General features: G+C 71.2%; 157 protein-coding genes, 3 tRNA genes, 3 pseudogenes and 1 riboswitch. Of the genes and pseudogenes, 85 read left to right on the plus strand and 78 right to left on the minus strand.

The annotated features are described in order from the left end of the window. The first annotated feature begins 209 nt into the window (after window positions 1-209). Complete coding sequence (gene mltG, locus ACIQE0_RS09190) at window positions 210-1,103, plus strand: endolytic transglycosylase MltG (protein WP_402330146.1); 894 nt, start codon at window positions 210-212, stop codon at window positions 1,101-1,103. Window positions 1,104-1,291: 188 nt separating this feature from the next. Here mltG and ACIQE0_RS09195 read toward each other — a convergent pair whose 3' ends face one another. The 4 genes from ACIQE0_RS09195 to ACIQE0_RS09210 are packed head-to-tail and all read right to left on the minus strand — an operon-like array spanning window position 1,292 to window position 5,013. Continuing rightward, window positions 1,292-2,068, minus strand: a complete 777-nt coding sequence (locus tag ACIQE0_RS09195) for an ABC transporter permease (protein ID WP_402330148.1) — start codon at window positions 2,066-2,068, stop codon at window positions 1,292-1,294. Window positions 2,069-2,093: 25 nt separating this feature from the next. Next, a complete protein-coding gene (locus ACIQE0_RS09200; RefSeq protein ID WP_366334983.1) occupies window positions 2,094-3,005 on the minus strand; it encodes an ABC transporter ATP-binding protein in 912 nt (303 codons plus the stop codon). Next, window positions 3,002-3,895, minus strand: a complete 894-nt coding sequence (locus tag ACIQE0_RS09205) for an ABC transporter permease (protein WP_402330151.1) — start codon at window positions 3,893-3,895, stop codon at window positions 3,002-3,004. Before ACIQE0_RS09205 ends, ACIQE0_RS09200 begins: the two co-directional genes overlap by 4 nt. Continuing rightward, window positions 3,892-5,013, minus strand: coding sequence for an ABC transporter ATP-binding protein (locus tag ACIQE0_RS09210; RefSeq protein ID WP_402330332.1), 1,122 nt, complete (start codon window positions 5,011-5,013; stop codon window positions 3,892-3,894). Before ACIQE0_RS09210 ends, ACIQE0_RS09205 begins: the two co-directional genes overlap by 4 nt. Before the next feature lie 267 nt (window positions 5,014-5,280). On the opposite strand from ACIQE0_RS09210, the gene ACIQE0_RS09215 reads away from it, so the two are divergent. From ACIQE0_RS09215 to ACIQE0_RS09225, 3 genes are all read left to right on the plus strand, one after another. Further along, entirely contained in the window at window positions 5,281-6,147 is an 867-nt protein-coding gene (locus tag ACIQE0_RS09215; RefSeq protein WP_402330153.1) for a M24 family metallopeptidase, read from the plus strand. A gap of 98 nt (window positions 6,148-6,245) precedes the next feature. Beyond that, complete coding sequence (locus ACIQE0_RS09220; protein WP_402330335.1) at window positions 6,246-7,976, plus strand: SDR family oxidoreductase; 1,731 nt, start codon at window positions 6,246-6,248, stop codon at window positions 7,974-7,976. Window positions 7,977-8,524: 548 nt separating this feature from the next. Further along, the gene (locus ACIQE0_RS09225; protein ID WP_402330155.1) at window positions 8,525-9,769 is read left to right on the plus strand and encodes a MerR family transcriptional regulator; all 1,245 of its coding nucleotides are present in this window, start codon (window positions 8,525-8,527) and stop codon (window positions 9,767-9,769) included. A 139-nt stretch (window positions 9,770-9,908) separates the two neighbouring features. Here ACIQE0_RS09225 and ACIQE0_RS09230 read toward each other — a convergent pair whose 3' ends face one another. Together ACIQE0_RS09230 and ACIQE0_RS09235 are read right to left on the minus strand one after the other, a co-directional pair. Beyond that, on the minus strand, window positions 9,909-11,255 hold the full coding sequence (locus ACIQE0_RS09230; RefSeq protein ID WP_402330156.1) for a carotenoid oxygenase family protein: 1,347 nt from the start codon (window positions 11,253-11,255) through the stop codon (window positions 9,909-9,911). Next, window positions 11,252-11,842, minus strand: coding sequence for a hypothetical protein (locus ACIQE0_RS09235; RefSeq protein WP_366334971.1), 591 nt, complete (start codon window positions 11,840-11,842; stop codon window positions 11,252-11,254). The genes ACIQE0_RS09230 and ACIQE0_RS09235 overlap by 4 nt, the downstream gene beginning before the upstream one ends. A 186-nt stretch (window positions 11,843-12,028) precedes the next feature. Between ACIQE0_RS09235 and ACIQE0_RS09240 the strand changes: the two genes are divergently transcribed. After that, window positions 12,029-12,643, plus strand: coding sequence for a helix-turn-helix transcriptional regulator (locus ACIQE0_RS09240; protein WP_366334969.1), 615 nt, complete (start codon window positions 12,029-12,031; stop codon window positions 12,641-12,643). 98 nt (window positions 12,644-12,741) lie between these two features. After that, window positions 12,742-13,284, plus strand: a complete 543-nt coding sequence (locus tag ACIQE0_RS09245; RefSeq protein WP_402330158.1) for an RNA 2'-phosphotransferase — start codon at window positions 12,742-12,744, stop codon at window positions 13,282-13,284. A 24-nt stretch (window positions 13,285-13,308) separates the two neighbouring features. On the opposite strand, the gene ACIQE0_RS09250 is transcribed toward ACIQE0_RS09245, so the two are convergent. The 3 genes from ACIQE0_RS09250 to ACIQE0_RS09260 form a co-directional block, all read right to left on the minus strand. Next, the gene (locus ACIQE0_RS09250) at window positions 13,309-13,872 is read right to left on the minus strand and encodes a hypothetical protein (protein ID WP_366334967.1); all 564 of its coding nucleotides are present in this window, start codon (window positions 13,870-13,872) and stop codon (window positions 13,309-13,311) included. A 99-nt stretch (window positions 13,873-13,971) separates the two neighbouring features. Then, complete coding sequence (htpX, locus tag ACIQE0_RS09255) at window positions 13,972-14,871, minus strand: zinc metalloprotease HtpX (RefSeq protein WP_366334965.1); 900 nt, start codon at window positions 14,869-14,871, stop codon at window positions 13,972-13,974. A 187-nt stretch (window positions 14,872-15,058) separates the two neighbouring features. Beyond that, entirely contained in the window at window positions 15,059-15,955 is an 897-nt protein-coding gene (locus ACIQE0_RS09260; RefSeq protein WP_402330161.1) for an LLM class flavin-dependent oxidoreductase, read from the minus strand. Between the two features lie 111 nt (window positions 15,956-16,066). Between ACIQE0_RS09260 and ACIQE0_RS09265 the strand changes: the two genes are divergently transcribed. After that, window positions 16,067-17,020 carry an HAD-IIB family hydrolase gene (locus ACIQE0_RS09265; RefSeq protein WP_402330162.1) on the plus strand — a complete coding sequence of 318 codons (954 nt, stop codon included), beginning with the start codon at window positions 16,067-16,069 and terminating at the stop codon, window positions 17,018-17,020. Between the two features lie 206 nt (window positions 17,021-17,226). On the opposite strand, the gene ACIQE0_RS09270 is transcribed toward ACIQE0_RS09265, so the two are convergent. The 5 genes from ACIQE0_RS09270 to hisC form a co-directional block, all read right to left on the minus strand. Then, entirely contained in the window at window positions 17,227-18,903 is a 1,677-nt protein-coding gene (locus ACIQE0_RS09270) for a GAF domain-containing protein (RefSeq protein WP_366335054.1), read from the minus strand. 186 nt (window positions 18,904-19,089) lie between these two features. Next, on the minus strand, window positions 19,090-22,743 hold the full coding sequence (gene cydD / locus ACIQE0_RS09275; protein WP_402330164.1) for a thiol reductant ABC exporter subunit CydD: 3,654 nt from the start codon (window positions 22,741-22,743) through the stop codon (window positions 19,090-19,092). A gap of 51 nt (window positions 22,744-22,794) precedes the next feature. Then, the gene (cydB, locus tag ACIQE0_RS09280) at window positions 22,795-23,796 is read right to left on the minus strand and encodes a cytochrome d ubiquinol oxidase subunit II (RefSeq protein WP_402330166.1); all 1,002 of its coding nucleotides are present in this window, start codon (window positions 23,794-23,796) and stop codon (window positions 22,795-22,797) included. 10 nt (window positions 23,797-23,806) lie between these two features. Further along, window positions 23,807-25,312: a cytochrome ubiquinol oxidase subunit I gene (locus ACIQE0_RS09285; protein ID WP_366334956.1), complete on the minus strand. Its 1,506-nt coding sequence runs from the start codon at window positions 25,310-25,312 to the stop codon at window positions 23,807-23,809. A gap of 502 nt (window positions 25,313-25,814) precedes the next feature. Next, complete coding sequence (gene hisC / locus ACIQE0_RS09290) at window positions 25,815-26,894, minus strand: histidinol-phosphate transaminase (protein ID WP_366334955.1); 1,080 nt, start codon at window positions 26,892-26,894, stop codon at window positions 25,815-25,817. A 396-nt stretch (window positions 26,895-27,290) separates the two neighbouring features. On the opposite strand from hisC, the gene ACIQE0_RS09295 reads away from it, so the two are divergent. From ACIQE0_RS09295 to ACIQE0_RS09315, 5 genes are all read left to right on the plus strand, one after another. Next, window positions 27,291-28,391, plus strand: coding sequence for a LacI family DNA-binding transcriptional regulator (locus ACIQE0_RS09295; protein WP_366334953.1), 1,101 nt, complete (start codon window positions 27,291-27,293; stop codon window positions 28,389-28,391). A gap of 269 nt (window positions 28,392-28,660) precedes the next feature. Next, window positions 28,661-29,707 (plus strand): metallophosphoesterase, encoded by a 1,047-nt coding sequence (locus tag ACIQE0_RS09300; RefSeq protein ID WP_402330167.1) that lies wholly within the window; start codon window positions 28,661-28,663, stop codon window positions 29,705-29,707. 210 nt (window positions 29,708-29,917) lie between these two features. Beyond that, window positions 29,918-30,700 carry a hypothetical protein gene (locus tag ACIQE0_RS09305; RefSeq protein ID WP_402330169.1) on the plus strand — a complete coding sequence of 261 codons (783 nt, stop codon included), beginning with the start codon at window positions 29,918-29,920 and terminating at the stop codon, window positions 30,698-30,700. Between the two features lie 79 nt (window positions 30,701-30,779). Continuing rightward, window positions 30,780-31,139 (plus strand): hypothetical protein, encoded by a 360-nt coding sequence (locus tag ACIQE0_RS09310; protein WP_402330171.1) that lies wholly within the window; start codon window positions 30,780-30,782, stop codon window positions 31,137-31,139. Window positions 31,140-31,152: 13 nt separating this feature from the next. After that, the gene (locus tag ACIQE0_RS09315) at window positions 31,153-35,892 is read left to right on the plus strand and encodes a caspase family protein (RefSeq protein ID WP_402330172.1); all 4,740 of its coding nucleotides are present in this window, start codon (window positions 31,153-31,155) and stop codon (window positions 35,890-35,892) included. Window positions 35,893-35,976: 84 nt separating this feature from the next. Here ACIQE0_RS09315 and thiC read toward each other — a convergent pair whose 3' ends face one another. Continuing rightward, complete coding sequence (gene thiC, locus ACIQE0_RS09320; RefSeq protein WP_366334943.1) at window positions 35,977-37,764, minus strand: phosphomethylpyrimidine synthase ThiC; 1,788 nt, start codon at window positions 37,762-37,764, stop codon at window positions 35,977-35,979. Beyond that, window positions 37,759-37,915, minus strand: a riboswitch (TPP riboswitch). It overlaps the preceding gene by 6 nt. 70 nt (window positions 37,916-37,985) lie before the next feature. Between thiC and ACIQE0_RS09325 the strand changes: the two genes are divergently transcribed. Further along, complete coding sequence (locus ACIQE0_RS09325; RefSeq protein ID WP_402330173.1) at window positions 37,986-39,302, plus strand: YibE/F family protein; 1,317 nt, start codon at window positions 37,986-37,988, stop codon at window positions 39,300-39,302. 152 nt (window positions 39,303-39,454) lie between these two features. Here ACIQE0_RS09325 and ACIQE0_RS09330 read toward each other — a convergent pair whose 3' ends face one another. The 4 genes from ACIQE0_RS09330 to ACIQE0_RS09345 all read right to left on the minus strand — a co-directional run bounded on the left by ACIQE0_RS09330 (window position 39,455) and on the right by ACIQE0_RS09345 (window position 41,946). Beyond that, window positions 39,455-39,877: an SsgA family sporulation/cell division regulator gene (locus ACIQE0_RS09330; protein WP_384093234.1), complete on the minus strand. Its 423-nt coding sequence runs from the start codon at window positions 39,875-39,877 to the stop codon at window positions 39,455-39,457. A gap of 104 nt (window positions 39,878-39,981) precedes the next feature. Then, a complete protein-coding gene (locus ACIQE0_RS09335) occupies window positions 39,982-40,758 on the minus strand; it encodes an IclR family transcriptional regulator C-terminal domain-containing protein (protein ID WP_366334938.1) in 777 nt (258 codons plus the stop codon). 449 nt (window positions 40,759-41,207) lie between these two features. Continuing rightward, window positions 41,208-41,429, minus strand: coding sequence for a DUF5326 family protein (locus tag ACIQE0_RS09340; protein ID WP_366334936.1), 222 nt, complete (start codon window positions 41,427-41,429; stop codon window positions 41,208-41,210). 199 nt (window positions 41,430-41,628) lie between these two features. After that, entirely contained in the window at window positions 41,629-41,946 is a 318-nt protein-coding gene (locus ACIQE0_RS09345; RefSeq protein WP_366334934.1) for a cupin domain-containing protein, read from the minus strand. A gap of 48 nt (window positions 41,947-41,994) precedes the next feature. Between ACIQE0_RS09345 and ACIQE0_RS09350 the strand changes: the two genes are divergently transcribed. The 5 genes from ACIQE0_RS09350 to ACIQE0_RS09370 all read left to right on the plus strand — a co-directional run bounded on the left by ACIQE0_RS09350 (window position 41,995) and on the right by ACIQE0_RS09370 (window position 45,781). Next, entirely contained in the window at window positions 41,995-42,372 is a 378-nt protein-coding gene (locus ACIQE0_RS09350; protein WP_366334932.1) for a phage holin family protein, read from the plus strand. Between the two features lie 3 nt (window positions 42,373-42,375). Continuing rightward, window positions 42,376-42,942: a low molecular weight protein-tyrosine-phosphatase gene (locus ACIQE0_RS09355; RefSeq protein WP_402330177.1), complete on the plus strand. Its 567-nt coding sequence runs from the start codon at window positions 42,376-42,378 to the stop codon at window positions 42,940-42,942. Next, window positions 42,939-44,063 carry a cystathionine gamma-lyase gene (locus tag ACIQE0_RS09360; RefSeq protein ID WP_402330178.1) on the plus strand — a complete coding sequence of 375 codons (1,125 nt, stop codon included), beginning with the start codon at window positions 42,939-42,941 and terminating at the stop codon, window positions 44,061-44,063. The genes ACIQE0_RS09355 and ACIQE0_RS09360 overlap by 4 nt, the downstream gene beginning before the upstream one ends. 287 nt (window positions 44,064-44,350) lie before the next feature. Beyond that, window positions 44,351-45,247 (plus strand): LysR family transcriptional regulator, encoded by an 897-nt coding sequence (locus ACIQE0_RS09365; protein ID WP_402330180.1) that lies wholly within the window; start codon window positions 44,351-44,353, stop codon window positions 45,245-45,247. Between the two features lie 54 nt (window positions 45,248-45,301). Beyond that, entirely contained in the window at window positions 45,302-45,781 is a 480-nt protein-coding gene (locus ACIQE0_RS09370; protein ID WP_384093219.1) for an NUDIX domain-containing protein, read from the plus strand. 57 nt (window positions 45,782-45,838) lie between these two features. Here the strand turns inward: ACIQE0_RS09370 and ACIQE0_RS09375 are convergent, their stop codons facing one another. From ACIQE0_RS09375 to ACIQE0_RS09385, 3 genes are all read right to left on the minus strand, one after another. After that, window positions 45,839-46,678: a pyridoxamine 5'-phosphate oxidase family protein gene (locus ACIQE0_RS09375; RefSeq protein ID WP_402330338.1), complete on the minus strand. Its 840-nt coding sequence runs from the start codon at window positions 46,676-46,678 to the stop codon at window positions 45,839-45,841. 94 nt (window positions 46,679-46,772) lie between these two features. Beyond that, entirely contained in the window at window positions 46,773-48,593 is a 1,821-nt protein-coding gene (locus ACIQE0_RS09380; protein ID WP_402330183.1) for a globin domain-containing protein, read from the minus strand. A gap of 457 nt (window positions 48,594-49,050) precedes the next feature. Further along, window positions 49,051-49,686, minus strand: a complete 636-nt coding sequence (locus ACIQE0_RS09385; protein WP_402330184.1) for an HAD family hydrolase — start codon at window positions 49,684-49,686, stop codon at window positions 49,051-49,053. Window positions 49,687-49,890: 204 nt separating this feature from the next. On the opposite strand from ACIQE0_RS09385, the gene ACIQE0_RS09390 reads away from it, so the two are divergent. Next, window positions 49,891-50,343 (plus strand): GNAT family N-acetyltransferase, encoded by a 453-nt coding sequence (locus ACIQE0_RS09390; protein ID WP_366334919.1) that lies wholly within the window; start codon window positions 49,891-49,893, stop codon window positions 50,341-50,343. Between the two features lie 13 nt (window positions 50,344-50,356). Here the strand turns inward: ACIQE0_RS09390 and ACIQE0_RS09395 are convergent, their stop codons facing one another. The 6 genes from ACIQE0_RS09395 to dnaB all read right to left on the minus strand — a co-directional run bounded on the left by ACIQE0_RS09395 (window position 50,357) and on the right by dnaB (window position 58,143). After that, window positions 50,357-51,181, minus strand: coding sequence for a TetR/AcrR family transcriptional regulator (locus ACIQE0_RS09395; protein ID WP_402330186.1), 825 nt, complete (start codon window positions 51,179-51,181; stop codon window positions 50,357-50,359). A 488-nt stretch (window positions 51,182-51,669) separates the two neighbouring features. After that, window positions 51,670-52,809: a pyridoxal-phosphate-dependent aminotransferase family protein gene (locus tag ACIQE0_RS09400; RefSeq protein ID WP_402330188.1), complete on the minus strand. Its 1,140-nt coding sequence runs from the start codon at window positions 52,807-52,809 to the stop codon at window positions 51,670-51,672. 195 nt (window positions 52,810-53,004) lie between these two features. Then, window positions 53,005-54,420 carry a serine hydrolase domain-containing protein gene (locus ACIQE0_RS09405; protein WP_402330190.1) on the minus strand — a complete coding sequence of 472 codons (1,416 nt, stop codon included), beginning with the start codon at window positions 54,418-54,420 and terminating at the stop codon, window positions 53,005-53,007. 228 nt (window positions 54,421-54,648) lie between these two features. Next, window positions 54,649-55,365 carry a hypothetical protein gene (locus tag ACIQE0_RS09410; protein ID WP_402330192.1) on the minus strand — a complete coding sequence of 239 codons (717 nt, stop codon included), beginning with the start codon at window positions 55,363-55,365 and terminating at the stop codon, window positions 54,649-54,651. Next, a complete protein-coding gene (locus ACIQE0_RS09415; protein ID WP_402330194.1) occupies window positions 55,358-56,542 on the minus strand; it encodes a MerR family transcriptional regulator in 1,185 nt (394 codons plus the stop codon). Before ACIQE0_RS09415 ends, ACIQE0_RS09410 begins: the two co-directional genes overlap by 8 nt. A 125-nt stretch (window positions 56,543-56,667) precedes the next feature. Beyond that, entirely contained in the window at window positions 56,668-58,143 is a 1,476-nt protein-coding gene (gene dnaB, locus ACIQE0_RS09420) for a replicative DNA helicase (RefSeq protein ID WP_366334907.1), read from the minus strand. A gap of 460 nt (window positions 58,144-58,603) precedes the next feature. On the opposite strand from dnaB, the gene ACIQE0_RS09425 reads away from it, so the two are divergent. Together ACIQE0_RS09425 and ACIQE0_RS09430 are read left to right on the plus strand one after the other, a co-directional pair. Continuing rightward, complete coding sequence (locus ACIQE0_RS09425) at window positions 58,604-59,941, plus strand: MATE family efflux transporter (RefSeq protein ID WP_366334905.1); 1,338 nt, start codon at window positions 58,604-58,606, stop codon at window positions 59,939-59,941. 40 nt (window positions 59,942-59,981) lie between these two features. Continuing rightward, window positions 59,982-60,848 carry a trypsin-like serine protease gene (locus tag ACIQE0_RS09430; protein ID WP_366334903.1) on the plus strand — a complete coding sequence of 289 codons (867 nt, stop codon included), beginning with the start codon at window positions 59,982-59,984 and terminating at the stop codon, window positions 60,846-60,848. Window positions 60,849-60,933: 85 nt separating this feature from the next. Here the strand turns inward: ACIQE0_RS09430 and rplI are convergent, their stop codons facing one another. The 4 genes from rplI to rpsF form a co-directional block, all read right to left on the minus strand. Next, window positions 60,934-61,380 (minus strand): 50S ribosomal protein L9, encoded by a 447-nt coding sequence (gene rplI / locus ACIQE0_RS09435; RefSeq protein ID WP_366334902.1) that lies wholly within the window; start codon window positions 61,378-61,380, stop codon window positions 60,934-60,936. An 18-nt stretch (window positions 61,381-61,398) separates the two neighbouring features. Then, window positions 61,399-61,635 (minus strand): 30S ribosomal protein S18, encoded by a 237-nt coding sequence (rpsR, locus tag ACIQE0_RS09440; protein WP_003978893.1) that lies wholly within the window; start codon window positions 61,633-61,635, stop codon window positions 61,399-61,401. A 126-nt stretch (window positions 61,636-61,761) separates the two neighbouring features. After that, complete coding sequence (locus ACIQE0_RS09445; protein ID WP_366334899.1) at window positions 61,762-62,346, minus strand: single-stranded DNA-binding protein; 585 nt, start codon at window positions 62,344-62,346, stop codon at window positions 61,762-61,764. Between the two features lie 79 nt (window positions 62,347-62,425). Beyond that, window positions 62,426-62,716: a 30S ribosomal protein S6 gene (rpsF, locus tag ACIQE0_RS09450; protein WP_018542659.1), complete on the minus strand. Its 291-nt coding sequence runs from the start codon at window positions 62,714-62,716 to the stop codon at window positions 62,426-62,428. Between the two features lie 229 nt (window positions 62,717-62,945). Here rpsF and ACIQE0_RS09455 point away from each other — a divergent pair, with 229 nt between their 5' ends. The 3 genes from ACIQE0_RS09455 (at window position 62,946) to ACIQE0_RS09465 (ending at window position 65,608) form a co-directional block, all read left to right on the plus strand. Then, a complete protein-coding gene (locus tag ACIQE0_RS09455; protein ID WP_366334897.1) occupies window positions 62,946-63,263 on the plus strand; it encodes a hypothetical protein in 318 nt (105 codons plus the stop codon). A gap of 134 nt (window positions 63,264-63,397) precedes the next feature. Further along, window positions 63,398-64,516 (plus strand): peptidoglycan bridge formation glycyltransferase FemA/FemB family protein, encoded by a 1,119-nt coding sequence (locus ACIQE0_RS09460; protein ID WP_366334895.1) that lies wholly within the window; start codon window positions 63,398-63,400, stop codon window positions 64,514-64,516. A gap of 60 nt (window positions 64,517-64,576) precedes the next feature. Beyond that, window positions 64,577-65,608: an alanine racemase gene (locus ACIQE0_RS09465; protein ID WP_366334893.1), complete on the plus strand. Its 1,032-nt coding sequence runs from the start codon at window positions 64,577-64,579 to the stop codon at window positions 65,606-65,608. 88 nt (window positions 65,609-65,696) lie between these two features. On the opposite strand, the gene ACIQE0_RS09470 is transcribed toward ACIQE0_RS09465, so the two are convergent. Together ACIQE0_RS09470 and ACIQE0_RS09475 are read right to left on the minus strand one after the other, a co-directional pair. Next, a complete protein-coding gene (locus ACIQE0_RS09470) occupies window positions 65,697-67,181 on the minus strand; it encodes a glycosyltransferase family 87 protein (protein ID WP_402330198.1) in 1,485 nt (494 codons plus the stop codon). A 131-nt stretch (window positions 67,182-67,312) separates the two neighbouring features. Continuing rightward, complete coding sequence (locus ACIQE0_RS09475) at window positions 67,313-70,000, minus strand: transglycosylase domain-containing protein (RefSeq protein ID WP_402330200.1); 2,688 nt, start codon at window positions 69,998-70,000, stop codon at window positions 67,313-67,315. A 361-nt stretch (window positions 70,001-70,361) separates the two neighbouring features. Here ACIQE0_RS09475 and ACIQE0_RS09480 point away from each other — a divergent pair, with 361 nt between their 5' ends. From ACIQE0_RS09480 to ACIQE0_RS09495, 4 genes are all read left to right on the plus strand, one after another. Next, window positions 70,362-71,033 (plus strand): PadR family transcriptional regulator, encoded by a 672-nt coding sequence (locus ACIQE0_RS09480; RefSeq protein ID WP_366339086.1) that lies wholly within the window; start codon window positions 70,362-70,364, stop codon window positions 71,031-71,033. 59 nt (window positions 71,034-71,092) lie between these two features. Beyond that, window positions 71,093-72,175: an inositol-3-phosphate synthase gene (locus ACIQE0_RS09485; RefSeq protein WP_402330202.1), complete on the plus strand. Its 1,083-nt coding sequence runs from the start codon at window positions 71,093-71,095 to the stop codon at window positions 72,173-72,175. A gap of 74 nt (window positions 72,176-72,249) precedes the next feature. Next, window positions 72,250-73,509: an MFS transporter gene (locus ACIQE0_RS09490; protein WP_366339090.1), complete on the plus strand. Its 1,260-nt coding sequence runs from the start codon at window positions 72,250-72,252 to the stop codon at window positions 73,507-73,509. 461 nt (window positions 73,510-73,970) lie between these two features. After that, window positions 73,971-74,291, plus strand: a complete 321-nt coding sequence (locus tag ACIQE0_RS09495; protein ID WP_384102970.1) for a hypothetical protein — start codon at window positions 73,971-73,973, stop codon at window positions 74,289-74,291. Between the two features lie 153 nt (window positions 74,292-74,444). On the opposite strand, the gene ACIQE0_RS09500 is transcribed toward ACIQE0_RS09495, so the two are convergent. Continuing rightward, a complete protein-coding gene (locus ACIQE0_RS09500) occupies window positions 74,445-75,920 on the minus strand; it encodes a CCA tRNA nucleotidyltransferase (protein ID WP_384102968.1) in 1,476 nt (491 codons plus the stop codon). A 248-nt stretch (window positions 75,921-76,168) separates the two neighbouring features. Here ACIQE0_RS09500 and ACIQE0_RS09505 point away from each other — a divergent pair, with 248 nt between their 5' ends. The 7 genes from ACIQE0_RS09505 (at window position 76,169) to trxA (ending at window position 85,769) form a co-directional block, all read left to right on the plus strand. Next, complete coding sequence (locus ACIQE0_RS09505; protein WP_402330205.1) at window positions 76,169-78,424, plus strand: DUF6049 family protein; 2,256 nt, start codon at window positions 76,169-76,171, stop codon at window positions 78,422-78,424. Window positions 78,425-78,470: 46 nt separating this feature from the next. Next, a complete protein-coding gene (murJ, locus tag ACIQE0_RS09510; protein WP_366339098.1) occupies window positions 78,471-80,645 on the plus strand; it encodes a murein biosynthesis integral membrane protein MurJ in 2,175 nt (724 codons plus the stop codon). A 107-nt stretch (window positions 80,646-80,752) separates the two neighbouring features. Then, window positions 80,753-82,471, plus strand: a complete 1,719-nt coding sequence (locus tag ACIQE0_RS09515) for a serine/threonine protein kinase (protein ID WP_366339100.1) — start codon at window positions 80,753-80,755, stop codon at window positions 82,469-82,471. Window positions 82,472-82,657: 186 nt separating this feature from the next. Then, window positions 82,658-83,353, plus strand: coding sequence for an RNA polymerase sigma factor SigM (gene sigM / locus ACIQE0_RS09520; RefSeq protein WP_366339102.1), 696 nt, complete (start codon window positions 82,658-82,660; stop codon window positions 83,351-83,353). Then, window positions 83,350-84,306, plus strand: a complete 957-nt coding sequence (locus ACIQE0_RS09525) for an anti-sigma factor family protein (protein ID WP_402330208.1) — start codon at window positions 83,350-83,352, stop codon at window positions 84,304-84,306. Before sigM ends, ACIQE0_RS09525 begins: the two co-directional genes overlap by 4 nt. A gap of 113 nt (window positions 84,307-84,419) precedes the next feature. Then, window positions 84,420-85,394: a thioredoxin-disulfide reductase gene (gene trxB, locus ACIQE0_RS09530; RefSeq protein ID WP_402330210.1), complete on the plus strand. Its 975-nt coding sequence runs from the start codon at window positions 84,420-84,422 to the stop codon at window positions 85,392-85,394. A gap of 48 nt (window positions 85,395-85,442) precedes the next feature. Continuing rightward, window positions 85,443-85,769 carry a thioredoxin gene (trxA, locus tag ACIQE0_RS09535; protein WP_366339107.1) on the plus strand — a complete coding sequence of 109 codons (327 nt, stop codon included), beginning with the start codon at window positions 85,443-85,445 and terminating at the stop codon, window positions 85,767-85,769. 106 nt (window positions 85,770-85,875) lie between these two features. Here the strand turns inward: trxA and ACIQE0_RS09540 are convergent, their stop codons facing one another. The 9 genes and pseudogenes from ACIQE0_RS09540 to rpmH form a co-directional block, all read right to left on the minus strand. Then, window positions 85,876-86,493, minus strand: a complete 618-nt coding sequence (locus ACIQE0_RS09540) for a GNAT family N-acetyltransferase (RefSeq protein WP_366339109.1) — start codon at window positions 86,491-86,493, stop codon at window positions 85,876-85,878. Between the two features lie 309 nt (window positions 86,494-86,802). Continuing rightward, a complete protein-coding gene (locus tag ACIQE0_RS09545; protein ID WP_366339110.1) occupies window positions 86,803-87,903 on the minus strand; it encodes a ParB/RepB/Spo0J family partition protein in 1,101 nt (366 codons plus the stop codon). Then, on the minus strand, window positions 87,900-88,970 hold the full coding sequence (locus ACIQE0_RS09550) for a ParA family protein (RefSeq protein WP_366339129.1): 1,071 nt from the start codon (window positions 88,968-88,970) through the stop codon (window positions 87,900-87,902). Before ACIQE0_RS09550 ends, ACIQE0_RS09545 begins: the two co-directional genes overlap by 4 nt. Window positions 88,971-89,276: 306 nt before the next feature. Then, a complete protein-coding gene (rsmG, locus tag ACIQE0_RS09555) occupies window positions 89,277-90,002 on the minus strand; it encodes a 16S rRNA (guanine(527)-N(7))-methyltransferase RsmG (RefSeq protein WP_402330212.1) in 726 nt (241 codons plus the stop codon). A gap of 132 nt (window positions 90,003-90,134) precedes the next feature. Continuing rightward, window positions 90,135-90,641, minus strand: a complete 507-nt coding sequence (locus ACIQE0_RS09560; protein WP_366339114.1) for a R3H domain-containing nucleic acid-binding protein — start codon at window positions 90,639-90,641, stop codon at window positions 90,135-90,137. A 14-nt stretch (window positions 90,642-90,655) separates the two neighbouring features. After that, window positions 90,656-91,795, minus strand: coding sequence for a membrane protein insertase YidC (gene yidC, locus ACIQE0_RS09565; RefSeq protein WP_366339116.1), 1,140 nt, complete (start codon window positions 91,793-91,795; stop codon window positions 90,656-90,658). 3 nt (window positions 91,796-91,798) lie between these two features. Continuing rightward, on the minus strand, window positions 91,799-92,116 hold the full coding sequence (yidD, locus tag ACIQE0_RS09570; protein WP_006604423.1) for a membrane protein insertion efficiency factor YidD: 318 nt from the start codon (window positions 92,114-92,116) through the stop codon (window positions 91,799-91,801). A gap of 83 nt (window positions 92,117-92,199) precedes the next feature. After that, window positions 92,200-92,568, minus strand: a pseudogene (rnpA, locus tag ACIQE0_RS09575) (ribonuclease P protein component); the annotation flags it as partial. Between the two features lie 23 nt (window positions 92,569-92,591). Continuing rightward, complete coding sequence (gene rpmH / locus ACIQE0_RS09580; protein ID WP_009716483.1) at window positions 92,592-92,729, minus strand: 50S ribosomal protein L34; 138 nt, start codon at window positions 92,727-92,729, stop codon at window positions 92,592-92,594. Between the two features lie 374 nt (window positions 92,730-93,103). Here rpmH and dnaA point away from each other — a divergent pair, with 374 nt between their 5' ends. From dnaA to ACIQE0_RS09640, 12 genes are all read left to right on the plus strand, one after another. Next, a complete protein-coding gene (dnaA, locus tag ACIQE0_RS09585; RefSeq protein WP_402330215.1) occupies window positions 93,104-94,969 on the plus strand; it encodes a chromosomal replication initiator protein DnaA in 1,866 nt (621 codons plus the stop codon). 976 nt (window positions 94,970-95,945) lie between these two features. Next, window positions 95,946-97,076: a DNA polymerase III subunit beta gene (dnaN, locus tag ACIQE0_RS09590; RefSeq protein ID WP_366339121.1), complete on the plus strand. Its 1,131-nt coding sequence runs from the start codon at window positions 95,946-95,948 to the stop codon at window positions 97,074-97,076. 173 nt (window positions 97,077-97,249) lie between these two features. Continuing rightward, window positions 97,250-98,128 carry a phosphogluconate dehydrogenase (NAD(+)-dependent, decarboxylating) gene (gene gnd / locus ACIQE0_RS09595; protein ID WP_366339123.1) on the plus strand — a complete coding sequence of 293 codons (879 nt, stop codon included), beginning with the start codon at window positions 97,250-97,252 and terminating at the stop codon, window positions 98,126-98,128. Window positions 98,129-98,168: 40 nt separating this feature from the next. Beyond that, window positions 98,169-99,305: a DNA replication/repair protein RecF gene (gene recF, locus ACIQE0_RS09600; RefSeq protein WP_366339125.1), complete on the plus strand. Its 1,137-nt coding sequence runs from the start codon at window positions 98,169-98,171 to the stop codon at window positions 99,303-99,305. Beyond that, on the plus strand, window positions 99,302-99,835 hold the full coding sequence (locus ACIQE0_RS09605; protein WP_402330218.1) for a DUF721 domain-containing protein: 534 nt from the start codon (window positions 99,302-99,304) through the stop codon (window positions 99,833-99,835). Before recF ends, ACIQE0_RS09605 begins: the two co-directional genes overlap by 4 nt. A 412-nt stretch (window positions 99,836-100,247) precedes the next feature. Continuing rightward, entirely contained in the window at window positions 100,248-102,302 is a 2,055-nt protein-coding gene (gene gyrB / locus ACIQE0_RS09610; RefSeq protein WP_366333466.1) for a DNA topoisomerase (ATP-hydrolyzing) subunit B, read from the plus strand. 50 nt (window positions 102,303-102,352) lie between these two features. Further along, window positions 102,353-104,977 carry a DNA gyrase subunit A gene (gene gyrA / locus ACIQE0_RS09615; RefSeq protein WP_402330220.1) on the plus strand — a complete coding sequence of 875 codons (2,625 nt, stop codon included), beginning with the start codon at window positions 102,353-102,355 and terminating at the stop codon, window positions 104,975-104,977. Window positions 104,978-104,992: 15 nt separating this feature from the next. Then, window positions 104,993-105,694 (plus strand): DUF3566 domain-containing protein, encoded by a 702-nt coding sequence (locus ACIQE0_RS09620; RefSeq protein WP_402330222.1) that lies wholly within the window; start codon window positions 104,993-104,995, stop codon window positions 105,692-105,694. Window positions 105,695-105,811: 117 nt separating this feature from the next. Next, window positions 105,812-105,885 (plus strand) — tRNA-Ile (locus tag ACIQE0_RS09625). A gap of 237 nt (window positions 105,886-106,122) precedes the next feature. Then, on the plus strand, window positions 106,123-106,257 hold the full coding sequence (locus ACIQE0_RS09630; protein ID WP_003958712.1) for a DLW-39 family protein: 135 nt from the start codon (window positions 106,123-106,125) through the stop codon (window positions 106,255-106,257). A gap of 187 nt (window positions 106,258-106,444) precedes the next feature. Then, a complete protein-coding gene (locus ACIQE0_RS09635) occupies window positions 106,445-108,355 on the plus strand; it encodes a VWA domain-containing protein (RefSeq protein ID WP_402330223.1) in 1,911 nt (636 codons plus the stop codon). Continuing rightward, the gene (locus ACIQE0_RS09640; protein ID WP_402330225.1) at window positions 108,352-109,683 is read left to right on the plus strand and encodes a hypothetical protein; all 1,332 of its coding nucleotides are present in this window, start codon (window positions 108,352-108,354) and stop codon (window positions 109,681-109,683) included. Before ACIQE0_RS09635 ends, ACIQE0_RS09640 begins: the two co-directional genes overlap by 4 nt. 11 nt (window positions 109,684-109,694) lie before the next feature. Here ACIQE0_RS09640 and ACIQE0_RS09645 read toward each other — a convergent pair whose 3' ends face one another. Together ACIQE0_RS09645 and ACIQE0_RS09650 are read right to left on the minus strand one after the other, a co-directional pair. Further along, window positions 109,695-111,146, minus strand: a complete 1,452-nt coding sequence (locus tag ACIQE0_RS09645) for a serine/threonine-protein kinase (protein ID WP_402330226.1) — start codon at window positions 111,144-111,146, stop codon at window positions 109,695-109,697. A gap of 65 nt (window positions 111,147-111,211) precedes the next feature. Further along, entirely contained in the window at window positions 111,212-111,760 is a 549-nt protein-coding gene (locus ACIQE0_RS09650; protein WP_366333454.1) for a DNA-binding protein, read from the minus strand. A gap of 129 nt (window positions 111,761-111,889) precedes the next feature. Between ACIQE0_RS09650 and ACIQE0_RS09655 the strand changes: the two genes are divergently transcribed. Continuing rightward, window positions 111,890-111,962, plus strand: a tRNA-Ala gene (locus ACIQE0_RS09655). 347 nt (window positions 111,963-112,309) lie between these two features. Here the strand turns inward: ACIQE0_RS09655 and ACIQE0_RS09660 are convergent. After that, window positions 112,310-112,996 (minus strand): DUF5324 family protein, encoded by a 687-nt coding sequence (locus ACIQE0_RS09660; protein ID WP_366333452.1) that lies wholly within the window; start codon window positions 112,994-112,996, stop codon window positions 112,310-112,312. A gap of 290 nt (window positions 112,997-113,286) precedes the next feature. Here ACIQE0_RS09660 and ACIQE0_RS09665 point away from each other — a divergent pair, with 290 nt between their 5' ends. Further along, the gene (locus tag ACIQE0_RS09665; RefSeq protein WP_366333450.1) at window positions 113,287-113,814 is read left to right on the plus strand and encodes a peptidylprolyl isomerase; all 528 of its coding nucleotides are present in this window, start codon (window positions 113,287-113,289) and stop codon (window positions 113,812-113,814) included. 175 nt (window positions 113,815-113,989) lie between these two features. After that, on the plus strand, window positions 113,990-114,907 hold the full coding sequence (locus ACIQE0_RS09670; RefSeq protein WP_366333448.1) for a rhomboid family intramembrane serine protease: 918 nt from the start codon (window positions 113,990-113,992) through the stop codon (window positions 114,905-114,907). Between the two features lie 273 nt (window positions 114,908-115,180). On the opposite strand, the gene crgA is transcribed toward ACIQE0_RS09670, so the two are convergent. Then, window positions 115,181-115,435, minus strand: a complete 255-nt coding sequence (gene crgA / locus ACIQE0_RS09675; RefSeq protein WP_366333446.1) for a cell division protein CrgA — start codon at window positions 115,433-115,435, stop codon at window positions 115,181-115,183. A gap of 174 nt (window positions 115,436-115,609) precedes the next feature. Here crgA and ACIQE0_RS09680 point away from each other — a divergent pair, with 174 nt between their 5' ends. The 6 genes from ACIQE0_RS09680 (at window position 115,610) to ACIQE0_RS09705 (ending at window position 120,306) form a co-directional block, all read left to right on the plus strand. Continuing rightward, the gene (locus ACIQE0_RS09680) at window positions 115,610-116,380 is read left to right on the plus strand and encodes a DUF881 domain-containing protein (protein ID WP_402330229.1); all 771 of its coding nucleotides are present in this window, start codon (window positions 115,610-115,612) and stop codon (window positions 116,378-116,380) included. A 36-nt stretch (window positions 116,381-116,416) separates the two neighbouring features. Beyond that, window positions 116,417-117,103, plus strand: a complete 687-nt coding sequence (locus ACIQE0_RS09685) for a class E sortase (RefSeq protein ID WP_402330231.1) — start codon at window positions 116,417-116,419, stop codon at window positions 117,101-117,103. Window positions 117,104-117,183: 80 nt separating this feature from the next. Then, window positions 117,184-117,360, plus strand: coding sequence for a hypothetical protein (locus tag ACIQE0_RS09690; RefSeq protein WP_199836276.1), 177 nt, complete (start codon window positions 117,184-117,186; stop codon window positions 117,358-117,360). After that, on the plus strand, window positions 117,357-118,013 hold the full coding sequence (locus ACIQE0_RS09695) for an aminodeoxychorismate/anthranilate synthase component II (RefSeq protein WP_366333440.1): 657 nt from the start codon (window positions 117,357-117,359) through the stop codon (window positions 118,011-118,013). The genes ACIQE0_RS09690 and ACIQE0_RS09695 overlap by 4 nt, the downstream gene beginning before the upstream one ends. Further along, the gene (locus ACIQE0_RS09700) at window positions 118,010-119,536 is read left to right on the plus strand and encodes a class E sortase (protein WP_402330234.1); all 1,527 of its coding nucleotides are present in this window, start codon (window positions 118,010-118,012) and stop codon (window positions 119,534-119,536) included. The genes ACIQE0_RS09695 and ACIQE0_RS09700 overlap by 4 nt, the downstream gene beginning before the upstream one ends. A gap of 26 nt (window positions 119,537-119,562) precedes the next feature. Beyond that, window positions 119,563-120,306 (plus strand): class E sortase, encoded by a 744-nt coding sequence (locus ACIQE0_RS09705; RefSeq protein WP_402330236.1) that lies wholly within the window; start codon window positions 119,563-119,565, stop codon window positions 120,304-120,306. Window positions 120,307-120,387: 81 nt separating this feature from the next. On the opposite strand, the gene pknB is transcribed toward ACIQE0_RS09705, so the two are convergent. The 6 genes from pknB to ACIQE0_RS09735 form a co-directional block, all read right to left on the minus strand. Next, window positions 120,388-122,412, minus strand: a complete 2,025-nt coding sequence (gene pknB / locus ACIQE0_RS09710; RefSeq protein ID WP_366333434.1) for a Stk1 family PASTA domain-containing Ser/Thr kinase — start codon at window positions 122,410-122,412, stop codon at window positions 120,388-120,390. A 146-nt stretch (window positions 122,413-122,558) separates the two neighbouring features. Continuing rightward, window positions 122,559-124,028 carry a penicillin-binding transpeptidase domain-containing protein gene (locus tag ACIQE0_RS09715; protein WP_366333432.1) on the minus strand — a complete coding sequence of 490 codons (1,470 nt, stop codon included), beginning with the start codon at window positions 124,026-124,028 and terminating at the stop codon, window positions 122,559-122,561. Beyond that, on the minus strand, window positions 124,025-125,407 hold the full coding sequence (locus tag ACIQE0_RS09720) for an FtsW/RodA/SpoVE family cell cycle protein (RefSeq protein ID WP_366333430.1): 1,383 nt from the start codon (window positions 125,405-125,407) through the stop codon (window positions 124,025-124,027). Before ACIQE0_RS09720 ends, ACIQE0_RS09715 begins: the two co-directional genes overlap by 4 nt. 23 nt (window positions 125,408-125,430) lie before the next feature. After that, window positions 125,431-127,029, minus strand: coding sequence for a PP2C family protein-serine/threonine phosphatase (locus tag ACIQE0_RS09725; RefSeq protein ID WP_402330239.1), 1,599 nt, complete (start codon window positions 127,027-127,029; stop codon window positions 125,431-125,433). A gap of 135 nt (window positions 127,030-127,164) precedes the next feature. Continuing rightward, window positions 127,165-127,686: an FHA domain-containing protein gene (locus ACIQE0_RS09730; RefSeq protein WP_366333426.1), complete on the minus strand. Its 522-nt coding sequence runs from the start codon at window positions 127,684-127,686 to the stop codon at window positions 127,165-127,167. A gap of 10 nt (window positions 127,687-127,696) precedes the next feature. Continuing rightward, window positions 127,697-128,512: a DUF3662 and FHA domain-containing protein gene (locus ACIQE0_RS09735; protein WP_366333424.1), complete on the minus strand. Its 816-nt coding sequence runs from the start codon at window positions 128,510-128,512 to the stop codon at window positions 127,697-127,699. Window positions 128,513-128,967: 455 nt separating this feature from the next. On the opposite strand from ACIQE0_RS09735, the gene ACIQE0_RS09740 reads away from it, so the two are divergent. Then, window positions 128,968-129,051 (plus strand) — tRNA-Leu (locus ACIQE0_RS09740). A 177-nt stretch (window positions 129,052-129,228) separates the two neighbouring features. On the opposite strand, the gene ACIQE0_RS09745 is transcribed toward ACIQE0_RS09740, so the two are convergent. Further along, window positions 129,229-130,182: a LysR family transcriptional regulator gene (locus ACIQE0_RS09745; protein WP_402330241.1), complete on the minus strand. Its 954-nt coding sequence runs from the start codon at window positions 130,180-130,182 to the stop codon at window positions 129,229-129,231. 98 nt (window positions 130,183-130,280) lie between these two features. Here ACIQE0_RS09745 and ACIQE0_RS09750 point away from each other — a divergent pair, with 98 nt between their 5' ends. Beyond that, entirely contained in the window at window positions 130,281-131,540 is a 1,260-nt protein-coding gene (locus ACIQE0_RS09750) for an MFS transporter (RefSeq protein ID WP_402330243.1), read from the plus strand. Between the two features lie 87 nt (window positions 131,541-131,627). Here ACIQE0_RS09750 and ACIQE0_RS09755 read toward each other — a convergent pair whose 3' ends face one another. Next, entirely contained in the window at window positions 131,628-132,278 is a 651-nt protein-coding gene (locus ACIQE0_RS09755; protein WP_366333418.1) for an NAD(P)H-dependent oxidoreductase, read from the minus strand. A 124-nt stretch (window positions 132,279-132,402) separates the two neighbouring features. On the opposite strand from ACIQE0_RS09755, the gene ACIQE0_RS09760 reads away from it, so the two are divergent. Continuing rightward, a complete protein-coding gene (locus ACIQE0_RS09760; RefSeq protein WP_366333416.1) occupies window positions 132,403-132,765 on the plus strand; it encodes a helix-turn-helix domain-containing protein in 363 nt (120 codons plus the stop codon). Window positions 132,766-132,793: 28 nt separating this feature from the next. Here ACIQE0_RS09760 and ACIQE0_RS09765 read toward each other — a convergent pair whose 3' ends face one another. Continuing rightward, window positions 132,794-133,228 carry a MarR family transcriptional regulator gene (locus ACIQE0_RS09765; RefSeq protein WP_366333414.1) on the minus strand — a complete coding sequence of 145 codons (435 nt, stop codon included), beginning with the start codon at window positions 133,226-133,228 and terminating at the stop codon, window positions 132,794-132,796. Window positions 133,229-133,400: 172 nt separating this feature from the next. Between ACIQE0_RS09765 and ACIQE0_RS09770 the strand changes: the two genes are divergently transcribed. From ACIQE0_RS09770 to ACIQE0_RS09785, 4 genes are all read left to right on the plus strand, one after another. Beyond that, a complete protein-coding gene (locus ACIQE0_RS09770; protein ID WP_402330246.1) occupies window positions 133,401-133,637 on the plus strand; it encodes a hypothetical protein in 237 nt (78 codons plus the stop codon). A gap of 393 nt (window positions 133,638-134,030) precedes the next feature. Then, complete coding sequence (locus tag ACIQE0_RS09775) at window positions 134,031-135,602, plus strand: DUF2252 domain-containing protein (protein WP_402330248.1); 1,572 nt, start codon at window positions 134,031-134,033, stop codon at window positions 135,600-135,602. Window positions 135,603-135,942: 340 nt separating this feature from the next. Next, complete coding sequence (locus tag ACIQE0_RS09780) at window positions 135,943-136,911, plus strand: hypothetical protein (RefSeq protein WP_402330250.1); 969 nt, start codon at window positions 135,943-135,945, stop codon at window positions 136,909-136,911. Window positions 136,912-136,921: 10 nt separating this feature from the next. Further along, a complete protein-coding gene (locus ACIQE0_RS09785; protein ID WP_402330252.1) occupies window positions 136,922-137,266 on the plus strand; it encodes a rhodanese-like domain-containing protein in 345 nt (114 codons plus the stop codon). A gap of 62 nt (window positions 137,267-137,328) precedes the next feature. Here ACIQE0_RS09785 and ACIQE0_RS09790 read toward each other — a convergent pair whose 3' ends face one another. From ACIQE0_RS09790 to paaA, 6 genes are all read right to left on the minus strand, one after another. Next, window positions 137,329-138,462 (minus strand): acyl-CoA dehydrogenase family protein, encoded by a 1,134-nt coding sequence (locus ACIQE0_RS09790; RefSeq protein WP_402330254.1) that lies wholly within the window; start codon window positions 138,460-138,462, stop codon window positions 137,329-137,331. Between the two features lie 106 nt (window positions 138,463-138,568). Continuing rightward, entirely contained in the window at window positions 138,569-139,615 is a 1,047-nt protein-coding gene (locus ACIQE0_RS09795; RefSeq protein ID WP_402330256.1) for a 2Fe-2S iron-sulfur cluster-binding protein, read from the minus strand. Then, the gene (gene paaD / locus ACIQE0_RS09800) at window positions 139,615-140,112 is read right to left on the minus strand and encodes a 1,2-phenylacetyl-CoA epoxidase subunit PaaD (protein WP_366333400.1); all 498 of its coding nucleotides are present in this window, start codon (window positions 140,110-140,112) and stop codon (window positions 139,615-139,617) included. Before paaD ends, ACIQE0_RS09795 begins: the two co-directional genes overlap by 1 nt. After that, window positions 140,106-140,825 carry a 1,2-phenylacetyl-CoA epoxidase subunit PaaC gene (paaC, locus tag ACIQE0_RS09805; protein WP_402330259.1) on the minus strand — a complete coding sequence of 240 codons (720 nt, stop codon included), beginning with the start codon at window positions 140,823-140,825 and terminating at the stop codon, window positions 140,106-140,108. The genes paaD and paaC overlap by 7 nt, the downstream gene beginning before the upstream one ends. After that, window positions 140,822-141,160, minus strand: coding sequence for a 1,2-phenylacetyl-CoA epoxidase subunit PaaB (paaB, locus tag ACIQE0_RS09810; RefSeq protein WP_402330261.1), 339 nt, complete (start codon window positions 141,158-141,160; stop codon window positions 140,822-140,824). The genes paaC and paaB overlap by 4 nt, the downstream gene beginning before the upstream one ends. After that, entirely contained in the window at window positions 141,157-142,140 is a 984-nt protein-coding gene (gene paaA, locus ACIQE0_RS09815; RefSeq protein ID WP_366333394.1) for a 1,2-phenylacetyl-CoA epoxidase subunit PaaA, read from the minus strand. Before paaA ends, paaB begins: the two co-directional genes overlap by 4 nt. 165 nt (window positions 142,141-142,305) lie before the next feature. Between paaA and ACIQE0_RS09820 the strand changes: the two genes are divergently transcribed. From ACIQE0_RS09820 to ACIQE0_RS09830, 3 genes are read left to right on the plus strand one after another with little or no spacing between them, the layout of a single operon-like run. After that, on the plus strand, window positions 142,306-142,977 hold the full coding sequence (locus tag ACIQE0_RS09820) for a DUF5819 family protein (protein ID WP_402330263.1): 672 nt from the start codon (window positions 142,306-142,308) through the stop codon (window positions 142,975-142,977). Further along, a complete protein-coding gene (locus tag ACIQE0_RS09825) occupies window positions 142,974-144,311 on the plus strand; it encodes an HTTM domain-containing protein (RefSeq protein WP_402330265.1) in 1,338 nt (445 codons plus the stop codon). Before ACIQE0_RS09820 ends, ACIQE0_RS09825 begins: the two co-directional genes overlap by 4 nt. Next, window positions 144,308-144,973: a TrmH family RNA methyltransferase gene (locus ACIQE0_RS09830; RefSeq protein WP_384102873.1), complete on the plus strand. Its 666-nt coding sequence runs from the start codon at window positions 144,308-144,310 to the stop codon at window positions 144,971-144,973. The genes ACIQE0_RS09825 and ACIQE0_RS09830 overlap by 4 nt, the downstream gene beginning before the upstream one ends. A gap of 70 nt (window positions 144,974-145,043) precedes the next feature. Here the strand turns inward: ACIQE0_RS09830 and paaN are convergent, their stop codons facing one another. Next, complete coding sequence (paaN, locus tag ACIQE0_RS09835; RefSeq protein ID WP_402330268.1) at window positions 145,044-146,726, minus strand: phenylacetic acid degradation protein PaaN; 1,683 nt, start codon at window positions 146,724-146,726, stop codon at window positions 145,044-145,046. Between the two features lie 145 nt (window positions 146,727-146,871). Here paaN and ACIQE0_RS09840 point away from each other — a divergent pair, with 145 nt between their 5' ends. Both ACIQE0_RS09840 and ACIQE0_RS09845 read left to right on the plus strand, forming a co-directional pair. Beyond that, a complete protein-coding gene (locus tag ACIQE0_RS09840; protein WP_402330270.1) occupies window positions 146,872-148,392 on the plus strand; it encodes a 3-hydroxyacyl-CoA dehydrogenase in 1,521 nt (506 codons plus the stop codon). A gap of 2 nt (window positions 148,393-148,394) precedes the next feature. Continuing rightward, window positions 148,395-148,985 (plus strand): TetR/AcrR family transcriptional regulator, encoded by a 591-nt coding sequence (locus ACIQE0_RS09845; RefSeq protein ID WP_366333382.1) that lies wholly within the window; start codon window positions 148,395-148,397, stop codon window positions 148,983-148,985. Between the two features lie 93 nt (window positions 148,986-149,078). On the opposite strand, the gene ACIQE0_RS09850 is transcribed toward ACIQE0_RS09845, so the two are convergent. Continuing rightward, a complete protein-coding gene (locus ACIQE0_RS09850; RefSeq protein WP_384102867.1) occupies window positions 149,079-149,606 on the minus strand; it encodes an Lrp/AsnC family transcriptional regulator in 528 nt (175 codons plus the stop codon). 246 nt (window positions 149,607-149,852) lie between these two features. Between ACIQE0_RS09850 and pdhA (ACIQE0_RS09855) the strand changes: the two genes are divergently transcribed. From pdhA (ACIQE0_RS09855) to ACIQE0_RS09875, 5 genes are read left to right on the plus strand one after another with little or no spacing between them, the layout of a single operon-like run. Next, a complete protein-coding gene (gene pdhA / locus ACIQE0_RS09855) occupies window positions 149,853-151,040 on the plus strand; it encodes a pyruvate dehydrogenase (acetyl-transferring) E1 component subunit alpha (RefSeq protein WP_402330272.1) in 1,188 nt (395 codons plus the stop codon). Continuing rightward, window positions 151,037-152,071, plus strand: a complete 1,035-nt coding sequence (locus ACIQE0_RS09860; protein ID WP_366333376.1) for an alpha-ketoacid dehydrogenase subunit beta — start codon at window positions 151,037-151,039, stop codon at window positions 152,069-152,071. The genes pdhA (ACIQE0_RS09855) and ACIQE0_RS09860 overlap by 4 nt, the downstream gene beginning before the upstream one ends. Beyond that, a complete protein-coding gene (locus ACIQE0_RS09865) occupies window positions 152,071-153,495 on the plus strand; it encodes a dihydrolipoamide acetyltransferase family protein (RefSeq protein WP_402330342.1) in 1,425 nt (474 codons plus the stop codon). The genes ACIQE0_RS09860 and ACIQE0_RS09865 overlap by 1 nt, the downstream gene beginning before the upstream one ends. A gap of 54 nt (window positions 153,496-153,549) precedes the next feature. Next, entirely contained in the window at window positions 153,550-154,458 is a 909-nt protein-coding gene (locus ACIQE0_RS09870; RefSeq protein ID WP_402330274.1) for an NTP transferase domain-containing protein, read from the plus strand. Further along, window positions 154,455-156,020, plus strand: a complete 1,566-nt coding sequence (locus ACIQE0_RS09875; protein ID WP_402330276.1) for a molybdopterin molybdotransferase MoeA — start codon at window positions 154,455-154,457, stop codon at window positions 156,018-156,020. The genes ACIQE0_RS09870 and ACIQE0_RS09875 overlap by 4 nt, the downstream gene beginning before the upstream one ends. A 13-nt stretch (window positions 156,021-156,033) precedes the next feature. Here ACIQE0_RS09875 and ACIQE0_RS09880 read toward each other — a convergent pair whose 3' ends face one another. After that, a complete protein-coding gene (locus tag ACIQE0_RS09880; RefSeq protein WP_366333370.1) occupies window positions 156,034-157,152 on the minus strand; it encodes a potassium channel family protein in 1,119 nt (372 codons plus the stop codon). Between the two features lie 318 nt (window positions 157,153-157,470). Here ACIQE0_RS09880 and ACIQE0_RS09885 point away from each other — a divergent pair. From ACIQE0_RS09885 to ACIQE0_RS09900, 4 genes and pseudogenes are all read left to right on the plus strand, one after another. Beyond that, window positions 157,471-158,208: pseudogene (locus ACIQE0_RS09885) on the plus strand (potassium channel family protein); the annotation flags it as partial. Window positions 158,209-158,316: 108 nt separating this feature from the next. Then, on the plus strand, window positions 158,317-159,294 hold the full coding sequence (locus ACIQE0_RS09890) for an NAD(P)H-quinone oxidoreductase (protein ID WP_366333368.1): 978 nt from the start codon (window positions 158,317-158,319) through the stop codon (window positions 159,292-159,294). Between the two features lie 176 nt (window positions 159,295-159,470). Beyond that, the gene (locus ACIQE0_RS09895) at window positions 159,471-160,286 is read left to right on the plus strand and encodes a hypothetical protein (protein ID WP_366333366.1); all 816 of its coding nucleotides are present in this window, start codon (window positions 159,471-159,473) and stop codon (window positions 160,284-160,286) included. A 336-nt stretch (window positions 160,287-160,622) separates the two neighbouring features. Beyond that, a complete protein-coding gene (locus ACIQE0_RS09900; protein ID WP_402330277.1) occupies window positions 160,623-161,183 on the plus strand; it encodes a bacterial proteasome activator family protein in 561 nt (186 codons plus the stop codon). An 85-nt stretch (window positions 161,184-161,268) separates the two neighbouring features. On the opposite strand, the gene ACIQE0_RS09905 is transcribed toward ACIQE0_RS09900, so the two are convergent. Further along, a complete protein-coding gene (locus ACIQE0_RS09905; RefSeq protein ID WP_402330279.1) occupies window positions 161,269-162,957 on the minus strand; it encodes a protein kinase in 1,689 nt (562 codons plus the stop codon). A gap of 314 nt (window positions 162,958-163,271) precedes the next feature. Here ACIQE0_RS09905 and ACIQE0_RS09910 point away from each other — a divergent pair, with 314 nt between their 5' ends. Then, entirely contained in the window at window positions 163,272-164,939 is a 1,668-nt protein-coding gene (locus ACIQE0_RS09910) for a protein kinase (RefSeq protein WP_402330281.1), read from the plus strand. Window positions 164,940-164,965: 26 nt separating this feature from the next. Here the strand turns inward: ACIQE0_RS09910 and ACIQE0_RS09915 are convergent, their stop codons facing one another. From ACIQE0_RS09915 to ACIQE0_RS09925, 3 genes are all read right to left on the minus strand, one after another. Continuing rightward, window positions 164,966-166,009, minus strand: coding sequence for a phosphotransferase (locus tag ACIQE0_RS09915; protein ID WP_402330282.1), 1,044 nt, complete (start codon window positions 166,007-166,009; stop codon window positions 164,966-164,968). Between the two features lie 52 nt (window positions 166,010-166,061). Continuing rightward, window positions 166,062-166,478 carry a pyridoxamine 5'-phosphate oxidase family protein gene (locus ACIQE0_RS09920; RefSeq protein WP_366333356.1) on the minus strand — a complete coding sequence of 139 codons (417 nt, stop codon included), beginning with the start codon at window positions 166,476-166,478 and terminating at the stop codon, window positions 166,062-166,064. A 130-nt stretch (window positions 166,479-166,608) separates the two neighbouring features. Next, complete coding sequence (locus tag ACIQE0_RS09925) at window positions 166,609-167,268, minus strand: response regulator transcription factor (RefSeq protein ID WP_366333354.1); 660 nt, start codon at window positions 167,266-167,268, stop codon at window positions 166,609-166,611. A 325-nt stretch (window positions 167,269-167,593) separates the two neighbouring features. Here ACIQE0_RS09925 and pdhA (ACIQE0_RS09930) point away from each other — a divergent pair, with 325 nt between their 5' ends. The 3 genes from pdhA (ACIQE0_RS09930) to ACIQE0_RS09940 are packed head-to-tail and all read left to right on the plus strand — an operon-like array spanning window position 167,594 to window position 171,325. Next, window positions 167,594-168,811: a pyruvate dehydrogenase (acetyl-transferring) E1 component subunit alpha gene (gene pdhA, locus ACIQE0_RS09930; RefSeq protein WP_366333352.1), complete on the plus strand. Its 1,218-nt coding sequence runs from the start codon at window positions 167,594-167,596 to the stop codon at window positions 168,809-168,811. Window positions 168,812-168,813: 2 nt separating this feature from the next. Further along, complete coding sequence (locus tag ACIQE0_RS09935) at window positions 168,814-169,797, plus strand: alpha-ketoacid dehydrogenase subunit beta (protein WP_366333350.1); 984 nt, start codon at window positions 168,814-168,816, stop codon at window positions 169,795-169,797. A gap of 22 nt (window positions 169,798-169,819) precedes the next feature. Next, window positions 169,820-171,325 (plus strand): dihydrolipoamide acetyltransferase family protein, encoded by a 1,506-nt coding sequence (locus ACIQE0_RS09940; RefSeq protein ID WP_402330286.1) that lies wholly within the window; start codon window positions 169,820-169,822, stop codon window positions 171,323-171,325. A gap of 104 nt (window positions 171,326-171,429) precedes the next feature. Here ACIQE0_RS09940 and ACIQE0_RS09945 read toward each other — a convergent pair whose 3' ends face one another. Continuing rightward, window positions 171,430-171,606: a hypothetical protein gene (locus ACIQE0_RS09945; protein WP_366333346.1), complete on the minus strand. Its 177-nt coding sequence runs from the start codon at window positions 171,604-171,606 to the stop codon at window positions 171,430-171,432. A gap of 205 nt (window positions 171,607-171,811) precedes the next feature. On the opposite strand from ACIQE0_RS09945, the gene ACIQE0_RS09950 reads away from it, so the two are divergent. From ACIQE0_RS09950 to ACIQE0_RS09960, 3 genes are all read left to right on the plus strand, one after another. Beyond that, a complete protein-coding gene (locus ACIQE0_RS09950; RefSeq protein WP_402330289.1) occupies window positions 171,812-172,666 on the plus strand; it encodes a GNAT family N-acetyltransferase in 855 nt (284 codons plus the stop codon). A 135-nt stretch (window positions 172,667-172,801) separates the two neighbouring features. Next, window positions 172,802-173,491 (plus strand): GntR family transcriptional regulator, encoded by a 690-nt coding sequence (locus tag ACIQE0_RS09955; RefSeq protein ID WP_402330291.1) that lies wholly within the window; start codon window positions 172,802-172,804, stop codon window positions 173,489-173,491. Between the two features lie 107 nt (window positions 173,492-173,598). Then, on the plus strand, window positions 173,599-174,852 hold the full coding sequence (locus tag ACIQE0_RS09960) for an MFS transporter (RefSeq protein WP_366333474.1): 1,254 nt from the start codon (window positions 173,599-173,601) through the stop codon (window positions 174,850-174,852). Between the two features lie 203 nt (window positions 174,853-175,055). On the opposite strand, the gene ACIQE0_RS09965 is transcribed toward ACIQE0_RS09960, so the two are convergent. Beyond that, window positions 175,056-175,880: a maleylpyruvate isomerase family mycothiol-dependent enzyme gene (locus ACIQE0_RS09965; RefSeq protein WP_384101314.1), complete on the minus strand. Its 825-nt coding sequence runs from the start codon at window positions 175,878-175,880 to the stop codon at window positions 175,056-175,058. A gap of 237 nt (window positions 175,881-176,117) precedes the next feature. Continuing rightward, window positions 176,118-176,648: an LURP-one-related/scramblase family protein gene (locus tag ACIQE0_RS09970; protein WP_402330293.1), complete on the minus strand. Its 531-nt coding sequence runs from the start codon at window positions 176,646-176,648 to the stop codon at window positions 176,118-176,120. 65 nt (window positions 176,649-176,713) lie between these two features. On the opposite strand from ACIQE0_RS09970, the gene ACIQE0_RS09975 reads away from it, so the two are divergent. Continuing rightward, the gene (locus ACIQE0_RS09975; RefSeq protein WP_366333336.1) at window positions 176,714-178,537 is read left to right on the plus strand and encodes an NHL domain-containing thioredoxin family protein; all 1,824 of its coding nucleotides are present in this window, start codon (window positions 176,714-176,716) and stop codon (window positions 178,535-178,537) included. A 45-nt stretch (window positions 178,538-178,582) separates the two neighbouring features. Here the strand turns inward: ACIQE0_RS09975 and ACIQE0_RS09980 are convergent, their stop codons facing one another. The 5 genes and pseudogenes from ACIQE0_RS09980 to ACIQE0_RS10000 all read right to left on the minus strand — a co-directional run. Then, window positions 178,583-179,224, minus strand: coding sequence for a DUF4232 domain-containing protein (locus tag ACIQE0_RS09980; RefSeq protein WP_366333334.1), 642 nt, complete (start codon window positions 179,222-179,224; stop codon window positions 178,583-178,585). A gap of 163 nt (window positions 179,225-179,387) precedes the next feature. Further along, complete coding sequence (locus ACIQE0_RS09985; protein ID WP_402330295.1) at window positions 179,388-180,341, minus strand: helix-turn-helix transcriptional regulator; 954 nt, start codon at window positions 180,339-180,341, stop codon at window positions 179,388-179,390. 176 nt (window positions 180,342-180,517) lie between these two features. Continuing rightward, window positions 180,518-181,417: a hypothetical protein gene (locus ACIQE0_RS09990; protein ID WP_402330298.1), complete on the minus strand. Its 900-nt coding sequence runs from the start codon at window positions 181,415-181,417 to the stop codon at window positions 180,518-180,520. A gap of 404 nt (window positions 181,418-181,821) precedes the next feature. Next, entirely contained in the window at window positions 181,822-182,625 is an 804-nt protein-coding gene (locus ACIQE0_RS09995; protein ID WP_366333329.1) for a DUF4232 domain-containing protein, read from the minus strand. A gap of 357 nt (window positions 182,626-182,982) precedes the next feature. Further along, window positions 182,983-183,089 (minus strand): annotated as a pseudogene (locus ACIQE0_RS10000) (IS481 family transposase); the annotation flags it as partial.

The raw sequence follows: 183,089 nt of genomic DNA on the forward strand, positions 1-183,089 counted from the left end.
GGGGGGGGGGGGGCGGGCCCCCGGGGGGGGGGGGGGCCCGCCCCCCCCCCGGGGGGGGGGGGGGGGGGGGGGGGGGGGGGGGGGGGGGGGGCCCCGCCCCCCCCCCCCCCCCGCCGCGCCGTTGACGACCTTCCGGCCCGACCCCGCCGGCCGCGCCCCCGCACGACCTGCGCGCCCCGCTTCACAGCCGGCTGCCCTACCGTGCCCCCATGAGCGATGTTCCGCACGCCGGTCGCCGGTCCGGACCGCGGCTTTCCCGCGCCGGCTGGCTCCTTCTCGTCGCCGTTCTGTGTGTGGTGGTCCTCCTCGCGGTGCTGATCGTGCCGCGGCTGCTGCGGGAGCGGCAGTACGGTCAGCTCGCGGTCCCGGAGGGACAGCGCGCCTCCCAGATCTACGCGGCCGCCGACCAGGCCCTGCACGTGCCGCGGGGCACCACCGCGCGGGCCGCCAAGACCGCGCGCCTCGACCTGCCCGCCGAGGCGAACGGCAACCCGGAGGGCTACCTCTTCCCCGCGACCTATCCGATCCGCAGAAGCACCACCCCGGCGTCGCTGCTCACCTACATGGTCAAAACCGCCGGCCAGCGGCTCGCCGCCGACCACATCACCGACTACCGCACGGTGGTGATCGCCAGCATCGTGCAGGCCGAGGCGGACCGGCCGGCCGACATGGGCCGGGTCGCCCGGGTCATCGACAACCGGCTCGCCAGGAACATGCCGCTGCAGATGGACTCGACGATCAACTACGCGCTCGGCCGCAGCACCCTCCACACCAGCCACGCCGACCTCCGCACCGACAGCCCGTACAACACCTACAAGTTCGCGGGCCTGCCGCCGACCCCGATCGACAACCCCGGGGCCGACGCGCTGAAGGCCGCCGCCGCGCCGCCCGCCGGCGACTGGCTCTACTTCGTCACCGTCAAACCGGGCGACACCCGCTTCACCGCCGACTACCAGGAACACCAGCGGAACGTACGGGAGTTCAACAACGCGCAGAGGAACGGCGCCGCCGGCGGCAGTGGCTCCGGCGTCAGCGGCTCCGGCGGCAGTGGCTCCGGTGCTGCCGGCGGCTCCGGCACTGTCGGTGGTGGCTCCGGCGGATAGCCGCCTGCCGCTCTCCCCCTTCCTTCTGTGCCTCCTGCCCTGCGCTCCTCCTGCTCCGGTGCGGGGTCGGCCGGGCGGACACCCACTCGGCCGGACGCCCGGACGGACGCGGAAGTGATCGGGATGCAGGACGACGGGCGGGGCCACCGCACCGTCCGTCGCCCCGCCCGCCTCGCCCCGCCGGGTTCCTACTCCTCCCCGGCCAGCGTCAGCGCCTTCAGCCGGCGCGCCGCGTACCAGGTCGCGGCGGCGGTGACGGCCACCAGCAGGCAGACCGCGAGCGGCAGCTGGACCGCGGAGCTCAACGCCCCGTCGGCGCCGACCTTCTGGCCCACCGCGAGCGCCCACTGCTGGACGCTGAGGGTCCGCGCCCCGGGGACCACGCTCCCCACGAACGCCTCCCAGACCAGGGCGTAGACCAGGCCGAAGACCACGGCGTGCCGGGTGAGGGTGCCGAACAGCAGGAACAGGGCGCTGTAGGCGACCGAGGCGACGGCCGCGGCCACCGCGTACGCCACGGCTATCTGCTGGCTGTTGCCGTTGAGGACGAAGCCGGCCACCAGGACCGGTATCGCCGAGAACACGGCGGTCACCCCGATCGCCACCAGCAGCTTGGTCACGATGATCGTCGAGCGGCGGACCGGCTTGGCCAGGAGGTAGATCACCGAGCCGTCGTCGATCTCCGGCCCGATCGCGCCCGTCCCCGCGATCACGCCGATCAGCGGGACCATCGTGCCCAGCGCGAAGCCCCCCAGGATGCCGCCGGCCGTGGCGTCGTCGGCGCCGGTCAGCGCCCGGACGATCACGGCGATCGCCACCAGGAGGGCGGGCAGCGCGAAGAGGATCAGGGCGCGGCGCCGTCCGAGCAGTGCCCGGTAGGTGAGCCGGGCGACGGTCGGGTGGAGGAGCGCGGCCTTGGGCGCGGCGGCGGGCGCCGGCGGGGCCACGGGTGAGGTCGTGGACATACTGCCTCAGGGCTCCTTTCTGGCCTCAGGCCGCTACGAGGTACGAGAAGACGGATTCCAGCGACTCGTCGGAGGGCGAGACGGTCAGCAACCGGATGCCGTGGTCGCGGGCGACCCGCGGCAGCAGTTCGGTGAACCGGCCGAAGTCGACGGCCTGGATGCGCAGGGCGCCCTCGACGACGTCCACCTCGATACCGGCCGTCGAGGGGTCGGCTATCAGCGCTCCGGCCAGCGCCCGGTCGTTGTCGGACCGGACGAGGTAGCGGTGCGGGCGGTCGGTCATCAGTCGGCGGATCTTGCGGAAGTCGCCGGAGGCGGCGTGCCGGCCGGCCACCACCACCTCGATGTGCGAGGCCAGTTGCTCGACCTCTTCGAGGATGTGCGAGGAGAACAGGACCGTACGGCCTTCGTCGCCCATCCGCCGCAGCAGCTCCATCAGCTGCATCCGCTGCCGCGGGTCCATGCCGTTGAACGGCTCGTCGAGCAGCAGCACCGACGGGTCGTGGACCAGCGCGGAGGCCATCTTCACCCGCTGCCGCATGCCCTTGCTGTACGTCGAGATCTTGCGGTCCTGGGCGTACTCCATCTCGACCGTGGCCAGCGCCCGGGCCGCCGCGGCCCTGCCGAGTCCGTGCAACTCGGCGTTGGCGAGGACGAATTCACGCCCGGTGAGGAAGTCGTACATCGCCTCGCGCTCCGGGACGAGGCCGATGTGGCGGTAGCTCGCCGCGTTGCGCCAGATCGTCGTCCCGTCGAGGGTGACGGTGCCGTTGGAGGGGGCGAGGAAGCCGCCCATCATGTTGATGAGGGTGGACTTGCCGGCGCCGTTGGGGCCGAGCAGCCCGGTGACACCGGGGGTGATGCTCATGGTGATGTCGTTGACGGCGACGACGTTGCCGAACCAGCGCGAGACGTGGTCGATGTGGATCGTGTTCACAGTCCGGCCTTCCGGTAGCGGCGCATCAGCAGGCCGAAGCAACCGGCGATGACGAGCAGCGAGACGAGCAGGTAGACGAACCCGGCGCCGGTGGACGGCGCCAGCCCGTTCGGGAAGGAGCTGGTGCCGCCCAGGAACGTGGACTGCACCCCGTCGATGAGGGTGATGGGCGAGAACAGCCCCAGCCAGCCGACGGCGCCGTCGCTGCCCCGGAGTGTGGCTATGCCCTGGATCGCGCTGACCGCGCCGTACGGAATGGTGAGCGCGGCGATCACGGCGGCGACCCCGAACCCGCGGCGCGGGGTGACCGCCGAGACGACCAGCCCTATGCCGGCGAACAGCACCGACAGCAGCGCCACGCTGACCAGCCCCTGCCCGAATCCCTTGGTCTGGTCGAGGAAGTCCAGCTTCCCCAGCAGCGCCCCGACGTAGAGGATCACCAGCGGGGCGGCGGTGAGGAGGAACAGCGCGCTCGCCATCGCCGCGAACTTCGCGATGACGTAGTCGACCCGCTCGATCGGCCGGGAGAAGTAGAGCGGGGTGGTCTTGAAGCGCAGGTCGCGGGAGACGGACTGCGGGGCCTGGGCCGCCAGGTAGAGGCCGATGACGGCCTGGAGGTAGATGGCGTATTCGGGGTAGCCGATCGGGAGGCTGCCGGCCTTGGTGAACATCGCCACCGCGACCATGATCCCCGCGGGCAGGCACATCACCCCGAAGAGCAGCATCGGCAGCACCTTGCTCTTCGCCGACCGCCCGATGCCGTAGGCGCCGCGCAGGCTCTGCGAGAACAGCGACCGGCGGGCGTAGGCGCGGCCCAGCCGGGGGCCGTCGTAGTGGCGGTAGCCGATGTTGTGGATGTAGGCGCTGCCCGGCGTGGTTTCCGTACTCATCCTGCGTTCCCTCCGCCCACGGTGGTGGGGCGATCGGTGTTCCGCCCCGCCGTCGCGTGGCTCTCCGTCGGCGCGGCGCCGGCCCCCGCCCGCGCCTCTGCCGCCGCCTGTGCCTCTGCCGCCGCCTGTGCCTCTGCCGCCGCCTGTGCCTCTGCCGCCGCCTGTGCCTCCGCGTCCGCGTCCGCGTCGCGGAACACCTCGGCGATCTGGTGCCGGCGCTGCTCCATCCGCACCAGGCCCAGTCCCAACCCGGCGACGGTGTCGCGCACCAGGTCGTACGTCGCCTCCCCGGACGCCTCGACGAGGAGGACGTGCCCGGGAGAGGCGAGCCCCATCGCCCCCGGGGCGCCGGTGGTCACCGCGGCTCCGGCCGCGGTCAGTGCCGCGCGCAGCGCGCCGGTGCCGTCCGGGTGGGCGTCGGTGTCCGTGACCTCCACCGCCAGCGAGGTGGTGACCTTGGTGAACTCCGTGGTGGAGGACGAGCGCAGCAGCTTGCCGCCGTCGATGACGACGACGTGGTCGCAGGTCCGCTCCAGCTCGCCCAGGAGGTGGGAGGTGACCAGGACCGAGATCCCGAAGTCGGTGTGGACCCGCCGGATCAGACCGAGCATCTCGTCCCGGCCCACCGGGTCCAGGCCGTTGGTGGGCTCGTCGAGGAAGACCAACTGCGGGTCGTGCACGAGCGCTTGGGCCAGCTTCACGCGCTGCTTCATGCCCGTGGAGTAGCCGCCGATGGGGCGGTACCGCTCCTCGTAGAGGCCGACGTGGCGCAGGGTGTCGGCGGTACGCTCGCGGGCGGCGGTCGGCGGCAGACCGGACATCCGGGCCATGTGCACCACGAACTCGGTGGCCGAGACGTCCGGCGGCAGGCAGTCGTGCTCGGGCATGTAGCCGACCCGCTCGCGGATGGCGCCGCCGTCCTTGGTCACGTCCAACCCGAGGACGTGGGCGGTCCCTTCGGTGGCCGGGGCCAGACCGAGCAGGATCTTGATCAGGGTCGACTTGCCGGCGCCGTTGGCACCCACCAGGCCCGTTACGCCCGGGGCGATGTCCACGGAGAGCCGGTCCAGCGCGGTCACCCTCGGGTACCGCTTGGTCAGGCTTTCGGTCACGATCACAGTCACGTGTTCGAAGGTAGTGGCGGCCGCCACACCCGTCGTCAACCCCAGCGGTGGTCTTCGCCTCCCACTCCGGTACGACAGACCCGTAGGGGTTCTCATGCTTCAGCGGCAGTCCGCCTCAGGGTCGTACGCTCCGGGGCGCACCCTGTCGGCGGCCTCGCCCGCCGCACACCCCTTGACGTAGCCGCCAGTCATTGTCACATTCATCAGTGGCAAGTTACGGGCACGTACCGCAATGGACCGCTTACGGACGGACGGTTGGCGATGGCCTCAGTCACCTCAGCGACCGCAGCAGCAACGGGAGAGCTCACCGCCGAGCTCAGGGGATTCCGGGAGGTCCAACGGCTCGCCTACGCCTGCGCGGAAGCGGTGGCCGCCCAGCTCAGGCCCGGGATCACCGAGCGTGCAGCGGCCCGGATGCAGCGCGAGTGGCTGCGCGAGCGCGGTGTGCAGGACTGGTTCCACCTGCCGTTCGCCTGGTTCGGCGACCGCACCGCGTTCGCCGGCTTCCGCGTACCGCTGCAGTTCTTCCCGACCAACCGCGAGCTGGAGCCGGGGATGCCGTTCATCCTCGACATGGCGCCGGTCCACCGCGGCTTCACCGCCGACATCGGCTACTCCGGCTGCCTGGGCCTCAACCCCGTGCACGACCGGCTCCTCGCCGACCTCGAAGCCCACCGCGAACTGATCCTGCGCGAGGTGCGCGAACGGCGCCCGCTGCGCGAGATCTACCAGGACGTCGACCGGCTGATGGCCCGGCAGGGATACGCCAACCGCCACCGCGCCCACCCCTTCGGCGTCATCGCGCACAAGGTCGACCGGGTCCGGCAGGGCCGCTGGTCCCCCACCCTCTTCGGGTTCGGCGCCCAGGCCCTCAAGGGCCTCGCCTCGGACGCGCTGCACGGCCACCGGGAGGGCTGGTCCCCGCTGTGGAGCCCGTACCGCTTCTCCGACCACCCGCCGCAGCCCGGTCTGTGGGCGGTCGAACCCCACCTCGGCTTCCGGGGGACGGGGGCGAAGTTCGAGGAGATCCTGGTCGTCACGGACTCCAAGAACCCGCAGGAGAGCGCCTTTTGGCTGGACGACGATCTGCCGCATGTGCGGCGCTGGCAGGAGGAGAAGGCCGCGTGACAACGGAACGTGGACGGGACGCACAGCAGGGCCGCGGACCGGCGGCTGGGCGGCCGGCGAGGGCCGCCGCCGGGCTCTCGGAGGCGCGGGAGCGCTGGGTGCGCACCGGCGGGATCGAACTGTGCGTCGCCGAACTCGGTGATCCGGACCGGCCCACGGTGGTGCTGGTGCACGGCTATCCGGACAGCAAGGAGGTGTGGTCCGAGGTCGCCCGCGGCCTGGCCGAACGCTTCCATGTGGTGCTCTACGACGTCCGGGGCTGCGGCCGCTCCACCGCGCCGCGACCGCTGCGCGGCGGCTTCACCCTGGAGAAGCTGACCGACGACTTCCTGGCCGTCGTGGACGCGGTCAGCCCCGACCGCCCGATCCACCTCGTGGGCCACGACTGGGGCTCCGTCCAGTCCTGGGAGTTCGCCACCGTGCGGCGCACCGAGGGCCGGATCGCCTCCTTCACCTCGCTCTCCGGTCCCTCCCTCGACCACTTCGGCCACTGGATCAAGAAGCGCATGGCGCGCCCCACCCCCGGGCGGGCGGCCCAACTGCTGGGCCAGGGCGCCAAGTCCTGGTACGTCTACATGCTGCACACCCCCGCACTGCCCGAACTGGCCTGGAAGGGCCCGCTCGGCAAGCGCTGGCCGAGCATCCTCCAGCGGATGGAGAAGGTGCCCACCGGCGACTACCCCACCGCCTCGCTGCCCACCGACGCGGCCCACGGCGCCTGGCTGTACCGCGACAACGTCCGCGCCCGGCTGCGCCGCCCCCGCCCCGACGCCTACGCCCACTGCCCGGTCCAGCTCATCACCCCGACCGGCGACGCGTTCCTCTCCCCGCGGCTCTACGACGACCTCGGCCAGTGGGCGCCCCAGCTGGTGCGCCGTTCGCTTCCGGCCAAGCACTGGGCGCCCCGCACCCGTCCCGACCAACTCGCCGGCTGGATCGGCGAGTTCGTCACCGCTCAGGAGGAGGGCGATCCGGCCAAGGACGTCGTGGCCTCCGGTCCGTACGCCGATCGCTTCGGCGGGCAGCTGGTGCTGGTGACCGGCGCGGCCAGTGGCATCGGCCGGGCCACCGCGTTCGCCTTCGCCGAGGCCGGGGCGCGGGTCGTCGCCGTCGACCGGGACGCGGAGGGCGCGGCCCGCACCGCCGAGCTGGCGCGGCTGATCGGTGCGCCGGAGGCGTGGGGCGAGGCCGTCGACGTCTCCGACGAGGCGGCGATGGAGAAGCTCGCCGACAAGGTCGACACCGAGTACGGCACGGTGGACGTGCTGGTCAACAACGCCGGTATCGGCCTGTCCGGCGCCTTCCTGGACACCACCACCGAGGACTGGAAGAAGGTCCTGGACGTCAACCTGTGGGGCGTCATCCACGGCTGCCGGGTCTTCGGCAGGCGGATGGCCGACCGCGGCCAGGGCGGCCACATCGTCAACACCGCCTCGGCCGCCGCCTACCAGCCGTCCCGGGCCCTGCCCGCCTACAGCACCTCCAAGGCGGCCGTCCTCATGCTCAGCGAGTGCCTGCGCGCCGAGCTCGCCGGACAGGGCATCGGCGTCTCCGCCATCTGCCCCGGGCTCGTCAACACCGGCATCACCGGCACGGCCCGCTTCACCGGCGTCTCCGCGGAGGAGGAGAAGCGCCGCCAGGCCAAGGCCGCGCGGATGTACGGGATGCGCAACTACCCGCCGGAGAAGGTCGCCGACGCCATCCTGCGCGCGGTCGTCCGCAACCAGGCGGTCGTCCCGGTGACGCCCGAGGCGCGCGGCGCCCGTCTGCTGTCCCGCTTCACCCCGCGGGCACTGCGCGCCCTCGCCCGTATCAAGCCGCCGGTGTAACCGGCCCGCGCTCCACCGCCCGCACCCGGTGCCTGTCCGGGCCGCCCCTGGCCCGGACAGGCACCCGCGGTCGAGATCAGGAGGACCTGCACGTCCGCGGCCCCCCATGTCTGGACGAGCCGCTGACAGCGAATCCCTCGCTGCCTGTGGCACCCCTACCGCCCTTCGCCTACCGCCCTTCGCAGGAAGGCCCCTGCTCCTTGCGGCTTCCCCACTCCTGCTCCCCCGCCGGAGCGCCCCACCCGCCGCCGATTGCGGTAGGGGCCTGCCACCGTCCTCGCCCGCGTGCCGGCTCCCGGGCCGACCGCCCGTAAGACGGCCGCCCCACCTGGGCATCTCCTGAGGCGGCCGTATCGTGGCACCGCCGCACCCGGCCCATGCCGGGCCGACCCCGGCGCGGCCACCGCCCGTGGCGCGCCCACCCCTCGGCACGGCCGGCCCGTACGCAACCGCCGTGCGGCCAACCGCCCGGGGCAGCCAGCGTCCGGGGGCGGCCGACCGGCCAACGGCTTCCTCGCCGAGGTGGCCGCCCCGTAAGGAGCATCGCAGTGACGACCGAACCGCCGCCGACGGCCGAGTACCGCATCGAGGACCTGGCCCATCTCAGTGGCGCCACGGTCCGCACCATCCGCGCCTACCAGGACCGGGGGCTGCTGCCCCGCCCCGAGCGACGCGGCCGCGCCAATGTGTACGGCGACACCCACCTGGCGCGGCTGCGCCAGATCGCCGATCTGCTCGACCGCGGTTACACCCTCGCCAGCATCAAGGAGCTGCTCGAGGCATGGGACGCCGGACGCGGCCTCGACGGGGTCCTGGGCCTGGTCACCGAGATCGACGGGCCGTGGACGGACGAGAAGCCGGCCCGCATCACCCGCGCCGACCTGGACGCCGCCTTCGGCGGCTCCCCGAACGAGCAGGCGGTGGCCGAGGCCGTCGAACTGGGCGTCCTGGTGAGCGTGCCCGACCGGAACGGCGAGTTCCTGGTCCCCAGTCCGCAGGAACTCGCCGTCGCCATCGAGCTGCACGCGGCGGGCGTCCCGCTCCTGGCGATCTCCGGACATCTGCGAGAGGTGCGCGGCCAGGTCGAGCACATCGCCGCCCGTTTCCTGGACTTCACCACCGAGCACGTCTTCCAGGCGTTCCTGGACCATCCGCCCACCGAGGCCGGGACGGCCGAGGCCACGGCACTGGTGCGGCGCCTGCGGCCGCTGGCCCAGCAGACCATCGACGCCGAACTCGCCCGCGCCATGCGGACCTTGGCCGGTCAGTACATCCGCCACCACCTGACGGAGGCCCTGCCCGCCGGCCGACGGGAGCCGGACGCCTCTGCCGCGGACGCGCCGAGAAACGGCGGCCCCGCATCGGACGCCGGATACCTCCATGCGCCGGCACCTGACGCGCGGGGCGGCGGCGAACGGCCCGGCGGGCGCGCCGGGGCCGGCCGGGCCTTCCGGGCCGCGGGCAGCGCCGGCCCGGCCTCCGGCCCCGCGGCAGCGGCGGCCCCGGCGCCGGAGGCCGTCCCCGAGGCAACGCGCGTTCCTCGACCGGCCGTCCGTCCAGGGGCGGCGGCGGCCTCCGGACCCGTCGCGGACCCCCGTCCCGCGACCGGCGCAGAGCCCGTGCTGCTGCCCGCCGAGGCCGTTCAGGCGGTACGCGACCTGGTGGGCCAGGAGAACATCGCCGCCTTCATCGCGGCCGCCGCACAGCGCGAGGTGCACGCCCGCACCCTGGACACCCTGGCCGCGGACAACCGCGGCGCCGGCACCCCGGCGGAGGGCACCCCGGGACACTGAGCACCGACCGGCCCCGGCGCGCCGACGGCCGCCGCCCCGCGCGCCGCTCTCGCCGGCCGCGGCCCGTGTGCTGCCTTCTCCAGTTGTCAAAGAGCAAGCCGGACGACACGCGCCCGCCCGGCCGCCCCTACGGGCTCCGTCAAACGGCCGGATCCGGAAGCCAGTTGCCGTGGAATCCATACGGCACCCGGCGGGGAAGGGGCACCGTCGCGACCGGACCGGCGGTGATGTCCTCCGCGTCGAGGATCACCAGATCGCTGGTGTCGGTGGTGGCGTCATAGACGTAGGTGATCAGCCAGCCCGGTCCGCCCGGCCGGTGGTCGGCGGGGGCGAACGCCGCCTCGCCCGGGGTGCGTCCCGGGCCGAAGTCATAGCGGGCCGCCGCGCCGGTCCTCAGGTCGTAGCGGATCAGGGCGCCGGGTATCGCGCCGGTGCCCGGTAGCTCGGCGGCTGTGACGTGGCCGAAGCGGGCGGGCTGTCCGGCGAGGCGGTCGTCCATCCGGGGGAACTCGCCCATCTGGTCGTCGATTTGCTCCTCGGCCACGGAGCCGGCGGCGAGATCGATCGTCCAGCGCCACAGGCAGGGCGGCGAAGGGGCGCCCAGCGTGGCGTACCGGGATACGTAGAGGACGATGCGCTGGTCGCCGTCGTCATGGGCGTTCAGCGAGTGGAAGACGTAGCAGGGGTCGATGGCCAGCCAGCGGACCTCGCCGTACGGGTCGTCGCGACGCAGCACCCCCAGGCGGGCCCCGTACTCCGGATCCCACTGGTACGGCATGCCGGCGTGGTCGCGGTTGTGGACCATCGGCAGGTCCATGAAGACGACATGGCGGCCCGTCAGGTGGAAGTCGTGCATCATCGTGCCGGCGGGGACGTCGATGGGACGACTGACCGTCAACTCCCCTTGTGCATCCGCCCGGTGGTAGGTCAGATACGGCGGTGTGCTGTCGTAGCCGAAGAAGTGCAGCTCGCCGGTGGTGGGGCAGATCTTGGGGTGGGCGGTCATGGCGGTGGCGAGGCGGCCGCCGAAGTCATGCGGGCCGAGGGTCTCCAGCTCGTGCCCGGGCCGGCAGTCGATTTCGCAGGGGAAGGACGACTCGGCCAGCGCCAGCGTGCGCCCGGCGTGCCGGACGATATGGGTATTGGCCGCGCCGGTCGCCAGATTCCGGCGGCCCTGCTCGTCCGTGACGCGGATGCCGTCGGTGAACTTCAGGGTGCGGACCCAGCGGTTGCGGTAGGAGACGGCCCGGCCGCCTTCCAGGCGCACGCCGTGGACCATGCCGTCCCCGAAGAACCAGTGGGGGCTGGCGGCGTCCTGCGGGTTGGGGCCGTTGCGCAGGAACCACCCCGTGAGCTCCGGCGGGATGGCGCCGGTGACCGGGAGATCGTAAGCGGACAGTTCGTCGCCGACCGGGGCGAAGTTGCCGGCCAAGTGCGGTGGCGTGGCGGGGGATTGAGATGTTGCGGCGGACGGTGTGCTGGTCATGAGGCGCTGCCTTCCTGGACGTCGAGGGCCATGCCGGACTGCTGGAGGAAGCGTGCTCGGGCCCGGCCCGAGTATGCGGTGGTGAATCGGACAGGAAGAACAAATCCGGCGATCTGCACGAGGACCGAGACAACGGCGCCGAGGCCGTAGGCGGCTATGGCGGCCTGGGCGAGCGCGGTCAGGGTGAAGGACAGGGACCAGGCCGCGGTGATCACCACGTTGATATGCCGGAACTGCGGCGTGTGCCAGACCTGGGGCGGGGCCATGCGGCGGGCGATCGCCATGGTGAAAGGGCGCCGGACGGCGATCGACGCCCAGGCGATGAGCGCCAGCCAACCCATCGAGAGCGCACTGCCGTACGTCTCGAGAGCGCTGTCGGGACGGGCGAAGGCCACGGCGGACAGGCCGACGAAGTAGACGATCGAGCCGTACTCCAGCAGCCGGGATTCCAGTGAGAGCCCGGCGGCGCGGTCCGCGATCAGCAGCGCCACGGACGACAGCAGTCCGGCCAGCGCCCCCCACTGCCAACCGACCGCGGACACCCCCGCGAAGACCAACCATGGCAGGAAGCCCCGCAGATAGTTCATGATCCCCCTCTTTCGCGCCCGCCCCCTGCGGACGACTCCTCGTCGATGCGCCGGGCCGGCGAACGCGATCAACGCCGCGCGCCCGGACTCGGACCTTCCCAGCCCCCAGCGACATTCCAACTGTGACATGTCGATGTTGGAAAGTCCAGCTTTGACGTGTCACTTGTGGAAGGTAGTGTGCAGACCATGAGCCTGAGACACGCGGTGCTGGGCCTGCTCTCCGAATCCCCGGCGAGCGGCTATGACCTGATGAAGCTGTTCAACGCCTCACTCAGCAACGTCTGGCCGGCGACCCAGAGCCAGGTCTACGGCGAGCTCAACAAGCTCACGACGGCGGGCCTGGTGGAGGTCAGCGCCCACGGCCCGCGCGGCCGCAAGGAATACGCGATCACCGACGACGGCCTCACCGAACTGCGCCACTGGCTCACGGAGGTCGCCCCCGTCGGCCAGCAGCGCCACGACGGCCTGCTGCGCGTCTTCTTCCTCGGCGTCCTCACGCCGCTGGAGGCGCAGACCTACCTCCTCACGCAGGCCGAGGCCGCCGCCCGGATGCGCGCCGCGTACGAGCAGGTCGACCGGACCGCCGAGTGGGACGAGGAGATGATCTCCGTCTACGGGCGGATCGCGCTGGAATACGGCCTGCGGATGTCCGCGACGATGGAGGAGTGGGCCCGCTGGGCCGCCGACGAGGTGACCGGCGCCAAGGCTATGAAGGCCGGCGAGCTGGCCCGCGCGCAGCACGGCGAGGAGCAGCGGGAACGGGACGGGCAGCAGGGCCCGGAGCGGCCCGCGGGCGCATGAGCCGCCGGCCGGACGCGCGCCGCTGACGCCGGCCGCGTCCAGGCGCCCGCCCCCGAAACACGGGTGCCGTGGCGGCCGCCCCACGGCATCCTGAAGGCATGAACCACCAGCGCTCCGTGCGCATTTCGAAGTATCTGGCCAAGCATCTGCGCCACGCACCGGAACGGATCGGCATCGCTCTCGACGCACGGGGCTGGGTGCCGGTGGCAGAGCTCCTCGAAGCGGCAGCGCGGCACGGATTCCCCTTCTCCCGGGCGGAGTTGGACGCCGTGGTCGCCGACAACGACAAGCAGCGCTACACCGTGGAGGACGGCCGTATCCGCGCCCACCAGGGCCACTCCGTGTGCGTCGATCTCGCCCTGCCGCCGACCGTGCCTCCCGGCTTCCTCTTCCACGGCACGGTCGCCCGGAGCGTGGCCGCCATCCGGGAGGAGGGGCTGCGGCCGATGTCCCGGCACGCCGTGCACCTCTCACCGGACCGCGAGACCGCGACCCGGGTGGGCGGGCGGCGCGGCAAGCCGGTCGTGCTGACGGTCGACGCGGGTGCGATGCACCGGGCCGGCCACGTCTTCCACCTCAGCGCCAACGGGGTGTGGCTGACCGAGCGGGTACCGCCGGAGTTCCTCGGCTTCCCCGGCTGACGCTTGCCGCGCGGAGTCCGCAGGTCAGAGCCCAGGCGCTCCCCACACGGGGAACCACCGGGAGAGGTCCTTCTCGACGGTCAGGTCGTCCCCGAGCATCGCCCGCACCTGGAGTTCGAGCGGATTGTCGCGCTTCTCGCCACCGTCGGACCGCGGTGCGAAGGGGTAGAACGTGCCGCGTTTGTAGAGGTAGACCAGCGCGAGCGACCGCTGCCGCGCGTCGCGGAACCCGATCAGCGAGCACAGCAGCTGCGGTCCGAACCCCGCCTCCTCCAGGGACGTGTTGACCGCGTGGAGGTCGTTGACCAGGCCCGCCACATCCTCCGGGGAGTGCCGCACCAGAAGCCATGTATAGCCGTAGGCGTCCTGCGTGAACTCCACCGCACCGTCCAGGAGCGCACGCGCCTCCTCCTGGATCCGCGAGAAGGCGCCGCCTTCCACGCTCGCGAAACACACCGAACCCAGCCCCGTGGGCGTGAATCCGGCCGCGGCCTGCAGGGTGACCGCGGCCGACGGCAGCGCGAAGAGCTGGTCCAGATCGGGGCGTACCGGCTTGCTGCGGCCGAGGATGGCGTCCAGAAATCCCATGCGCGGCTTACTCCTTGATCTTTTGCTCCGGTGACGCGGCGGCGTGTTTCACGGGAAACCTCGCCACGCGTCGTTCGCTGCCGTCCCGCCGGCCGCCGTTCACGGCCGCCCCAGCTCCGCCGCTATCCGTCCGAGCTGGTCGAGCCGCTGCTCCAGCGTGGGGTGCGAGGACAGCAGCTGGTTGAAGGTCTCCTTGTTGAACGCCGGGGCGAAGTAGAACGCGTTGAACGGCTGGGCCTTGCGGAGGTCTTCGGTCGGGATCCGCGCGATCTGGCCGGTGACCTTCGTCAGGGCGGAGGCCAGCGCCGAGGGGCGGCCGGTCAGCAGGGCGGCGGACCGGTCGGCGGACAGCTCGCGGTAGCGCGAGAGCAGCCTGGTGAGCAGGAAGCTGATGGCGTAGACGACGACGCTGACGGCGGTGACGACCAGGACGGCGATGGCGGCGTTCTGGTCCCGGTTGTTGCGCCCGATGCCGCTCCACAGGGCGGCGCGGGTGATGATGCCGGCCAGGACGCCGAGGAACGAGGCGATGGTCATCACCGCGACATCGCGATGGGCGACATGGGAGAGCTCATGGGCGAGCACTCCCTCCAGCTCCTCCGGCTCCAGCCGCCGGAGCAGCCCGGTCGTGGCGCAGACCATGGAGTTCTTCTGGTTGCGGCCGGTGGCGAAGGCGTTCGGCACATCCGACTCGGCGATCGCGACCCGCGGCTTGGGCATGTCGGCCAGTGCGCAGAGCCGGTCCACCGCACCGTGCAGTTCGGGCGCCTGCTCCGGCGTGACCTCGCGCGCCCCCATGCTGAAGGCCGCGATCCGGTCGCTGTACCAGAACTGCGCGACGAACATGACCCCCGAGATCAGCAGCACCACCACCCAGGCGCCCTTGAGCAGCACCACCAGCGCACTGACGACCACCACGTACAGCAGCCCGATGAAGAACATCGTCATGACCATGCGCGAGGTCAGCCCGCGGTCCGGGGCGAATCGGGTCTGTGCCATGGCTCCTCCACAACGCACCGCACTTCGCGCAGTGCCCGGCCCGGTCGCACACCGTCCTCACGCACGCCGGGACCCGCACACTGCGCCGCTGCCCTAATTCTCCCTCTTGCCAGCTATATACCGGGTAAAGCCCTGGCCGGAGACCGGGGTAAATCAGCAGGAGCGGACCGACGTCGTGGAGGCGCCGTTACGCCCCGAGCTGCGCAAGCCCCTCGGTGGCGATCCGCTCGAAGACCGCAGGGTCGGCGGCGAAGACCGAATCCGCGATCGGCCAGTGGATGACCAGCTCGTCGATGCCCAGCTCCGCGTGGCGGCCGGCGAAGTCCACGAAGGCGTCCAGGGAATCCAGCGGCTGGTCCGGGGTGAAGCCGGTCAGCATGATCTTCTGGAGTTCTTCGGGGTCCCGGCCCTGGTCGGCACAGGCCTTCGCCAGCTTCTCGGTCTGCCGGCGGACGGCCTCGCGGGACTCGGCCGGTGTGCCGCCCGCGTTCGAGACCTTGGGATCACCGGTGGTGACCCACGCCTGGCCGTGCCGGGCCGCCAGCTTCAGCCCGCGGGGGCCGGTGGCCGCCACCGCGAACGGCAGGCGCGGCCGCTGCACACAGCCGGGGATGTTGCGCGCCTCGTCGGCGGAGTAGTGCGTGCCCTCGCAGGTGACCGCGTCCTCCGTCAGCAGCCGGTCCAGCAGGGCCGTGAACTCCGCGAAGCGGTCGGCCCGTTCCCGCGGGGACCAGGGCTCCTGGCCGAGCGCCGTGGCGTCGAAACCGTTGCCGCCGGCGCCGATACCCAGCGTGACGCGGCCCTGACTGATGTCGTCGAGCGAGATCAACTCCTTGGCGAGGGTGACCGGGTGCCGGAAGTTCGGGGAGGTCACGAGGGTGCCCAGGCGCATCCGGGAGGTCGCGGCGGCGGCCGCGGTCAGCGTCGGAAGCGCCCCGAACCACGTGAGGTCACGGAAGCTCCGCCAGGACAGGTGGTCGTAGGTGTACGCAGCGTGGAACCCCAGCTCCTCGGCGCGCTGCCAGGTCTCCTTCCCGCCCTCGGACCAACGGCGGACGGGCAGGATCACAGTGCTCAGTCGCATGCCCCCGAGCGTACGGGGCTCCCGCAAAACCCCCGTCCGGCCGCTTCTCCGGGAGGCTCATGCCCGCCACCCACCGCACGCCTGTACGTACCGGTACGCGAAGATGGCCCCGTGACTGATGCCTCCGCCACGCCGCCCCGCCCCATCCGGCTGATCGCCACCGACCTCGACGGCACACTGCTGCACGACGACAAGCGGGTCTCCGACCGGACGATCGCCGCGCTGGCCGCCGCCGAGAAGGCGGGCATCGAGGTGTTCTTCGTCACCGGACGCCCGGCCCGCTGGATGGACGTGGTCAGCGACCATGTGCACGGCCACGGCCTGGCGATCTGCGCGAACGGCGCGGCCGTCGTCGATCTGCACCGGGGCAACCGGATCGTCGAGGTCAGCGCCCTCGACCAGGCGGTGGCGCTCGATGTCGTCCACGCCCTGCGCGGCGCCGCCCCCGGCACCACCTTCGCCGTCGAGCGCACCGGCGGCATCCACTACGAGCCGCAGTACCCGCCCTTCCTGCTGGACCCTGCCGCGGTGATAGCGCCGGCCGAGAAGCTCCTGGCCGAGGGCTTCACCCCGCCGTCACGCCCCGGCCCGGAGGACGGCGTCGGCACCGACGGCCCCTTTTCGGCCAATGACGAGGCGGCCGGGCCGGACGCGATGACCTCGGCGGGCGACGGCACCACCGCGCCCTACCAGCCCGTGCTCAAGCTGCTCGCGCACCATCCCGCCATGGACCCCGACGCCTTCCTCGCGCTGGCCCGGGCCACCGCGGGCCACCTGGCCTCCTTCACCCGGTCCAGCCCCACCGCCCTCCTGGAGATCAGCGGCCTGGGCGTCAGCAAGGCCGGCACCCTCGCCCGCTGCTGCGCGGAACGCGGAATCTCGCCGGACGAGGTCGTCGCCTTCGGCGATATGCCGAACGACATCGAGATGCTCACCTGGGCCGGCACCTCCTACGCCATGGCCAACGCGCACCCCGACGTCCTGGCGGCCACCACCGGCCGTACGGAGTCCAACAACGACGACGGTGTGGCCCTCGTGATCGAGCGGATTCTTCAGGAGCGTTGAGGAGCCCCCGGAAGCGACCGGAGGCTTCGGGGAGGGCGGCGACCGTGGTTTCACGTGAAACCACGGGCACGCATTGCGGATTGGGTTGTTTCACGTGAAACGGTGAGACGTACTCTGACGCCCATGTTTCACGTGAAACCATCAACTCCCGTGCGGCGGCGGTGGTTTCACGTGAAACGATGCGTCGGCCCAGCCGCCTGGACTCCTTACAGCGGCGCCTCCCACCTCACCGTCGTCCCCCCGCCGTCGTCGCCCAAGCCGGGCCCGTAGGTGCTCGAACCCCCCAAGGACTCCGCCCTCTTGGCGAGGTTCTTGAGGCCGCTGCGGCGGCCGCCCTCGGTGATTCCCACCCCGTCGTCCGCGACGGTCAGCCGGACGCCGGGAGTGCCGTCCGGCAGACTGACCGTCGCGTCGACCACGACCTCGATCCGGGACGCCGCGGCGTGCCGGAAGGCGTTCGACAGCGCCTCGCGCAGTGCGGCGATCAGGTTCTTCCCGGCCAGTTCGCCGACCTTGACGTCGACCGGACCGAGGAACTGCGCCGAGGGCTGGAAGCCCAGCGGTACGGCAGCGGCACCGATCTCCCGCAGGACCCGGGTCCGCAGCCCCGACGGCGCCTCGGCGGGGCTCTGCTGAAGGGCGAAGATCGCGGTCCTGATCTCCTGGATGGTGACGTCGAGTTCGTCGATGGCCTTGCCGACCCGCTGAGCCACCGCCGGGACCTCGGTCCTGCGCTGGGCGCTCTCCAGCATCATCCCCGTCGCGAACAGCCGCTGGATCACGAGGTCGTGCAGATCGCGGGCGATCCGGTCGCGGTCCTCGTAGACCGCCAGCCGCTCCCGGTCGCGCTGGGCGTCGGCCAGCACCAGCGCCAGTGCGGCCTGCGCGGCGAACTGCGTGGCCAGCGTCCGCTCGGCGGCGGAGAACGGGCGGCCGCCACGGGCCCGCGGCGTGGCGAGGGTGCCCAGCACCCGGCCGCCGCTCTTGAGCGGCAGCAGCATGCTCGGCCCGAAGCGCGGCGCGAGGTCGGTGACCGTCCGCGGATCGCCGGCCGAATCGGACACGAACACCGGCTCCCCGGCGAGGAGTTGCTCGGTCACCGGGCTGTCGTGCGGGATCTGGGTCCCCAGGATCCCGGTGGGATCGTCGGCCGACACCGCGACGACCTCCAGCCCACCGTCCTCGTCCGGCAGCAGCACGATGCCGGCCGCCGAATCCGCCAGCTTCCGGGCCTGTTCGGCGACCACCGCGAGCGCGTCGTCGACATCGCTGCCGGCGAGGAGCTCGGTGGTCACCGCCACCGAACCGTCGATCCACCGCTCCCGCTGCCGAGTCGCCGCGTACAACCGGGCGTTGCCGATCGCGATGCCCGCCTCGGTCGCCAGCACCCGCACCATGTGCAGGTCCTCCTCGCTGAACTCCCCGCCGCGCTTCTCGGTCAGATAGAGATTGCCGAAGATCTCGCCCTGGACCCGGATCGGAACGCCCAGGAAGGAGCGCATCGGCGGGTGCTCCGGCGGGAACCCGGCCGAGCGGGGGTCCCTGGTGAGGTCGGCCAGCCGCACCGGCTTCGGATCGTGGATCAGCGCGCCGAGCAGGCCCTTGTGGCCGTCGGGCAGCGCGCCGATCCGCTCGTGCTGCGCGCCGGTCACGCCGTAGGTCACGAAGTCGGACAGCCCCTCCCGGGCGTCGTCGATGATCCCGATCGCCGCATAGCGCGCATCGGCGAGTTCGGCGGCGGTCTCCACGATCCGGTCCAGCGTGATGTGCAGGTCCAGCCCCGCGCCGATGGTGCGCATCGCCTCCAGCAGCTGCGGCACCCGCGCGGTCAGCTCGGACGACAGCCCCCGGAGGCTGCGGGTGGCCTCGGTGGCGGCGTCCATGGGGTCCGGGCGTCCGCCGGAGCGGGCGGTGTCCGCGGGGTCTGAGGGCGATCCTGCCGTGGCTGCCATGCTCCGAGCCTAATAACGGCCCATTTCCGGAGAAAGTTCAGTTGTGCGGCGCGGCGGGGCCGGGCGGTGCCGACCGGGCGTCGGCCCCGCCGCGCCGGAGCCCCGCCGGCCCATGCCTCATGCGGACGTGTGCACCCCGGCGGGCTCCCGGCCGGCGTCCTCCGACGCGCTCCGGTCCGCTGCGGCCACCATCTGCGGATACGCCGCGTCCACCGCCCGCTCACGCTCCAGCATCCGCCGGAACGGACCGTCGGCCGCGGCCAACTCGGCGTAACTGCCGCGCTGTGCCACCCGCCCCCGGTCCAGTACGAGCACCTCGTCGACCGCCTCCAGGCCGGCGAGCCGATGCGTGATCAGCACCGTCGTCCGGCCCTCGGTGGCGGCCAGCAGATCGGCGGTCAGCGCGTCGGCGGTGGCCAGGTCGAGGTGTTCCGCGGGTTCGTCCAGCACCAGCACCGGGAAGTCCGCGAGCAGCGCGCGGGCCAGGGCCAGCCGCTGCCGCTGGCCGCCGGACAGCCGGGCTCCGTGCTCCCCGACCATGGTGTCCAGGCCGTCGGGCAGCCCCCGCACCCAGTCGGCCAGCCGCGCCCGGTCGAGCGCCTCCCACAGGTCCCGGTCGTCGGCGCTGCCGTCGCCCTCGCTCCGGTTCCGCCGGGCGAGCCGGAGGTTCTCCCGCAGCGAGCTGTCGAAGAGGTGCGCGTCCTGCGCACACAGCCCGACCAGCCGCCGCACCGCGTCGCCGGCCATCCCCTCGGCGTCCGTGCCGGCCAGCGTGTACGCCCCCGACTCCCGGTCCAGGAAACGCAGCAGCACCTGCGCGAGCGTGGTCTTGCCGGAGCCGGACGGACCGACGACGGCGAGCCGGCGGCCCGGGGCCAGCGTGAGGCCGACCCCGTCCAGCGCCGGGCGGTCCTGACCCGGGTGACGCGCGGTCAACTCGCCTACGACCAGCGGGAACGGCGCTTCGGGCGCGGGCACGGGGGTGGCCGGCTCGCGGACCGGCGCCGGGGCGTCCAGCACCTCGAAGACCCGCTCGGCGGCGTGCCGGGTGCGGCGGCGGTACTGCGCGGCCAGCGGCAGACCGGCCACCGCCTCGAACGCGGCGAGCGGGGTGAGCACGACGACGGCCAGTGCCACGCCCGTCAGCCGGCCGGTGTGCACCGCCGATACGCCCACCACCGCGGCGGCGGCCACGGTCAGCCCGCACAGCAGCGCCGACAGCCCGGCGCCGGCCCCGGCCGCGGCGGCCGAGCGGGACGCGATCCGGGTCAGGTCCCGGTCGGCACGGCGCACCGCCTCCGTACGGGCCCCAAGAGCACCGGCGACCGTCAACTCGGCGGTCCCGGTGAGGAGATCGACGACACGGGTGGAGAGCACCCCGCGGGCCGGCGCCAGCCGGCGCTCCGCACGCCGCGCCAGCGCACCCGACAGCGCCGGCACCCCGGCACCGGCGAGCAGCAGCCCGGCGGCGAGGATCGCCCCGGCCTCCGGCAGCAACCAGCCGGTGAAGGCGACGGTGCCCGCGCCGACCAGTACGGCCGCCCCCACGGGCAGCAGCCAGCGCAGGAAGTAGTCCTGCACCGCGTCGACGTCGGCCACCAGCCGCGACAGCAGATCGCCGCGCCGGCGCTCCGTCAGGCCGGCCGGCGCCAGCCGCTCCAGCCGCCGGAAGACGGCCACCCGGACGTCGGCCAGCATCCGGAACACCGCGTCATGCGCCACCAGTCGCTCGGCGTACCGGAACACCGCCCGCCCGATGCCGAACGCCCTGGTCGCGGTCACCGCCACCATCAGGTACAGCACCGGCGGCTGCTGCGAGGCCCGTGAGATCAGCCACCCGGAGGTCGCCATCAGGCCCACCGCGCTGCCCAGCGCGAGACTGCCGAGCAGCAGCGCGAGCCCGAAGCGCGCCCGCCGGGCCCGGGCCAGCCCGCGCAGCCGCCGCAGCGCGGAGCGCGGGGCGGAAGCGGGCGCGGCATCGCCGGCCGGCACCGCCCCGGCGTCCGCCGCCGGGCCCGACCGGGCCGGGGCGTCCGGGGCGGCGGCCGCCCGCGCGGTCGCCGTCGTCGCCACCGGTTCCGCCGTCGCGGCGGCCCCCTCCCGCGGCCCCGCCAGCCGCACCGTCCGGTCGGCCACCGCCAGCAGCGCCGGCCGGTGGACCACCATCAGGACCGTGCGCCCGGCCGCGAGCCGGCCGACGGCCTCGACCAGCGCCTGCTCGGTCTCGCCGTCCAGATTGGCGGTCGGTTCGTCCAGCAGCACGATCGGGCGATCGGCGAGGAAGGCGCGGGCGAGCGCGATGCGCTGCCGCTGGCCGGCGGAGAGCCCGGCGCCGGATTCCCCGAGCCGGGTGGCCGTGCCATCGGGCAGCGCGTCGACGAAGTCCAGTGCCCCGGCCTCGCCCAGGGCGGCGCGGACCGCCGCGTCATCGGCGTCCGGCCGCACCAGCCGGACGTTCTCGGCGATGGAGCCGGCGAAGAGATGCGGATGCTGCGGCACCCAGGCGATCCGGCCGCGCCAGCCGTCGGGGGAGAGGTCGGCGATGTCCCGCCCGTCGACGAGGACCCGCCCCTTCGACGGCTCGGTGAAGCCGAGCACCACGCTCAGCAGCGTGGACTTGCCGGCGCCCGAGGGCCCGACCAGTGCGACGGTCTCGCCGGGCCGAACCTCGAACGAGGTCGCGGGAAGCGAAGCGGCGGCGCGTCCGGGATGGCGGACCACCAGCCCCTCGACGGTCAGCCCGGTGCCCGCGGGCGCGGGCGCGGTGCCGGGCGTGCGCGGCCGGGTCTCCAGCACGGCGAAGACCTCCTCCGCGGCGGAGAGCCCCTCTGCCGCTGCGTGGTACTGCGCCCCCACCTGCCGCAGCGGCAGATACGCCTCGGGCGCCAGCACCAGCACCATCAGCCCCGTATAGAGGTCGAGTTCGCCGCTCACCAGGCGGAAGCCGATGCCGACCGCGACCAGCGCCACGGAGATGGTGGCGAGGAGTTCGAGGGCGAAGGACGACAGGAAGGCGATCCGCAGGGTGCGCAGGGTGGCCCGGCGGTACTGGCTGGTGATCTCGCGGATGGCGGCGGCCTGGGCCTTGGCCCGGCCGAAGACCTTCAGCGTCGGCAGCCCCTCCACGACGTCGAGGAAGTGCCCGGACAACCGGGAGAGCAGCCGCCACTGGCGGTCCATCTTCGACTGGGTGGCCCAGCCGATCAGGATCATGAACACCGGGATCAGCGGCAGGGTGAGGACGATCGTCAGCGCGGAGATCCAGTCCCCGCTGACGATCCGGACCAGCACCGCGACCGGCACCACGACCGCCAGCCCCAACTGCGGCAGATAGCGGGCGAAGTAGTCGTCCAGGGCGTCGATGCCGCGGGTGGCCAGGGTCGTCAGCTCCCCGGTCCGCAGTTCCAGGGTGCCGGTGTCCGCGGTGCCCTCGGCGCGGCGGACCGCCACGTCGGGCCCCAGTTCCGCCGCCCGCTCGATCAACCGCATCCGCAGTTCGGACTTGACCGAGGCGCCGGCGCGGTGCGCGGCCAACTCCGTGAGCCAGGAGACCAGCCCCCGGCCCACGGACACCGCGGCGAGCAACGTCACCGGTGTGACCAGTGCGCCGAGCGGACGGCCGTGCTGGAAGGCTCCCACCACGATCTCCGCGATCAGCATGGCCTGACCGATGACCAGGCCCGCTCCGGCAAGCCCCAGCACCACCACCGCGACGAGGAATCCGCGGGTGGCACGGGCGTATCGGAGCAGGCGCGGGTCGATCGGTTTCACGTGAAACCTTCCGTTCTCCCGCATCCCGCCCTGGCGGGGCGGGGGATGCGGCTAGTGGGTTTCGGCGAGGTGCTGGGTGCCGATCCGCTTGCGGAACACCCAGTAGGTCCACCCCTGGTAGAGCATCACGAGCGGCGCGGCGATGCCGGCACACCACGTCATGATCTTCAGGGTGTAGGGGCTGGACGAGGCGTTGGTGACCGTGAGGCTCCAACTCTCGTTCAGCGTCGACGGCATGACGTTCGGGAAGAGCGTCAGGAACAGCATGGCGACCGCGGCCACGATCGTGATCCCGGAGAAGGCGAACGCCCAGCCCTCGCGCCCGAACTTGTTGGCCACGAGCGCGGCGACCAGCGCCACCACCGCGAGGACCATGGCACCCAGACTGGCGCCGTTCCCCTTGTCGACCTGGGTCCAGGCCAGGAACGCGACGGCGAGCACGGCGGTGACCACCCCGAGGACGCCTGCCATGCGGCGCGCCCGCCCCCGGATGTCACCCACGGTCTTCAGCGCCGCGAACACCGCACCGTGGAAGGTGAACAGCGCCAGCGTGACCAGTCCACCGAGGAGCGCGTACGGGTTGAGCAGGTCGAGCACGGTGCCGACGTACTCCTTGCCGGCGTCGATCTTCACGCCGCGGACGATGTTGCCGAAGGCCACGCCCCACAGCACCGCGGGCAGCAGCGAGGTCCAGAAGAGCGCGTGCTCCCAGTTGCGCTGCCAGCGCTCCTCGGGCCGCTTGACGCGGTACTCGAACGCGACACCGCGCACGATCAGGCAGACCAGGATCAGCAGCAGCGGGAGGTAGAACCCGGAGAAGAGGGTGGCGTACCACTCCGGGAAGGCGGCGAAGGTCGCCCCGCCCGCGCTGAGCAGCCAGACCTCGTTGCCGTCCCAGACCGGCCCGACGGTGTTGATCAGCACCCGCCGCTCGCTCCGGTCCCGGGCCAGCAGCTTGGTGAGCACGCCGATCCCGAAGTCGAAGCCTTCGAGGAAGAAGTAGCCCGTCCAGAGGAAGGCGATGATGACGAACCAGACATCGTGGAGTTGCATGGTCGCCTCCTTAGTACGAGAAGGCCATCGGCCGGTCGGCGTCGGCGTCGCCGCCGATCTTGGTGGGCGGGTTGAGGTCGGAGTCGGTGAGTTCCTGGGGTCCGGCCTTGATGTACTTCACCAGCAGCCTGACCTCGATCACGGCGAGGATCGCGTAGAGCGTGGTGAAGACGACCAGCGAGGTGATCACCTCGCCCTGCGAGACACCGGGCGAGACCGCGTCGCGGGTGCGCAGCACGCCGTAGACGACCCAGGGCTGGCGGCCCATCTCGGTGAAGATCCAGCCCCACGAGTTCGCGATCAGCGGGAAGCCGATGGTGAAGAGGGCCAGTCGCCAGTACCACTTGGCCAGGCCCTCGCCCAGCGCCTTGTTCTTGGTGAGCGCGAGGTGCGGTGGCTCCTCGTCGCCGGTCCGCAGCGCGGGCGCGAGCCAGAACTTCTTGCGGGTGAGCCACAGTCCGGCCAGGCCGATGGCGAACGACGCCATCCCGAAGCCGATCATCCAGCGGAATCCCCAGTAGGTGACCGGGATGTTGGGCCGGTAGTCACCGGGCCCGAACTTCTCCTGCTCGGACTTGTTGACGTCGTTGATGCCCGGCACCGGCGAGGAGAAGTCGTTGTGCGCGAGGAAGGACAGCACACCCGGTATCTCGATGGCGACCTTGTTGTGGCCCTTGGCGACGTCGCCGTAGGAGAACACCGAGAACGGCGCGGGCGCGGCCTTGTCCCACAGCGCCTCGGCCGAGGCCATCTTCATCGGCTGCTGCTGGAACATGACCTTGCCGAGGGAGTCGCCGCTGACCGCGGTGAGCACCCCGCCGAGGACCAGGGTGACCAGTCCGAGCCGCAGCGACGTCCGCATCACCTTGATGTGCCGCTTGCGCATCAGGTGGTACGCGGAGATGCCGACCATGAAAGCGCCACCGGTGAGGAAGGCCGCGGTCAGGGTGTGGAAGACGACGACAAGAGTGGTGTCCTGCGTCAGCACCCGCAAGAAATCGGTGAGTTCGGCGCGCCCGGTCACGGGGTTGTACTTGTAGCCGACCGGGTGCTGCATCCAGGAGTTGGCCGCGAGGATGAAGTACGCCGAAAGGATCGTGCCGATCGAGACCATCCACATGCAGAAGCAGTGGAGCTTCTTGGGCAGCTTGTCCCAACCGAAGATCCACAGACCGATGAAGGTCGACTCGAAGAAGAACGCGATCAGGGCTTCGAAGGCGAGCGGCGCACCGAAGATGTCCCCGACGAACCGCGAGTAGTCCGACCAGTTCATGCCGAACTGGAATTCCTGGACGATGCCGGTGACGACACCCATCGCGATATTGATCAGGAACAGCTTGCCCCAGAACTTGGTGGCCTTGAGGTACTTCTGCTTACCGGTCCGCACCCATGCGGTCTCCAACCCGGCCACCAGAGCGGCCAGGGAGATCGTCAGGGGGACGAACAGGAAGTGGTAGACGGTCGTGATGCCGAATTGCCATCGCGCCATAGTTTCTGGCGCCAGCGCCAGTTCCACGTCGCGGCCTCCTTACGTCCTTACGTCGCCGTCGCACAACGGCTTTGTCCTTTTTTGCGATGCCCAGAGCAACGCAAACGGGACGCGAGCTTGTGAACGCGTTCACATTCACAAGCATTATCTCCCATGCCGTTCACACCTCGAGGAAGGGGGGTGCGTGACCGCCGTCACGCCGGAATGCGCACTCCGGGAATCTTTATGCCGCGGTTATGTCCGCGGGTGCTCCCGCACAACTTCTACATATTGTTGAATTTCTCGTCCCGAAGATTCAGCGCAGCCGACTTCCGGAACGCGGGCCACAAACCCGCGCCCCGCAACGCCCCTCGATATACCTCGACAACGCCCCGGGCCGCATCGGCGGCGACCCGCCCACCGACCACCGCCCGCCCCCAACCGGCCTGCGGCCAGACGCACTTGAGGCCGCGGATCCAGCGGATCCGCGGCCTCACAGGACACCGCCGCGACGAGGGCGACCACACGGCCCCCGACCGGCCAAGGACGGCTACAGCGCCTTGCGGAACTCCTCCGCCGCCGCCAGGAACAGGTCCATCGCCGGCTTCTCCCCGATCGTCACCCGCACGCCCTCGCCGGGGAACGGCCGCACGACCACCCCGGCCCGCTCGCACGCCCCGGCGAACTCGGTCGTCCGGTCCCCCAGCCGCAGCCAGACGAAGTTCGCCTCCGACACCGGGACGGTCCACCCCTGGGCCACCAGCCCGTCGTACACCCGGGTCCGCTCGGCGACCAGCGCATCGACCCGCTCCAGCAGCGCCGCCTCGCTGCGCAGCGACGCCACCGCCGCCTCCTGCGCGAGCTGGCTCACCCCGAACGGCACCGCCGTCTTGCGCAGCGCGGCGGCCACCTCCGGGTGCGCCACCGCGAAGCCGACCCGCAGCCCCGCCAGCCCGTACGCCTTGGAAAACGTGCGCAGCACACACACGTTGGGGCGGTCCCGGTAGAGCTCGATCCCGTCCGGCACGTCCTCGTCGCGGATGAACTCGCGGTACGCCTCGTCCAGCACCACCAGGATGCCGTCCGGCACGCGGTCCAGGAAGGACTCCAGTTCCGCACGGCGCACGACGGTGCCGGTGGGGTTGTTGGGATTGCAGACGAAGATCAGCCGGGTCCGGTCGGTGATCGCCGCCAGCATCGCCTCCAGGTCGTGCACCTCACCGGAGGTCAGCGGCACCTGCACGGGCGTCGCACCGGAGACCTGGGTGACGATCGGGTACGCCTCGAACGACCGCCAGGCGTAGATCACTTCGTCGCCGGGGCCGGCCGTCGACTGGACCAGCTGCTGGGCCACCCCGACCGAACCGGTGCCCGTCGCCAGGTGCGCCAGCGGCACGGAGAACCGGTCGGCCAGCTCCGCCATCAGCCCCGTACATGCCATGTCGGGGTAGCGGTTGAACGATCCGGCGGCCGCCACCGCGCTCTCCAGGACGCCCGGCAGCGGCGGATAGGGGTTCTCGTTGGAGGACAGCTTGTAGGCCACCGGACCGCCGGCCGCCGCCGGCCGCCCGGGCTTGTAGGTGGGGATGCCGTCCAGCGCAGCACGCAGCCTCGGGGTCTTCTCGCTCACCGCAGGTCCTCCTCAACCGTCCCTCTCGACTCCAATACTGCACACCTTATGAGGATTCCCCCCGCCGGCGGCAGGCCCCCGAGAAGACCGGGCTTCCACCGGCACCACCCGAGCGGACACCGGGTGCACATCTCTGGGGAGCGCTAGCCGGCGTGGCGCGCGCTGGTGGCTCGCTCCGTAGCGCGCGTCCCTCGTCAAGGTGACTTGAGACCGCATCGAGACGCGGGTGATTCACCAGGTGGGGTGACGTCTCTTCCCCTTGATTGATCGTCGAAATCCACAACTTCCTTGTGTTGCAAGGGAGTTGACGGTTGATCACCATGCATAAACGTGCCTTCTCACCGTCGTCATCGGCCACCCGCGAATGGCCGTAGCGAGCCCTACTATCGGCTCGCCATGACAGCAGCAGGGAAGCACCAGGTGGGCCGGTCGACCGGTCGCCGGCTGGGACGCGCGGGCATTCGGGACGTGGCCGCCGCAGCCGGCGTATCGATCACGACTGTCTCCGACGCGCTCAACGGCAAGGGCCGGCTTCCGGATGCCACCCGTAGCCATGTCCGCGAGGTGGCCGACCGGCTGGGCTACCGCCCATCCGCCGCCGCCCGCACGCTCCGTACCGGCAAGTCCGGCCTCATCGGCCTGACCGTGACCACATACGGGGATGAACCTTTCACCTTCACCGAGTTCGCGTACTTCGCGGAGATGGCCAGAGCCGCCACCTCCGCCGCGCTGGCCCGCGGCTACGCCCTGGTCATCCTGCCCGCGACCTCCCGGCACGACGTCTGGTCCAACGTCGCCCTCGACGGCACCGTCGTGATCGATCCGGCCGACGGCGACCCCGTCGTCACCGAGCTGGTCCGGCACGGCATCCCCGTCGTCTCCGACGGCCGTCCCGGCGGCACCCTGCCGGTCACCGGCTGGGTCGACAACGACCACGAGGCGGCCGTCCTCGGCCTGCTCGACCATCTCGCCGAGGCCGGCGCCCGCCGCATCGGGCTGCTCACGGGCACCACCACCGACACCTACACCCGGCTGTCGACCACCGCCTATCTGCACTGGTGCGAGCGGGTCGGCCAGGACCCCGTCTACGAGTCCTACCCCGCGTTCGACCCGCGGGCGGGCGCCGTGGCCGCGGACCGGCTGCTGGCCCGCCCGGACCGCCCGGACGCGGTGTACGGACTCTTCGACCCCAACGGCACCGACCTGCTGGCCGCGGCCCGCCGCTACGGCCTGCGCGTACCGGACGACCTGCTGCTGGTCTGCTGCAGCGAGTCCACGGTCTACGCCACCACCGACCCGCCGATCACCACGCTCTCCCTGAAACCGCGGCGCATCGGCACCGCCGTGGTCCAGATCCTGATCGACGCCATCGAGGGGCTCGGCGGCAGCTGCCCGGTCGAGCAGGTGATACCGACCGACCTGATCGTGCGTACCTCTTCCCAGCGCCGCTCCCCGCGCACGACCGTCAGCCCACCGCGGGGCCCGACCCACGACTGAGCGTGCGCCCGGCTCGGCGGGCCGGGCGCACCGAACCGGCTCAAGGCACCCGGCCCGCCGAGGAAATACCGGATGATCCCGGGAGAAATCCATCGCGAACGCCGGTCTCCGCAGGATTGATCACCCCCGGGTGCGTCACAACCCGCGAGCGGCGTTCCTATGATGGGCGCACGACACCGCGGACCGCCGTCGACCAGGCAAAGGTCCGAGAGGTGCACGGCGGCGCAACGGTGGAGGGGCCGATGACTCAGGGGGCCGGTCAAGGACCCATGGTGTGGACCACAGGGGCACAGCCTCCGGCGCCCGTTCCGCCGCCCGGACCACCGCTCACCGCGCCCGTCGCGCCCCCGGTCGCGCCCCCCGCCGCGCCGCCGGCCGAGCCGCCCGAGGACTACACCCCGACCGCCCGCGACCTGCCGGTCATCACCCGCACGGACACCCTCATCGACCAGCCGTCCGTGCTGTCCCTGCCCGATGCGGCGCCCGCCCCCGACGGCCTGGGCCCGCTGTACGTCGTCGGCGACGTGCACGGCTACTACGACGAGCTGCGCGTCGCGTTGGAGGCCGAGGGGCTGATCGACGCCGACGGCAGATGGGCGGCCGGCAACGCCCGCCTCTGGTTCCTCGGCGACTTCACCGACCGCGGTCCGGACGGGATCGGCGTCATCGACCTGGTCATGCAGCTCTCCGCCGAGGCCGCGGCGGCCGGCGGCTACTGCAAGGCCCTGATGGGCAACCACGAACTGCTGCTGCTCGGTGCCAAGCGGTTCGGCGACACCCCCGTCCAGTCCGGCGCGGGCACCGCCTCCTTCCAGGCGGCGTGGCTCCTCAACGGCGGCCAGAAGAACGACATGGACCGGCTGGAGGACCACCACCTCCAGTGGATGGCCCGGCTGGACGCCGTGATGGAGGAGGACGGGCACCTGCTCGTGCACTCCGACACCACCGCCTACCTCGAATACGGCGCCTCCATCGAGGAGGTCAACGACACCGTCCACGACGTGCTGACGCGCAGCGACGCCGACGAAGTCTGGGACCTCTTCCGCAAGTTCACCAAGCGGTTCGCCTTCCGCGACGAGACCGCCGGCGCGCAGGCCGTCCGGGAACTGCTCGACGCCTACGGCGGCAACCGCCTGGTGCACGGGCACAGCCCCATCCCGTACCTGCTCGGCCAGGTAGGCGGGGAGGACGGCGAGGACGACGGGGTCGCGGTGGACGGTCCGCACGTCTACGCGGACGGTCTGGCCATCGCCATGGACGGCGGGATCACGATGGCCGGAAAGCTGCTGGTCTGCCAACTGCCGCTGGCCGGCTGACGGTTCATCGGGCGGCCGGGCACCGCTCCGTCGGGTGGACCGGTCGGCCGGAGTCCGGTCATGGCCGCGCGCAAATTCCGCAAACTCCCTGACACCCCCCACCACGGGCGCTCTACCATCGGGCTGCCCGTAGCAGGCTCTCCTCCGTTTCCCGCCCGGAGCCCGGTCCCGGCCGGCCCGTACGGCGCTACGGAGCATCGGGGGACCCATATGAACAGCGCTCCGCACCTGCTGAACGAGGACCGCGCGGAATTCGAGCGGCTCCTTGATGAGACGCTGCGCACCGCCGCCTACCGCCCGGACGACCCCCCGGCCGCCGCCGAACACCGCCTCGACGCGGCCCAGTTGCGCGCGATGGCGCTCAGCGCGACCGGCGCCATCGCCGGCTGCGCGGCGGCCGAATACCAGCGCTACATACGGCTGCGCGCCGAGTCGCGCGCCCCGGCGCCCGGCGCGTCCGCCCCCGGCGCGGGCGGTCCGGCAGCGGACAGCGAGGGCGGCGAACCGGCCACCGCGGACGACGATCCGGCCGCCGATGCGACCGGTTTCGGCCTTGCCGCGATGGTCACCGTCCTCGTTCCGGTGCTCGCCGGGATCGCGGCCGTCCTCTTCCTCGTCCTGGGCTATGTGCTGCGCGCCGTCGACCCGGATCCGGCCGTCTCCCGGCCGCTGGTCAGCGTCGGCTGGATCTTCGCACTGCTGGCCGCCGCCGGTGCGCTGGTCGCCATGGGCTGCATGGTCGTCACCGCGCTGCGCAACGGCGCGTCCCGGGACGGCGCGGCAACGGAGCGGGCCGCCGCGCTGGACAGCGCCCACGACGCCTGGCGGCAGGCCCTCCTGGAGCGCGGGCTGCTGCCCTTCCTCCGCGAGGCCCTGGCCGCTCCCCCGGCCGACACCGCGGGCGGCCTCACGTCCCATGGCAGCGCCCCTGAAAGCGATGCGGGATCACCACGGCCGCCTTCCCTCAACGATCCACAGGCGCCGGGGAGATGATGCACAACCGCAGTCAGCGACAACGCAGAGCGCTATGCTGATCTACTGCTCATAGATCTCATACCTGGGGGGCGTTTCGGTGCGGTTTACCCTGACCTGCGACGAGGGCATCGACGAAGATCTGACCTCCCTCCTGGAGACGCTCCAACGGCATGCGCACGGAGCCGCTCTGAAGCCCCAGCTGCTGGCGAAGCCCGGCGCCCCCGGGGACATGGGCGCACTGCACGACGCGGTCGTCTTCGCCGGCGAGAACCGCGAGTTGATCGAAACGGCGTTCTCCGTGTTCGCCGCCTGGCTGGAGGCGCGCTTCCGGCCGAGCGTGTGGACCGTGACCAACGGCACCCGCACGGTGACGGTGAAGACCGCGAAGCTGACCGAGGAGGACCTGCGGGCTCTGTCGTCACTCCTGGACGAGGGCACGGAGTCCGACGACCACTGAAGCGAGTACCGAGTTGGCCACGACGGGTGAGCCCGCGCCCTTTGACCCGGCGCGATCACGAGCTGTCCTCATCGGGTGTTCCACCTATCATCACCGCCTCAAAGAGGACGGGCTCGATGACCTGCCCTCGGTGCAGCACAGCCTCAACGCCATGCTCGACCTCCTGGACGAGTGGGGACTGCCCAGCCGTAACTGCGACACCATCAGCGACCGGAACGGCCCGCTGACCACGGACACCATCCGGGGAGCCGTGCGCAATGCCGCCCTGCGGCCGCCCGAGCGCTCGGATCTCCTGCTCGTCTACTTCTCGGGGCACGGCTACACGATCCCTCCTTCCGAGGAGCTGTACCTCGCGCTCAGCAAGACCGAGTCCGTCATGGACCCCCACGGCAGCATGGCCTTCAGCCACGTCGCCGACATCCTCCAGAGCCCGCAGGTCCAGGCCGATCACATCGTCGTGATCCTGGACTGCTGCCATGCGGGCGCGGCCGTCTCCCATGTGCGTCCGACCCTGCACACGCCCGGCGAGACGGGCGGGCGCATCGCGCTGCTGGTGGCGGCCGACAAGGGGTTGAAGGCGAAGTCGCCCACCGAGGACGGGCCGAGCTTCTTCACCGGTGCGTTCGTCGAGGCCGCCCGGCGGCCCGCTCCGCGCGGCGGTCGCCACCTGAGCCTCAGCGATCTCGCCCAGTCCGTGAAGCAGCAGGTGGAGGAGTACAACGAGGGTTTGGGGCCGCTGGACCTGAAGCGGGTACCGACACCGCTCACGCTGCACGGCTCCGCGGCGGACCACCCCTGGCTCCCCAACACGGCGCACATACCCGGCAGTTCGGCGGACGCCTCCCCCGCGTCCCCGGCACCGGAGCAGCCCGCGGCACCGGGCGGCACGGCCTCCGGGGCCGCGGCCCGTCCCGAGGAGGCCACGGCCCCGGCCGACGCCGCCCCGCCGGCCGAGGAGCCGGCTCCGTCCGGGCTGAACTGGCCGTGGGACTATCCCGCGCCGCTGCGCCCCGTGCTCCCGCGGCCGAAGGAGTTCGGCCGGCTCCAGGTCCGGTCCCGGCCGGGGAGCGTGGTGCCGATCACCGGTGAGCCGGGCGTCGGCAAGAAATGCCTCACCGAAGCCTTCCTGCGGGCGCCGGACGGCTCACGCGCGGCCATGCCCAAGAACCCCTATGTGCTGCGGCTCGACCTCGACCCCATCCGCTACCAGAGCCCCGTCCCGGCGCTGCGCGCCCTCCAGTTCGCCCTGGGGCTGAACCGCTACCGCAGCGGCGGCACCCCGGTGGACACCGACTTCGCGGCGTCCCGGGAGCAGGCGGTGGCGGAGCTGGCCCGACGGGTCGGCGGGCGGCCCCTGGTCGTGTACATCACCTTCCGCACGACGCGCTCCGAGCGTCGCCAGATCCACGACGACCTGGAACGGCTGCTGGCCTACCCGATCTTCCGCGACGCCATGGTCCTGGTCGTCTCCGCCCGGGATCTGGAGGGGCTCACCGGGGCCGGCCAGCTTCTGCCGGCGGCGGCGGTGAACGTACCTCCGCTCAGCCCGGAGCAGGCCGCCGAGCTGGTGGAACTCCTGCTGAAGGAACGGGACATCACCGGCGTCGACCCCGCCGCGGCGCTGCGGCTGTCCGGTGAGGAGTCCATCGCGTTCCGCCCGACGGTGCTGACGCACGCCGTGGCCGGCCTCGACCTCCGGCTGAGTGCCGGCGGCGCGGAACCGCACGACGGCATGCTCGCCGAGGAGATCCGCCGCGCCGCCCACTACGTGGTCGGGCCGGCACTCGTCGAATCGGGCTGCCGGCTCGAGGAGGGCTCCGCCCCGGGCGCGCTCGCCTTCCTGCTCGCCTGGACGCAGCTGGGCTCACCGCCGCTCTCCGTGACCGCGCTGCCCACGGCGCTGGCTCCCCTGCAACGGGCCGTCCCCTGGCTGCGCAAGTCGGGTGTGCTCGTCGACAGCGTGCCGGGGGACACCTCGAAGGTGGCCGTCAGCCCGGCCGCCGCGGAGGCGTTCAAGGAGATCCACCGGCGGCTCCAGCTGCCGCCCGAGGACCGGTTCTGGGAGCACCACCTTCCGGCCTTCCTGCTGGGGGAGCCGGAGCCCACCGAGGCACGGGCGGACCAGATCGTCGGCGACGCCACGGCCCGCCTGCTCGACCACGTCCATGACTTCGCCGGTGCGGACAGCAGGGAGGAGGGCGGTTTCCACGTCGTGCGCGCGCTGGAGCGGGCGCTCGACGAGCTCGACGACCTGCCGGAGAGCCCGCCCGCGGTGGAGTGGCCCCGCACCCGCTCGGTCGTGGTGACCAACCTCCTCGCCCTCTCCGACGAGGCGCCGATCCTCGCGGTCGACCTCAAGGACGCCGAGGCCGAACTCGTCGCGATCCGCCGGCGCCTGGACGACCCGTCCGTCCGCGGGACGCTCTCCGGAGTGCGGCTGGGCATCGCGCAGATCAACGTCCTGTCCCGGTTCTCGCCCGAGACACCGGGCATCCACGACAGCCTCTCCCAGGTGCTCACCCAGCTCTGGGGAGAGATCGTCCGGCAGCCGCTCCTCAGCCATGAGGACATCAACACGCTCGACCGCCTGACCGTCATGTGCGCGCGCCGTTTCGACATGGCCGGCGACGTGGTCAACTTCCGCGGCCTGGTGCTGGACTACGTGTCCGACACGGTCATCCAGGACTACTCCCTCGGCCGGGCGAGCCGCACCCTCGCCCTCGCGGGCTGGGGGCTGGGCACCGCCGAACTCACCGACGACGAGGAGGAGCACCGCCGGATAGCGCGGCGCGGCCGGTCCCTGCTGGACAGCCTGGAGGAGGGGATCAGGGCCGCGCCCAGCGGCGGGCTGCGGAACCTGATGCACCGGCTCAGCCTGCTCCAGGCCAGGACGAGCACCGATCCGCAGGAGACGGCGGGGCATCTGATCGATGCCTGCCGGCACGGGCAGCGGTTCGACCAGCCCCGGGTCTGGCGCGCGCACGAGGACGTCCTCGACCGCATCCTCCACCGCGAAGACGCCGAAGAGGTGCTCGGTACGCTGCTCGCCCTCCTCCTGACGGTCGAGGACGACGCCTACGAGGAGACCATCGAGCCGAACACCCGCTGGCGGGCCGCCTCCCAGGCGACCAACATCTACAAGAAGCTCCGCACCGCGCTCCCCGCCCAGGAGCGGCTCGCGGCGCTGAAGCGGGTCGCCCGGTTCGCGGCCTCCACCTGGTCCAGCGCCGAGGCCCAAGCGGTGTTCGGCTCCTTCTTCATCCCCGTCACGGCCTCGGCCCGGGAGGCGCAAGGCGAGCACCGCGAGGTGCTGCGCGATCTCAGGGAGCTGAAGGCGAGCCTGGACCGGGCGCTCGTGGACAACCCGAGCTGGATGGTGGTGCGGAGCTGGCTGACCATCGTCTCCATGCTGCGCGAGCGGTCCTGGTCCGCGGCGCTCGCCGAATCCGCCGGGCCGGAGCTCCGGCGGTGGAGCGGCATCGTGCGGGCCAACGCCGACACCGGGAATCCGGAGGCCTGGGAGATCTTCTGCGGCTTCGACCTCCTGCACGAGGCGGAGTCCCCGCTCGCCCTGCCGGGTCCGCGCCTCCTTCGCCCCACCCCCGCCGGCGACCAGGCCCCGCCGCTGCGCCGTGCGTACGAGGAACGCCGCGCCACGATCGACCTCTTCGAGCGGACGCACGGGCAGAGCGTCACCTGGTTCAGGATGCACAACGCCGTGGAGCAACAGGTCCTTCACGAGGAGGCGGCCACCACCGGGCGGAGCATCGACGCGGACGCCGTCGAGCGCGTCTACAGCCTGCTGGGTGGCAAGGAACTGCGCCCCACGGCCGAGTTCCGGATCATCAAGGCGCAGGACCAGCTGGCGGCCTGGCTGTTCGCCAAGGCCGCGAAGTCCGCCGATCTCAAGCTCCGGGCCGTGCCCGAGCACAAGCTCGGCGAGCTGGTCTGCACCCGTGCGGACGCCCTTCTCCGGCAGGCCGTGTGGGAGCTGCATCCCGGAGAGCTCCAGAGCCGCCTGCTGGAGACCGCGCGCCGGGAGCTCGCCGAGCTGCCGCATGCCGCCCCCGGGCACTGGAGCTCGGTGCTGCGCCTGCGCACGGCGCGGGCCTACGCCCCGTCACTCGCTCCTCAGCTCGGCGCCCTGGCCGAGCTGGACGCCCTGTTCACCGACGAGGACAGCGCCGGCTTCCTGGAGTTGGCGGCGGCCCTCACCGACCTGGGGGAGCGGACCTCCAGCGCCGAACGGCAGCCCTTCACGGCGCGGCTGGAGGCGTTCGGAGCCAATGTCGACTCGGTCCATCAACTCGCGCTGTTCCACCTCGAACAGGCCGAATGGCTCTGTGGGTTCGTACCGCTGAAGTGGCACCCGGACCACAGCGACCCGTCCTTCCGCCTGCCCTCCGGAGTGCGGGAGGAGGAACGCCTCGCACGGAGTCTGCTGAGCGCGTGGTCGTGCTTCAACGCGGTGGTCTGGCTGGACCCGGACGACTGGTCCCGCCGGGTCCAGACGGCCGTGGGGCAGGGACGCCTGCTGGCCCTGGCGTCGCTGGTCTGGGGCACCGGGGCGGGCGAGGTGCTGGGCCTGGGGCAGGGGTACCCGGGCTCCGCCGAGGACCTCGGGCACGCGTTCCTCGACTTCGCCGCCCGGCACTCCACCAGCCGCTGCCGGTTCGCGGCGCTGCGGTTCCTGGACGTGCTGAGCGGCCGGCTCTCGGCGTCGGCCCGGTCCGACGTCCGCGAGGCCGACTGATCCGCGCCGGGGGCCGGCCGGTCCCGAGGCCGGTGACGTGAGGGCGGAGGCTCAGGGAGAGCCCCCGCCCTCACGTCCGCCGATTCAGTCGGCCAACGGCAGATAGACGCGGTTGCCGGCCGCCGCGAACTCCCTGGACTTCTCCAGCATTCCGGCCCGGATCTCCTCGGGGCTCGCGCCCTGACCACCGCCGAACTGCTCGGTGATGCTTCGGCTGATCTTCATCGAGCAGAACTTCGGCCCGCACATCGAGCAGAAGTGGGCCGTCTTGGCCGGCTCGGCGGGCAGCGTCGCGTCATGGAAGGCGCGTGCGGTGTCCGGGTCGAGGGCCAGGTTGAACTGGTCCTCCCAGCGGAACTCGAAGCGGGCGTCGGAAAGCGCGTCGTCCCATTCCTGGGCGCCCGGGTGGCCCTTGGCCAGGTCCGCCGCGTGGGCCGCGATCTTGTACGTGATGACGCCGGTCTTGACGTCGTCGCGGTCCGGGAGGCCCAGGTGCTCCTTGGGCGTGACGTAGCAGAGCATCGCGGTGCCCCACCAGGCGATCATCGCGGCGCCGATACCGGAGGTGATGTGGTCGTAGGCGGGCGCGATGTCGGTGGTGAGCGGGCCGAGCGTGTAGAACGGGGCCTCCTCGCAGATCTCCTGCTGGAGGTCGATGTTCTCCTTGATCTTGTGCATCGGGACGTGGCCCGGGCCCTCGATCATGGTCTGCACGCCGTGCCGCTTGGCGACGGTGTTCAGCTCGCCGAGCGTCCTCAACTCGGCGAACTGCGCCTCGTCGTTGGCGTCCGCGATGGAGCCGGGGCGCAGGCCGTCACCGAGCGAGAAGGTGACGTCGTAGGCGGCGAGGATGTCGCAGAGTTCCTCGAAGTGGGTGTAGAGGAACGACTCCTGATGGTGCGCCAGGCACCAGGCCGCCATGATCGAGCCGCCGCGGGAGACGATGCCGGTCTTGCGGTTGGCGGTGAGCGGGACGTAGCGGAGCAGCACACCGGCGTGCACCGTCATGTAGTCGACGCCCTGCTCGGCCTGCTCGATGATGGTGTCCTTGTAGATCTCCCAGGTCAGCTCCTCGGCCTTGCCGTCGACCTTCTCCAGGGCCTGGTAGAGGGGGACGGTGCCGATGGGCACGGGGGAGTTGCGGAGCACCCACTCGCGGGTGGTGTGGATGTTGCGGCCGGTGGAGAGGTCCATGACCGTGTCGGCGCCCCAGCGGGTCGCCCAGGTCATCTTCTCCACCTCCTCCTCGATCGACGAAGTGACCGCGGAATTGCCGATGTTGGCGTTCACCTTCACCAGGAAGTTCTTGCCGATGATCATCGGCTCGATCTCCGGGTGGTTGATGTTGGCCGGCAGCACCGCGCGCCCGGCCGCGATCTCGTCGCGCACGAACTCCGGGCTCACGTTCTCGCGGACGGCGACGTACTCCATCTCCGCGGTGATCTCGCCGCGTTGGGCGTATGCGAGCTGGGTGACCGGGGCACCGTCCCGGCCGCGGCGCGGCTGACGCGGCCGGCCCGGGAAGACCGCGTCGAGGTTCCGCAGGCCCCCGCGCGGTGAGGTGTGCTTGATCCCGTCGTCCTCGGGCCGCATCGGGCGGCCCGCGTACTCCTCGGTGTCGCCGCGGGCGATGATCCAGTTCTCCCGCAGCGGCGCCAGACCGCGGCGGACATCGGTTTCGATATGGGGGTCGGTGTACGGCCCTGACGTGTCGTAGAGCGTCACGTCCTTGCCGTTGGTGAGGTGCACCCGCCGGACCGGGACCCGGAGGTCCGGACGCGATCCGGAGACATAGCCCTTGTGCCAGCCGATCCCCGGCTTCTCGCCGTCGGTCGAGGCGCTTTCGGGCGTGCGTGCATCCTGCAGAGTCATAAAGACCCAACTCCCTACGCCGGCATTACCCGGTAACAGGTTCGGCGGTCGACGCAGCGGCTTCCGTCGAGCGGTGTTTCACGTGAAACACCGCGGGGACGGAGGTCAGCGCCCTCTCAGCCCGGTGCTCCGAGCTCCCGCGATTGCAAAGGTGGCACCACGGTAGCGGCCGATGCGGCGGCGTGAACAGGGGCCCCACGGGTTCTTGCAATGATCGGGCGATGAGCCCTCCCGAAGCCCTGCACGCCCCCGCCGCCCCTGCGCACACCCACAGCCATGGGCCGGCCACCCCGGTCTCCCGGCATCTGCGCAAGGTCATCGCCGCGGTTCTGATCCCGTTCGCGGCCGCCGTCGTGATCGGTCTGCTCGTCCTCTGGCCCGGTGGCGCGCCCTCGCACAAACCGTCCGGTGTGGGCTTCGACCAGCCCACGGAAAGCGCCCGGATCACCAAGGTCGAGGAGGTGGACTGCGCGGCGGTGCACGCCGAGCAGCCCGCCGCCCCCGGAGGCCGGCCGGGGGCCGGGGGCGCGGCCCGGGACAAACCCTGCGAACAGGCGACGGTCAGGGTGACCACGGGGGAGAACACCGGCCGGACCTTCCAGACAGTGGTGACGCCGGACGCCCTGCGCCACTACACAACCGGTCAGGACGTGGTCGTCTCCTACTCCCCCAAGGCGCCGAAGGAACTCCAGTACGCGGTGACCGACGTCGACCGCACCGTTCCGATGTGGGTGCTGGCCGGGATCTTTGCCTTCGCAGTGGTGATCATCGGGCGACTGCGCGGGGTGCTGGCGCTGGTGGCGCTGGCGGCCAGCTTCGGCCTGCTGACGGTCTTCATCCTGCCGGCGATCCTCCAGGGCTCCGATCCGCTGGTGGTGGCGATGGTCGGCGGCAGCGCGATCATGCTGATCGCGCTCTACCTGAGCCACGGGCTGACGGCCCGTACGTCCGTGGCGGTGCTCGGCACCCTCGTCTCGCTGCTCCTCATCGGGCTGCTGGGCTCGGTGTTCATCAACTGGGCGCTGCTGACCGGCAACACGGACGACACCACGGGCCTGGTGCACGGGCTGTACCCGGACATCGAGATCCGCGGCCTGCTGCTGGCGAGCGTCATCATCGGTTCGCTGGGGGTGCTCGACGATGTGACGGTGACCCAGACGGCCGCGGTGTGGGAGCTCAAGGACGCGGATCCGTCGGCGGGTTGGCGCAAGCTGTACGGGGCGGCGATGCGGATCGGGCGCGACCATATCGCCTCCGTGGTGAACACCCTGGTCATGGCCTACGCGGGCGCCGCACTGCCGCTGCTCCTGCTGTTCTCGATCGCGCAGAGCAGCGTCGGCACGGTCGCCAGTAGCGAGGTGGTCGCGGAGGAGATCGTCCGCACCCTCGTGGGCAGCATCGGGCTGGTCGCGTCGGTGCCGGTGACGACCCTGCTGGCGGCCCTGGTGGTCTCGGCGGACCGCCCGGGGCCGGGCGGTGCGGACGCCGGAGGACGAGGCGGGCGCCGGGCCGCGCGGGGACGGCGCCGCAAGCGCTGAGCGCGCCGCACCGGGGGCGGGGCGATCCGGTGCGGCGGAGGCCGGCGAAGTGCCGGGAGCACGGCGGGTGTTGGGGTGTCGGGGCAGCGGCGGGCGGTGCCCGGCCGAGCGGCCGTGACGACGGGATGGAGCGGCACCGGCGGCCGGTGGGATCACCCGGCCCGGGCCTCCGTCAGGATCCGGTCCAGCGCGGCGTCCAGGGTGTCGCAGACCTCTTCCTTGCCGAGCGGAACGATCCGGTCCGTGCGGTCCAGGAAGGCGACCAGCGGCGGCGCACTGGCCCGGAACAGGGCGCGCTCGGCGCCGACTTGGAGGCTGATGTAGACGTCGCCGAGGTGCTCGGGGGAGGACGGCTCGACTCTCACGTCCCCCTCGCCGGCCGGGCGGCTCAGCCCGTCCAGCAGTAGCTCGCGGCCGAACACCCAGGTCACGGGCGCATCGCCGGGAAGGTCGAAGGTGAGGCGGACGGCGTAGGGGTCGCCGCTGTCGAAATCCAATTCCACCGGGATCCGGAAGGCGAGTTCCTCCGAGACAAGGAAGCTCATGATCACTTCTGCCTGAACCGTGTCGTTCATCAACCACTGCCCCGCACTTGATCGGAGATGGCCGGGAATCATCCCCTGAAGCCCTATTGACGCCATCGTCGGTCACGTGCAGGCAGATCACAAGGAGTGAGTTTTCAGATACTGATAGAGAAGGCGAGTGTCGTTAGTACCCTCTCCGCCTTTTTTCGTAGTCGGTTCGTAACTGTCTGCAATCGGTGCACTTCCGTCGCAGGAAGAGAAACCGCCAGCGCGGCGGCGGCCGAGCCGACCCGAATGGGGATAGCCGAACACACCGTGCCCAAGGCATATTCCTGGCGCTCGTAGGCGACTTGACCGCGACGCACCGTAGCCAGCCGATTCATCAGATCGCCCTCGGAACGCACCGAGAACGGCGTCATCGACTGCACGGGATAGCGCGCCAGATGTTCTTTCCGGGCCTCTTCGTCGAGCTGCGCCAGCAGGCACTGCCCGATCGCATGGGCATGGGCGGTGGAGCGGAAGTCGACCCATTGCTCGACCGGCGGCCGCGCCGGATCATCGGTTATCGCCACCACTTCCACCTCGCCCTCCCGATAGACGGCGAAGTAGACGGCGGCGCCCAGTTCGCGGCCCGCCGCGGCCAGCACGTCGGCCAGCTCGCTGCGCCGCCGCCGTGCGACCCCGGCCCGGCCGATGGCCTCGGCGGCCTCCCCGAGGACGAAGACACCGTTCTCCCGGCGCAGATAGCCCTCGTGGGTCATCGTCCGCAGCAGGTGGTAGGCGGTGGGGAGCGGGATCCCCGCCTCTCGCGCCAGTTGTTTGGCGGGCGCGCCGCCGTCGTGCGCGGCCACCGCCTCCAGGAGCCGCAGCGCCCGCTGCACCGACCCGATCAGGGTGGGATGCGTGCCGGACTCGTCGTTGTCGATCGCCAACGCCAACCCCCACGTCCGAGCGCCTTGGTCCCGCGGCCCCGGCCACGGGAACCGCTCCCGCGACCGCGCGTCTCCCAGGACGTCCGACCCGACGCCCGGCCCGCTCGCTCGGAGCATTCCGGAACATCGGCATCCGGAAGACGCCTGCGCTCCGCACTCTAGCCCGGCCGGTCCGCAACATCAGCCGAAAGCCCGGGAGTTACCCCCGGCCGGGCATCCCGCCGGCGCCGATGACCGAACGGAACGCCGCACCGCCTCACGGTGAGCAGGCGCAACGTCCTGGGTGCCGGTCCCCCGGGGACGGCCGGCGGTCCGTCCTCCGAACCGCGTTCGACTCCGTCGCGGGATGTCGGCCCGGGCCGAGAACGCCGGACGCCCTGCTCCCGGGTGGGGGGCAGGGCGTCATCGGGCGGTGCGGGTCGGACAGTACCGGTCGGTCGGGACGCGGCCTACCAGTCGCTCTTCGACGAGGACGAGGAACCGGTGAACCTGCGCACGAGGTAGATGACACCGGCGATCAGGGCCGCCGCGACCAGCACCTTGAAGAGCAGGCCGATCAGGAAGCCGAGTGCGGTGGTGATCAGTCCGCCGAAGACGACGATCAGGATGACGGGCACCACGACCCAGGTGACCCACCACGGAAGCCCTGCGAGTATCCCCTTACCAGCCACTGCTCTGCCCTGCTTTCTGTCTGTCGCGATCTAGTCGGTCTCTGCCGCTCCGGTGGCACCGTCTGCGATCCGCGTCTGCCGCACCGCGTTTCCGGTTCCCCTGTACACCAACGATGCTAGGCGGCCCGAAGCCTCCGCGGGGGCCCGACAGCCCCGGCTCGCCCCTGAGCCGACCCCTACGGGTTCCGGGGTCCGCCCCTCAGCTTTCGGGCGGAGAGAACACCACCACGACCCGGAGGTCCTCGCTGATGTGGTGGAACTTGTGGGGCACCCCGGCGGGCACGTAGACGACGCTGCCGCGCGCCACCGACTCCGTCTCCGCCCCCACGGTGATCGCCCCGCGGCCGCTCACCACCAGGTACACCTCGTCCTGACCGTGCGGCTGCTGCGGGTCGACGGACCCGGCGTCCAACGCGTACAGCCCCACCGACATATTGCGTTCCCGAAGGAACTGGAGATACGCGCCGTCGTTCGCGACCCGTTCCGCTTCCAGTTCGTCCAGTCGGAAAGCCTTCATGCCGTTCGCACCTCTCACCGGTCTGCTGTCGTCTGCGACGATCTCACCATGAAGCATTTCCTGGTCAAGACGCTCGCCAATGCCGCGGCCCTGGCCGTGGCCATCTGGCTCCTCAAAGGCATCACGCTCACCGGCGAGAACACCGGCCGCAAGGTGCTCACGCTGATTCTGGTGGCGCTGATCTTCGGGCTGGTCAACTTCCTCGTGAAGCCCGTGGTGAAGGTGCTCTCCTTCCCCCTCTTCGTTCTCACCCTCGGCCTGATCACACTGGTCGTGAACGCACTGATGCTCCTGCTGACCTCCTGGCTCGCCGGCAAGGTCGACCTCGCCTTCCATGTGGACGGCTTCTGGGCGGCGCTGCTCGGCGGCGTGATCGTCTCCGTCGTCTCCTGGGCGATGCACGTGATCCTCCCCGACAAGGACTGACGCTTGACCACCCCCTACCGCGTCTGCTTCGTCTGCACCGGCAACATATGCCGTTCGCCGATGGCCGAGTCCGTCTTCCGTGCCCGCATCGCGGAGGACGGTCTCGACGCGCTGGTCGAGACCGACAGCGCCGGCACCGGCGGCTGGCACGAAGGCGACGGAGCCGACCCCCGCACCATCGCCGTCCTGCGCGACGGCGGCTATCCGACCGCGCACACCGCCCGGCAGTTCCGCGCTTCCTGGTTCGCCCGCCGCGACCTGGTCATCGCGCTCGACTCGGGCCATCTGCACGAGCTGCGCCGGCTGGCCCCCACCCCCGAGGACGCCGCCAAGGTCCACCTGCTGCGCGCCTACAGCTGCGGCACGGGCCCGGCCGCCGGCCCTTCCGACCTCGACGTGCCGGACCCGTACTTCGGCGGCTTCGCCGGCTTCGAGGAATGCCTGGAGATGATCGAGGGGGCCTGCGACGGCCTCCTGGAGGCGGTCCGCGCCGAGGTCACCTCCGGCGCGCCCGGTCCCGCCGAGCCGCGTCCGGGCCTGCACCACCCCCACCACAAGGAGAGCGCATGACCGGCGACGGCACCCGTGCGGTGCGGGCCGGGCTCCCGGAGCCCGAGGCCCATGAACCGACCCTCCCCGGCCCGGTGTTCGCCGCCCACTTCCACCTCCCCGGCGAGGCCACCGGCCCGTACACCTACGGCCGCGACACCAACCCCACCTGGACCCGGCTGGAAGCCGCCATCGGCGAGCTGGAATCGCCGGACGAGCCCGCACACACCGTCGCCTTCGCCTCCGGGATGGCGGCGATCACCGCCGTGCTCTTCTCCCACCTGCGCACCGGCGACGCGGTGGTGCTCCCCGACGACGGCTATCAGCTCCTGCCCGCGGTCCGCACCCGCCTGGAGAGCTACGGCATCGAGGTCCGCACCGCGCCCACCGCCGCCGACGCCCAGCTCGACGTCCTCGACGGCGCCCGGCTGCTGTGGATCGAGTCGCCCTCCAACCCGGGCCTGGACGTCTGCGACATCCGGCGGCTGGCGGACGCGGCACACGCCCGCGGTGCGCTGGTCGCCGTGGACAACACCCTGGCCACCCCGCTCGGCCAGCGCCCGCTGGACCTCGGCGCGGACTTCTCGGTCGCCAGCGGCACCAAGGCCCTGACCGGCCACGGCGATGTCCTGCTGGGGTACGTCACCACCCGGGACGCCGCGCTGGCCGACGGCGTCCGGCTGTGGCGCAAGACGGTCGGCGCCATCCCCGGCCCCATGGAGAGCTGGCTCGCGCACCGCTCGCTCGCCACCCTGGCGCTGCGCGTCCGCCAGCAGTCCGAGGGCGCCCTGGCGGTGGCCACCGCGCTGAGCGCCCGCCCCGAGGTCACCGGGCTGCGCCACCCCGGCCTGCCGACGGACCCGTCGCACGCCCTGGCCATCCGGCAGATGCGCCCCGGCAGCTTCGGCTGCGTGGTCTCCTTCGTTCTCCCCGACACGGCGCACGCGGAGCGGTTCCTGGCCGCGCTGACGCTGGTGGACAACGCGACCAGCTTCGGCGGCGTACGCTCCACCGCCGAACGCCGGGCCCGCTGGGGCGGCGACAACGTGCCGGAGGGCTTCATCCGCCTCTCCGTCGGCGTGGAGGAACCACCGGACCTGGTCGCCGATGTCCTGCGAGCACTGGACGCGGCGAAGGCGTAGCGCCGCGGTGAGTGGAGGGGCGGAGCCGAACGGTGCGCGCGTACATGCCGCCAACTCCCCGATGCAGAAAGGCCGGCAGGGTATCCCCCCTCGTCACCCTGCCGGCCCGGCGGCTCCCGTGAGCCCGGCCCGGTTGGTCGACGGGCCGGCTGTTTCACGTGAAACGAACCGCTTCGACAAGGCTAGTTGACTGAGCGTCAGTGTCCAATCACGCTAGCGGCACAGTCCTATCGACAAATTTATAGTTGGCCCGCGACCAGGCTTTCGAGGGGCGCAGGAGGTACGCGATGGACCTGACGCTGCTGCGCACCTTCGTCACGGTCCACCGGGCCGGCTCGTTCACCCGGGCCGCCGCGCTCCTCGGGCTCTCCCAGCCGGCGGTGACCAGCCATATCCGCACACTGGAGCGCCAGTTGGGGCGCCCGTTGTTCGTCCGTTGCGCCCGTGGCGTCACCGCCACCACCGTCGGCGACGAACTCGCCCACAAGGTCGCGCCCCACCTCGACGCCCTCACCGAGATCACCGAGGCGGGCCTGGACCAGGACTCCGCCACCCGCACGCTCCACCTCGGCGGCCCCCCGGAGTTCACCGCCGAGCGCGCCTTACCCGCGCTGAGCCCGCTCATCGCCCAGGGCCTGTCCCTGCGCACCGCCTTCGGCGATGCCGACGAGCTGCTGGACGGCCTGGCCGCCGGCCACCACGACCTGACCGTCACCACCACCCGGCCGCGCGGCGGACTGCTCACCGCCACCCCGCTCTGCGACGAGGAACACGTCCTGGTCGCCGCGCCCCGCTGGGCGGCCCGGCTGGGCGGCCCCGACGTCGTCCGGGCCGGCGGCGTCCGCGTCCTCGACCCGGTCCCGCTGGTCGAGGTCCACGAGAGCCTGCCGCTGATCGCCCGCTACTGGGCCGCCGTCTTCGACGCCGAACCCGCCGTCTCCGCCGCGGTCGTCGCCGGCGATCTGCGGGCGGTGCTGTCCTGCGTCGCGGCGGGCGCGGGGCTGGCCGTCCTGCCTCGCTACCTGTGCGCCGAAGCGCTGGACAGCGGCGCGGTGGTGGCCCTCCTGGACCCGCCGGTGCCCCCGCTGCGCACCTACTTCCTGGCCGTGCGCACCGGCACGCTGGGGCTGCCGCACATCGCGCGGGCGCACGAGTGGCTGCTGCGGACCGCGGCCCACTGGTGACGTGAGCGGTGAGACAGGGGTTTCACGCCGCCGCGACTGCGGCATCTGTCCCCTATGACCGTACGGCCAGTCGTCAAACGCACCGCCCGCGCGATCCTGCTCGACGGAGCGGATCTGGTACTGATCAAGCGCACCAAGCCGGGCCGGGCTCCGTACTGGATCACTCCCGGCGGTGGCGTGGAGCCGGAGGACGCCACCGTCGTCGAGGCCCTCCACCGCGAGCTGGACGAGGAACTGGGCGCCAAGGTCACCGATGTGGTGCCGGTCTTCGTCGACACCGTCGAGCACCTCACCGACGGCGGGGTGGACGGCGTCAAGGTGCAGCACTTCTTCGTCTGCCGGCTGGAGTCGATGGACCCGTCCCGCCGGCACGGCCCCGAGGTCGAGGAGCCGTGCGGCGAGTACGAGATCGTGCGGGTGCCCTTCACCCGGGTCGGGATCGCCTCGGTCGACGTCGTCCCGCTGTCCCTGCGGCACTACCTGGACGGCAACATCGAGGGCGTGCGCGCGATGCACGCCCCCGATCTGGGCTAGGGCGCTGGGCCGTGGGCCCACGGGCCCCTCGGGCAGACCCGGGGAGCCGGCTCCCGGTCAGCCGTCCCGGCGGTCGAACCAACCGCGGAACTCCGGTTCGTTCTCGGCCGACCGGCGCGGCCGGGCCCGTGCCAGCACCTTCTCGACCCGGTCGAGGAACTCCCCGTTCAGCTCCGCGGCCAGGTCGTCCCGCGCGGGCCGCCGCGAACCGGGCAGCGGCGCCGGGCCCGCTCCGGAGCCGGCGCCGGACGCGGGGATGTCCTCGTGCAGCCCGCCGCGCAGATGCTCCGTCCCCGGCTGCGGGCGCCGGAACGGCGGGCGCCGGTCCGCCTCGGCCGCGGCCCCGAAGAAGTCGCCGCCCTTGCGCCTGACGTCGTCGGTGCCCCAGGCCCGGGCCCGGCGCTCGGCCGCCGGGATCTTCTGCAGGTACGGGATGTGCTTGGCGCAGTGGATGTACGCCTCCTCGACCTCGACCGTCACCCACAGCTGCGCCCGCCGGCCCGGGACCGGGTCGACCGGCAGCTCCGGGTGATGGGCCCGCATCTCCTCGTCCAGGACCACCCGGGCCCGGCCGTTGACGTGCAGCCCTATCCGGTAGCGGGTGAAGTCGACCATGAGGAGGCCCAGCCGCGGGTTCTCGGAGAGGTTGCCGAGGGAGGCCATGACGCCGTTGCCGCGGTACTCCGGGTACGCCAGCTTCCGATCGCCCAGCACCTGCACGAAGCCGGGCGGCCCGGCCCGGAAGGTGGCGTCGCACTCGCCGTGCCGGTCCGCGGTGGACAGGAAGAACATCTCCTGACCGGCCACGAACTCCCGCATCCGCGCGTTGAGGTGGTCCAGGACCTGCTCCGCGTAGAAGCGGTCGGCACGCGCGGTCGTCCCGAGTCTCTGCTGCACCAGGTGCTCGCCGTCGCTCCCGGGCCGCTCCGCCGGCAGGCGCGGGCCCCGTTCCTCCGTCGCGCGGTCGTCTTCACCGTCTGCTGCCAAAACTTCAGTCTCCCGTCGGTACCAGCTCGTCGATGGAGTCGTGCCGTATCCGCTCGGTCGGGATGCCGACCCCCACCAGGGCCTCCACCCCGCTGCGGATCAGTCCCGGCGGACCGGAAAGGTATGCGTCGTACTCGCGGTACGGGCCGTACTGCCGCACGGCGTCGGGGAGTTGGCCCGTCAAGGTGCCCGGTCCGCCCCGGGTCGCCGGTCCGTCGGCGACGACCGGGCGGACGGAGAGCCAGGGATGGGCCTGCTCCAGCCGCAGCATGGTGTCGATGTCGTAGAGGTCGTGGTCGCTGCGGGCGCCGTAGAAGACCTCCACCGGACGCCGGGCGCCATGGCCGGCGATGTCCTCGATCAGCGCCTTGATGGGCGCGATGCCGGTGCCGCCGCCGACGCACAGCAGGCCGTTGCCCGTGGTGTGGTCGACGGTCATCGAGCCGGTGGGGCCGCCGATCCGCAGGACGTCACCGGGCCGGGCGCGGTGCACCAGCGCGTTGGAGACCCAGCCGGCCGGCACCGCCTTCACATGGAACGAGAGCAGGCCGTCGGAGCGCGGCGCCGAGGCGAAGGAGTAGTGCCGCCAGACCCGTGGCCACCACGGGGTCTCCAGGCTGGTGTACTGCCCGGCGCGGAACGGGTACGGCTGGTCCGGGCGGACCGTCACCACCGCGGTGTCGGAGGTGCGCAGCTCGTGCGCGACGACCTCGGCCTGCCACCAGGCCGGGGCGACCGCCTCGTCCTCGGCCGCCGCGTCGATCATGAACTGGGAGAGCGCGGTGTACGAGCGCACCCACGCGCCCTCCGCCTCCGGGCCCCAACTGGCCGGGGCGTAACGGGAGAGCGCGCTCAGCAGGCACTCGCCAACCGCCGGATAGTGGTCGGACAGGGTGCCGTACTTGCGGTGTCCGCGGCCGAGGTGGGCGAGGTACTGGCCGAGCACCTCGGAGTTGTCGATGTGCTTGGCGGTGGTGAGCAGCGCCTTGAAGAGCCGGTCGCGCTGGGTGTCCATCGAGGCGGGGAACAGCGCCCGCAGATCGGGGTGCCGGACGAACAGCAGCGCGTAGAAGTACGCGGTGACCTTGTCGGCGATGGGCTCGATCTCGGCCAGGGTGCGCCGGATGAGCACCGCGTCGGGCGAGGCCGCCGCGTCGGACGAGCCGAGAGTTTCCAGAGCGGCGAGGGAGGGTCCGGCTGCGGGCGGGGCCGGAGCCGGGGCCGGGGCCGGGGCCGGGGCCAGGGTCGGAGCCGGAGCCGGAGCCGGGGTCGGAGCCGGAGTCGGTGCGGAAGGGGCCGACGGGGCGGCGGGGGCGGTCGGGCGCGGGGAGTCCACAGGGGCCGAGGGGAGGGAGGCGGGCTCCGACGCGTGGGGGCCGAAGGGGCCGACGCCGTCGAACGGCGTCCACCCTGCGGGCTCGTGGACCGGCTCCGGCTCCCGCTCCGGCTCGGGGCGCGGGACGGCGGGCGCGGGCCGCTCGGGGCGGGCTGCGGTGCCGGGCTGCCGGGCCGCCTCCCACGGGGCGGGCGGGCCCTGCCGAGGCACCCACCGCGGCACCCGCTGCGGCTCCGGCTCGCGCTCCCGACCGGCGGCGGTACCCACCGGGCGCACCGGGTTCACGGGCCGGCCGGGCAGCCGCTCGGATTCGGGGCGTTCACCCGGCTCATTACCCTCGCCCGGCGTCGATTGCCGCCCGTCCTGGTTGTTTTGCCGCTCCTGCTGATCTCCGGAAGGCTTTTTCGCCGGCGGAGTGAACCAGCCCCAATCGCCACGGTTGCCGTCAGGAGAGCCACTATCGGCCGACGTGGTGGTCGGAGCATCCATGGTCTGCCTCGCCTCAAACGTCTTTTGGTTGCCTCTTTGCCGTTCCGTCGACCGGAACCGCCCGGAATTCCCCCACCCTGCCGGAATTCTTCGTCGCCTCAGGCGATTCCGGCAACAGACCCTAAAGCAGACATCGTTCACTTCCTCACAGCAAACGGTGCGCATGCCGTCTCGTCAGCATGCCACCCCACCTCACCACGCCGGACAAACAGTCGGAAGTCGGGGTCATCCGGGCCGCTTCCCGGCTGGGCTGACGAGCTTTGCCCACCGGCCACGCCCCCACGAAGACCCTCACCCCCGCCGAGCCGGACTCGACCATACCGACAGTAGTTGAAACCACAACCCCCGATCCGAGTACCCCCGGAGCGCCCTGCCGATATCCGTGATCCTCCCCACGCAGGACAATTACCGTCCGCGCGGCGGCCGAATCCACCGGGGAAAGACTTACCCCACCGAATTACCCTCCGGTGCGCACCAGTTCGTATGCCTCCCGCAGATCACGCCCCCCGTACGCATACGTCGCCAGGCCGCTGACATGGTGATCCGCATTCACCGCCACCGACTCCGGCACCACCGCGAAGAGTCCGGCGTCGGACAAGGAGTCGCCGTACGCCACACAGTCCCCCCGGCTCAGCCCGTACCGCGCACACAGGTCGTCCGCGATCCGCACCTTCGCTGACGACGAGAGGATGCCGGACGGTTCCAACGGCTCACGGATCGGCACCGCCGGCCAACGGGAGCCGTGCGCGGTGTCGACCCCCCAGGCCAGCAGCCGCTCGACGAAGAAACCGGGCGAGAGGGAGATCACGGCGCATCGCTCGCCCCGGGCCCGGATGTCGGCCCAGACCTCCCGGATACCGGCCAGCCACGGCGCGCCCTCGAAGGCCGCCGCCACCTGGACCTCGGTCAGGTCGGCGGCCCACAGCGCGCACGCCCGCCGCGCAAAGCCCGCCGGGGTCAGCGCACCCTCCGCGAACGCCCGCTCCAGCTCGGCGATCTCCCGCTCCAGCCCCAGCTGACGGGAGATCTCGACGGCGGCAGCGGACCCGTGGAGCAGGGTTCCGTCCATGTCGAACAGATGCAGCTTGGTCATGGGCGGAGCCTAGGACGCGTCCACGGCCGCCGTCGTCCCCCGCGGACCGGTCCGTACGCACCACCGCGTATGCGCGGACGCTCCCGCCGCCAGCCGCACCGCCCGGGGCATCCGCGTCACCACGCCGGCCCCGCTCCCTCCGCGCTTCCGGCGATCGGTCGGAACCCCTGGGCACTCCCGCCCGCACGGCATAGGGTCCCGCCCATGAGCGATCTTGAGATACGGCGCGCCACCGAGGACGACCTCTCGGCCATCGTCGCGATGCTGGCCGACGACCCCCTGGGCGCCACCCGCGAGTCCCCCGACGACCTCACGCCCTACCGCGCCGCGTTCGCCGTCCTGGACGCCGATCCGCACCAGCACCTGGTCGTCGCCGAGCGCGCCGGCCGGGTGGTCGGCACCCTCCAACTCACGGTGATCCCCGGTCTCTCCCGGCGCGGCGCCACGCGCTCGATCATCGAGGCGGTGCGGGTCCACGCCGACGAACGCGGGGCCGGCCTGGGCACCGACCTCATCGAATGGGCGATCACCCAGTCCCGGGACCTCGGCTGCCGGCTCGTCCAGCTCACCTCCGACGCCACCCGGGTCGACGCGCACCGCTTCTACGAGCGGCTCGGTTTTGAGGCGTCCCACCTCGGCTTCAAACTCGCGCTCTGACGCCGGGCCGCGGTCAGCGAGGGGCCGGGGGAGCGGCGCGGCGGGCACGGTGGGCCCTCTGCCGGCAGGCGCCGCCGCAGTACCGCGCGGGCCGCCCGGTGCGCGCCGCCGCAAGCGCCGCACCGCACACCACACACTGGGTTTCGTTACGCTCCGGGCCCGCGTCCGGCAGTTTCGTCACGTCCCGGCCGGCGCGGAGCCCATCGAGTATCAGCGCCGTCATCCGGCCCGCCGGCACCTCCCCGGCCTCCGCGCCCGCTCCCGCCGGCCCCCGCCCCGCCGACCGTTGGCGCTCCATCGCCAGACACCCGGTCAGCAGCACACGGACGTCGTCCAGATCGACGTCCGCCCTTACCGCGCCCGCCTGTTGAGCCCGTGCGAGAAGGACACCGAGGGCCACCAGGAACTCCAGCTCCGGGGCCGCCGACTCCTCCTCCGCCGCGCCCGGGCCCTGTTCCCCGGTCGCCTCCAGCACCTCGCACAGTGCCCGGTTGGGGGCGGCCAGCCGCACCACCGACGCCAGAAAACGGAAGAACACCTCGCCGGGGTCGTCCGCATCGGTCAAGTCCCCCGCGGCATCGGCGAACAGCCGCATCCGGTCCCTGACCGCCGCCCGGAAGAGGGCTTCCTTGGAGGGGAAATGGCGGTACACGGTCCCTGCACCGACCCCGGCACGCCGGGCGACCTCATCGAGCGAGACTCCCAACCCCCCTTCCCCGAAGGCAGATTGGGCCGCCTGGAGCACCAGCGCGCGATTCCGCCGGGCATCCGCACGCGGGGCCGCCGACCGGCTCTCCGCCCTCCACACACCTGCTGGTACCACCGAGCTCCTTCGCACTCCGCACCCCGGAGATCAACCGGGCCGACCGTCCTTCACACCCCGGAGGTCAACCGGGCTGATCGTTCCGATTCTATGAGGGCGTTAAAACACGCGTACGGGTCGCCACGCTGGGCGGCGACCAGAGCGGAAGAGCTGGTGGGGTGGGTGGGGCCGACGGAGCGCGGGGCGGCCGGGGGGGCGGGACGCCCGGGACCAGGCGGCTCGGGGACGGCAGCCGGCGACGACGAGAACGCGGGACACCTACGGAGACGAGGACGCGGGGCGACGGCGGCGAGACGGCGACGAGGCGGTGGCGGGGGACGATGGCACGGGCTCCGGGCGCGCAGCAGCACACGGCGGGTGGCGGACGACTGGCCGCCAGCGGCACCGCACGCAGCAAAAAGGGTGTGGTCCGTTTCACGTGAAACAGACCACACCTGGGCCCCTCTGTCGAGGGCGCGTCCGACGGCCGAGGGCCGTCCGACGGGTCAGTGGAACGGCACGGCTCAGGCCGCGGCGATGGCCTCATCCCATGCCGCACCGGCCGCACCGGCCGCCGCCTCCTCGTCGACCGTGACGCCCAGCGTCCGCAGACCGGCCGCCAGCGCCGCCAGCGCGGCGAGCACCACCGCGCGGTCCGCGGCCCGCCCGTAGTGGTTCACCCTGATCATCTCCGCGGCCAGCGCGCCGGCGGCGGCCTGTACCGGGACCGAACCATCGGCGGCGAGCGCCGCGGACACCACCTCACGGGCATCCATCCCGGCCGGTGCGCGCAGCGTGGTGGCGGCCGGCGCCGCGTGCTCGTCCCGGATCACATACGACGCCGACCCGCCGAGCACCGCGACGCCCGCCCGGACCGCCGCGGCGGCCGCCCGGTGGCGGGCGATGACCGTGTCCAGCCCTTCCTTCTCGATCCGGTCCACGGCCTGCTCCAGCGCCAGCATCTCCAGCTGCGCCGGGGCGTGCGGAAGGGCGGTGCGACCGGCGTCGATCCAGCGCTCCTTCCAGTCCAGCAGCGAGAGGTAGGAGCGCCGCGGCGCCTGCTCGTTGGCCGCGATGCGCTCCCAGGCGCGGGCGCTCACCGACACCGCGGAGACCCCGGCCGGGCCGGCCAACGCCTTCTGGCCGCCGATGACGCACAGGTCCACTCCCCACTCGTCGGTGAGCAGCGGCTCGGCACCCACGGAAGCGACCGCGTCGAGCATCAGCAGCGCACCGTGCTCCCGCACCACGGCACCGATCTCGGCGACCGGGTTGGTGTTGCCGGTCGCCGCCTCGGCGTGCACCAGGCTCACAAAGTCGATCTCGGGGTGCTCCCGCAGCGCGTCCGCCACCTGCTCGGGGCTGACCGCGCCGGTGAAGGGCGCGCTGATGGTGATCACCTCGGCGCCGCAGGACCGCAGCCAGCCGCCGAACGTCTCACCGTAGGGACCGGTGATGATGTTGAGCGCGGTGCTCCCGGGCCGCACGGCCGAGCGGATGCACGCCTCCAGGGGCAGCAGCGCCTCGCCCTGCGTCGTCACGACATCGCAGCGGGTGCGCATCAGGGCCGCGACCTTGTCCTCGATCCGCGCGAAACGGGCGGCGTCGAGCGGAGGCAGGTCGAGCAGAACCGGGGCGTCGGCGTTCGCAGTCACGGCAGTCACAGTGGCCTTCCAGCGGTAGCGAGCCGCGCACTGCGGCGGCTCCTGACATCTCGCTCGACTGTACGTCCGCCTGTCCGCCCCCGTCGGACGGGCCCGAGTCCTCGCCCTGGCCCGACTCGCCCACGAGAAGCGGGCCGCCCGGTCGACGGCCCGCCTCCCATTCCTCGCCGCCGCGTCAGGCGCGCCGCAACTCGCTCACACGCCCCGCCAGCCGTCGGGGTCCACTCCGCCCGGCACCGGTCCCGCCGGCTCGTACGGCCCGCGGGTGAAGACGAAGGTCCCGAGGTCGAGGTGGGTGACCGTGCCGTCCGGCGCACGCTTCGCCCGGAGCGTCTCGCCCGCGTAGTAGCCGTCCAGCCCCGTCCAGGTGCCATCGGCCTCTGCCCGGAAGCGCGAGGTGCGCCCACCGCCGGTGAGCGTGATCAACTCCAGCCCCTGCCCGTCCAGCAACCGCAGCGCGAACGGGCTCGCGCCCCAGTACCAGGGTCCGGTTAGGGCCAGCAGTTCCTCGTCCACCGGGCCCGGCAGCGGACGCCACGGCTCCGGGATCCTCGGCTCGTGGCGCGCGACGGTCTCCAGGAAGTCGGCCGCCACCGCGCTGATCGGCACCCCCCAGGTGCAGTTCGCCAGCGCGAGCGCCGCCGTGTCCTGCTCCCGGTCGACCCACAGCACCGCGAGGAACCCCGGCATCGACCCGGTGTGGCCGGCGAGCCGGCGGCCGCTCGCTCGCATGAGCTGCGTCCCCAGGCCGTACCCCGCGTCCCAGCCGTCGCTCTCCGGCGGCACCGCGGGGGTCTGCATCTCGGCCAGACTCGCCGCGTTCAGCACCCGCTCGTCGCCCCGCAGCAGGAACGCCGCCCACCGGCACAGATCCTCCACCGTGGACCACAACTGCCCCGCCGGGCCCATCAAACCGGTGTCGTGCGCGGGTTCCGGCAGCATCACGTTGGCCCACGGGTGGACCGCCCAGCCGCCCGCATGCGGCGCCTCCGGCTGGAGCGTCGTCCGGGCCATGCCCAAGGGCTCCAGCACCTCGCGCCGCAGGACCTCGCCCCACGGCGTCCCGTCCCGCAACCGCTCGACGAGCGCGCCGAGCACCGCATAGCCGGGATTGGAGTAGTGGTGCCGCCGCCCCGCCGGATGCAGCCGCGGCCGTTCACCGAACAGGTCGGTCGGCTCGGGGCGCAACTCACCGGAGGTCCGCTCCCACCACGGCCCGCGCGACTCCGCCGCCAACCCGGCACTGTGCGACAGGAGTTGGGCTATCGTCGCCTCCGGTGCCGGGACGTCCTTCAGATAGCTCCCGATGGGATCGTCCAGCCGCAGCAGCCCCTCATCCCGCAGCCGCAGCACCAGCACGGCCACAAAGTTCTTGGTCAACGAGCCGATCCGGTACTGCACATCGCCGTGCGGCGCCGCCCCGTCCACCGCGCCCCGGGCCCCTGCCCAGACCACCCGGCCGCCGCGGACCACCGCCCCCATCATCGACGGCGCCCGCCCTTCGGCCTGCGCAACCGCCAGCCGCCGCAGCAGCGCCCGCCGGGTGTGCGGCATCAACTCCGCGTAATCCTCGGCTACTTCGACGACGGTTCCGCCTCGCGGAACCACCATGCGCACCCCGCCTTCACTCGGCTCGGGCTCCTGCGACTCCGCCGACTCCACGACCGTCATGACGCTCCCCAATGAGACTTCCCGCCCGAACCAGCTCGGCCGGCCCATGTCAGCGGCGAACGACGTCCGCCGCGTCGCCATCCTGCCTGCCCACAGCCGGCAACGCCGCAACGTTTCACGTGAAACGACCGCACGCGCCGCAGTCCGGTGTTTCACGTGAAACACCGCTCACCGCGCCGCCAGCGCCCCCATCGCGTCCTCCAACACGGTCTGCTCGTCGTCGGGAAGCCAACGCGCCGCATGCACCATGTGCAGCGCACTCCGCAGACGCACCCGGTCCTCGTCCGTCCCCAGGAAGCCCAGATACGCCGGCAGCGTCAGCCCCAGCGCCTTGAGATCACCCCGCCCGCACCAGCGCGCGAACAGTTCCCGCAGGGGCCCTTCGGCCTCCTCGCGCACGCCCCCTCGGGCCGCGGCAGCCTCATCCCCCTCGACCGCCGTCGCAGCCGCGGTCTCCCGCAGCCCCTCCGCGACGGCGAACCGGTTCCAGTCGCCGTACTGGCCCTCGGGCGCATCGGCCGCCCGCTCCGCCGCGAGCACGAAGTACCGGTGTGCGGCGGCACGTTGGCCGAGTTCCCGGTGTGCGTTCCCCATGTTGATGTACAGCGACGGATAGAAGCCCTGCACCCGTGCGTCCCCGACCCGGTCGGCGCGGTCCAGGCACTCCTGGTTCCAGCGCAGCGTCTGCTCCGCCGAGTCCTGGTGCCGCGCCAAGTAGTGCGCGGCGATGCACGCTTCGTAGTCGTCGCGGGCACCATCCCACGCCTGCTGGAAGAGCTCCCGCGCCGCGTCGGCGCGGCCCTCCGCCTCAGCCTGCATGCCCGCCACGCACAGCCGCACCACCGGCAGTTCCGGATCCATCCGCCCGCTCTCCCCCTCAGCCATGGCTCGCTCCCGCCGTCCGACCCGCCGTGCCGTCTCCGCTTCCGCCGACCCGCACGGGCATCACCACCGTCGTGAAACTGCCCTGGTCCGCGGAGCGCACGACGACCGGCTGGTCCGCCGCCGCGATCTCCAGCAAGGCATCGGGCCCCACGCCCGCCTCCAGCACCGGCACCAGAACCGCCGGGTCGAAGGCGATCCGCAGCCCGCGCCCGGTCCGCACCGCGCGCAGCCGCACGGGCTCGGCCTCCCCGCCCGACACCTCCAGCGTCCCGTCCGCGGTGCCCTCCGCACCGAGCCCGAACGCCAGCGACACCGCTCCGCCGCTCCGCTCCGCCACCGCGTCCCGCAGACCTGCCCGGTCCACGATCAGCCGGTGACGGGCGGCGGCCAGCCCCGCCAGCATCAGCCGGTAGTCCGGGAACTCCCCCGGCTCGCCCGCTCCGGCGGCCGGCGCGTCGAGGTCCCAGCACTCCTCACCGCTCCGCAGCCGCACCCGCGCGACGCCCGAAGCATCCGCAGCGTCCGGGAAGCACTCGACGTCGACCGCCGGCTGCCGCATCGCCCACGCGGCCATCCGCCGTGCGTGGTCCGCCGCGATCAGCACCCTCCGTCGGCCGCCCGCACCGTGCTCCGGCCGCAGCACCCGCACCGCAAGCCGATAGCGATCGGTGGCCACCAACCGCACCTCCCCGTCGGCGAGTTCGAGCAGCACGCACCCGAGCACCGGAAACTCCGCGGCCGTCCCACCGGTCGCCGCCGCGGGCCCCACCTGCCGCACCGCACTGGCGAGTTCCGGCCCGTCCACCCGTGCCCGCGCCGTGCCGCCGGAATGTCCGGGGTCCCCGGCCGCCTCGCTCAGGAAGCCCTCCACCACCGCCCGCGCCTCGTCCGCCGCCCGCCGCGTCCGCTCCAGGTGGGCCCGCAGCACGTCCCGCGCCGCGTCCTTCGGCCCGTCCAGCACGGACTCGACGTCCAGCAACGGCAGCCCCGCGGCCCGCAGTTGCCGAAGCCGCACCGCCCGTGCCACCTGCCCGGCCCCATAGCGCCGATACCCCGTGGTGGCGTCCACCCGGTCCGGCCGCAGCACCCCGCAGTCGTCGTAGAAGCGCAACGCGCTCGGCGCCAACCCCACGCGGCGGGCGAACGCGCCGATGCCCAACAGTTCCCCGTCGTCCATGGCCGCGATTGTCGGGCTTCGACCAACCTGAAGGTCAAACCCCCGCCGGCCGCGGGTGCGCAGTCGGCCGCGGGCGAGCGTGCCGTGCGGGGCGGCCGCACCCTCCGCGGGGGCCGCCCCTCACCTCACGTCTGTGCCATGTCCACGAAGCGCGAGTAGTGGCCCTGGAAGGCCACGGTGATCGTCGCCGTGGGGCCGTTACGGTGCTTCGCCACGATCAGATCGGCCTCACCGGCCCGCGGCGACTCCTTCTCGTAGGCGTCCTCGCGGTGCAGCAGGATGACCATGTCGGCGTCCTGCTCGATGGAACCGGACTCACGCAGGTCGGAGACCATCGGCTTCTTGTCCGTGCGCTGCTCGGGACCACGGTTCAGCTGCGAGAGCGCGATCACCGGGAGCTCCAGCTCCTTGGCGAGCAGCTTGAGGTTACGAGACATGTCCGAGACCTCCTGCTGACGGCTCTCGGCGCGCTTGGAGCCGCCGGACTGCATCAGCTGGAGGTAGTCGATGACGACCAGCTTCAGTTCGTTCCGCTGCTTCAGCCGCCGGCATTTGGCGCGGATCTCCATCATCGACAGGTTCGGCGAGTCGTCGATGTAGAGCGGGGCCGCCGAGACGTCCGGCATGCGGCGCGCCAGCCGCGTCCAGTCGTCGTCCGTCATGCTGCCGGACCGCATGTGGTGCAGCGCCACCCGCGCCTCGGCGGACAGCAGACGCATCGCGATCTCGTTGCGCCCCATTTCGAGCGAGAAGATCACGCTCGGCAGGTTGTTCTTGATCGAGCAGGCCCGCGCGAAGTCCAGCGCCAGCGTCGACTTACCCATGGCCGGACGGGCCGCGATCACGATCATCTGGCCCGGGTGCAGGCCGTTGGTCAGCGCGTCGAGGTCGGTGAAGCCGGTCGGCACGCCGGTCATCTGGCCCTGGCGCGAGCCGATCGCCTCGATCTCGTCGAGCGCGCCCTCCATGATCTCGCCGAGCGGCAGATAGTCCTCGCTGGTCCGCTGCTCGGTGACGGCGTAGATCTCCGCCTGGGCCTTGTTGACGATCTCGTCGACGTCGCCGTCGGCGGCGTATCCCATCTGCGTGATCCGGGTGCCGGCCTCGACGAGGCGGCGGAGCACGGCCCGCTCGTGGACGATCTCCGCGTAGTACTCGGCGTTGGCGGCCGTCGGTACGGACTGCACCAGGGTGTGCAGATACGAGGCGCCGCCGACCCGGCCGATCTCGCCGCGCTTGGTGAGCTCGGCGGCGATGGTGATCGGGTCGGCCGGCTCGCCCTTGGCGTACAGGTCGAGGATCGCCTGGTAGATCAGCTCGTGGGCGGGGCGGTAGAAGTCCTCGCCCTTGAGGACCTCCACGACATCGGCGATGGCGTCCTTGGAGAGCAGCATGCCGCCGAGCACGGACTGCTCGGCATCCAGGTCCTGCGGGGGGACGCGCTCGAAGCTGCCGTTCCAGGAGCCGCCGTCGTCGTCGCGGTCCGGGCGGTCGCCCCGGCCCCGGCCCTTGCCGTCGCCCCGACGGGAGCGGGCGGCCGGCAGCAGGTCGCTCGGACCGGAGTCCGCCCAAGGGTCGTCCATGGGCTCGGGAATGCTCACCCCGGCACCTCCTCCCGTCCGCGACGCGGACCTTGCTGTGCGGTTCTTTCTTACGGCACAGCCCTGACAATCGAGACGCCCGACTCCGGTTGCGGCGCGTCGAGTTCGGACGGGGTCTCCTGGCCGGAACAGGCGGCGGGTGCCGGACCACGGTAGGCCCGCGCGCACCGTCCGCCAATCTGGTTATCCACAGGCCGTGTGGATGACTGCCCCATAGCTGTGGAGAACTCCCCGGATCCTGTGCACGGCCTGGGGGAAACTTCTGTGGACAAGCACACAATCACGCCACCCGCATGCCCCTGACCTGGGCTTTCCTCATCCATAGGCTGTGGGGAAGAAAAACTTCGGCAACCTGTTCATGATCGTCGCAAACAGCACACGGAAGACACCTCCGCAGAGCGGAAAGTAAGGATCACAACACAGTTGCATCTCTTACCTGTGGACGATTAGATTGCCACTCATGACACAGGCCACCGCGACGCCATGGCGCGCCCTCCGCCGCCATGACCGCGAGATCCTCGCTTTGGCCCTGCCCGCCTTCGGCTCCCTGGTCGCCGAACCGCTCTTCGTCATGGTCGACAGCGCCGTCATCGGCCACCTCGGCACCCGCCAGCTCGCCGGCCTCGGCGTCGCCGCCGCCCTCCTCACAACCGCCGTCTCCGTCTTCGTCTTCCTCGCCTACGCCACCACCGCCGCGGTCGCCCGCCGGGCCGGCGCCGGCGACCTGCCCGCGGCGATACGCCAGGGCATGGACGGCATCTGGCTCGCCCTGCTCCTCGGCGCGGCCGTCATCGCCGTCGTCCTGCCCACCGCCCCCTGGCTCGTCGAAGCCTTCGGCGCCTCCCCCGGCGCCGCCCCGTACGCCACGACGTATCTGCGGATCAGCGCGCTCGGCATCCCCGCGATGCTGGTCGTGCTCGCCGCCACCGGAGTCCTGCGCGGCCTCCAGGACACCAGGACTCCGCTGTACGTCGCCATCGGCGGCTTCACCGCCAACGCCGGCCTCAACGCCGCACTGGTCTACCTCGCCGGACTCGGCATCGCCGGCTCCGCCTGGGGAACGGTCATCGCCCAGTGCGGCATGGCCGCCGCCTACCTCGTCGTGGTGGTCCGCGGCGCCCGCCGCCACGGCGCCTCGCTGCGCCCGGACGCCGCCGGGATCCGCGCCTGCGCCCAGGCCGGCGTCCCGCTGCTGATCCGCACACTCTCGCTGCGCGCGGTGCTGATGATCGCCACCGCCGTCGCCGCCCGGCTCGGCGACGCCGAGGTCGCCGCCCACCAGATCGTGCTGTCCCTCTGGTCCCTCCTGGCCTTCGCGCTGGACGCCATCGCGATCGCCGGACAGGCCATCATCGGGCGCTACCTCGGCTCCGGGGACCGGGACGGCGCCCGGGCCGCCTGCCGACGGATGGTCCAGTGGGGCATCGCCTCCGGCCTCGTCCTCGGCCTGCTGGTGGTCCTCGCCCGGCCGGTCTTCATCCCCCTGTTCACCACCGACCCCGCCGTCCAGGGCCCGCTGCTCACCACGCTCCTGGTCATCGCGGTCACCCAGCCGATCTCCGGCGTCGTCTTCATCCTCGACGGAGTCCTCATGGGCGCGGGGGACGGGCCCTACCTCGCCGGGGCGATGGTGGTGACGCTTGCCGCGTTCGTCCCGGCCGCCCTGGCCGTCCCGGCCCTCGGCGGCGGCCTGGTCGCCCTGTGGTGGGCGATGGCCCTCATGATGACGGTCCGGATGCTGACGCTGTGGCTGCGCGCCCGCTCCGGGCGGTGGATTGTGACCGGGGCCTCCCGTTGAAGCACCTGCCGAATCCCGGCCACGTGCAGATAATGACCTTGTGCGCTCGCTTGCCAGGAAATCAGTCCTGCCCCTGACGCTCGTCATCGTCGGGGCAGCCGCAGTGGTGGGCTACGCCGCGGAGGAGACCCACCACGGCAGAAGCGGCAGCGGCCACAGCGGGTACGGCAAGTCCGGCGAGCCCGGCCACGCCCCCGAGGACCAGGACCCCTCGGCCACCGCCCCGCCCCAGGACGGCAACGCCTACACCCCGCGCAGGACCGAGGAGAACGCCCGGATCGGCGCGGTCTTCGAGAAGGACGACCACGGCGCCCACTTCTGCACCGCGAGCGTGGTGCAGAGCCCGGGCCGGAACATGCTGATCACCGCGGCCCACTGCGCCTTCGACGCCGACACCGGCAAGCCGGTGGACGACCTGGTCTTCGCCCCCGACTACCGCAACGGCGACGAGCCCACCGGCCTGTGGAAGGTCAACAAGGTGGTGGTCGACGACCGTTGGGCCAAGTCGCAGGACGAGGATCTGGACGTCGCCTTCCTCACCCTCGACTCCAAGGGCGGCAAGGAGATCCAGGACGTCCTCGGCGGCAACACCCTCGGCATCGACCGCGGCTTCGACAACGAGGTCAAGATCACCGGCTATCCCAGCAGCCGGGACACCCCGATCTCCTGCCAGAACCGCACCACCAAGTTCAGCGACACCCAGATGCGCATCCAGTGCACCGACTTCGAGGGCGGCACCAGCGGCAGCCCCTGGCTGGCCGACTACGACCCCAAGAGCCACACCGGCACGGTCATCGGCGTCCTCGGCGGCCACCAGGGCGGCGGCGACGAGGACGACGTCTCCTACGCCGCGTACTTCGACGACGACGTCGCCGACCTCTACAAGCGCGCGCAGGACGGCGACTGACCTCCGCGCCGCACCGCCCGCGCAACGCAAAGGGCCGTACCCCGAGGTGGGGTACGGCCCTTCAGCGTTGAGCTGCGAACTGCACTCAGGCGGCGATGACCTCGACGCCGAGCTTCGCAACGACCTCGGCGTGCAGACGCACGGAGATCTGGTGCGCGCCCAGGGTCTTGATCGGCGAACCGACCTCGACGCGGCGCTTGTCGACGTCCGGACCACCGGCGGCCTTGATCGCCGAGGCGATGTCGGCCTGGGTGACCGAGCCGAACAGGCGGCCGGCCTCGCCGGCGCGGACGGCCAGCTTCACGCTGAGGCCCTCGAGCTGGCCCTTGATCTCGGTGGCCTGCTCGATCGTGGCGATCTCGCGGATCTTGCGGCCGCGACGGATCTGCGCGACGTCCTTCTCGCCACCCTTGGTCCAGCGGATCGCGAAACCACGCGGGACCAGGTAGTTGCGGGCGTACCCGTCCTTGACGTCAACGACGTCGCCGGCGGTGCCGAGGCCGGAGACCTCGTGGGTGAGGATGATCTTCATTTGTCAGTCACCCTTCCCTTATCGCGCGGTGGACGTGTAGGGCAGCAGCGCCATCTCACGGCTGTTCTTCACGGCCGTGGCGACGTCACGCTGGTGCTGGGTGCAGTTGCCGGTGACCCGGCGGGCACGGATCTTGCCGCGGTCGGAGATGAACTTCCGCAGCAGGTTCGTGTCCTTGTAGTCGACGTAGGAGATCTTCTCCTTGCAGAACACGCAAACCTTCTTCTTAGGCTTGCGAGCAGGCGGCTTCGCCATTGTCTCTCTCCAGTGAGTTCAAGAAGTGTGTGCTGACGCCCTCAGGCGCCGGCCGCGCGCCGGTCTCGTTTCACGTGAAACTGGTCGTTTCACGTGAAACACCGACCGATGAGCGCGTCGCCGGACCTAGAAGGGCGGCTCGTCCGAGTAGCCGCCGCCGGAGCCGCCGCCCCAGCCACCGCCGCCACCCTGCTGGCCACCGCCAGAAGGACCGCCAGTGGCCCACGGGTCGTCGGCCGGAGCGCCGCCACCCTGCTGACCGCCGCCGGGGCCGCCGCCCCAGCCGCCGCCACCCTGCTGGCCACCGCCCTGGCCGCCGCCGAAGCCGCCGCCCTGGCCACCCCGACCGCTGGTCTTGGTGACCTTCGCCGTGGCGTTACGCAGGCTCGCGCCCACTTCCTCGACGTCGAGCTCGTAGACCGTGCGCTTCACGCCCTCGCGATCCTCGTAGGACCGCTGCTTGAGACGGCCCTGGACGATCACGCGGGTACCCCGCGTAAGGGATTCGGCGACGTTCTCCGCCGCCTGACGCCACACCGAGCAGGTCAGGAACAGGCTCTCGCCGTCCTTCCACTCGTTGGTCTGGCGATCGAAGGTGCGGGGAGTGGACGCGACGCGGAACTTCGCGACCGCCGCACCGGACGGGGTGAAGCGCAGCTCGGGGTCGTCGACAAGATTGCCGACGACCGTGATGACGGTCTCGCCTGCCATTAGGGGAACCTCTCGGCGGGTGTGCTGCTGGCTGCTGGTGTTGCTACTCGAACCCGGTTACCGCTGGACGCTTACGCGTTCAGTGGGTCTCGGGACGGAGGACCTTGGTCCGAAGAACCGACTCGTTCAGGTTCATCTGACGGTCGAGCTCCTTGACGACCGCAGGCTCGGCCTGCAGGTCGATGACCGAGTAGATGCCCTCGGGCTTCTTGTTGATCTCGTACGAGAGACGACGACGGCCCCAGGTGTCGACCTTCTCGACCTTTCCGTTGCCCTCGCGGACGACGGAGAGGAAGTTCTCGATCAGGGGGGCGACAGCGCGCTCCTCCAGATCGGGGTCGAGGATGACCATCACCTCGTAGTGACGCATGTTGAACCCACCTCCTTTGGACTCAGCGGCCACGGTCGTTCCGTGGCAGGAGGGTCGTGATGCGTTCCGCGCCCGGTCGGCCCGTGCATCCGGGCAGACATGTGCGCAGACGGTACAGACTACCCGCCTCCGTGCTTCCGGTTGAAATCCGCCCGCCGGACCCCGCAATCTGGAACACAACGGGTGTGAGCGGCGTTACAGTGCGCCGCCCTGTCAGTGGAGGTGCCGGATGGCACAGGCAGCACGGACCCAGCGGAATCTGCTCGCGATCCTCAACAGCGACGGCCAACCCCATCCCGTGGAGAACACCCTCGCGGTCGTGACCCTCGTCCTCGGAGCGATTGCCGCTCTCACCGCGCTCTCTCCCAGCCTGCACCTGATCAGTTCCTGGGTGGGCCTGGCCGGCATCGGAACGGGCCTGTGGGGCCAGTACATCTCGTCCACGACGGCAGAACGCTTCCTGTTGATCATCGGGCTCGGCGCAGCGGGCGTCGGCTTCTACATCGGCCTGGCGCACGGCGGCCTCTTCGGCGGGCTCTTCGGCTAGTCCGCGCCGTCACGCTGCCGTATACGGGGCCCGGCCCCCTACGGCCCAGACGGGGCGCTCCCCGGTCACAGTAGGCTTCGGCGCGAGAGCCGGAGCCCCGACCACGGGGACACACCAGCCGAGGAGCGCCCCGCATGAGCCTGACCCTGAGGACCATCAGCCGAGAGCAGCATCTGGCATACATCCAGAGTCTGCCCGCGGCGAGCCACATGCAGGTTCCGGCCTGGGCGGACGTCAAGGCCGAGTGGCGGTCCGAGAGCCTGGGCTGGTTCGACGCGTCCGGCGAGCTGGTCGGCGCCGGTCTGGTCCTCTACCGCCAGCTGCCCAAGATCAAGCGGTACCTGGCCTACCTGCCCGAAGGCCCGGTCATCAACTGGTACGCGCCCAACCTGGAGGACTGGCTGCAGCCCATGCTCGGCCACCTCAAGCAGCAGGGCGCCTTCTCCGTGAAGATGGGCCCGCCGGTCATCATCCGCCGCTGGGACTCCACCGCGATCAAGACGGGCATCCAGAACCCCGACGTCAAGCGGCTGCGGGACGTCGAGGCCAGCCACATCGAACCGCGCGCCTTCGAGGTCGCCGACCGGCTGCGCCGCATGGGCTGGCAGCAGAGCGAGGACGGCGGCGCCGGCTTCGGTGACGTGCAGCCCCGCTACGTCTTCCAGGTGCCGCTGGCCGGCCGCCCGCTCGAAGAGGTCCACAAGGGCTTCAACCAGCTGTGGCGCCGCAACATCAAGAAGGCCGACAAGGCCGGCGTCGAGGTCGTCCAGGGCGGCTACCAGGACCTGGCCGAATGGCAGCGGCTCTACGAGATCACCGCGAAGCGCGACCAGTTCCGGCCGCGCCCGCTCAGCTACTTCCAGCGCATGTGGTCCGCCCTCAACGCCGAGGACCCCAACCGCATGCGGCTCTACTTCGCCCGCCATGACGGGGTGAACCTCTCCGCGGCGACCATGCTGGTCGTCGGCGGGCACGTCTGGTACTCGTACGGCGCCTCGGACAACATCGGGCGCGAGGTCCGGCCCTCCAACGCGATGCAGTGGCGGATGCTGCAGGACGCCCACGCGCTCGGTGCCTCCGTCTACGACCTCCGCGGCATCAGCGACTCGCTGGACGAGAACGACCACCTCTTCGGCCTGATCCAGTTCAAGGTCGGCACCGGCGGGCAGGCGGCGGAGTACCTCGGTGAGTGGGACTTCCCGCTCAACAAGCTCCTGCACAAGGCGCTCGACATCTACATGTCGCGCCGCTGATCATTCCTCCGCACCGTCCGTACTCCTGACACACCCCACGAGAAAGGTTCCGGGCCGGCCATGGCGCTCACCCTCTACGTCGACACCGCGCGCTGGCGGGCGCATCAGCAGAGCGTTCTCCAGCAGTTCCCCGGGCTGGTCCCGGTCTGCAAGGGCAACGGCTACGGCTTCGGCCACGAGCGCCTTGCCGAGGAGGCCGCCCTGCTCGGTTCCGACATCCTCGCGGTCGGCACGACCTACGAAGCGGCCCAGATCAAGGACTACTTCAGCGGCGATCTGCTGGTGCTGACCCCCTTCCGGCACGGCGAGGAGCCGGTGCCGCTGCCCGACCGCGCGATCCGCTCGGTCTCCTCGGTCGAGGGCGTGGGCGGGCTGGTCGGCGCCCGTGTCGTCATCGAGGTCATGAGCAGCATGAAGCGGCACGGCGTCAAGCCGGAGGACCTGTCGCAGCTGGCCGCGGCCATCGAGGACGTCCGGCTGGAAGGGTTCGCGATCCACCTGCCGCTGGACCGCGCCGACGGCTCCGACTCCGTCGACGAGGTCATCGGGTGGATGGACCGGCTGCGCGCCGCCCGTCTCCCGCTGCACACCATGTTCGTCAGCCACCTCAAGCCGGACGAGTTCACCCGCCTCCAGCAGCAGTTCCCGCAGACCCGCTTCCGGGCGCGGATCGGCACCCGGCTCTGGCTCGGCGACCACGACGCCACCGAGTACCGCGGCTCGGTCCTCGACGTCACCCGCGTCGCCAAGGGCGACCGGTTCGGCTACCGCCAGCAGAAGGCGGCCTCCGACGGCTACCTCGTCGTGGTGGCCGGCGGCACCTCGCACGGCGTCGGCCTGGAGTCGCCCAAGGCGCTGCACGGGGTGATGCCGCGTGCCAAGGGCGTGGCCCGCGCCGGTCTGGCGACCGTCAACCGCAACCTCGCGCCGTACGTCTGGGCCGGTAAGCAGCGCTGGTTCGCCGAGCCGCCGCACATGCAGGTGTCGATCCTGTTCGTCCCGAGCGACGCACCCGAGCCCAAGGTGGGCGAGGAGCTGGTGGCCCACCTGCGGCACACCACCACGCAGTACGACCGCCTCGTGGAGCGCTGAGCCGGCCGGTCCGGCAGCCCATCACTACGCCGGGGGCCCGGTGCCGCGGAACGTTCCGCGGCACCGGGCCCCCGGCGCGTTCCGCCGCTCAGTCCCGTACGACGCCCCAGTGCAGCCGAGGCGTCGTGCGCTCGAAGTGCACCGCGGTCCGCGGCTCGTGCTGCTCCCTGCCGAGGACGAAGACATCGGGGCTGCGGTCCAGGACACCGCCCGAGGGATCGTCGTCCCCGTCCCTGCGGACCACATCGCGCTCCGGCATCAGGATGTCCCGGACGACCACGGCACACACGTAGAGGGTGCCGAGCAGGTGCAGCGCGATGGCCAGTTGGTAGCCCTCGGGCGGCAGTCCCTGGTGCTTGTCGCCGTTGCCGGTGTAGGCCAGGTACATCCAGATCCCCAGGAAGTACATCACCTCGCACGCCTGCCAGATCAGGAAGTCCCGCCAGCGCGGCCGGGCCAGTGCGACCAGCGGGATCAGCCACAGGACGTACTGCGGCGAGTAGACCTTGTTGGTGAGGATGAACAACGCCACGACGAGGAAGGCGAGTTGGGCGAAGCGCGGCCGGCGCGGTGCGTAGAGCGTCAGCAGCGCGAGGGCGCCGCAGCCGAGGATCATCAGCAGCGTCGCGTAGAGGTTGGCGTCCTCCAGGGGGTTGCCGGTGCGCTGTGAGATCAGCAGCCAGAGCGAGCCGAAGTCGACGGGCCGCTCCTGGCTGAAGGTGTAGAACTTCGCCCAGCCCTCCCGGATGTGGAAGCCGGACGCATCGTGGGCGATCATCACCGGCAGGTTCACCACCAGCCAGGAGATCACCGCGCCGAGGACGACCCGCCCGTACGCGCGCCAGGTCCCGGCCCGCCAGCACAGCACCAGCAGCGGGCCGAGCAGCAGCACCGGGTAGAGCTTCGCCGCGGTCGCCAGCCCGATCAGGACACCGGCCGCCAGCGGACGGCTGCGCGACCACATCAGCATGCCGGCGGCGGTCAGGGCCACCGCCAGCAGGTCCCAGTTGATGGTCGCGGTCAGCGCGAAGGCCGGTGCCAGGGCCACGAGCAGGCCGTCCCACGGCCGCCGCCGGTGGGTACGGGCCACACAGACCGCGATCACGACGGCGCAGACCATCAGCATGCCGGCATTGGCCAGCCAGTAGATCTGCTCCCGGCCCTGGATCGCCCCGTCGTGCGGTGTCACCCAGGACGCGAGTTCCATGAAGAGCCCGGTCAGCACCGGGTACTCCAGGTACCGCATGTCGCCCGGCAGCTTGTCGAAGTACGGGATCAGACCGTCGGCGAAGCCCCGGCCCGAGTAGAGGTGGGGGATGTCCGAGTAGCAGGCGTGGACGTACTGGCTGGTCGCGCCGAAGAACCAGCCGCCGTTGTAGCAGGGCAGCTTCTGCACCATGCCGAGCGCGAACATACCGAGCGCGACGAGCGCGACGACCCGCACCGGCGTCAGCCGGTGCGCCCCGATCAACGCGCGCCGGCCGATCGGCCCGCCGATCAGCTCGCTGCCGGCCGCGGCCACCTCATCCTGTCTCGTCGGCCGAACGGGCTCGTCCTGTCGCAGGCTCGTCATGGCCCCATCCTGCCGTACGTACCGGGGACGAACGCGACGAAGCCCCCGCCCGGTCGTTCCGGGTCGGGGGCTTCGTGGAGCCGTGTTTCACGTGAAACGGCGGCCGTTTCACGTGAAACGTTCAGCGGTGCTCACCCGCCGGTGGGGCCGCCGAAGATGCCTCCTCCGGTGCTGTTGCCACCGCCGGCCGGATCGGACGTGGCGGGCGGCGAGCCACCCGTGTCACCGCCCGGTCCGCCGGGGCCGCCACCGGTGCCGCCACCGGGGCCACCGCCGGTGCCGCCACCGTTGTTCCCACCGTGGTCCTTGCAGTGGAAGTCCCAGGGGGAACAGCTCTTGGTCGGCGTCGGGCTCCCGCTGTCCGTCGGGGTGGCCGTCTCGGTGGGCGTGGCCGGCGGGCTCGCCGACTGCGTGGCGGTCGCCGTGGCCGTCGGCGTGGGAGTCGGCATGCCGGGCTCGTTGATGATCTGCCCGATCGGCTGCGCCTGCGGGAACGGCTGGGCGCTCATGCCGCTCATCGCCTCGATCATGTACTGCGTCCACACCTCGGTCGGCAGCGCGCCACCGTGGATCGAGTCGAACCCACCGACACCGTTCATCGACAGCTGGCGCGGGTTCTGCGCGTCCTCACGGAACATGGAGATGGCCGTCGACAGCTGCTTGGTGTAACCGACGAACCAGGCCGACTTGTTCTCGTCGGTGGTGCCCGTCTTGCCCGCGGCCGGCATGTTCAGCTTCAGCGCGTTCTTGCCCGTGCCGTTCTTGATCACGTTCTCCAGCACGTCGGTGACGTTGTTCGCGATGTTCGCGTCCATCCCCGTCTTCGCCGTCGGCTTGTCGAAGCCCGGCAGCTCCTTGCCCTCGGACACCACCTCGGTCACCGAGTAGGGCTCCGCCTGCATGCCGGAGGCGGCGAAGGTGGCGTAGGCGTCGGCCATGCGGATCGCGCTCGGCGTGGACGTGCCCAGCGCGAAGGACGGGTTGAGGTGCTTGTCGAAGCTGGAATCCGAGATGCCGGCGGCCTTCGCCATGGACTTCACCTTGTCCATGCCGACGTCCATGCCGAGCTGGACGAACGGGGTGTTGACCGACTGCTCCATCGCCTTCCGCAAGGAGATGTAGCCCCAGGGGTAGTTGCTCTCGTTCACCTGGTAAAAGGGCGTGTTGTCCTTCTTCATGACGTACGTGCCGTCGGTGTTCCGCACCTTGAGGTGGTCGTCGCCGTTGTACTTGCTCTCCGGGGAGAGCGGCTGGTTGCTGCCGATCTTCCCGTACTGCATCGCCGCGGCGAGGACGAACGGCTTCCAGGTCGAACCGACCGGCACACCGAAGGTGTCGGCGTTGTTGCTGAAGTGGCCCTTGTCGTAGCCCTCGCCGCCGTACAGGGCCACGATCCTGCCGTCTCCCGGCACCACCGAAGCGCCGCCGAACTGGACGTACTTGTCCTTGTCCGGCCGCAACTTGGGGTTGATGTAACGGTCGTTGACCCTCTTCACCGCGGTGGCGAGCGCCTTGGTCTTCTTCTCGTCGAAGGTCGTCCGGATCGTGTAGCCGCCCTTGTCGAAGCGCGCCTCACTGATGTCCGGCCGGTGCTTGAGGACGTACTTCTTGGCGACGTCGATCAGGTAGCCGATCTGTCCGCCCTTGCTGGCCACCGGCCGGGGCTTCTGCGGCATGGGGAAGCCCTTGGCCTTCCACTTGGCCGCCTCCGCCTGCGGCAGGGCGTGGTTCTCGACCATCCGGTCGAGGATCCAGGACCAACGGTCCTTGGCCCGCGCGGTGTTCAGGGCCGCCGTGGCGTTCGCACCGATGCCGCCCGCGGGGTCGTACAGGTTGGCGCCCTTGAGCGTGGACGCCAGGACGGCGCTCTCGCTCGGGTCCAGCTTGGAGGCGTCCTTGCCGTAGTAGGCCTGGGCGGCGGCCTGGATGCCGTAGGCACCGCGACCGAAGTAGCTGGTGTTCAGGTAGCCCTGGAGGATCTGGTCCTTGTCCTGCTTCCAGCCGACCTTGATCGAGATGAAGAGTTCCTTGAACTTCCGGTCCAGGGTCTGCTCTTGACTCAGCATCGCGTTCTTGACGTACTGCTGAGTGATGGTCGAGCCGCCCTGGGTGTCGCCGCCCTGGGCCATCTTGACCAGGGCCCGGAGGATACCCATGGGGTCGACGCCGTGGTCGGTCCGGAACGAGGCATTCTCCGCAGAGATCACCGCTTCCTGCATGGAGAGCGGAATCTCGCTGATGCCGACCACCTGGCGGTTGGTCTCACCGTCGCGGGCCATGATCTTGCCGTTGGCCCAAAGGTAGACGTTGTTCTGCGACTTGGCGGCCTTGTTGACGTTGGGCACCTGCACCATCGCCAGGCCGACGCCGGCCACACCGACGACCAGGCCCGCGACCGCGACACAGATCGTGGCGACCTGTTTCCAGGACGGCATCCACCGCCGCCAACCCGTGTGGTTGGCACGCGGGTAGTCGATGAAGCGCTTCCTGGGCGGCTGACCACCGCCGCGTCCGCGGCCACGGCCCCCTTCACCGCCACCGCCGCCACCGCCACGGCGGCCGCCGCCCTGGCCGGCGCCACCGCCGGACGCCATGGCTGCGGAGTCGGACGTCCTTCTACGGCCGGTCCGTTGGGCTGCGCGGCGCGCCTCGGCACGCCCGCCCACGCGCGGCGGGTGCTGCGGCAGAGGAGGCGGCGGAGGGGTGGCATCACCACCACGCGGCGGGGCGGCACGTCGTCCGGAGGACTGTGCGGCGCGTCTGGCAGCAGCACGCCCGCCACCTTGCGGCTGGGGTGGTTTGCGACGGTGCTCGCTCATGGAACGAATACTCCTCGGACAGGCGCGCTCTCTCGTCGCCTGAAGGCGGTAGTTGTCTTCAGGTCCCCCCAGTGCACGACCCGCTCCTGAAGCGCGGGCCGCACTACACCGAGGTCAGGGACGCCACGTATAGGCCCACGGTTCCCGGCAGTCTGCATGCCGCACAGACTACGCACGGCCAAAACCTGCCCAGTGTTGAAATTCACTCCAAAACAGTCAGGTTGCCTCGCACGAATAAGTGATGTGACGCCGTTCACCGTCGGACCTCTTGTTCCGCCCTGGGCACCGTTCTATCGTCTGGATGTATCGACTCGATACATCGGATCGAGATAAAGACCGCACAGGGCCCAGGAGGCGGAGGATGAGCAGGCGTTCCGGCATCCTCGAATTCGCCGTCCTCGGCCTGCTCCGGGAATCCCCGATGCACGGTTACGAACTGCGAAAGCGGCTCAACACCTCGCTCGGGGTCTTCCGTGCGTTCAGCTACGGCACCCTCTACCCCTGCCTCAAGTCGCTTGTCACAAGCGGCTGGATCGTCGAGGAAACGAGTGGTGACCCGGAGGTTGTTCCCGCCACGGCGCTGACCGGACGCCGCGCCAAGATCGTCTACCGGCTGACCCCGGCAGGCAAGGAGCACTTCGAAGAACTGCTCAGCCACTCCGGGCCGGACGCCTGGGAGGACGAACACTTCGGTGTCCGCTTCGCGTTCTTCGGCCAGACGTCGCGGGATGTGCGGATGCGCGTGCTGGAAGGCCGCCGCAGCCGCCTGGAGGAGCGCCTGGAGAAGATGCGCACCTCCCTGGCCAGGACCCGGGAGCGGTTGGACGACTACACCCTCGAACTGCAGCGGCACGGCATGGAGTCCGTGGAGCGCGAGGTCCGTTGGCTCAACGAGCTCATCGAGAGCGAGCGCGCCGGGCGCGATCAGCGCGCACCGGAGGACTCCGCAGCGCAGGACAGGAACAACCAGTCAGGAGATGCGGGCGGCCCGCCCCGGCACCGGGGAGGTTCCCGGCCGGATCCGTCCGAATGACACCGTCACATGAGGCCCTTTCGTACAGGCCCTCATCGAAATCACAGGGAGCAACCGGAATGGGTTCGGTTCGCGTAGCCATTGTCGGCGTGGGCAACTGCGCCGCCTCGCTGGTACAGGGCGTCGAGTTCTACAAGGACGCCGACCCGGACAGCCGTGTGCCCGGTCTCATGCACGTGCAGTTCGGCGACTACCACGTCCGCGACGTCGAGTTCGTGGCCGCCTTCGACGTCGACGCGAAGAAGGTCGGTCTCGACCTCGCGGACGCCATCGGCGCCAGCGAGAACAACACCATCAAGCTCTGCGACGTGCCGAACACCGGCGTCCAGGTCCAGCGCGGCCACACCCTCGACGGTCTGGGCACGTACTACCGGGCGACGATCGAGGAGTCCCCCGAGGCCCCGGTCGACATCGTCCAGGTCCTCAAGGACAAGCAGGTCGACGTGCTGGTCTGCTACCTCCCCGTCGGCTCCGAGGACGCGGCGAAGTACTACGCGCAGTGCGCCATCGACGCCAAGGTCGCGTTCGTCAACGCCCTCCCGGTCTTCATCGCCGGCACCAAGGAGTGGGCGGAGAAGTTCACCGAGGCCGGTGTGCCGATCGTCGGTGACGACATCAAGTCCCAGGTCGGCGCCACCATCACGCACCGCGTGCTGGCCAAGCTCTTCGAGGACCGGGGCGTCATCCTGGACCGCACGATGCAGCTGAACGTCGGCGGCAACATGGACTTCAAGAACATGCTCGAGCGCGAGCGCCTGGAGTCCAAGAAGATCTCCAAGACGCAGGCCGTCACCTCCCAGATCCCCGACCGCGACCTGGGCGAGAAGAACGTCCACATCGGCCCGTCCGACTACGTGGCCTGGCTGGACGACCGCAAGTGGGCCTACGTCCGCCTCGAGGGCCGCGCCTTCGGCAACGTCCCGCTGAACCTCGAGTACAAGCTCGAGGTCTGGGACTCCCCGAACTCCGCGGGCGTCATCATCGACGCGCTGCGCGCCGCCAAGATCGCCAAGGACCGGGGCATCGGCGGCCCGATCCTCTCCGCCTCCTCGTACTTCATGAAGTCGCCGCCGGTGCAGTACTTCGACGACGAGGCCCGGGAGAACGTCGAGAAGTTCATCCGCGGCGAGGTCGAGCGCTAAGCACTCCCCGCCCCTCCCCGTCGGCCTCCGGGTATTCCCCCCGGAGGCCGACGGGCTGTGTGAGGCTGTGCCTCATGCATGTTGTGCGCGATCTCCGCGTATTGCTCCGGCTCCGCGACTTCCGTTCGCTCCTGGCCGTACGGCTCCTCTCCCAGGCCGCCGACGGGGTGTTCCAGGCAGCGCTCGCCACCTTCGTCATCTTCTCGCCCGAGAAACAGGCGTCGCCCGAGGCGATCGCCTCCGCCATGGCGATCCTGCTGCTGCCGTACTCCCTCCTCGGCCCGTTCACCGGGGTGCTGCTGGACCGCTGGCGCCGGCGACAGGTGCTGCTGTACGGCAATCTGCTGCGCACTCTGCTCTCCGTGATCACCGCGGTGCTGATCGCGACGCACGTGCCCGACTGGCTCTTCTATGTCTCCGCGCTGTGCGTGACCGGGGTGAACCGCTTTGTCCTGGCGGGGCTTTCGGCCTCCCTGCCCCGCGTGGTCGACGGCGCACAGCAGCTCGTGATGGCCAACTCCCTTTCCCCCACGGCGGGAACGCTCGCCATGGTGGCCGGCGGCGGACTGGCCTTCGCGCTCCGGCTGGCCGGCACGGACGTGGACGGGTTCGTGGTGCTGCTGGCCGCGCTCCTGTACCTCTGCTCCGCCCTCACCGCCCTGCGAATGACACCGCAGCTCCTGGGACCGGACCCGTCAGCGGTCCAACCACGCCTGAAAGACGCTGTGTTGAGCACCTTCCGGGGACTTGTGGAGGGTCTGCGCCATCTCGCCTCGCGCCCCACTCCGGCCCGCGCGCTCACCGTCATGACGGTGGTGCGCTTCTGCTACGGCGCGCTGACGGTGATGGTGCTGATGCTGTGCCGGTACGCCTGGTCCAGCACCACGTCCGGGGGACTGGCGCTGCTCGGGATAGCCGTTGCCGTGTCGGGAGCCGGATTCTTCACGGCGGCGGTGGTCACCCCCTGGATGGTCGGGTGGCTCACCGCCTTCGGCTGGATGGCCTGCTGTGCCGCGGTGGGAGCGGTCCTGACCCCCGCGCTGGGGCTGTTCTTCCACCCGGCGCCGATGCTGGTCGCCGCCTTCGTCCTCGGCCTGGTCACCCAGGGAACGAAGATCTCCACGGACACGGTGGTCCAGTCGTCGATCGACGATGCCTTCCGCGGGCGCATCTTCGCCCTCTACGACGTGCTGTTCAACGTCGCGTTCGTCGGCGCCGCCGCGGTCGCCGCCCTGATGCTGCCGCCCGACGGCCGGTCCGCGACCCTGATCATCGTGGTCTCCGCGCTCTACGCGGTGGTCGCCGCGGCCCTCGCGCGCTTCGTACGCCGCTGAGCACCGGCCCCCGGCGAACGGCACGCTCGCCGGGGCGACACCACCACCGGAGCAGATACCTTACGGGGCGTCATTCACGCACCCGGACGCCTCGCATCCGGGCACATCGCATCACGGGGGAACCACCCATGACCACGCCTCCGCAGGGGCAGAACCCGTACGGCCAGGCACCGTACGGCCAGGCACCATACGGACAGCAGCCGTACGGGCAGCAACCGTACGGACAGCAGCCGTACGGACAGGCTCCCTACCCGCAGGCACCCCAGCCACCGCAGACCCCCTACGGACCGCCTCCGGTCGGGCAGCCGCAGGGCGGGCCCCCGCCCCAGGGCGGATACGCCTACCCCCAGCAGCCGCACCCTCCGTACGGGCAGCAGCCGCAGCAGGGCTTTCCGCAGGCGCCGCAGCCGCCCTCCATGCAGGGCGGGGCTCCCGTCCCCCCGCCGCCCGCCCGCCCGGGCATGTCACCCAAGACGATCATGAAGGGCATCGCCGTGGCCGTCGGCGTGATCGTTATCGGGGTGGGCTGGGTGAGCTCCTGGAACGACGCCGATACCGCCAAGGTCAACGACTGCGTGAAGAACGAGGGCAATGAGATCAAGCCCGACCTCAAGGTGGTGGACTGCGGTACCGCGGAGGCTCAGTACAAGGTGACGGCCGTCCACACCAACACCACCGACAAGTCGGTCTGCCCCAGCGGCACCCTGGCCTATTCGGAGGTCCAGCACCGCCGCCGGGCCTCCGACACCCGGTTCGTGCTCTGCCTCCAGAACCAGAAGTAGCGGCGAGGCCGGCGCCCCAACGCCATGGGGCGGTGTTTCACGTGAAACGACAGCGCGTCTGCTGCCCTGTTTCGCGTGAGACACCGCCCCGGTGCACACCGCCCGGTTTCACGTGAAACATCGCCGGTTTCACGGTCGCGGGCCTTAAGCACCTCAGCTCTGAGCGGCCCACCATTCCTTGAGCGCGGCGACTGCCGCCTCGTGGTCCATCGGGCCGTGCTCAAGCCGCAGCTCCAGCATGTGCTTGTAGGCCTTGCCGATCTGCGGGCCGGGGCCGACGTCCAGGATCTGCATGATCTCGTTCCCGTTCAGGTCCGGACGGATCGCGTCCAGCTCCTCCTGGTCCTGAAGTCGCTCGATGCGCCCCTCCAGCCCGTCATAGGCCCGCGAGAGCGCGGTCGCCTTGCGCTTGTTGCGGGTGGTGCAGTCCGAGCGGGTCAGCTTGTGCAGGCGGTCCAGCTGCGGACCGGCGTCCCGGACATAGCGGCGGACCGCGGAGTCCGTCCACTCGCCCGTGCCGTATCCGTGGAAGCGCAGATGCAGCTCCACCAGACGCGCAACGTCCTTGATCATGTCGTTGGAGTACTTCAGGGCGGTCATGCGCTTCTTGGTCATCTTCGCCCCGACCACCTCGTGGTGGTGGAAGGAGACCCGGCCGTCGTTCTCGAAGCGCCGCGTCTTGGGCTTGCCGATGTCGTGCAGCAGCGCCGCCAGCCGCAGCACCAGATCGGGACCGTCGTCCTCAAGGGCGATGGCCTGCTCCAGCACCGTCAGCGTGTGCTCGTAGACGTCCTTGTGCCGGTGGTGCTCGTCGCTCTCCAGGCGCAGCGCGGGCAGCTCCGGCAGCACCCGGTCGGCGAGACCGGAATCGACCAGCAGCCGCAGGCCCTTGCGCGGGTTCGGGGCCAGGATGAGCTTGTTGAGCTCGTCACGCACCCGCTCCGCGGAGACGATCTCGATGCGCTCCGCCATCGCCGTCATCGCCTCGACGACCTCGGGCGCCACCTCGAAGTCCAGCTGGGCGGCGAAGCGGGCCGCCCGCATCATCCGCAGCGGATCGTCGGAGAACGACTCCTGCGGCGTCCCCGGGGTCCGCAGCACGCGGGCCGCCAGGTCCTCCAGGCCGCTGTGCGGGTCGACGAACTCCTTCTGCGGCAGCAGCACCGCCATGGCGTTGACCGTGAAGTCCCGGCGGATCAGATCGTCCTCGATCGAGTCGCCGTACGACACCTCGGGCTTGCGCGAGGTGCGGTCGTACGCCTCGGAGCGGTAGGTCGTGACCTCGATGTCGAACGAGTCCTTCTTGCAGCCGACCGTGCCGAAGGCGATGCCGACCTCCCAGACCGCGTCCGCCCACGGCCGGACGATCTTCAGCACGTCCTCCGGCCGGGCGTCGGTGGTGAAGTCCAGGTCGTTCCCGAGCCGACCGAGCAGTGCGTCCCGGACCGACCCGCCGACCAGGGCAAGCGTGAACCCGGCCTCCTGGAAGCGGCGGGCCAGGTCGTCCGCGACAGGAGACACCCGCAGCAGTTCGCTCACGGCACGGCGCTGCACATGGCTCAGCGCGTCCGTCGGCTGCGGGGTCGGCTCGGGCTGCGTGGTGGGGAAGTCATTGTTGGCGTTCGGCACAACAGAAAAGGGTACGTGGCCGCGCGGCACCTGGCGTCACGTAAATAAAGGGGGACAGTCGGGTACGGATCCCGGCGTAGTGATCATGTGGAGCAGTCCCTGGCACTGCGGCACGCCGGGCCTCGTTACCATTCGTGGACGCACATTCCGACGACCACTGACGACGACGAGGGACGGGCGAGCGCGTGGCCGATGCGGCAGGGTTCCAGGCGACTGAACGGCCGCGTGGCCGGTGGCTGCGACGGACCGTGACGCTACTCACCGGGGTACCCCTGCTCATAGGAACGTTGCAGGTCCCGCATGCCGCCGCGGCCGGAGCGGCCGCTCCGGGCCCGCATGCGGTCAGCGTCACGATCAATGCGATGTCCCCGGTCGCCCCCGGCAAGGGCGACACGGTCACGGTCTCCGGCACGCTGACCAACGACACCAGGAACGCGATCACCGACGCGCACGTCGGACTGCACCGCGGCGCCGCGCTCAGCGACCGCAGCTCCATCGAGGCTGTGACAAAGCGCACCGGCTACCTGCTGGGTGCCGACGGCAAGGAGATCGGCAACCACACGGAGAAGGTCGACAGGCTCGACCCCGGCACCAGCCGGACCTTCACCCTCAACGTCCCGGTCAAGGACCTCGACCTCAGCGGCGACGGTGTCTACCCGCTCGGAGTGACCCTCTCCGGCCGCACCCCGAGCTCGTCGTACGACCAGGTCCTCGGCATCGACCGGACCCTGCTGCCCTGGCAGGGCAGCGCGCCGGCCAAGAAGACCCAGCTCACCTACCTGTGGCCGCTGATCTCCAGCACCCACCTCGCGGCCGAGACCGGCGCCGACACCCAGCAGACGCCGGTCTTCCGCGACGACAAGCTCGCGGCGGAGATCGCGCCCGGCGGCCGGCTCCAGAAGATGGTCGAGCTCGGCAAGAACCTCCCGGTGACCTTCGTCATCGATCCCGACCTGCTCGCGACCGTCGAGGCGATGACCAAGCCGTACCGCGTGCACGGCCCCGACGGCCCGGCGGGCCGGAACCAGGCCGTCGCCAAGCAGTGGCTCAACGACCTGGAGAACGCCGTGACGGGCCACGAGGTCGTCGCCCTGCCCTTCGGCGACCCGGACCTGGCCTCGCTCGCCCACCACGGCAAGAGCGTGCCCAGCGCGCTCAGCCACCTCGGCCCGGCCACCGAGCTCGCCTCGAAGACGGTGGACACCATCCTGGGCGTGAAGCCGCGCACCGACTTCACCTGGCCGGTGAACGGCGCCGTCGACTCCTCGATCGTCGACGTCGCCACCTCGGCCGGCGCCCACAACGTCATCACCCGCGGCGACAGCCTGCGTGACAACAACCTCCCGTACACCCCGACCGCCGCCCGGCCCATCGGCGGCGGCAACACCGCCATCGTCAGCGACACCCGGCTCTCCCAGGCCTTCGAAGGCGACATGTCGAAGTCCGGGAACGCCAGCCTCGCGATCCAGGAGTTCCTCGCCGAGGCCCAGATGATCGGTCTGGAGAACCCGGAGCAGCAGCGCAGCGTCGTCGTCGCGCCGCAGCGGATGCCCTCGGCGGCCCAGGCCCAGGCGATGGCCGGCGCGCTGCGGAACTTGGAGCAGGCCGGCTGGACCCAGCCGACGAAGCTCGGTGACGCGGCCAAGGCCAAGCCCGACCCGGACGCCAACCGCCAGATCCCCAGCCGCTCCTCCTACCCGTCGTCGCTGCGCCGCCAGGAGCTCCCGGTCGACGCCTTCCGGCAGATCGAGGACACCCAGACCGCACTGGACGACTTCCAGGTGGTCCTGGCCCAGCCGGAACGCGTGGTCACCCCGTTCGGCAACGCCATAATGCGCGCGACGTCGACGTCGTGGCGGGGCGACCCCAAGGGCGCCGCCGCGTTCCGCACCTCGGTACGCGACTACCTCGACGGTCTGACCAAGAAGGTCCACCTGATCCGGAAGTCCGAGGCCACGCTCTCCGGGCGCAGCGCCACGATTCCGGTGACGGTCCAGAACAACCTCCTGCAGGGCGTCCAGGGCCTGACCCTGCGGCTGACCTCCTCGCAGCCCAACCGCCTGGACGTCGGCAAGTCCCAGCAGATCAAGGTGGACGGCGGGCACAGCCAGTCCTTCAAGTTCGAGACCACGGCGAACGCCAACGGTCTGGCCTGGGTGACCGCCCGGCTCTACACCGCGGACGGCAAGCCCTATGGTGCGCCCATGACGTTCCGGGTGAACGTCACCGAGATCACCGCCACTGTGATGCTCGTCATCGCCGGCGGCGTTCTGCTGCTCGTGCTCGCCGGTGTGCGGATCTACCTCCAGCGCAAGCGGGCGGCCGCCGAGGGCACCGGTGACGAGGAGAACGGCGAGGACAGCGGCGGTTCCACCGCCGAAGGCAAGGACGATGACAACGGCGGCCCGGGCGAGGACAGCCCTGAGCAGCCGAGTGACCCCACGTCGGACACCGGATCGGATAAGTCCGGGCCGTCCGGCTCAGGTGAGAAAGTGGACCGTTGATAGACGACGGGGCCGGATGGCCGGCGACGGATGAGGTGGGGCAGCGATGAATGCGCCGTATGACGGTGGCCGCGGCCGGGGCTCGCATGGCGATCCCTCGGGGGCGGTCCCTCCGACGCCGCCGTTGCCCGCGGACCAGGACCCCTACGTCCGGGACGCCTACCGCAACGACCCGTACCAGGCACCGGCCCCGACGGCCCAGGACCCGGCCGGCGAGTCGCCCTTTGACCACGCCGCGGCCCCGGGACAGCCCGCGTACCCGCTCTACCAGCAGCCTCCCGGCCCTCAGCAGTGGCCCGCGCCGGCACCGGCGGAGCCCCAGGGGCCGACGCACGACCTGTCGCACGGCGAGGCCGACGCGACGGTGCAGTTCGCCGGCGGCGACGCGCTGATGGCCCAGGGCGCCGGCGAGCGGGACGCCTTCGCGCACCTCTTCCACGACCAGCAGCAGCCGTACCAGCCGTCGCCCTCCGGGCCGTCCCCGGTGGCCCAGCAGACGCCGGCGGCGGCAGCTCCGGAGCCGGTGGCCCAGCAGACCGTCGAGGAAACCGAGCCGGAGCCGGCCCCAGCGGCCGGCAAGCCGTCCGGCGGCCGCGCGTCCGGGCTGCTGAAGTCCAGCGCCGTGATGGCCGCCGGCACGATGGTGTCCCGGCTCACCGGCTTCGTCCGCTCGGCACTGATCGTCGCGGCGCTCGGCGGCGCGGTGCTCGGTGACTCCTGGCAGGTCGCCTACCAGCTGCCGACGATGATCTTCATCCTGACCATCGGCGGCGGTCTGAACTCCGTCTTCGTCCCGCAGCTCGTCCGCGCGATGAAGGAGGACGAGGACGGCGGCGAGGCCTACGCCAACCGGCTGCTCACCCTGGTCGTCGTCGTCCTGGGCGTGCTGACGGCACTGGCGGTCTTCGCCGCACCGCTGCTGGTCAAGATGGTCTCGTTCGACATCTCCCGCGACCCGGCGGCCAACGAGGTCGCGGTCGCCTTCACCCGCTACTGCGTGCCCACGATCTTCTTCATGGGCCTGCACGTGGTCATGGGCCAGATCCTCAACGCCCGCGGCCGCTTCGGCGCGATGATGTGGACCCCGGTCCTCAACAACATCGTCATGATCGCCACGTTCGGCCTGTTCATCTGGGTCTACGGCTCGGCGAAGACCTCCCACATCGGCGTCACCACGATCCCCACCGAGGGCATCCGACTGCTCGGCATCGGCACGCTCCTCGGCCTGGTGGTCCAGGCGCTGGCGATGATCCCGTACCTGCGCGACGCCGACTTCAAGCTGCGCCTCCGCTTCGACTGGCGCGGCCACGGCCTGGGCAAGGCCGCCAAGCTCGCCAAGTGGACGGTGCTGTTCGTCCTCGCCAACCAGGCAGGCGTCCTGGTCGTCACCCAGCTCTCCACCTGGGCCGGCAACACCGCCGACCATCAGGGCCACCCGGGCACCGGCTTCATCTCCTACGCCAGCGCCCAGCTGATCTGGAACATGCCGCAGGCGATCATCACCGTCTCCGTCATGGCCGCGCTGCTGCCCCGGTTGGCCCGGTCCGCTCACGACGGCGACATCGGAGCGGTCCGGGACGACATGTCGCAGGGCCTGCGCACCTCGGCCGTGGCCATCGTCCCGATCTCGTTCGGGTTCCTCGCCCTCGGCATCCCGCTGTGCACGCTGGTCTACGGCTCGTCCGGCGCCGGCATCCCCATGGGCTACATGCTCATGGCCTTCGGCGTGGGCCTGATCCCGTTCTCCGTGCAGTACGTCGTCCTGCGCGCCTTCTACGCGTACGAGGACACCCGGACCCCCTTCTACAACACGGTGATCGTCGCCGGCGTCAACGCCGCGGCCTCCGCCCTCTGCTTCCTGGTCCTGCCCGCCCACTGGGCCGTGGTGGGCATGGCCGCCTCCTACGGCCTCGCCTACGTCATCGGCGTCGGCGTCGCCTGGCGCCGCCTGAGCAAGCGGATGGGCGGCGACCTGGACACCGCGCACGTGGTGCGGACCTACGCACGGCTGGCCGGCGCCAGCATCCCGGCCACGATCGTCTCCGGCGTCCTGGTGTACGTGCTGATGCAGGCGCTCGGCACCGGGTTCGTCGGCTCGCTCGCCGCGCTCGTCGGCGGCGGAGCCGCACTTCTGGCCGTCTTCTACCTCGCCGCCCGAAAAATGCGGATCGAGGAGCTGAACGCCCTGGTAGGCATGGTCAGGTCCAAGCTGGGACGCTGATCGGGCACAACCATCGGCTGCCACCGTGTGTCGTGCATAGTGGCGGACTGTGGGCACAATTGTCTTGGCTCATTGAGCCTGCAACGGATGGGGAGGCAGGAACGACGGTGGCGGAACGGAGCACGGCTGCCGTCGACGTGGCCGACACAAGCGGCGAGGAACCGCTGACCGCCAAGGCGGGTCGGGCCACGGACGACGGTGCGGAGGCCGAGAAGGTATCCGGCAAGGAACAGGACGCCGCGCGCACCGAGGAGAAGGGTGCGCCGGAGACCGCTTCCAAGCCACCGGAACTCCACAGCGGTCATAAGCTCGCCAGACGTTACCGACTCGAAGAGTGCGTGACCCGTCTGGACGGATTCAGCAGTTGGCGCGCTGTCGACGAAAAACTTCGCCGAGCCGTCGGTGTGCATGTGCTGCCCGCCGACCACCCCCGTGCCCGTCCGGTGCTCTCCGCAGCCCGGGCCTCCGCGCTCCTCGGCGATCCCCGATTCGTCGCTGTCCTTGATGCCGTCGAGGACAGCGACCTCGTCTACGTGGTCCATGAGTGGCTGCCGGACGCCACCGAGTTGGCCACCGTCCTCGCCAACGGTCCGCTCGAACCGCACGACGCCTACCAGCTCGTCAGCCAGGTCTCCCAGGCCATGGCCGCCGCCCATCGCGAGGGCCTGGCGCATCTGCGGCTGACCCCGGGCTCGGTGCTGCGCACGGAATCCGGTCAGTACCGCATCCGCGGTCTCGCCGTCATGGCGGCGCTGCGCGGCATCACCTGCGAGCACCCGCAGCGCACGGACACCGAGGCGATCGGTGCGCTCCTGTACGCCGCCCTCACCCAGCGCTGGCCGTACGAGAACGACGCCTACGGCCTTCCCGGCCTCCCCAAGGGCGTCGGGCTGATCGCGCCCGACCAGGTGCGCGCGGGCGTCCACCGGGGCCTGTCCGAGCTCGCCATGCGTGCACTGGTCAACGACGGGGCCACCGCGTCCCGTCAGGAGCCGCCGTGCACCACGCCGGAGGAACTGGCCAAGGCCGTCGCCGCGATGCCGCGCATCCGTCCTCCGGAGACGGCGTTCTCCACGCCTCCGCCGTATCAGCGCACGGGTTTCCAGCAGGGCACCTATGGGCAGTCGCCCGCCCGCAACGGTCAGTCCGTCCGGGCGACGCAGCCCGTCGCCGCGCCCCCGCCCCCGCTCCAGAGCCGCACCGGCAAGGCGCTGAAGTGGTCGGTCTCCGCGCTGCTGATCGCCGCCCTGGGCCTGGGCAGCTGGCAGCTGGCGGACACCCTGCTGAAGCGGGAAGGCGACCAGGACACCCCGGGGAACTCGCAATCCGCCGGCGGTGCCAAGAAGCCGACCGGCAAGCCGATCAAGATCGTGGACGGCGCCGAGTACTACCCGGACGGCCAACCGCAGCACCCCGACCAGGCGAGGGACACCTACGACGGAAACCCCTCAACGTACTGGCGCAGCAAGAGCTACCTCGATGGCCCGGACATGAATCCGGCCTTCAAGAAGGGCGTCGGGCTGGTCTACGACCTCGGCTCGGAGCAGCAGGTGAGCAGCGCTTCGATCGGCCTGCACTACACCGGCAACCACACGACGGTGACGCTCTACGCCGCCAACTCCCTCTCGCCGTCCGAACCACTGAGCTCCATGCGGGAGCTCGGTACGGCCAAGACGTCGGGAAGCACGGCCAAGGTCACACTGAAGTCGCCGGCGAAGGCGCGCTACGTCGTCGTGTGGATGACCGCGATGCCCTACTCGCCGCGCGACACCTACAGCGACTCCGGTTACAAGCAGGGCGTGACTGAGGTCTCCTTCACCGGCTGAGCGCACACGCCTTCCGAGAGGGGTGTGGGTACGGGATTCGACCGGCCGCCAGGCCGGCCCGCTGCCACACCCCTCGGGCCACCGAGATCGTTTCCGGTGGCCCGAGGAGCCCTTCCCAGCATTTACATTCGTCACCCGGCGGGCTTCAATGGGGATCGAGATCAGGCAGCTACGGCCGGGGGGCCCGTGTCCACCGACAGTGACAAGGCTTCGACACCAACCGACGCCGATCTCCTTGCGTTGCATGTAAAAGGTGACCCGGATGCCTTCGGGGAGATCGTCCGGCGCCATCGCGACCGGCTCTGGGCCGTGGCTTTACGAACCCTCGGTGATCGTGAAGAAGCCGCTGATGCGGTGCAGGACGCACTGGTATCCGCTTACCGCGCCGCTCACACCTTCCGCGGCCAGTCGGCCGTGACGACCTGGCTGCACCGCATCACGGTCAACTCCTGTCTGGACCGGGCCCGCAAGGCCGCCTCACGACGCACTTCTCCGGTCGCTGAGACCGAGCGCCTGGAACAGCTCCTCGAACCTGAGGAGTCCGCGGCGGTCCCGGCCGAGCGCCAGGACGTGCACCGCGAACTGCTCATCGCGCTGCGCACGCTCCCTCAGGAGCAGCGTGCCGCTCTCGTCCTCGTTGATATGCAGGGATATTCCGTCGCAGAGGCCGCCGCGGTCCTCGACGTTCCGACCGGAACGGTGAAAAGCCGCTGCTCACGTGGGCGCGCGCGCCTGCTGCCCTTGGTCACCCATCTGCGCGGCGATGGCGGGGGTAGCAATCCCGAGGGCGAGGGAAGGAACCGGGCGCAGGGGACACCCGTCCCACCGACGGCAGGACCGAAGGGCACAGATGCCGTGAAGGGCGGAGGTGGGCGAGCGTGACGTCGGCAACCGGCGCAGGCGAGCACCCGGAGGTCTCTGAGATCTCCGATCTCACGGACGGGCTGCTCTCCCCTTCACGCGCGACAGATCTGCGGGATCACCTCGCAGGTTGTTCGGTGTGCGAAGACGTCTATGCGTCTCTGGAAGAAATCCGCGGGCTCCTCGGCACGCTGCCCGGCCCGACGCGGATGCCCGCCGACGTCGCCGAGCGCATCGATGCAGCGCTTGCTGCGGAGGCACTGTTGGACGCTGCCGCGGCCAAGGGCGAACCTCAAGTTTCACGTGAAACATCGCCTTCCACCGGCTCGGTTTCACGTGAAACGTCATCCGCCCCGGCTCCGGTTTCATGTGAAACCAGCGCGCAGACACCGCCGCGCGCATCCGCGGCTGCCCCGCCGGCCGGACGAAGCCGTGGTGCTTCCGGACCAGGCCGGCAGATGCCGGGGCGGCGCCCTTCGCGCTCCCGGCGGTGGCCACGGGTCTTGCTCAGCACCGCGGCCGCTGCCGCGGTGCTTGGAGTTGGCGGCCTGCTCCTCCAGAGCACCGGCAGCAGCGGCGTCCAAGCAACCAAGCAGGAAGGCTCTTCTTCCGCCGGCCCGGGGACTCCCTCAGGCCTCACCGAGGCGACGCTCGGGACGAACGTCCACAAGTTGCTTGCCGAGAAAAAGACACACCCGACGCCAAAGCTCGGTACACGCAGCTCGCCCGAGACCCCGCTGCGAGGGGAGACGGACGTCGTTCCGTCGTGTGTGCGCCAGGGCATCGGTCGTACCGAGCACCCACTGGCCTCGACCCGCAGCACCTACGAGGGCAAGGACGCTTTCCTGGTCGTGCTCCCGCACCCCTCCGACCCCACGAGCGTCTCGGCCTATGTCGTCACTGCCTCTTGTGTCTCGGCTGCTCCGCCGGCCCCTGGGAAGGTCCTGCTGACCCACTCGTATCGGCGAGACTGAACGACGGACCGGGCGCTGCGGCTCTCCGGGAATGCAAGCCCCTTAGGATCCGTTGGGTGGGGTGAGAGTTCCAAGACCCCAGCAAGCCGTCGGCAGAGACAAGGAAGACACCCGTGAGCGACGTCCGCAACGTGATCATCATCGGCTCCGGGCCCGCGGGCTATACCGCAGCGCTCTACACCGCCCGCGCGTCCCTCAAGCCGCTCGTTTTCGAAGGCGCCGTCACCGCCGGTGGTGCGCTGATGAACACCACTGACGTAGAGAACTTCCCCGGCTACCGCGACGGCATCATGGGCCCGGACCTGATGGACAACATGCGTGCCCAGGCCGAGCGCTTCGGTGCTGAGCTGGTGCCGGATGACATCGTCTCGGTCGACCTCACCGAGGAGATCAAGACCGTCACCGACACCGCGGGCACGGTGCACCGCGCCAAGGCGGTCATCGTCGCCACCGGTTCCCAGCACCGCAAGCTCGGCCTGCCGCGCGAGGACGAACTGTCCGGCCGTGGCGTCTCCTGGTGCGCGACCTGCGACGGGTTCTTCTTCAAGGACCAGGACATCGCCGTGATCGGCGGTGGCGACACCGCGATGGAGGAGGCCACCTTCCTCTCCCGCTTCGCCAAGACCGTCACGGTCGTGCACCGTCGTGACACCCTGCGGGCGAGCAAGGCAATGCAGGAGCGTGCCTTCGCCGACCCGAAGATCAAGTTCATCTGGGACAGCGAGGTCGCCGAGGTCCACGGCGAGAACAAGCTCTCCGGTCTGACGCTGCGCAACCTCAAAACCGGCGAGACCGCCGAGCTTCCGGTCACCGGCCTCTTCATCGCCATCGGCCACGACCCGCGGACCGAGCTGTTCAAGGGTCAGCTGAACCTCGACGACGAGGGCTACCTCCAGGTCGATGCCCCCAGCACTCGCACGAACCTGCCGGGTGTCTTCGCCGCCGGCGATGTCGTCGACCACACCTACCGCCAGGCGATCACCGCCGCCGGTACGGGCTGCTCGGCCGCCCTCGACGCCGAGCGGTTCCTCGCGGCGCTCTCGGACGGTGAGGCCACGGCCGAGCCCGACAAGACCCCCTCCGCCTGACCCGCGCACCCAGCTTTCCCACCATCCACCCCCAGTAAGGAGATTGCCATGGCCGGCGCCACGGTGACCGTGACGGACGACAACTTCGAAGAGGTTGTCCTCAAGAGCGACAAGCCCGTCCTTGTGGACTTCTGGGCCACCTGGTGCGGCCCGTGCCGCCAGGTCGCCCCGTCCCTGGAGGCCATTGCCGCCGAGCATGACGAGATCGTCATCGCGAAGCTGAACACCGACGAGAACCCGGCGACCACCGCCAAGTACGGCGTCATGTCGATCCCGACCATGAACGTCTACAAGGACGGCGAGGTCGTGAAGACCATCGTCGGCGCCAAGCCGAAGGCCGCCATCGAGCGCGACCTCGCGGACTACCTCGCCTGAGGAACGCCGTAACGTTTCACGTGAAACAGGCCCTCCCCTTCGTGGGGACGGGCCTGTTTCGCGTGAAACCCCGGCGATGTTTCACGTGAAACATCAAGCGGTCCGTCTACAACGGCCGGAGCGCAGGTTCCTTCTGAACAGCCCCGAGCAGACGGTCCAACGCCAGCTCCACGTCTTCCTTCCACGAAATCGTCGTCCGCAGTTCGAGCCGCAACCGCGGGAATCGGGGATGCGGACGGACCGTTTTGAAGCCCACCGCAAGGAGATGGTCGGCGGGCAACACGCACGCCGGTTCGGTCCAGCGTGCGTCACCGAATGCTTCGATGGCCTTGAAGCCACGCTGAATGAGGTCCTTGGCCACCGTCTGGACCATCACTCGCCCCAGGCCCTGCCCCTGGTATCCAGGGTTCAGCCATGCCGTCAGCAGCTGCACCGCATCCGGTGAGACCGGACTGGTGGGGAAGGCCGTCGAACGCGGGACATAGGCCGGCGGGGCGTACATGACGAATCCGGCCGGCACATCGTCGACATAGACAACGCGCCCGCAGGAACCCCACTCCAGCAGGACCGCTGAGATCCAGGCTTCCTTCTCCAGCTCGGGACGCCCCGCCTTTACTGCGGCCTCGCCGCTGACGGGGTCGAGCTCCCAGAAGACGCAGGAACGGCAGCGCTTCGGGAGGTCCGGAAGATTGTCCAGTGTGAGCGGTACGAGCCGACGGCCCATGGAACCTGGTCCTCGCTTCCCTCGCCTGCCGTACCGCGCCGGCGCTGTCAGCGCCGCCTGCTCCCTGAGCAGACCACCAACGAACCTCCGAGGGCTGCGGGGTCGAACCCCGCCGCAAGTAGTCCGGTGCGGCTTACTGATCGTATGGCCCTCTCCTCGACACGAGGTCTCTCCACACGGATGTGTGCCATACCCGATCGCATCGTATCCACCGTTTCCGGGCGCGGGTACTACAGGAAAGCAAAAGGGCGAGCCGTGTTCCGGTATCGGTTCCGGAACACGGCTCGCCCATGAGCCGCATGCGTCAGCTCAGTTCTCTGTGCCGCCCTCGTCGGCCAGCGACTTGCCCAGGACACGCCCTTCGCCCGGAGCGAGCGTGCCGAGAATGCGCTCCAGGTCGTCCATCGAGGCGAACTCGACGACGATCTTTCCCTTCTTCTGGCCAAGATCGACCTTCACGCGGGTTTCGAAGCGGTCGGACAGCCGGGTGGCCAGACCGGTGAGCGCGGGGGACACCCGAGCGCCCGCGCGAGGCTTCTTGGCCTTGCCCGCGCTCTTGGCACTCGCCCCCATGAGCGTCACGATCTCCTCGACCGAACGGACCGACAGCCCTTCCGCCACGATCCGACGTGCCAGGTTGTCCTGCTCCTCCGGATCGTCCACGGACAGCAGCGCCCGGGCGTGCCCCGCGGAGAGCACCCCCGCCGCAAGCCGCTTCTGTACGGACGGCGAGAGCTTCAACAGCCGCAGCGTGTTGGTGACCTGCGGACGCGAACGCCCGATTCGGTCAGCCAGTTCGTCATGCGTGCACCTGAAGTCCTCCAGCAACTGGTCGTAGGCAGCTGCCTCTTCCAGCGGGTTCAGCTGCGCCCGGTGGAGGTTCTCCAGAAGCGCGTCGAGCAGCAGCCGCTCGTCTTCCGTGGCCCGCACGATCGCGGGGATCTTCTCCAGGCCAGCCTCACGGCAGGCCCGCCAGCGCCGCTCGCCCATGATGAGCTCATAGCGTCCGGGTGCCGTCTGGCGGACCACGACCGGCTGGAGCAGGCCCACCTCCTTGACGGAGGTGACCAGTTCGGCGAGGGCATCCTCGTCGAAGACCTCTCGCGGCTGCCGCGGGTTCGGCCTGATCGCGTCCAGCGGCACCTCGGCGAAGTGCGCGCCGGCCACCTCTGACGGGTTGCCGTGGGTGCTCTCCGCCCCGGCCGATGCCTCTGTTTCACGTGAAACACCGGGCGTCGGCAGTGAGGCCACCTTGGCGGCCGCCACCCCGCGGTCCGGCGCCAGAACCGGTACGGACGACGGTGACGCCGTGCCCCTTCCCACTGCTGGACCGGAGGGGTCCGTGCTCTGGGGTGCCGCGGGGATCAGCGCACCGAGCCCGCGGCCCAGCCCTCTACGTCGTTCACTCACTGAGTCCCCTCCGAGATGCTGTGCTGTGCTTGGTAGTTCACACTCAGGCCCTGCTCCCCGGACTGTGGCGCCCCGCGCAAAGCGATCTCCCTCGCTGCTTCGAGGTACGAGAGCGCGCCGCTGGATCCCGGGTCATAGGTGAGCACCGTCTGCCCATAGCTGGGGGCCTCTGAGATACGTACCGAACGGGGAATGCTCGTCCGGAGCACCTCGCTGCCGAAGTGGGTGCGCACCTCGTCGGCGACCTGCGAAGCCAGACGGGTACGTCCGTCGTACATGGTGAGCAGGATCGTCGAGACGTGGAGCTCGGGGTTGAGATGCCCCCGCACCAGCTCGACGTTCCGCAGCAACTGCCCCAGGCCTTCCAGCGCGTAGTACTCGCACTGGATCGGGATCAGCACCTCAGCGCCGGCGACCAAGGCGTTGACGGTCAGCAGGCCGAGCGAGGGCGGACAGTCGATGAGGATGTAGTCCAGCGGCTGTTCATACGCCTTGATGGCACGGTCCAGCCGGCTCTCGCGCGCCACCAGCGAAACCAGCTCGATCTCGGCACCGGCCAGGTCGATGGTGGCGGGCGCGCAGAAGAGCCCCTCCACCTCCACCACCGGCTGCACGACGTCGGAGAGTGGTTTGCTCTCGACCAGCACGTCGTAGATAGAGGGCACTTCGGCGTGATGGTCGATCCCCAGAGCCGTCGACGCGTTGCCCTGCGGGTCCAGGTCGATCACCAGGACCCGAGCCCCGTGCAGGGCCAGCGAAGCCGCGAGGTTCACCGTGGTGGTGGTCTTACCGACTCCGCCCTTCTGATTGGCGACCACGATGACCCGGGTCTCTTCAGGACGGGGCAGCCCCTCGCCTGTGCGGCCCATCGCCCCTACCGCCAGCTGCGCTGCGCCACCTAGTGGTGTGTTGTCCATCAGGGGCGGCGTTTCACGTGAAACGTCGTCCCCGAACGACTCGTTGCGGGGACCGGGGACCGGATCGGTCATCGGTCCCGCGATGTTGGCGTCGGACCGCAAGGATTCACTCTCCTCGACATCAGGCTCACGATGGTGAGAGCCTGCCATGCTTTCGGTATCGCGAACCAGTGAGGTCCGTTCTCCTGTGGATGAACCCATCCCTGTGGATACTTCCGTGACCCGTGTGGGTTTCCGGTCGTGCGGCTCGGCAGCCCCACGACCGCGGGCGATGATCCCCTGCAGCAGAGAACGACGTTTCACGTGAAACACGATGCCAGCGCCACGTCCGATTAAGACGCGACACTCCGTCTTGTGACCCTTTGTGGCGTTTGAGCAATTCGCCCTATCCGCTGTTCCGCGGATGGCTGTGCCCACCGCCCAGAAGCCGTGCCGGATTCCTCCGGCATCCCGGCATCAGCGCCGGCGCCCCCTCGACGCGCGACTGGTGCGTGCCGCCTTCGCCCGCTTGGCCGCGAAACGCACCCCGCCGGGGCTCTCGCCCACCTCGACGCGCACCACGGTCGACGGCGGATCCACCACGCCCTCGCCGACGTGCACGATCGATGTGTCCACCACACCGAGCTTGCTCAGCGCAGCCCGGGACGCCTTGAGCTCCTCCTCCGCGGTATCGCCCTTGAGCGCCAGCATCTGCCCGTAAGGCCGCAGCAACGGAACCCCCCAACCGGCCAGCCGGTCGAGCGGCGCGACCGCGCGCGCGGTCACCACATGCACCTGCGGAAGCTTGCCCATGACTTCTTCCGCGCGGCCTCGCACGACCGTGACGTGGTCCAGTCCGAGCAGCTCGACGACCTCCTGGAGGAAGTTCGTCCGCCGCAGCAGTGGCTCCAGGAGCGTGATCTTGAGATCCGGGCGCACCAGCGCCAGCGGAATGCCGGGCAACCCGGCGCCCGAACCCACGTCGCACACCGAGACGCCCTCGGGGACCACCTCGGAGAGCACCGCACAGTTCAGCAGGTGCCGCTCCCACAGCCGCGGCACCTCGCGCGGGCCGATCAGCCCGCGCTTCACACCCGCGTCGGCGAGCAGTTCGCCGTACCGTACGGCCTCCGGAAAGCGCTCGCCGAATACCTCCTGCGCCTCTTTCGGCGCAGGAGGGAGCTCCGCTGATGCCTCCGTCACGGGAACCGCCCTTCCTCTGGACTGCTTTTCCTGCCGGGAACCCGGCGCTATGACCGGGGATAACACAGAAGGCTGACAAGTTTTGGCCCCGCCTGCGAGCAGACGGGGCCAAAGAAAACTGAGCGTGAAGCGTCAGGCCGGAAGGATAACCACGCGGCGCTGCGGCTCCTCGCCCTCGGACTCGCTCCGCAGCCCGGCCGCGGCCACCGCGTCGTGTACGACCTTGCGCTCGAACGGCGTCATCGGGTCGAGCTTCACCGGCTGGCCGGTGCTCTTGGCCTCCGCCGCGGCGCTCGTGCCGATCTTGGCGAGCTCCTCGCGCTTGCGCGCCCGGAAGCCGGCGACATCCAGCATCAGACGGCTGCGGTCGCCGGTTTCGCGGTGCACCGCCAGCCGCGTCAGCTCCTGCAGCGCCTCCAGCACCTCACCGTCGCGACCGACCAGCTTCTGCAGGTCGCGGCTGGTCGCGTCACCGATGATCGACACCGCGGCGCGGTCCGCCTCGACGTCCATGTCGATGTCACCGTCGAGGTCCGCAATGTCCAGCAGGCCTTCCAGGTAGTCGGCCGCGATCTCGCCTTCCTGCTCCAGGCGGGACAGGGTGTCGGCGCCCTTGGTGGCAGGGGTCGTGTCCGTCACGTAAGGACTCCTTCTTACTTCTTGGACGGGTGCTTGGGGCGCTGCTGGCCCTTGCGCTGCCCGGACTTGGTGTTACGGGATCCGGAGGCGGCGCCGCCCTTGGCGGGCGTACCACCCTTCTCCTCGCCGTCCGGCGCGGCCGCGTCGGACTCCGAAGTCTCGGCAGCGCCCGACGACGAGCTCGCCCGCGTGCGGTTCTGCGTGGCACCGCTCGGCGTGCCGGCACCGGTCTGGCGCTTGGCCTTCGTCTGCCGCTTGGGCTGCTGGCGGTTCTGGCGCGCTTCCTCGGCGGCCTTCTTCGACGCGACCTCGGCGGGGCTCTCCACCAGCTTGCCCTGGGCGCGCAGCCGCTCCTGGCGCTCGGTGAACGCCTTGCTGCCCGGGGTGGGGTTGCGGCGGATGACGTACATCTGCTGGCCCATGGTCCACACGTTGGTGGTCAGCCAGTAGACGAGAACACCGACCGGGAAGTTGATACCGAAGACGGCGAACATGACCGGGAAGACGTACATCAGCATCTTCTGCTGCTGCATGAACGGCGTCTTCACCGTCAGGTCGACGTTCTTCGTCATCAGCTGACGCTGGGTGTAGAACTGCGACGCCGACATCAGGACGATCATGATGACCGTGACCACGCGGACGTGGGTCACCGAAGCGCCGAGGCTCTCGATCTTCGCCGCGCTGTCCATGAACTTCGCCGCGAGCGGCGCACCGAAGATGTGCGCCTTCTGCGCGCTCGCCAGCAACGTCGGGTCGATGAATCCGACCGTCTTGTTCTGCGCGATGTGGCTGAGGACCTGGTACAGGGAGATGAAGAACGGCGACTGCGCCAGGATCGGGAGACAGCTCGAGAGCGGGTTGGTGCCCGACTCCTTGTAGAGCTTCATCATCTCTTCGGACTGGCGCTGCTTGTCGCTCTTGTAGCGCTCCTGGATCGCCTTCATCTTCGGCTGGAGCGCCTGCATGTTCCGCGTCGCCTTGATCTGCTTCACGAAGAGCGGGATCAGGCAGACACGGATCAGCACCACGAGCGAGACGATGGCCAGGCCCCACGCCGCGCCACTGTTCGGATCGAAGATCAGGCTGAAGAACGAGTGGAACTGGACGATGATCCAGGAAACTGCGTAATAAAGGGGACTGAGGATCGTGTCCACGAATCAGGCTCCTTGGGCGTTGGGCTGAGTCTCGGGCTGGGCGACAGGCTCAGGGACGGTGGGCCCGCCCAGGCGGCTCCTCAGCCGCTGATGCCAAACCGGACGCTTCCGGGGAGGGACGTGGTCGACGCCACCGAGCGACCACGGATTGCACCGCAGGATGCGCCAGGCGGTCAGCGCAGTCCCCTTCACCGCGCCATGCCGGTCGATGGCCGTGTAGCCATAGTGCGAACACGACGGGTAGTACTTGCAGACCGGGCCCAGCAACGGGCTGATGGTCCATTGGTAGATCTTGATCAAAAGCAGCAGCGGGTACTTCACTGTGCGCTCCCTCCCGGGTCCCGTCCGGGAGCCCGGGGGCCGACGGCGTCACCGTCGGTTGCGGCCCTGGTGGGGTTGCTGCCTTTCGGCGCCCCTCCCAGCAGCCGTGCCAGCGCGGCGTCCAGGTCGCGGGCCAGCTGGTCGTACTCCGCCGCGCCCGCGCCGGGCAGGGCCCGTACGACAACCAGGCTACCGGCGGGCAGCCGGTCCAGCCGGTCGCGCATGAGATGGCGAAGTCTCCGCTTGACCTTGTTGCGGACGACCGCAATGCCAACGGCCTTGCTGACGACGAAACCCGCACGCGTCGGGGGAACACTTCCCCCCGCTGCGTGCGGGTCCGTTACGCCGCTACGACAATGCACGACAAGGAGCGGGCGACCGGCCCTGCGTCCCCGGCGTACCGCGGTCGCGAAGTCCTCGCGCCGCCTCAGCCGATGTTCGGTAGGCAGCACGACATGGACCTAGGTCGGGCTGCTCAGGCGGACAGGCGGCCGCGGCCCTTGCTACGGCGCGACGCGAGAATCGCGCGGCCGGCACGGGTCCGCATGCGCAGACGGAAGCCGTGGGTCTTCGCGCGACGGCGGTTGTTCGGCTGGAAGGTGCGCTTGCTCACTCGGGGGCTCCAGGAATCCTTGTGTCTCAGAGAGACAGATTGTGGGGCGTCGACTGGCTGTCACCGTGCGCCCACGAGTAGCTCGCCACGCCCGAGTGCACCGCTACATGACCACGAGAGCGCGATCTTTGCCCATCGGAGGCAGGCGGCAGCAGCCATCGACAACTCGACCTGGTCACGGTACGCGGGGCCGCGCCTTTCGGTCAAACCCGCTCCATGACAGTGCGGAGAGCCCCCGCCAGGACACACTATGCACAGCCTGTGGACAACAACTTGAATCCCCAGGCCCGCCCTGACTACCGTGGCTGAACTCCATTTCCTTCCCGGCCGTCCTGAGAATCACACATTCGTGGGACTGTGAGAGAGCGTGCCCTGTGGCTGATGTACCTGCCGATCTTGCCGCAGTGTGGCCGCGTGTGCTCGATCACCTCTTGCGGGCGGAGGCCGACGGCCTCAAGCCCAAGGACCAGGACTGGCTCAAGCGGACCCAGCCGCTGGCGCTGGTCGCGGACACCGCACTGCTCGCCGTCCCCAACGAGTTCGCCAAGGGTGTGCTCGAAGGGCGGCTGGCGCCGCTGATCGGGGAAGCGCTCAGCCACGAGTGCGGCCGGCCGATCCGGATCGCGATCACCGTCGACGACTCCGCCGAGGAGCCCGCTCCCCAGCCGCCCGCGCCGCAGCAGCACACCCAGCACCAGCAGGCGCAGCATGACGCGTATGACGGGTATGAAGGGCGGCGGGACTCCCGCCAGGGCTACGGGCACCAGGGCGACGACCTGCCGAGCGTCCGCCCCGCGTACCCGGACTACCCGCAGCCGCGGCACGAGCCCGGGGCGTGGCCCCAGCACTCCGTCACCGACGCGGTCGGCCCGCGTGAGGAGTACGGCTGGCAACAGCAGCACCTGGGCGGCTACCCCGACCGCGAGTCGTCCGCGGAGCAGTGGCGCGAGCCGTACGGCGCCTCGCCGCCCGCTCATCTCCAGCAGCACCAGAACGACTACCGGTCGCAGGGGCCCGACCGCAGTGGGCCACGCCCCTCGGACGGTCCGCGCGCGCCGTACGAGCAGCAGCGCCGCGACCTCCCCGATCTCCCCCCGCCCGGTGGCGGCGGCCGGCCGGGCGGTCCCGGCTCCGCGCTGCCGGCGCCCAGCGGCGCCCCCGGTCCGCTGGCCGCGCAGCCCGCGCCGGCGACCGGCCCGGGTGAACCGACCGCGCGGCTGAACCCCAAGTACCTCTTCGACACCTTCGTCATCGGCGCCTCCAACCGCTTCGCGCACGCCGCGGCGGTCGCGGTCGCCGAGGCGCCTGCCAAGGCGTACAACCCGCTGTTCATCTACGGGGAGTCGGGCCTGGGCAAGACCCACCTGCTGCACGCCATCGGGCACTACGCCCGCAGCCTCTACCCGGGCACCCGGGTGCGGTACGTGAGCTCCGAGGAGTTCACCAACGAGTTCATCAACTCCATCCGCGACGGCAAGGCGGACGCGTTCCGCAAGCGCTACCGGGACATGGACATCCTGCTCGTCGACGACATCCAGTTCCTGGCGAGCAAGGAGTCGACGCAGGAGGAGTTCTTCCACACCTTCAACACCCTGCACAACGCCAACAAGCAGATCGTGCTCTCCAGTGACCGGCCGCCGAAGCAGCTGGTCACCCTGGAGGACCGGCTGCGCAACCGCTTCGAGTGGGGTCTGATCACGGACGTCCAGCCGCCGGAGCTGGAGACCCGGATCGCGATCCTCCGCAAGAAGGCGGTGCAGGAGCAGCTGAACGCTCCGCCGGAGGTGCTGGAGTTCATCGCGTCCCGGATCTCGCGCAACATCCGCGAGCTGGAGGGCGCGCTGATCCGGGTGACCGCGTTCGCGTCGCTCAACCGGCAGCCGGTGGACCTGGGGCTCACCGAGATCGTGCTCAAGGACCTGATCCCCGGCGGCGAGGACACCGCCCCGGAGATCACCGCGACCGCGATCATGGCGTCGACCGCCGACTACTTCGGGCTGACCGTGGACGACCTGTGCGGTTCGTCGCGCAGCCGGGTGCTGGTGACGGCCCGCCAGATCGCGATGTACCTGTGCCGGGAGCTCACCGACCTCTCGCTGCCGAAGATCGGCGCGCAGTTCGGCGGCCGCGACCACACGACCGTGATGCACGCCGACCGCAAGATCCGCGCGCTGATGGCCGAGCGGCGTTCCATCTACAACCAGGTCACCGAGCTGACCAACCGCATCAAGAACGGCTGACGTGCGGCCCACCGCCGGCCGCCACCGCCACCAGGGCGCTCCGGGATCCGCTCCCGGGGCGCCCTGCGTCGTACGGACCGGGGAAGCGGTGGCCGGTGTCGTCAACCGCGCGGCCGGGGGCTCGCGGGCCGCTCATGGAGGGGAGTCCAAGGGGGTCGGCGGGCCGATCGCCGGGCTGTGCGTGCCGTTCGCCGTCGTCCCAAGACTGTGGAGCGCGCCAGCGCTGTTCGATTTTCGGCCTGGTCACGGCCTCTCTCCACAGATTGGGCAAGAATCTTCCGTCCACAGCCTGGGGAGGGGAAAGTTATCCCTGTGGGATCCACAGGCCGGTGTGGTGACGGGCCATCGGGCGAGGTCAGACGGGTGTGGAATTGTGGTCAACCGATATCCACAGGCTGTGGACGAAGGATTCATCCACAGGGCCCGCGTCGGCTTGTCCACCGGCTGCCCACAGGTGAAGCGCGGTTGTCCCCAGTGATCCTCAGCTTCTCCACACCGCTGTCCACTGTTCGGCAACGCAACACCCGTCCTCACCGCGCCGAGTGAAAGCGGTCACACCAAGGTCCGGGGTTGGGCTGTGGGGAACGTGGGTAAAGCTGGGGATGGCACTGGGGAGAAGTGCCCTAGCCCTGTGCATGGAGTGTGCAGAACTTCGCGCGATCCACAGCCGGGGCCACTTATCCACTGCTGCCACCCACAGGGGCGGTGGACAAAAAATTGACGCTGACCTGCGCAAAGTCAGTTGTCCACGGTTTCCACAGGGCCTACTACTACGACCACGGATATCTACCGGGGACTTCGCTCGGAAACGGGCCCTGTGCACAACTCGGCTCCGGAGCCCGTCGCCCGGGCCGAGTCGACTTGACCCCGAGCCGCACCGACTGTCGGCGGCGTGCGTCAGACTGGTCTCCGGCAACTCAGCCGACGACGAAGAGCCAGCAGGGCGAGAGCCAGCAACAGCAGGAGGCGGTTTCCGGTGAAGATCCGGGTGGAGCGCGATGTACTCGCGGAGGCAGTGGCCTGGGCGGCCAAGAGCCTCCCGGCCCGTCCGCCGGTGCCCGTCCTCGCGGGCCTGCTGCTGAAGGCGGACGACGGCGCACTGAGCCTGTCGGGTTTCGACTACGAGGTCTCCGCGCGGGTCTCGGTGGGCGCCGAGGTGGAAGAGGAGGGCACCGTCCTCGTCTCCGGCCGGCTGCTCGCCGACATCTGCCGGGCGCTCCCCAACCGCCCGGTGGAGATTTCCACCGACGGTGTACGGGTGACCGTGGTCTGCGGCTCCTCCCGCTTCACCCTCCACACCCTGCCTGTGGAGGAGTACCCGTCCCTGCCGGCGATGCCGACCGCCACCGGCACCGTCTCCGGCGAGGTCTTCGCCGCTGCCGCCGCCCAGGTGGCCATCGCCGCCGGCCGTGACGACACCCTCCCGGTGCTCACCGGTGTGCGGATCGAGATCGAGGGCGACACCGTCACCCTGGCCTCCACCGACCGCTACCGCTTCGCGGTCCGCGAGTTCCTGTGGAAGCCGGAGAGCCCGGACGCCTCCGCGGTCGCCCTGGTGCCCGCCAAGACGCTGCTGGACACCGCCAAGTCCCTGAGCAGCGGCGACACCGTCACCCTGGCGCTGTCCGGCTCCGGGAAGGGCGAGGGCCTGATCGGTTTCGAGGGCGCCGGCCGGCGGACCACGACCCGCCTGCTCGAAGGCGACCTGCCGAAGTACCGGACGCTCTTCCCGACCGAGTTCAACTCCGTCGCGGTGATCGAGACCGCCCCCTTCGTCGAGGCCGTCAAGCGTGTGGCGCTGGTCGCCGAGCGGAACACCCCGGTGCGGCTGAGCTTCGAGCAGGGCGTGCTGATCCTGGAGGCCGGCTCCAGCGACGATGCACAGGCTGTGGAAAGGGTCGACGTCGACCTGGAGGGCGACGACATCTCGATCGCCTTCAACCCGGGCTTCCTCCTGGAGGGCCTGTCGGCCATCGACTCCCCGGTGGCCCAGCTGTCGTTCACCACCTCGACCAAGCCCGCGCTGCTCAGTGGCCGCCCGGCCAAGGACGCCGAGGCCGACGACGCCTACAAGTACCTGATCATGCCGGTCCGCCTCTCCGGCTGACGCGGGCGCACGGCTTCGTACCGCCCCCGGGCCCCGGCGCACAGCCGGGGCCCTTGCGGTGACCGGCCGAGGGCCCCCGATGAGCGGTTGAGCCCACAGCTGTGCACGGGGTCCCCGGCGTAGGCTCGGACGCGGGTACGAACAGCAACGACTATGTGCAAAGAGGGTCTCTGATGGAGCTCGGTCTCGTCGGTCTCGGCAAGATGGGCGGCAACATGCGCGAGCGCATCCGCCGCGCAGGCCACACCGTCATCGGATACGACCGCAACCCGGACCTGGCCGATGTGGACAGCCTCAAGGGGCTTGTGGACAGGCTCCAGGGTCCGCGGGTGGTCTGGGTCATGGTCCCGGCCGGTGCCGCCACCCAGTCGACCGTCGACGAGCTGGCCGAGCTGCTCTCGCCCGGCGACCTGGTCGTGGACGGCGGCAACTCCCGCTGGACCGACGACGAGAAGCACGCCGAGCAGCTGGCCGCCAAGGGCATCGGCTTCGTGGACTGCGGTGTCTCCGGCGGTGTCTGGGGCCTGGAGAACGGCTACGCGCTGATGTACGGCGGCGACAAGGAGAACGTCGCCAAGGTGCAGCCGATCTTCGACGCCCTCAAGCCCGAGGGCGAGTTCGGCTCCGTGCACGCCGGCAAGGTGGGCGCGGGCCACTTCGCGAAGATGGTCCACAACGGCATCGAGTACGCGATGATGCAGGCCTACGCCGAGGGCTGGGAGCTGCTGGAGAAGGTCGACTCCGTGGAGAACGTCCGCGAGGTCTTCCGCTCCTGGCAGGAGGGCACGGTCATCCGCTCCTGGCTGCTGGACCTGGCGGTCAACGCCCTCGAGGAGGACGAGCACCTGGCCAAGCTGCGCGGCTACGCCGCCGACTCCGGTGAGGGCCGCTGGACGGTCGAGGCCGCGATCGACAACGCCGTGCCGCTGCCGGCGATCACCGCGTCGCTCTTCGCGCGCTTCGCGTCCCGCCAGGACGACTCGCCGCAGATGAAGATGATTGCCGCGCTGCGCAACCAGTTCGGTGGCCACGCGGTCGAGAACACGAAGTAAGCACAACCAGCTCAGCAGCCGGGGAGGTCGGCGCGTAGCCATGCACGTATCGCATCTGTCGCTCGCCGACTTCCGCTCGTACGCCCGGGCCGAGGTCCCGCTCGACCCGGGCGTCACGGCGTTCGTGGGGCCCAACGGGCAGGGCAAGACGAACCTCGTCGAGGCGGTCGGCTATCTGGCCACGCTCGGCAGCCACCGGGTCTCGTCGGACGCCCCGCTGGTGCGGATGGGCGCCGACCGGGCGATCGTCCGGGCCGCGGTCGTCCAGGGCGACCGGCAGCAGCTGATCGAGCTGGAGCTCAATCCGGGCAAGGCGAACCGCGCCAGGATCAACAGGTCGTCGCAGGTCAGACCGCGTGACGTGGTGGGAATCGTCCGGACGGTGCTGTTCGCGCCGGAGGATCTGGCGCTGGTCAAGGGTGACCCCGGTGAGCGCCGGCGGTTCCTGGACGAGCTGATCACCGCCCGTTCCCCGCGGATGGCGGGGGTGCGCTCGGACTACGACCGCGTCCTCAAGCAGCGCAACACCCTGCTGAAGACGGCGGCGCTGGCCCGCCGGCACGGTGGCCGGCAGATGGACCTGTCGACACTGGACGTCTGGGATCAGCACCTGGCCCGCGCCGGTGCCGAACTCCTGGCCCAGCGGCTGGACCTGATCGCCGCGCTGCGGCCGCTGGCGGACAAGGCGTACGAGCAACTGGCGCCGGGCGGTGGCCCGTTGGGACTGGAGTACCGCGGTTCCGCGGGCGAGGCGATGGCCGCCGCCACGAACCGCGAGGAGCTGTACGGCGTGCTGCTGGCGGCGCTGGGCGAGGCCCGCAAGAGCGAGATCGAGCGCGGTGTGACCCTGGTCGGGCCGCACCGGGACGATCTGCTGCTGAAGCTGGGGCAGTTGCCGGCGAAGGGCTACGCCAGCCACGGCGAGTCCTGGTCGTACGCGCTGGCGCTGCGGCTGGCCTCGTACGAACTGCTGCGCACCGAGGGCAATGAGCCCGTGCTGGTGCTCGACGACGTCTTCGCCGAGCTGGACAGCCGGCGCCGGGAGCGGCTGGCGGAGATGGTGGCGCCGGGCGAGCAGGTCCTGGTGACCGCGGCGGTGGACGACGACGTGCCGGGAATCCTGGCCGGGGCGCGGTACGCGGTCTCGGGCGGCACGGTGGAGAGGGTGGACCGGTGACCGAACCGCAGCCGGAGCGGCCCAGGACTCCGGAGCTGTCCGGGGTGGACCTGGCACGTCAGGCGCTGGTGGCCGCCAAGGAGCAGGCCCGTGCCCGGGGCGCGGCCGCACAGCAGAAGAAGCAGGCCCGCCGCGGCGGGCTGCGCTCGGGCGCACGGGCGGACGGCCGGGACCCGCTGCCGCTGGGCGCCGCGATCAACCGCCTGATCACGGAGCGCGGCTGGGAGACGCCCGCGGCGGTCGGCGGGGTGATGGGCCGCTGGCCGCAGCTGGTGGGGCCCGAGGTGGCGCAGCACTGCGAGCCGCAGCGGTACGACGAGGACGCCCGCGTGCTGACCGTCCAGTGCGACTCGACGGCCTGGGCGACGCAGCTGCGGCTGCTGGCGCCGCAGCTGGTGGCCCGCCTCAACGAGGACCTGGGCCACGGCACGGTGAAGATGATCAAGGTGCTGGGGCCGGGTGGCCCGGCCCGGCGGTACGGGACGCTGCGCGCGCCGGGCTCCAAGGGCCCCGGCGACACCTACGGATGAGTGGCGCCGCACGGCCGAGAATCCCCGTGCGCTGGGGGCGGTGTTTCACGTGAAACACCGCCCCCAGCGCACGTTTGTGGCTGGTCAGGGGCGGTTTCACGGGAAACGGCGCACTCCCGTACGGGCCTTGTAAACACGTGTGACGTATGAGACTCCGCTCACGGTAGCCGGCGGTTGACATCCAGAAGCGCTGGGTGCCTGCGTGAGCGCCCTGGGGCCCCGTCTCGTATATGGGGAGTCGGTGGATGGCACTTCAGGGCGGCACATGACGACTCAGGCGCCTGCAAACCCCCATGAGTGTCAGCGCTACCGGTAGACTGGTAGCAATCCCGCCCACTCGCGGAACAAGTCGAACGACGAGCCGCTCCCACCTGTCCTTCGCGGGGAGATCGCAACAGGTGTGGAAGGGCTCGTGCTGTGCCAGAAAGGGCGCTTCGTGGCCGACTCCGGCGACCTCAACGAGAACAACATGGCTTCTACCGAAGAGGGGGGTTCGGCCGGCGCCGTGGGCGACTCCTCGGTGGAGAAGTCGTACGACGCCAGCGCGATCACCGTCCTTGAGGGCCTGGACGCGGTTCGCAAGCGCCCCGGCATGTACATCGGCTCCACGGGCGAGCGCGGTCTGCACCACCTGGTGCAGGAGGTCGTCGACAACTCCGTCGACGAGGCGCTGGCCGGCCACGCCGACACCATCGAGGTGACGATCCTCGCCGACGGCGGTGTCCGGGTCGTCGACAACGGCCGCGGTATCCCCGTCGGCATCGTGCCGTCCGAGAACAAGCCGGCCGTCGAGGTCGTGCTGACGGTGCTGCACGCCGGCGGCAAGTTCGGCGGCGGCGGGTACGCGGTCTCCGGTGGTCTGCACGGCGTGGGCGTCTCCGTGGTGAACGCCCTGTCGACCCGGGTCGCGGTGGAGATCTGCACGGACGGCTACCGCTGGACCCAGGAGTACAAGCAGGGCGTGCCCACCGCCCCGCTGGCCCAGCACGAGGCCACCGACGAGCACGGCACCTCGGTCACGTTCTGGGCCGACGGCGAGATCTTCGAGACCACCACCTACAGCTTCGAGACGCTGTCGCGGCGCTTCCAGGAGATGGCGTTCCTCAACAAGGGGCTGACCATCTCGCTCAAGGACGAGCGCGCCGACCACGTGGACGAGGACGGCAAGCCGCTCTCGGTGCGGTACCACTACGAGGGCGGCATCGTCGACTTCGTGAAGTACCTCAACTCCCGCAAGGGCGAGCTGGTGCATCCGACGGTGGTCTCGGTGGAGGCCGAGGACAAGGAGCGGAACCTCTCCGTCGACCTCGCGATGCAGTGGAACACCCAGTACAGCGAGGGTGTCTACAGCTTCGCGAACATCATCCACACCCATGAGGGCGGTACCCACGAGGAGGGCTTCCGCGCCGCGCTGACCGGCCTGATCAACCGCTACGCGCGCGACAAGAAGCTGCTCCGCGAGAAGGACGACAACCTCACGGGTGAGGACATCCGCGAGGGTCTGACGGCGATCATCTCGGTCAAGCTCGCCGAGCCGCAGTTCGAGGGCCAGACCAAGACCAAGCTGGGCAACACCGAGGTCAAGACCTTCGTCCAGAAGGTCGTCCACGAGCACCTCAACGACTGGCTGGACCGCAACCCCAACGAGGCCGCGGACATCATCCGCAAGGGCATCCAGGCGGCCACCGCCCGGGTCGCGGCCCGCAAGGCGCGTGATCTGACCCGCCGCAAGGGCCTGTTGGAGACCGCGTCGCTGCCCGGCAAGCTGAGTGACTGCCAGTCCAACGACCCCACCAAGTGCGAGATCTTCATCGTCGAGGGTGACTCCGCCGGCGGCTCGGCCAAGTCCGGCCGGAACCCGGAGTACCAGGCGATCCTCCCGATCCGCGGCAAGATCCTCAACGTCGAGAAGGCCCGGGTCGACAAGATCCTCCAGAACAACGAGGTCCAGGCGCTGATCTCGGCCTTCGGCACGGGCGTCCACGAGGACTTCGACATCGAGAAGCTCCGCTACCACAAGATCATCTTGATGGCGGACGCCGACGTCGACGGCCAGCACATCAACACCCTGCTGCTGACCTTCCTGTTCCGCTTCATGCGGCCGCTGGTCGAGGCCGGGCACGTCTACCTCTCCCGCCCGCCGCTCTACAAGATCAAGTGGGGCCGGGACGACTTCGAGTACGCCTACTCCGACCCGGAGCGGGACGTGCTGATCGAGCGCGGCAAGCAGAACGGCAAGCGGATCCGTGAGGACTCCATCCAGCGGTTCAAGGGTCTCGGCGAGATGAACGCCGAGGAGCTGCGCGTGACGACCATGGACGCCGACCACCGGGTGCTCGGCCAGGTCTCGTTGGACGACGCGGCCCGCGCGGACGACCTCTTCTCCGTCCTCATGGGTGAGGACGTCGAGGCGCGCCGCTCGTTCATCCAGCGCAACGCCAAGGACGTCCGCTTCCTCGACATCTGAGCCCTGTCGGCCCGCACACCAGCCGCAGCTCGAAAGGACTTTGAACCACCATGGCCGACGAGAACCCCCCTGTGACCCCGGACGGCGTGACCGCCGAGGGCGCGCCCGCCACCATCGAAGGCGTCGGAATGCGCGTCGAGCCCGTCGGGCTCGAAACGGAGATGCAGCGCTCCTACCTCGACTACGCGATGTCCGTCATCGTCTCGCGTGCGCTGCCCGACGTCCGCGACGGCCTCAAGCCGGTGCACCGCCGTGTGCTCTACGCGATGTACGACGGCGGCTACCGCCCCGAGAAGGGCTTCTACAAGTGCGCCCGCGTCGTCGGCGACGTCATGGGTACGTACCACCCGCACGGTGACACCTCCATCTACGACGCGCTGGTCCGCCTGGCGCAGCCGTGGTCGATGCGGATGCCGCTGGTCGACTCCAACGGCAACTTCGGCTCCCCGGGCAACGACCCGGCCGCGGCCATGCGGTACACCGAGTGCAAGATGGCGCCGCTGTCGATGGAGATGCTCCGGGACATCGACGAGGAGACCGTCGACTTCCAGGACAACTACGACGGCCGGAACCAGGAGCCGACGGTCCTGCCGTCCCGCTTCCCCAACCTGCTGATCAACGGCTCGGCCGGTATCGCGGTCGGCATGGCCACCAACATCCCGCCGCACAACCTCCGCGAGGTCGCCGAGGGCGCGCAGTGGGCGCTGGCCCACCCGGAGGCGTCCAGCGAGGAGCTGCTGGACGCGCTGATCGAGCGGATCAAGGGCCCCGACTTCCCCACCGGTGCGCTGGTGGTGGGCCGTAAGGGCATCGAGGAGGCGTACCGCACCGGCCGCGGCTCCATCACGATGCGCGCGGTCGTCGAGGTCGAGGAGATCCAGAACCGCCAGTGCCTGGTGGTCACCGAACTCCCCTACCAGGTCAACCCGGACAACCTCGCGCAGAAGATCGCCGACCTGGTCAAGGACGGCAAGATCGGCGGCATCGCGGACGTCCGCGACGAGACCTCCTCGCGCACCGGCCAGCGACTGGTGATCGTCCTCAAGCGGGACGCGGTCGCCAAGGTCGTCCTCAACAACCTCTACAAGCACACCGATCTCCAGACCAACTTCGGCGCGAACATGCTCGCGCTGGTCGACGGCGTGCCGCGCACCCTCTCCCTGGACGCCTTCATCCGGAACTGGGTCACGCACCAGGTCGAGGTCATCGTCCGCCGGACGAAGTTCCGGCTGCGCAAGGCCGAGGAGCGCGCCCACATCCTGCGCGGTCTGCTCAAGGCGCTGGACGCGATCGACGAGGTCATCGCGCTGATCCGGCGCAGCGAGACGGTCGACGTGGCCCGCGAGGGCCTGATGGGCCTGCTCCAGATCGACGAGATCCAGGCCAACGCGATCCTGGAGATGCAGCTCCGCCGGCTGGCGGCCCTGGAGCGGCAGAAGATCACCGCCGAGCACGACGAGCTCCAGCGGAAGATCAGCGAGTACAACGCGATCCTGGCCTCCCCCGAGCGGCAGCGCCAGATCATCAGCGAGGAACTCGCCGCGATCGTCGAGAAGTTCGGCGACGACCGGCGCAGCAAGCTGGTGCCCTTCGAGGGCGACATGTCCATCGAGGACCTGATCGCCGAAGAGGACATCGTCGTCACCATCAGCCGTGGCGGCTACGTGAAGCGGACGAAGACCGACGACTACCGCTCGCAGAAGCGCGGCGGCAAGGGCGTGCGGGGCACCAAGCTCAAGGAAGACGACATCGTCGACCACTTCTTCGTCTCCACCACCCACCACTGGCTGCTGTTCTTCACCAACAAGGGCCGGGTCTACCGCGCCAAGGCGTACGAACTCCCGGACGCCGGGCGGGATGCGCGCGGTCAGCACGTGGCCAACCTCCTGGCCTTCCAGCCGGACGAGCAGATCGCGCAGATCCTGGCGATCCGCGACTACGAGGCGGCGCCCTACCTGGTCCTCGCCACCAAGGCCGGCCTGGTGAAGAAGACCGCGCTCAAGGACTACGACTCGCCCCGCTCCGGCGGTGTGATCGCGATCAACCTGCGCGAGCAGGAGGACGGCACCGACGACGAGCTGATCGGCGCCGAACTGGTCTCCGAGGCCGACGACCTGCTGCTGATCAGCAAGAAGGCCCAGTCGATCCGGTTCACCGCGACCGACGAGGCGCTGCGCCCCATGGGCCGGGCCACCTCCGGTGTGAAGGGCATGAGCTTCCGCGAGGGCGACGAGATGCTCTCGCTGAACGTGGTCCGGGAGGGCACCTTCGTCTTCACCGCCACCGACGGCGGCTACGCCAAGCGCACCGCGGTCGGCGAGTACCGCGTCCAGGGCCGCGGCGGCCTCGGCATCAAGGCCGCGAAGATCGTCGAGGACCGGGGTTCGCTGGTCGGGGCGCTGGTCGTCGAGGAGACCGACGAGATCCTCGCGATCACGCTGGGCGGTGGCGTGATCCGTACGCGGGTCAACGAAGTCCGGGAGACCGGCCGTGACACCATGGGCGTCCAACTGATCAACCTGGGCAAGCGGGATGCCGTCGTCGGTATCGCGCGGAACGCCGAGGCCGGCCGGGAGGCCGTGGAGGTCGACGGGCCCGACGGGCCCGAGGAGACGGACGGGGCCGAGGGGTCCGGGTCCACCGCAGCCGAGGGCGAGGCGCCCGCGGCGGAGTAGCACGAGGAGTAGGTCGTGAGTGGAGCCACGGGCGCTGCGACGGGCACGGCGGGAGTCACATCGGACTCCGCGGCGGAACCCGCATCCCAGGAGGAGCGCAGCGCCCGTGGCTCCGTCGCGTCCGAGGGCGCCCGGGACGCGGGCGCACACGAGGGGGGAACCGTGAGCAACACCCGACAGCCACAACCCCAGCCCCAGTCGCAGACGGCGGGTGGCGGCCAGGCACAGCCGCAGGGCGGCGCTGAGCAGCCGTACCAGCCGCCCCAGGCGTATCGCACGGGCGGCGCAGGGGCCGGAACCGAACAGGCCGTGCGCAAGCCGCGTACGGGTGCCAGCACGGCCCCGCGGACCCGTAAGGCCCGGCTCCGGGTCGCGCGCACCGATCCGTGGTCGGTGATGAAGGTGAGCTTCCTGCTGTCCGTCGCACTGGGCGTCTGCACGGTGGTGGCGGTGGCGGTGCTGTGGATGGTGATGGACGCGATGGGCGTCTTCTCCACCGTCGGCAAGACGATCAGCGAGGCGACCGGCTCCGCCGAGGGCGGGGGCTTCGACCTGCAGTCGTTCCTCTCGCTGCCGCGGGTGCTGCTGTTCACCTCCGTCATCGCGCTGATCGACGTGGTGCTGGCGACCGCGCTGGCCACCCTGGGCTCCTTCATCTACAACCTGTCGGCGGGCTTCGTGGGCGGCGTGGAGCTGACGCTCGCGGAGGACGAGTGAGGCCTCCCGAAGGGCGGTTGGCTCAGGGCGTTCCCAAGGCCTCCGGAACCGATTTTGGGAACGCCTCTGAAGTGCGCTAATCTTCTGGTGCAGCGAGCGAGTGGCTGCAGATAGCGAGCGGCTATAGCTCAGACGGTTAGAGCGCTTCCCTGATAAGGAAGAGGCCCCAGGTTCAAGTCCTGGTAGCCGCACCGCACAATCGGCCCGGCCGGAGATTTCTCCGCCCGGGCTGATTCTTTTACCGGCACTCGCCGGCCATGGGAACCGCATCCGGACGTGATTCGTTGTGAAGGTGCGGGAGTTGGGCCCCCTCGACGCCCCCGGACGGGGTGTTGCCGAGTGCGGGCTAGATAACCGATCGGTATCGACCGGTGTGTATCATCGGCCGACATAGGGTCCCTTACGTCAACGAAAGACGAGGTCGCGCGGTGAAGAAGCTTCTCCTGGTCGCACTGGCCGCCATCGGCGGGCTCCTCGTGTACCGCCAGATCCAGGCGGATCGCGCCGAGCAGGATCTGTGGACGGAGGCGACCGACTCCGTGCCCGCAGGTTCGGGTGTGTGAGACGACACGCACAGCACAGTTCGTATGGACCCCGGTTGCCCAAGGGCGACCGGGGTTTCGTACGTGACCGGGGCGGGCACGCGGGCTCCTGAGTTTGCTATCGCATATTGATCGATTGCAGTGGCAAAGTCGCTGGTCGTGACGTCGATGTCCGGGCGGCGACGGCGGGATGCGAGGGGGACGAGACATGGCACGACCACCACGCAGGCGGGCGGTGGCGCTGGTCGGCGGGGTGTTGCTGGCACTGTCCGCGGCGGTGCTGCCGGCCGAGGCGGCCCCACGGGCGACGCCGGCCGCCGAGGGCAGCGGGCTGGTGATGGTCCTGGACTCCTCCGGCTCGATGGCCGGGAGCGACGGCGCCGGCAGCACCCGCATAGCCGCGGCCCGCAAGGCCGTCGGCACCGTCGTCGACACTCTGCCCGAGGGCTATCCCACCGGTCTGCGGGTCTACGGCGCGGACAAGCCAAAGGGCTGCGACGACACCCGGCTCGCGCACCCCGTCGGCCCGTTGGACCGGGCCGGACTGAACCGGGCCGTGGCGGGCGTGACCCCCAGGGGCGACACCCCCATCGGCCTCGCTCTGACCAAGGCCGCGCAGGATCTCCCCAAGGCCGCGGCCGGTGCGGCCGGCAAGCGCACCGTCCTGCTGATCTCGGACGGCGAGGACACCTGCCAGACCCCGCCGCCCTGCCAGATCGCCTCCCAACTCGCCGCGTCCGGCGCCGATCTGCACATCGACGTCATCGGCTTCCAGGCGGCCGCCAAGGCTCGCCCCCAGCTCCAGTGCATCGCCAAGTCCGGCAACGGCCAGTACTACGACGCTCCTGACGCCGCCTCGCTCGCCCGCCAGGTGCAGCGCGCCGGCCAACTCTCCGCGTCCGGCTACGCGTTCCAGGGCACGCGGATACGCGGCACCGACGACCGGCAGGGCGCACCGGCCCTCGCTCCCGGGCAGTATCTGGACACCATCGGCCCCAACGAAGTGCGCTACTACGCCACCGATCTGGACGCGGCCTCGACCGCCGACTTCTCGGCCACCGCGGTGCCCCCGTCCGGTGCCGCGGTCGACTTCCGCGACACCGTGAGCGCCCGCATCGCCTATGGCACGGACGGTAGTTGCCAGTCCTCCACCGCGAGATTCGGGCAGCGGGAGGGCGCCACACCGCTGACCGCCGGCGTCAGCCGCATCCCGTCGCAGAGCGGCAACGGCAGCTGCGACAAGGCGGGCCGGTACTGGCTGGTCGTCGAGCGCCGCGCGGACACCGGCTCGGACGCCGCGCGCTGGCCGGTGGAGCTGACGTTTCACGTGGAACATCCGCTGAAGAAGGGCGTCACCCCCGCGCAGTCGGCCCCGGAATACGGCGCGGGCGGCAAGAACGCCACGCTGCCCACCACCCCGCCCCAGGACGTCACCGGCGGCACCGGCTTCAACGACGCCCGCCCGCTGGGCCCCGGCGTCTGGCGGGACACGATCCTCCCCGCGCAGACGCGCTGGTACAAGGTGCCCGTCAGCTGGGGCCAACAGCTCCGCTACGACGTGGAGTTCGCCAATGAGACGCGGTCCGGCCACAGCTCCCATGTCTCGTTCGGCAGCACCCAGGTCTACACGCCGTTCCGCGCCCCGGTCGGCAGCGGGACCGGTGAGTTCACCCCGCAGGTGCCGTACACCGGGCGGCCGGCCTCGCTGAGCATGGGCACGGTGCCGGTCTCCTGGACCAACCGCTACGAGACCCACCCCAACGTCATCCCCGTCCACGCCGACGGCGACTTCTACATCGCGGTCACGCTCGGGGCCCGGGCCGCCGAGATCGCGCAGAACCCGCGGATCGGCGTGGTGCTCCGGGTCGCCGTCCTGGGCCAGGCGAAGGCCGGGCCGGAGGCGGATGCGGTGTCCCTCAAGAACGAGACGCCCGACGGCGGTTCGGCGTCCGGCACCGCCGGTCCCGCGGGCAGCGGCGGCTGGCCCGCGGTCCGGGTCGCCGGCGTCTCCGTGGGCGTGGTGGGCGTGCTGATGCTGGGCGGCCTCGGCCTGTCGTACGTCTGGGCCCGCCGGAAGCCGCGGACGAGCGGCGCGGACAGCGGGGGAGGGGCGCGGTGAGCGCCTCCGGCACCGGGCGCCGGGCCGCTGCTCTGACCGCGCTGACGGCGCTGGTGCTCACACCGGGAGCGGCGGCCGCGGCCGACGGCGTACCGGGCTATCGGATGGCGTCCGACGGCACCGCCGTCAAGGGCACCGCCGGCGCGGCCGACGCCCCGCGGCTCGGCCCCGGGCAGCACGCGGACACCCTCCGGCGCGGTGAGACCAAGTACTACGCCGTGGTCCTCGACGCCTCCAGCAACGCCTACTTCTCGGCGGTCGCCGCACCCCGGCCGGGCACCAAGGTCGAGGACTACCGCGACAAACTGACCGTCACGGTCCAGGACAGCGGCGGCACCACCTGCGGCGTATCGGGGACGGCCCAGTTCCACAGCGGCGGCACCGCCTATCCCGCCGCCGACTACGCCGCCCGCCTCATCGGCCCGGACGTCACCGGCTGCCAGCAGGCCGGCCCGTACTACGTCGTGGTCAGTCGCGAGGGGCCGGCGACCTCCGGGCCCGAGCCCTGGCCCATCGAAATCGGCCATTTCACCGAACCCGCGCTCAAGGGCCGGCCCTCCACCCGTCCGTCTGAGGGGAGTCGGAGCTCGGCCACGCCCGCGCCGCCCGCGGACGCCACCGCGCACCCGGTCGCCGGCGGCACCGGCTTCAACGACGCCGCCACGGTCGGCAAGGGCGTCTGGAAGGACCGCCTCACCCCCGGCGAGACCCGCTTCTACCGCGTCCCGGTGGACTGGGGCCAGCGGCTCAACCTCAGTGCGGAGCTCCCCAACTCCCCTGCTCCGTCCACCGCGTACGTTCCCGACGCCCTCGGACTCGCGGTCTACAACCCGGCCCGCGGCAGGGTCCGGGAGGCCCGCTTCGTCGCGTACGCCGGGAAGCCGGCCGCCGCCCGCGACTTCACCGCGCCGGTGGCCCACGGCAACCGCTGGGCACCGGACCGCGCGGTCGCCGGGATGCGCTTCGCGGGCTGGTACTACGTCGCGGTCACCCTCACCTCGCGGGCCGCATCGGCCTTCCCCGAGGGCGCCGACCTCACCCTCCGGGTGGACGCCCGCGGCACCCCGCAGGCCGGACCGGGCTACGTCGAGCCGGCCGGCGACTTCACCGTCGACCCCGGGGACACCGCGGGCCGGCCGGCGGGCGGCATCCGGACGCTCGTGGGGTACGCCGGGATCGGCGCCGGCATCGTGCTGCTGGCCGGGCTGGGCGCCTGGACGCTGCTCGCGCGCCGGGCGGCCGCGGCCCGGCTCTCCCGCACGCCGCCCATGGACCAGCAGACGACCCAGGCGTCACCGCGCCGGTCCGCGCCGCCGCGTGTGGGGTAGCCGACCGCGGATCAGCCGGCGATCAGCGCCCACACCCCGACGGCGATGCACAGCAGCGCCACGATCAGGACCGGGACCGCGACCTTCGGGGGCGGTCCCGGTCTCCGTACCGGGGCGGCCGGGGGAGCCACCGCCGGCACTCCGGTACCGCCGGACGGGGGCTGCGCGGGCAGCGGGGGCTGCCCGGAGGTGTACGGGCGGGTCGCGGCCGCCGGCGGAGGCACCGGCGCCGCCGACACGATCTCCGTCCGCTCGACCGGAGCCGGAGCCGGAGCCGGAGCCGGAGCCGGAGCCGGAGCCGGAGCCGGAGCTGGAGCCGGGGCCGCGGGCGGTGGAGGCGTCCGGGGCGGGGTGGTCGGCGGGGCCGGGACGGTGCCGCGCGGCGGGGTGCCCAGTGGCGGCGCACCGGCCGGCCGGACCGGGGGCGGCGGGGTGCTCGGCGGCGGCGGGACCGGCGGCGCGAGGTGGAAGCTCCCGGTGTCCGACATGGACGGCGGCCCGGCGGCCGTGCCACCGCTCGCCGTCCCACCGGACTCCGTGGCCCCGGCGGGGCGCGCGGCGGTGTCCGTGCCCTTGGTGGGGCGCAGCGGCCCGTCCGCACCGAACCCGGTCGGCAGCGGGCCGATGTGGTCGAAGACCTCGATGACCTCGTCCTCGATGGTCGCCTCCGGCAGCAGCTCGGCCGCCGCCAGCAGCGCCTTCCGTGCCCCCGTCGCGGTCTTGAACCGGGCCTCCGGATCGGGGTGCAGCAGCGACGCCAGCACCTGCCACAACGGCTCCGGCACGTCCTCCGGAGCCGGCGGTATCCCCTGCTCGGCGAACCGCCGGACCAGCGCCTCGGCGTCCGGCCGGGCGCCGGTGATCAGGCTCAGCGCGACCAGTCCGGCCGCGAACAGGTCCGCGGGGAAGTCCGGCTCGGCGCCCAGCATCTGCTCCGGCGCGAAGTAACCCGGCGTCCCCACCACGTAGTTGGCCTCGGTCAGCCGCGGCTCACCCTTGCGCATCGCGATACCGAAGTCGGACAGCCGCAGATGCGGGCGGCCGGTGCCGGTGGCCTCCAGCAGGATGTTCGCCGGCTTGATGTCCCGGTGCACCACACCCTCGGCGTGCACGGCGGTCAGCCCGGCCAGCAGCTGGTCCATCAGCGTGCACACCATCCGCGGCGGCAACGGGCCGTAGTCCCCGGTCAGATGGGCCAGCGAGCCGCCGTGCACCAGGTCCATGGTGAACAGCACCTGCGCATCGTCCGCGGCCCAGCTCGCCGGGGCCAGTACGTGCGGATGGTCGATCCGCAGCGCCTGCTCCCGGACGAAGCGCAACAGCGTGTGTGCGTCGCTCTGTTGCAGCACTTTGGCCGCCACGTAACGGCGGCGCCGGTGGTCCCAGGCGCGCCAGACCGCGCCCACTCCACCCCGTCCGATCGGGTCCACGAGCTCGTACCGACCGGCGAAGATCTCACCCATTGCGCCCCGTCCGCTTCTGGATCACGTCGCCCGCGGCCAACTCCCCGATGGCCGCCCGCGTTTGGCTAGCTTTGGTGCGCCTCGTAGTGGGCGACCGCGTCGGCGGTGCGGCCGGCACCGTAGACCCTGAGGAACTCCGACAGTTCGGGGTGGGTGGCGGCGAGGCTGTTCGCCGCGTCGATGATCTCGCCGGCGTCGGAGACCGACCGCAGCAGCGACTGGATCTCCCGCACCACCCGGCGCACGGTGGTGGCCCCCGTCGACGAGGTGGTCTGCGCGGTGTTGTTCAGCACCGATCCGCCCGCCGTCTTCTTGATCTCTTCCATCCGGTCGGTGGCCTCGGCGGCGCTGACGCTGCCGTCCGCGACCTGACCGGCCAACTCCTGGAGCGCCTGCACCCGCTGCACCACGGCCGGGTTGCCTATCTTCGCGCGCTGCCCGCTCATCAACTGGGACAGCATCGGCGCGGACAGGCCGAGCACCGCGGCCAGCCGGGCCTGGTTCAGCCCGAGATCGTCTATGAGACGGCGGAACAGCGCGCCCAGAGGTTCCCCGTACCAACTGCGCTGGAGCTCCCGGGCCCGCGCGGTGGCTTCCTGCTGTGCTGCATCCATGCCGTCTCCCCTGTCTCCCCGATCGCGCTTCGCTGCCGCGAATCTCGCGAAGCATCCTACGGAGAGCGACGGGGTCCGGCGATACCCGGTCGGGAAAGCGGCCCGACACCGGGTACCCTGTTCCGCGAAGGGGCCTTAGCTCAGTTGGTAGAGCGCTGTCTTTGCATGGCAGATGTCAGGGGTTCGACTCCCCTAGGCTCCACCTTCAAAACCCCTCCGACCTGCGGAAACGCGATCGGAGGGTTTTTTGTGCGCTGTGTGCGCACCTCTGTGGGCGGGCCTGGTACGGGACGGCGGGGCCGCGCCGCCGGCCTTAGGGGAAGATCCGCACCGGGGCGGCAGGTCCGGCGTCCGCGGGCACCCCGCCCGCGTGCGGCCGCCGTCCGGGACGCGCTGCGCCCCGTGCGAGGGGCTGCCGGCCGTCCAACTCCTCCCCCTCGCCCGTTCGTTGGCCACAGGTGGCGGTGTCCGGCCCGCCGGCCCGGTCCGGTACGCGGCCGGGCCGCGCCCTGGTGCTGAGGCGCGGCCCGGTGGCGGTGCGGCAGGGGGTCAGACGCCGCCGGGACCCCGTTCGTCGGAGTCGGGGCCGAGCGGGGTGTCCTCGTCGTCGACGGCGCTCAGGCGGCCGTGGTCGCCGACCTCGGTGGGCGCCGGCGGCTCGACCAGCCAGTCCGGGTTGGCCTGCTTGTCCCACCACTTCCAGGCGGCGACCGCACCGGCCACCACGACGCCCAGCAGCGCCAGCCGCCGGGCGGCCCTGCCGCAGGCCGCCCGGCGGCACTGCTTCCGCTGCAGCTTCTCGATCTCCTCGGCCGTCACCTGCCCGCGCAGCGCGGCCAGCGCCGCGGCGCCCCGGGCGAGCGCCTCCTCGCGCACCGGCTCGGCCGCCGCCCGCGCGTTGACCACGGCGTTCTCCAGCCGCGGGGCGGTGTATTCGGCGGCCTGGCGGGCGGCCTGGCGGGTGCGGACGGCGGCCCGGGCCGCCGCCGCGTCCACCTTGGGCGGCAGCGCGCCGCGGGCGTAGTCGATCCGCGGCTGGAGATGGGTGTCGTACTGGGCACGGGCCTGGAGGGCGGCCTCGGCGACCTTGGGTGCCAGCCGGGCGCGCGCCTCGTGGGTGTAGTGGACAGCGGTGTCCTTGGCCGTACCGGCATAAGGAGACACCGCCTCCGCCGCGTGCCGCACGGTGTCCTTGGCCGAATAGGTCGCGGCGCGCACGCTGTCCTTACGGGTCACGGGGATCTTCCTCCTCGGTGGGGTCCGGGTCTGGGGGCTGCTCCCCCACCTCTGCTGTGTCGCCTGTCCACCCGATTGACGAGCATGCCCGCTTCCCGGACGCACGGCATGTGCGCGCGGGCATCCGGGTCACTGCGGACCCTCCGGGGACGTGCGGCGGCGATGCCGTGCGATGCCGCCTCCGCGCGCCAAACGAGTGCGAAGCCCGCCATGAGGTGGCGGCCCGGCGTCCGAAGGCCGCTTCGTGCGAGGATCGGGGACCGTCAGTGCAGACTTATGGAAGGTAGATCGTGGCTGAGCAGCTCTACGCCACCCTGAAGACGAACCAGGGCGACATCGAACTTCGGCTCCTGCCGAACCACGCTCCGAAGACGGTGAAGAACTTCGTCGAGCTCGCCAAGGGCGAGCGGGAGTGGACCGACCCGAAGACCGGCCAGCCGACCCAGGCCCCGCTCTACGACGGCACCATCTTCCACCGCGTGATCAGCGGCTTCATGCTGCAGGGCGGTGACCCGCTGGGCAACGGCACCGGCGGCCCCGGCTACCAGTTCGCCGACGAGTTCCACCCCGACCTGGCGTTCAACAAGCCGTACCTGCTGGCCATGGCCAACGCCGGCCCGGGCACCAACGGCTCGCAGTTCTTCATCACCGTCTCCCCGACGGCCTGGCTGACCGGCAAGCACACCATCTTCGGTGAGGTCACCAACGAGGCCAGCAAGAAGGTCGTCGACGCCATCGCCGAGACCCAGACCAACCCGCGCACCGACCGTCCGGTGCAGGACGTCGTCATCGAGTCGGTGGTCATCGAGACCCGCTGACCCGGGTCTTGTGCCCCGGCCCGATCCGGGGAACCATCGCGCCCCGTCCATTCGTAGATGAGACGGGGCGCGAGGCTCGTCCGAGGCGGGCCACAGGCGCGCGGCCCGTTCAGGGCGCCGGGCGGGGAGGGGCGACGTGCGCGCCCGCCCCGGTGAGACGAGGACGAGGGGACCGATGGACCAGCCAGGCAGCCCACAGGAGCCGCAGCACGCCCATGGCCACGACGGCCTGCCCGGCTGCTACCGCCACCCGGACCGGCCGACCGGTGTCCGCTGCACCCGCTGCGACCGGCCGATCTGCCCGGAGTGCATGGTCAGCGCCTCGGTCGGCTTCCAGTGCCCGGACTGCGTGCGCACCGGCGGCGGCAGCGGCCCGGCGCCGCGGGCCAGCGCGCCGCGCACGATAGCCGGTGGCACCCTCACCGCCGACCCCCGGCTGGTCACCAAGATCCTGCTGGGTCTCAACGTCGCCGTCTTCGTCGCGGTGCTGCTGAACGAGCAGCTGTCCGGCGGGTGGCTGGTCGAGCGGCTCGACATGATCGGCCTGGCCCTCGACCCCAGCCGCTACCAGCTCGTCGGGGTTGCGCACGGCGAGTGGTACCGCCTGCTGACCGCGGTCTTCCTGCACCAGCAGTTCGCGCACATCGGCTTCAACATGCTCTCGCTGTGGTGGCTGGGCCCGCAGCTGGAGGCGGCGCTCGGCAGGGCCCGCTACCTCGCGGTCTATCTGCTCGCCGGCCTGGGCGGCAGCGCCCTGTCCTACCTCCTCACCGCGCAGAACCAGCCCTCGCTCGGGGCGTCCGGCGCGATCTTCGGGCTGCTGGGCGCCACGGCCGTGCTGATGCGCCGGCTGCGCTACGACATGCGGCCGGTGCTGATCCTGCTGGGCATCAACCTGGCCTTCACGTTCCTGTGGCCGAATATCGCCTGGCAGGCGCACGTCGGCGGACTGGTCGTGGGCGCCGTCGTGACGTTCGGGATGGTGCACGCACCGCGGGACCGCCGGAAGCCGGTGCAGGTCGGGACGTGCGCGGTGATGCTGCTCGCGATCGTCGCGGTGGTGTGGGTAAGGACCCTGCAACTGGTGGGTTGAGGGCCCCCGCGACGGTTCTGCACACACGTTGTCCACAGTCCGTGAAGGATCTTGTGCATGCTGTGCGGAAACCGGTTTCCGCGCCCCCGTCGCATGGCGTTTGCGCAGGCAGGGACGGGGGCGGGGGTCGGTCGCGGAGATCGCCGCCGATCACATCGGCGTCAACCTCCCGAGGGTTATCCACAGATCTTCTGAAGTTTTCCCCGACTGTGGATAACTGTGTGGATGGCCTTGGGTAGGGCTTGCGTCATCCCCACCGGCGAGGCGTGCGCGCTACTTCCACTGTGTGGAGACGCCGAACCCCACCGCGATGAAGCCGAAGCCGCAGACGATGTTCCAGTTGCCCATCGCCTTGATCGGCAGATCGCCTTCGGACACGTAGTACAGCACGATCCAGGCCAGGCCGATCACGAACATCGCCAGCATCAGCGGCGCGACCCAGCCACGGCCCGAATTCATCTTCAGGCTGGTGGACTTCGCCGGCGGCGGCGTGAAGTCGTCCTTCTTGCGGATCCGTGACTTCGGCACGAGGAACTCTCCTGTCGATGTGCTGCTCCCCCACTCTCCATGATGAGCGGGCGGTCCCCCTCCGCACGGAGTGGTACGCGACGGGACCCAGGGTACGGACACGAGGGGAACGGATTTCCTTCCCGGCGTCCGTTAGCGTAGTGCTTCCCCGGCGTCGTAAGGAGTAAGGGTACGTTGAGCACATCCGCCGGCTCCCCCGGGCGCCCTCCCCGCACGCGACTGCGACCCGTCCGGCTCCTCACGCTCCTCGTCTTCGCCCTCGCCGGCCTGATGTTCTGGCTGAGCTTCGACACCGCCCGCGGCACCAACCTCCGCTCCGACGACTCGATGCTCCGGCTGTCCGACCTCATCCAGGAGCGCAGCCACAAGAACGGCGGCCAGGACGAGCGCAACGCCGGCCTCCGCGCGGAGGTCGACGCCCTCGCCCACCGGGACACCAGCCCCTCCGCCGCGGACGAGACCACGCTCAAGGCACTGGAGAAGAACGCCGGCACCAAGCCGCTGTCCGGCCCGGGCCTCACGGTCACGCTCAACGACGCCCCGCCGAACGCCACCGCCAAGATCCCCGGCCTCCCCGAGCCCCAGCCCAACGACCTGGTCATCCACCAGCAGGACCTCCAGGCCGTCGTCAACGCCCTCTGGCACGGCGGCGCCAAGGGCATCAAGGTCATGGACCAGCGGCTGATCTCCACCAGCGCGGTCCGCTGCGTCGGCAACACCCTGATCCTCCAGGGCCAGGTCTACTCCCCGCCCTACAAGATCACCGCGGTCGGCGACCACGAGGCGCTCAACCGCGCGCTGTCCGCGTCCCCCGCCATCCAGAACTACCTCCAGTACGTCAACGCCTACGGCCTCGGCTGGAAAGTCGACCAGCACGAGGCAGTGACTCTTCCCGGCTACTCCGGCACAGTGGATCTCCACTACGCACAGCCTGTGAAGCCGTAGTCCGCGCCCCGCGGGCCGGCGGGGAGGGGCGGTCGGATGACGGCGCGGTGGATCGTGCGCACGGCCAGCGAACTCTGCCTCACCATCGGCGCGTTGATCGTCCTCTTCGTCGTCTACCTCCTCTACTGGACCGGCGTCCGGGCCGACAGTGCGATGGACGGCGAGATCGGCCGGCTCCAGGACCAGTGGTCCACCGGCCCGGTCGCCGCCGGAGGCCCCGCCCCCGCGCCCACCGCACCACCCCGCCGCTACGCGCCCGGCCGCTCTTTCGCCGTGATGTACATCCCCCGCTTCGGCCGGGACTGGGCCAAGCCCGTCCTGGAAGGCACCGGCGTCGACGTCCTCCAGCGCGGGCTGGGCCACTACGACCGCACCGCCCGCCTCGGGGCGCTCGGCAACTTCTCCGTGGCCGGCCACCGCCGCACCTACGGCGACCCCTTCAAGGACTTCCCCGAACTGCGCCCCGGGGACGCCGTGGTCCTCACCGACGGCACCACCTGGTTCACCTACCGGATCGACAACCGCCCCTACACGACCCTGCCCACCGACATCGGCGTGATCGACCCGGTGCCGCACGAGTCCGGCTTCACCGGCCCCGGCCGCTACCTCACCCTGACCACCTGCGAACCGGAGTGGGGCCACAGCCACCGCCTCATCGCCTGGGCCCACCTCGACGCCACCCAACCCGTCACCCGGGGAAGGCCATCAGCTTTGACCGGCTGAGCCCCCGCCCACAGCCTCTCCCCGTACTCTGGTGTCGCAATCGACATCGTCAGCGGCATCGGCAAGGGGACAGCGACAGCATGTACGGCTGGATCTGGCGGCATCTGCCGGGCAACACGTGGGTGAAGGCGCTGATTTCCGCGGTGCTCGTCCTGGCGGTGGTCTTCGTGCTCTTCCAGTGGGTCTTTCCGTGGGCGGAGCCGCTGCTGCCCTTCAATGACGTCACTGTCGACCAAGGGATGGCAGCCACCCGATGACCGCACGGATTCTCGTCGTCGACAACTACGACAGCTTCGTCTTCAACCTCGTCCAGTACCTCTACCAACTCGGTGCCGAGTGCGAGGTACTGCGCAACGACGAGGTGGCCCCGCGCCATGCCCAGGACGGGTTCGACGGCGTGCTGCTCTCGCCCGGCCCCGGTACCCCCGAGCAGGCCGGTGTCTGCGTCGACATGGTCCGGCACTGCGCGGACACCGGCGTCCCCGTGTTCGGCGTGTGCCTGGGCCTTCAGTCGATGGCGGTCGCCTACGGCGGGGTGGTGGACCGGGCCCCCGAGCTGCTGCACGGCAAGACCTCGCCCGTCCTCCACGAGGGCGCCGGCGTCTTCGCCGGACTGCCCTCGCCGTTCACCGCCACCCGCTACCACTCGCTGGCCGTCGAACCGGACACCGTCCCCGACGAACTGACCGTCACCGCCTGGACGGAGGCCGACGACGCCCCGGGCGGCCGGATCATCATGGGCCTGCGGCACCGTGAACTGCCCGTGGAGGGCGTGCAGTTCCACCCCGAGTCGGTGCTGACGGAAGGGGGACATCTGATGCTGGCCAACTGGCTGGTGGAGTGCGGCGACAAGGGAGCGGTGGAGCGTTCGGCGGGGCTTGCCCCGGTGGTCGGCAAGGCCGGGGCGTGACCACGCTGGGCCCCGAGCACGACGGGCGGTCCCACGAGCCGTACGAGCCGTACGCTCCGGCCGATCCCCAGGGGCCGGCCGACGCGTTCGAGGCGGCGGTGGGGCGGCTCAGCGACCCGCTCAACGACCCCCTCCCGGGCCCGTACGCGCAGGACGCACCGGCGGGCCGGGCCGACGGGGGAGCGGCGGCGGAGGGCTCCCCCTGGTTCCGGCCCCGCCGGGACCAGGCGGCCGCACCCCGGCCCGAGGCGCCGGCCCCGCCACGGCAGTCGAACCGACACCGCAGACCCGACGGCCCCGGGGCCCCGCCTCCGTCCTCCCGGCCCGCGCACACCTACGGCCCCGAGGCCGATGCCTACGGCCAGGTCAACGGCGGCTTCGGACACGGCAGTTACGTCCCTCCGACCGAGCCGATAGCAGGACCGTCAGGAGGCTCGGACGCCTTCACGGCGCCCCTTCCCACCATCCCCCCACTGCTTCCCTCGCGGTCCCCGCGGACTCCGCAGTCCGCACCGGCCGACGTCCCGCCGTGGCCGGACGAGGAGACCATGGCGCTGCGCCAGGCGGGCGGGCATGCCGGGGACGCTGTTTCACGTGAAACCGAGGCCGACGTCGTGGCTTCCCGTGAAACCGACGCCGACACCGCCGTTTCACGTGAAACCACGGCGGACCCGGCGACGGGCGGCCGCGCGGCCCGCCGCAAGGCCGCCCAGGCAGCCGCCAGACGCGGCGGACGCCACGGCCGTCGCCGCTCCCCCACCGCCTCCGCTTCGGCTGCTCCGGCCGCGGGGGACCCCAAGACCCCCATGACCCGCGTCGAGGCCCGTCGGGCGCAGCGCGCGGCCAAGGACAGTCCCGGCCTGATCGCCAGCCGCGCCCTGGGCGAGGTGTTCATCACCTTCGGCGTGCTGATGCTGCTGTTCGTCACCTATCAGCTGTGGTGGACGAACGTGCGGGCCGACGAAGAGGCCGGCGGCGCCGCCAACAACCTCCAGCACCAGTGGCAGGAGGGCGGCGGCGAGAAGAAGAACCTCGCGGACGGCGAGCGCTTCGGCATCATGTACATCCCCAAGCTCGATGTGAAGGCCCCGATAGCGCAAGGCGTCGACAAGCACGCCGTCCTCGACCACGGCATGATCGGCCACTACGACGCCGCCAGCGGCATCAACACCGCGATGCCCTGGGACCGGACCGGCAACTTCGCCGTCGCCGCCCACCGCAACACCCACGGCGAGCCGTTCCGCTACGTCAACCGCCTCACCAAGGGCGACAAGATCGTCGTGGAGACGCAGAGCGCGTACTACACGTACGAGATGGAGAGCGTCCTCCCGCAGACCTCGCCCAGCAACACCAGCGTGATCGGGCCGGTCCCGCCGGGCTCGGGCTTCACCGGCCCGGGGCGCTACATCACCCTGACCACCTGCACCCCGGAATTCACCAGTACCTTTCGGCTGATCGTCTGGGGCAAGATGGTCGACGAGCGGCCGCGGAGCAAGGGCAAACCGGAAGCGCTCGCCGGCTGAGCGGACAACTGAAGGAGAGCCACGCGGTGACTGCCAGCGGAATCGACGAGGAGACCGACCGGTCCGCACCGTCACCGAAGCCGCGCCGGAGGCGGCAGTTCTTCGCCTCCGTCGTCAGCGTCATCGGTGAACTGCTCATCACGGCCGGTCTGATCCTGGGCCTGTTCGTCGTCTACTCGCTGTGGTGGACCAACGTCCTCGCCGACCGCGAGTCGCACCAGCAGGGCGACCAGGTCCGCAAGCACTGGGCGGCGACACCGGGTCCCAAGGGGCCGGGCGCGCTGGACACCAAGGACGGCATCGGCTTCCTGCACGTACCGGCGATGGACAACGGCGAGGTGCTGGTCAAGAAGGGCACCGACACCGACGTCCTCAACGAAGGGGTGGCCGGCTACTACACCAAGCCCGTCAAGTCCGCCCTGCCGCAGGACAAGAAGGGCAACTTCACCCTCGCCGCCCACCGCGACGGCCACGGCGCGAAGTTCCACAACATCGACAAGGTCAAGGTCGGCGACCCGATCGTCTTCGAGACCAAGGACACCTGGTACGTCTACAAGGTCTACGCCACCCTCCCGCAGACCTCGAAGTACGACGTCAGCGTCCTCGACAAGATCCCCGCGGAGTCCGGCAAGCACCAGGCCGGCCGCTACCTCACCCTCACGACCTGCACCCCCGTCTTCACCTCGGAGTACCGCTACATCGTCTGGGGCGAACTGGTCCGCACCGAGAAGGTCGACGCGGACCGCACGCCCCCCGAGGAACTGCGCTGACCCGCCCGCACCCGCGTACGACGGAGCCCCGGCCGCCCTCCAAGGGCCGCCGGGGCTCCGTCGTACGGGACCGGATCCGCGCTAGTGCTTCTTGCCCCAGCCGCCGAAGGCGCCGCCGAAGAAGCCGCCGCCCTGATCGCCGTTGTCAGCGTTGTTGCCGTTGCCGTTGCCGTTGTTGCCGCCCGCGGTGGTCAGCGTCACGGTGGTCGACGCGGGGTCGCCCTGGGTCCCCGGCTTCGGGTCCTGGTCCGTGACGAAGGCGTTGTCGTCCTGCGAACTGCCGCCCGCGAACTGGATGTTGGTGTAGCCCGCCTGCTGAAGCATCTGCTTGGCGTCCTTCACCTTCTTGCCCCGCACCTCCGGCACCTGCGCCTGCGCGGCCTTGCCGACCGTCAGCGTGACCGTGGAGTTCTGCGTCACCTGGCTGTTCCCGTCCGGGCTTTCCGCGATGACCTTGCCGTTCTGCGCCGGGTCGGAGACGTCCTGGTCGGTCCGCTGGACCTTGAAGCCCTGGTCCTCCAGCTGCTTCTTCGCCGCGTCGAAGTCCTGGCCCTTGACGTCCGGGACGGTCGCCTTCGCTTGCTCCTTGGCCACCGTGAGCGTGATCTGGGTGTCCTTGGCCGCCTGGGACTGCACCCCGGGGTTCTGCTTCGTCACGACGCCGGGCGTCCGGTCGGACACCTCCTCCGTCTTCGTGACGTTCTTGAAGCCCTTGCTGTTGAGCTCCTGCACGGCCTCGTTGTACGGCATGCCCCGCACATCGGGTACGGCGACCTTCACCGCGCCCGAGCACATGGTCACGGTGACCGTGGTGCCCTTGTCGACCTTGGTGTCGGCCGCCGGGTCCTGCTCGGTGATCTGGCCCTTCTGGGCGTTGTCGCACTCCTTGCTGCCGCCCTTGACGATCTTGAAGGAGCTGTTGTCACCGTAGGACTTGGCCTCCGCCAGCGTCTTGCCGACGAGATCGGGCAGCGAGACGGTGTTGCCCTTGCTCCCGCCGCTGAACATCGCCTTGCCGATGAAGATCGCACCGACCAGGACCAGGACCGCGGCCGCCACCAGCAGGACCGTCGAGAGGTTGTTCTTCTTCTGGCCACCGCCGCGCCGCCGGTCCGCGCGGTCGTCGTAGCCCCCGTCGTCCCCGGTGATCGGCGGCATCATCGACGTCTTCGGGCCGGCCGCCGGGTCCTGCGCGCGCAGCAGCGTCGTGGGCTGGTCCTGCTCGCCGTAACCGGCGGTGTTGAGCGCGGCGGTCGCCGCGACCGGCTGCCCGTCCAGCGCCGCCTCGATGTCGGCCCGCATCTCGTCCGCCGACTGATAGCGGTAGTCCGGGTCCTTGACCAGCGCCTTCAGGACGATCGCGTCCATCTCCGGAGGGATCTCCGGATCGAAGACGCTCGGCGGCTGCGGCTCCTCCCGCACATGCTGATAGGCCACCGCGACCGGGGAGTCCCCGACGAACGGTGGCCGCACGGTCAGCAGCTCGTAGAGCAGGCAGCCCGTCGAGTACAGGTCGGAGCGGGCGTCGACCTGCTCACCCTTGGCCTGCTCCGGCGACAGGTACTGCGCGGTGCCGATCACCGCGGCGGTCTGCGTCATGGTCATACCGGCATCGCCCATGGCCCGGGCGATACCGAAGTCCATCACCTTGACCTGACCGGTGCGGGTCAGCATCACGTTGGCGGGCTTGATGTCGCGGTGCACGATCCCGGCGCGGTGCGAGTACTCCAGTGCCTGGAGCACACCGGTCGTCATCTCCAGCGACCGCTCGGGCAGCAGCTTCCGCCCGGAGTGCAGCAGCTCACGCAGTGTCGAGCCGTCCACGTACTCCATGACGATGTACGGGATCGACACCCCGTCGACGTAGTCCTCGCCGGTGTCGTAGACCGCGACGATCGACGGATGGTTCAGTGAGGCGGCCGACTGGGCCTCACGGCGGAACCGGGCCTGGAAGGACGGATCGCGGGCGAGATCCGCCCGCAGGGTCTTCACCGCCACGGTGCGACCCAGGCGGGTGTCATGCGCGAGGTAGACCTCGGCCATGCCACCACGGCCGAGCACCGAGCCCAGCTCGTACCGGCCGCCGAGGCGACGCGGCTCTTCCATAAGCTTCTCCAGCCCTCTCCGTCAGTCCCGACCGCACCCGTGTGTGGTCCGGCGGTGTGCTGTTCGGGCATACCGTACCCGGCACGTCGTACCGGACCGGACCGGAGCCGCAACCTGATACGTGACCGGTATCGCCCTCACCCGCGTCATCGCTCGCCTTCGATGACCGCCTTCATCACGTTCCGTGCGATCGGAGCGGCGAGCTTGCCACCGGCGATGTCGTCGCGGAGGGTGTCCGACCCCTCGATCACGACGGCCACCGCGACCGGAGTGCCCTTGGCGGTCTTCGCGTACGAGATGAACCAGGCGTACGGGTTGTCCTTGTTGTTCTCACCGTGCTGCGCGGTACCTGTCTTGCCGCCGACCGTGACCCCGTCGATCTGCGCGGTCTGGCCGGTGCCCTCCTTGACCACGGTCTCCATCATGCTCTGGAGCTTCTGCGCGTTCTCCGGCTTCAGCGGCCGGCTCAGCTCCTGCGGCGTGTGCTGCTGCACGACGTTGAGGTTCGGCGCCACCAGCTGCTCGACCATGTACGGCCTCATCAGCTTCCCGCCGTTGGCGACCGCCGACGCCACCATCGCCATCTGGAGCGGCGTGGCGCGGTTCGACGCCTGGCCGATGCCCGCCATCGCGTTCTGCGGCCGGTTGTCCTTCGGGTAGATGCTCTCCGCGGCCCGCACCGGGGTGTCGATCTTCGCGTTGTTGAAGCCGAACTTCTCCGCCTCGGCCTTCATCGCCGCGTTGCCGAGGTCCGCGCTGATCTTGCCGAAGACGGTGTTGCAGGAGTACTGCAGCGCCACCCGCATCGTCGCGTTCTCGCAGGGGATGGTGCCCTCGTTCTTCAGCGGGAGGCCCGCGGTGTCCGGCAGCGTGTACGGCAGCGGCGAGTTGGTCTTGGCGTCCGGGTCGGTGTAGAGGCCCTTCTCCAGCGCAGCCGCGGCCGTGACCACCTTGAACGTGGAGCCGGGCGGGTAGGTCTGCCGCAGCGCACGGTTCAGCATCGGGTCGTCGGGGTTGTTCTGCTTCAGGAGCGCGTTGTACGCCTTGGCGTCCTTGTCGCTCATCCCCGCGAACGTCGACGGGTCGTAGGACGGCGTGCTCGCCAGCGCCAGGATCGCCCCGGTCTCCGGGTTGAGCGCCACCACGGCGCCCTTGCTCTGCCCGAGCCCGTCGAAGGCCGCCTTCTGCGCCTTGGCGTCGAGCGTGGTCACCACGTTCCCGCCCTTCTGCTTGCCGCCGGTGAACATGTCGACCGTGCGGCTGAAGAAGAGTCGGTCATCGGTGCCGGTCAGGATCTCGTCGTTCAGCTTCTCCAGCTGGTTGGAGTCGAACGCCTGCGAGGCGTAGCCGGTCACCGGCGCCCACATCGCGCCGTCCTTGTACGTGCGCTTGTACTTGAAGTCGCCGAGGTCGGTGGTGGTCGACCCGGTGACGGCCTTGCCGTCGACGATGATGTTGCCGCGCGGCATGCTGTACCGCTCGATCGCCACCCGTCGGTTGTGCGGATCGTTCTTGAGCTGGTCGCTCTGGACGAACTGCACCCAGTTGACGCGGATGAGCAGGGCGAGGACGAGCAGGCCGCAGAAGATCGCGACCCGTCGCAGGGGCTTGTTCACGGGCGGACCACCTGGGTCATCTCGGCGTCGGTGGACGGTGCGGGGGCGGGGGCGGGACGGCGCGCGGTGTCGCTGATCCGCAGCAGGATCGCCACCAGCGCCCAGTTGGCGATGACGGACGAACCGCCCTGCGCCAGGAACGGCATCGTCATACCGGTCAGCGGGATCAGGCCGGTCACGCCGCCGGCGACGACGAAGACCTGGAGTGCGAAGGCGCCGGACAGGCCGACGGCCAGCAGCTTGCCGAACGGGTCACGGGCCGCCAGCGCCGTACGGATGCCGCGCTCGATCAGCAGACCGTACAGCAGCAGGATCCCCATCAGTCCGGCCAGGCCGACCTCCTCGCCGACGGTGGCGAGGATGTAGTCGCTCTTCGGTGCGATGCCGCGGATCAGCCGGGAGTACCCCTGGCCGAGACCGGAGCCGAGGAGGCCGCCGGAGCCGAAGGAGTACATCGCCTGGGCGGTCTCGGTGACGCCGCCGTTGAGCAGCTCCAGCGGGTTGAGCCAGTTGTGGACGCGGACCTGGACGTGCGACTCGAACGTCGCCACCGCCACCGCGCCGCCGCCGCTGAGCAGCAGGCCGAAAACGATCCAGCTGGTCCGCTCGGTGGCGACGTACAGCATCACCACGAACAGCCCGAAGAACAGCAGCGACGTGCCCAGGTCGGTCTCGAAGACCAGGATCATCAGGCTCAGCGCCCAGATGACCAGGATCGGGCCGAGGTCCCGGCCGCGCGGCAGGTACATCCCCATGAAACGACGGCTGGCCAGCGCCAGCGCGTCCCGCTTCACCATCAGGTAGCCGGCGAAGAACACCGCGATGATGATCTTCGCGAACTCGCCCGGCTGGAGCGATCCCAGACCCGGGATCGTGATCCAGATCTTCGCGCCGTTCACACCCGGGAAGAACATGGGTGCAATCAGCAGCACCAGCGCGATCACCATCGAGATGTAGGTGTAGCGCTGGAGGACCCGGTGGTCCTTGAGGAAGAACAGGATGCCGATGAACAGGGCGATGCCCAGCGTCGACCACATCAGCTGGTTCGGCGCCATCGCCGCGCCCAGGGAGGGCTCCTGGTCCAGCCGCCAGATGAACACCAGGCCCATGCCGTTCAGCAGCGTCGCGACGGGCAGCATCAACGGGTCCGCGTACGGTGCCCACTTGCGCACCACCAGGTGCGCCAGCCCGGCCAGCAGACCCAGCCCCAGCGTGTAGCCCACCGCCCCCGGGGGGACTGAACCGTCCTTCGCCAGGCCGACGTTGACGTACGCGAACACCGGGATCACTACGGCGAACACGAGCAAGGCCAGCTCGGTGTTGCGGCGGCTCGGCGCAGCGAACGTCCCCACGGTTGTCGTGGTCGTGGTACTGCTCATGAAATCTCCAGCCCCCTACGCCCTCACTGCTGGGTGCTGCAATTCTTCTCCAGCTTCTGCTGCTCCTCGGAGGGAGCCTGGCCGGGATCGGGCGTGGAGGGGGAACCGATCGATGCGGACAGCGCGCCGGGCAGACCGGCGCCCGTGCCGGTCCCCGTACCGGTACCTGCGGTGCCGGTGCCCGTGCCGGCACTGGCACCGGTGCCGGTGCCGGGCGTGCCCTGCTTGCCGTGGGCGGGCGGCGTACCGGTCTTGCCGGCCTGATCGCCCTTGCCCTTGGAGCCGGTGCCCGCCCGCTCGGCGGCCTCCCGCTGCTCCTTCGCCAGGCAGGCGCTGGCCTGCTTGCCGAGCTCGGTGACCTTCTCGCTCGCCTGGTTGCGGTTGTCGACCGCGATGGTCTCCTTGACCTGGTTGCGTTGGTACACCGGCAGGTACTTGAGTTCGATCTCGGGGTGGTCCTCGTCGACCGAGTTCAGCTTGATCCACGCGAGGTCCTGGCTGATGCCCCGGTACAGCGCGACGTGGTCGTCCTTGGCGCCGACGAAGTACTGCGTCTGCGTCCAGCGGTAGCCCCCGTACAGCCCGCCGCCGATCACACCCAGCGCGAGGATCGTGAACAGCGAGCTCTTCAGCCACTTGCCGCGCCGCCGCGGCTTGAGGAAGTCCTCGTCCGTGAACGCGCCGAACGAGCCCTGCGGCAGCTCGCCGACCTCCACGTCCCCGCTCCCGGGCGGCCCGAAGGCGCCCCCCGGAGCCGGTGCCTCGCGGCGGCCCAGTTCGGCGGCGCGTGCCGCCGGCGTCTGGAGCGTGCTGGGGTCGTTGAGCTGGTTCTGGTTCTCGGCGACCGCGCCGACCACGACGGGGGTGTCGTTGAGCTGCCCGGCCGCCGCCTCGGTGCCGTCCACGGCCAGGACGTCGGCGACGATGCAGGTGATGTTGTCCGGCCCACCGCCGCGCAGCGCGAGCTGGATCAGCTCCTGCACCGTCTCGTGCGGCCCCTGGTAGCCGGCCAGGGTCTCTTCCAGCGTCTGGTGGCTGACCACTCCGGACAGCCCGTCCGAGCAGATCAGGTACCGGTCCCCGGCCCGCACCTCGCGGATCGACAGGTCCGGTTCGACGTGGTCGCCGCTGCCCAGCGCCCGCATCAGCAGCGACCGCTGCGGATGGGTGGTGGCCTCCTCCTCGGTGATCCGGCCCTCGTCGACCAGCCGCTGCACCCACGTGTGGTCCTGCGTGATCTGGGTCAGCACACCGTCCCGCAGCAGATACGCCCGCGAGTCGCCGACGTGCACCAGGCCGAGCCGCTGGCCCGTCCACAGCAGCGCGGTCAGGGTCGTGCCCATGCCCTCCAGCTGCGGATCCTCCTCGACCATCACCCGCAGCTGGTCGTTGGCACGCTGCACGGCGGTGCCCAGGGAGGTGAGGATGTCGGAGCCGGGAACGTCGTCGTCGAGCTGGACGAGCGTGGAGATCACCTCGGACGAGGCGACCTCGCCGGCGGCCTGGCCGCCCATGCCGTCCGCGATGGCGAGCAGCCGGGGGCCGGCGTAGCCGGAGTCCTCGTTGCCCTCACGGATCATGCCCTTGTGCGATCCGGCGGCGAAGCGCAGCGACAGACTCATGCGCACCTCACCCGTCGGCTCGGGGTACAGCCGGTCTCCTCGACGAGCCACACTGCCCACCCTCCGGTCGGGAGCACGCCCGGGTCCGCCGAGTGGACCGTTACGGCTCGCTCGCTCCGCTCGCTCATTGTCGTACTACTTCCGCAGCTCGATGACGGTCTTGCCGATGCGGATCGGGGCTCCCAGGGGAATCGGAGTCGCGGTCGTCAGTCGGGTCCGGTCAAGGTACGTGCCGTTGGTGGATCCGAGGTCCTCGACGATCCACTGGCCGTCACGGTCCGGGTAGATCCTGGCATGCCGGCTGGACGCGTAGTCGTCGTCCAGCACGATGGTGGAGTCGTGCGCCCGCCCCAGGGAGATCGTCTGGCCCTGGAGGGCGACGGTCGTGCCGGCCAGCGTGCCCTCGGAGACCACCAGCTTGGTGGGGGCTCCGCGCCGCTGCCGACCTCCGCTGCGGCCGCCTTCCTGGCGGCGCTGCTGCTGTGGAGCAGCCTGGCGCTGGGTACGTGGTTCAGGGCCTCCGCGCCGGGCGGCGCCGCGCTGTGTGACGCGCGTGCCGAACAGATCGCTGCGGATGACCTGAACGGCCACGATGACGAACAGCCACAGTACGGCGAGGAAACCCAACCGCATGACCGTGAGGGTCAGCTCTGACATTGCCCCCGCTTCACCCTTCGGCTTGCCGGTAAACGATGGTGGTACTGCCCACGACGATCCGCGAGCCGTCGCGGAGACTAGCGTGGGTGGTGTGTTGCCCGTCCACCACGATGCCGTTGGTGGAACCCAGATCCTGGATCGTGGGGGGCGTTCCGACCCGGATCTCGCAGTGTCGCCGGGAGACTCCCGGGTCGTCGATCCGTACGTCGGCTTCGGTGCTGCGACCCAGCACCAGGGTCTGCCGGGAGATCTGGTGGCGGGTGCCGTTGATCTCGACCCAGCGCCTGGTCTGCGCGTAGGGCTGCGGCCCGGCACCGGGGACTCCCGTACGGGGCGCGGGCGCTCCGGGCGGGGGTGACGACGGCATGGGCGGGGCCACATGGCCGCCGGCGTGGTTCGGCGCCCCCGCGGAGCGGGTGGCGGCCGCCTGCCCGGGCCGGTCCTGGGACTGGCTGGAGGCGAGGGTGCGGCTGCGGACGCGGTACAGGCCGGTGTCGAGGTCCTCGGCCTTCTCCAGGTGGACCTTGATCGGGCCCATGAAGGTGTACCGCTGCTGCTTGGCGTAGTCGCGGACCATGCCCGAGAGCTCGTCGCCGAGCTGGCCGCTGTACGGGCTCAGGCGCTCGTAGTCGGGGGTGCTCAGCTCCACGATGAAGTCGTTGGGGACGACCGTGCGGTCGCGGTTCCAGATGCTGGCGTTGTTGTCGCACTCGCGCTGCAGCGCGCCGGCGATCTCGACGGGCTGCACCTCGGACTTGAACACCTTGGCGAAGGTGCCGTTGACGAGACCTTCGAGACGCTGCTCGAAACGCTTCAGTACTCCCACGGGGCACCTCCTTCCTCAGTCTTCCTCAGGGTCGTCCTGATACTGCTTACAGATCGTATCCACGCGCCGGGAAATCGGCTGGTTCCCCTTTCCTGCCTGGAGGACGAGTGTCGCCCACCACAGGGTTGCCCGGGTCCGTCGTCCTCCCGCCGCTCTCCTCACGCTGCTCGCTGTGCACTGCGATCGTAGATGTGCCCCGTTCCCAGTGTCCCGCAACCGCCAACCCGGTTCGGGGTGCGGGGGCCGACTCCGGCCAGCGCTCCGGCAAACCCTCCCGACGAACGTACGGATGAGCCCCGGAGTGCCCCGCGGGCCCCCGCGGGCCGGGGACCGGCGGAAAGGCGTGTGAAGACACCCCCGACACCGTGCTAATGTTCTCGATGTCGGAAGGCGCTCCCGCAAGACCCGGACCGAAAGGCCCGGATCGCGTGAGAGAATAAACCGGCAGCACCCATGCGCGGGTGGCGGAATAGGCAGACGCGCTGGATTCAGGTTCCAGTGCCCGAAAGGGCGTGGGGGTTCAACTCCCCCCTCGCGCACAGATGAGGCCCCTGGCCTTCGGAGAAATCCGGAGACCAGGGGCCTCGTTCTTTTTCCCGTAAGTCCCCGTGCCGCCAAGGGGTTTGGTGGCCCGAGGGGTGAACTGCCAAGTGGGCGTGGTCGCGTGACCGGTGCGATGTGAGTTCTACGTCACATCCCGTACGGCGCCGGGTGGTTCACGGTGTCCGGGCGGGCGGAGAGGTGACTGCCGTCACATCTCGCACCGTGGTGATGAAGGCCCGGACCCGGGCGGTTTCCCGGGCCGTGTGGTGCACCACTCCCAGGACCGAGTGCGGAAGTCCGGTGACCGGGACGAAGACGACGTCGCGGCGCCCGTGATAGTCGGCCGTCGGCCGGCACAGCAGCATGCCGCCGCGGTCCGCCGCGGTCAGCGTCAGGCCCTCCTGCAACGTGCTGACCCGGGGGCCGGCCGGGATGGGGCGGCCCTGGGGGGTGGCGGCGGGCGCCTGTGCGGTGCGCCAGTACACCGGCGCCGGCTCATCGGGGGAAATCAGGGGCAGTCCCGCCAGTTCCTCGGCGCTCAGGGACGCACGGGACGCCAGGGGGTGCCGCACCGACAGCGCCACCGTCTGCTGTTGGGCCGAGAACACCGGGCCGAGCACAAGGTCCGGCTCGGCCACCGGGAGCAGTGCCGCCGCGACGTCCACCGCGCCGCTTCGCAGCGCGCCGAAGGGGTCGCAGAGCGGGATCTCCACGATCCTCGTGGTGCACCGCGGATACCGGCTGTGGAAGGCGTCGATGGCCCGCATGATCCGGTCGTCCGCGGTCCCTTGGAAGCCGACGGTGAGGTGGCCCTCGATGCCGCGGGCGGCCGTGCGGGCGCCGTCCACCGTGGCGCGCAGCGCGTCGTAGGCCGGGCGCAGGGACGCGCGGAACTCCTCTCCCAGGGGCGTGAGGCGGACCCGGCGGCTGGTGCGGTCCACCAGGCGCGCCCCGATCCGGGACTCCAGGGAGCGCAGCAGTTGGCTGACCCGGCTCTGGGAGACGTAGAGGCGCTCGCCGGTGCGGCCGAAGTGCAACTCCTCGGACAGGACGAGGAAGCACTCCAGTTCGCGGAGTTCGAGGCCGGAGGTGCCGACGGGGCCGGCGGGGGCGAGCGGGCCGCTCACGAGTCCCTCCCCAGGTGCGGTCGATCGATGACTTCTGCTCATAGAAGGGTGAGGAGTTCGCCGTTGTTCCCCCGCCGCGGCGGCTATTGGCTGGCGGCATGTCGAAGAGTGAGAGCGCGGCGGGTGCCCTGGAGGACGCCGCACGAGAGCGTCAACCATCCGTGGACGACGGGGGATTGACGCCTCTACGGGGCGGCGGGTGGCCGGCGGTCGGGGCGGTGGCGGCGGGGACGTTCACGGTGGTGACGTCGGAGATGCTGCCGGTGGGGCTGCTCACGCCGATCGGCCGGGAGCTGGGGGTGACCGACGGGACGGCCGGGTTGACGGTGACCGTCACCGGTGTGGTCGCGGCGCTGGCCGCACCGGTGCTGACGCTGCTCATCGGACGCCGGGACCGGCGCACCGTACTGGCCGCCCTGATGGCCGTGTTGGGCGCGGCGAACCTGCTTGCCGCGCACGCCCCGAACATCGTGGTGCTGCTGGCGTCCCGGGTGCTGGTGGGGGTCGGGATGGGCGGGGTGTGGGCGATTGCCTCGGGGCTCGCGGTGCGGCTGGTGCCGGAGCGGCGGGTGGCGGCGGCCACCTCCCTGATATTCAGCGGGGTCGCGGCGGCGTCCGTCCTGGGCGTGCCGGCCGGCGCGCTGGTGGGCGAACTGGCCGGCTGGCGTGCGGCGTTCGTGGTGATGGGCGGGGGCTGCGCGGCCGTGCTGGTCGCCCTCGTCGCCCTGCTGCCGCCGCTGCCCGCGCCCGGAGCCGTACGGCTGGGAGGGGTGCTCGGGCTGCTGCGCCGGCCCCCGGTGCGCACCGGGCTGGTCCTGCTCGCGCTCCTGGTGGCGGGGCACTTCGCCGCGTACACCTATGTGCGGCCGGTCCTGGAGACGGTGGCCGGCGCGCGGCCCGGCCAGATCAGCACCGTGCTGCTGGTCTTCGGGGTCGCCGGGCTGGCGGGGAACTTCCTGGCGGGTGCCGGCGCGGCGCGCTCTCCACGGAGCGCGCTGCTGGTGATCTGCGCGGTGCTGGCGGGGGCCGTCCTGTTGGTGCCGCCGACGGGGTACGCCGCCGGTGTGTTCGGCGCCGCGGCCCTGGTGGCGGTGTGGGGGCTGGCCTACGGGGGCGTGTCGGTCAGCGCGCAGACCTGGTTGATGGCGGCCGCGCCGGACGCCCGGGAGGCGGCCTCCGCGCTGTTCGTTGCGGTGTTCAACGGAGCCATCGCGGCGGGTGCGTTGGCCGGCGGGCTGGCCGCGGACGGCTGGGGGACCGGCGGCGTGATCTGGCTGGGCGGCGCGCTCGTGGCGGGGGCGCTGCTGACCGCGGTGCTGGGCAGCGGGCCGGCCCGGAGGACGGCGACGGCGGGGTGAGGTGAACAGGACGCGTGCCTCGGGCGCGGGGCTGCGGGCCGGCCGTACCGCCCGCGCGCCCGGGGCGCCGCGTCGTCGGGTGCCCTCTCAGGCGGCGAAGCGCGCGACCAGTTCCTTGGCCTTGGCCGCAGCCTGCGCGTGGGCCTGCTCGCGGGAGGTCTCGTACAGCGGGACCAGCTCGGCCATCGCCGGGTTCACGGGGGCCATGGTGAGCTCGGGCACGATGAACTCCACGTCGAGGCCGAAGCCGCCGTTCAGGACGGCCTCCAGGTAGTTCTGGACGTACTCGAACGGCTCGCGCGGGGTGCCCGGCGCGTAGGAGCCGCCGCGGCTGGCGACCACGATGACCGGCTTGCCCTTCGCCGACGGGTTCTCGCCGGCGGTGCGGCCCATGATGATCGCCTGGTCGAGCCACGCCTTGAGGGTCGAGGGGATCGTGAAGTTGTACATGGGCGCGCCTATGACGATGGCGTCGGCCTGCTCCAGCTCCTCGGCCAGCCGGGTGCGCAGCGCGAAGGCGGCCTGCTGTTCCGGGGTGTGCGTGGCCGGGTCGGAGAAGCCCGCGGAGGCGGCGACGGCGTCGAGGTGCGGCAGCGGGTCGGCGGCCAGGTCGCGGTGGATGACGGTGCCGTCGGGGTGCTGCTCTTCCCAGGTCTTGCGGAATGCCGCCGTCACCGAACGGGAGGCGGAGCCGCCCTCGGGGAAGACGGAGGAGTCGATGAGCAGGAGCGTGGCCATGGGGATCGGTCCTTCTCTATGGGCCGGACGGAACCGACCGCTAGTTGAATTCCGTACGTAGCTATTCATAGCACAGGGACTTACTTTTCTGCAGTAGCGGCGGAGAGGGCGGTACCCTGGGTGCATGGCGGACCATGGTGAGGCGACGTGCAGGCAGGTCGACGGCCGTATGGCGCGCGTCTTCGAGCTGTTCGGGAAGCGGTGGACGGGTCTGATCGTGGCCACCCTGATGCCCGGCCCGGTCCACTTCGCCGATCTGCGGCGGGCCATTCCCGGCATCAGTGAGCGGATGCTCTCCGACCGCCTGGTGGAGCTGGCGGGGGCCGGCCTGGTCGTCCGCGAGGTCGACGCCGGGCCGCCGCTGCGCGTCGCCTACCGGCTCACCGAGGCCGGCCGCGCCATGGAGCCCGCGCTCAAGGAGCTGGGTCGCTGGGCGGAGACGTACCTCGCCGACGGGGGCCAGTGTCCGGAGCGCTTCCGGAAGTAGCGCCGGGGCGCGGCGCCGCCCCGGAGTGTCAACCGAGCCGCTTCTGGGCGGCGTTGTAGCGCGCCAGGTACGAGGCGAAGCGGTCGAGGTCCTCCTCCTCCCAGTCGGCGAGCCGTTCGTGGAACGCCTGACGGCGGCTGACGGTCACGTTCGCGAGCACCTGGGCGCCCTCCTCGGTGGGGTGCAGTACCTGGACGCGGTGGTCGTCCGGATCGATGCGCCGCTCGACGAAGCCGAGTTTCTCCAGAGCTGCGATCTGCCGGCTGACCGTGGACTTGTCCAGGTAGTAGTGCGCCGCGAGGTCGGTGGCGCGGCAGCCCTGCTGGTCGTCGAGGTGGACGAGCAGGGTGTAGGAGACCAGGGAGAGCTCGGGGTGCATCCGGGCGGCGGTCGCGCGGGCGCGGCGGGCGAACGCGGTCATCTCCTGCTGGATGATCTCGACGGAGTCGTCGCGGTGGGTCACGGGGTTGCCTTTCGAAGAACTAGTTGTATAGTACAACGTGGTGTGAGAGTTGTAATAGCCAACTAGTGCCGAAAACGGCCGCCCCGCCGGCCGCCGGAGCCACCGCCACCCCTGGCCACACCTGCACGACGACCGGACGGCCACACCACCGGACGGCCACGTCTGGACCCTCGTGGCCTGGCTGTTCGCCGGCCTCCTGATGGTCGGCGTGGCGGCACTCACCGAGAAGCGGCGGCGCACGGCCGAGGCGGAGGCGGTGGCCAACGCCGGTGCGGTGGCTGCTGCGGCCTTGGCGGCCACCGCACCGGAACGCGGGGCCGGGCACGCGGCGGGCCAGGTGTCCGAGCGCTCTGTGATGCAGGCGGGAGTGGAAGCGGAAGAGGAGATGGAGGAGGCGGTGGGGGTGTAGCGGAGGTTGGCGGGTGTGGTGGGGCGACGGGGGTGGACGTGGCGTTGGGGCTCTCGTTGTCGGTCGGCTGATTTTGGTGTTCAGGTTGTCCGATTGCCTTGTGTGGAAGGTGAGTTGGGCAACCGGTGCTCGGTCCCGGAAAGTTATCCACAGGCTCGGTGCGCGGCGGGCAGATCTCGGTAATGTCAATGACCAGCGAGCTGGAAACGACCGGAACGAGCGGAGCGAGCGTCACGGTCGGATGAGCGGAACGACCGGAGCCATCGGAAAGGTCGGGGCGATCGGTGAGTTCGACGGGCGCGGGGGCAACCGGGGTGCTGGGCATTCCTGGACCGTCGCGCGAAGCCAGGGGTGCGAAGGACGCCAGGGGTGTGGAGGGGGAGGTGGCCCGCCATGACGCGAGTGCCATATGTACCGGGGTTCGCAAGGGCGGACGAGGAGGGTCCGTCAGCCAAGGCCGTGGGCCGGGCCCTGCGGGAGCAACTGCCGCGCGGTGAGCAGGCCGTACTGCGGATCGCCGCCGGGCGGCCCGATGCGGTGACGGCGGTCGAGGAAGCCAACGCCGGGCGGTTGCCCGAGCTGACACCCATACGCGTCGGGCGGATGGCCGCCGGCCCCTTCGCCTTCCTCCGCGGTTCGGCCGGTCTGATGGCCCGCGACCTGGCGGAAAGCCGTGTCACCGGAATCGGGGCCCAGATTTGCGGAGACGCGCACGCCGCCAACTTCGGCCTCTACGGCGACGCCCGCGGCGAGCTGGTCATCGATCTCAACGACTTCGACGAGACCGTCCACGGCCCGTGGGAATGGGACGTCAAACGGCTCGCGACCTCGCTGGTCCTGGCCGGCCGGGAAGCAGGCGCGAACGAGGGGGACTGCCGAGCCGCGGCCCAGGACGCCGCGGGTACCTACCGACGCACCATGCGGCTGCTGGCGAAGCTGCCGGTGACCGAGGCGTGGAACGCCAGCGCCGACGAGGAGTTGGGCTCACACGCCGATGTCCGGGACCTGCTGGAAACCCTCGAACGGGCCGAGGCCAAGGCCCGTAAGAACACCAGCGCACGGTTCGCGGCCGGAGCCACCGAGCGAGGGCCGGACGGCGGCCTGAGGTTCGTGGACGATCCGCCGGTGCTGCGACGGGCGCCGGACGCGGAGGCGGCAGCGGTCGCCGCCTCACTCGCCGGCTACCTCCGGACGCTTCCCGAGGACCGACGACCGCTGCTGGCCAGGTACGCGGTGCATGACGTCGCCTTCCGGATAGTCGGGACCGGCAGCGTCGGACTGCGGTCGTACGTGGTGCTGCTGCTGGATCACCGGGGCGAACCCCTGGTCCTCCAGGTGAAGGAGGCCCGCCGTTCGGCGCTCGCCCCCTATGTGGCGAAGGCCGGCTTCCCGGCGCCCAGGGCGGAACACGAGGGGCGGCGCGTGGTGCTCGGCCAGCAGCGGATGCAGGTGGTCAGCGACCTGCTCCTGGGATGGACGACCGTGCGGGAGGGCAGCGGGAACGGCGAGCACGGGACAGTGGGGGACGGACGAGCGGGCGGCAGGCGCGTGACGGCTGGGGAGGGGAAGCCGGGCGGCATACCGGGGACAGCCCTACCAGGGATGGCCATACCGGGGATGGCTGGAGGTCGTCAGCCGGGTGGCATGGGAGCACCGGGCGGGATGGGGGCGGAACTGGCGTTCCAGGTACGGCAGTTCCGCAACCACAAGGGTAGCGTGGACCCGGCCCGGCTGTCCGGCGGGCAACTCGACGACTACGCCCGGATGACCGGCGCGCTCCTGGCCCGCGCCCACGCGCACAGCGCCGACCCGCGCGTGGTGGCCGGCTACTGCGGGAAAGGGGAGGCGCTCGACGAGGCGATAGCGACCTTCGCGGTGGCCTACGCGGAGCGCACGGAAGCGGATCACGCGGACCTGGCCGCGGCGATACGCAGCGGGCGCATTGCCGCGGAGATGGGGGTGTGAGGGCTGCCGGGGATCTGGAATGAGGGGAGAGGGTGGGGTGGGGCGGGGGGAGGCCCCCCCCGAGGACGTGAGGTTTGCGCGTCGCTGCCACTCCCGCCAACCCTGCCCCCACCGTGCCCTGAGCCGACTCCACCCCCGCCTGGCCTCCGGCCTGTCTCCCCCTGCCCCGCCCCCACCGTGCCCCGAGCCGACTCCACCCATCCGGCCTCCCGGCCTGTCTCCTCCCACCCCACCCCGCTCCCACCCCACCCCGCTCCCACCCCGCCCGCGTCCCTCCCGCCTCACCCGAGCCCCAGGTCCGCCCCGATGCCCGGAGTCGGCGGGGCCGTACGCTGACCAGGTGACGAACTCGCACGCGGAGAACGCGCAGGACGGCCAGGACCGACCGGACGTACCGGGGGCACCCGGCGCCCCGGCCGAACCGCGGGCGGCGGACGCCCGCGGGGAGGCGCCGGGCGCGGAGCAGAGCGGCGGGGACGCCCCGGCCCCGGAGGGGAGCCGGCAGGACGCGGGCGACGGCGGCGGGACCCGCGAGGAGGAGGCGACCCGGCGGCTGGCGAAGGCCGTGCTGGCGGCCGAGCAGGCCCTGATCGAGTTCGAGATCGCGGTGGAGACCTTCCGGGTGGAGGTGGAGAACTTCTCCCGGCTGCACCACCAGCGGCTCGGCCCCATGTACGCGTGGCTGGACGAGTTGGACGCGCAGATCGCCGAGGCCGTGGCGGCGCGTACCGGCGACCCGGAGGACATCCGCAAGGCCCGCGAGGCGCGGGCGTCGGTGCTGCCGATGCCGAATGTGGAGGAGCTGTTCCACGGCTGGCTCGGGTCGGAGGGGTTGTTCCCCGAGGCGCAGGCGATGCTCACGGACCAGCCGGTGCAGCCGCCGACGAAGGTGCGGCCCAGCGAGGAGGCCCGCAGGATCTACCGCGACCTGGTGCGCCGGGCGCATCCGGACCTGGCGCGGGACGACGCGGAGCGGGCCCGGCGGGACGGGTTCATCGCGCGGGTCAACGCCGCGTACGGGCGGGGCGACGAAGCGTTGCTGCTGGAGCTGGTCCGGGAGTGGGAGGCGGGGCCGGCGCCCGCCGAGCGGCAGCCGAGCGAGAGCGAGGAGCTCTATGCGCGGCTGGAGTGGCTGGCCGCGCGCAAGGAGATGCTGGCGTCGATGGTCACGGAGCTGGAAGGCGGCGCGATCGGCGCGATGATCAAGATGGCGCCGGACGATCCGGACGGCCTGCTCGACGAGATCGCCGAGAAGCTGCTGGCCGACGTCCGGGAGCGCGAGGCATACCTTGCTCAGCTGGTCGGGTAGCGTCGGAAGTATGCAATTTGGTTCTGTGCCCACGGTCGGTGTCGACGCCCTCACGCCGGGGGCCTTCCTTCTGGATGTCCGTGAGGACGACGAGTGGGCTGCTGGGCACGCCGAGGGCGCGCTGCACATCCCGATGAGCGAATTCGTCTCCCGCTACGGGGAGTTGACGGAAACTGCGCCCGAGAATGGCGAGATCTTTGTGCTGTGCCGGTCTGGCGGTCGGTCGGCCCAGGTGACGCAGTACCTGGTCCAGCAGGGCCTCGACGCGGTGAACGTCGCGGGTGGCATGCAGGCGTGGGAGGCGGCCGGGCGTCCGGTGTCGGACGGCAAGGGCGGCGCGGGGACGGTCGTCTAGACCGTCCGGCGGAGCGCCGCTCCCGGGCGCCGTGCCCGGCCTCGTTTCCGGCCGTCGGGGGCTCAGCTCAGGGAGTGTGCGGCGAGGAGTTCGCCGAGGGCCTCCTCATGGGCGGCGGCGGGGCCCAGGGAGAGTTCGAGCTGCTTGGCCCAGGCGTGGTAGCGGTGCAGCGGGTAGTCGGTGTCGGCGCCGAAGCCGCCGTGCAGGTGCTGGGCGGTCTGGACCGTGCGGCGGACGCCCTCGGCGGCCCAGATCTTGGCGACCGCGATGTCCCCGGCGGGCGGCAGGGCGCCCGCCGCGCCGGTGGTGAGGCGCCAGGCGGCCTGCCAGAGCGTGGCTTCCATGGCGCGCAGGTCGATGAAGCGGTCGGCGGCCTGGACGGCGACGGCCTGGAAGGTGGCCAGCGGGAAGCCGAACTGCTCGCGTTTCCCGGTGTAGTCGCCGGTCATGGCGAGGACGCGTTCGCCGAGGCCGAGGGCGAGGGCGCAGGTGCCGGTGGTGAGCAGGTCGCGCAGGGTCTCCCAGGCGGCCGGGTCGGTGAGCGTTTCCCGGGCGTCGGCGGGTACGGAGTCGAGGTGGACCTCGGCGTAGCGCTCGCCGTTGGTGGACGTCTGGTCGTGCAGGGTGACGCCGGGGCGGGACCGGGGGACGAGTGCGAGGACGGTGCGGCCGTCGGGGGTGCGGGCCGGCAGCAGGATCCGGTCGGCGGTGGCGGCCCAGGGGACGGCGGTCTGGGTGCCGTCGAGGGTCCAGGTGGTGCCGTTCTGGCGGGCGGTGACGGCGCGTTCGGCCGGGTCGTGGCCGGTGCGGCCGCCGGAGGCGGCGGTGATGACGAGGTCGCCGGTGGCGATCTGCGGCAGTACCTCGGCTCGGAGGTCGGCGGGGGCGTGCTTCTGGAGGGTGTGGGCGGCGGCGTAGGACTCCAGGAGGGGCACCCGGGCGAGGGCCTGGGCTGAAGCGCGCAGGACCAGGCAGAGGGCGATCGGGTCGAGGCCCGCGCCGCCGTGCTCGGCTGCGATGGGCAGGCCGAGCAGGTCGGCGCCGGCGAGCGTGCGCCACAGGGGGCGGTCGAAGTCGTCGGCGACGGGGCCGTGGGTGAGTGCCGGGCTGGGGACGCCGTCCGGGCTGACATCGGAGAAGACGGCTTGTGCCGCTTCGGCGGCGGCCTGCTGCTCCTCGGTGAAGGTGAAGTCCACTGGGTCCGTCCTCCTGCGTGCCACCGGTGTCCGACGGTGAATCTGACGGTCCGTCAAGGTAGGGCATGGCGCGGGAATTGGGAATGACGCGGACGGCGGCGGGTGCTCAGCGGTCGAAGTCCAGCTCGACCTGTTCGGTGGTGGGGTGGGACTGACAGGCCAGTACGTAGCCGGAGTCGACCTCCTCGGACTCCAGGGCGAAGTTGCGGTCCATGCGGATGTCGCCGGAGACCAGGAAGGCGCGGCAGGTGCCGCAGACGCCGCCCTTGCAGGCGTAGGGGGCGTCCGGGCGGTTGCGGAGCACGGCTTCCAGGAGCGATTCGCCGTCGTGGACCGGCCAGCTGCCGGAGCGGCCGTCGAGGGTGGCGGTCACCGTGCTGTGCGCGGGCGTGGCGGCGGCGGGGACGGGGGCCGCTGCGCCGTTGGTTATGTGGAAGATCTCCTCGTGGATCCGGGTGCGCGGTACGCCGAGGGCGCGCAGGGCCCGTTCGGCGCCCTGGACGAGCCCGAAGGGGCCGCACAGGAACCAGCCGTCGACGGTGTCGGGCTGGAGGAGCGCGGGCAGCAGGGTGCGGAGGCGCTCCTGGTCGAGGCGTCCGGTGGGCAGGCCGGTCTGCCGCTCCTCGCGGGAGAGGACGGGGACCAGCTGGAAGCGCTCGGGATAGCGGTCTTTGAGGTCGGCCACCTCCTCCAGGAACATCGTGGAGGCCGTGGTGCGGTCGCTGCGGATCAGGCAGAAGCGGGCGTCCGGTTCGCGGGCGAGCAGGGTGGAGACGATGGACAGCACCGGGGTGATGCCGCTGCCGCCGACGATGCCCACGAACTGACCGGGGCGCGGGGCGAGGGTGAAGCGGCCGGCCGGGGCCATGACGTCCACGGTGTCGCCGACGGCGAGTTCCTTGAGGGCGTAGGTGGAGAACGCGCCGTCCTCGACCAGGCGGATGCCCACGCGCAGGACGGGGTCGTCGGTGGCGGGGGTGCAGATCGAGTACGTACGGCGGATCTCCTGGCCGTCGACCGTCCTGCGCAGTGCGATGTGCTGCCCGGGGGTGTGCCGGAAGGCCGTGCGGAGTTCGCGCGGGACCGTGAAGGTGACGGCCACCGCGTCGTCCGTGAGCCGCTCGATCTCCCGCACGCGGAGCGGGTGGAACATCACAACTCCTTGAAGTGGTCGAAGGGTTCGCGGCAGGACTCGCAGCGGCGCAGTGCCTTGCATGCCGTGGAGGAGAACCGGCTGAGCAGGGTGGTGTCCGTGGAGCCGCAGTGCGGGCAGCGGATGGTGAGGTCGACGGTGACGGGGCCGCCGGCCGGCCCGGTGGGGCGGGGCGGAGCGATGCCGAACTCGGCCAGCTTCCGGCGGCCTTCGTCGGTGATGGCGTCGGTCGTCCACGGCGGGCTGAGGACGGTGCGGACCTCGACCTGGGGTATGCCGTGGTCGTGGAGGACGCGTTCTATGTCGGCGGACATCGCTTCGACGGCGGGGCAGCCGGTGTAGGTGGGGGTGAGGGACACCTCGACGCGATCGGGCGCGGCGAGCCGTACGCCGCGCAGGACGCCGAGCTCGGCGAGGGTGAGGACGGGCAGCTCGGGGTCGGGAACGGAGCCGGCGAGCGCCAGCAGTTCCGCTTCCAGGGCGGTCGGCGTCACCATGCCGCCCCCGGGTGGCTGCGGTGGAGGTGCTGCATTTCGGCGAGCAGCCGGCCGAAAGGCTCGGTGTGCAGTCCCTGGCGTCCGCCGCCGGCGGTCCAGGCACCGTGCTGGGGGCCTTCGGGAACGCTGAGGGTGGCGCGCTCCAGGGTGGCGGTGATGCGGGCGGTCCACTCGTCGCGGAGTGGCTGCCAGGGGAGGTGCTCCAGTCCTTCGACGGGGTCGAAGAGCTCGCCGGTGTACCGCCACAGGGCGTTCAGGGCGCGCTGCATCCGGGTGCGGCTCTCGTCGGTGCCGTCGCCGAGGCGCTCGGTCCACTGGGTGGCGTGGTCGCGGTGGTAGGCGGTCTCCTTGACGGCCTTCGCGGCCAGTGGCGCCAACTCGCCCTCGGTGGTGGCGAGATGGCCGTAGAGCAGCTCCTGGTAGGTGGAGAAGTAGAGCTGGCGGGCGATGGTGTGGGCGAAGTCGCCGTTGGGCTGCTCGACGAGCTGGAGGTTGCGGAACTGGCGTTCCTCGCGGAGGTAGGCCAGCTCGTCCTCGTCGCCGGCGAGGGAGAGCAGGATCCGGGCCTGGCCGAGGAGGTCCAGGGCGATGTTGGCGAGGGCGACCTCCTCTTCCAGGACGGGGGCGTTGCCGGCCCATTCGCCGAGGCGGTGGGAGAGGATCAGCGCGTCGTCCCCGAGGGGCAGGGCGGGGGTGGCGGTGAGCGGTGTCACAGGTGGTGCACCCCCTCCGGGATCTCGTAGAAGGTCGGGTGGCGGTAGGGCTTGTCGCCGGCCGGTTCGAAGAAGGAGTCCTTCTCGTCCGGGGAGGAGGCGGTGACCTGGGCGGAGGGGACCACCCAGATGGAGACGCCTTCGGAGCGGCGGGTGTAGAGGTCGCGGGCGTTGCGCAGGGCCATCTGGGCGTCGGGGGCGTGCAGGCTGCCGGCGTGGGTGTGGGACAGGCCGCGGCGGCTGCGGACGAAGACCTCCCACAGGGGCCAGTCGGCGGGGCCGGCGGCGGCGGTCTCAGCCGTGGCCGGGGCCTTCGCGGGGCGCGGTGTCGTCATCGGGCCGCCTCTTCCTGATGGGTGCCGGTGCGGGGCGTGCGGGTGGCGTGCTTGGCGGCGTGGGCCGCGGCGGCTTCGCGCACCCAGGCGCCGTCCTCGTGGGCGCGGCGGCGGCGGCCGATCCGCTCGGCGTTGCAGGGGCCGTTGCCCTTGAGGACCTCGCGGAATTCGGACCAGTCGATGGGGCCGAAGTCCCAGTGCTCCCGCTCCTCGTTCCACCTGAGGTCGGGGTCGGGCAGGGTCAGTCCGAGGGCCTCGGCCTGGGGGACGCAGATGTCCACGAAGCGCTGGCGCAGTTCGTCGTTGGAGTGCCGCTTGATCTTCCAGGCCATGGACTGCGCGGAGTGGGCGGATTCCCCGTCGGGCGGGCCGAACATCATCAGGGAGGGCCACCACCAGCGGTCGACGGCGTCCTGGGCCATCGCGTGCTGGGCCTCGGTGCCGCGGCTGAGGGCGAGCAGGAGCTCGTACCCCTGGCGCTGGTGGAAGGACTCCTCCTTGCAGACGCGGACCATGGCGCGGGCGTAGGGGCCGTAGGAGCAGCGGCACAGCGGGACTTGGTTGGTGATCGCGGCACCGTCCACGAGCCAGCCGATGGCGCCGACGTCGGCCCAGGTCAGGGTGGGGTAATTGAAGATCGAGGAGTACTTCTGGCGGCCGGTGTGGAGCTTGTCGAGCAGCTCGTCGCGGCCGGCGCCGAGGGTTTCGGCGGCGCTGTAGAGGTACAGGCCGTGGCCGGCTTCGTCCTGCACCTTGGCCATCAGGATCGCTTTGCGGCGCAGCGACGGAGCTCTGGTGATCCAGTTGGCTTCCGGCTGCATTCCGATGATCTCGGAGTGGGCGTGCTGGGCGATCTGGCGCACCAGTGAGGCGCGGTAGTCGTCCGGCATCCAGTCCCGTGGCTCGATCCGCTCGTCCGCGGCGATGGTGGCGTCGAACAGGGCTTCGTGGCCCGTGTCCTGCGGCGCGATCGTCGTCATGTGGTGCCCCCTCCTCCCGACCGACCGATCGTTCGGTTCAATGGTGGGTGGGCGGGGCGCGGGTGTCAAGCCTGTGGATAACTGGGAGAGGATGTGCCGGGGGCGGCTGCCTAGGTACCGTTCCGGGGCGGGGTCGGCCGTACGAGGACGGGGAACGGGGCGGGAATGCGGGCACATGAGGACGAATCGCGGCCACTGGTCACGCTGACGCTGCCCTCGCGGATCGTCATAGGAACGGCGGCCAGCGGTATCGCGGTCGCCGTCCTGATCCACCTCGCGATGATGTTCCTCCACGTCGCCCCGGCGAACACGCTCAGCAAGCAGCAGGCCGGGCTGATCAGCGACTACGTCTACCCCGAGTACGAACAGAACTGGAAGCTGTTCGCCCCCAACCCCCTCCAGCAGAACACCGACGTCCAGGTCCGCGCCCAGCTGCGCGCCCAGGGCGGAACGGTGCGGACCACCGGCTGGACCGATCTGACCGCCCGCGACGGACAGGCCATCCTCCACAACCCGCTGCCCAGCCACAGCCAGCAGAACCAACTGCGCCGCGGCTGGGAGCTGTTCTCCAGCACCCTCGACGCGCAGAACCGGCCGACCGGCGAGCGCGGCGAGATGTTCGCGCGCTACCTCCGGCGGATCGTGATGCTCCGGATGTCCGGCGAGTGGACCAGGGGCGGTGAGCGGATCGAGCAGATCCAGATCCGCTCGCGCACCACCGCCGTCCTCCCGCCCCCGTGGAGCGCCGAGAAGATCAGCGACAAGCCCGTCTACCGCGTCCTGCCCTGGTGGCAGATCACCGCGAGCGACCTTCCCGAGGGGGCGACGAACAAGTGACGTCACCGACGCCGCAGCAGCCGCACATCGCCCCGCAGGCCCCAGGAGCCCCCACCGAGGCCCCCGCCGCCTATCAGGAGACCCGCATCGAGCGCGTCATCGGCCGCGGCTTCGCCTGGGTCACCGACCGGGCGCGGGCCCCGTACCAGTCCGCCGTCATCCGCATCGGCTTCGCGGCCACCTGGCTGCTGTTCCTGCTGCGGGAATGGCCGTACCGGCAGCAGCTCTACGGGCCCACCGGCCCGTGGGACTTCGGCATGGTGCGCCAGTTGCTCAACAGCAACCACGGCTTCTCCGTCCTGCTGTGGTCCGACAGCCGCGGCTGGTTCGAGTGCGTCTACCTGCTCGCCATCGTGGCCGGCGCGCTGCTGATGCTCGGCTGGCGCACCCGCACCATGTCGGTGCTGTTCATGGTCGGCGTGCTCTCGTTGCAGAACCGCAGCGTCTTCATCGGGGACGGCGGCGACAACGTCATCCATCTGATGTCGATGTACCTCGTGCTGACCCGCTGCGGACAGGTGTGGTCGCTGGACGCCCGCCGCGTCCGGCGGACGGCGGCCGCCGCACCGGACACCGGGGGCGCACCCCGCGACGTGGCCGGCATCGTCCTGTGGGTGGTCCTCGGCCTCGCCCTCGCGGCGGCCCAGCTGGCGGGCGCTCCCGGGCTCACCTGGTTCGGGCACGGCCCGTTCCCGCACTTCGGCTGGAGTCTGGCCCTGTGGGGACTGTGGGCGACGCACGGTCTGTGGTGGGCGGTGGGGCGGTACGCCCCCGGGGAGCCCCGGATCGTCCTCGACACCCTCGCCAAACTGGCGCACAACGCCGCCCTGTTGGTGATCATGGTCGAGGTCTGCCTGGTCTACGCGACCGCCGGCTGGTACAAGATCCAGGGTTCGCGCTGGCAGGACGGCACCGCCGTCTTCTACCCGATGCACCTGGACTACTTCTCCCCCTGGCCGGGGCTGTCCCATCTGCTCGCCGGCAACGGGCTGGTGATCATGCTGCTCACCTACGGGACCGTGATCTGCCAGGTCGCCTTCCCGTTCACCCTGGCCAACCGGCGCCTGAAGAACGCGCTGCTGGTCGTCATGATCTGCGAGCACCTCTCGATCGCGTTCCTGCTGGGTCTGCCCTTCTTCTCCCTGGCGATGATCACCGCCGATGCCGTCTTCCTGCCGACCGGCCTCCTGATCTGGTTCGGCGGCAGGCTCTCCCACCTGCGCGGACGGCTGTTCCCGCGGACCGGCGGCCACGGCCCGGACGCGGCGTCCGGCAGCGGTGGGGCCGAGGCCGCTGCCCGTTCCGAGGACGGGGGCCATACGCTCGTGGGGTGAGCAGCGAGAAAACCGCCCCCGCCGAGCCCCTCCAGTACGACGACGGGTACGGGCCCAAGATCGGCGTCGGACCGCACCCGCAGCCCTGGCCGCAGGACGGCCGCTACGACCCCGAGCTGCTCGCCCACGGCGATCGCCGCAACGTCGTCGACCACTACCGCTACTGGACGCGGGAGGCGATCGTCGCCGACCTCGACACCCGCCGCCACGACTTCCACGTGGCCGTCGAGAACTGGAGCCACGACTTCAACATCGGCTCCGTCGTGCGCACCGCCAACGCCTTCCTCGCCAAGGAGATCCACATCGTCGGGCAGCGCCGCTGGAACCGCCGCGGCGCCATGGTCACCGACCGCTACCAGCACGTCCGTCACCACCCGGACACCGCGTCGCTGACCGCGTGGGCCGCCGAGGAGGAGCTGCCGATCATCGGGATCGACAACCTCCCCGGCTCCGTGCCCCTGGAGACCACCGCGCTGCCGCGCCGCTGTGTGCTGCTCTTCGGGCAGGAGGGGCCGGGACTGACCGAGCAGGCCCGCGAGCACGCCTCCCGGGTCTGCTCGATCGCCCAGTTCGGATCGACCCGCTCCATCAACGCCGGGGCCGCCGCGGCCATCGCGATGCACGCCTGGATCTCGCGTCACGCGCAGATCCAGGACCTCTGACGCTCAGTCCCCCACCTCCGCCCCGGCCGACGGGGATACGGGGCCCGGACCGCCGTCCGGGCCCCTGGTCTCACGCCTCCCGCCGCACTTCCACCGTCCGGAAGCGGTTGGCCACGAACGCGCCGTCACACAGGGCCGCGTTGGCCGCCGGGTTGCCGCCCGAGCCGTGGAAGTCGGAGAACGCCGCGGTCTGGTTCACATACACGCCACCGGTCAGGTTCAGCGACAGCTGGGCGCACTCCGTCAGGCAGGCGTCCTCGACCAGCCGCTCCACCTCGGCCGAGGTGGTGTACGCGCCGACCGTCATGGCGCCCTTCTCGCGGACCGTGCGACGCAGCAGCGCCACCGCGTCGGCGGCGGAGTCGACCGCCACTGCGAAGGCCACCGGGCCGAAGCACTCCGACAGATACGCCGCCTCGGAGTCGGGCTTGGCACCGTCCAGCTTGACGATCACCGGCGTGCGGACCGTGGCCCCCGGGAACTCCGGGTTCTCCACCGTGCGGGAGGCCAGCGCCACCTCGCCGAGCCCGGACGCCTCCTCGATCCGCTCCTTGACCTGCGGATTGACGATCGCCCCGAGCAGCGCGTTGGCCCGCGCGTCATCGCCCAGCAGACCGCTGACCGCGCCCGCCAGATCGCTGACGACCTCGTCGTACGACTTCGGGCCCGCGTCCGTGTCGATGCCGTCCCGGGGGATCAGGAGGTTCTGCGGAGTGGTGCACATCTGGCCGCTGTAGAGCGACAGCGAGAAGGCGAGGTTGCTGAGCATGCCCTTGTAGTTGTCCGTGGACTCGATGACCACGGTGTTGACGCCGGCCTTCTCGGTGTAGACCTGCGCCTGGCGGGCGTGCGCCTCCAGCCAGTCGCCGAAGGCGGTCGAGCCGGTGTAGTCGATGATCCGGACCTCGGGCCGGACCGCCAGCGTCTTGGCGAGCCCCTCGCCCGGCTTGTCCACCGCCAGGCACACCAGGTTGGCGGGGAAACCGGCTTCGGTGAGCACCTCCCGGGCCACCCGGACCGTCAGCGCCAGCGGCAGCACGGCCCGCGGATGCGGCTTGACCAGGACCGGATTGCCGGTGGCCAGCGAGGCGAACAGGCCGGGGTAGCCGTTCCACGTCGGGAAGGTGTTGCAGCCGATCACCAGGGCCACGCCGCGCGGCACGGCGGTGAAGGACTTGGCGAGCTCCAGCGGATCCCGCTTGCCCTGCGGCTTGCTCCACGCCGCCTGGCGCGGGGTGCGGGTCTGCTCCTCGTAGGCGTAGGCCACCGCCTCCAGGCCGCGGTCCTGGGCGTGCGGGCCGCCGGCCTGGAACGCCATCATGAACGCCTGCCCGCTGGTGTGCATCACCGCCTGGGCGAACTCATGGGTGCGGGCGCTGATCCGCGCCAGGATCTCCAGGCACACCGCGGCGCGTGCCTCCGGCCCGGCGTCCCGCCACGCGGGGATCGCGGCCTGCATGGCCGGCAGCAGCACCGAGACGTCCGGGTGCGGATAGCTGATGCCCAACTCGGGGCCGTAGGGCGAGACTTCCTCGCCCGCCCAGTCGTCCGTGCCGGGCTGGTCGAGTGCGAATCGGGCGCCGCGCAGCGCCTCGAAGGCGGCCAGGCCGTCCTGTGCGGCGTTCTCCCCGTAGGCCTTGGGGTGCTCGGGGTGCGGGGACCAGTACGCGCGGGTGCGGATCGCTTCCAGCGCCTTGTCGAGGGTCGGGCGGTGCTTCTCGATCAACTGCGGTGCGGTCATTTCGGCGGTCATCGATGACCAACTCCTCGTCGACTGCGCGGAAAGTGGATGGGGGCTGGGAGTGACACGGCAACAGAGTTAGAGTAACCGAACGATCGGTCGGGGCAAGGGGGGTCGGTCAACCTGTGGAAAACCCGCTCGGGGAGGATCAGCTGCCATGACCGCAATCGGCATCGACACCACCGTGGCAGTGGTGGGCGCCGGCACCATGGGACAGGGAATCGCGCAGGTGGCGCTCGTCGCCGGCCACCGCGTACGGCTCTACGACAGCGCCCCGGGCCGCGCCGGGCAGGCCGCCGAGGCCCTCGTGCGGCGGCTGGACCGGCTGGTGGAGAAAGGCCGGATCCCGGCGGTCGAACGGGACGCCGCCCGCGCCCGCCTCTCCCCCGCCGAAGAACTCACCGAGCTCGCCGACGCCGCACTGGTCATCGAGGCGATCCTGGAGCAACTCCCCGCCAAACAGGCGCTGTTCGGCTCCCTGGAGGACGTCGTCCGGGCGGACTGCCTCCTGGCCACCAACACCTCCTCCCTGTCCGTGACCGCGGTCGCGGGCGGACTCCGGCATCCGGGCCGCTGCGTGGGCATGCACTTCTTCAACCCCGCGCCGCTGCTCCCGCTGGTCGAGATCGTGAGCGGCTTCACGACCGACGAGGCCGCCGCGGCCACCGCCCACGACACCGCCGCGGCCTGGGGCAAGACCCCCGTCCGCTGCGCAGACACCCCCGGCTTCATCGTCAACCGCCTCGCCCGCCCCTTCTACGCCGAGGCCCTGCGCCTCTACGAGGAGCGGGCCGCCGACCCCGCCACCCTCGACGCCGTCCTGCGCGAGGGCGGCGGCTTCCGGATGGGCCCGTTCGAACTCACCGACCTCATCGGGCAGGACGTGAACGAAGCGGTCACCCACTCGGTGTGGACCGCCTTCTTCCAGGACCCGAAGTTCACGCCCTCCCTGGCGCAGCGCCGGCTGGTGGAGTCCGGCCTGCACGGCCGCAAGACGGGACGCGGCTGGTTCGACTACGCGGAGGGGGCCCAGCGGCCCGAGCCGAGCACCGCCGGGCCCTGCCCCGCCCCCTCCTCGGTGGCCGTGCACGCCGAGCTCCCCGGCCCCGCCGCGGTGCTGCGCGAGCTGATCGAGGAGGCCGGCATCGAGGTCACCCGCGACCGCACACCGGGGGAGTCCGAGGGCTTCATCCGGCTGCCCGGCGGCGCCCGTCTGGCGCTGACCAACGGCAACCCGGCCACGACCCGGGTGGACGGCGCCGCCATCCGCTTCGACCTCTCGCTCGACTACCGGGCCGCGACCCGGATCGCCCTCGCCCCCTCGGCGGCCGCCTCCCAGGCGGATCTCGCCGAGGCCGTCGGCCTCTTCCAGGCGCTCGGCAAGCAGGTCAGCGTCATCGACGACGTCCCCGGCATGATCGTGGCCCGTACGGTCGCGATGATCGTCGACTTCGCGGTGGACGCCGCGGCCCGGGGCGTCGCGACCCCCGAGGACATCGACACGGCCATGCGGCTCGGGGTGAACTACCCCGGCGGCCCCATGGAATGGGCCGAACGACTCGGTGCCTTCTGGGTCCGGGATCTGCTGGACTCCCTGCACCACCAGAATGCCGGGGGACGCTACGTACCGTCCTGGGCGCTGCGGCGCCGTGCGGACCTCGAGGAATGGGTGCTCTAATCATGACCATGGCCAAGCGCGACGCCTACACACCCGATTCGCTGCTCGCGGTCTCCGTCGAGGTGTTCATCGAGCGCGGCTACGACGGCACGTCCATGGAGCACCTCTCCAAGGCGGCCGGCATCTCCAAGTCGTCGATCTACCACCACGTGCGCAGCAAGGAGGAACTGCTCCGCCGCGCGATAAGCCGTGCCCTGGACGGGCTGTTCGGCGTGCTGGCGGAGGCGGGCGCCCAGGAGGGGCGGGCGATCGAGCGGCTGGAGTACGTCACCCGGCGGGAGGCCGAGGTGCTGATGGACGAACTGCCCTATGTGACGCTGCTGTTGCGGGTGCGCGGGAACACCGACACCGAGCGGTGGGCCATGGAGCGCCGTCGCGAGTTCGACCAGCGGGTCGCCGCGCTGCTGAAGGAGGCCGCCGCCGACGGCGACCTCCGGGACGACGTGGACGTCCGGTTGGCCACCCGCCTGCTCTTCGGAATGATCAACTCGATCGTGGAGTGGTACCGGCCGGGCCGGGGCGGCGCCGCGAGCCGCGACGAGGTCGCGGAGGCCGTGGTGCGGACGGCGTTCGCGGGGCTGCGCAAGGTCTGAGCGGGCCGTCTGCCGGGGCCCCGCCCCGGCTTTGCGGATCGTCCCGGCCGGGCCCCGGCCCCGGGCGACGGGGGCTCCGCCGCCCCGCGCCCCTCACCCCCCGCCCTCCTCCTCCAGCCCCAGGTCCGTCTCCTCGAAGACCAGCAGCGTGCGGGTGCTCAGCACCTCCGGTATCGACTGGATCCGGGTCAGGACCAGCTCGCGCAGCTCCCGGTTGTCCTTGGTGTGGACCAGGAGCAGTACGTCGAAGTCCCCGCTGACCAGCGCGATGTGGGCGGCTCCGGGCAGCGCGGTGAGTTGTCTGCGCACGGTCCGCCAGGAGTTCTGCACGATCTTCAACGTGATGTAGGCGGAAGCGCCCTGGCCTGCCCTTTCCTGGTCGACGCGGGCGCTGAAGCCGCGTATGACGCCGTCGTCGAGCAGCCGGTTGATCCGCGCGTAGGCGTTCGCTCGGGAGACGTGCACCTGCTCGGCGACGGAGCGTATCGAGGCCCGGCCGTCGGTCCGCAACAGCCGGAGGATGGCGTGGTCGACGGTGTCGAGGGGGCGTGCGGCCGGCGGGGGCGGGGCGGGGGCCGCCGGGGACTGTCCGCCTGGATTGGCCATCTGTTCGTCCGACATGCCGTCCCGCCTCCCCTTTGTGGACTCCCTGCCTTCATCACAAGCTGTGGAGAACCGTTTGTCCACAGGCTGGATCCGCCTGTAGCCAAAATGCATCAGCGACCGAACAATCGGTAGGGAAGGGCCGACCGGCCCGACTTTGGTCCTGCCCGACCTCCCCCGGCCACCGCTGGGAGGTCCTCTCCCGCCCACCCCCCTTCATGAGGCGCATCGCGCCACCCCTTCGATGACGAGGAGGTGCCCGTCATGACGGTCCTTGAGCAGCCCGGCAGCAGCAGGCACACCAGTGACCTGGCCGGCCCGCCGCCCGCCTGGCGGCCGCGCGTCGATCCCGCGCCCCTCCTGCCGGACGCCGAGCCGTACCGCCTCCTGGGCACGGACGCCGCCGCCGGGCTCGATCCGCAGCTGCTGAAGCGGCTCTACACCGAGCTGGTGCGCGGCCGCCGGTACAACACCCAGGCCACCGCCCTGACCCGCCAGGGCCGCCTGGCGGTCTACCCCTCCACCACGGGCCAGGAGGCGTGCGAGGTCGCCGCGGCCCTTGCCCTGGAGGAGCGGGACTGGCTCTTCCCCAGCTACCGCGACACCCTCGCCGCCGTCGCCCGCGGCCTCGATCCCGTCCAGGCGCTGACCCTCCTGCGGGGCGACTGGCACACCGGCTACGACCCGTACGAGCACCGCATCGCCCCCCTGTGCACCCCGCTCGCCACCCAGCTCCCGCACGCCGTGGGTCTGGCGCACGCGGCCCGCCTCAAGGGCGACGACGTGGTCGCCCTGGCGATGGTCGGCGACGGCGGCACGAGCGAGGGCGACTTCCACGAGGCGCTCAACTTCGCCGCCGTCTGGCAGGCCCCGGTCGTTTTCCTCGTGCAGAACAACGGCTTCGCGATCTCCGTGCCGCTGGCCAAGCAGACCGCCGCGCCGTCCCTCGCCCACAAGGCGGTCGGCTACGGCATGCCCGGCCGCCTGGTCGACGGCAACGACGCCCCCGCGATGCACGAGGTCCTCACCGCCGCGGTGCGGCGGGCCCGCGAGGGCGGCGGCCCCACCCTCGTTGAGGCCGTCACCTACCGCGTCGACGCCCACACCAACGCCGACGACGCCACCCGCTACCGCACCGACACCGAGGTCGAGGCCTGGCGGGCGCACGACCCGATAGCCCTTCTGGAGCGCGAGTTGGCCGACCGCGGCCTGCTCACCGAGGAGTTCGCCACCGCCACCCGGGACGGTGCCGAGCAGCTCGCCGCCGCCCTTCGGGAGCGGATGCACACCGACCCCCCGCTGGACCCGATGGACCTCTTCGACCACGTCTTCACCCGCCAGACCGGCCAACTGCGCGATCAGGCGGCCCAGTTGCGCGCCGAGCTGGACGCCGAGGCCGAAGGGCACCTTGAGACCGGCACCGCGACGCCAGCCCAGGAGGCCAGGCCATGACGACCACCGCCGCGCCGCCCGCGCGCAAACCGGCCACCATGGCGCAGGCACTGACCCGCGCGCTGCGCGACGCCATGGCCGAGGACCCCACCGTCCACGTGATGGGCGAGGACGTCGGCGCCCTGGGCGGCGTCTTCCGGGTCACCGACGGCCTGACCAAGGAGTTCGGGGAGGACCGCTGCACCGACACCCCCCTCGCCGAGGCCGGCATCCTGGGGGCCGCCGTCGGCATGGCGATGTACGGGCTGCGGCCGGTGGTCGAGATGCAGTTCGACGCCTTCGCCTACCCGGCGTTCGAGCAACTGGTCAGCCACGTCGCCCGGATGCGCAACCGCACCCGCGGCGCGGTCGCCATGCCGCTGACCATCCGCATCCCCTACGGCGGCGGCATCGGCGGCGTCGAGCACCACAGCGACTCCTCCGAGGCGTACTACCTCGCCACCCCCGGCCTCCAGGTCGTCACCCCCGCGACCGTCGAGGACGCCTACGGGCTGCTGCGCGCCGCCATCGCCTCCGACGACCCGGTCGTCTTCCTCGAACCGAAGCGGCTCTACTGGACCAAGTCCGACTGGTCACCGGAGGCGCCCGCCCCGGTAGCCCCGATAGGCCGCGCCGAGATCCGCCGCCGCGGCAGCAGCGCCACCCTCGTCACCTACGGCCCGTCCCTGCCCGTCTGCCTGGAGGCCGCCGAGGCCGCCCGCGCCGAGGGCTGGGAGCTGGAAGTCGTCGATCTGCGCACGCTGGTGCCGTTCGACGACGACACCGTCTGCGCGTCCGTCCGGCGCACCGGGCGGGCCGTCGTCGTCCACGAGTCCAACGGTTTCGGCGGCCCCGGCGGCGAGATCGCCGCGCGGATCACCGAGCGCTGCTTCCACCACCTGGAGGCGCCGGTGCTGCGCGTCGCCGGCTTCGACATCCCCTACCCGCCGCCCATGCTGGAGCGGCATCACCTCCCCGGTGTGGACCGGATCCTGGACACCGTCGCCCGTCTCCAATGGGAGACGCGGTGGACCGAAGGGCGTGGTGCGTGATGGCCGTGGTCCGCGAGTTCGCCCTTCCCGACCTGGGGGAGGGCCTCACCGAAGCGTTGATCGTCCAGTGGTTGGTCGAGGTCGGCGAAGTGGTGGCCGTCGACCAGCCGGTGGTGGAGGTCGAGACCGCCAAGGCGATGGTCGAGGTGCCGTGCCCGTACGGCGGGGTGATCACCGCCCGCTTCGGCGAGGCCGGGGCCGAAGTCCCCGTCGGCGCGGCCCTGGTGACGGTCGCGGTCGGGGCGACCCCGGGCGACCCCGGTGGGAACGGCGCCGAAGGCGGCCCGGCCGCCGCCGCGGAGCCGGCCCCGGAACCGCAGGCGTCCCCCGGCTCCGACGCCGAGGAGGCGCGGACGGCGGACTCCAGGTCGGGGAACGTCCTGGTCGGCTACGGCACCAGCGACACCACGGCCCGGCGGCGCAGGATCCTGCCCGGGCCCCCGGGGGGCGCCCCCGCGCACCGGCCGGCCGCCCCCGGCACGGCGAACGGCCGCGGCCCCGCCGCGGCGGACGACGGCAGTCGCACGGTGGCCGTCGTCTCGCCGCTGGTGCGCCGCATCGCCCGGGAGCACGGCCTGGATCTGCGCGCCATACGGGGCAGCGGGCGGGAGGGCCTGATCCTCCGTACGGACGTCGAGGCCGCGATCCGGGCGCGGGACGAACGGGAGTCCGCCCAGGCCGCGGCGCCGGCCGGCGCCGGCCGGCTCACGGGTGCGGCGGTGAAGCCCGTCCCCGGGGAGGAGCGGATCCCGCTCAAGGGGCTGCGCGGTGCCGCGGCCGAGAAGTTCAGCCGCAGCCGCCGGGAGATCCCGGACGCGACCTGCTGGGTGGACGCCGACGCCACCGAACTCCTCGCCGCCCGCGCGTCGATGAACGTCCCCGGCGCCCCCAAGGTGTCGCTGCTGGCCCTGCTGGCCCGGATCTGCACCGCCGCGCTGGCCCGCTACCCCGAGCTCAACGCCACCGTCGACACCGCGGCCCAGGAGATCGTCCGGCTGCCCGCCGTCCACCTGGGCTTCGCCGCCCAGACCGACCGCGGCCTGGTGGTGCCGGTGGTGCGGGACGCCCAGGACCGCACGGTGGAGCAGCTGTCCGCCGAGATCGTCCGGCTCACCGACGCCGCGCGCGCGGGGAAGCTGTCCCCCGCCGAGCTGTCACACGGCACGTTCACGCTGAACAACTACGGCGTCTTCGGCGTCGACGGCTCCACGCCGATCCTCAACCACCCCGAGGCGGCGATGCTCGGGGTCGGCCGGATAGCCGCCAAACCCTGGGTACATGAGGGGGAGTTGGCGGTGCGGCAGGTGGTCCAGCTCTCGTTCACCTTCGACCACCGGGTGTGCGACGGCGGCACCGCCGGCGGCTTCCTGCGCCATGTCGCCGACTGCGTGGAGCGGCCCGCGCTGCTGCTGCGCTCGCTGTGAGCACCGGGCGCCGGGGCGGCGGTGCGAGCCCGCCGTCCCGGCGATACTCAAGGGGTGAGCGACCACACCGACCATGACGCGATCGTGCTGGCCGGCGGCGCGGCCCGGCGGCTCGGCGGGGCGGACAAGCCCGCTCTGCCGGTCGGCGGCCGCGCCCTGCTGGACCGGGTGCTCGCCGCCTGCCCCGACGCCGCGGCCACCGTCGTCGTCGGCCCCGCGCGCCCGACCGCCCGCCCGGTGGTCCAGGCCCTTGAGGACCCGCCCGGCGGCGGCCCGCTCGCCGCACTGGCCGCTGGTCTGCGGCACACCACCGCCCCCATGGTGCTGGTCCTCTCCGCCGACCTGCCGTTCCTGACGTCCGCGACCGTCCGCGACCTCCTCGACGCGGCGGCCGCCGGCGGCACTTCGCCCTGCGACGGCGCGCTGCTGCGCGACGCGGAAGGGCGGGACCAGCCGCTGGTGGCCGCCTACCGTTCGGCCCCGCTGCGCCGCGCACTGGACCGGCTGCGCACCGCCCACGACGGCACCCTGAGCGGTCTGCCGCTGCGCCCCCTGCTGTCCGCGCTGGCGCTCGCCCGCGTCCCGGACACCACGTCCGCGGCGTCCTTCGACTGCGACACCTGGGAGGACCTCGGCACGGCGCGCGCCCGGATCAGGGAGCATGGACACGTGTTGGACGAATGGATCACCGCAGTCAAGGCCGAACTGGGCATCGACCTCGATGTCGACACGGCGGCACTTCTCGACCTCGCGCGGGACGCGGCACACGGCGTGGCCCGTCCGGCCGCGCCACTGACGACCTTCCTGGTCGGCTACGCGGCGGGCCGGCAGGGCGGCGACGTGACGGAACTGGCGCAGCGGGCCGCCGCACTGGCCGACCGCTGGGCGGCCGAGGCCGCGGCCGAAGAGGCCCGCGCGGCCGGCTCCCACGCTTCGGGTGACGAAGCGAAGCCCGCGGAATGACCGGAGGGGAGTACGGCGACGAGTTCGCCGACGCGCTCGCGCTGGTCAACGGCACCGCGCCGGCCGGCCGGCGCTCCGGGGCCGCCGACCGGCCGCACGGTGCGCCCGGCGGCGCCGCCGCCCGCTGCTCGGACACCTCCCCGGCCGGTGGCTCCGGTCCGGACCGCCCCGCCGGCCCCCGGAACGCGGACGACACCGGCCAGGGCGCGACCGCTCCGGGCGGGGCCCCGCCCCCGGGCCCCGCCACGCGGTCCTCCGGCCACCGGGCCACGCCCTGGTCCGCGGCCCGGCAGCGCGCCGAACGCGCCGTCCACGAGCCGCCCGGACCGGGGACGGCCGGCCTCGTCGACGCGCTCGGCCGCACGCTCGCCGCTCCCCTCACGGCCCTCACCGACCTGCCGCCGTTCGACACCTCGGCGATGGACGGCTGGGCGGTCGCCGGCCCCGGCCCGTGGCGCGTCGAGGGCACCCCGGCCGACGACGCCGGGACCGGCCCGGACCTCGGCATCCTCGCCGGCCACGCCACCACCGCTGCGCTCCCCGACGGCCATGCCCTCGCCATCGCCACCGGGGCCCGGATCCCGGTCGGCGCCACCGCGGTGCTGCGCAGCGAGCACGGCGAGGTCCTCGAACTCCCCGACGGCCGGGCGCGGTTGTACGCGCCCCGGCCGGTGCCACCGGGCCAGGACATCCGCCCGCGCGGCCAGGAGTGCCGGACCGGCGACCACCTGCTGCCCGCCGGCACGCCGGTGACCCCCGCGGTCCTCGGCCTGGCCGCGGCGGCCGGCTACGACGAGCTGTCCGTCCATCCCCGGCCCCGCGTCGAGGTGCTCGTCCTCGGCGACGAACTGCTGCGCAGCGGACTGCCCGAGGACGGCCGGATCCGCGATGCGCTCGGCCCGATGCTGGTGCCCTGGCTGCGGGCCCTGGGCGCCGACGCGCCGGCCCCGCGGCACCTCGGCGACGACGCCGACGCGCTGCACGACGCCCTCGCCGGGTCCACCGCCGACCTGATCGTCACCACCGGCGGCACCGCGTCGGGACCGGTCGACCATGTGCACCCCGCCCTCCAGCAGCTCGGCGCCGAGCTGCTGGTGGACGGCGTGGCGGTGCGCCCCGGCCACCCCATGCTGCTGGCCCGCCTCGCACCGCGCCGGTACCTCGTCGGGCTCCCGGGCAACCCACTGGCCGCCGTCTCCGGCCTGCTCACCCTCGCCGAACCGCTGCTCCGCACGCTCGCCGCCCGCTGCCCCGCCGCGCCGTACCGCGTACCGCTGGCCGCCGCCGTCCAGGGGCATCCGCGCGACACCCGGCTCGTCCCGGTCGCCTACCACGACGACGACCGGTACGGGCTGATGGCCGCGCCGCTGCGCTTCCACGGGCCCGCCATGCTGCGCGGGATCGCGGCCGCCGACGCGATGGCGGTCGTCCCGCCGCGCGGCGCGGAGCGCGGCACCGAGGTGGAGCTCCTCGAACTCCCCTGGCCCGCGGGCTGGTCGGTGGGCCGGCCGTCCCCCGGCACCCCCTACGATCCCGCAGCCCCCTGCGGAGGCGCCGCGTGAGGCCCCCGCGGGTTCAGACGTCGTGGTCGTTGGCCACTGCCCGCTGAATGGTGATGAGCCGGTCCGTGGGCCGGAGTTCCGCGACTTCCGGCTCGGTGTAGTCCAGCACCCGGCCCCCGCGGAGGACGGCCACGACCAGGTCGCTGCACTCGCGTGGGGACCGCCCCGCCTCGGACGCCGTCACCGCGCGTTCGGCGATGTCCAGCCCGCTGCCGTAGGTCATCAGGCCCTCCAGGACGGTGCTCGCGCTCGGGCTGGCCACCGACATGCCGAGCAGCCGGCCCGCGGAACTGGAACTGGTGATGACGGAGTCGGCGCCGCTCTGCCTCAGCAGAGGGGTGTTCTCGTCCTCCCGGACCGCCACCACGATCGCGGCCTGCTTGTTGAGCTGGCGGGCCGTGAGCGTCACCAGGGCGGCGGTCTCGTCCCGCTGGGTGGAGATGACCACCTTTGTGGCCCGGTGCAGTTCGGCCTGGCGCAGGGTGTCGGAACGGGTCGCGTCGCCGAGTACGCCCACGAACCCGTCGCTGCTCGCCATGTCCACCATCTGCTTCTTCGGGTCGACCACCACGATCTTCTCCTTGGGCACACCTTGGCCCACCAGGGTCTGGGCGGTGCGACGGCCCTTGGTGCCGTACCCGATGACGACGATGTGATTCCGAAGCCGGGACCTCCAGCGATGGACCTGGACCTGATGCCGGGTGCGTTCGGTCAGCACCTCCAGCGTGGTGCCGACCAGGATGATCAGGAACAGCACGCGCAGTGGCGTGATGACCAGGATGTTGGTCAGCCGCGCGCTGTCGCTGACCGGCGTGATGTCGCCGTATCCCGTGGTGGAGAGGGTCACGGTGGCGTAGTACGCCGAATCGAGGAGACCGACGGACCCGCCGGCGTTGTCGTGGTACCCGTCGCCGTCCGCCCACACGACGAACGTCGTGATCACCAGGACCAGGAGCGCCATGACCAGGCGCCGCATGACCTGCTGGAGCGGTGGCCGTACCCCTTGCAGGGGCATGACGATGGCCCGGCCGGTCTCGGTGTCCTCCTCGGCCTGGCTGCGCGCACGCGACCAGAGCGAACGGAGGGTGGAGACCCTTGCGGCACCACGGGGCGGTCGCTGTTCTTCCCTCATGGGATCGGCTCTCCTTGACCGGCTGACTCTGCGGCGTTGCGCGCGTAGGACATAGGACCATCCTCGGGGATCGGGCCGGCCTTGCGTCCCGTTCGGAGTGTCCCGAGGCGGCCTCGGCCGACGTCACCGCACCCGGTCATGGACCGGAGGGCGGGCTTGCCCGCGGTGTTCTCGGTAGCGTCGTGTCCAGAGGCAGCGGGACCGTCGTCGGCCTCGCACGGCAGACGGACCGGGCCGGCCGGTCCTGTCCCGTGGGATCGCCCCGACGGGCCCGCTGCACAAGTCCGTTGTCCATGGGCTCAGTTGCTTTCGTCACCACGCTGGAGAAACGCCTTGCGCGACCACACCGTCATCGTCGGCTACGGGACCAAGGGCCGGTCCGCCGTGCAGACCCTGTGTGCCACGGGTCTGTCCCGGGACCGCATCGTCATCGTCGATCCCAGCACCAAGGTGATCGAGTCCGCGGTGGCCGAGGGGTTCGCGGGGGTGACCGGCGACGCGACGCGCAGCGACGTCCTGCTGCGGGCCGAGGTCCAGCGGGCGCACCAGGTGGTCATCGCCACCCAGCGCGACGACACCGCCGTGCTGGTCTCGTTGACCGCGCGCCAGCTCAACAAGCGCGCCACCATCGTCGCCGCGGTGCGGGAGGAGGAGAACGCGCCCCTGCTGCGCCAGTCCGGCGCCGACGCGGTGATCACCTCGGCCAGCGCGGCCGGTCGGCTGCTGGGCCTCTCGGTGCACAGCCCCACCGCCGGCGTGGTCATGGAGGACCTGATCCAGCAGGGCAGCGGCCTGGACCTGGTGGAGCGGCCGGTGGTCAAGTCCGAGGTCGGCAAGTCCGTCCGGGAGACCGACGACCTGGTCGTCTCGGTGCTGCGCGGCCACCGGCTCCTGGCGTACGACGATCCGCAGGCGAGCCCGTTGCAGACCGCTGACCGGCTGATCACCATCGTCCGGGTCGCCCCGCCGGAGGAGCCCGGCCGCCCCGGAAAGCCGCCCGTCAAGCCGACGTTGCCCGGCACCGGGGTCTCCCCGATGCGTCCGGCGGACGAATGACGGACGGTCAGCAGCGGGCTGCGGAACGGGGCCTGGGGCGTGACCTGCCGAGTCGCCCCGCGCCCCGCCCTTTCGCCCCGTGGTCGGTCGGCGAGTAGCCTCGCGCCCATGCGAGCGATCACCATCCCCGAGCCCGGTGGCCCCGAAGCCCTCGTCTGGGCCGAAGTGCCCGATCCGCAGCCCGCCGAGGGCGAGGTCCTGATCGAGGTCGCGGCCAGCGCCGTGAACCGCGCGGACCTGCTGCAGCGCCAGGGCCTCTACGACCCGCCGTCCGGCGCCTCCCCGTACCCCGGCCTGGAGTGCTCGGGGCGGATCGCGGCGGTCGGGCCCGGCGTGCACGGCTGGGCGGTCGGCGACGAGGTGTGCGCACTGCTCACCGGCGGCGGGTACGCCGAGAAGGTCGCCGTCCCGGCCGGCCAGGTGATGCCGCTGCCGCCCGGCGTCGACCTCATCACGGCCGCCTCGCTTCCCGAAGTGGCCTGCACGGTCTGGTCGAACGTCTTCATGATCGCGCACCTGCGGCCCGGCGAGACGCTGCTGGTGCACGGCGGCGCCAGCGGCATCGGCACCATGGCGATCCAGCTCGCCAAGGCGATCGGTGCCCGGGTCGCGGTCACCGCCGGCGGCCCCGAAAAGCTGGCCCGCTGCGCCGAGTTGGGCGCCGACATCCTCATCGACTACCGCGAGCAGGACTTCGTCCAGGAGATCCGCAAGGCCACCGACGGCAAGGGCGCGGACGTCATCCTCGACATCATCGGCGCCAAGTACCTGCAGCGGAACGTCAAGGCGCTGGCCATCGCCGGCCGTCTGGCGATCATCGGGCTCCAGGGCGGAGTGAAGGCCGAGCTCAACCTCGCCGCACTGATCTCCAAGCGCGCCGCGATCACCGGCACCGGTCTGCGGGCCCGCCCGGTGAGCGAGAAGGCGGCCATCGTCGCGGCCGTCCGGGAGCACGTCTGGCCGCTGATCGGCAACGGCCAGGTCCGTCCGATCGTGGACCGGACGCTGCCGATGGCGGAGGCCGCCGAGGCGCACCGCGTCCTGGACGCCAGCGGCCACGTCGGCAAGGTCATCCTGACGGTCTGAGCCGGCCGCCCCTCGCCCCCGGGGCTCCTGAACGCCCCCGCCCCTCCCCGTGCCGGCAGGTCACCCGGCCGACCTGCCCGAGATGCCGCGGTCAAACCGCTGTGTGACGCTGGGCACGTCACTCGACGGCTCGGCACGGGAGGGGCACCGTGGTCGCTCCACGATTCCGTACGCGCATGGCCGCAAGTCTGCTGGTGGTCGCCACCGCCCTGCCCGTCTCCCTGATCGCCGGTCCCGCGCTGGCCGCCGATCACCGTGCCACGCCGGCCGCCCGTCCCGATGATCCGCTGGACGACTACGCGGCGGATCCCCCGCTGGCCGCCGAGCGCCTGGAAGAGCAGTACCCCGGCCATCCCGGCGCCCCCGCGCGGTTGCCGGACTTCCCCGGCGCCGACGATTTCCTGGACTTCCGGGACGACCTCCTCGGCTTCTCCGGGATCCTGCCGGGCTTTCCGCACCACCTCGGCGGCCCGTTCGCTCACGGACCGCATCACCACCTGCATCGCCCCTTCGACCCGCGCTTCCCCTGGCGTCCCGACCCCGCTCCGGACTTCGGCGACGGTGCCCTGGACGACTCCGCGGACGCGGACCCGGCCATGCCGTCCGCTCCCCCCAGCGCTCCCGTCGCCGCCCCCGTCCAGCTGCCGCCAGGCCGACCCGCTCCGACGCCGGACGACGCCGCGCCCCCGGCCGCGTCGGACTCCGGCCCGGCCGCTGCCGAGGCGGCCCGGCCGTCTCCCGCGCGCCCCCGCGGCCTCGCCGCCGCGCCTGCGCCTGCGCCCGCACCCGCTCCGCATCGGCCGGCGCCCTCCCCCACCCCCGAGCAGGACCCCGACCATGCTGACGCGGTGGCCGGCCCGGCCCCGGCAACCAGTCCCTACGCCCTCGAAGCTCCGTCGACCCGGGTCGAACGGGTCCTGCCGCTGGGCGCGGGGATGGCGCTCACGGGCCTGGGGCTCGCCTTCCTGGGACTTCGGCTGAGGCGTCGCTGAGGCGCTGTTTCACGTGAAACGACGGAGCGTGGTTTCCCGTGAAACGGCCCGCGCTCCGTGGTTCCACGGGAAACACCAGCGGGCCTGACCGTTTCACGTGAAACGGCATGACCGTGCGGCATCGCGCGGAAGGGAAGGGCGAACGGTGTTTCACGTGAAACGGCCGGGACTTCCCCGATTCCGCCGGAAGCCCGCGGTCTCCCGGGAAACCGCGCGGCGAAAAGGCCGAGCGGAAACCGCTGCCCTGCCCGACGGGCGAGCCGTCCTTCCGAGAAGACGGATCACCTTCTGCCAAGGGCGCCACGGTTCCACTCCGTCGTACGAGAGAATGGCGGCATGGATATGCCGATGAACGAACGGTCGCAGGAGAACCAGCACGTCCTGGTCGTCGGCCCGGACGGCATGGCGCTCGGCAGCGCCGGCTCCGGTGGCGGGGACGAGGGCGAGGAGCCCCGTGAGATTCCGGTGACGGACATGGTCGAGCAGCCTGCGAAGGTCATGCGCATCGGCAGCATGATCAAGCAGTTGCTGGAAGAGGTGAAGGCCGCCCCCCTCGACGAGGCGAGCCGGGTGCGCCTCAAGGAGATCCACTCCAGCTCGGTCAAGGAGCTGGAGGACGGGCTGGCGCCCGAGCTGGTGGAGGAGCTGGAGCGGCTCTCGCTGCCCTTCACGGATGAGTCGGTGCCCACCGATGCCGAGCTGCGGATCGCCCAGGCCCAGCTGGTCGGCTGGCTGGAGGGGCTCTTCCACGGCATCCAGACCGCGCTCTTCGCCCAGCAGATGGCCGCCCGCGCCCAGCTGGAGCAGATGCGCCGGGCACTGCCGCCCGGTATCCCCGGGGAGGGGAGCCAGGAGCAGCCCGGTCACGGAGGCGCCCGCTCGGGCCCGTACCTCTGATCGCGGCGCCCAGCGCCCGCAACGGCCGGTGGGGCCGGCACGCCTCTCGCGTGCCGGCCCCACCGCTGTCAGGAGCTCGCTGCCGTCAGCTGCTGCGACCGGTCGAGACGGTCAGCTCGACGGTCTCCTGGCTGCGGGGGTCCCACCAGCTGCCGGGGGTCGGCGTCTGCTCCGTGACGGTGTTCTTGCCCCAGAGCGCGTCGTTCTTCTCCCCGACCACCTTGTACTTCCACCCGGCCGCGTCGAGGCACCGCTCGACCGACTCCAGGTTCTTGAACTTGAGCAGTGGGAAGAGGACCTTGTTCTTCTCGCTGTAGCTGGGCATCGCGTTGGTGCACTGGGACGTCTCGATCGTCGCCGACTTGTTCTCGGGCCGGACGGCCCGGGCGCCAGCGGTGGGCGAGGAGTAGGAGTACGTCGACGTCGGTTCGTCGGTGCTGCTGCTGGTGGTGGTGTCGTCGCCCCCGGCGCTCAAGCCGATGCCGACGGCTATCGCGGTCACCACGATCACGCCCACCACCGCCGCCACGATGATCACCGGGCTGTTGTTCTTCCGGGGCCGCGCCGGCGGCATCGGGCCGGTCACCGGGGGTGCGGGCGGCCCGGGGAACGGCGGCGGGGCCTGGAAGCCGCCGCCTGCGAACGGCGTGGGCGTCGGAGCCGGGCCGGGCGCCGGAACCGGACCCGGGGCGGGCGTCGGGTAGGCGTTGTTCACCGGCGGCGGCGTCGACGGGCCGTAGGCCGCCTGCGTCGGTTGGTACGGCTGCTGGACGTTCGGCGGCACCGGGGGCTGGGGGGTGCCGGAGGCGGTGGGGAACACCGCGGAGGAGACCGAGGAGCCGCTGGTGCGGGCCCGCGGGCCCTCGCTGATGATCAGCGGCGTTGCTCCGGACTGCCCGGACCCGGTGATCCGCAGGCACTCGTCCCGCATCGCCTCGGCCGTGGGGAACCGTTCGTTGGGGTTCTTCTTCAGCGCCCGGGCCACCAGCGCGTCCACCGCCGGCGGCAGCGAGCGGTTGATGCTCGACGGGGCCGGCGGCTCTTCCTGGACGTGGGCGTAGGCGATCGCCAGTGGGGAGTCCGCGTCGAACGGCAGCTGACCGGTCAGCAGCTCGAAGAGCATGATGCCGACCGAGTACAGGTCGGAGCGGGCGTCCACGCCGCGGCCCAGCGCCTGCTCGGGCGAGAGGTACTGCGGGGTGCCGACGACCATGCCGGTCTGCGTCATCGACGTCACGCCGGACTGCATGGCGCGGGCGATACCGAAGTCCATGACCTTGACGACGTTGCGCTTGGTCATCATGACGTTGCCCGGCTTGATGTCCCGGTGGACCAGGCCCATCTCGTGGCTCGCCTCCAGCGCGGCGAGCACGTCGGCGGTGATTTTCAGCGCCTTTTCGGTCGGCATTGCGCCGTGCTGGGCGATGTCGCCGTCGAGCGCGGAACGCAGCGGCTGCCCGGCGACGTACTCCATGATGATGTACGGCACCATGCCGCCGTCGATCTCGTCCTCACCGGAGTCGAAGACGGAGACGATGTTGGTGTGCGTGAGCTTCGCCACTGACTGCGCCTCGCGGCGGAAGCGCTCGCGGAACGCCGGCTCGCGACCGAGCTCGGTGTGCAGCGTCTTGATTGCGACCTCGCGGTCCAGCACGCTGTCGTAGGCGAGGTGCACGGAGGCCATGCCGCCGGCGCCGAGAAGATCACGAAGCTGGTAACGTCCACCGCCGACCGAACGGCCCTCGAATTGGCCCTGAGTGCCGTCCTGGCTCATCGTTCCGCTTCCCCCCAGGCGCACTGCCCGTTATGTCCGGCGATCGAAATCTCGATTTCCGCAGCTAAGTCTGCCTCAGGGCACGAACACGTCAAGCTGTGTGCCCGTTCCGTGACCAGATGTGCAAGATCCGGTCACGGGCGTCAAGGATTTCGGGCTTCCTGGCATCTCTGGTGAACTTGCCACACTTGGCCTGCGGAAGGTTTGATGGCCGGTCCACGACGGGCCGGTGGGTACCGCGGAACCTGTAGCGTGCTCTAGCGAAGACCGAGACCTTACCGCTGTGATGCGGATCGATTCGACGGCGAGGACCGATGGCACCGACGCAGAGCCCCCAGGGGCCGTCCGATCCTGACGCCAGCGGCCCCAACTCCCACGACGCACCGGAGATGTGGGGCAACAGCGGACTGGTCGGCGACGGCCGCTACCGGCTGACGCACCGGCTGGGCCGGGGCGGCATGGCAGAGGTGTTCGCCGCCGAGGACGTGCGCCTGGGCCGCACCGTCGCCGTGAAGCTGCTGCGCGCCGATCTCGCCGAGGACCCGGTCTCCAAGGCCCGCTTCACGCGCGAGGCGCAGTCCGTGGCCGGTCTGAACCACCATGCGGTCGTCGCCGTGTACGACTCCGGTGAGGACGTCGTCGGCGGCAACACCGTGCCGTACATCGTGATGGAGCTGGTCGAGGGCCACACCATCCGCGATCTGCTGCTGAACGCCGAGGCGCCGCCGCCGGACCAGGCGCTGATCATCGTCTCCGGGGTGCTGGAGGCGCTGGCCTACAGCCACCAGCACGGCATCGTGCACCGTGACATCAAGCCCGCGAACGTGATCATCACCCACGGCGGCGCCGTGAAGGTGATGGACTTCGGCATCGCCCGTGCGCTGCACGGCGCGCAGTCGACCATGACCCAGACCGGCATGGTCATGGGCACCCCGCAATACCTCTCCCCTGAGCAGGCGCTCGGCAAGACCGTCGACACCCGCTCCGACCTCTACGCCACCGGCTGCCTGCTGTACGAACTCCTCGCGCAGCGGCCGCCGTTCACCGGTGAGACCCCGCTCTCGGTCGTCTACCAGCACGTCCAGGACATGCCGGTGCCGCCCTCCCAGGTCGCCGAATCGGTGCCGCCGGAGCTGGACGGCCTGGTCATGCGGTCGCTGGCCAAGGACCCCGACGACCGCTTCCAGTCCGCCGAGGAGATGCGCGGTCTGGTCCAGTACTCGCTGCAGATGCTGCACGAGCAGGGCGGCCACACCGGCACCTGGAACACCGGCCCGGTCGCGATGCCCGAGGGCGGCCACACCATGGCCCTCCACGGCGGTGCCGCCGAGACCAGCGTGCTCTCCCACGCCGACGCCGGGCAGACCACGGCACAGCCGGTCCTGACCCCCGGGATGCGGGACGACGACGGCGGTTTCGAGGGCGGATACCGCCAGGCCAAGGGCGGTCGCGGCAAGGTCTGGCTGATCGCGGTGCTCGCGCTGATCGCCATCGCGGTGGGCGTGGCCTTCGCCGTGCAGAACACCAAGGGCACCGGCCACAAGCCCACGCCGCCGGCCACCCATTCCCCCTCCCCGACGCCGTCGGACGAGACCACCGAGCCGCCGACGGACGACGAGACCACCCCCGAGAGCTACCCGGACAGCTCCAGCGGCGGCGGGAACCCCTACACCCACCGGCCGAGCCGCCGGCCCACCTCCGATCCGACCACGGAGCGGCCCAGCACCCAGCCGGCGACCACGCCGCCGCCGAGCGACACCACCGGCGGGACGACCAACGGCGGCGCCACCGGCGGGGACACCACCGGCGGGACGTCGGACGGCGGGAGCACGACCGGCGGCGGGACGTCGGACGGCGGGACCAACACGGGCGGCGGCTCCAACACCGGCGGCTCCAACACCGGCGGTTCGAGCACCGGCGGCACCCCCGGCAGCAACGGCGGGACCGGCGGCACGCCCCTGGGCGGGACGACCGCCGGCTGACGCCGAACGGGCCGGCGCCCCGCGCGTCAGCCCGTGAACGCCCGCCGCACGGCGGGGTATTCGCGGGTCCACCACACCGCCAGCGCCGCCGCAGCGGGGAACTGCGGATCGGTGCGCCGGTCGCCGAGCTGGTAGCGCCAGGTGAGCATCCAGAAGTCGTTCAGCCGCTCCCACCAGACCCGGTGGACGGCCGCGGCCAACTCCTCGGGGCCGGCCCCGCACACGCTCCGGTAGGCGCCGGCGTACGCGGCGACCTTCGTCAGGTCCAGCGTTCCGCAGGGGCGGACGAAGAAGATCGCGGCGGCCCGCACCGCCTCCTCGGCGCGGGGCTGCACGCCCAGCCGGTCCCAGTCGACGATCGCGGTCGGTTCGGTGCCGCGGTAGAGCACGTTCAGCGGGTGGAAGTCGCCGTGCACCCAGCCCGCCGGGGGCTCCGCGCCGGGGGCCGGCCGGCGGTGCGCCTGCCGTGCCAGCAGGGCCCGGCGCTCCAGGAGGCGGTGCTCGGCGAGCTCGTCGAAGCTGGTGCGCGGGCGGGCGCCGCGCGCCAGCGCCAGCAGTTCGTCGATCGTCTCGAAGGTCCGCTCGGGATCGGCCGCGGTGTCCGTGCCGGGCAGCCGCGGCGGCGCCGCCTCGTCGGCCATGACCTGCTCCAGCGTGGTGTGGACGAGCCCGAGCAGGGCTCCGAGCCGGCGTGACTGCCCGGCGGTCAGCGCGGCGCCGCTCGGGTGCCGGCCCTCGATCCACGGGTGCAGGGCGTAGCAGCGGCCGTCCAGGACGGTGAAGGTCCGGCCGTCGGTGCCCGTGACGGGCGGGACGACCGGCAGGCCGAGTCCGGTCAGCCGGCGGACGGCGCGGTGCTGCCGGGCGAGGGCGGTGCGGTCGCCGTCGAGGTGGTGTTTGAGGAAGTAGCGGCCGCCGGTGGTGGCCAGGAAGTAGCCGTGGTTGAGCAGTCCCTCGGCGACAGGCTCGCAGGACAACGGCGTCCCGGCACGGTCGTAGTGGCGCAGCAGGGATCCGAGGGTGGCGCGGTCGGGCGTCGCCGCCGACCGCGCTACAGATGAGCGCAGCACGCGCCAGATGTTAGATCAACGTCGCCCAGTGGAGTGGGCGTCCCGGAAAGCCTTACAGAGGGTGTGCGCATCCGAAGACCGGGACATCCGTGAGGTGGTGCAGCGTCGCGAATTCCGGAGCGATCCGCAGGAAGACCGGGTCGTAGGGGACGCCGTCGGCCAGTCGCGGGGTGCGGCCGAACAAGTCCCGCTCGGCCGCGGTGGGTTCGACGACCCGGGCGGTGCCGGTGCACTGCACGGACCAGGCGTCGCGGGCGTCGCCGCCGACGTTGTCGGCCTCGTACGCGACGACGCTGCCGTCCAGCGCCCGGTGGTAGTCGTAACCGCGGTGCAGCCTCAGCAGCAGCCGGCCGTCGACGACCAGGTGCCGGGTGACGGTGGTGAAGGGCAGCGCCCGCCGGCTGGCCGAGACCCGTCCGTAGGGGAGCGTGCTCAGCAGCTCGATGGCGCGGCGGACGTCGGTGGACATGCCCTCAACTCTGCCCGGCCGGCGGGGTGTCGGATAGGGACGGCCGCCCCCGATCGGTGGGACGTTGGTCCCGGTCGCCGGGCCGCCGCACCGCCCCTTTCGCGGTGGCGCCTCGGGATATGTGCGCAGCTCAGCGCCTTTCGGCCTGCCGTCGGGCGACATAGGCGGCGGCCTGGGAACGGCGTTCCATGCCGAGTTTGGAAAGCAGGCTGGAAACGTAATTCTTGATCGTTTTCTCGGCGAGGTGAAGTCGTTCGCCGATTACGCGATTGGTCAGTCCCTCGCCGATCAGATCGAGGATCTTGCGTTCCTGTTCGGTGAGGTTCGCCAGCCGGTCGTCGCTCTTGGCGGCGTTGCCGTCGCGGAGCCGTTCCAGGACGCGGGCGGTGGCCACCGGGTCGAGCAGCGACTTTCCGGCCGCCACCTCGCGGACGGCGGAGAGGAGTTCGCTGCCGCGGATGGCCTTGAGGACATAACCGGACGCACCGGCCATGATCGCGTCGAAGAGGGCCTCGTCATCGGCGAACGAGGTGAGCATCAGGCACTTGATGTCCTCGTTCTGCGCGCGGATCTCGCGGCAGACCTCGACGCCGCTGCCGTCCGGGAGCCGGACGTCCAGCACGGCCACGTCCGGACGCGTCGCCGGGATCCTGACCAGCGCATCAGCCGCGGTACCGGCCTCGCCGACCACCTCGATGTCGTCCTCGACCGACAGCATTTCGTGGACGCCCCGCCGGACCACTTCGTGATCATCGAGCAGGAAAACCGTGATTTTTCCGTCTTCGTGCACCACCCCAGTCTCACACATCAACTCTTCCCGTGCTCCAGGTCACCGATATAACGTGCCGTTGTCCCGGCGGCCTGCAACGCTGTGACCAGGAGTTGATCCCAGCCTTCGCGATTTACTTGGAAATCCAAGCAAAATCGCAGGTCAGCGCCATTTCCACTTCGGCTTTGACAATGGGTAACGTGCAATGAGCAGGCCACTCCGGGGCGCTTTGTTCCACCCGGTTCCGGCCGCGTTCGCACACACCCCGTGCGCCGTATCGGATACCGGGTGAGCCGCAAACGGCCACCGGCGGACCCCGGGGGCCGGACAGACGGAGGAGCAGCACGTGACCGTGGAAGGCACTGCCGAGCGGAAAACCGCCCGCGGCGGCAGCAAGCGCACCACCGCCAAGAAAGCGACGTCGACGAAAAAGGCGTCGCCGTCCAGGGCCAGGAACAGCGCCCGGCCGGAACAGGCGGAGCAGGACGAGCTCGTACAACTGCTGACCCCGGAGGGGACGCGGGTCGAGCACCCGGACTACGCGATCGACCTCAGCCCCGAGGAGCTGCGCGGGCTCTACCGGGACATGGTGCTGACCCGGCAGTTCGACGCCGAGGCGACCACCCTCCAGCGCCAGGGCGAACTGGGCCTGTGGGCCTCGTTGCTGGGCCAGGAGGCCGCCCAGATCGGCTCCGGCCGCGCGCTGCGCGATGACGACTACGTCTTCCCCACCTACCGGGAGCACGGTGTGGCCTGGTGCCGCGGCGTCGACCCGACGAACCTGCTGGGGATGTTCCGCGGCGTCAACAACGGCGGTTGGGATCCCAACAGCAACAACTTCCACCTCTACACCATCGTCATCGGGTCGCAGACGCTGCACGCGACCGGTTACGCGATGGGCGTGCAGAAGGACGGCGCGGATTCCGCGGTCATCGCCTACTTCGGCGACGGTGCCTCCAGCCAGGGCGACGTGGCCGAGGCCTTCACCTTCTCCGCGGTCTACAACGCCCCGGTCGTCTTCTTCTGCCAGAACAACCAGTGGGCGATCTCCGAGCCCACCGAGAAGCAGACCCGGGTCCCCCTCTACCAGCGCGCCCGGGGCTTCGGCTTCCCCGGCGTGCGGGTCGACGGCAACGACGTCCTGGCCTGCCTCGCGGTGACCAAGGCGGCGCTGGAGCGGGCGCGCACCGGCCAAGGCCCCATGCTCATCGAGGCGTTCACCTACCGCATGGGCGCCCACACCACCTCCGACGACCCGACGCGGTACCGCCCCGACGAGGAGACGCTGGCCTGGGAGGCCAAGGACCCGATCCTCCGGCTGCGGAAGTACCTGGAGGCCGAGGGCCTGGTCGACGAGGGCTACCTCGCCGCGATCGACGAGGAGCGCGAGGCCCTGGGCAAGCGGGTCCGCGACGTCGTACGGGCGATGCCCGACCCGGACCATATGGCGATCTTCGAGAACGTCTACGCCGACGGGCACGCGCTCGTCGATGAGGAGCGCGCGCAGTTCGCCGCTTACCAGGCGTCGTTCGCCGATGCCGATGCCGCCGCGGAGGGCAACTGACCATGGCCGTCTACGAGAAGATCACCATCGCCAAGGCGATCAACGCGTCGCTGCGCGCCTCCATGGAGGCCGACCCCAAGGTCCTCGTCATGGGAGAGGACGTCGGCAAGCTCGGCGGCGTCTTCCGGGTCACCGACGGCCTCCAGAAGGACTTCGGCGAGGAGCGGGTGATCGACACCCCGCTCGCCGAGTCCGGCATCGTCGGCGCCGCGATCGGCCTGGCCCTGCGCGGCTACCGCCCGGTCGTCGAGATCCAGTTCGACGGCTTCGTCTTCCCCGCCTACGACCAGATCGTCACCCAGCTCGCAAAGATGCACGCGCGGGCGCTGGGCAAGGTCAAGGTGCCGGTCGTCATCCGCATTCCCTACGGCGGCGGCATCGGTGCGGTCGAGCACCACTCGGAGTCCCCCGAGGCGCTGTTCGCGCACGTCGCGGGCCTCAAGGTCGTCTCGCCCTCGAACGCCTCCGACGCCTACTGGATGCTCCAGCAGGCCATCGCCGGCGACGACCCGGTCGTCTACTTCGAGCCCAAGCGCCGCTACCACGACAAGTCGCGCCTGGACACCGAGTCGATCCCGGACCCGCTGCACAAGGCCCGGGTCACCCGGCCCGGCTCCGACCTCACGCTGGCCGCCTACGGCCCGATGGTGAAGGTCTGCGAGGACGTCGCCAAGGTCGCGGCCGAGGAGGGCAAGTCGGTCGAGGTCGTCGACCTGCGCTCGATCTCCCCGATCGACTTCGACACGGTGCAGTCCTCGGTCGAGAAGACCGGCCGGCTGGTCGTCGCCCACGAGGCGCCGGTCTTCCTCGGCGCGGGCGCGGAGGTCGCCGCCCGGATCACCGAGCGCTGCTTCTACCACCTGGAGGCTCCGGTGCTGCGGGTCGGCGGCTTCCATGCCCCGTATCCGCCGTCCAGGGTGGAGGACGAGTACCTTCCGGGTCTTGACCGGGTGCTCGACGCCGTTGACCGCGCGTTGGCGTACTGAGGGCTGAGGAGAGTCGTTGACCATGACTGCAGGAACCGCCGGCGCCGCGAACGCGCAGCGCATCCGCGAGTTCAAGATGCCCGACGTGGGTGAGGGCCTCACCGAGGCCGAGATCCTCAAGTGGTACGTCCAGCCCGGTGACACCGTCACCGACGGCCAGGTCGTGTGCGAGGTGGAGACCGCCAAGGCCGCCGTCGAACTGCCCATCCCCTACGACGGGGTGGTGCACACGCTGAACTTCGGCGAGGGCACCACCGTCGATGTCGGCACCGTGATCATCTCGGTGGACACCGACCCGGGCGCCGGCCCGGTCGAGCCGGGACCCGCCGAGGCCGCGGCGCCCGCCGGGGCCGCCGAGGAGGACGCCGAGCCGCAGGGCCGGCAGGCGGTGCTGGTCGGCTACGGTGCCGCGCCGTCCTCGACCAAGCGCCGGGCGCGCAAGCCGCAGCCGGGCGCCGGCCAGCGGACCGCAACGCGCGCTCCGCACACCGCCGTCGGGGTTCCGTCGGAGCCGGTGACCGCCGGGCTCCAGGCCGAGCTGAACGGGCGGGCCGCGCCCGCTCCGGTGGCGCCCGCGGTGCCCACCGCCCCGGCTCCGGCCGCCGGACGGCCACTCGCCAAGCCCCCGGTCCGCAAGCTCGCCAAGGACCTGGGCATCGACCTGGGGACGGTCGTCCCCACCGGGCCGGGCGGCGTCATCACCCGTGATGACGTCTACGCGGCGGCGGCTCCGGCCGAGGCCGCCCCGGCCGTCGTGCCGGCCGCACCCGAGGTGGGCGTCCCGGCAGCAGCGGCCCCCGTCGCGCCCGTCGCCGCCTTCGACGCCGCCCGCGAGCGCCGGGTGCCCGTCAAGGGTGTGCGCAAGGCCACCGCACAGGCGATGGTCGCCAGCGCCTTCACCGCGCCGCACGTCACGGAGTTCGTCACCGTCGACGTGACCCGCACGATGAAGCTCGTCCAGGAGCTCAAGCAGGACCCGGACATGGCCGGGCTGCGGGTCAACCCGCTGCTGCTGGTCGCCAAGGCGTTCCTGGTCGCCATCAAGCGCCACCCGGAGGTCAACGCCGCCTGGGACGAGGCGAACCAGGAGATCGTCCACAAGGACTACATCAACCTCGGGATCGCGGCGGCCACCCCGCGCGGTCTGATCGTCCCGAACATCAAGGACGCGGGGGCGAAGACGCTTCCTCAGCTCGCCACGGAACTGGGCGAGTTGGTGGCCACCGCGCGCGAGGGCAAGACCTCCCCGGCGGCGATGTCCGGCGGCACGGTCACCATCACCAACGTCGGCGTCTTCGGCGTCGACACCGGTACGCCGATCCTCAACCCGGGGGAGTCGGCGATCCTCGCCTTCGGCGCGGTCAAGCTCCAGCCGTGGGTCCACAAGGGCAAGGTCAAGCCGCGGCAGGTCACCACGCTCGCGCTCTCCTTCGACCACCGGCTGATCGACGGCGAGTTGGGCTCCAAGCTGCTCGCGGACATCGCGGCGGTCCTGGAGCGGCCCAAGCGGCTGCTCACCTGGGGCTGATCCGGCAGGATCGACCGGTCGGGCAGGGCCCGTAGCGGCATGAGGGGCGGTGTTTCACGTGAAACGGTCGGTGCGTTTCACGTGAAGCACCGCCCCGTCGCTGTTCAGCCCCGGAGAAGCTCGACCGCGCGGCTGAGGTGCGCCAGCGGGCCGGTCGGGGCGGACGGATCGACCGGTGCCGCGCCGCGGGTCAGTGCGGTGCCCGCCCACACGGCGGCGACGATCAGCGCCAGCACGGCGGCGTTGCGGGTGCGGCGGCCGGTGTGCGTCCTGGTCTGCATGGTCAACTCCCCTTGTCCGACGGGCCGTATCGGCTCCCTGCCTCCATTCACCCATGGATTCCGGCCCGTTCCGTACGCGTCAGGTACGGATCCGCGTACGCCTTGAGACGGACCGGGGTCCCCCGGAAGTCCCCCTTCGACAGGGTGCTGGCCCCGGCCCGGAATGGGTTTGCCGGTGTCGGCCCGGCTGTTTACCGTCGGCGAAATGAGCAGTCACACGATCATCCGGCGCTATCGGGACGAGGATCAGGACGCGGTGTGCGACCTGTGGTCCCAGGCGTCGCAGCAGGCGCATCCGTTCGTCGAGGGGGAAGGCGAGGGAGAGCGGGCCCGGGCCCTGCGCGAGGTGTACCTCGTCCAAGCCGAGAACTGGGTCGCCCAGCGCGACGGGGCCGTCGTCGGACTGCTCGGCCTCCTGGGCGCCGAGGACGGTGCCGGTGCCGAGATCGGCGGGCTCTTCGTGGCGCCGGAGGCACAGGGGGCAGGCGTCGGCCGGGATCTGGTGGAGCACGCGGCCGCGCGGTACGGCGCACTGGCCCTGGAGGTCTTCGAGGAGAACGCCGGTGCCCGGCGGTTCTACGCGCACCTGGGTTTCACGGAGCGCGAGCGGCGGATCGACGAGCAGACCGGCCACCCGGTGCTCGCCGTGGAGCGGGAGGCGCCGCTGCGCTCGGTGTCCTGGCTGCATGTGCGCGACGGGCGGCTGCTGAGCGTGCGGACGCGGGGGAACGACACCTTCTATCTCCCCGGCGGCAAGTACGAGCCGGGGGAGACCGCACGTGAGGCGCTCTCGCGGGAACTCTCCGAGGAGCTCGGTCTGCGCATCCCCGCCGAGGAGCTGTCGGAGGAGTTCGTCATCCATGACGTGGCCCACGGCAGGAACGGCAGGCGGCTGCACATGACCTGTTTCGTCGGCGGTCCGCAGGACATCGAGCCCGCCCCGGGCCGGGAGATCGCCGAGTACGCGTGGTTCGACCGCGCGCAGTCCCTGGAGCGCTGTGCGCCCGCCCATCGCCAGGTGGTGGACCGGCTGGTGGCGCGGGGGCGGATGCGGGGCTGAGCGATGCCGGGCCGTCGCCTCCGAGAGGGCGGCGGCCTCCCCTCATAACGCTCCTACCAGGACAAACGTCCCGCTGATCGTCCGCATCGCGGAACGGCGTACCCGTTGCACACCTGTTGTATCTATCCTGTGTGCATGCCATCGCCCTCGCCTGCCGCCCCTCCGAGGGCGCCCCGCACCGGTCCCGCCAAACCGCCGCCCGCCGCCGAGCGGGTCTACAACCACCTCAAGGACGCCCTCCTGGAGCGCCGCTACGAGGGCGGCATGCTGCTCACCGAAGGGGAGCTCGCCGACGCCGTGGGGGTCTCCCGGACCCCGGTGCGCGAGGCGCTGCTGCGCCTGGAGGTCGAAGGGCTGATCAAGCTCTACCCGAAGAAGGGCGCGCTGGTGCTGCCGGTCTCCGCACAGGAGATCGCCGATGTCGTCGAGACCCGGCTGCTGGTGGAGAAGCACGCGGCGGCCAAGGCCGTACCCGCCGGTGAGGGGCTGATCAACGAACTGACCCAGGCTCTGGAGACCATGCGGGAGCAGGCCGCCGCGGGCGATCTGGCCGCCGTCTCGGTCGCCGACCGCGCCTTCCACGCGGCCATCGTGCGCAGCGCCGGCAACCAGATACTGGACCGGCTCTACGAGCAACTGCGCGACCGGCAGCTGCGGATGGGCGTCGCGGTGATGCACTCCCACCCCGACCGGATCGCCAAGAACATCGCCGAGCACACCGAGATCCTCCAGGCGCTGCGGGCCGGCGACGCCGACGCCGCCACCGAGGCCGTACAGCGGCACGTCAGCTGGGTCCGCCATCTCGCGCAGGGGGACGAGCGATGAGCAGCCGCACCGACGGCGCCGCCGGAAGCGACAGTCCCACCGGCAGCGGCATAGGTGGCGGCGGCGCCGGGCGACTGCCCTCGGACCCGCCCGGCGGCCGGAAGGCCGTGGCCATCTGGGGCATCGGCGTCGCCGTCTACTTCGTCGCGATCACCTACCGCACCAGCCTCGGCGTGGCCGGTCTGGATGCCGCGCACCGCTTCCACATCAACGCCTCCGCGCTGTCCACCTTCTCGATCCTGCAACTGCTGGTCTACGCAGGCATGCAGATACCCGTCGGCCTCCTGGTCGACCGGTTGGGCGCGAAGAAGGTCCTCGCCCTCGGTGCGGTCCTCTACACCGTGGGCCAGTTCGGCTTCGCGCTCTCGGATTCGTACGCCATGGCGCTCGGCTCGCGGGCACTGCTCGGCTGCGGTGACGCCATGACCTTCATCAGCGTGCTGCGGCTGGGCTCCCGGTGGTTCCCGGCCCGACGCGGCCCGATGGTCGCGCAGATCGCCGCCCTGGTCGGCATGGCCGGCAACCTGATCTCCACGCTCGTCCTGGCCCGGCTGCTGCACACCCTCGGCTGGACCACGACGTTCGCCGGCAGCGCCCTGGGCGGTGTCGTCGTGCTGGTCCTGCTGCTGCTCTTCCTCAAGGACCACCCCGAGGGCTTCGCCCCGCCGCCCGCACCCCGTGAGCACAGCGGCGGCGCGTTCGTGCGCCGTCAGATCCTGGACGCCTGGCGCGAGCCCGGCACCCGGCTGGGCATGTGGGTGCACTTCACCACCCAGTTCCCGGCGATGGTCTTCCTGCTGCTGTGGGGCCTGCCGTTCCTGGTCGAGGCGCAGGGCCTCTCCCGCGGCACCGCCGGTGAACTGCTGACCCTCGTTGTGCTCTCCAACATGGCCGTGGGCCTGGTCTACGGGCAGATCATCGCCCGCCACCACGCGGCCCGTCTGCCGCTGGCACTGGGCACCGTCGCGGCCACCGCCCTGCTGTGGGCGGTCACCCTGTGCTGGCCCGCCCCGCATGCGCCCATGGCGCTGTTGATCGTGCTCTGCGTGGTGCTGGGCGCCTGCGGCCCGGCGTCGATGATCGGCTTCGACTTCGCCCGGCCGGCCAATCCGCCGGAGCGCCAGGGCACCGGGTCCGGCATCGTCAACATGGGAGGCTTCACCGCCTCGATCACCACGCTGCTCGCCGTCGGCGTCCTGCTCGACTCCACCGGCGACAACTACCGGATCGCCTTCGCCTCGGTCTTCGTGCTCCAGGCGCTCGGGGTCTCGCAGATCCTGCGGTTGCGTCGGCGGGCCGCGCAGCGCGAGCAGGAGCGGCTGGTCGTCAGCAGGGTCGAGGCCGTGCACGTGCCGGCCTGAGGCGGACCGCCGCCGGCGTCGTCCGCCGCATCCTCCGAGCCGGCCGCGGGCTCGGTCGCGAAGGACGCTCAACTCTCCACATCTGACATGCAGTTGACGAAGGCGGGCTGAGAGGTCGCGGTTTCACGTGAAACAACGGGGGTGTTTCACGTGAAACCGACGAGCCCGTCCCACATGAAACGGCAGCTCTGCCGTGGAGCCTGTTACGGCGTCACCGCGAAGTTGTCGAGGATGGCCTGGGCCAGCTCCTGGTCACCGTCGATCTTGATCTGCTCGTCGAGGGCGGACGGCCGGACCCGGCCGCAGGCCAGCCGGTGGAAGGCGTCCCAGTCCATCGCCAGCGTCACCGTCGGGCCCAGCGACACGCTGCCGTCCACGGTGGCCTTCCCCTCGGCGTCCACCCGGACCGTGCGCATGAACTCCACCGCACCGCCGATGTCGAAGACCACCGTCGAACGGGCCGGCGCCTTGGCGCGGTTGGTGACGATGCCGGGCAGCACCCGCACCAGCAGGTCGCGGGTGACCAGCGCACCGGGCGAGTCGAGGTTGCCGGGCTCGCCGAGCGCCCGCCGCAGGTCCTGCTCGTGCGCCCAGACGTCGAACGCCCGCTGTTCCAGGACGAATTCCAGCGTCCGCTCCTCGCCGAGCGCGCTGCGCACCACGGTGTCGGGGGCGCGGGTCTCGTTCCGCAGCTGCCGGGAGCGCCGGATGACGGTGTACTCCAGCTCGCTGAGCATCTCCGGGGCGGTGTGGTGCCGGCGGACGTCGACCTGCACCTCCATCCGGCGGGCCGACTCGCTGCGCACGTGGTAGAGGTCGCGGGGCAGCGTGTGGATCGGCCGAGGGTCGCCCAGCATCTCGCATTCCAGGCCGATGACGTGGGAGACGATGTCGCGCACGGACCAGCCTGGGAGGTCCGTCGCCCTGTTCCACTCACCCTCGACGAGCGGCGTCACCAGCTCGGTTATCGCTTCTATGGAATGCGTCCAGGCGTCGATGGAGGACTGAAGGCTGGGATGGACGGTCACGGGACCCCTCGGACGGTTCGTACGCGGGCTGCTGTCTGGCAGTTAAGTTACGCTGCGCACGGGCACCCCGGCAGTGCTTTCGGGTGACCATCGTAGGCGGATGTTCGACGGCGGGGCCGTGGGAAAGCGCTGCCACTGGTACCGTGCACGTTTCGCCGATGCCGATTGGTGCGGATGCGGTGAAACCGGATAATTCCTGCCTGGCGCAGGCGGCTTGACCGGCCCACCGACGCCCCCTCAGTCGTCCTCACGCTCCCGCTCGGCCATCCGGATCACGGACACCGCGACGGCGATCAGCAGCGCCGGATCCGCGTCGTCCCGCACGACGTCGACCGCATAGGTGTGGCGGACGGTCAGCCAGCGCCGGGAGATCTCGGCGAGCAGCTCACCGTCGTACTCGACCGCGAACTCCCGGTCCAGGATCTTGCCGCTGACGTCCAGCTCGGTGCCGTCGACCAGCTCGACGCGGTAGTGGTGGCGCAGCAGCGACAGCCGTTTGCGCCGGACCGTGGCCAGCGGCTGGTCGTCCCGCTCGATCGTCATCGCATCGCGCAGGCTGAACATCTTCTTGCGGATGGTGATCAGCACCCGCCGCTCGGTGTCCTTGAGCTCGAAGGTCTCCCGCAACCGCATCGCCTTCCCGTCCACGAGGAAGGCGTGCCGACCGTGCTCGTCGTCGACCCAGTAGTCGTCGCCGATGCCGAAGATCCGGTCGTGCACGAAGTACTTGAGGGAGCGAGGGGAGTGTCCCCCGTGGGATGACAGCATGGGGTGACGTGTTCCCCGTGCCCCCTGCGGAATGCGGGTGCGCCGGAGTGACGTTGAATGTCCACATGGCTTCACGTGCGCGCGTCCGGGCCCCCGAGCTGATCGGCAAGGGCGGCTGGCTCAACACCGGCGGAAATGATCTCACCCTCTCTGACCTGCGAGGACGCATTGTCATCCTCGATTTCTGGACGTTTTGCTGTGTGAACTGCCTGCACGTCCTGGACGAGCTGCGCGAGCTGGAGGAGCGCCATCGCGACGCGGTCGTGATCATCGGCGTGCACTCCCCGAAGTTCGTGCACGAGGCCGAGCACCAGGCGGTCGTGGACGCCGTCGAGCGGTACGGCGTGGAGCACCCCGTCCTCGACGACCCCGAGCTCGCGACCTGGAAGCAGTACGCGGTGCGGGCCTGGCCGACGCTGGTGGTGATCGACCCCGAGGGCTATGTCGTCGCCCAGCACGCGGGCGAGGGCCATGCGCACGCCATCGAGAAGCGCGTCGAGGAGCTGATCGCCGAGCACACCGCGAAGGGCACGCTGCACCGCGGCGACGGCCCCTACGTCCCGCCGGAGCCGGTCGCCACGGACCTCCGCTTCCCCGGCAAGGCGGTGCGGCTGCCCGGCGGCACCTTCCTGGTCTCCGACACCACCCGGCACCAGCTGGTGGAGCTCGCGGCCGACGGCGAGCAGGTGGTGCGGCGGATCGGGACCGGTGAGCGCGGGCTGGGCCCGGACTCCTTCAACGAGCCGCAGGGGCTGGCGCTGCTGCCCGACGGCACGGTCGCCGTCGCGGACACCGTCAACCACGCCATCCGGATCTTCGATCCGGCGACCGGTGCCCTGGAGACCGTGGCCGGTACGGGCCGGCAGTGGTGGCAGGGCTCGCCGACCTCGGGCCCGGCGCGCGAGGTGGACCTCTCCTCGCCGTGGGACCTGGCCTGGTGGCAGGACCGGCTGTGGATCGCGATGGCCGGCGTCCACCAGATCTGGACCTACGACCCGGCCGACGGCACGGTCGCGGTGGCGGCCGGCACCACCAACGAGGGCCTGGTCGACGGCCCCGCGGCGGAAGCGTGGTTCGCCCAGCCCTCCGGGCTCGCGGCGGCCGGCGACCGGCTGTGGATCGCCGACTCGGAGACCAGCGCGGTGCGGTGGATCGAGCGGGAGGCGAACGACGGCAGCCCCGCCCCGGGCGGCTATGTGGTCCGTACCGCCGTCGGCACCGGACTCTTCGACTTCGGGCACCGCGACGGCGCCGCCGAGCAGGCCCTGCTCCAGCACCCGCTGGGCGTGACCGCGCTGCCCGACGGCTCGGTCGCCATCGCGGACACCTACAACCACGCACTGCGCCGCTTCGACCCGGCCGGCGGCGAGGTGACCACGCTCGCGACCGATCTGCGCGAACCCTCCGCGGCGGTCCTCGCCGACGACGACATCGTGGTGGTGGAGTCCGCGCGGCACCGGCTGACCCGGCTGCGGCTCCCCGAAGAGGCGGTCCGCGTCGAGTCGGTGGCCCACCGCACCCAGCGCGCCGCCACCGACATCGCCCCCGGCACGCTCCACCTGGACGTCGTCTTCCAGGCCCCGGCCGGCCAGAAGCTCGACACCCGCTACGGCCCCTCGACGCGGCTGCTGGTCAGCGCCACGCCGCCGGAGCTGCTCGCCGACGGCGCCGGCGCGGGCACCGATCTGGCCCGGGACCTGGTCCTTGCCGACGGCGTGACCGAAGGCGTCCTGCATGTCTCGGCGATGGCCGCGTCCTGCGACGACGCCCCGGACATCGAGTACCCGGCCTGCCATGTGCACCAGCAGGACTGGGGCGTTCCGGTCCGGGTCACCGCGGACGGCGCGGCCCGGCTGGGCCTCGTCCTGGCGGGGCTGGACGCGCAGTAGCCGAGTCGGGCCGCGCGGAGCGACGACGGGAGGCCGGCGGCGGCGTCAGTTGCCGACGCCGGCCTCGGCCTTCGCCGCGTCCAGGCTGGTGTTCCAGAAGCTGACCTTGCTCTGGCCGACGGAGACCGTGGCGTACTTCGCCACCAGGTCGTACACCACCGGCGAGCCGGAGGTGGAGCCCTTCGACGAGCCCGCGAGCCGGACGGTCACGTTCCTGCGCTGGGTGCCCATGGCGGCGGGGGTGCCGGTCGGGATGACCGCATAGGCGGTGGCACGGGGCCGGAGGGTGGTGACGCGGCTCCGGTCGGGCTGGATCACCGGCAGCGGGGCCTTCGCGTTGTCGAAGGCCAGCAACGGGGCGTCGTACAGCCGGCAGTTGAACGTGCCGGAGCGGTTGGTGTAGCGCACGCGCACGTACCCCTTCGGCCCCGTCTGCTGGGTGAAGTCGAGCCGGGCCGTGCTCGGGGAGCAGTTCGTCGTCCCGCGCCGGCGCGCCGCTCCCATGCCCACCCCGGCCGCCGTGCCACTGCCGAAGATCTTGTGCCGCTTGCTCTTGGAGCTGGTGGCGGACGAGCCCCTCCGCGACTTCGAGGAGTCGCTGTGGCAGCCGGTCAGAGCCAGCGAGCCGGCCAGCCCGAGGGCCAGCGCGGCGTATGCGGTGGAGCGGCGGGTGCGGCGTGCGGTCATGAAGTCCCCCAGTAGGCCCTGCGGTCAGTGCGGTGATGGCATGGCCAGGCCACGATAGCGACCGCCGCTCCCGCGCCGGGGCGAGTGCGCTCCGTCCGCGCGGCGCCCGGCTCGCCTTTCCCGGCAAGGGCGGGCGAAACGGTCATGTCCCGGCAGGCGGGCGCTAGTTGGGGCACCGCGGGAGATCCGCGTCGAGCTGATCCGGCCGGATGCGGACGCCCGGCATCCAGGCCGGCCCGTCGTCGTGGTCGACCCGGAACCAGATGCTGCTGTGCCCGCCCGCCTCGTCGGTGATGGTGACCCCGTCGGCGACCTTGCAGACGGCGTGCAGTGCCTGACCGTGCCAGACGCGGCCCACGATATTGGGCCGCCGGTACGGCACATAGGGGTCGCGGGCCAGCCCGAGCGCGCAGTAGTCGGTACGGCTGTGCCGGCAGGCCCGTTCGATGTTGTTGACGGTGATGCGGGCGGATCCGGCGGCCGGGACCGCGCCCGAGGCGGTATCCGTCCGGCCGTCGGCGTCCGAACCGGTCAGCTCCAGAACGGTGAACGCGGCTCCGGTGAGGACGGCGGCGGTGCCGAGGCCGGCCAGCACCAGCCGCAGCCGGCGCCTCCCGGGCGCCACCGCCTCCGGTTCCGGCCCCGCCGGTTCTTCCGCCGCGCCCTGCACGTCTTCGGCGCTTTGGACGCCTTCGAGACGTCTGCCGCCGTGGGCCTTTTCGTCCCCCTCGGCGCGTTCGTCGCCCTCGGTGCTCCGCCCGTCCCCGGGGCGGGGGCCCGGAGCGGACTCCGGTGCCTCGTCCGCCGCCTCCTGGGCGCGGTGCAGCAGCTCCACCAGCGCGGGCAGCCGGTCCTCGCCCGTGAACGAGAGCGTGCACCACTGCACCAGGAGTCGCTCGTCGGGCAGGCTCTGGCCGCGGAGATAGCGCGAGAGGGACGACCGGCTGGCCGGCAGTCGGCCCGCCAACTCCTGGAGGCTGTAGCCCAGTTCGCCATGCATGCGGCGCAGGGCGGCGACGAAGTCCCGTACAGGGCCGGAGAGTTCCGCCGGGAGCGGGGCCAGGGGCTTGCGGCGGGCGTTCGCGACACGGTTTTCAGGGCCAGGCACGCCTCGCATTCCAGCACAGCGGACAGGCCCGCGCGAGGGGCACCTCCATTCCCCTGTGACGGAAGTGCCCCTCGTTACGCGATCCGGGACGAACGCGGACCGTTCAGCGCTGTTTCACGTGAAACAGCGCACAACTGCCCGGGATTCCCCGCCTGATGCGAGGGACGGGCCCTGTCCGACGTCTTTCAGTCGCCGAACGCCACGGGCCGGTAGGGCTTGAACTCGGGGTCGCCGCCCGGCAGACCGTAGGTCAGGCTCCGGTGGTCGGTGCCATGGCCGCCGCGCTGCTCGAAGGCGGTGTACGACGTGTGCGCGGCATCGTTCCACTTCTCGAAGATGACGACATGCCGGTTGTTGTTGTCGCCGTTGGCGTCGATGAGCAGGTCACCGCCCTTCAGCTCGCCGAGCGGGACGGACCGGGTGAGGCCGCGGTCGGTGGCCAGCCCCACGGTGTTGGTGCCCGGCGTCGGCAGTCCGAGCGTCATCGACACATAGCCGGAGCAGTCCTGCCGGTAGCCGTCCTTCCAGACCTTGGCCTGGCTGTACGGGACCTGCGCGCCGTTGTCGGCGGTCAGCCAGGTCGCGGCGCGCGCCAGCATCTCCTGGCGGGAGTGGCCGGGCTGCTCCGGCGGCGGACCGTCCTGCACCGGTACGCCGGGCAGGCGGTCCTGGGGTATGGCCACCGCGACCACGGTGACGAAGCCGCTCACCGGCCCGGTGAGGTGGGCCATGTAGGTCGAGCAGGCGTCGCCCTCGCACACCCGGTGGCCGGTGTCGACCTGGTAGTCGGCGGTGATCCGGTCCTGGCCCGCCCCCGAGGCGTTGAGCATTCCGACGGCGGGGGAGCCGGTGACGGCCTCGCTGTGCACCACCCAGCGGGTGCCCCAGGTCGGGAAGTCGGCCGTCGCGGTCCGAGCGGTCCCAGTCTCGGCGCCGTGTGCGACCCCGGTGATTCCGGTGACGGCCAGACCTGCCGCGGCGACCGCGGGCAGCACCCGGTGCAGCAGCGGTCGGCGGAACGCGGAAGCCGTGTCTCCCGCGGGAGTTGTGCGGTCCCGCGGTGGCGTGGTGCCGTGTCCGTGCATGTCGGTACCCCTCCGAAACGTCGATCCCTGTGCCGCGGCGTGATCCGTTCGCTGCGACGCGGACCATGGTGGGGCGGGACAGGGACGGGAGGTGGCCATGCGCCGTCAGGTGGGACGCGCCTCCTCGACCGCAGGGCTGTGGCCTGCGAAGTCGCCCCGGGAGAGGGGCGATTGCGGGACACCGGGAGGGCCCGGGTGGGACATGACGGGACAGTCGCGGGCGGCGCGGTGGCCGCACGGCCCGTGGTCGCGCGGAGACGGCGCGGCGGGGCGGAGCGGAGGGAAGGAGCGCGAGGGGCGGGGAAAGGCGCGCGAGGGGCGAAGAAAGAGAAGGGCGCCCGCTGGGGGAGTTGCGGGCGCCCTGCTTGTGGGGCGGCGGATCGCCGTCCGAGTGGTGGCCCGGATTACCAGGACGTCGCCTGGTTCGGGTCCGTCTGCCAGTACGTCACCCGCGCGCTGTCGTCGACGTACGCCGAGCCGCCCGGCAGCGCCACCTTCGCCTCACCGCCGGTGCTCCCCTGGCCGTCGCGGGCGGCGAGGCTGACGCCCAGCGAGGTCATCTTGTTGCCGTGCGCGGAGCCGTCCCCACCGGACAGCAGCACGCTGGCGTAGCCGGACGCCCCCGGCGCCAGGGTGGCCACCGCCTGGGGCTTGCTGTCCGGCAGCTCGGCCACCGGTGCCTGGGCGTCGTCGAACCGGAGGAAGGGCGCGGCGTAGAGGTCGCAGGTGGCACCGGAGGTGTTGGTGGCCACCAGCAGCAGGTGGTTGATCGGACGGGTCAGCTGCTTCGCCACGATGCGGATCTTCGCGGCGTCGCAGGAGGCCGGCCGGGCAGCGGGGCCCTGGCCCCGGCCGACGGCGGACGGGCCGCCCGTCGTGCCCTGCTTCCCGGAGCCGGCCGTGCTCCCCTTGCCACCGCTGCCGCTGCCGCTGCCGCTGCCGCCGCCCTTCGCCGCGCTGCCGTCGGCCGTGTCCGCCGAGGCGTTGGCGCCCTGCCCGTCCGGCTGGTTGTCGGCCGCCGAGTCCTGGGAGTCCTGGGGGGCCGGGTCGAACGGCTTGGCGCCGCTGGTCTTGAGCGGATTGTCCTGGCCGCAGGCGGTGAGGGTGAGCGCGGCGACCGCGGTCAGGCCCGCCGCGGCGATCCGCAGCGCCCGGCGGTGGGCGGCGCGGGGCCTACGGGCAGCAGTGGTGGCGTCGGTGCGTGGCATGTCCGGTCTCCCCCCGGTCGGCGGTGCGACGGTGCGCTCCGTGGTACGCGCCGGGCGTACTCGGCCCGGCGCGTTCTGTCCTGCGTTCTGTCCACAAGACTGCCGAGCGCCGCTGCCGTGCGACTAACGCCTGCCTAACGCCCGTCCGCCGCCGTGACCGGGCTCAAGGGCGCCTGTGACGGCGCTCCGCGGCGTCGCGGCGCCCGGCACACACGCCCCACGCCTCAAGGGCGCGGGAGACTCCCGTGCGGCGTTGCCGGGGTGTCCCCATGGCTCCGCCATGAAGACACCCCGGCGCCTTGCGCGCGCACGCGCCAGGCGCCGCTCCTTCCGCCACGGAGGTCCGCCGGAAGCGCCCTAGCTGTATTGCCCTGTGAGGTTGGGGACGCGGCTGGCGGGTGGTTGGCCCTTGAGTGCGGTGTGTCTGCGGTGGTGATTGTAGGTGTGAAGCCAGGCGGGGTAGG

This window comes from Streptomyces sp. NPDC093097, assembly GCF_044754325.1.
Classification (GTDB): domain Bacteria; phylum Actinomycetota; class Actinomycetes; order Streptomycetales; family Streptomycetaceae; genus Streptomyces.

Excerpts from the sequence above, each read along its gene's own strand:
- mltG (WP_402330146.1), top strand. The coding sequence starts at position 210 with ATGAGCGATGTTCCGCACGCCGGTCGCCGGTCCGGACCGCGGCTTTCC.
- ACIQE0_RS09195 (WP_402330148.1), bottom strand. The coding sequence starts at position 2,068 with ATGTCCACGACCTCACCCGTGGCCCCGCCGGCGCCCGCCGCCGCGCCC.
- ACIQE0_RS09205 (WP_402330151.1), bottom strand. The coding sequence starts at position 3,895 with ATGAGTACGGAAACCACGCCGGGCAGCGCCTACATCCACAACATCGGC.
- ACIQE0_RS09215 (WP_402330153.1), top strand. The coding sequence starts at position 5,281 with ATGGCCTCAGTCACCTCAGCGACCGCAGCAGCAACGGGAGAGCTCACC.
- ACIQE0_RS09230 (WP_402330156.1), bottom strand. The coding sequence starts at position 11,255 with ATGACCAGCACACCGTCCGCCGCAACATCTCAATCCCCCGCCACGCCA.
- ACIQE0_RS09235 (WP_366334971.1), bottom strand. The coding sequence starts at position 11,842 with ATGAACTATCTGCGGGGCTTCCTGCCATGGTTGGTCTTCGCGGGGGTG.
- ACIQE0_RS09240 (WP_366334969.1), top strand. The coding sequence starts at position 12,029 with ATGAGCCTGAGACACGCGGTGCTGGGCCTGCTCTCCGAATCCCCGGCG.
- ACIQE0_RS09245 (WP_402330158.1), top strand. The coding sequence starts at position 12,742 with ATGAACCACCAGCGCTCCGTGCGCATTTCGAAGTATCTGGCCAAGCAT.
- ACIQE0_RS09250 (WP_366334967.1), bottom strand. The coding sequence starts at position 13,872 with ATGGGATTTCTGGACGCCATCCTCGGCCGCAGCAAGCCGGTACGCCCC.
- htpX (WP_366334965.1), bottom strand. The coding sequence starts at position 14,871 with ATGGCACAGACCCGATTCGCCCCGGACCGCGGGCTGACCTCGCGCATG.
- ACIQE0_RS09260 (WP_402330161.1), bottom strand. The coding sequence starts at position 15,955 with ATGCGACTGAGCACTGTGATCCTGCCCGTCCGCCGTTGGTCCGAGGGC.
- ACIQE0_RS09270 (WP_366335054.1), bottom strand. The coding sequence starts at position 18,903 with ATGGACGCCGCCACCGAGGCCACCCGCAGCCTCCGGGGGCTGTCGTCC.
- cydB (WP_402330166.1), bottom strand. The coding sequence starts at position 23,796 with ATGCAACTCCACGATGTCTGGTTCGTCATCATCGCCTTCCTCTGGACG.
- ACIQE0_RS09295 (WP_366334953.1), top strand. The coding sequence starts at position 27,291 with ATGACAGCAGCAGGGAAGCACCAGGTGGGCCGGTCGACCGGTCGCCGG.
- ACIQE0_RS09300 (WP_402330167.1), top strand. The coding sequence starts at position 28,661 with ATGGTGTGGACCACAGGGGCACAGCCTCCGGCGCCCGTTCCGCCGCCC.
- ACIQE0_RS09305 (WP_402330169.1), top strand. The coding sequence starts at position 29,918 with ATGAACAGCGCTCCGCACCTGCTGAACGAGGACCGCGCGGAATTCGAG.
- thiC (WP_366334943.1), bottom strand. The coding sequence starts at position 37,764 with ATGACTCTGCAGGATGCACGCACGCCCGAAAGCGCCTCGACCGACGGC.
- ACIQE0_RS09325 (WP_402330173.1), top strand. The coding sequence starts at position 37,986 with ATGAGCCCTCCCGAAGCCCTGCACGCCCCCGCCGCCCCTGCGCACACC.
- ACIQE0_RS09330 (WP_384093234.1), bottom strand. The coding sequence starts at position 39,877 with ATGAACGACACGGTTCAGGCAGAAGTGATCATGAGCTTCCTTGTCTCG.
- ACIQE0_RS09345 (WP_366334934.1), bottom strand. The coding sequence starts at position 41,946 with ATGAAGGCTTTCCGACTGGACGAACTGGAAGCGGAACGGGTCGCGAAC.
- ACIQE0_RS09350 (WP_366334932.1), top strand. The coding sequence starts at position 41,995 with ATGAAGCATTTCCTGGTCAAGACGCTCGCCAATGCCGCGGCCCTGGCC.
- ACIQE0_RS09360 (WP_402330178.1), top strand. The coding sequence starts at position 42,939 with ATGACCGGCGACGGCACCCGTGCGGTGCGGGCCGGGCTCCCGGAGCCC.
- ACIQE0_RS09365 (WP_402330180.1), top strand. The coding sequence starts at position 44,351 with ATGGACCTGACGCTGCTGCGCACCTTCGTCACGGTCCACCGGGCCGGC.
- ACIQE0_RS09370 (WP_384093219.1), top strand. The coding sequence starts at position 45,302 with ATGACCGTACGGCCAGTCGTCAAACGCACCGCCCGCGCGATCCTGCTC.
- ACIQE0_RS09380 (WP_402330183.1), bottom strand. The coding sequence starts at position 48,593 with ATGGATGCTCCGACCACCACGTCGGCCGATAGTGGCTCTCCTGACGGC.
- ACIQE0_RS09385 (WP_402330184.1), bottom strand. The coding sequence starts at position 49,686 with ATGACCAAGCTGCATCTGTTCGACATGGACGGAACCCTGCTCCACGGG.
- ACIQE0_RS09390 (WP_366334919.1), top strand. The coding sequence starts at position 49,891 with ATGAGCGATCTTGAGATACGGCGCGCCACCGAGGACGACCTCTCGGCC.
- ACIQE0_RS09405 (WP_402330190.1), bottom strand. The coding sequence starts at position 54,420 with ATGGTGGTTCCGCGAGGCGGAACCGTCGTCGAAGTAGCCGAGGATTAC.
- ACIQE0_RS09410 (WP_402330192.1), bottom strand. The coding sequence starts at position 55,365 with ATGGCTGAGGGGGAGAGCGGGCGGATGGATCCGGAACTGCCGGTGGTG.
- ACIQE0_RS09415 (WP_402330194.1), bottom strand. The coding sequence starts at position 56,542 with ATGGACGACGGGGAACTGTTGGGCATCGGCGCGTTCGCCCGCCGCGTG.
- ACIQE0_RS09425 (WP_366334905.1), top strand. The coding sequence starts at position 58,604 with ATGACACAGGCCACCGCGACGCCATGGCGCGCCCTCCGCCGCCATGAC.
- rplI (WP_366334902.1), bottom strand. The coding sequence starts at position 61,380 with ATGAAGATCATCCTCACCCACGAGGTCTCCGGCCTCGGCACCGCCGGC.
- rpsR (WP_003978893.1), bottom strand. The coding sequence starts at position 61,635 with ATGGCGAAGCCGCCTGCTCGCAAGCCTAAGAAGAAGGTTTGCGTGTTC.
- ACIQE0_RS09445 (WP_366334899.1), bottom strand. The coding sequence starts at position 62,346 with ATGGCAGGCGAGACCGTCATCACGGTCGTCGGCAATCTTGTCGACGAC.
- rpsF (WP_018542659.1), bottom strand. The coding sequence starts at position 62,716 with ATGCGTCACTACGAGGTGATGGTCATCCTCGACCCCGATCTGGAGGAG.
- ACIQE0_RS09455 (WP_366334897.1), top strand. The coding sequence starts at position 62,946 with ATGGCACAGGCAGCACGGACCCAGCGGAATCTGCTCGCGATCCTCAAC.
- ACIQE0_RS09460 (WP_366334895.1), top strand. The coding sequence starts at position 63,398 with ATGAGCCTGACCCTGAGGACCATCAGCCGAGAGCAGCATCTGGCATAC.
- ACIQE0_RS09465 (WP_366334893.1), top strand. The coding sequence starts at position 64,577 with ATGGCGCTCACCCTCTACGTCGACACCGCGCGCTGGCGGGCGCATCAG.
- ACIQE0_RS09470 (WP_402330198.1), bottom strand. The coding sequence starts at position 67,181 with ATGACGAGCCTGCGACAGGACGAGCCCGTTCGGCCGACGAGACAGGAT.
- ACIQE0_RS09475 (WP_402330200.1), bottom strand. The coding sequence starts at position 70,000 with ATGAGCGAGCACCGTCGCAAACCACCCCAGCCGCAAGGTGGCGGGCGT.
- ACIQE0_RS09480 (WP_366339086.1), top strand. The coding sequence starts at position 70,362 with ATGAGCAGGCGTTCCGGCATCCTCGAATTCGCCGTCCTCGGCCTGCTC.
- ACIQE0_RS09485 (WP_402330202.1), top strand. The coding sequence starts at position 71,093 with ATGGGTTCGGTTCGCGTAGCCATTGTCGGCGTGGGCAACTGCGCCGCC.
- ACIQE0_RS09490 (WP_366339090.1), top strand. The coding sequence starts at position 72,250 with ATGCATGTTGTGCGCGATCTCCGCGTATTGCTCCGGCTCCGCGACTTC.
- ACIQE0_RS09495 (WP_384102970.1), top strand. The coding sequence starts at position 73,971 with ATGTCACCCAAGACGATCATGAAGGGCATCGCCGTGGCCGTCGGCGTG.
- murJ (WP_366339098.1), top strand. The coding sequence starts at position 78,471 with ATGAATGCGCCGTATGACGGTGGCCGCGGCCGGGGCTCGCATGGCGAT.
- trxA (WP_366339107.1), top strand. The coding sequence starts at position 85,443 with ATGGCCGGCGCCACGGTGACCGTGACGGACGACAACTTCGAAGAGGTT.
- ACIQE0_RS09540 (WP_366339109.1), bottom strand. The coding sequence starts at position 86,493 with ATGGGCCGTCGGCTCGTACCGCTCACACTGGACAATCTTCCGGACCTC.
- ACIQE0_RS09550 (WP_366339129.1), bottom strand. The coding sequence starts at position 88,970 with ATGGCAGGCTCTCACCATCGTGAGCCTGATGTCGAGGAGAGTGAATCC.
- gnd (WP_366339123.1), top strand. The coding sequence starts at position 97,250 with ATGGAGCTCGGTCTCGTCGGTCTCGGCAAGATGGGCGGCAACATGCGC.
- recF (WP_366339125.1), top strand. The coding sequence starts at position 98,169 with ATGCACGTATCGCATCTGTCGCTCGCCGACTTCCGCTCGTACGCCCGG.
- gyrA (WP_402330220.1), top strand. The coding sequence starts at position 102,353 with ATGGCCGACGAGAACCCCCCTGTGACCCCGGACGGCGTGACCGCCGAG.
- ACIQE0_RS09635 (WP_402330223.1), top strand. The coding sequence starts at position 106,445 with ATGGCACGACCACCACGCAGGCGGGCGGTGGCGCTGGTCGGCGGGGTG.
- ACIQE0_RS09645 (WP_402330226.1), bottom strand. The coding sequence starts at position 111,146 with ATGGGTGAGATCTTCGCCGGTCGGTACGAGCTCGTGGACCCGATCGGA.
- ACIQE0_RS09650 (WP_366333454.1), bottom strand. The coding sequence starts at position 111,760 with ATGGATGCAGCACAGCAGGAAGCCACCGCGCGGGCCCGGGAGCTCCAG.
- ACIQE0_RS09670 (WP_366333448.1), top strand. The coding sequence starts at position 113,990 with ATGGACCAGCCAGGCAGCCCACAGGAGCCGCAGCACGCCCATGGCCAC.
- ACIQE0_RS09685 (WP_402330231.1), top strand. The coding sequence starts at position 116,417 with ATGACGGCGCGGTGGATCGTGCGCACGGCCAGCGAACTCTGCCTCACC.
- ACIQE0_RS09690 (WP_199836276.1), top strand. The coding sequence starts at position 117,184 with ATGTACGGCTGGATCTGGCGGCATCTGCCGGGCAACACGTGGGTGAAG.
- ACIQE0_RS09695 (WP_366333440.1), top strand. The coding sequence starts at position 117,357 with ATGACCGCACGGATTCTCGTCGTCGACAACTACGACAGCTTCGTCTTC.
- pknB (WP_366333434.1), bottom strand. The coding sequence starts at position 122,412 with ATGGAAGAGCCGCGTCGCCTCGGCGGCCGGTACGAGCTGGGCTCGGTG.
- ACIQE0_RS09720 (WP_366333430.1), bottom strand. The coding sequence starts at position 125,407 with ATGAGCAGTACCACGACCACGACAACCGTGGGGACGTTCGCTGCGCCG.
- ACIQE0_RS09725 (WP_402330239.1), bottom strand. The coding sequence starts at position 127,029 with ATGAGTCTGTCGCTGCGCTTCGCCGCCGGATCGCACAAGGGCATGATC.
- ACIQE0_RS09730 (WP_366333426.1), bottom strand. The coding sequence starts at position 127,686 with ATGTCAGAGCTGACCCTCACGGTCATGCGGTTGGGTTTCCTCGCCGTA.
- ACIQE0_RS09750 (WP_402330243.1), top strand. The coding sequence starts at position 130,281 with ATGTCGAAGAGTGAGAGCGCGGCGGGTGCCCTGGAGGACGCCGCACGA.
- ACIQE0_RS09755 (WP_366333418.1), bottom strand. The coding sequence starts at position 132,278 with ATGGCCACGCTCCTGCTCATCGACTCCTCCGTCTTCCCCGAGGGCGGC.
- ACIQE0_RS09760 (WP_366333416.1), top strand. The coding sequence starts at position 132,403 with ATGGCGGACCATGGTGAGGCGACGTGCAGGCAGGTCGACGGCCGTATG.
- ACIQE0_RS09775 (WP_402330248.1), top strand. The coding sequence starts at position 134,031 with ATGACGCGAGTGCCATATGTACCGGGGTTCGCAAGGGCGGACGAGGAG.
- ACIQE0_RS09785 (WP_402330252.1), top strand. The coding sequence starts at position 136,922 with ATGCAATTTGGTTCTGTGCCCACGGTCGGTGTCGACGCCCTCACGCCG.
- ACIQE0_RS09795 (WP_402330256.1), bottom strand. The coding sequence starts at position 139,615 with ATGTTCCACCCGCTCCGCGTGCGGGAGATCGAGCGGCTCACGGACGAC.
- paaD (WP_366333400.1), bottom strand. The coding sequence starts at position 140,112 with ATGGTGACGCCGACCGCCCTGGAAGCGGAACTGCTGGCGCTCGCCGGC.
- paaB (WP_402330261.1), bottom strand. The coding sequence starts at position 141,160 with ATGACGACACCGCGCCCCGCGAAGGCCCCGGCCACGGCTGAGACCGCC.
- paaA (WP_366333394.1), bottom strand. The coding sequence starts at position 142,140 with ATGACGACGATCGCGCCGCAGGACACGGGCCACGAAGCCCTGTTCGAC.
- ACIQE0_RS09820 (WP_402330263.1), top strand. The coding sequence starts at position 142,306 with ATGCGGGCACATGAGGACGAATCGCGGCCACTGGTCACGCTGACGCTG.
- paaN (WP_402330268.1), bottom strand. The coding sequence starts at position 146,726 with ATGACCGCCGAAATGACCGCACCGCAGTTGATCGAGAAGCACCGCCCG.
- ACIQE0_RS09840 (WP_402330270.1), top strand. The coding sequence starts at position 146,872 with ATGACCGCAATCGGCATCGACACCACCGTGGCAGTGGTGGGCGCCGGC.
- ACIQE0_RS09845 (WP_366333382.1), top strand. The coding sequence starts at position 148,395 with ATGACCATGGCCAAGCGCGACGCCTACACACCCGATTCGCTGCTCGCG.
- ACIQE0_RS09850 (WP_384102867.1), bottom strand. The coding sequence starts at position 149,606 with ATGTCGGACGAACAGATGGCCAATCCAGGCGGACAGTCCCCGGCGGCC.
- pdhA (WP_402330272.1), top strand. The coding sequence starts at position 149,853 with ATGACGGTCCTTGAGCAGCCCGGCAGCAGCAGGCACACCAGTGACCTG.
- ACIQE0_RS09860 (WP_366333376.1), top strand. The coding sequence starts at position 151,037 with ATGACGACCACCGCCGCGCCGCCCGCGCGCAAACCGGCCACCATGGCG.
- ACIQE0_RS09865 (WP_402330342.1), top strand. The coding sequence starts at position 152,071 with ATGGCCGTGGTCCGCGAGTTCGCCCTTCCCGACCTGGGGGAGGGCCTC.
- ACIQE0_RS09875 (WP_402330276.1), top strand. The coding sequence starts at position 154,455 with ATGACCGGAGGGGAGTACGGCGACGAGTTCGCCGACGCGCTCGCGCTG.
- ACIQE0_RS09880 (WP_366333370.1), bottom strand. The coding sequence starts at position 157,152 with ATGAGGGAAGAACAGCGACCGCCCCGTGGTGCCGCAAGGGTCTCCACC.
- ACIQE0_RS09890 (WP_366333368.1), top strand. The coding sequence starts at position 158,317 with ATGCGAGCGATCACCATCCCCGAGCCCGGTGGCCCCGAAGCCCTCGTC.
- ACIQE0_RS09895 (WP_366333366.1), top strand. The coding sequence starts at position 159,471 with ATGGCCGCAAGTCTGCTGGTGGTCGCCACCGCCCTGCCCGTCTCCCTG.
- ACIQE0_RS09900 (WP_402330277.1), top strand. The coding sequence starts at position 160,623 with ATGGATATGCCGATGAACGAACGGTCGCAGGAGAACCAGCACGTCCTG.
- ACIQE0_RS09905 (WP_402330279.1), bottom strand. The coding sequence starts at position 162,957 with ATGAGCCAGGACGGCACTCAGGGCCAATTCGAGGGCCGTTCGGTCGGC.
- ACIQE0_RS09910 (WP_402330281.1), top strand. The coding sequence starts at position 163,272 with ATGGCACCGACGCAGAGCCCCCAGGGGCCGTCCGATCCTGACGCCAGC.
- ACIQE0_RS09920 (WP_366333356.1), bottom strand. The coding sequence starts at position 166,478 with ATGTCCACCGACGTCCGCCGCGCCATCGAGCTGCTGAGCACGCTCCCC.
- ACIQE0_RS09935 (WP_366333350.1), top strand. The coding sequence starts at position 168,814 with ATGGCCGTCTACGAGAAGATCACCATCGCCAAGGCGATCAACGCGTCG.
- ACIQE0_RS09940 (WP_402330286.1), top strand. The coding sequence starts at position 169,820 with ATGACTGCAGGAACCGCCGGCGCCGCGAACGCGCAGCGCATCCGCGAG.
- ACIQE0_RS09945 (WP_366333346.1), bottom strand. The coding sequence starts at position 171,606 with ATGCAGACCAGGACGCACACCGGCCGCCGCACCCGCAACGCCGCCGTG.
- ACIQE0_RS09950 (WP_402330289.1), top strand. The coding sequence starts at position 171,812 with ATGAGCAGTCACACGATCATCCGGCGCTATCGGGACGAGGATCAGGAC.
- ACIQE0_RS09955 (WP_402330291.1), top strand. The coding sequence starts at position 172,802 with ATGCCATCGCCCTCGCCTGCCGCCCCTCCGAGGGCGCCCCGCACCGGT.
- ACIQE0_RS09970 (WP_402330293.1), bottom strand. The coding sequence starts at position 176,648 with ATGCTGTCATCCCACGGGGGACACTCCCCTCGCTCCCTCAAGTACTTC.
- ACIQE0_RS09975 (WP_366333336.1), top strand. The coding sequence starts at position 176,714 with ATGGCTTCACGTGCGCGCGTCCGGGCCCCCGAGCTGATCGGCAAGGGC.
- ACIQE0_RS09980 (WP_366333334.1), bottom strand. The coding sequence starts at position 179,224 with ATGACCGCACGCCGCACCCGCCGCTCCACCGCATACGCCGCGCTGGCC.
- ACIQE0_RS09985 (WP_402330295.1), bottom strand. The coding sequence starts at position 180,341 with ATGCGAGGCGTGCCTGGCCCTGAAAACCGTGTCGCGAACGCCCGCCGC.
- ACIQE0_RS09990 (WP_402330298.1), bottom strand. The coding sequence starts at position 181,417 with ATGCACGGACACGGCACCACGCCACCGCGGGACCGCACAACTCCCGCG.
- ACIQE0_RS09995 (WP_366333329.1), bottom strand. The coding sequence starts at position 182,625 with ATGCCACGCACCGACGCCACCACTGCTGCCCGTAGGCCCCGCGCCGCC.